205 protein-coding genes, 4 tRNA genes, 3 rRNA genes, 1 other RNA gene, 11 pseudogenes and 1 riboswitch (2 of these 225 running past the window's edge) are annotated in these 230,686 nt (G+C 49.2%); of the genes and pseudogenes, 97 read left to right on the forward strand and 127 right to left on the reverse strand.

The window, feature by feature from the left end:
- Nucleotides 1–1,234, forward strand: partial view of a DUF3300 domain-containing protein gene (locus tag AC0IXI_RS19685; RefSeq protein ID WP_413499472.1) — the 3' portion only. It extends 491 nt beyond the left edge of the window; 1,234 of the gene's 1,725 nt are visible here — the last part of the coding sequence; its start codon lies beyond the left edge, outside the window; it ends in the stop codon at nucleotides 1,232–1,234.
- A gap of 12 nt (nucleotides 1,235–1,246) precedes the next feature.
- A complete protein-coding gene (locus AC0IXI_RS19690; protein WP_471682968.1) occupies nucleotides 1,247–2,095 on the forward strand; it encodes a DUF2950 domain-containing protein in 849 nt (282 codons plus the stop codon).
- A 49-nt stretch (nucleotides 2,096–2,144) separates the two neighbouring features.
- Here the strand turns inward: AC0IXI_RS19690 and lpdA are convergent, their stop codons facing one another.
- The 4 genes from lpdA to pdhR all read right to left on the reverse strand — a co-directional run bounded on the left by lpdA (nucleotide 2,145) and on the right by pdhR (nucleotide 9,199).
- Nucleotides 2,145–3,569, reverse strand: a complete 1,425-nt coding sequence (gene lpdA / locus AC0IXI_RS19695; protein WP_034460910.1) for a dihydrolipoyl dehydrogenase — start codon at nucleotides 3,567–3,569, stop codon at nucleotides 2,145–2,147.
- Between the two features lie 153 nt (nucleotides 3,570–3,722).
- Nucleotides 3,723–5,606, reverse strand: a complete 1,884-nt coding sequence (gene aceF / locus AC0IXI_RS19700; RefSeq protein ID WP_471682969.1) for a pyruvate dehydrogenase complex dihydrolipoyllysine-residue acetyltransferase — start codon at nucleotides 5,604–5,606, stop codon at nucleotides 3,723–3,725.
- 15 nt (nucleotides 5,607–5,621) lie between these two features.
- Nucleotides 5,622–8,285: a pyruvate dehydrogenase (acetyl-transferring), homodimeric type gene (aceE, locus tag AC0IXI_RS19705; protein ID WP_422569187.1), complete on the reverse strand. Its 2,664-nt coding sequence runs from the start codon at nucleotides 8,283–8,285 to the stop codon at nucleotides 5,622–5,624.
- Nucleotides 8,286–8,434: 149 nt separating this feature from the next.
- Nucleotides 8,435–9,199, reverse strand: coding sequence for a pyruvate dehydrogenase complex transcriptional repressor PdhR (gene pdhR / locus AC0IXI_RS19710; RefSeq protein WP_064516235.1), 765 nt, complete (start codon nucleotides 9,197–9,199; stop codon nucleotides 8,435–8,437).
- Nucleotides 9,200–9,901: 702 nt separating this feature from the next.
- On the opposite strand from pdhR, the gene aroP reads away from it, so the two are divergent.
- From aroP to AC0IXI_RS19735, 5 genes are all read left to right on the forward strand, one after another.
- Nucleotides 9,902–11,263 carry an aromatic amino acid transporter AroP gene (gene aroP, locus AC0IXI_RS19715; RefSeq protein WP_134187047.1) on the forward strand — a complete coding sequence of 454 codons (1,362 nt, stop codon included), beginning with the start codon at nucleotides 9,902–9,904 and terminating at the stop codon, nucleotides 11,261–11,263.
- A 177-nt stretch (nucleotides 11,264–11,440) separates the two neighbouring features.
- Complete coding sequence (locus AC0IXI_RS19720; protein WP_134187049.1) at nucleotides 11,441–12,841, forward strand: glycoside-pentoside-hexuronide (GPH):cation symporter; 1,401 nt, start codon at nucleotides 11,441–11,443, stop codon at nucleotides 12,839–12,841.
- A gap of 10 nt (nucleotides 12,842–12,851) precedes the next feature.
- Nucleotides 12,852–13,808 (forward strand): glycoside hydrolase family 43 protein, encoded by a 957-nt coding sequence (locus AC0IXI_RS19725; RefSeq protein WP_134187051.1) that lies wholly within the window; start codon nucleotides 12,852–12,854, stop codon nucleotides 13,806–13,808.
- 339 nt (nucleotides 13,809–14,147) lie between these two features.
- Nucleotides 14,148–15,581: a glycoside-pentoside-hexuronide (GPH):cation symporter gene (locus tag AC0IXI_RS19730; protein ID WP_134187053.1), complete on the forward strand. Its 1,434-nt coding sequence runs from the start codon at nucleotides 14,148–14,150 to the stop codon at nucleotides 15,579–15,581.
- Entirely contained in the window at nucleotides 15,574–17,121 is a 1,548-nt protein-coding gene (locus AC0IXI_RS19735; protein WP_424221096.1) for a glycoside hydrolase family 43 protein, read from the forward strand. Before AC0IXI_RS19730 ends, AC0IXI_RS19735 begins: the two co-directional genes overlap by 8 nt.
- Nucleotides 17,122–17,190: 69 nt before the next feature.
- On the opposite strand, the gene ampE is transcribed toward AC0IXI_RS19735, so the two are convergent.
- On the reverse strand, nucleotides 17,191–18,045 hold the full coding sequence (gene ampE, locus AC0IXI_RS19740) for a beta-lactamase regulator AmpE (protein ID WP_134187057.1): 855 nt from the start codon (nucleotides 18,043–18,045) through the stop codon (nucleotides 17,191–17,193).
- Nucleotides 18,046–18,068: 23 nt separating this feature from the next.
- Nucleotides 18,069–18,605, reverse strand: coding sequence for a 1,6-anhydro-N-acetylmuramyl-L-alanine amidase AmpD (gene ampD / locus AC0IXI_RS19745; protein ID WP_471682970.1), 537 nt, complete (start codon nucleotides 18,603–18,605; stop codon nucleotides 18,069–18,071).
- Between the two features lie 82 nt (nucleotides 18,606–18,687).
- Here ampD and nadC point away from each other — a divergent pair, with 82 nt between their 5' ends.
- The 4 genes from nadC to hofC all read left to right on the forward strand — a co-directional run bounded on the left by nadC (nucleotide 18,688) and on the right by hofC (nucleotide 22,796).
- Entirely contained in the window at nucleotides 18,688–19,578 is an 891-nt protein-coding gene (nadC, locus tag AC0IXI_RS19750; RefSeq protein ID WP_064516222.1) for a carboxylating nicotinate-nucleotide diphosphorylase, read from the forward strand.
- Between the two features lie 187 nt (nucleotides 19,579–19,765).
- Nucleotides 19,766–20,215 (forward strand): prepilin peptidase-dependent pilin, encoded by a 450-nt coding sequence (ppdD, locus tag AC0IXI_RS19755; RefSeq protein ID WP_413499465.1) that lies wholly within the window; start codon nucleotides 19,766–19,768, stop codon nucleotides 20,213–20,215.
- A 3-nt stretch (nucleotides 20,216–20,218) separates the two neighbouring features.
- The gene (gspE, locus tag AC0IXI_RS19760; RefSeq protein ID WP_134187094.1) at nucleotides 20,219–21,598 is read left to right on the forward strand and encodes a type II secretion system protein GspE; all 1,380 of its coding nucleotides are present in this window, start codon (nucleotides 20,219–20,221) and stop codon (nucleotides 21,596–21,598) included.
- Nucleotides 21,591–22,796, forward strand: coding sequence for a protein transport protein HofC (gene hofC, locus AC0IXI_RS19765; RefSeq protein ID WP_134187096.1), 1,206 nt, complete (start codon nucleotides 21,591–21,593; stop codon nucleotides 22,794–22,796). The genes gspE and hofC overlap by 8 nt, the downstream gene beginning before the upstream one ends.
- A gap of 39 nt (nucleotides 22,797–22,835) precedes the next feature.
- Here hofC and AC0IXI_RS19770 read toward each other — a convergent pair whose 3' ends face one another.
- Nucleotides 22,836–23,879, reverse strand: a complete 1,044-nt coding sequence (locus AC0IXI_RS19770; protein WP_064516213.1) for a GMP reductase — start codon at nucleotides 23,877–23,879, stop codon at nucleotides 22,836–22,838.
- A 252-nt stretch (nucleotides 23,880–24,131) separates the two neighbouring features.
- Between AC0IXI_RS19770 and coaE the strand changes: the two genes are divergently transcribed.
- From coaE to yacG, 3 genes and pseudogenes are all read left to right on the forward strand, one after another.
- Nucleotides 24,132–24,752: a dephospho-CoA kinase gene (gene coaE / locus AC0IXI_RS19775; RefSeq protein WP_134187098.1), complete on the forward strand. Its 621-nt coding sequence runs from the start codon at nucleotides 24,132–24,134 to the stop codon at nucleotides 24,750–24,752.
- Nucleotides 24,752–25,494, forward strand: a pseudogene (gene zapD / locus AC0IXI_RS19780) (cell division protein ZapD). Before coaE ends, zapD begins: the two are co-directional and overlap by 1 nt.
- Before the next feature lie 9 nt (nucleotides 25,495–25,503).
- Nucleotides 25,504–25,701, forward strand: coding sequence for a DNA gyrase inhibitor YacG (gene yacG, locus AC0IXI_RS19785; protein WP_034460927.1), 198 nt, complete (start codon nucleotides 25,504–25,506; stop codon nucleotides 25,699–25,701).
- On the opposite strand, the gene mutT is transcribed toward yacG, so the two are convergent.
- From mutT to secM, 3 genes are all read right to left on the reverse strand, one after another.
- On the reverse strand, nucleotides 25,698–26,102 hold the full coding sequence (gene mutT / locus AC0IXI_RS19790; RefSeq protein WP_064516207.1) for an 8-oxo-dGTP diphosphatase MutT: 405 nt from the start codon (nucleotides 26,100–26,102) through the stop codon (nucleotides 25,698–25,700). The genes yacG and mutT overlap by 4 nt on opposite strands.
- 64 nt (nucleotides 26,103–26,166) lie before the next feature.
- Complete coding sequence (gene secA, locus AC0IXI_RS19795; RefSeq protein ID WP_064516205.1) at nucleotides 26,167–28,872, reverse strand: preprotein translocase subunit SecA; 2,706 nt, start codon at nucleotides 28,870–28,872, stop codon at nucleotides 26,167–26,169.
- Between the two features lie 66 nt (nucleotides 28,873–28,938).
- Nucleotides 28,939–29,445 (reverse strand): secA translation cis-regulator SecM, encoded by a 507-nt coding sequence (gene secM, locus AC0IXI_RS19800; RefSeq protein ID WP_064516203.1) that lies wholly within the window; start codon nucleotides 29,443–29,445, stop codon nucleotides 28,939–28,941.
- Nucleotides 29,446–29,467: 22 nt separating this feature from the next.
- Here secM and AC0IXI_RS19805 point away from each other — a divergent pair, with 22 nt between their 5' ends.
- On the forward strand, nucleotides 29,468–29,986 hold the full coding sequence (locus AC0IXI_RS19805; protein ID WP_034460935.1) for a DUF721 domain-containing protein: 519 nt from the start codon (nucleotides 29,468–29,470) through the stop codon (nucleotides 29,984–29,986).
- An 8-nt stretch (nucleotides 29,987–29,994) separates the two neighbouring features.
- Here the strand turns inward: AC0IXI_RS19805 and lpxC are convergent, their stop codons facing one another.
- The 20 genes from lpxC to leuO all read right to left on the reverse strand — a co-directional run bounded on the left by lpxC (nucleotide 29,995) and on the right by leuO (nucleotide 53,177).
- Nucleotides 29,995–30,912, reverse strand: coding sequence for a UDP-3-O-acyl-N-acetylglucosamine deacetylase (gene lpxC / locus AC0IXI_RS19810; RefSeq protein ID WP_471682971.1), 918 nt, complete (start codon nucleotides 30,910–30,912; stop codon nucleotides 29,995–29,997).
- A gap of 100 nt (nucleotides 30,913–31,012) precedes the next feature.
- Nucleotides 31,013–32,164, reverse strand: coding sequence for a cell division protein FtsZ (ftsZ, locus tag AC0IXI_RS19815; protein ID WP_134187100.1), 1,152 nt, complete (start codon nucleotides 32,162–32,164; stop codon nucleotides 31,013–31,015).
- A 63-nt stretch (nucleotides 32,165–32,227) separates the two neighbouring features.
- Nucleotides 32,228–33,484, reverse strand: a complete 1,257-nt coding sequence (gene ftsA, locus AC0IXI_RS19820) for a cell division protein FtsA (RefSeq protein ID WP_064516196.1) — start codon at nucleotides 33,482–33,484, stop codon at nucleotides 32,228–32,230.
- 2 nt (nucleotides 33,485–33,486) lie between these two features.
- Nucleotides 33,487–34,323, reverse strand: a complete 837-nt coding sequence (ftsQ, locus tag AC0IXI_RS19825; RefSeq protein WP_064516194.1) for a cell division protein FtsQ — start codon at nucleotides 34,321–34,323, stop codon at nucleotides 33,487–33,489.
- A gap of 1 nt (nucleotide 34,324) precedes the next feature.
- Nucleotides 34,325–35,245, reverse strand: coding sequence for a D-alanine--D-alanine ligase (locus tag AC0IXI_RS19830; RefSeq protein WP_064516192.1), 921 nt, complete (start codon nucleotides 35,243–35,245; stop codon nucleotides 34,325–34,327).
- Nucleotides 35,238–36,713 carry a UDP-N-acetylmuramate--L-alanine ligase gene (gene murC, locus AC0IXI_RS19835; RefSeq protein WP_471682972.1) on the reverse strand — a complete coding sequence of 492 codons (1,476 nt, stop codon included), beginning with the start codon at nucleotides 36,711–36,713 and terminating at the stop codon, nucleotides 35,238–35,240. Before murC ends, AC0IXI_RS19830 begins: the two co-directional genes overlap by 8 nt.
- A gap of 67 nt (nucleotides 36,714–36,780) precedes the next feature.
- Entirely contained in the window at nucleotides 36,781–37,848 is a 1,068-nt protein-coding gene (gene murG / locus AC0IXI_RS19840) for an undecaprenyldiphospho-muramoylpentapeptide beta-N-acetylglucosaminyltransferase (RefSeq protein WP_134187104.1), read from the reverse strand.
- Complete coding sequence (gene ftsW / locus AC0IXI_RS19845; protein WP_064516187.1) at nucleotides 37,845–39,089, reverse strand: cell division protein FtsW; 1,245 nt, start codon at nucleotides 39,087–39,089, stop codon at nucleotides 37,845–37,847. Before ftsW ends, murG begins: the two co-directional genes overlap by 4 nt.
- Entirely contained in the window at nucleotides 39,089–40,405 is a 1,317-nt protein-coding gene (gene murD / locus AC0IXI_RS19850; RefSeq protein ID WP_134187106.1) for a UDP-N-acetylmuramoyl-L-alanine--D-glutamate ligase, read from the reverse strand. The genes ftsW and murD overlap by 1 nt, the downstream gene beginning before the upstream one ends.
- A gap of 2 nt (nucleotides 40,406–40,407) precedes the next feature.
- Nucleotides 40,408–41,490, reverse strand: coding sequence for a phospho-N-acetylmuramoyl-pentapeptide-transferase (gene mraY, locus AC0IXI_RS19855; RefSeq protein ID WP_034460947.1), 1,083 nt, complete (start codon nucleotides 41,488–41,490; stop codon nucleotides 40,408–40,410).
- Complete coding sequence (gene murF, locus AC0IXI_RS19860; protein WP_424221742.1) at nucleotides 41,484–42,842, reverse strand: UDP-N-acetylmuramoyl-tripeptide--D-alanyl-D-alanine ligase; 1,359 nt, start codon at nucleotides 42,840–42,842, stop codon at nucleotides 41,484–41,486. The genes mraY and murF overlap by 7 nt, the downstream gene beginning before the upstream one ends.
- A complete protein-coding gene (murE, locus tag AC0IXI_RS19865; protein ID WP_413499461.1) occupies nucleotides 42,839–44,326 on the reverse strand; it encodes a UDP-N-acetylmuramoyl-L-alanyl-D-glutamate--2,6-diaminopimelate ligase in 1,488 nt (495 codons plus the stop codon). The genes murF and murE overlap by 4 nt, the downstream gene beginning before the upstream one ends.
- The gene (locus AC0IXI_RS19870) at nucleotides 44,313–46,079 is read right to left on the reverse strand and encodes a peptidoglycan glycosyltransferase FtsI (RefSeq protein WP_064516179.1); all 1,767 of its coding nucleotides are present in this window, start codon (nucleotides 46,077–46,079) and stop codon (nucleotides 44,313–44,315) included. Before AC0IXI_RS19870 ends, murE begins: the two co-directional genes overlap by 14 nt.
- A gap of 15 nt (nucleotides 46,080–46,094) precedes the next feature.
- Complete coding sequence (gene ftsL / locus AC0IXI_RS19875; protein ID WP_134187112.1) at nucleotides 46,095–46,460, reverse strand: cell division protein FtsL; 366 nt, start codon at nucleotides 46,458–46,460, stop codon at nucleotides 46,095–46,097.
- Nucleotides 46,457–47,398: a 16S rRNA (cytosine(1402)-N(4))-methyltransferase RsmH gene (gene rsmH, locus AC0IXI_RS19880; protein ID WP_424221745.1), complete on the reverse strand. Its 942-nt coding sequence runs from the start codon at nucleotides 47,396–47,398 to the stop codon at nucleotides 46,457–46,459. Before rsmH ends, ftsL begins: the two co-directional genes overlap by 4 nt.
- Before the next feature lie 3 nt (nucleotides 47,399–47,401).
- On the reverse strand, nucleotides 47,402–47,860 hold the full coding sequence (gene mraZ, locus AC0IXI_RS19885) for a division/cell wall cluster transcriptional repressor MraZ (RefSeq protein ID WP_064516173.1): 459 nt from the start codon (nucleotides 47,858–47,860) through the stop codon (nucleotides 47,402–47,404).
- A 564-nt stretch (nucleotides 47,861–48,424) separates the two neighbouring features.
- Nucleotides 48,425–49,429, reverse strand: a complete 1,005-nt coding sequence (gene cra, locus AC0IXI_RS19890) for a catabolite repressor/activator (RefSeq protein WP_064516171.1) — start codon at nucleotides 49,427–49,429, stop codon at nucleotides 48,425–48,427.
- A 173-nt stretch (nucleotides 49,430–49,602) separates the two neighbouring features.
- A complete protein-coding gene (gene ilvN / locus AC0IXI_RS19895) occupies nucleotides 49,603–50,094 on the reverse strand; it encodes an acetolactate synthase small subunit (RefSeq protein WP_034460956.1) in 492 nt (163 codons plus the stop codon).
- Nucleotides 50,095–50,096: 2 nt separating this feature from the next.
- Nucleotides 50,097–51,821 carry an acetolactate synthase 3 large subunit gene (ilvI, locus tag AC0IXI_RS19900; RefSeq protein ID WP_413499460.1) on the reverse strand — a complete coding sequence of 575 codons (1,725 nt, stop codon included), beginning with the start codon at nucleotides 51,819–51,821 and terminating at the stop codon, nucleotides 50,097–50,099.
- Between the two features lie 411 nt (nucleotides 51,822–52,232).
- Nucleotides 52,233–53,177 (reverse strand): transcriptional regulator LeuO, encoded by a 945-nt coding sequence (leuO, locus tag AC0IXI_RS19905; protein ID WP_134187116.1) that lies wholly within the window; start codon nucleotides 53,175–53,177, stop codon nucleotides 52,233–52,235.
- A gap of 835 nt (nucleotides 53,178–54,012) precedes the next feature.
- On the opposite strand from leuO, the gene leuA reads away from it, so the two are divergent.
- The 4 genes and pseudogenes from leuA to leuD all read left to right on the forward strand — a co-directional run bounded on the left by leuA (nucleotide 54,013) and on the right by leuD (nucleotide 58,694).
- Nucleotides 54,013–55,584 carry a 2-isopropylmalate synthase gene (gene leuA / locus AC0IXI_RS19910; RefSeq protein WP_064516165.1) on the forward strand — a complete coding sequence of 524 codons (1,572 nt, stop codon included), beginning with the start codon at nucleotides 54,013–54,015 and terminating at the stop codon, nucleotides 55,582–55,584.
- Between the two features lies 1 nt (nucleotide 55,585).
- Nucleotides 55,586–56,677: a 3-isopropylmalate dehydrogenase gene (gene leuB, locus AC0IXI_RS19915; protein ID WP_471682973.1), complete on the forward strand. Its 1,092-nt coding sequence runs from the start codon at nucleotides 55,586–55,588 to the stop codon at nucleotides 56,675–56,677.
- A gap of 2 nt (nucleotides 56,678–56,679) precedes the next feature.
- A pseudogene (leuC, locus tag AC0IXI_RS19920) lies at nucleotides 56,680–58,078 on the forward strand (3-isopropylmalate dehydratase large subunit).
- Between the two features lie 10 nt (nucleotides 58,079–58,088).
- Nucleotides 58,089–58,694 (forward strand): 3-isopropylmalate dehydratase small subunit, encoded by a 606-nt coding sequence (gene leuD / locus AC0IXI_RS19925; protein ID WP_064516159.1) that lies wholly within the window; start codon nucleotides 58,089–58,091, stop codon nucleotides 58,692–58,694.
- Between the two features lie 139 nt (nucleotides 58,695–58,833).
- Here the strand turns inward: leuD and AC0IXI_RS19930 are convergent, their stop codons facing one another.
- The 3 genes from AC0IXI_RS19930 to trmB all read right to left on the reverse strand — a co-directional run bounded on the left by AC0IXI_RS19930 (nucleotide 58,834) and on the right by trmB (nucleotide 60,790).
- Nucleotides 58,834–59,550 (reverse strand): YggN family protein, encoded by a 717-nt coding sequence (locus tag AC0IXI_RS19930; protein ID WP_064516157.1) that lies wholly within the window; start codon nucleotides 59,548–59,550, stop codon nucleotides 58,834–58,836.
- Between the two features lie 194 nt (nucleotides 59,551–59,744).
- Nucleotides 59,745–60,071: a YggL family protein gene (locus AC0IXI_RS19935; RefSeq protein WP_120063048.1), complete on the reverse strand. Its 327-nt coding sequence runs from the start codon at nucleotides 60,069–60,071 to the stop codon at nucleotides 59,745–59,747.
- On the reverse strand, nucleotides 60,071–60,790 hold the full coding sequence (gene trmB, locus AC0IXI_RS19940; RefSeq protein WP_154151525.1) for a tRNA (guanosine(46)-N7)-methyltransferase TrmB: 720 nt from the start codon (nucleotides 60,788–60,790) through the stop codon (nucleotides 60,071–60,073). Before trmB ends, AC0IXI_RS19935 begins: the two co-directional genes overlap by 1 nt.
- A gap of 158 nt (nucleotides 60,791–60,948) precedes the next feature.
- Here trmB and mutY point away from each other — a divergent pair, with 158 nt between their 5' ends.
- The 4 genes from mutY (at nucleotide 60,949) to AC0IXI_RS19960 (ending at nucleotide 64,961) form a co-directional block, all read left to right on the forward strand.
- Entirely contained in the window at nucleotides 60,949–62,034 is a 1,086-nt protein-coding gene (mutY, locus tag AC0IXI_RS19945) for an A/G-specific adenine glycosylase (protein WP_471682974.1), read from the forward strand.
- A 2-nt stretch (nucleotides 62,035–62,036) separates the two neighbouring features.
- On the forward strand, nucleotides 62,037–62,309 hold the full coding sequence (locus tag AC0IXI_RS19950) for an oxidative damage protection protein (protein ID WP_034460971.1): 273 nt from the start codon (nucleotides 62,037–62,039) through the stop codon (nucleotides 62,307–62,309).
- A 63-nt stretch (nucleotides 62,310–62,372) separates the two neighbouring features.
- Nucleotides 62,373–63,449 carry a membrane-bound lytic murein transglycosylase MltC gene (gene mltC, locus AC0IXI_RS19955; RefSeq protein ID WP_471682975.1) on the forward strand — a complete coding sequence of 359 codons (1,077 nt, stop codon included), beginning with the start codon at nucleotides 62,373–62,375 and terminating at the stop codon, nucleotides 63,447–63,449.
- A gap of 258 nt (nucleotides 63,450–63,707) precedes the next feature.
- The gene (locus AC0IXI_RS19960) at nucleotides 63,708–64,961 is read left to right on the forward strand and encodes a nucleoside permease (RefSeq protein WP_134187126.1); all 1,254 of its coding nucleotides are present in this window, start codon (nucleotides 63,708–63,710) and stop codon (nucleotides 64,959–64,961) included.
- Nucleotides 64,962–65,005: 44 nt separating this feature from the next.
- Here AC0IXI_RS19960 and AC0IXI_RS19965 read toward each other — a convergent pair whose 3' ends face one another.
- Nucleotides 65,006–67,144, reverse strand: a complete 2,139-nt coding sequence (locus tag AC0IXI_RS19965) for an ornithine decarboxylase (protein ID WP_134187128.1) — start codon at nucleotides 67,142–67,144, stop codon at nucleotides 65,006–65,008.
- 435 nt (nucleotides 67,145–67,579) lie between these two features.
- On the opposite strand from AC0IXI_RS19965, the gene AC0IXI_RS19970 reads away from it, so the two are divergent.
- A tRNA-Phe gene (locus AC0IXI_RS19970) sits at nucleotides 67,580–67,655 on the forward strand.
- Nucleotides 67,656–68,149: 494 nt separating this feature from the next.
- Nucleotides 68,150–69,511, forward strand: coding sequence for an HdeD family acid-resistance protein (locus AC0IXI_RS19975; RefSeq protein WP_134187130.1), 1,362 nt, complete (start codon nucleotides 68,150–68,152; stop codon nucleotides 69,509–69,511).
- Nucleotides 69,512–69,513: 2 nt separating this feature from the next.
- Here AC0IXI_RS19975 and AC0IXI_RS19980 read toward each other — a convergent pair whose 3' ends face one another.
- The 4 genes from AC0IXI_RS19980 to AC0IXI_RS19995 form a co-directional block, all read right to left on the reverse strand.
- Nucleotides 69,514–70,872 carry an 8-oxoguanine deaminase gene (locus AC0IXI_RS19980; protein ID WP_134187132.1) on the reverse strand — a complete coding sequence of 453 codons (1,359 nt, stop codon included), beginning with the start codon at nucleotides 70,870–70,872 and terminating at the stop codon, nucleotides 69,514–69,516.
- A 205-nt stretch (nucleotides 70,873–71,077) separates the two neighbouring features.
- On the reverse strand, nucleotides 71,078–71,608 hold the full coding sequence (locus AC0IXI_RS19985; protein WP_134187134.1) for an OmpH family outer membrane protein: 531 nt from the start codon (nucleotides 71,606–71,608) through the stop codon (nucleotides 71,078–71,080).
- Between the two features lie 174 nt (nucleotides 71,609–71,782).
- Complete coding sequence (locus tag AC0IXI_RS19990; protein ID WP_471682976.1) at nucleotides 71,783–72,343, reverse strand: NlpC/P60 family protein; 561 nt, start codon at nucleotides 72,341–72,343, stop codon at nucleotides 71,783–71,785.
- A gap of 193 nt (nucleotides 72,344–72,536) precedes the next feature.
- Nucleotides 72,537–73,040 (reverse strand): ESA_00282 family adhesion-associated protein, encoded by a 504-nt coding sequence (locus tag AC0IXI_RS19995; RefSeq protein ID WP_424222668.1) that lies wholly within the window; start codon nucleotides 73,038–73,040, stop codon nucleotides 72,537–72,539.
- Between the two features lie 101 nt (nucleotides 73,041–73,141).
- Here AC0IXI_RS19995 and AC0IXI_RS20000 point away from each other — a divergent pair, with 101 nt between their 5' ends.
- Together AC0IXI_RS20000 and AC0IXI_RS20005 are read left to right on the forward strand one after the other, a co-directional pair.
- The gene (locus tag AC0IXI_RS20000) at nucleotides 73,142–73,540 is read left to right on the forward strand and encodes a hypothetical protein (RefSeq protein WP_424222667.1); all 399 of its coding nucleotides are present in this window, start codon (nucleotides 73,142–73,144) and stop codon (nucleotides 73,538–73,540) included.
- Nucleotides 73,533–73,931, forward strand: a complete 399-nt coding sequence (locus AC0IXI_RS20005; RefSeq protein WP_471682977.1) for a cytoplasmic protein — start codon at nucleotides 73,533–73,535, stop codon at nucleotides 73,929–73,931. The genes AC0IXI_RS20000 and AC0IXI_RS20005 overlap by 8 nt, the downstream gene beginning before the upstream one ends.
- Before the next feature lie 69 nt (nucleotides 73,932–74,000).
- Here the strand turns inward: AC0IXI_RS20005 and AC0IXI_RS20010 are convergent, their stop codons facing one another.
- The 3 genes from AC0IXI_RS20010 to exbB form a co-directional block, all read right to left on the reverse strand.
- Nucleotides 74,001–75,452 carry a methyl-accepting chemotaxis protein gene (locus AC0IXI_RS20010; RefSeq protein ID WP_471682978.1) on the reverse strand — a complete coding sequence of 484 codons (1,452 nt, stop codon included), beginning with the start codon at nucleotides 75,450–75,452 and terminating at the stop codon, nucleotides 74,001–74,003.
- Nucleotides 75,453–75,795: 343 nt separating this feature from the next.
- The gene (gene exbD / locus AC0IXI_RS20015; protein WP_064516131.1) at nucleotides 75,796–76,221 is read right to left on the reverse strand and encodes a TonB system transport protein ExbD; all 426 of its coding nucleotides are present in this window, start codon (nucleotides 76,219–76,221) and stop codon (nucleotides 75,796–75,798) included.
- Nucleotides 76,222–76,225: 4 nt separating this feature from the next.
- The gene (exbB, locus tag AC0IXI_RS20020) at nucleotides 76,226–76,960 is read right to left on the reverse strand and encodes a tol-pal system-associated acyl-CoA thioesterase (RefSeq protein ID WP_134187143.1); all 735 of its coding nucleotides are present in this window, start codon (nucleotides 76,958–76,960) and stop codon (nucleotides 76,226–76,228) included.
- 188 nt (nucleotides 76,961–77,148) lie between these two features.
- On the opposite strand from exbB, the gene metC reads away from it, so the two are divergent.
- Both metC and AC0IXI_RS20030 read left to right on the forward strand, forming a co-directional pair.
- The gene (gene metC / locus AC0IXI_RS20025; protein WP_134187145.1) at nucleotides 77,149–78,336 is read left to right on the forward strand and encodes a cystathionine beta-lyase; all 1,188 of its coding nucleotides are present in this window, start codon (nucleotides 77,149–77,151) and stop codon (nucleotides 78,334–78,336) included.
- Between the two features lie 180 nt (nucleotides 78,337–78,516).
- Nucleotides 78,517–79,215 carry a DedA family protein gene (locus tag AC0IXI_RS20030; protein WP_471682979.1) on the forward strand — a complete coding sequence of 233 codons (699 nt, stop codon included), beginning with the start codon at nucleotides 78,517–78,519 and terminating at the stop codon, nucleotides 79,213–79,215.
- An 8-nt stretch (nucleotides 79,216–79,223) separates the two neighbouring features.
- On the opposite strand, the gene AC0IXI_RS20035 is transcribed toward AC0IXI_RS20030, so the two are convergent.
- Nucleotides 79,224–80,114, reverse strand: a complete 891-nt coding sequence (locus tag AC0IXI_RS20035; protein WP_471682980.1) for an AraC family transcriptional regulator — start codon at nucleotides 80,112–80,114, stop codon at nucleotides 79,224–79,226.
- Between the two features lie 193 nt (nucleotides 80,115–80,307).
- Between AC0IXI_RS20035 and yqhD the strand changes: the two genes are divergently transcribed.
- Entirely contained in the window at nucleotides 80,308–81,471 is a 1,164-nt protein-coding gene (yqhD, locus tag AC0IXI_RS20040; RefSeq protein WP_134187149.1) for an alcohol dehydrogenase, read from the forward strand.
- Between the two features lie 105 nt (nucleotides 81,472–81,576).
- Nucleotides 81,577–82,404, forward strand: a complete 828-nt coding sequence (gene dkgA / locus AC0IXI_RS20045; RefSeq protein ID WP_134187151.1) for a 2,5-didehydrogluconate reductase DkgA — start codon at nucleotides 81,577–81,579, stop codon at nucleotides 82,402–82,404.
- A gap of 233 nt (nucleotides 82,405–82,637) precedes the next feature.
- Here dkgA and AC0IXI_RS20050 read toward each other — a convergent pair.
- From AC0IXI_RS20050 to AC0IXI_RS20070, 5 genes and pseudogenes are all read right to left on the reverse strand, one after another.
- Nucleotides 82,638–84,836 (reverse strand): annotated as a pseudogene (locus tag AC0IXI_RS20050) (YgiQ family radical SAM protein); the annotation flags it as partial.
- 141 nt (nucleotides 84,837–84,977) lie between these two features.
- Entirely contained in the window at nucleotides 84,978–86,390 is a 1,413-nt protein-coding gene (gene ftsP / locus AC0IXI_RS20055) for a cell division protein FtsP (RefSeq protein ID WP_064516117.1), read from the reverse strand.
- A 139-nt stretch (nucleotides 86,391–86,529) separates the two neighbouring features.
- Nucleotides 86,530–87,284: pseudogene (locus AC0IXI_RS20060) on the reverse strand (1-acylglycerol-3-phosphate O-acyltransferase).
- A gap of 179 nt (nucleotides 87,285–87,463) precedes the next feature.
- Nucleotides 87,464–89,734 carry a DNA topoisomerase IV subunit A gene (gene parC, locus AC0IXI_RS20065; protein WP_471682981.1) on the reverse strand — a complete coding sequence of 757 codons (2,271 nt, stop codon included), beginning with the start codon at nucleotides 89,732–89,734 and terminating at the stop codon, nucleotides 87,464–87,466.
- A gap of 286 nt (nucleotides 89,735–90,020) precedes the next feature.
- Nucleotides 90,021–90,425 (reverse strand): YgiW/YdeI family stress tolerance OB fold protein, encoded by a 405-nt coding sequence (locus AC0IXI_RS20070; protein WP_034460999.1) that lies wholly within the window; start codon nucleotides 90,423–90,425, stop codon nucleotides 90,021–90,023.
- Between the two features lie 194 nt (nucleotides 90,426–90,619).
- On the opposite strand from AC0IXI_RS20070, the gene qseB reads away from it, so the two are divergent.
- From qseB to AC0IXI_RS20090, 4 genes are all read left to right on the forward strand, one after another.
- On the forward strand, nucleotides 90,620–91,279 hold the full coding sequence (gene qseB / locus AC0IXI_RS20075) for a quorum sensing response regulator transcription factor QseB (protein ID WP_471682982.1): 660 nt from the start codon (nucleotides 90,620–90,622) through the stop codon (nucleotides 91,277–91,279).
- Nucleotides 91,276–92,631: a quorum sensing histidine kinase QseC gene (gene qseC / locus AC0IXI_RS20080; protein ID WP_471682983.1), complete on the forward strand. Its 1,356-nt coding sequence runs from the start codon at nucleotides 91,276–91,278 to the stop codon at nucleotides 92,629–92,631. Before qseB ends, qseC begins: the two co-directional genes overlap by 4 nt.
- Before the next feature lie 121 nt (nucleotides 92,632–92,752).
- Complete coding sequence (locus tag AC0IXI_RS20085) at nucleotides 92,753–93,334, forward strand: NAD(P)H-dependent oxidoreductase (protein ID WP_064516106.1); 582 nt, start codon at nucleotides 92,753–92,755, stop codon at nucleotides 93,332–93,334.
- 30 nt (nucleotides 93,335–93,364) lie between these two features.
- Entirely contained in the window at nucleotides 93,365–93,682 is a 318-nt protein-coding gene (locus AC0IXI_RS20090) for a putative quinol monooxygenase (protein WP_471682984.1), read from the forward strand.
- Nucleotides 93,683–93,764: 82 nt separating this feature from the next.
- On the opposite strand, the gene AC0IXI_RS20095 is transcribed toward AC0IXI_RS20090, so the two are convergent.
- The 6 genes from AC0IXI_RS20095 to AC0IXI_RS20120 form a co-directional block, all read right to left on the reverse strand.
- The gene (locus AC0IXI_RS20095; RefSeq protein ID WP_064516102.1) at nucleotides 93,765–94,655 is read right to left on the reverse strand and encodes a dihydrodipicolinate synthase family protein; all 891 of its coding nucleotides are present in this window, start codon (nucleotides 94,653–94,655) and stop codon (nucleotides 93,765–93,767) included.
- Between the two features lie 147 nt (nucleotides 94,656–94,802).
- Nucleotides 94,803–95,684 carry a MurR/RpiR family transcriptional regulator gene (locus AC0IXI_RS20100; RefSeq protein WP_424222661.1) on the reverse strand — a complete coding sequence of 294 codons (882 nt, stop codon included), beginning with the start codon at nucleotides 95,682–95,684 and terminating at the stop codon, nucleotides 94,803–94,805.
- Nucleotides 95,685–95,863: 179 nt separating this feature from the next.
- Nucleotides 95,864–96,328 (reverse strand): N-acetylneuraminate anomerase, encoded by a 465-nt coding sequence (gene nanQ, locus AC0IXI_RS20105; RefSeq protein WP_064516098.1) that lies wholly within the window; start codon nucleotides 96,326–96,328, stop codon nucleotides 95,864–95,866.
- 11 nt (nucleotides 96,329–96,339) lie between these two features.
- Entirely contained in the window at nucleotides 96,340–97,821 is a 1,482-nt protein-coding gene (locus tag AC0IXI_RS20110; RefSeq protein ID WP_134187161.1) for a sodium:solute symporter family protein, read from the reverse strand.
- Between the two features lie 66 nt (nucleotides 97,822–97,887).
- Entirely contained in the window at nucleotides 97,888–98,763 is an 876-nt protein-coding gene (nanK, locus tag AC0IXI_RS20115) for an N-acetylmannosamine kinase (RefSeq protein WP_413499448.1), read from the reverse strand.
- A gap of 13 nt (nucleotides 98,764–98,776) precedes the next feature.
- Nucleotides 98,777–99,457, reverse strand: a complete 681-nt coding sequence (locus AC0IXI_RS20120; RefSeq protein ID WP_471682985.1) for an N-acetylmannosamine-6-phosphate 2-epimerase — start codon at nucleotides 99,455–99,457, stop codon at nucleotides 98,777–98,779.
- 131 nt (nucleotides 99,458–99,588) lie between these two features.
- Here AC0IXI_RS20120 and AC0IXI_RS20125 point away from each other — a divergent pair, with 131 nt between their 5' ends.
- From AC0IXI_RS20125 to AC0IXI_RS20135, 3 genes are all read left to right on the forward strand, one after another.
- Entirely contained in the window at nucleotides 99,589–99,786 is a 198-nt protein-coding gene (locus AC0IXI_RS20125) for a hypothetical protein (protein ID WP_471682986.1), read from the forward strand.
- 220 nt (nucleotides 99,787–100,006) lie between these two features.
- The gene (locus AC0IXI_RS20130) at nucleotides 100,007–101,194 is read left to right on the forward strand and encodes an EAL domain-containing protein (protein ID WP_471682987.1); all 1,188 of its coding nucleotides are present in this window, start codon (nucleotides 100,007–100,009) and stop codon (nucleotides 101,192–101,194) included.
- Between the two features lie 4 nt (nucleotides 101,195–101,198).
- Nucleotides 101,199–101,732, forward strand: coding sequence for an EAL domain-containing protein (locus tag AC0IXI_RS20135; RefSeq protein ID WP_471682988.1), 534 nt, complete (start codon nucleotides 101,199–101,201; stop codon nucleotides 101,730–101,732).
- Between the two features lie 175 nt (nucleotides 101,733–101,907).
- Here AC0IXI_RS20135 and parE read toward each other — a convergent pair whose 3' ends face one another.
- Genes parE through nudF form a run of 5 tightly spaced genes read right to left on the reverse strand, consistent with a single transcriptional unit; the run spans nucleotide 101,908 to nucleotide 106,333 of the window.
- Complete coding sequence (gene parE, locus AC0IXI_RS20140) at nucleotides 101,908–103,803, reverse strand: DNA topoisomerase IV subunit B (RefSeq protein WP_471682989.1); 1,896 nt, start codon at nucleotides 103,801–103,803, stop codon at nucleotides 101,908–101,910.
- A 44-nt stretch (nucleotides 103,804–103,847) separates the two neighbouring features.
- Nucleotides 103,848–104,423 carry an esterase YqiA gene (gene yqiA, locus AC0IXI_RS20145; protein ID WP_422569147.1) on the reverse strand — a complete coding sequence of 192 codons (576 nt, stop codon included), beginning with the start codon at nucleotides 104,421–104,423 and terminating at the stop codon, nucleotides 103,848–103,850.
- Nucleotides 104,423–105,250, reverse strand: a complete 828-nt coding sequence (gene cpdA / locus AC0IXI_RS20150) for a 3',5'-cyclic-AMP phosphodiesterase (RefSeq protein ID WP_064516085.1) — start codon at nucleotides 105,248–105,250, stop codon at nucleotides 104,423–104,425. Before cpdA ends, yqiA begins: the two co-directional genes overlap by 1 nt.
- A gap of 25 nt (nucleotides 105,251–105,275) precedes the next feature.
- Complete coding sequence (locus AC0IXI_RS20155; protein WP_064516083.1) at nucleotides 105,276–105,698, reverse strand: DUF1249 family protein; 423 nt, start codon at nucleotides 105,696–105,698, stop codon at nucleotides 105,276–105,278.
- A 2-nt stretch (nucleotides 105,699–105,700) separates the two neighbouring features.
- Entirely contained in the window at nucleotides 105,701–106,333 is a 633-nt protein-coding gene (gene nudF / locus AC0IXI_RS20160) for an ADP-ribose diphosphatase (RefSeq protein ID WP_064516081.1), read from the reverse strand.
- Nucleotides 106,334–106,540: 207 nt separating this feature from the next.
- Here nudF and tolC point away from each other — a divergent pair, with 207 nt between their 5' ends.
- The 3 genes from tolC to AC0IXI_RS20175 all read left to right on the forward strand — a co-directional run bounded on the left by tolC (nucleotide 106,541) and on the right by AC0IXI_RS20175 (nucleotide 110,045).
- Nucleotides 106,541–108,034 carry an outer membrane channel protein TolC gene (gene tolC / locus AC0IXI_RS20165; protein WP_074392033.1) on the forward strand — a complete coding sequence of 498 codons (1,494 nt, stop codon included), beginning with the start codon at nucleotides 106,541–106,543 and terminating at the stop codon, nucleotides 108,032–108,034.
- Between the two features lie 169 nt (nucleotides 108,035–108,203).
- Nucleotides 108,204–108,878 (forward strand): DUF1190 family protein, encoded by a 675-nt coding sequence (locus AC0IXI_RS20170; protein WP_064516077.1) that lies wholly within the window; start codon nucleotides 108,204–108,206, stop codon nucleotides 108,876–108,878.
- A gap of 6 nt (nucleotides 108,879–108,884) precedes the next feature.
- Nucleotides 108,885–110,045 (forward strand): glutathionylspermidine synthase family protein, encoded by a 1,161-nt coding sequence (locus tag AC0IXI_RS20175; protein ID WP_064516075.1) that lies wholly within the window; start codon nucleotides 108,885–108,887, stop codon nucleotides 110,043–110,045.
- A 153-nt stretch (nucleotides 110,046–110,198) separates the two neighbouring features.
- Here AC0IXI_RS20175 and ygiD read toward each other — a convergent pair whose 3' ends face one another.
- Nucleotides 110,199–110,987, reverse strand: coding sequence for a 4,5-DOPA-extradiol-dioxygenase (ygiD, locus tag AC0IXI_RS20180; protein ID WP_064516073.1), 789 nt, complete (start codon nucleotides 110,985–110,987; stop codon nucleotides 110,199–110,201).
- A gap of 199 nt (nucleotides 110,988–111,186) precedes the next feature.
- On the opposite strand from ygiD, the gene zupT reads away from it, so the two are divergent.
- Nucleotides 111,187–111,954, forward strand: a complete 768-nt coding sequence (gene zupT, locus AC0IXI_RS20185) for a zinc transporter ZupT (RefSeq protein WP_064516072.1) — start codon at nucleotides 111,187–111,189, stop codon at nucleotides 111,952–111,954.
- A gap of 49 nt (nucleotides 111,955–112,003) precedes the next feature.
- Here the strand turns inward: zupT and ribB are convergent, their stop codons facing one another.
- Nucleotides 112,004–112,657 (reverse strand): 3,4-dihydroxy-2-butanone-4-phosphate synthase, encoded by a 654-nt coding sequence (gene ribB, locus AC0IXI_RS20190; RefSeq protein ID WP_064556570.1) that lies wholly within the window; start codon nucleotides 112,655–112,657, stop codon nucleotides 112,004–112,006.
- A 96-nt stretch (nucleotides 112,658–112,753) separates the two neighbouring features.
- A riboswitch (FMN riboswitch) is annotated at nucleotides 112,754–112,901 on the reverse strand.
- 134 nt (nucleotides 112,902–113,035) lie between these two features.
- Here ribB and ubiK point away from each other — a divergent pair.
- Nucleotides 113,036–113,320: a ubiquinone biosynthesis accessory factor UbiK gene (ubiK, locus tag AC0IXI_RS20195; protein WP_064516068.1), complete on the forward strand. Its 285-nt coding sequence runs from the start codon at nucleotides 113,036–113,038 to the stop codon at nucleotides 113,318–113,320.
- A gap of 45 nt (nucleotides 113,321–113,365) precedes the next feature.
- On the opposite strand, the gene hldE is transcribed toward ubiK, so the two are convergent.
- The 3 genes from hldE to AC0IXI_RS20210 are packed head-to-tail and all read right to left on the reverse strand — an operon-like array spanning nucleotide 113,366 to nucleotide 119,030.
- Complete coding sequence (gene hldE, locus AC0IXI_RS20200; protein WP_064516066.1) at nucleotides 113,366–114,796, reverse strand: bifunctional D-glycero-beta-D-manno-heptose-7-phosphate kinase/D-glycero-beta-D-manno-heptose 1-phosphate adenylyltransferase HldE; 1,431 nt, start codon at nucleotides 114,794–114,796, stop codon at nucleotides 113,366–113,368.
- Nucleotides 114,797–114,851: 55 nt separating this feature from the next.
- Complete coding sequence (gene glnE / locus AC0IXI_RS20205; protein ID WP_471683255.1) at nucleotides 114,852–117,701, reverse strand: bifunctional [glutamate--ammonia ligase]-adenylyl-L-tyrosine phosphorylase/[glutamate--ammonia-ligase] adenylyltransferase; 2,850 nt, start codon at nucleotides 117,699–117,701, stop codon at nucleotides 114,852–114,854.
- Between the two features lie 30 nt (nucleotides 117,702–117,731).
- Nucleotides 117,732–119,030, reverse strand: coding sequence for a CYTH domain-containing protein (locus tag AC0IXI_RS20210; protein WP_471682990.1), 1,299 nt, complete (start codon nucleotides 119,028–119,030; stop codon nucleotides 117,732–117,734).
- A gap of 243 nt (nucleotides 119,031–119,273) precedes the next feature.
- Between AC0IXI_RS20210 and AC0IXI_RS20215 the strand changes: the two genes are divergently transcribed.
- Together AC0IXI_RS20215 and AC0IXI_RS20220 are read left to right on the forward strand one after the other, a co-directional pair.
- The gene (locus tag AC0IXI_RS20215) at nucleotides 119,274–119,894 is read left to right on the forward strand and encodes a TIGR04211 family SH3 domain-containing protein (protein WP_064516062.1); all 621 of its coding nucleotides are present in this window, start codon (nucleotides 119,274–119,276) and stop codon (nucleotides 119,892–119,894) included.
- Between the two features lie 60 nt (nucleotides 119,895–119,954).
- Nucleotides 119,955–121,208 carry a multifunctional CCA addition/repair protein gene (locus tag AC0IXI_RS20220; protein ID WP_471682991.1) on the forward strand — a complete coding sequence of 418 codons (1,254 nt, stop codon included), beginning with the start codon at nucleotides 119,955–119,957 and terminating at the stop codon, nucleotides 121,206–121,208.
- A 79-nt stretch (nucleotides 121,209–121,287) separates the two neighbouring features.
- Here the strand turns inward: AC0IXI_RS20220 and bacA are convergent, their stop codons facing one another.
- Nucleotides 121,288–122,106, reverse strand: coding sequence for an undecaprenyl-diphosphate phosphatase (gene bacA, locus AC0IXI_RS20225; protein ID WP_064516058.1), 819 nt, complete (start codon nucleotides 122,104–122,106; stop codon nucleotides 121,288–121,290).
- Between the two features lie 106 nt (nucleotides 122,107–122,212).
- Nucleotides 122,213–122,581 (reverse strand): bifunctional dihydroneopterin aldolase/7,8-dihydroneopterin epimerase, encoded by a 369-nt coding sequence (gene folB, locus AC0IXI_RS20230; RefSeq protein ID WP_064516056.1) that lies wholly within the window; start codon nucleotides 122,579–122,581, stop codon nucleotides 122,213–122,215.
- 107 nt (nucleotides 122,582–122,688) lie between these two features.
- Here folB and plsY point away from each other — a divergent pair, with 107 nt between their 5' ends.
- Nucleotides 122,689–123,306 carry a glycerol-3-phosphate 1-O-acyltransferase PlsY gene (gene plsY / locus AC0IXI_RS20235; protein ID WP_422569141.1) on the forward strand — a complete coding sequence of 206 codons (618 nt, stop codon included), beginning with the start codon at nucleotides 122,689–122,691 and terminating at the stop codon, nucleotides 123,304–123,306.
- Between the two features lie 35 nt (nucleotides 123,307–123,341).
- Here the strand turns inward: plsY and tsaD are convergent, their stop codons facing one another.
- On the reverse strand, nucleotides 123,342–124,355 hold the full coding sequence (gene tsaD / locus AC0IXI_RS20240; RefSeq protein ID WP_064516052.1) for a tRNA (adenosine(37)-N6)-threonylcarbamoyltransferase complex transferase subunit TsaD: 1,014 nt from the start codon (nucleotides 124,353–124,355) through the stop codon (nucleotides 123,342–123,344).
- A 247-nt stretch (nucleotides 124,356–124,602) separates the two neighbouring features.
- Here tsaD and rpsU point away from each other — a divergent pair, with 247 nt between their 5' ends.
- The 4 genes and pseudogenes from rpsU to AC0IXI_RS20260 all read left to right on the forward strand — a co-directional run bounded on the left by rpsU (nucleotide 124,603) and on the right by AC0IXI_RS20260 (nucleotide 129,005).
- Entirely contained in the window at nucleotides 124,603–124,818 is a 216-nt protein-coding gene (rpsU, locus tag AC0IXI_RS20245; RefSeq protein ID WP_001144069.1) for a 30S ribosomal protein S21, read from the forward strand.
- 166 nt (nucleotides 124,819–124,984) lie between these two features.
- Nucleotides 124,985–126,729, forward strand: a pseudogene (dnaG, locus tag AC0IXI_RS20250) (DNA primase).
- Between the two features lie 154 nt (nucleotides 126,730–126,883).
- Nucleotides 126,884–128,722, forward strand: a complete 1,839-nt coding sequence (gene rpoD / locus AC0IXI_RS20255) for an RNA polymerase sigma factor RpoD (protein ID WP_064516046.1) — start codon at nucleotides 126,884–126,886, stop codon at nucleotides 128,720–128,722.
- Between the two features lie 207 nt (nucleotides 128,723–128,929).
- Nucleotides 128,930–129,005: transfer RNA gene (locus tag AC0IXI_RS20260), tRNA-Ile, on the forward strand.
- A gap of 86 nt (nucleotides 129,006–129,091) precedes the next feature.
- On the opposite strand, the gene AC0IXI_RS20265 is transcribed toward AC0IXI_RS20260, so the two are convergent.
- The 4 genes and pseudogenes from AC0IXI_RS20265 to AC0IXI_RS20280 all read right to left on the reverse strand — a co-directional run.
- A protein-coding gene (locus AC0IXI_RS20265) for an IS3 family transposase (RefSeq protein ID WP_471682992.1) occupies nucleotides 129,092–130,202 on the reverse strand; the annotation gives its coding sequence in 2 pieces (ribosomal slippage) (nucleotides 129,092–129,950 and nucleotides 129,949–130,202; 1,113 coding nt in all).
- Between the two features lie 173 nt (nucleotides 130,203–130,375).
- On the reverse strand, nucleotides 130,376–135,079 hold the full coding sequence (locus AC0IXI_RS20270) for an autotransporter outer membrane beta-barrel domain-containing protein (RefSeq protein WP_471682993.1): 4,704 nt from the start codon (nucleotides 135,077–135,079) through the stop codon (nucleotides 130,376–130,378).
- Between the two features lie 5 nt (nucleotides 135,080–135,084).
- Nucleotides 135,085–137,376, reverse strand: coding sequence for an ESPR-type extended signal peptide-containing protein (locus tag AC0IXI_RS20275; RefSeq protein ID WP_471682994.1), 2,292 nt, complete (start codon nucleotides 137,374–137,376; stop codon nucleotides 135,085–135,087).
- 694 nt (nucleotides 137,377–138,070) lie between these two features.
- Nucleotides 138,071–138,382: pseudogene (locus tag AC0IXI_RS20280) on the reverse strand (site-specific integrase); the annotation flags it as partial.
- A gap of 290 nt (nucleotides 138,383–138,672) precedes the next feature.
- Between AC0IXI_RS20280 and AC0IXI_RS20285 the strand changes: the two are divergent.
- Nucleotides 138,673–138,981 carry a HigA family addiction module antitoxin gene (locus AC0IXI_RS20285; RefSeq protein ID WP_471683256.1) on the forward strand — a complete coding sequence of 103 codons (309 nt, stop codon included), beginning with the start codon at nucleotides 138,673–138,675 and terminating at the stop codon, nucleotides 138,979–138,981.
- Nucleotides 138,982–139,204: 223 nt separating this feature from the next.
- Here AC0IXI_RS20285 and AC0IXI_RS20290 read toward each other — a convergent pair whose 3' ends face one another.
- The 11 genes from AC0IXI_RS20290 to AC0IXI_RS20340 form a co-directional block, all read right to left on the reverse strand.
- Nucleotides 139,205–140,161 (reverse strand): hypothetical protein, encoded by a 957-nt coding sequence (locus AC0IXI_RS20290; RefSeq protein WP_471682995.1) that lies wholly within the window; start codon nucleotides 140,159–140,161, stop codon nucleotides 139,205–139,207.
- Nucleotides 140,158–140,592, reverse strand: a complete 435-nt coding sequence (locus AC0IXI_RS20295) for a hypothetical protein (protein ID WP_471682996.1) — start codon at nucleotides 140,590–140,592, stop codon at nucleotides 140,158–140,160. Before AC0IXI_RS20295 ends, AC0IXI_RS20290 begins: the two co-directional genes overlap by 4 nt.
- Nucleotides 140,589–140,894: a hypothetical protein gene (locus AC0IXI_RS20300; RefSeq protein ID WP_471682997.1), complete on the reverse strand. Its 306-nt coding sequence runs from the start codon at nucleotides 140,892–140,894 to the stop codon at nucleotides 140,589–140,591. The genes AC0IXI_RS20295 and AC0IXI_RS20300 overlap by 4 nt, the downstream gene beginning before the upstream one ends.
- A 13-nt stretch (nucleotides 140,895–140,907) precedes the next feature.
- Nucleotides 140,908–141,306 carry a hypothetical protein gene (locus tag AC0IXI_RS20305; RefSeq protein WP_471682998.1) on the reverse strand — a complete coding sequence of 133 codons (399 nt, stop codon included), beginning with the start codon at nucleotides 141,304–141,306 and terminating at the stop codon, nucleotides 140,908–140,910.
- 5 nt (nucleotides 141,307–141,311) lie between these two features.
- Nucleotides 141,312–141,533 (reverse strand): hypothetical protein, encoded by a 222-nt coding sequence (locus tag AC0IXI_RS20310; RefSeq protein WP_471682999.1) that lies wholly within the window; start codon nucleotides 141,531–141,533, stop codon nucleotides 141,312–141,314.
- A 31-nt stretch (nucleotides 141,534–141,564) separates the two neighbouring features.
- Nucleotides 141,565–143,271, reverse strand: a complete 1,707-nt coding sequence (locus AC0IXI_RS20315) for an HNH endonuclease (protein ID WP_471683000.1) — start codon at nucleotides 143,269–143,271, stop codon at nucleotides 141,565–141,567.
- A 149-nt stretch (nucleotides 143,272–143,420) separates the two neighbouring features.
- Nucleotides 143,421–144,737, reverse strand: coding sequence for a tyrosine-type recombinase/integrase (locus tag AC0IXI_RS20320; RefSeq protein WP_471683001.1), 1,317 nt, complete (start codon nucleotides 144,735–144,737; stop codon nucleotides 143,421–143,423).
- A 297-nt stretch (nucleotides 144,738–145,034) separates the two neighbouring features.
- Nucleotides 145,035–145,745 (reverse strand): amino acid ABC transporter permease, encoded by a 711-nt coding sequence (locus AC0IXI_RS20325; protein WP_471683002.1) that lies wholly within the window; start codon nucleotides 145,743–145,745, stop codon nucleotides 145,035–145,037.
- The gene (locus AC0IXI_RS20330; protein WP_471683003.1) at nucleotides 145,735–146,514 is read right to left on the reverse strand and encodes an amino acid ABC transporter permease; all 780 of its coding nucleotides are present in this window, start codon (nucleotides 146,512–146,514) and stop codon (nucleotides 145,735–145,737) included. Before AC0IXI_RS20330 ends, AC0IXI_RS20325 begins: the two co-directional genes overlap by 11 nt.
- Entirely contained in the window at nucleotides 146,511–147,335 is an 825-nt protein-coding gene (locus tag AC0IXI_RS20335) for an amino acid ABC transporter ATP-binding protein (RefSeq protein WP_064516040.1), read from the reverse strand. Before AC0IXI_RS20335 ends, AC0IXI_RS20330 begins: the two co-directional genes overlap by 4 nt.
- A 1-nt stretch (nucleotide 147,336) precedes the next feature.
- Complete coding sequence (locus AC0IXI_RS20340; RefSeq protein WP_064516374.1) at nucleotides 147,337–148,155, reverse strand: ABC transporter substrate-binding protein; 819 nt, start codon at nucleotides 148,153–148,155, stop codon at nucleotides 147,337–147,339.
- Between the two features lie 218 nt (nucleotides 148,156–148,373).
- Here AC0IXI_RS20340 and AC0IXI_RS20345 point away from each other — a divergent pair, with 218 nt between their 5' ends.
- Both AC0IXI_RS20345 and nepI read left to right on the forward strand, forming a co-directional pair.
- Nucleotides 148,374–149,096: a DUF2461 domain-containing protein gene (locus tag AC0IXI_RS20345; protein ID WP_471683004.1), complete on the forward strand. Its 723-nt coding sequence runs from the start codon at nucleotides 148,374–148,376 to the stop codon at nucleotides 149,094–149,096.
- 91 nt (nucleotides 149,097–149,187) lie between these two features.
- The gene (nepI, locus tag AC0IXI_RS20350; protein WP_064516036.1) at nucleotides 149,188–150,372 is read left to right on the forward strand and encodes a purine ribonucleoside efflux pump NepI; all 1,185 of its coding nucleotides are present in this window, start codon (nucleotides 149,188–149,190) and stop codon (nucleotides 150,370–150,372) included.
- 52 nt (nucleotides 150,373–150,424) lie between these two features.
- Here nepI and tauD read toward each other — a convergent pair whose 3' ends face one another.
- The 5 genes from tauD to glgS form a co-directional block, all read right to left on the reverse strand.
- On the reverse strand, nucleotides 150,425–151,273 hold the full coding sequence (gene tauD / locus AC0IXI_RS20355) for a taurine dioxygenase (RefSeq protein ID WP_471683005.1): 849 nt from the start codon (nucleotides 151,271–151,273) through the stop codon (nucleotides 150,425–150,427).
- Nucleotides 151,270–152,097 (reverse strand): taurine ABC transporter permease TauC, encoded by an 828-nt coding sequence (tauC, locus tag AC0IXI_RS20360; protein WP_134187228.1) that lies wholly within the window; start codon nucleotides 152,095–152,097, stop codon nucleotides 151,270–151,272. The genes tauD and tauC overlap by 4 nt, the downstream gene beginning before the upstream one ends.
- Nucleotides 152,094–152,861: a taurine ABC transporter ATP-binding subunit gene (tauB, locus tag AC0IXI_RS20365; protein WP_134187230.1), complete on the reverse strand. Its 768-nt coding sequence runs from the start codon at nucleotides 152,859–152,861 to the stop codon at nucleotides 152,094–152,096. Before tauB ends, tauC begins: the two co-directional genes overlap by 4 nt.
- 10 nt (nucleotides 152,862–152,871) lie before the next feature.
- Nucleotides 152,872–153,819, reverse strand: coding sequence for a taurine ABC transporter substrate-binding protein (gene tauA / locus AC0IXI_RS20370; protein ID WP_471683257.1), 948 nt, complete (start codon nucleotides 153,817–153,819; stop codon nucleotides 152,872–152,874).
- Nucleotides 153,820–154,021: 202 nt separating this feature from the next.
- Nucleotides 154,022–154,222 carry a cell surface composition regulator GlgS gene (glgS, locus tag AC0IXI_RS20375; protein ID WP_226812226.1) on the reverse strand — a complete coding sequence of 67 codons (201 nt, stop codon included), beginning with the start codon at nucleotides 154,220–154,222 and terminating at the stop codon, nucleotides 154,022–154,024.
- Between the two features lie 182 nt (nucleotides 154,223–154,404).
- Here glgS and AC0IXI_RS20380 point away from each other — a divergent pair, with 182 nt between their 5' ends.
- Complete coding sequence (locus tag AC0IXI_RS20380) at nucleotides 154,405–154,857, forward strand: acyltransferase (RefSeq protein WP_134187234.1); 453 nt, start codon at nucleotides 154,405–154,407, stop codon at nucleotides 154,855–154,857.
- Nucleotides 154,858–154,934: 77 nt separating this feature from the next.
- On the opposite strand, the gene AC0IXI_RS20385 is transcribed toward AC0IXI_RS20380, so the two are convergent.
- From AC0IXI_RS20385 to AC0IXI_RS20405, 5 genes are all read right to left on the reverse strand, one after another.
- On the reverse strand, nucleotides 154,935–155,408 hold the full coding sequence (locus tag AC0IXI_RS20385; protein WP_134187236.1) for a VOC family protein: 474 nt from the start codon (nucleotides 155,406–155,408) through the stop codon (nucleotides 154,935–154,937).
- Between the two features lie 333 nt (nucleotides 155,409–155,741).
- A 5S ribosomal RNA gene (rrf, locus tag AC0IXI_RS20390) occupies nucleotides 155,742–155,857 on the reverse strand.
- 111 nt (nucleotides 155,858–155,968) lie between these two features.
- Nucleotides 155,969–158,877: ribosomal RNA gene (locus AC0IXI_RS20395) — 23S ribosomal RNA — on the reverse strand.
- A 216-nt stretch (nucleotides 158,878–159,093) separates the two neighbouring features.
- Nucleotides 159,094–159,169 (reverse strand) — tRNA-Glu (locus AC0IXI_RS20400).
- An 89-nt stretch (nucleotides 159,170–159,258) separates the two neighbouring features.
- Nucleotides 159,259–160,797: ribosomal RNA gene (locus tag AC0IXI_RS20405) — 16S ribosomal RNA — on the reverse strand.
- Together the 16S, 23S and 5S rRNA genes with 1 tRNA gene alongside form the textbook arrangement of a ribosomal RNA operon.
- 924 nt (nucleotides 160,798–161,721) lie before the next feature.
- On the opposite strand from AC0IXI_RS20405, the pseudogene AC0IXI_RS20410 reads away from it, so the two are divergent.
- Together AC0IXI_RS20410 and AC0IXI_RS20415 are read left to right on the forward strand one after the other, a co-directional pair.
- Nucleotides 161,722–161,790, forward strand: a pseudogene (locus tag AC0IXI_RS20410) (DUF6500 family protein); the annotation flags it as partial.
- An 18-nt stretch (nucleotides 161,791–161,808) separates the two neighbouring features.
- Nucleotides 161,809–162,204 (forward strand): VOC family protein, encoded by a 396-nt coding sequence (locus AC0IXI_RS20415; RefSeq protein ID WP_413499936.1) that lies wholly within the window; start codon nucleotides 161,809–161,811, stop codon nucleotides 162,202–162,204.
- A gap of 196 nt (nucleotides 162,205–162,400) precedes the next feature.
- Here the strand turns inward: AC0IXI_RS20415 and AC0IXI_RS20420 are convergent.
- Nucleotides 162,401–162,621, reverse strand: a pseudogene (locus tag AC0IXI_RS20420) (helix-turn-helix domain-containing protein).
- Nucleotides 162,622–162,667: 46 nt separating this feature from the next.
- Nucleotides 162,668–162,925, reverse strand: a complete 258-nt coding sequence (locus AC0IXI_RS20425) for a helix-turn-helix domain-containing protein (protein ID WP_413499938.1) — start codon at nucleotides 162,923–162,925, stop codon at nucleotides 162,668–162,670.
- Between the two features lie 109 nt (nucleotides 162,926–163,034).
- On the opposite strand from AC0IXI_RS20425, the gene AC0IXI_RS20430 reads away from it, so the two are divergent.
- The 6 genes and pseudogenes from AC0IXI_RS20430 to AC0IXI_RS20455 all read left to right on the forward strand — a co-directional run.
- Entirely contained in the window at nucleotides 163,035–163,331 is a 297-nt protein-coding gene (locus AC0IXI_RS20430; protein WP_422569617.1) for a helix-turn-helix domain-containing protein, read from the forward strand.
- A 139-nt stretch (nucleotides 163,332–163,470) separates the two neighbouring features.
- The gene (gene srlA / locus AC0IXI_RS20435) at nucleotides 163,471–164,004 is read left to right on the forward strand and encodes a PTS glucitol/sorbitol transporter subunit IIC (RefSeq protein ID WP_413499946.1); all 534 of its coding nucleotides are present in this window, start codon (nucleotides 163,471–163,473) and stop codon (nucleotides 164,002–164,004) included.
- The gene (locus AC0IXI_RS20440; RefSeq protein WP_471683006.1) at nucleotides 164,001–164,375 is read left to right on the forward strand and encodes a PTS glucitol/sorbitol transporter subunit IIA; all 375 of its coding nucleotides are present in this window, start codon (nucleotides 164,001–164,003) and stop codon (nucleotides 164,373–164,375) included. The genes srlA and AC0IXI_RS20440 overlap by 4 nt, the downstream gene beginning before the upstream one ends.
- Nucleotides 164,372–165,373: a PTS glucitol/sorbitol transporter subunit IIB gene (srlE, locus tag AC0IXI_RS20445; RefSeq protein WP_422569615.1), complete on the forward strand. Its 1,002-nt coding sequence runs from the start codon at nucleotides 164,372–164,374 to the stop codon at nucleotides 165,371–165,373. The genes AC0IXI_RS20440 and srlE overlap by 4 nt, the downstream gene beginning before the upstream one ends.
- A gap of 11 nt (nucleotides 165,374–165,384) precedes the next feature.
- A complete protein-coding gene (locus AC0IXI_RS20450; RefSeq protein WP_471683258.1) occupies nucleotides 165,385–166,401 on the forward strand; it encodes a Gfo/Idh/MocA family protein in 1,017 nt (338 codons plus the stop codon).
- 184 nt (nucleotides 166,402–166,585) lie between these two features.
- Nucleotides 166,586–166,759 (forward strand): annotated as a pseudogene (locus tag AC0IXI_RS20455) (TIGR03756 family integrating conjugative element protein); the annotation flags it as partial.
- Between the two features lie 188 nt (nucleotides 166,760–166,947).
- On the opposite strand, the gene AC0IXI_RS20460 reads toward AC0IXI_RS20455, so the two are convergent.
- The 13 genes from AC0IXI_RS20460 to AC0IXI_RS20520 all read right to left on the reverse strand — a co-directional run bounded on the left by AC0IXI_RS20460 (nucleotide 166,948) and on the right by AC0IXI_RS20520 (nucleotide 176,807).
- A complete protein-coding gene (locus AC0IXI_RS20460; protein ID WP_471683007.1) occupies nucleotides 166,948–168,264 on the reverse strand; it encodes an McrC family protein in 1,317 nt (438 codons plus the stop codon).
- Complete coding sequence (locus AC0IXI_RS20465; RefSeq protein ID WP_471683008.1) at nucleotides 168,261–170,324, reverse strand: McrB family protein; 2,064 nt, start codon at nucleotides 170,322–170,324, stop codon at nucleotides 168,261–168,263. Before AC0IXI_RS20465 ends, AC0IXI_RS20460 begins: the two co-directional genes overlap by 4 nt.
- Before the next feature lie 188 nt (nucleotides 170,325–170,512).
- Nucleotides 170,513–171,343, reverse strand: coding sequence for a DUF4942 domain-containing protein (locus AC0IXI_RS20470; RefSeq protein WP_471683009.1), 831 nt, complete (start codon nucleotides 171,341–171,343; stop codon nucleotides 170,513–170,515).
- 111 nt (nucleotides 171,344–171,454) lie between these two features.
- Nucleotides 171,455–171,775, reverse strand: coding sequence for a TA system toxin CbtA family protein (locus AC0IXI_RS20475; protein ID WP_471683010.1), 321 nt, complete (start codon nucleotides 171,773–171,775; stop codon nucleotides 171,455–171,457).
- Nucleotides 171,776–171,811: 36 nt separating this feature from the next.
- The gene (locus tag AC0IXI_RS20480) at nucleotides 171,812–172,132 is read right to left on the reverse strand and encodes a type IV toxin-antitoxin system YeeU family antitoxin (RefSeq protein ID WP_471683011.1); all 321 of its coding nucleotides are present in this window, start codon (nucleotides 172,130–172,132) and stop codon (nucleotides 171,812–171,814) included.
- 12 nt (nucleotides 172,133–172,144) lie between these two features.
- Nucleotides 172,145–172,615, reverse strand: coding sequence for a RadC family protein (gene radC / locus AC0IXI_RS20485; RefSeq protein WP_471683012.1), 471 nt, complete (start codon nucleotides 172,613–172,615; stop codon nucleotides 172,145–172,147).
- 9 nt (nucleotides 172,616–172,624) lie between these two features.
- Entirely contained in the window at nucleotides 172,625–173,089 is a 465-nt protein-coding gene (locus AC0IXI_RS20490; RefSeq protein WP_471683013.1) for an antirestriction protein, read from the reverse strand.
- 80 nt (nucleotides 173,090–173,169) lie between these two features.
- On the reverse strand, nucleotides 173,170–173,400 hold the full coding sequence (locus tag AC0IXI_RS20495) for a DUF905 domain-containing protein (protein WP_181596958.1): 231 nt from the start codon (nucleotides 173,398–173,400) through the stop codon (nucleotides 173,170–173,172).
- 18 nt (nucleotides 173,401–173,418) lie between these two features.
- Nucleotides 173,419–174,255: a DUF932 domain-containing protein gene (locus AC0IXI_RS20500; RefSeq protein WP_471683014.1), complete on the reverse strand. Its 837-nt coding sequence runs from the start codon at nucleotides 174,253–174,255 to the stop codon at nucleotides 173,419–173,421.
- Nucleotides 174,256–174,377: 122 nt separating this feature from the next.
- Nucleotides 174,378–174,674 carry a permease gene (locus tag AC0IXI_RS20505; RefSeq protein ID WP_471683015.1) on the reverse strand — a complete coding sequence of 99 codons (297 nt, stop codon included), beginning with the start codon at nucleotides 174,672–174,674 and terminating at the stop codon, nucleotides 174,378–174,380.
- A 269-nt stretch (nucleotides 174,675–174,943) separates the two neighbouring features.
- Nucleotides 174,944–175,828 carry a GTPase family protein gene (locus AC0IXI_RS20510; RefSeq protein ID WP_471683016.1) on the reverse strand — a complete coding sequence of 295 codons (885 nt, stop codon included), beginning with the start codon at nucleotides 175,826–175,828 and terminating at the stop codon, nucleotides 174,944–174,946.
- Between the two features lie 89 nt (nucleotides 175,829–175,917).
- On the reverse strand, nucleotides 175,918–176,490 hold the full coding sequence (locus tag AC0IXI_RS20515; RefSeq protein ID WP_471683017.1) for a hypothetical protein: 573 nt from the start codon (nucleotides 176,488–176,490) through the stop codon (nucleotides 175,918–175,920).
- Nucleotides 176,490–176,807: a hypothetical protein gene (locus AC0IXI_RS20520; protein WP_471683018.1), complete on the reverse strand. Its 318-nt coding sequence runs from the start codon at nucleotides 176,805–176,807 to the stop codon at nucleotides 176,490–176,492. Before AC0IXI_RS20520 ends, AC0IXI_RS20515 begins: the two co-directional genes overlap by 1 nt.
- Nucleotides 176,808–177,169: 362 nt before the next feature.
- Here AC0IXI_RS20520 and AC0IXI_RS20525 point away from each other — a divergent pair, with 362 nt between their 5' ends.
- The 9 genes and pseudogenes from AC0IXI_RS20525 (at nucleotide 177,170) to AC0IXI_RS20565 (ending at nucleotide 185,210) form a co-directional block, all read left to right on the forward strand.
- Nucleotides 177,170–177,751 carry a rolling circle replication-associated protein gene (locus AC0IXI_RS20525; RefSeq protein WP_471683019.1) on the forward strand — a complete coding sequence of 194 codons (582 nt, stop codon included), beginning with the start codon at nucleotides 177,170–177,172 and terminating at the stop codon, nucleotides 177,749–177,751.
- Between the two features lie 103 nt (nucleotides 177,752–177,854).
- Nucleotides 177,855–178,070, forward strand: coding sequence for a helix-turn-helix transcriptional regulator (locus AC0IXI_RS20530; RefSeq protein WP_422568208.1), 216 nt, complete (start codon nucleotides 177,855–177,857; stop codon nucleotides 178,068–178,070).
- Between the two features lie 107 nt (nucleotides 178,071–178,177).
- A complete protein-coding gene (locus tag AC0IXI_RS20535; protein WP_471683020.1) occupies nucleotides 178,178–178,810 on the forward strand; it encodes a hypothetical protein in 633 nt (210 codons plus the stop codon).
- A gap of 248 nt (nucleotides 178,811–179,058) precedes the next feature.
- Nucleotides 179,059–180,615 (forward strand): phosphoethanolamine transferase, encoded by a 1,557-nt coding sequence (locus AC0IXI_RS20540; RefSeq protein WP_471683259.1) that lies wholly within the window; start codon nucleotides 179,059–179,061, stop codon nucleotides 180,613–180,615.
- 457 nt (nucleotides 180,616–181,072) lie between these two features.
- Nucleotides 181,073–181,981 carry a helix-turn-helix transcriptional regulator gene (locus AC0IXI_RS20545; RefSeq protein ID WP_471683021.1) on the forward strand — a complete coding sequence of 303 codons (909 nt, stop codon included), beginning with the start codon at nucleotides 181,073–181,075 and terminating at the stop codon, nucleotides 181,979–181,981.
- Nucleotides 181,982–181,984: 3 nt separating this feature from the next.
- Entirely contained in the window at nucleotides 181,985–182,830 is an 846-nt protein-coding gene (locus tag AC0IXI_RS20550; RefSeq protein WP_408541726.1) for a hypothetical protein, read from the forward strand.
- Entirely contained in the window at nucleotides 182,830–184,281 is a 1,452-nt protein-coding gene (locus tag AC0IXI_RS20555) for a hypothetical protein (RefSeq protein WP_471683022.1), read from the forward strand. Before AC0IXI_RS20550 ends, AC0IXI_RS20555 begins: the two co-directional genes overlap by 1 nt.
- A gap of 33 nt (nucleotides 184,282–184,314) precedes the next feature.
- Nucleotides 184,315–184,575: pseudogene (locus tag AC0IXI_RS20560) on the forward strand (hypothetical protein); the annotation flags it as partial.
- Nucleotides 184,576–184,814: 239 nt separating this feature from the next.
- Nucleotides 184,815–185,210 carry a hypothetical protein gene (locus AC0IXI_RS20565; RefSeq protein WP_471683260.1) on the forward strand — a complete coding sequence of 132 codons (396 nt, stop codon included), beginning with the start codon at nucleotides 184,815–184,817 and terminating at the stop codon, nucleotides 185,208–185,210.
- A 157-nt stretch (nucleotides 185,211–185,367) separates the two neighbouring features.
- Here AC0IXI_RS20565 and AC0IXI_RS20570 read toward each other — a convergent pair.
- The 7 genes and pseudogenes from AC0IXI_RS20570 to AC0IXI_RS20600 form a co-directional block, all read right to left on the reverse strand.
- Nucleotides 185,368–185,973 (reverse strand): annotated as a pseudogene (locus AC0IXI_RS20570) (transposase); the annotation flags it as partial.
- Nucleotides 185,974–186,199: 226 nt separating this feature from the next.
- Entirely contained in the window at nucleotides 186,200–187,501 is a 1,302-nt protein-coding gene (locus AC0IXI_RS20575) for a 5-methylcytosine restriction system specificity protein McrC (RefSeq protein ID WP_471683023.1), read from the reverse strand.
- Complete coding sequence (locus AC0IXI_RS20580; protein WP_471683024.1) at nucleotides 187,467–189,041, reverse strand: McrB family protein; 1,575 nt, start codon at nucleotides 189,039–189,041, stop codon at nucleotides 187,467–187,469. The genes AC0IXI_RS20575 and AC0IXI_RS20580 overlap by 35 nt, the downstream gene beginning before the upstream one ends.
- 14 nt (nucleotides 189,042–189,055) lie before the next feature.
- A complete protein-coding gene (locus tag AC0IXI_RS20585; protein ID WP_471683025.1) occupies nucleotides 189,056–189,652 on the reverse strand; it encodes a DNA-methyltransferase in 597 nt (198 codons plus the stop codon).
- An 8-nt stretch (nucleotides 189,653–189,660) separates the two neighbouring features.
- On the reverse strand, nucleotides 189,661–190,071 hold the full coding sequence (locus AC0IXI_RS20590) for a DNA methyltransferase (RefSeq protein ID WP_471683026.1): 411 nt from the start codon (nucleotides 190,069–190,071) through the stop codon (nucleotides 189,661–189,663).
- 128 nt (nucleotides 190,072–190,199) lie between these two features.
- Complete coding sequence (locus tag AC0IXI_RS20595) at nucleotides 190,200–191,486, reverse strand: tyrosine-type recombinase/integrase (RefSeq protein ID WP_471683027.1); 1,287 nt, start codon at nucleotides 191,484–191,486, stop codon at nucleotides 190,200–190,202.
- Nucleotides 191,487–191,684: 198 nt separating this feature from the next.
- Nucleotides 191,685–191,769 (reverse strand) — tRNA-Leu (locus tag AC0IXI_RS20600).
- 274 nt (nucleotides 191,770–192,043) lie between these two features.
- Here AC0IXI_RS20600 and AC0IXI_RS20605 point away from each other — a divergent pair.
- The 5 genes from AC0IXI_RS20605 to sstT all read left to right on the forward strand — a co-directional run bounded on the left by AC0IXI_RS20605 (nucleotide 192,044) and on the right by sstT (nucleotide 197,455).
- Nucleotides 192,044–193,060 (forward strand): HNH endonuclease, encoded by a 1,017-nt coding sequence (locus AC0IXI_RS20605; protein WP_424221321.1) that lies wholly within the window; start codon nucleotides 192,044–192,046, stop codon nucleotides 193,058–193,060.
- The gene (locus tag AC0IXI_RS20610; RefSeq protein WP_471683028.1) at nucleotides 193,060–193,668 is read left to right on the forward strand and encodes a class I SAM-dependent methyltransferase; all 609 of its coding nucleotides are present in this window, start codon (nucleotides 193,060–193,062) and stop codon (nucleotides 193,666–193,668) included. The genes AC0IXI_RS20605 and AC0IXI_RS20610 overlap by 1 nt, the downstream gene beginning before the upstream one ends.
- Nucleotides 193,669–193,710: 42 nt before the next feature.
- Entirely contained in the window at nucleotides 193,711–194,709 is a 999-nt protein-coding gene (locus AC0IXI_RS20615) for a Gfo/Idh/MocA family protein (protein ID WP_471683029.1), read from the forward strand.
- A 267-nt stretch (nucleotides 194,710–194,976) separates the two neighbouring features.
- Nucleotides 194,977–195,945: a TerC family protein gene (locus tag AC0IXI_RS20620; RefSeq protein ID WP_134186360.1), complete on the forward strand. Its 969-nt coding sequence runs from the start codon at nucleotides 194,977–194,979 to the stop codon at nucleotides 195,943–195,945.
- 265 nt (nucleotides 195,946–196,210) lie between these two features.
- Entirely contained in the window at nucleotides 196,211–197,455 is a 1,245-nt protein-coding gene (gene sstT, locus AC0IXI_RS20625; RefSeq protein ID WP_064515945.1) for a serine/threonine transporter SstT, read from the forward strand.
- A gap of 33 nt (nucleotides 197,456–197,488) precedes the next feature.
- Here the strand turns inward: sstT and AC0IXI_RS20630 are convergent, their stop codons facing one another.
- From AC0IXI_RS20630 to uxaC, 3 genes are all read right to left on the reverse strand, one after another.
- Entirely contained in the window at nucleotides 197,489–198,034 is a 546-nt protein-coding gene (locus AC0IXI_RS20630; RefSeq protein ID WP_064515943.1) for a YgjV family protein, read from the reverse strand.
- Nucleotides 198,035–198,122: 88 nt separating this feature from the next.
- The gene (locus AC0IXI_RS20635; RefSeq protein WP_064515942.1) at nucleotides 198,123–199,610 is read right to left on the reverse strand and encodes a UxaA family hydrolase; all 1,488 of its coding nucleotides are present in this window, start codon (nucleotides 199,608–199,610) and stop codon (nucleotides 198,123–198,125) included.
- A gap of 18 nt (nucleotides 199,611–199,628) precedes the next feature.
- Nucleotides 199,629–201,038, reverse strand: a complete 1,410-nt coding sequence (gene uxaC, locus AC0IXI_RS20640) for a glucuronate isomerase (RefSeq protein ID WP_064515940.1) — start codon at nucleotides 201,036–201,038, stop codon at nucleotides 199,629–199,631.
- A gap of 490 nt (nucleotides 201,039–201,528) precedes the next feature.
- Here uxaC and AC0IXI_RS20645 point away from each other — a divergent pair, with 490 nt between their 5' ends.
- The 11 genes from AC0IXI_RS20645 to AC0IXI_RS20695 all read left to right on the forward strand — a co-directional run bounded on the left by AC0IXI_RS20645 (nucleotide 201,529) and on the right by AC0IXI_RS20695 (nucleotide 208,900).
- The gene (locus AC0IXI_RS20645; protein ID WP_064515938.1) at nucleotides 201,529–202,824 is read left to right on the forward strand and encodes an MFS transporter; all 1,296 of its coding nucleotides are present in this window, start codon (nucleotides 201,529–201,531) and stop codon (nucleotides 202,822–202,824) included.
- Nucleotides 202,825–202,950: 126 nt separating this feature from the next.
- Entirely contained in the window at nucleotides 202,951–203,727 is a 777-nt protein-coding gene (gene exuR / locus AC0IXI_RS20650; RefSeq protein ID WP_034461334.1) for a transcriptional regulator ExuR, read from the forward strand.
- A 334-nt stretch (nucleotides 203,728–204,061) separates the two neighbouring features.
- A complete protein-coding gene (gene yqjA / locus AC0IXI_RS20655; protein WP_064515935.1) occupies nucleotides 204,062–204,724 on the forward strand; it encodes a DedA family general envelope maintenance protein YqjA in 663 nt (220 codons plus the stop codon).
- 11 nt (nucleotides 204,725–204,735) lie between these two features.
- On the forward strand, nucleotides 204,736–205,113 hold the full coding sequence (gene mzrA / locus AC0IXI_RS20660) for an EnvZ/OmpR regulon moderator MzrA (RefSeq protein ID WP_034461332.1): 378 nt from the start codon (nucleotides 204,736–204,738) through the stop codon (nucleotides 205,111–205,113).
- A gap of 236 nt (nucleotides 205,114–205,349) precedes the next feature.
- Nucleotides 205,350–205,718 (forward strand): DUF1090 domain-containing protein, encoded by a 369-nt coding sequence (locus tag AC0IXI_RS20665; RefSeq protein WP_064515933.1) that lies wholly within the window; start codon nucleotides 205,350–205,352, stop codon nucleotides 205,716–205,718.
- 35 nt (nucleotides 205,719–205,753) lie between these two features.
- Nucleotides 205,754–206,059, forward strand: a complete 306-nt coding sequence (locus tag AC0IXI_RS20670) for an ElaB/YgaM/YqjD family protein (protein WP_034461328.1) — start codon at nucleotides 205,754–205,756, stop codon at nucleotides 206,057–206,059.
- A gap of 2 nt (nucleotides 206,060–206,061) precedes the next feature.
- The gene (locus AC0IXI_RS20675) at nucleotides 206,062–206,460 is read left to right on the forward strand and encodes a phage holin family protein (protein WP_064515930.1); all 399 of its coding nucleotides are present in this window, start codon (nucleotides 206,062–206,064) and stop codon (nucleotides 206,458–206,460) included.
- On the forward strand, nucleotides 206,457–206,747 hold the full coding sequence (locus AC0IXI_RS20680; protein WP_471683030.1) for a YqjK-like family protein: 291 nt from the start codon (nucleotides 206,457–206,459) through the stop codon (nucleotides 206,745–206,747). The genes AC0IXI_RS20675 and AC0IXI_RS20680 overlap by 4 nt, the downstream gene beginning before the upstream one ends.
- A 199-nt stretch (nucleotides 206,748–206,946) precedes the next feature.
- The gene (locus tag AC0IXI_RS20685) at nucleotides 206,947–207,339 is read left to right on the forward strand and encodes a DoxX family protein (protein ID WP_064515925.1); all 393 of its coding nucleotides are present in this window, start codon (nucleotides 206,947–206,949) and stop codon (nucleotides 207,337–207,339) included.
- Nucleotides 207,340–207,418: 79 nt separating this feature from the next.
- The gene (locus AC0IXI_RS20690; RefSeq protein WP_471683031.1) at nucleotides 207,419–208,411 is read left to right on the forward strand and encodes a glutathione S-transferase family protein; all 993 of its coding nucleotides are present in this window, start codon (nucleotides 207,419–207,421) and stop codon (nucleotides 208,409–208,411) included.
- A 105-nt stretch (nucleotides 208,412–208,516) separates the two neighbouring features.
- On the forward strand, nucleotides 208,517–208,900 hold the full coding sequence (locus tag AC0IXI_RS20695) for a DUF805 domain-containing protein (protein WP_151993985.1): 384 nt from the start codon (nucleotides 208,517–208,519) through the stop codon (nucleotides 208,898–208,900).
- Nucleotides 208,901–208,992: 92 nt separating this feature from the next.
- Here the strand turns inward: AC0IXI_RS20695 and AC0IXI_RS20700 are convergent, their stop codons facing one another.
- A complete protein-coding gene (locus AC0IXI_RS20700) occupies nucleotides 208,993–209,883 on the reverse strand; it encodes a LysR family transcriptional regulator (protein WP_471683032.1) in 891 nt (296 codons plus the stop codon).
- Nucleotides 209,884–209,989: 106 nt separating this feature from the next.
- Here AC0IXI_RS20700 and AC0IXI_RS20705 point away from each other — a divergent pair, with 106 nt between their 5' ends.
- Nucleotides 209,990–210,691 (forward strand): pirin family protein, encoded by a 702-nt coding sequence (locus AC0IXI_RS20705; protein WP_064516008.1) that lies wholly within the window; start codon nucleotides 209,990–209,992, stop codon nucleotides 210,689–210,691.
- 33 nt (nucleotides 210,692–210,724) lie between these two features.
- Nucleotides 210,725–210,895, forward strand: a complete 171-nt coding sequence (locus AC0IXI_RS20710; protein WP_471683033.1) for a hypothetical protein — start codon at nucleotides 210,725–210,727, stop codon at nucleotides 210,893–210,895.
- Nucleotide 210,896: 1 nt separating this feature from the next.
- Here the strand turns inward: AC0IXI_RS20710 and AC0IXI_RS20715 are convergent, their stop codons facing one another.
- The 8 genes from AC0IXI_RS20715 to AC0IXI_RS20750 all read right to left on the reverse strand — a co-directional run bounded on the left by AC0IXI_RS20715 (nucleotide 210,897) and on the right by AC0IXI_RS20750 (nucleotide 220,075).
- Entirely contained in the window at nucleotides 210,897–212,204 is a 1,308-nt protein-coding gene (locus tag AC0IXI_RS20715; protein WP_471683034.1) for an L-cysteine desulfidase family protein, read from the reverse strand.
- 43 nt (nucleotides 212,205–212,247) lie between these two features.
- Entirely contained in the window at nucleotides 212,248–213,570 is a 1,323-nt protein-coding gene (locus tag AC0IXI_RS20720; protein WP_471683035.1) for an SLC5/6 family protein, read from the reverse strand.
- 508 nt (nucleotides 213,571–214,078) lie between these two features.
- Nucleotides 214,079–215,176, reverse strand: a complete 1,098-nt coding sequence (locus tag AC0IXI_RS20725; RefSeq protein ID WP_471683036.1) for an AAA family ATPase — start codon at nucleotides 215,174–215,176, stop codon at nucleotides 214,079–214,081.
- A gap of 216 nt (nucleotides 215,177–215,392) precedes the next feature.
- Nucleotides 215,393–215,770: RNase P RNA component class A (gene rnpB / locus AC0IXI_RS20730), an RNA gene on the reverse strand.
- A 42-nt stretch (nucleotides 215,771–215,812) separates the two neighbouring features.
- Complete coding sequence (garK, locus tag AC0IXI_RS20735) at nucleotides 215,813–216,958, reverse strand: glycerate 2-kinase (RefSeq protein WP_064515914.1); 1,146 nt, start codon at nucleotides 216,956–216,958, stop codon at nucleotides 215,813–215,815.
- 59 nt (nucleotides 216,959–217,017) lie between these two features.
- Entirely contained in the window at nucleotides 217,018–217,908 is an 891-nt protein-coding gene (garR, locus tag AC0IXI_RS20740) for a 2-hydroxy-3-oxopropionate reductase (RefSeq protein ID WP_064515913.1), read from the reverse strand.
- 27 nt (nucleotides 217,909–217,935) lie between these two features.
- Entirely contained in the window at nucleotides 217,936–218,706 is a 771-nt protein-coding gene (gene garL / locus AC0IXI_RS20745) for a 2-dehydro-3-deoxyglucarate aldolase (protein ID WP_471683037.1), read from the reverse strand.
- Between the two features lie 37 nt (nucleotides 218,707–218,743).
- Complete coding sequence (locus AC0IXI_RS20750; protein WP_064561917.1) at nucleotides 218,744–220,075, reverse strand: MFS transporter; 1,332 nt, start codon at nucleotides 220,073–220,075, stop codon at nucleotides 218,744–218,746.
- Nucleotides 220,076–220,450: 375 nt separating this feature from the next.
- Between AC0IXI_RS20750 and garD the strand changes: the two genes are divergently transcribed.
- The gene (gene garD / locus AC0IXI_RS20755) at nucleotides 220,451–222,022 is read left to right on the forward strand and encodes a galactarate dehydratase (protein WP_471683038.1); all 1,572 of its coding nucleotides are present in this window, start codon (nucleotides 220,451–220,453) and stop codon (nucleotides 222,020–222,022) included.
- Nucleotides 222,023–222,168: 146 nt separating this feature from the next.
- Here the strand turns inward: garD and AC0IXI_RS20760 are convergent, their stop codons facing one another.
- Entirely contained in the window at nucleotides 222,169–223,098 is a 930-nt protein-coding gene (locus AC0IXI_RS20760; RefSeq protein WP_271130180.1) for a LysR family transcriptional regulator, read from the reverse strand.
- A gap of 132 nt (nucleotides 223,099–223,230) precedes the next feature.
- Between AC0IXI_RS20760 and AC0IXI_RS20765 the strand changes: the two genes are divergently transcribed.
- Nucleotides 223,231–224,625, forward strand: coding sequence for an MFS transporter (locus tag AC0IXI_RS20765; protein ID WP_471683039.1), 1,395 nt, complete (start codon nucleotides 223,231–223,233; stop codon nucleotides 224,623–224,625).
- A 46-nt stretch (nucleotides 224,626–224,671) separates the two neighbouring features.
- Here AC0IXI_RS20765 and AC0IXI_RS20770 read toward each other — a convergent pair whose 3' ends face one another.
- Complete coding sequence (locus AC0IXI_RS20770) at nucleotides 224,672–225,481, reverse strand: DeoR family transcriptional regulator (protein ID WP_064515900.1); 810 nt, start codon at nucleotides 225,479–225,481, stop codon at nucleotides 224,672–224,674.
- A 251-nt stretch (nucleotides 225,482–225,732) separates the two neighbouring features.
- Between AC0IXI_RS20770 and kbaZ the strand changes: the two genes are divergently transcribed.
- The 6 genes in view from kbaZ to nagA are tightly spaced (at most 29 nt apart) and all read left to right on the forward strand, a layout consistent with a single transcriptional unit that may run on beyond the window.
- A complete protein-coding gene (gene kbaZ / locus AC0IXI_RS20775; RefSeq protein ID WP_471683040.1) occupies nucleotides 225,733–227,025 on the forward strand; it encodes a tagatose-bisphosphate aldolase subunit KbaZ in 1,293 nt (430 codons plus the stop codon).
- A 26-nt stretch (nucleotides 227,026–227,051) separates the two neighbouring features.
- Complete coding sequence (gene agaV, locus AC0IXI_RS20780; RefSeq protein ID WP_134186334.1) at nucleotides 227,052–227,525, forward strand: PTS N-acetylgalactosamine transporter subunit IIB; 474 nt, start codon at nucleotides 227,052–227,054, stop codon at nucleotides 227,523–227,525.
- Nucleotides 227,526–227,535: 10 nt separating this feature from the next.
- A complete protein-coding gene (agaW, locus tag AC0IXI_RS20785; RefSeq protein ID WP_064515895.1) occupies nucleotides 227,536–228,318 on the forward strand; it encodes a PTS N-acetylgalactosamine transporter subunit IIC in 783 nt (260 codons plus the stop codon).
- Nucleotides 228,308–229,183, forward strand: coding sequence for a PTS N-acetylgalactosamine transporter subunit IID (agaE, locus tag AC0IXI_RS20790; protein WP_064515894.1), 876 nt, complete (start codon nucleotides 228,308–228,310; stop codon nucleotides 229,181–229,183). The genes agaW and agaE overlap by 11 nt, the downstream gene beginning before the upstream one ends.
- Before the next feature lie 29 nt (nucleotides 229,184–229,212).
- Entirely contained in the window at nucleotides 229,213–229,647 is a 435-nt protein-coding gene (agaF, locus tag AC0IXI_RS20795; protein WP_064561909.1) for a PTS galactosamine/N-acetylgalactosamine transporter subunit IIA, read from the forward strand.
- A protein-coding gene (gene nagA, locus AC0IXI_RS20800; protein ID WP_471683041.1) for an N-acetylglucosamine-6-phosphate deacetylase crosses the window boundary here: on the forward strand, nucleotides 229,644–230,686 show its 5' portion. It continues 91 nt past the right edge of the window; 1,043 of the gene's 1,134 nt are visible here — the first part of the coding sequence; the start codon lies at nucleotides 229,644–229,646; its stop codon lies off the right edge, out of view. The genes agaF and nagA overlap by 4 nt, the downstream gene beginning before the upstream one ends.

Consider the following 230,686-nt stretch of genomic DNA (forward strand, 5'->3'; position numbering starts at 1 on the left):
TGCATTTTTAGCGCAGCCTAAAGATGTGATGGATTCAGTGCAGAAATTACGTTTGCTGGCACAACAAACCGGCTCATTGAAAACCACTCCACAGCAAACAGTTACTACTGCGCCAGTCACGGTTAACCAAAATACGACGGTGGCAGCGCCTGCCAGTAGCAGCTCATCTTCATCCAAAACCGTGGCAGCGGCACCAGCAGAAACAGTGATTAAAATCGAGCCGACAGATCCGCAAGTGGTTTATGTTCCGAGCTATAACCCATCGACGGTATACGGTACCTGGCCAAACACGGCGTATCCACCGACCTATCTTCCGCCCCCTCCGGGAGAACAGTTCGGCAACAGTTTTGTCAATGGTCTGGGATTCAGCCTGGGTATTGCCACTACTTACGCTCTGTTTAGTAACCTGGACTGGGATGATGACGATTATCACCATGACTACCATGGTGGCGGCGGGTATGAGCGCAACGGCGACAATAACATCAACATTGACGTCAATAAGTTCAACCGAATTTCCGGGCAAAATCTACAAGGTCGTAATGTGGGCTGGCAGCATAACCCGACTTATCGCAATGGCGTTCCTTATAACAACAGTAACGTTGCCCAACGCTACCATCAGACCAACGTCGCAGGTGGTTTAAGTGCTACGCAAAGAAGCGCGCCCGTTAACCGTGATGCCCAGCGGCAAGCCGCAGCCACACAGTTACAGCAAAACAAAGGCAGAATTGATGCGGCAGCTCCGCAGTTGGCTTCCCGCGATACACAACGTAAGGCTTCATCGCAACAATTGAACCAGATAGCCCAACGCAACAATTACCGCGGTTATGATTCGCAAAATACGGATTCTCGCCGCAATGCAGCGAAACAACAGTTCAATCAATCCACCACTCAACAACGTCGGGACACCGCTAAAACTCAGTTGCATAACCCAACAGCGCAACAGCAGCAGCGTCGCGACAATGTGAAAACGCAAGAGCACCGTCAGACGTCACAACAGCAGCAACAGCGACGTGAGACAGTTCAGCAACATCGTAGCAGTAGCAATCTGAGCCAGACGCATCGCACAGCATCCACACGCCCAAATGCATTTAGCGGTAATGATAGCCGCTCCCCTTCCTGGCAGGCGCAAAACCAGCGTGGACAACAAAGTTTGAATCGATCATCGGCAAACCGCGAACAACGGAGCGGGTCCAGAGAACGTAGCTCGGGTAGCCGTGAAATTCATCGCCGTTAATAAGGAGGCATCATGAAAAATCGTATGAAGTTAAGTGCATTAGTAATGCTTATGCTGCCTGCTTTTGTTCAGGCCCAACAGCAATTCACCACTCCTGAACTTGCGGCAAACTCGTTTGCCAATGCCGTGATAAGCCAAGATGAAGCCGCGCTGACCGAAGTACTGGGCGATAACTGGCGTCACTATCTGCCGGATGAAAAAGCCGACCCGGAAGCTGTCGCCCGTTTTATTCGCGACTGGAAAGTGAGTCATAACATCGAGGAAAAAGGTGAAACGGCCCATTTAAACGTCGGGCAGGAAAACTGGCAGTTGCCGATCCCTATCGTGAAAACTGAAGCTGGCTGGCATTTCGATATGAAACGCGCCGCAGATGAAATACACACGCGTACCGTCGGCCTTAACGAACTATCCGCAATTCAGGCGATAAATGCCTATGTAGCGGCACAGCAAGATTACTATCAGCTCGACCAACAATACGCGCAGAAGTTTGTCAGCAGCGAAGGTAAGAAAGATGGCTTGTACTGGCCGGCGACACCCGGTGAAGAGCCAAGCCCACTCGGCCCAAGCTTCAGCCCTGAGCAACCTGGTATGGGTTATCACGGTTATCATTTCCGCATTCTGACCGCGCAGGGGGCTCAGGCTCCGGGCGGCGAAAAGAACTATATAACTGACGGGAAAATGGCTGATGGCTTTGCGTTAGTCGCCTGGCCTGTTGAATATGGCGAAACGGGGGTGACCACCTTTATGGTGAATAACCAGGGGCTGGTGTATCAGAAGGATTTGGGCGAGCAGACGGCTGAAAAAGTGAAAGAGATAACACAGTTCAACCCGGATGAAAGCTGGCAGCAAGAGCAGCAATGACCCAATAAAAAAAGCGGCCTAAGCCGCTTTTTTCTTTACCATCAAGCGATTACTTCTTCTTCGCTTTCGGGTTTGGCAGATCGGTGATGCTACCTTCGAAGATCTCAGCAGCCAGACCTACAGACTCGTGCAGAGTCGGGTGCGCGTGGATGGTCAGCGCGATGTCTTCTGCGTCACAACCCATTTCGATAGCCAGACCGATTTCGCCCAACAGCTCGCCGCCGTTAGTACCGACAATCGCACCACCGATAACACGGTGAGTTTCTTTGTCGAAAATCAGTTTGGTCATACCGTCTGCGCAATCAGAAGCGATAGCACGGCCAGAAGCAGCCCACGGGAAGGTGGCGGTTTCGTAGCTGATGCCTTTCTCTTTCGCTTCTTTCTCGGTCAAACCAACCCATGCAACTTCTGGCTCAGTGTACGCGATAGAAGGAATCACTTTCGGGTCGAAGTAGTGCTTCATGCCAGCGATAACTTCAGCGGCAACGTGGCCTTCGTGAACACCTTTGTGAGCAAGCATTGGCTGGCCGACGATATCGCCGATAGCGTAGATGTGCGGCACGTTAGTGCGCATTTGCTTGTCAGTACGGATGAAGCCACGGTCATCAACTTCAACGCCAGCAGCACCAGCATCCAGCAGCTTACCGTTAGGTACGCGGCCGATAGCAACCAGAACCGCGTCGTAACGCTGTGGTTCAGCTGGAGCTTTTTTGCCTTCCATGGTGACGTAGATGCCATCTTCTTTGGCTTCAACTGCAGTCACTTTGGTTTCCAGCATCAGGTTGAACTGCTTGCTGATACGTTTGGTGAAGACTTTAACCACGTCTTTGTCAGCTGCTGGGATAACCTGGTCGAACATTTCAACCACGTCAATCTCTGAACCCAGCGCATGGTACACAGTACCCATTTCCAGACCGATGATACCGCCACCCATAACCAGCATGCGTTTTGGTACGGCTTTCAGTTCCAGTGCGTCGGTAGAATCCCATACGCGTGGATCTTCATGCGGAATGAAAGGCAGCTGAATCGGACGAGAACCCGCCGCGATAATTGCGTTATCAAAAGTGATAGTCGTTGGACCATTTTCACCTTCAACAACCAGGGTGTTAGCGCCGGTAAATTTACCCAGGCCAGTCACCACTTTAACTTTACGACCTTTTGCCATACCGGACAGGCCACCAGTCAACTGGTTGATAACCTTTTCTTTCCAGGTACGAATTTTGTCGATGTCAGTTTTCGGCTCGCCGAAAACGATGCCGTGCTCAGCCAAAGCTTTTGCTTCTTCGATAACTTTAGCAACGTGCAGCAAGGCTTTAGAAGGGATACAGCCAACGTTCAGACAAACACCACCAAGGGTGCTGTAACGCTCGACAATGATGGTCTCCAGACCTAAATCAGCGCAACGGAATGCAGCAGAATAACCTGCCGGGCCTGCCCCAAGTACGACGACCTGAGTTTTGATTTCAGTACTCATCATGACCTCTTTATTATTCTCCGCCTGCAGTCTACAAAATTGTTAACAATTTTGAAACAAAAATGGCAAGCGAATTGTCCTTTGCATCAGATAATCTCGAACTACATCACGAGATTACCAGAAAAAAGCCGACCGCAAGGCCGGCTTTTTGGCTTACATCACCAGGCGGCGAATGTCGGCCAGCGTGTTGTTGATGATGGTGATAAAGCGCGCACCATCAGCACCGTCGATCACACGGTGGTCGAAGGAAAGAGACATTGGCATCATCAGACGCGGAGTGAACTCTTTACCATTCCAGACTGGCTCGATAGCAGACTTGGAGACGCCAAGGATTGCCACTTCTGGCGCGTTAACGATTGGCGCGAAGTGAGTCGTCCCGATACCGCCCAGGCTTGAGATAGTGAAGCAACCGCCCTGCATTTCGCCAGCAGTCAGCTTGCCATCGCGAGCTTTCTTAGAAATAGCCATCAGTTCGCGAGACAGCTCGCTAATGCTCTTCTTGTTCACGTCTTTAAAGACGGGAACAACCAGACCGTTTGGCGTATCAACCGCAACACCGACGTTGATGTATTTTTTCAGCGTCAGCTTCTGACCGTCTTCGGACAGGGAGCTGTTGAAGCGTGGCATTTGCTCAAGAGCAGCTGCAACCGCTTTCATGATGAACACTACAGGAGTGAACTTCACGTCCAGCTTGCGCTTGGCCGCTTCGTCATTCTGCTGCTTACGGAATGCTTCCAGATCGGTGATATCAGTTTTGTCGAAGTGCGTAACGTGCGGGATCATCACCCAGTTACGGCTCAGGTTAGCACCAGAGATTTTCTGGATACGGCCCAGTTCCACTTCTTCGATTTCACCGAACTTGCTGAAATCAATTTTCGGCCATGGCAGCATGCCTGGCAGACCGCCGCCAGTTGCCGCAGCCGGTGCAGTTTCTGCACGCTTAACAGCATCTTTCACGTAAGCCTGAACGTCTTCGCGCAGGATACGACCTTTACGGCCAGTCCCTTTCACTTTCGCCAGGTTCACACCGAACTCACGCGCCAGACGGCGAATCAGTGGAGTTGCATGAACGTATGCGTCGTTTTCAGCGAATTCAGTTTTACCGGAAGCCTGCGCTGGTGCCGCAGTTGGTTTCTGAGCTGCCGCCGCAGGAGCCGGAGCTGCTGCTTCTTGCTTAGCGGCTGGAGCAGGCGCTGCGCCTTCCACTTCAAAGACCATAATCAGAGAACCGGTAGACACTTTGTCGCCAGTATTGATTTTGATCTCTTTAACCACACCCGCGAACGGAGCCGGGACTTCCATAGAGGCTTTGTCGCCTTCTACGGTGATCAGTGATTGTTCAGCAGCAACTTTGTCGCCCACTTTAACCATCACTTCAGTCACTTCAACTTCGTCACCGCCGATGTCTGGGACATTGACTTCTTTAGAGCCAGAAGCCGCAGGTGCAGCAGCCGGAGCCGCTTCAGCTTTAGTTTCTGTTGCAGCCGGTGCAGCACCTGCCACTTCAAAGACCATAATCAAAGAACCGGTAGACACTTTGTCGCCAGTGTTGATTTTGATTTCTTTTACAACGCCTGCGAACGGTGCCGGGACCTCCATAGAAGCTTTGTCACCTTCAACGGTGATAAGAGATTGCTCTGCTTCTACTTTGTCGCCCACTTTAACCATGATCTCGGTAACTTCTACTTCGTCACCGCCGATGTCTGGCACGTTCACTTCTTTGGCGCTCGCGGCTGCCGGAGCCGCTGCTGGCGCTGCTTCTTTCTTCTCTTCAGCCGGAGCTGGTGCAGCTTGCGCTGCACCTTCGGCGGATTCGAAAATCATAACCAGTTTGCCGGTTTCAACTTTGTCACCAACCGCAACTTTGATCTCTTTGACCACACCTGCTTGCGGAGAAGGGACTTCCATTGAAGCCTTGTCACCTTCCACGGAGATGATGGACTGGTCAACTTCAACCTTGTCGCCCACTTTCACCATGATTTCGGTAACTTCAACTTCGTCTGCACCGATGTCCGGTACTTTGATTTCGATAGCCATTTTATTCTTTACCTCTTATGCCAGACGCGGGTTGACTTTATCAGCATCGATGTTGAATTTGATGATAGCGTCAGCTACCACTTTCTTATCGATTTCGCCACGTTTAGCCAGTTCGCCAAGTGCTGCAACAACCACATAAGATGCGTCCACTTCGAAGTGGTGACGCAGGTTTTCGCGGCTGTCAGAGCGACCGAAGCCATCAGTACCCAGTACGCGGTAATCGCTTGCTGGGATGAAGTTACGGATCTGCTCAGCGAACAGTTTCATATAGTCAGTAGATGCCACTGCTGGTGCATCGCTCAGTACCTGAGCAACGTACGGTACACGTGGTTCTGCCGTTGGGTGCAACATGTTCCAGCGCTCACAGTCCTGGCCATCACGAGCCAGTTCGGTGAAGGAAGTTACGCTGAACACGTCAGAGCCAACGCCGTAATCTTTAGCCAGGATCTGAGCTGCTTCACGTACGTGACGCAGGATGGAACCCGAGCCCATCAGCTGAACTTTACCTTTGCTACCTTCAACTGTTTCCAGTTTGTAGATACCTTTACGGATGCCTTCTTCCGCGCCTTCTGGCATGGCTGGCATGTGGTAGTTTTCGTTCAGCGTAGTGATGTAGTAGTAAATGTTCTCTTGTGCTTCACCGTACATACGTACCAGGCCGTCATGCATGATGACTGCAACTTCGTAAGCGTAAGATGGATCGTAAGAGATACAGTTAGGGATTGTCAGAGACTGAATATGGCTGTGGCCATCTTCGTGCTGCAAACCTTCACCGTTCAGAGTTGTACGACCAGAAGTCCCGCCGACCAGGAAGCCACGTGCCTGTTGGTCACCCGCTGCCCAGCACAGGTCGCCAATACGTTGGAAACCGAACATGGAGTAGTAGATGTAGAACGGGATCATTGGCAGATCGTTGGTGCTGTAAGAGGTCGCAGCAGCCAGCCAGGAAGAACCTGCGCCCAGCTCGTTGATACCTTCTTGCAGGATCTGGCCTTTCTCGTCTTCTTTATAGTAAGCAACCTGCTCACGGTCCTGCGGGGTGTACTGCTGGCCGTTCGGGCTGTAAATACCAATCTGACGGAACAGACCTTCCATACCGAAAGTACGCGCTTCATCGGCAATGATTGGAACCAGACGGTCTTTGATAGACGGGTTCTTCAGCATTACGTTCAGGGCACGAACGAAAGCGATAGTGGTGGAAATTTCTTTGTTCTGCTCTTCTAACAGAGAGCTGAAGTCAGCCAGTGTTGGCAGTTCCAGTTTCTCGGTGAATTTTGGCAGGCGCGTCGGCAGGTAGCCGTTCAGTTTTTCACGCTGGCCATGCAGATATTTGTACTCTTCGCTGCCTTCTTCGAACTTGATGTAAGGCAGTTTTTCGATTTCCGCATCGGTCACTGGAACATTGAAACGGTCACGTACATAACGCACGCCATCCATGTTCATTTTCTTAACCTGGTGCGCGATGTTTTTACCTTCGGCAGTTTCACCCATGCCATAACCTTTAACGGTATGAGCAAGGATTACAGTTGCTTTGCCTTTGGTTTCTTGTGCATTTCGCAGTGCAGCATAGATTTTCTTCGGATCGTGGCCGCCACGGTTCAGTGCCCAAATCTCATCGTCGGACATATCTTTAACCAGTGCAGCAGTTTCTGGATAACGACCGAAGAAGTGCTCACGTACGTAAGCGCCGTTTTTGGATTTGAAGGTCTGATAGTCGCCGTCAACGGTTTCGCCCATCAGCTGCAGCAGCTTACCGCTGGTATCTTTACGCAGCAGTTCGTCCCAACGAGAGCCCCAAATCACTTTGATAACGTTCCAGCCAGCACCCGCGAAGATACCTTCCAGTTCGTTAATGATTTTGCCGTTACCGGTTACTGGGCCATCCAGACGCTGGAGGTTACAGTTGATGATGAAGCACAGGTTGTCCAGTTTTTCACGGGTAGCGATGGTGATCGCACCTTTAGATTCTGGCTCATCCATCTCACCGTCGCCCAGGAACGCGTAAACGCGCTGTGCGGAGGTGTCTTTCAGACCACGGTGTTCCAGGTATTTCTGGAATTTAGCCTGATAGATTGCACCGATTGGACCCAGACCCATAGATACGGTCGGGAACTGCCAGAATTCAGGCATCAATTTAGGGTGCGGATAAGAGGACAGACCATTACCGTGAACTTCCTGACGGAAATTGTTCATCTGGTCTTCAGTCAGGCGGCCTTCAAGGAAAGCACGTGCATATACGCCTGGGGAGATGTGGCCCTGGAAGTACACCAGATCGCCGCCATCTTTCGCATTGCGTGCGCGGAAGAAGTGGTTGAAACACACGTCATACACGGTTGCAGAGGACTGGAAAGAGGACATATGGCCGCCCAGATCGAGGTCTTTTTTAGACGCTCGCAGGACAGTCATAATGGCGTTCCAACGGATAGCAGAACGAATACGGCGTTCCAGCTCCAGATTCCCCGGGTATTCCGGTTCATCTTCAACGGCGATGGAGTTTACGTACTGACGGGCAGCAGAACCTTCTGCAACTTTTACTCCGCCTTTACGGGCTTCGCTCAGTAACTGATCAATCAGGTACTGTGCGCGCTCAACACCTTCTTCACGGATGACCGATTCGATCGCCTGTTGCCAGTCGCGAGTTTCGATCGGATCCACGTCATTTGGGAAACGTTCTGACATGGGTGGTATTCCTTATCTGTGTCTAATACGTTGATTTTCTGGAACCTGTCCCATTGTATTTTCCTTGGAAAAACACAATAAGACAGGTTCTGCGTTTAGTTGCCGCGCTCTAAAAATTGGCGCTTTTGAGAATCTGAAATTTCAGACTCTTATTCCTTACGTTGCTGTAAGCGCCGCAGAGAACGTTCTCGACGACTCTGTTCGCGGCTGCGATCCAGCAATATTTCTTCGATAAATGCCAGGTGACGGTGCGACGCTTCGCGCGCCTGCTCCGGCTGGCGAGCCATAATCGCCGCAAAAATGCTGGCGCGATGGCTGCTCACTTGCGCCAGCATTTCACGGCGCGCATAGAGCAATTCAAAATTCTGACGAACGTTTTGTTCGAGCATCGGTGACATACAGCGCAACAAGTGTAGTAGCACAACGTTGTGGGCGGCTTCCGTCACGGCGATTTGATACTGCATAACCGCATCGGATTCTGCATCCAGATCGCCGGACTCTTGCGCTTTTTGAATGGCTAAATGGCAGTCGCCAATACGTTTGAGGTCTTCGTCTGTACCACGCAATGCAGCGTAATAGGCAGCGATACCTTCAAGGGCGTGGCGGGTTTCAAGCAGATCAAACTGGGATTCAGGATGGTCAGACAGCAGTTCGACCAGCGGATCGCTTAAACTTTGCCAAAGACTGTTCTGGACAAAAGTACCGCCGCCCTGACGACGAAGCAGGAGTCCTTTCGCTTCGAGACGCTGAATGGCCTCGCGTAGTGAAGGACGAGATACGTCGAATTGTTTTGCCAATTCGCGCTCTGGTGGGAGTTTTTCGCCGGGACGCAAGGTTCCCTCGAGGATGAGAAACTCCAACTGCTGCTCAATCACATCGGATAGTTTTGGTTGGCGGATTTTGCTGTAGGCCATTTTTTCCCTGTCTCTGCCATTAACCCTATACCCGTCATACTTCAAGTTGTTGGTGCCTTAGCTGCTCTCGTTCACCCGAATCACTTACTTAGGTAAGCTCACCGGGACTCTCTCGTTTGCCGCCGTCCCACAACTCGAATTATTTGGGGTATATCCCCTTCAGACTTCAAATCATCTGGGGCTAGTCAATTGGTATGACCAATTTCACATTCTTGACGCTAAAGTAACAAAGTATTCACCTTCTGTCCATATTGGTTTTGATTGAAATCATTAAACCAGGCACATTTTAACAACATTACAGAAATGACGTTTCAAAGCTGTAACCTTGCACAAATGTCACATTTACTCACACACAGACGTATTTAACGTTTACGAAACAGCAAAAAGTGCCTTTTCTTGCAATTTGAACCGATTCATCACTTTAAAATATGAATATTAATTCAACGAATTCGCTTAACGTGGAGAAATAACAGGCGGAATAAATAATTCGGGCGGGAGAACAACTGGTTTTTTTTATTCAACTATTCACGGCAGTAATAGAAAGCAGGTGCAAACACTGGCACTTACCACTATTCTTTGCGCTGCGGTAGTCCAATGCGCAAAATACTGGAATTCAAAACCGTAAAATAAAGACTACACATTACGGAATTACAAACTTACAGAGGCGCGGCCAGCGCCCTGAAAATGACCACACGAGGTTAAATGATGGAACAAGGCGACACGCTGAAACGCGGCCTTAAAAACCGCCATATCCAGCTCATCGCGCTAGGTGGAGCTATTGGGACAGGCCTGTTTCTGGGCAGTGCGTCTGTCATCCAATCCGCCGGGCCGGGGATTATTCTTGGTTATGCGATTGCAGGCTTTATTGCCTTCTTGATCATGCGCCAGTTAGGTGAAATGGTCGTTGAGGAGCCGGTAGCTGGCTCATTTAGCCATTTTGCTTACAAATACTGGGGCGGATTCGCAGGTTTTGCTTCTGGCTGGAACTACTGGGTACTGTATGTACTCGTTGCCATGGCAGAACTTACTGCAGTTGGTAAATACATTCAGTTCTGGTACCCGGAGATCCCAACCTGGGCATCTGCCGCGGTCTTCTTCGTCGTCATCAATGCCGTCAACCTCACTAATGTAAAAGTATTTGGTGAGATGGAGTTTTGGTTCGCGATTATCAAAGTCATCGCGGTTGTCGCTATGATCGTATTTGGCGCATGGTTGCTGTTTAGTGACCACGCAGGCCCACAGGCGACAGTGCGCAACTTATGGGAACAAGGTGGATTCCTGCCACACGGTTGGACCGGACTTGTGATGATGATGGCGATTATCATGTTCTCGTTCGGCGGTCTGGAGCTGGTTGGGATTACTGCTGCGGAAGCAGATAACCCGCAGGTTAGCATTCCGAAAGCAACCAACCAGGTTATCTACCGTATTCTGATTTTCTATGTGGGTTCCCTGGCAGTGCTGTTGTCTCTGATGCCATGGACTCGCGTTACCGCAGACACCAGCCCGTTTGTCCTTATCTTCCATGAACTGGGCGATACCTTTGTTGCAAACGCACTTAACGTTGTTGTTCTGACCGCCGCACTGTCTGTTTATAACAGCTGTGTTTACTGCAATAGCCGTATGCTGTTTGGCCTGGCTCAACAAGGCAACGCACCGAAAGCACTGCAGAAAGTTGATAAACGTGGCGTTCCAGTGAATACCATTTTGGTATCTGCTCTGTTCACCGCTCTGTGTGTACTGATCAACTACCTGGCACCAGCGGAAGCCTTTGGCCTGCTGATGGCTCTGGTGGTGTCTGCACTGGTCATCAACTGGGCGATGATTAGCCTGGCGCATATGAAGTTCCGCCGTGCTAAACAACAACAGGGCGTGAAAACGCGTTTCCCAGCCCTGTTCTATCCATTGGGTAACTACGTCTGCCTGCTGTTTATGGCGGCAGTATTGGTGATTATGGCGATAACTCCAGGCATGGCTATCTCCGTATGGCTGATTCCAGTATGGGTAGTCGTTCTCGGTATCGGTTACTTCATCAAACAGAAGAACTTGAAGAGCGTTAAAGCTTAAGCGATTCTTCTTTAAATAAGCGCCCCGGCGAGCTTTGGCTCACCGGGGCGCTTTGTTATCTGCTTCACATATTCTTAACAATGACAGTATTGTCCATCTCTGTGGCGGATTACAGACACGCAAATTTCCTCCAATAGCTCAATACTCTTGTCCATATTCTGGTCAGGAGCATTTTCTATGGAAAGCAGCACATTATCTGTGAAAGAAAAGATTGGCTACGGAATGGGGGACGCCGGATGTAACATTATCTTTGGTGCCATTATGTTGTTTGTTAATTATTTTTATACGGATATTTTTGGCCTCGCCCCGGCATTAGTGGGTGTTATGCTGCTTTCAATCAGGGTGATTGATGCAGTAACGGACCCAATAATGGGTGCCATCGCTGACAGAACACAGAGTCGCTGGGGACGTTTTCGTCCATGGATTTTATGGATGGCAGCGCCATTTGCCTTCTTCAGTTACCTGATGTTCACCACGCCTGATTGGGCTTATAGCAGCAAAGTTATCTATGCCTTTGTTACCTATTTCCTGCTCTCTTTAACCTATACCGCAATTAATATTCCTTACTGCTCACTTGGCAGTGTGATTACCAACGATCCGAAAGAACGCGTGGCCTGCCAGGCTTATCGCTTTGTTATGGTTGGTATTGCAACGCTCATTCTTTCGCTTTCTCTGCTGCCGATGGTTGACTGGTTTGGTGGCGGCGACAAAGCCAAAGGTTATCAAATGGCGATGGGCGTTCTTGCGGTACTGGGCATGTGTATGTTCCTGTTCTGCTTCACGACCGTCAGAGAGCGTGTTCGTCCGGCAGTGCCTAGCAATGACGATCTCAAAGCTGACCTGAAAGATGTCTGGAAAAACGACCAGTGGGTGCGCATTCTTCTGCTGACACTGTGCAACGTCTGCCCGGGTTTCATCCGTATGGCGGCAACCATGTACTACGTCACTTGGGTGATGGGCCAAAGCACCAGCTTCGCGACATTATTCATTAGCCTCGGCGTAGTCGGCATGATGGGTGGCAGCATGTTAGCTAAAGTGCTGACTGACCGTATCTGTAAACTCAAAGTGTTCTTCTGGACCAACATCGTGCTGGCCATTTTCTCCAGTGGTTTCTACTTCCTCGACCCGCACGCCACGACACTGATTGTTGTGATGTATTTCCTGCTGAACATTCTTCATCAGATCCCTTCCCCACTGCACTGGTCACTGATGGCCGACGTAGACGACTACGGCGAGTGGAAAACAGGCAAACGCATCACCGGCATCAGCTTCTCCGGTAACTTGTTCTTCCTGAAGCTGGGGCTGGCGATTGCAGGCGCAATGGTTGGCTTCCTGCTTTCCTGGTACGGCTATGATGCCGGTGCCAAGCAGCAAAGCCCTGAGTCAATTAACGGTATTGTGATGCTGTTTACCATCATCCCAGGCGTTGGCTACCTGATTACCGCAGGCGTTGTGCGCTTGTTGAAAGTTGACCGTGAATTAATGCAGCGCATTCAGGCAGACCTTGAAAAGCGCCGCATCAACTATCGCGAACTGAATGAATATCACGACAGCAAACCTGTTGAAGCCAAACTGTAAGGAAAGCCCTATGAATCAGGAGCAATGGCCTAATCCATTTATTGAGCAGCGCGCCGATCCGTTTATTTTGCTGCATGAAGATTACTACTACTTTATTGCGTCAGTACCAGAGTACGACAGGCTGGAGATCCGCTGCGTACGCACAATAAGCGAGCTGCCAGATGCACAACCTACCGTGGTATGGCGCAAACCCAATCGTGGCCCAATGAGCGAACTTATCTGGGCACCAGAGCTGCATCATATCGACGGTAAGTGGTACATCTATTTCGCCGCCACCCACACGCAGGAACTGGATCAGTTAAATATGTTCCAGCACCGCATGTTTGCGCTGGAATGTGCGGATGCAGACCCGCTCACCGGGAGATGGGTTGAAAAAGGCCAGGTAAAAACGCAGTTCGACAGCTTCTGTCTTGATGCCACAACCTTTAAACATCAGGGCAAGCAATGGTATTTATGGGCGCAGAAAGATCCTGATATTGCAGGTAACTCCAATATTTATCTTGCCGAGCTGGAAACACCCTGGGCCATCAAAGGCACGCCGTTGATGTTAAGCAAGCCGGAGCTGGACTGGGAATGCAGAGGTTTTCTGGTTAACGAAGGTCCAGCGGTTGTGGTTCATGGCGATAAGCTGTTTGTCAGCTATTCCGCCAGCGCCACCGATGAAAACTACTGCATCGGCTTGTTGTGGATCGACCTGAATGCCGACCCAACTAACCCTGCTAATTGGCATAAATCGCCACAGCCAGTGTTTGCCACCAGCTACGAGAACAAGCAGTTTGGGCCGGGCCACAACAGTTTTACCAAAACTAAAGACGGGAAAGATGTGCTGGTGTATCACGCGCGAAACTACACGGAAATTGAGGGCGATCCTCTGTATGACCCGAATCGCCACACACGCCTGAAAACACTCGAATGGGATAAAAACGGTATGCCGGTGTTCGGCATACCGCCTGCAGATAATCGTTAGAATTCCCAATGCCCTTCACTTTGAAGGGCATTTTTTTGTTTAAACAATTCTATTGTAGGTCGGATTAGCTTAGCGATATCAGTAATTAAGCCAATGAAAAAAATGTTGAGTGGTGCTAATCCTTATCCACCTTACAAAAACTCTTCAGTGGCCTTTATGCGCAATCTGGTGTTTTTTGGTTTTAAAAAGGTGATAGCTGTCAGACCAATTTATTCTTGTTATGTGACAACTTTCTCAATCGGCAAAAAACATAACTCCTGGAGCAAATATCACAATAGCGTAATAAACCATCAGTCCATAGAGTGAGTAAATAACACACTCAATGCCTGGAGAAATAAAATGAGTACAGCAAGGAAACTCTCCGTTGCGGAAAAAATTGGCTTCGGTATGGGCGATGCCGCATGCGGAATAGTTTATTCCTCAGTCACCATGTTTTTAACGTATTTCTATACTGATATTTACGGACTATCCGCTGCCGCAGTGGGAATAATGTTTCTGGTTACCCGCGTTCTTGATGCAATTACCGACCCACTTACCGGATTGGTTGCCGATAGGGTACACACGCGCTGGGGGCATTTCCGACCATGGTTAATTTGGTTTGCAATTCCTTATGCGGTGCTGGCGGTATTAACCTTCAGTACACCGGATTTTGGTGAATCAGGAAAGCTGCTTTACGCTTATATTACCTATACATTATTAATGCTTTGCTACACATTTATTAACATTCCGTATTGCGCACTGGGTGGCGTGATTACCACCGATGAAAAAGATCGTTTATCTGCCCAATCTTATCGCTTCACTATTTCGTCACTCGCCGGATTAGTTGTTTCTGTCGCAACATTATTTTTAGTTGACTGGCTGGGTAAAGAAAATAAACAATTCGGCTTTCAGGCAACCATGGCGATTATGGGAACACTCGCCGTCATCATGCTATTTTTCTGCTTCTTTAGCACCTCTGAACGTGTTCGCCCAAAAGTCGAAACTAACAGTAGTATGATGGATGACCTGCGAATTTTACTGGCGAATGACCAGTGGCGTATCGTGGCAGTGATCACCTTTTTCTCAAGTATGGCAGGCGTAATGCGCAGTGCAGCAACATTGTACTACGCTACTTACTTGATGCTCGGCGGCATCGAAAGTGCTGCTGGAACCGCGATGAAATCCGCATTTGTTTCCACAAGTGTGGTTGGCACCATTATCGGCAGCATCGCCGCAGGCTATTTGGCACAACGCTATCGTGCTGTATCATTATTTAAAAATATTAACTTATTGCTGGTTGTTATCGGTGTGGTGATGTTCTTTGTTCCACCAACCTGGCTTGCTGTTGTATTCCCACTTTATTTCCTCGTCGGCTTCTTCCACCAAATGTATCAACCTTTCAAATGGAATATGATGGCTAACGCGGCAGATTACGGCGAATGGAAATTTGGTCGCCGAATTACAGGGCTATCGTTCTCCGGAAACCTATTTGCATTAAAAATGGGCATGGCCGTTGCTGGGGCATTTGTCGGTTTCTCACTTGGATGGTTCGGTTATCAGGCGGGTAATCCAACGCAAACAACGCTTGCTACCAATGGCATTATTGGTTTATTAACCATCGGCCCGTCTATTTCCTATCTGGTACTCTACTGGTTAAGCCGTTTCTATATTCTTGATGACAAAATGATGAACCAAATTCAGCGCGATCTCGCTCATCGTGAACAAGTTGAAGAAATTAACACCCCAGCAGTTACACCAGCTTTAATTTCCAAAGGTGCTAATAATCATGGTTAATATCACAAATCGCCCTGGATATTACAAAAACCCAATTATCCATGCAGATTATTCAGATCCAGATATTGTGCGCAAAGGCGATGATTTTTATATGGTTTCATCGAGCTTTAACCATTTTCCCGCGCTGCCCATTCTGCATTCGAAAGACTTAGTAAACTGGAAAATCATCAACCACGTATTCTCTCACTTTGATAACAATACTTACGACACCATGCAGCCGGGAAAAGGTGTCTGGGCACCGTCGGTTCGCTATCACGATGGAAAGTTCTGGGTATTTTTCAGCACGCCAGATGAAGGCATTTTCATGTCGTTTACGGAAGATCCTTATGGAGAATGGAGCGCGCCACACTGCGTGAAAGCCGCAAAAGGCTGGATTGACCCCTGCCCGCTTTGGGATGAAGACGGGCGAGCCTGGCTGGTTCATGCTTTTGCCCACAGTCGTAGCGGCAGAAAACATCAGTTGCAGTTACTTGAGATGTCGCCGGATGGCCGTTCGATCCTGAACGAAGGGCGAGTTATTTACGACGGAGCGCTGGATCAGCCGACGATCGAAGGGCCAAAGTTCTACAAATGCAACGGCTGGTATTACATCTTCGCGCCTGCTGGAGGGGTTGAAACCGGCTGGCAATCAGTATTGCGCGCCAAAAATCTGCAAGGCCCATGGGAAGCCAGAGTGGTTTTACAACAAGGAGAAACTCAGATTAACGGCCCGCATCAGGGCGGTTTTGTTGAACTCGATAACGGCGAATGTTTGTTTGTGCATTTCCAGGATGCCGACCTTTATGGACGTATTGTGCATCTACAACCCATGCGCTGGCTGGAAAATGGTTGGCCGATCATTGGCGAAAACCAAACGGCTGAAGGAATTGGACAGCCCGTAACTGAACATCGCCTCCCTTCAATCGCAAAAGATCCGCAGGGTAATGAAACGCCGCAAACCAGCGATAGCTTTGCCGAAGGCCGCCCAGGTTTACAGTGGCAATGGCAGGCTCATCCCCAGCAAAAATGGCTACAATCCGCCACAAATACGCTGGCACTAACCTGCCAGATAATGCCGGAATACCAGGGCGAGCAGGCGTTGTACGCTCAACCAAATCTGCTATTGCAAAAATTTCCTGCACGTGAGTTCAGCGCAACCACCAGACTAGAGGCGGCGTTCGTTCAACCGGGCGAACTCAGTGGCCTGATAATTTACGGCGAACGCTACGCAGCGCTGGCGCTTGAGCAGTATGAAGGAAAGCGCAAAATTACGTTTATATCCGCCTGGATGAGCGATACCGGGGTACTTCATCAGCAACAACGAGATATTGCCGACTGGCCGCAAAACACGCCACTTTGGCTAAAGGTGGATGTAAAACCTGGCGGAATTTGTCATTTCAGTTTTAGCGAAAATGGCACTGACTGGCAAAGCGTCACGCCTTGTTTTGCTGCAGGAAAAGGTAAATGGGTTGGCGCAAAAGTGGGGATTTTCGCCGCCTCACACCAGGCAGTAGCACAACCAGGAGTGGGTTTTTATTCACACTTTACTATCGAGGTTTAAGATTGAGAAACCCGGTGGCGCAACGCTTGCCGGGAATCCCTTTAAATAAAGAACCTTCAATAGAGAGCATTAAACCAGAGTGCCGTAAATAGTCAGCAACGCCACCACCACCAAAATCACCAACGACGTTTTCTTCGCCATCGAAACCGCCGCCTTCGGCGTTTTGATTTTATCGAGATGCGGCTCTCGGGCTAGCGAATACTGAGCCAGCCTGGTCAATACCTGATATTGCGAAGTATGGCGATCGGCTAACGATGCAAACCACGCAGGAAGCGCCCTTTCTCCATGTCCCAGTAGTGCATATGCCACACCAAACAGACGCACTGGCACCCAGTCCAGCACATGTAAAATGGTATCAATACCGGAATGCAAACGCTCTTGCGGAGAATGATGGCGCGCAAGCCACGTCTGCCACGCGCGCAAGAATGCATAACCCGCAAGCGTTACCGGCCCCCACACACCGCCGACGATAAACCAGAAAAGTGGTGCGAGATAAAAACGAAAGTTAATCCACAGCAGCGCATTTTGCAGCTCTTTCAGATACTCACGCTCATCACAATCAGGTGGAACACCGTGAATCAGCGTCAGTTCACTCGCCATCGCATCGCGCGCGTGACTATCGCCATGGCTCACAGCCTGCAAATACGCATGGTAATGCAGTCGAACCTGGCCTGCGCCAATACACAACACGCCGAGTGCAATCCAGAAAACGAGCAGTGGCACGTTGAAGAACAAACCTTGTAACGCGCGAATACAGAGGAAAACCACCAACATACATAGGGCAGTCATCAGAATAGTACGTAATAACGAAAAGTTTTTTACTCGCCGGAAAAGCGCTTCAAGGCGGTGATCTAGCTGCCAGTGTTCGCCCAGCTTAAATAACCGTTCCCAAATCATCACCAGCAGTAATGTAAACAGCGTCATTCCATCTCCTTATTCGGCGTTACCTATACCGAGTGGCGAAAACGCGACCAGTCGAATGCAGGACCAGGGTCGGTTTTACGCTCCGGTGCAATATCGCAATGTCCCGTCATATGGTCAGCAATTGCCGGATAAACCTTCACCAGTAGATCTGTAACCGCGGCAAGCTGTTGATATTGCTCATCAGTATAGGGCAGCGTATCTGTCCCCTCCAACTCAATACCAATCGAAAAATCGTTACAGCGTTCACGGCCCTGATACAAAGAAACCCCTGCATGCCAGGCGCGTTTATCAAAAGCAACATATTGAACGATTTCGCCATCACGACGAATAAGACAATGTGCTGAAACTCGTAAATGTGCGATACCCGCGAAGTACGGATGAGCTTGCGAATCAAGTGTTCCGGTAAACAACGCATCAATCCATGGCCCACCAAATTCGCCTGGCGGTAAACTGATGTTGTGCACCACCAATAAGGAAGGTGTTTCATCCTCTGGTCGGCAATCGAAATGTGGGGATGGGACATGTTTAACACCCACCAGCCAGCCGTCTTTTAGCTGCATCCACGGTCTCCTTAGAGTGGTACTTGAGGTCGCATCAATGTAGCATGTTTCGACATTAACTAAGCCATTTCGGAGTTTTATCATGCCTCCTCGCCGTTATAACCCAGACCGCCGACGTGACGAGCTTCTCGACCGTATTAACCTTGATATTCCAGCAGCTGTTTCTCAGGCTTTGCGTGAAGATCTTGGTGGTGACGTCAACCCCAATAACGATATCACTGCGCAGCTCCTGGATGCAGATCACCGTTCACATGCCGTAATCATCACCCGTGAAGATGGCGTGTTCTGTGGTAAACGTTGGGTCGAAGAGGTTTTCATCCAGCTTGGCGGGGATGTCAAAGTGACCTGGCATGTTGAAGATGGCGATCTCGTTGCCGCTGACCAGCCACTTTTCGAATTAACTGGATTATCACGCGTGCTATTAACTGGCGAGCGCACCGCGCTTAACTTTGTGCAAACTCTGTCTGGTGTGGCAAGCGAAGTGCGCACCTATGTTGATTTGCTTGCAGGCACAAACACGCAATTGCTCGATACCCGTAAAACTCTGCCGGGCCTTCGTACCGCGTTGAAATACGCAGTACTGTGTGGCGGTGGTAGCAACCACCGTTTAGGTCTGTCCGACGCATTTTTGATTAAAGAGAACCACATCATCTCCTCAGGTTCCATTCGCCAGGCGATAGAAAAAGCCTTCTGGTTCCATCCAGATGTGCCTGTTGAGGTTGAAGTCGAATCTCTTGATGAACTGGAACAGGCACTGCATGCCGGGGCTGACATTATCATGCTCGATAACTTCAACGTTGAAGACATGCGTAAAGCTGTCGCTATCACCAGTGGTAAAGCACGTCTGGAAGTTTCAGGAAACGTAACTAAAGAAACTATCCGTGAATTTGCTGAAACGGGTGTCGACTTTATCTCTGTTGGCGCACTGACTAAACATGTCCGCGCGCTCGATCTCTCCATGCGTTTCCGCTAATTTCTGCCAGGCAGATGAGCAAAACTCATCTGCTTATATCTTCCCGTTACGTTACCGCTCGCATTTTTATTGCCGTCTTTGCAAATAACAAAAATATCCTGGAATAGAGCTTCCTGATATTTACACTCGCACTCGCCTGAAGAATTTAAACGACGCAAAGTGCCGCTATCTCAACCAGGAGCGGCATATGAACAAACAACAAGGATTCACACTTATTGAGCTGATGGTAGTCATCGGTATTATTGCGATTCTTAGCGCCATCGGTATTCCCACCTATCAAAACTACCTGCGTAAAGCGGCTCTGACTGACGTGTTGCAAACCTTCCTGCCCTATCGTACCGCCATTGAACTTTGCGCGATTGAAAGGGGTGGGATTAGCCAATGTGACGCGGGGAGCAACAGTATTCCTACACCTAAAACCACCCGCTACATAAGCAGCATGAGCATCGAACAAGGTGCTGTTACGCTTGCGGGGCAAGAAAGTCTCAACGGACTAACCATTTCCCTGTCTCCACGCTGGAGTGATGTAGAAGGAATTGAAGGCTGGTCACGAACCTGTAGCGCTGGCAGTAATAATTCTCTTCAACAAACCTGCGAAGAAGTCTTCCGTTTTGATAATACACAAGCGGGAAATTAAACCATGGCAAATCAGCAGATTCTCGCACTGTGTAACCAATATCAGGCGATATTGCTTTCTGAAGCTCCATTGCTGCATATCGCTATTGCGCCAAACCCACCCGTACAGTTTTTTGAAGCATTGCGTTTTATCTGTGATAAGCCTGCCAATGTTGAATACTGGCCAGTTGAACAGCTGGAAAAAGCAAGGCACTCGCGGCCGTCTGTTAGCGCGGAGGAACCTCTTGAGAATACAGCTCCAGTGGTTCAACTGTTGCAAGATACGCTCCACAAAGCCCTGCAACTCAGGGCATCAGACATTCACTTCGAACCGTTAGAGCAAGGGTATCAAATTCGTTTTCGCGTTGATGGCGTGTTGCAACTTCAACCACTGCTGCCATCACATCTGGCTGCACCACTAACCGCGCGACTTAAGGTATTGGGAAATCTGGATATAGCAGAACGCCGCCTTCCCCAAGATGGGCAAATGGAGATCGAAATCGAACAACGCAAATGTTCATTTCGCATAGCGACACTGCCGGTATATCACGGTGAAAAAGTTGTGTTACGTTTGATGGCTCAAACAGAGCAGACCTTTGAGCTATCGGAGTTAGGCATGTCACCAGAGGATAGCTCTCGCTTTCAAAGCGCTTTAGCCAATCCCCAGGGCATGATTCTTGTCACCGGCCCCACAGGGAGTGGGAAAACAATCACGCTTTACAGTGCATTAAAGATACTCAACCAAGTCTCAACCAATCTATGTAGTGTTGAAGACCCGATAGAAATCCCTATGCAAGGTCTTAATCAAACGCAAATTAACACTAAAGCGGGGCTTAATTTTCAAAGTGTTTTACGCGCCTTACTACGTCAGGATCCGGATATCATCATGGTGGGTGAAATTCGTGATGGCGATACGGCAGAAATAGCCATTAAAGCAGCGCAAACAGGGCATCTGGTACTTTCAACATTGCATACTAATTCCACGACTGAGACTGTCGTTCGCCTCGAACAAATGGGAGTCGAGCGATGGATGTTAGCATCTGCACTGAATATGGTCGTTGCACAGCGCCTGGTACGTAAACTCTGCCCACACTGTAAAGAACAACTCCCTGAAGACATCATCCTACCCACATCGCTTTGGGCCACAGCTTTGCCTCGTTGGCAAGCAACTGGCTGCGAGCGCTGTTATGGAGGGTTCTACGGGCGAAGTGCATTATTTGAAATTTTGCTTATCGATACAGCACTTCAATCAGCAATTATTGCCGGCATGCCAGCCCATGAAATCGAAACTCTGGCAAGGGAACAAGGCATGATGACGCTATTTGAAAGTGGCTGCCAGGCTGTTGAACAAGGGCTAACCACTCTTGAAGAGCTATATCGGGTGCTTGGTGTTCCTCATGGCTAAATTTGTACTCTGGCACTGGAAAGCAGTCGATCAACACGGGCAAATTCAACAAGGGGATGTGCTTGCAGATGACGCGGAATCTGTCAGTGAAAAGTTATTCACTTGGGACCTCCAGCTTTTACAGTTGCGGAAAATATCGCACACCCGCCGAGGCTGCTGGCATATTCAGCAAAAAATACAGATATTCCGCCAGCTGGCGACGTTGCTTCAGGCGGGAATATCTTTGTCTGACGGGCTATTACTTATCGCGCAGCAACACCCTTTTGGTGAATGGCGGGCATTACTAAAGGATATCGGGCATCGCGTTTCTAATGGCATCTCTTTCTCTGCCGCCTTACAGCAATGGCCAGGGATTTTCCCACCGTTGTTCATCGCTCTGATTCATATTGGTGAGCTAACCGGGAAGCTAGACGAGTGCTGCCAGAAGCTAGCTGATCAACAAGAAAAACTGTACCAGCTACGTAAAAAGGTCATGAAAGCCCTGCGTTATCCACTATTTATCGTAGCGGTAGCACTACTGGTGACAATCGGGATGATGAGTTTTGTACTGCCCGAATTTGCCAATATTTATCGTTCATTTAATGCCCCATTACCCGCTATTACAGTGGCGGTAATGGCAGTATCAAACTGGGTAACAACACAGGGAGCATGGTGGCTGTTAGTCACTCTTATACTCACGGCCTTTGGCTATATTTTGCGAACAAAGAAACCTCATTGGCAAGAGTACGAACAACGTCTGATGCTGCAAATCCCATTGCTCGCTCCGCTATGGCGTGGGCAAATCCTTAGCCAAATCTACACCACACTATCCCTTTCCCAGCAGGCAGGAATTCCCTTGCTACAAGGGCTTAAAGCTGTAGAAACCACTTTGCCGCAACTACTGTGGAAGCAGGTTATTCTGCAAATAAACTACCAGGTGACTCAAGGAATACCACTATGGCAAACACTCTCACAAAGCGAGCGCTTCACGCCATTGTGTTGCCAATTGATAAGAATAGGAGAAGAGTCAGGCGCCCTGGATTTAATGCTCGAGAAGCTGGCGAGTTGGCATCATAACCATACCGAGGAACTGGCAGACAATCTTGCCGCCGCTCTGGAGCCAGTAATGATGTTAGTTGTGGGGATTATCATTGGGACGCTGGTCATCGCGATGTATCTGCCTATTTTTCAGTTAGGCGATGCAATGAGCGCGGGATGACGGCGTAGCGAAAATGCCACGCCGTATGTCGCTGATAGCTTAGAGGCTATTGAAAACGCGGTTTTCCTGCTCATTCACACGAATGAACGTAGTACGCTTGGTCAACTCTTTCAGGCGAGAAGCACCAACGTAAGTACATGCAGAACGCAGGCCGCCCATAATATCGCGGGCAGTATTTTCAACAGGGCCACGCAATGGCAGCTTAACGGTTTTGCCTTCTGCTGCACGGTACTGTGCAACACCACCAACATGGCGGGTCATTGCAGATTCGGAGCTCATGCCATAGAACAGCATGAATTTCTCGCCGTTTTCTTCAACGATTGTGCCGCCACTTTCGTCATGACCAGCCAGCATACCGCCCAGCATCACGAAATCTGCGCCGCCGCCAAATGCTTTAGCAACATCGCCCGGCATAGTACAACCGCCATCACTAACAATCTGGCCACCGAGGCCATGAGCAGCATCAGCACATTCAATAACAGCAGAAAGTTGCGGGTAACCGACACCTGTTTTCACTCGAGTAGTACACACAGAACCTGGACCGATACCAACTTTAACGATGTCCGCACCCGAAAGGATAAGCTCTTCGCACATTTCACCAGTAACAACGTTACCTGCACAGATAACTTTGTCCGGCCACGCTTCACGCGCTTTAGAAACGAACTGAGTGAAGTGTTCGGAATAGCCATTAGCTACATCGATACAGATAAATTTCAGCGCTGGGTTCAAAGAAAGAATCTGTTTGGTCTTCTGGAAATCAGCGTCTGATGTGCCGGTTGAAACCATCACGAACTTCAGGATGTCGTCTGAAGCAGACTTAACGAAGTTGCTCCACTCTTCAACAGAGTAGTGCTTATGCACGGCGGTGAGGATATCAAACGAGGCCAATGCCTGGGCCATGCCGAATGTACCAACGGTGTCCATGTTAGCAGCAATGATCGGAACACCTGACCATGCAATACCGGAGTGTTTGAAAGTGAACTGGCGCTCGAGCTCTACATCAGAGCGGCTTTTCAGTGTGGAACGTTTCGGGCGGATAAGAACGTCTTTAAAACCTAACTTCAAATCTTCTTCAATACGCATGTTGCAGATTCCTGGGTCGAATGGCGAAGGACGCGTGAACGCAATCGGCAATACATACCCTGGATAATTCGAGTTGCAGGATTGCGGCCAACGCATCTGCGGCTTGAAGTATGGCGGGTATAACTACCAATTCCAGTGACGCTATCATACGCACTATTAATGCAGCCGCAAGACTGCGAAAACAGTCTTTTTTACGCTACAATCGTTAAAATTTACCTTAGAAATATAAAATCGCTTCAGGGTCCGACTCTTATGGTTTATACGGTTGCATTAACGGGTGGTATTGGCAGTGGTAAGAGTACTATCGCCGATAACTTTTCCCGCTTAGGTATTACCGTTGTTGATGCTGACGTCATTGCGCGTCAGGTCGTAGAGCCCGGTCAGCCCGCTCTTCGCATTATTTCTGACCATTTTGGTGATGAGATCCTCCTTCAGGATGGCACTCTCAACCGTCGAGCTCTTCGCGCAAAGATCTTTTCTTCCGAGGAAGAGAAAAAATGGCTCAATGCTCTGCTACACCCACTTATCCATCAGCGCACCCAAGCCGAAATCAACCAGGCTCTTTCTCCCTACGTTTTGTGGGTTGTTCCTTTATTAATTGAGAATAACCTACAACAAAAGGCAGATCGTGTTCTGGTTGTTGATGTCTCGCCAGAAGTGCAAATCGCACGTACTATTGCGCGCGATAAAGTTAGTCGCGAACATGTGCTGCAAATCCTTGCTGCACAGGCGACACGCGAGGCACGCTTAAGCGCCGCCGATGATGTAATTAATAATGATGGTGGTACTGCACAGGTGGCCGCACATGTTGACCGTCTGCACCGCCAGTATCTGCAACTGGCAGCCCAGGCCGCACAGCAGGAAAATGAATAATGAGCACCCAGATTCTTTTTGAGCACCCACTTAATGAAAAAATGCGTACCTGGTTGCGTATCGAGTTCTTAATCCAACAACTCGAAAGTTCATTACCGGTAGACGAAACAGCCAAAGCACTTCATTTTTTCCGCAATATCGGTGACCTGCTCGATGTCTTTGAGCGTGGTGAGATTCGCACAGATATTCTTAAAGAGCTGGAACGCCAGCAGCGTAAATTATTGAACTGGTCTGAAGTTCCAGGCGTAGATATGCAGCGCATTGATTCACTGCGTAGCCAACTCAAAGAACGTGGTGGTGTTTTAATGGCAGCCCCTCGCTTGGGACAAGCATTACGTGAAGACCGTTTGATTGCCCTCGTTCGCCAGCGCCTGAGTATCCCAGGCGGGTGCTGTAGTTTTGATTTGCCAACATTGCACATCTGGCTATATTCCCCCAGGATCAGCGTGATGCGCAAATTAATAGCTGGCTTGCGACGTTGCAGCCATTAAAACAAGCGCTGGATCTGGTACTCGATATTATTCGTAATTCTGCACCATTACGTAGACAAACCAGCCTCAATGGTTTTTATCAGAATAACGGGGATGACGCCGATTTACTGCGTTTACAGCTGGACCTTTCCTCACAGCTTTATCCGCAGATTTCTGGTCATAAGAGCCGTTTTGCGATCCGTTTCTTACCACTGGATAGCGAAAATGGACTCATCCCTGAACGTCTCGATTTTGAGCTCGCGTGCTGTTAAGGAGCGAATATGACTGAAACAATAAAAGTGAATTGCCCGGGTTGCGGTAAAGTTGTCATCTGGGATGAAACCAGCCCATATCGCCCATTTTGCTGCAAACGCTGCCAGTTGATTGACCTAGGTGAATGGGCCGCCGAGGAAAAACGAATTCCTAGCAGCGGCGATTTATCAGAAAGCGACGACTGGAGTGAAGAAGACCTGCGTTAACCTTGCTGTAGTTTGTTAATAACTAATTTGCTAATTACTGGTTCATTGGCTGGTGGAAAATCTGACGCCACCAGCGCATTTTGCGCAATCCATTGACCCGGCTGCCCTTCTTTACCCCACGGTTCACCTTCCCAACTTTCCACCATGAAAAACCACAGCGTGATATGCCGGTCCGGGAACTCATAAGCCAGTTTATCAAACAGAGTAAAGCCGGTAGCCGTGATACCTGTCTCTTCCTGAAGCTCACGAACTAATGCCTGCTCAGGCGTTTCATCGGCTTCAATCTTCCCACCGGGAAATTCAAGCTTATTGGCCATGTGAGCATCGGCGGCTCTTTGAGTAATAAAAATCTCACCCGCTTGATTGCGGATTATGCCAACGGCGATTTCTAGTTGTTTCATTTTTGTGCAGCTGCTCCATAGAAAAAAGGCGCAGCAAGCTGCGCCTTTATCGACAATTACATTCTTAGCTTAAACGGCCATGGCACTGTTTGAATTTCTTACCTGAACCGCATGGGCACGGATCGTTACGGCCCACTTTGCGCTCACCTGTTTCCGCAGCCAACTCTTCAGCAGCAAGTGTGTCAGCATCCTGATGGCTCAACTGTTGCATCTGCGCCAAACGTTCAGCTTCTTCACGACGCTGCTGCTCCATTGCCTCTACTTCTTCAGGCATACGAACCTGCACTTTGCTGAGCGTACTGATCACTTCATATTTCAGCGCTTCAAGCATTGATGCAAACATCGCAAAGGATTCACGCTTGTATTCTTGCTTAGGATCTTTCTGCGCATAACCACGCAAGTGGATACCCTGGCGCAGGTAATCCATCGCTGCAAGGTGCTCTTTCCACAGTGAATCCAGAGTCTGCAACATGACGCCTTTTTCGAAGTGGCGCATCATTTCAATGCCAACAACCTCTTCTTTACGCTTATACACTTCAATAGCGTTCTGCAAAATACGCTCACGCAGAGTTTCTTCGTGCAGTTCAGGCTCTTTATCCAGCCACTCTTTAATTGGCAGTTCAAGGTCGAAATCGTTTTTCAGGCGTTCTTCCAGGCCTTCAACATCCCACATTTCTTCCAGTGATTGCGGTGGAATGTGTGCGTCGATAGTCACTTTAAAGACGTCTTCGCGGATGCTGTTGATGGTTTCGCTAACGTCGCTCACATCCAGCAATTCGTTACGCTGGCTGTAGATCGCACGACGCTGATCGTTGGCCACATCATCATATTCCAGAAGCTGTTTACGGATATCGAAGTTACGGCTTTCAACTTTACGCTGGGCGTTAGCAATTGCCTTAGTAACCCATGGGTGTTCAATCGCTTCGCCCGGTTTCATACCGAGTTTACGCATCATGCCTGAAACACGATCCGATGCGAAAATACGCATCAGTGAATCTTCCATGGACAGGTAGAAACGAGATGAACCCGCATCGCCCTGACGGCCGGAACGGCCACGCAACTGGTTATCGATACGGCGAGATTCGTGACGCTCGGTACCGATAATGTGCAAGCCACCTGATGCCAGAACTGCGTCATGGCGAATCTGCCAGTCAGCTTTAATCTGCGCGATTTGCTCAGGCGTTGGGTCTTCAAGCTCAGCAACTTCTGCCTGCCAGCTACCACCCAACACGATATCCGTACCACGACCAGCCATGTTGGTTGCGATGGTCACAGAGGCTGGGTAACCGGCCTGAGCAACGATACCTGCTTCGTTGGCGTGGAATTTGGCGTTCAGAACGTTGTGTTTGATACCGGCTTTGGTCAATTCAGCAGAAACCACTTCGGATTTCTCGATTGAAATAGTACCGACAAGAACAGGCTGACCGTTGATCGTGCGCTCTTTAATATCTTCAATGATTGCCATAATCTTGTCTGCTTCGGTCATATAGACCAGATCAGGCATGTCTTTACGGATCATTGGACGGTTAGTCGGCACAACAATGGTATCGAGTTTGTAGATAGAGCTAAATTCGAATGCTTCGGTGTCCGCAGTACCCGTCATACCGGCCAGTTTTTCATACAGGCGGAAGTAGTTCTGGAAGGTGATGGATGCCAGCGTCTGGTTTTCGTTCTGAATGTCGACGCCTTCTTTAGCTTCAACAGCCTGATGCAGGCCATCAGACCAGCGGCGACCTTGCATGGTACGACCGGTGTGTTCATCAACGATGATAACTTCGCCATCTTTAACGATGTAATCAACGTCACGGGCGAACAGCACGTGCGCACGCAATGCAGCAGTCACGTGGTGCATCAGCATAATGTTCGTCGGGGAGTACAGAGACTCACCTTCTTCCATGATGCCTTCGCGTACCAGCAACTCTTCAACCAGCACCAGACCGCGTTCGGTAATGTTTACCTGACGAGATTTTTCGTCCACCGAGAAGTGGCCTTCGCCCTGGAAAGTATCAGAATCTTCTTTTTCCTGACGGATCAGGCTCGGGATGATTTTGTTTACTTTACGGTACATCTCGGAGCTATCTTCAGCAGGGCCGGAGATAATCAGCGGCGTACGTGCTTCATCGATAAGAATTGAGTCAACCTCATCCACCAATGCATAGTGCAGTTTGCGCTGAACGCGTTCTTCAGGGCTGAACGCCATATTGTCGCGCAGGTAGTCAAAGCCGTACTCGTTGTTGGTGCCGTAAGTAATGTCAGCTGCATAAGCTTCGCGCTTTGCAGGTGCTGGCATGTTTGGCAAGTTGATACCAACGCTCAGGCCAAGGTATTCGAACAAAGGACGGTTGTTTTCAGCATCGCGCTGGGCCAGATAGTCGTTCACAGTAACAACGTGAACACCACGGCCGCTTAATGCGTTCAGGTATGCAGGCAGAGTTGCAGTCAGTGTTTTACCTTCACCAGTACGCATCTCTGCGATGCAGCGTTCGTTCAGAACCATACCGCCCAGCAACTGCACGTCGAAGTGGCGCATGCCGAATACACGTTTACTCGCCTCACGAACAACAGCAAAAGCTTCTGGGATCAGATTCTCCAGCACTTCGCCTTTCTCAAGACGCGCACGGAATTCGCCAGTTTTTGCTTTTAATTCATCATCCGAAAGTTTTTCAATTTCCGGTTCCATGCTATTGATAATATTTACAACTTTACGCATACGACGCAGAGTGCGGTCGTTGCGGCTACCGAAAACTTTAGTTAATAATTTGATTAGCATAATTAATTCTCAAACGCCTACCGTCAGGGCAGAGCTAAAATAACGTTATAATTAAAGGAAATGGAGTTAGCTGAGGCGTTGTGGGCCAGCGCGGATACCCTGGACCTGGCTTATCCAAATGGCAGGACTAAAAGTCTCGACAGCTGGCGATTGCCAAAGTGCAGTGTGGCGCACAATAACTGGGGGTTTGCTTTCCTGGGTGAGCAGCGCACTGAGCGTGTCCAGTAAAGCGAGTTTATGTGCCTGAAGTGGCAAACTCTCTTGTGCTGCTGGCTGCGTTTGCGGCGCCATAGCAAAAGAAAGGTGACGAATTACAGTTCGAATTGCATGCTGATGCCAGTAATCGACACTAAATGATGGTCGGCGGGTACTTTCCTGCAATAATGCCAGACTATTGAAGCTGACCTTGTTGAGGTAATCGTGGCTACTGGTGGATGTTTCAGCAGGGGCTGTTGGCTCGGTATTTTGGCTGAGCGCAGGCATACCAAAACTCGCCGCGACCATCCCTAACAAGAGATGCGGCCAGAAATAACGTCTGCCAAACTGTCGCCAACAATTTAGAATACCAATCACTTTATCCGCCGGAGCATTATGTATGCGTGATAGTCGCCCACAATCTTTAGATCATTTGTTCGATGATGCTGGAGCCGAAAGCGTGTTGCAAAACGTGCAACAACGCGCAACTGCACTACTTAGGCTCAACAGGGCTGTGAAAGGGATATTACCCGCTCAACTACATCCCTGGTGCCGGGTAGCAAATTTCCGACAAGGCATTCTCGTACTTGAAACTGCAAATGCTAGCTGGCTGATGCGTTTACGCTATGAACAAGCCACGCTACTGAGTGCATTACGTGCACAAATATTACCATCATTGACATCAATCGACATCAGGATTAATCCATCACTGGCTGCAATTGGGCAAGAATCAGTACAAGAAAACAGCATTCAAACAGTGAAGGGTAAAACTGAAGGGGTCAACAGAGTTCTGAGTCAGCAAAGTGCAGAGGCATTAAGAATGGTGGCTGAACGTAGCCCGGAAAAATTAAAGGCAATAATAGAACGACTGGCGTCATTGGCCGGAGAGAGTACCAATGAAACCAGTCGCAATAAATAATTCTGGTGTTATGCCAGAACCATTTTCGGTGCTTTGAACGCTAGCGGAAGCTCAGCATCGTCTTCGAAGGTTGCCCATTCCCAGGCTTCCTGCTTCGACAGAACCGCTTGAAGCAATTTGTTATTTAGTGCATGACCAGATTTATAGGCGGTAAACGCGCCGATAATGTTATGGCCACACATGAACAAGTCACCAATCGCATCGAGCATTTTGTGACGAACGAATTCATCTTCAAAACGCAAGCCGTCTTCGTTCAGTACGCGATAATCGTCAACAACGATGGCACAATCGAAGCTACCGCCCAGGCACAAACCACGGGACTGCAGATATTCGATATCACGCATGAAACCGAAGGTACGAGCACGACTAATCTGGCGCATAAACGCGTCGGCAGAGAAATTCATGCTGTAGCGTTGGGTGCTGGCATCAATCGCCGGATGGTTAAAGTCGATGGTGAAATCCAAAGAGAAACCATTATACGGCTTGAATTCAGCCCATTTGTCGCCGTCTTCAACACGAACTGTTTCTTTGACGCGTACAAATTTCTTCGCACAGTTTAATTCGTCAATCCCGGCATCAAGCAGCAGGTAGACGAATGGCGCTGCACTACCGTCCATGATTGGGATTTCAGGGGCATTGACTTCAACAATGATGTTATCAATACCTAATCCCGCAAGGGCGGCATTCAAATGCTCAACGGTAGAAATCCGCACATCGTGCTCGTTCACCAGGCAAGTACAGAGCATGGTATCACGCACAGATTTGGCATCTGCCGGAAAATCTACCGGAGGATTCAAGTCAGTGCGACGATAGATGACCCCGGTATTTGCCGGCGCAGGGCGTAACGTCAGCATGACTTTCTTGCCGGTATGTAAACCGACACCAGTCGCCTGAACAATACGTTTAAGAGTCCTTTGTTTGATCATCGTATAATCTCGCCAAATTAACTATCCAACCGAAGTGTATATCACAATCGGTGGGCCAGTTTAGCACAAAGAGCGCAGTTCCCCAAATTCCGGTTTATTCTTAATCAGCTTGCTTGCGCAAAAACGCTGGAATATCCAGATAATCAGGCTCTTTCGTCGTTTGTGGCGTATTGTCATTAACTACCTTGGCAACAGGTTTCTGCTCTTGCTGAAGCGGAGCCATACCGTGTTGTTGGTAGCGATCCATAACTGGCTGTTGAGTCTGCTTGTTGGTCACTAGGGTAATTTCTGGACGTTTGTCCATGCCAATACCGGTTGCAACAACAGTTACACGCAGTTCGTCGTTCATCTCTGGGTCCAGAGAAGTACCGATAACCACAGTCGCGTTATCAGATGCGAACGCACGAATGGTGTTACCCACCGTTTCGAACTCATCCAGACGCAGGTCGAAGCCAGCGGTGATGTTGACCAGAACGCCACGAGCGCCGGACAGATCGATGTCTTCCAACAGTGGGCTGGAAATCGCCATTTCTGCCGCTTCTTCAGCGCGGTCTTCACCACTTGCAACACCAGAGCCCATCATGGCATAACCCATTTCGGACATTACGGTGCGCACGTCAGCAAAGTCGACGTTCATCAGGCCCGGACGAGTAATCAGTTCTGCGATGCCCTGCACTGCGCCTTTGAGCACATCGTTTGCTGCGCCAAAAGCGTCAAGCAAAGAAATACCACGGCCCAGTACTTTCAACAATTTGTCGTTAGGGATAGTGATCAAGGAATCGACGTGCTTAGAGAGCTCAGCAATACCCTGCTCCGCGAATGCCATGCGCTTCTTGCCTTCAAAATTGAATGGCTTAGTCACAACAGCAACGGTCAGAATGCCCAGATCTTTAGCAACCTCTGCAACTACAGGTGCAGCACCTGTACCTGTACCACCGCCCATACCTGCAGCGATAAATACCATGTCTGCGCCTTCAAGGGCCGCACGTAACGCTTCACGGTCTTCTTCCGCAGCGGTACGACCCACTTCAGGGTTCGCTCCAGCACCCAGACCTTTGGTAATACCATTACCAATCTGGATAGTCTGGCCTACAGCAGTTTTACGTAACGCTTGAGCATCAGTATTCACTGCAAAGAATTCAACACCTTCGATGCGTTCGCGCACCATGTGTTCAACGGCATTACCGCCGCCACCACCGACGCCGATGACTTTAATCACCGCGTCGTTGGTCAGTTCCATAGGTTCAAACATAGTTTCTCTCCGTTTTGTGCCTGTCGCCTGAGACCGCTAATTTTGTCTGGTCTCTTATAAAATTTAAAACTCTTTTCTCAGCCAGCTGTTGATTCGCTTAATCCATGAGCCGACAGAGGTTCGTTTTTCCACTTCTGCTTCACCACTGAGATGTGTTTCTTTCCCGTAGTGCAGCAAGCCGACTGCTGTGGAGTAATAAGACTCCTGGGCATAATCAGTCAGGCCTGTAATATTGAGCGGCTGTCCGATACGTACTTGCGTATGGAACACCCGTTGCGCGCAAGCTGCCAGCCCTTCAATTTGCGCGGCGCCACCTGTCAGAACAATCCCAGCGGCCAGGTGGTGCTTCACACCTTGCTGACGAAGTTGTTCTTGTAACTGCAAAATCTCTTCGTTTACCAGGTTCAATAATTCGGTATAACGAGGCTCGATAACTTCAGCGAGCGTCTGGCGTTGCAGGCTACGCGGTGGACGTCCACCGACACTTGGCACTTCAACGTTTTCATCTTTACCCACCATCGAACCTAGCGCGCAGCCATGGCGCACTTTAATGGCTTCTGCGTCACTCGGTGGTGTGCCGAAGGCATAAGCGATATCGCTGGTCACCACGTTCCCTGCATAAGGGATAACTTTGGTGTGGCGCAGTGCGCCGCCAGTGTAGACCGCGATATCCATTGTACCACCACCGACATCGACTACGCAGACCCCTAATTCACGCTCATCTTCGGTCAAAACTGCGTAGCTTGCTGCAAGGCCTGCAAAGATCAGTTGGTCAACTTTCAGACCACAACGTTCAACAGCTTTGACGATGTTTTTAGCCATGTCGTTGTGGCAGGTAATCAAGTGCACTTTAGCCTGCATGCGAACACCTGATAAACCTACAGGATTTTTGATGCCTTCCTGGTAGTCAATTGCATATTCTTGCGGGATTACGTGCAAAACACGATGTTCGTCACGTACGCGTACTGACTTCGCGGTGTGAACAACGTTCTCAACGTCTTCCTGTGTCACTTCTTCTTCTGAAATCGGCACCATGCCAATCTCGTTTTGACAGCTAATATGCTTACCTGACAGCGCAAGGTAGACCGAAGATATCTGGCAGTCCGCCATTAATTCGGCCTGGTCAATCGCGCGCTGAACGCATTTCACGACTGACTCAAGATCGTTTACGCCACCTTTGTCCATACCACGCGATGGGCAACTGCCCACGCCAATAATATTGACCATACCGTCAGGCAGAACTTCCCCTACTAAAGCGGCAACCTTTGCGGTACCGATCTCCAGTCCTACTACCAGTTTTCTGTCCGTCGCCTTGATCATTGTTATTCTGCCTGTGCCTGATTCTGTTGCTGATTAGGATTAGGTTGTTCTGTTACGGGAGCAGGCTGCCAGCCTACTGCCGCGCCTGAGTCATAACGCAAGTCGACATAACTAATCCTTTTGTTGTCGGCTTGCTCTTGCTGCTGCAGAACAGGGTAAAGTTCTACAAAGCGACTCAAGCGTTTCATCGTATCGCCCCGGCCCAAGTTGAGCTTAATGCCATTATTCAACGTCAATTGCCAGGAACGACGAGCGGTCATCGCCGCTTCTTTCAACGTAAATTTATCCTTTGCCAGCACTGCGCCCATGTCGCGGAAGCCTTCCAACACTTCACCTTCACTGCCTTCTGGCCCGGATAACATAGGTAAAGTCTGCTTTGCAGAACGTTCTGCAGGAACACTAAACGAATTTCCTTGCGCATCAATCATATGCTGATCATTCCAGCGCGCGATGGGCACATATTCAACCAGATGAATCTTCAATTCGTCCGGCCACTGCTTTCTTACGCTCGCCTGCTTAATCCATGGTAAGCGTTCAATTTGCTGCTGGATGATATTCACATCCTGGGTCATAAAGGTGCCCGGGGGCCCAAGTGCCAGAATTGACTGACGAATATCATCGTTGCGGGTGTAATGACGTTCACCAGTAACCACCAACTTCGAGAGCGGCAGGCGCTGAGCATCTTCCATCCAGCCGACCACAATCCAGCCGCCGATAAATACCGTAAACAGTACTGCGCTCAGGAAAATTATCCCGGCCAGTCGCCCACCGTTACTGCGACGAGTACTGGTTTCTTCTTCTTCCTGGCGATTACGCGTATTCAGAGCTGCTTGCGACATATCAGTCTGCCAACTCCAGAATACGCACTACCAGTTGAGAGAAGGTCATCCCAGCCTGACGTGCCGCCATTGGCACCAGGCTATGGCTGGTCATACCTGGAGAGGTATTAACCTCCAGCAGATAAAACTGGCCGTCGCTATCTAGCATGACGTCTACGCGCCCCCAGCCACTGCAGCCCAAAACTTGCCAGGCTTGCAGCACTAAAGCCTGCAATTCTTGTTCGCGCTGCTCAATTAAACCGCTCGGGCAGAAATATTGTGTCTCATCAGAGAGATACTTCGCCTCATAATCATAGAAAATTCCAGCGGGTTGGATACGAATTGACGGTAATATTTCTTCGCCAAGAATCGCAACCGTGTACTCAGGGCCACTTAACCATTTTTCAATTAGCACTTCTTCGTCATGCTCAAAGGCTAATTCAAGCGCTGCAGGCAGTGCTGAAACGTTATCAACCTTAGACATACCAACGCTTGAGCCTTCACGGCTTGGCTTAACGATGACAGGCAACCCTAAGCTTGCGATGCGTTCAACTGTGGTTGCACTAATGCCCGCTTCAACGTCACGACGAGTTAGCGCAACCCACGGAGCAACCGGTAAATCAGCACCTTTCCACAGCAATTTGGTACGCAATTTATCCATAGTGACAGCAGAAGCCATCACGCTACTACCGGTGTAAGGCAACTTTAAGAATTCCAGCAATCCTTGCAGCGTTCCGTCTTCCCCACCACGACCATGTAAGGCAATAAATACTTTGTCGAACCCCTGCGCTTTTAGCTCAGTCACTGGCGTGTTTTTAGGATCAACTTCGTGCGCATCAATTCCTGCTTCTCGAAGACCCGCAAGTACTGCAGCGCCTGATTGCAATGACACCTCACGTTCAGCGGAAGTACCGCCCAGCAGGACAGCGATTTTATCAGCCATGTTGGTCTCCTTCCTTAGTGTGGGACTGCAATTTAAATTCAGCCAGGTTTCTGGCAACTTTCCCGATATTTCCTGCACCTTGCACCAGGATCAAGTCATTTCCCGACAAAACTGGTGCTAAAACGTCAGCAATCTGGCTGGCATCTGGGACCAGAATCGGGTCCACTTTTCCGCGTCCACGAATGGTGCGGCAAAGTGAACGACTATCAGCACCGGGAATCGCAGCTTCACCAGCAGAATAAACGTCCAGCATCAGCAATGAATCCACTTGCGACAATACGTTAGCAAAGTCATCGTACAAATCACGGGTACGAGTGAAACGGTGTGGCTGGAAAATCATGACCAGGTTTTTATCCGGCCAGCCCGCGCGCGCCGCTTTAATGGTTGCATCGACCTCTGTCGGATGGTGACCGTAGTCATCCACCAGCATTGCGGTGCCCTCTTTGCCGTTGACCGGTGCAAGCGGATATTCGCCTAAGAAATCAAAGCGGCGACCTGTCCCCTGGAAGCTTTCCAGAGCACGCAGAATGTCTGCATCATCAATGCCTTCTTCTGTTGCAACAGAAACCGCCGCAGCCGCGTTTAACGCGTTGTGACGACCTGGTGCGTTCAGCGTGACATGCAGAGCAGGTTTGTCCTGGCGCACAATCGTAAAATGCCCCTGCGGGCCTTTCTGCTGATAGCTTTCAATGCGCACGTCCGCATCTTCGCTAAAACCGTACGTAGTGATTTTGCGACCTACGCGCGGCAACAACTCGCGAATAACCGGATCATCGACACACATTACGGCCAAGCCGTAGAACGGTAAGTTGTGCAGGAAGTTAATAAACGTCTGCTTTAAATTCTCGAAGTCACCCTGGTAAGTATCCATGTGATCTGCTTCGATATTCGTCACCACAGAAACCATCGGTTGCAGGTGGAGGAATGACGCATCACTCTCATCTGCTTCTGCAATCAGGTAACGACTGTGACCTAAACGCGCGTGGGTTCCTGCGGCTTTCACCAAGCCACCGTTCACAAAAGTAGGATCCAGGCCTGCTTCTGCATAGATGCTGGAAACCATCGCCGTGGTGGTTGTTTTGCCGTGCGTACCGGCAATCGCAATGCCGTGACGGAAGCGCATCAACTCAGCCAACATTTCAGCACGGCGGATAACCGGGATACGGGCTTCATGAGCCGCAACAATTTCCGGGTTATCCATAGAGATTGCGGTCGAAACCACCACAACGCTCGCATCCAGCACGTTTTCCGGGCGATGGTTGAAATAAATTGTGGCGCCCAGCGCCGACAACTGTTGAGTGACCGGGTTCGGAGCCAGATCAGACCCACTAATCTGGTAACCTTCGTTAGCTAAAACTTCGGCAATACCGCCCATACCGGCGCCGCCGATGCCAACAAAGTGAATGTGCCGGACGCGACGCATCTCGGGCACGATAGAACGCAGTTTCGCCAGTTGTTGTGTATTCATTCTCTAACCTGCAGCGTCGAACGCCATTACTTCAAATATTCATGGGCAACACAGCCGCCCACAATGATTACGCCAGTGCTGCGGCGCTCACTTCTTTTGCTACCCGCTCTGTGGCATCAGGAATGGATACAGCACGCGCACGCTCAGCCATTGCCAATAACGTTGCTCTGTCCCATCCGGCGAGAGTTTGGGTAACGGCATCCACGGTAAACTGCGGTTGCTCCAGTATTTTTGCCGCTCCAGCTTTTTCCAACGGCAGCGCATTCCAGTATTGCTGCCGGTCTTTGTGCTGGAAGGGAACAAACAGTGCAGGTAACCCTGCGGCCGCGACTTCGCTAACGGTTAATGCACCGGAGCGGCAGACCACGACATCGGCCCACGCGTAGGCGGCGGCCATATCATCAATAAACTCGGTTACTTTATGCTGAGGCTGTCCTGCGTCTGCATAACCTTGCGTAACAAACTCTTCGCCACCTTTGCCACTCTGGTGCCAAATGGTGACAGCATCGCCCAGGCGACCGGCAACTTGCGGGATGGTCTGGTTCAGCACGCGCGCGCCCTGAGAACCACCAACAACTAATACCCGCACAGGGCCTTCGCGCCCGGCAAAACGTTCTTGTGGCAATGGTAAAGCCAGCACATCGGTACGTACCGGGTTGCCCACTACGTCAGCATTTGGGAATGCACCCGGAAACGCCTGCATCACTTTTTTAGCGATCTTTGACAGCCATTTGTTGGTTAACCCGGCAATACCGTTTTGCTCATGCAACACCACCGGAATACCCAGTGACCATGCCGCCAGACCACCAGGACCTGACACATAACCACCCATCCCCAGAACCACGTCCGGACGATAGGCTTTCATGATGGCCCGCGCTTGACGCCATGCATTGAAAATACGAACCGGCGCCAGCAACATTGCTTTCAGGCCTTTACCACGCAAGCCTGAAATACGAATAAAATCGATCTCAATCCCATGCTTAGGAACTAAGTCAGCTTCCATACGATCGGCGGTTCCGAGCCAGCGTACTTGCCAGCCCTGAGCCATTAAATGATGAGCCACTGCAAGACCCGGGAACACATGCCCACCGGTCCCGCCTGCCATCACCATTAACCGCCGGGTTTGATTACTCATCGCACACCCTTCGTAAACGCCTGCGCTTTGGCCAGACGTGTTTCATGATCGATACGCAGCAACATCATGATTGCTGTAGACATAATTAATAGACTCGAACCACCGTAACTGATCAGTGGTAATGTCAGGCCTTTCGTTGGCAGCATACCCGCTGCTGCACCCACGTTTACCAGTGCCTGGAAACTAAACCAGACTCCAATTGAGCAACCTAAGAAGCCCGCAAAACGCTGGTCCATTTCTAATGCACGTTTGCCAATGGACATCGCACGAAAAGCCACGAAGAATACCATCAATAAAGCTAGTACCACACCGATATATCCCAGCTCTTCTCCGATAATCGAGAAGATGAAGTCGGTATGTGCTTCTGGTAAATATTCAAGTTTTTGAACCGAGTTACCTAAGCCCTGCCCCCACAATTCGCCGCGGCCAAATGCCATCAGAGACTGTGTTAGCTGGTAACCACTACCAAATGGGTCATCCCATGGATTCCAGAATGACGTTACGCGGCGGATACGATACGGTTCAGCAAGGATCAGCAAAATAACGGCTGAGATACCCATACCGATAATCGCCAGGAACTGCCAGAGTTTGGCTCCCGCCAGGAACAGCATCGCAAGCGTAGTAACAAACAGCACAACCACCGTACCAAGGTCAGGCTGCGCCAGTAGCAGCACGGCTAATACCAGAATCACGCCCATCGGTTTGAGGAAGCCGCGCAGGTTATTACGCACTTCATCAACCTTACGAACCAGATAGTTGGCGAGATAACAGAACAACGACAGCTTAGTGAACTCAGCTGGCTGAATACGCAACGGGCCGAAAGCAATCCAACGTGATGCACCGTTAACCGAGCTACCGACAACCAGTACAATCAATAGCATAGCGATAGAGAGCAACAGCATTGCGGTACTGTGACGCTGCCAGAAATCCATCGGCAGGCGCAATGTCACCATTGCCAGAGCAAACGCCAGAATGATGTACAACCCGTCGCGTTTCGCAAACAGGAAGGGATCATTGGCCAGGCGCTGCCCTACTGGCATAGATGCAGATGTCACCATAATGAAACCGACAGCTGCTAACCCGAAAGTCAGCCATAACAACGTGCGGTCATACATCACGATGTTATTGGAATCTGCTTCCTTGGTGCCCATCACCCAGCCTTTAAGCGCCGAACCCAACCAGGCCAGGATGGCAAATCCAGGCACGCGAGGCATACGCAGGCGAGGGAGAGATAAGCGCATCAGCCAAGCTCCTTCGCAAGTAAGGTGAATTGGTCACCACGTTGCTCAAAGTTTTTGAACTGATCGAGGCTTGCACAAGCAGGGGAAAGCAGAACCATATCACCTGTCTTGACACGAGAAGCGATTAATTTCATCGCCTGTTCCATCGTTTCAGTTTGCTCAGCAACATCCGGACGCAATGCAGCAAGTTCAGCACCATCGCGGCCAAAACAGTAAAGACGAATTGCAGAGCCTTGCAGGTATTGAGCAAGTGAAGAGAAATCAGCAGATTTGCCGTCACCCCCTAACAACAGATGCAGCGTACCTTCAACTTTCAAGCCATTTAGCGCCGCTTCAGTGCTGCCAACATTGGTTGCTTTAGAATCGTTAATCCAGCGCACGCCGTTACGTTCCCAGGCAAGCTGGAAGCGATGAGCAAGACCGGTAAATGTTGTAAGTGCTTTTAGGCTGCTGGAGCGCGGAAGTTTTACTGCATCGGCCAGCGCAAGTGCAGCAAGTGCGTTGGTGTAGTTATGACGACCAACCACTTTCATTTCTTTGGTGTTCAATATTTTCTCGCCTTTCACCCGCAGCCAAGTATCGCCTTGCTGGTGATTAAGGTGATAGTCACCTACGTCGACGCCAAAGCTGATGCAGCGTTCATCTGCACCACGCACAGGCATCGTCAGCGCATCATCGGCGTTGACTACACAAACAGCGGCGTTTTCATAAACACGTAATTTGGCTGCACGATACTGCTGCAGACCAAACGGATACCTGTCCATATGGTCTTCAGTGACGTTAAGAATCGTCGCTGCAGCAGCTTTCAGGCTAAAGGTGGTTTCTAACTGAAAGCTGGATAACTCAAGCACGTAAAGCTCACGATTTGGCTCCAGCAGCATTAACGCGGGCAGGCCGATATTTCCACCGACACCCACATTCACACCAGCTGCTTTAGCCATTTCACCGACTAAAGTGGTGACAGTGCTTTTACCATTCGAGCCAGTAATCGCCACAATCGGAGCTTGTGCTTCGCGGCAAAAGAGTTCGATATCACCCACAATTTCAACACCGGCATCTGCCGCACGGGTCAAAGCAGGATGGGCTACGGCGATACCAGGGCTGGCAATAATCAAGTCAGCCGCTAACAACCAGTCTTCGTTGAGTGAGCCAGTATGTCGCGCCACCGATTCAGGCAATTTCTCAAGACCCGGCGGTGAAATGCGGGTGTCCATCACACGTGGTGTAACACCACGCGCAAGGAAAAAGTCCACGCAGGACAGGCCCGTGAGGCCTAATCCGATAATGACGACATTTTTACCCTGGTAATCAGTCATAGTTAACGCACCTTCAGGGTAGCCAGGCCAATCAGGACCAGCATCAGCGAAATAATCCAGAAGCGCACAATGACTCGCGGCTCCGGCCAACCTTTCAATTCATAATGGTGATGAATTGGGGCCATGCGGAAAATGCGCTGCCCGCGCAATTTGAAGGAGCCGACTTGCAAGATGACCGATAGCGTTTCAACCACAAACACGCCGCCCATGATTACCAGCAGGAATTCCTGACGCAACAGTACAGCGATTGTTCCGAGCGCACCGCCCAGAGCTAATGAACCCACATCGCCCATAAATACTTGCGCCGGGTAGGTGTTGAACCATAAGAAACCAAGCCCCGCACCAACAATCGCCGTACAGACGATGACCAGTTCCCCGGCATGACGTAGATAAGGAATATGCAGATACTCTGCAAACTTAATGTTACCGGTCGCCCAGGCAACCAGCGCAAAACCTGATGCCACCAGCACGGTTGGCATAATCGCCAACCCATCCAGGCCATCAGTCAGGTTTACTGCGTTACCAGTGCCGACGATAACAAAGTACGCCAACAGCACGTAGAAAAGACCAAGCTGCGGCATTACATCTTTAAAGAACGGCACAACCAGCTCGGTGGCTGGCGTTCCTTTTCCTACGCTGTACATCGTGAAAGCTACAGCCAGCGCGATGACCGACATCCAGAAGTATTTCCATCGTGCAATCAGACCTTTAGTGTCTTTACGCACCACTTTGCGGTAGTCATCGATAAAACCAATCACCCCGTAACCGATCAGCACGAACAACACACACCAGACATAAGGATTTGATGGATATGCCCACATCAACACGGAGATAACGATAGAAGTCAGGATCATAATCCCGCCCATCGTTGGTGTACCGCGTTTGCTGAAGTGAGATTCCGGGCCGTCGTTACGCACAACCTGGCCGAAGGAGAGTTGCTGCAAACGAGCAATCATACGCGGCCCCATCCATAACGAGATGAACAGAGCAGTCAGCAGGCTGACAATGGCGCGAAACGTCAGATAGGAAAAGACGTTAAAGCCGGAATAATATTTGACCAAGTGTTCGGCCAGCCAAACTAACATGTTCCATTCTCCTGTAATGCGTGTACTACCTGTTCCATGGCGGCACTACGTGAACCCTTCACTAAAATGGTAATCATTGAATGCTCAGCGAGTAGCGCCCTCAGGCGCATAATTAAAGAAGGCTTATCGGTAAAATGTTCGCCAACTTCAGAGGCGGTACTGATTGTTTCGCTCTGTGTGCCCACACTTAGTACGCAATCAATGCCTGACGCTTTTGCTGCTTCACCCACCTGACGATGGCATTCAACAGACTCTGCACCCAACTCACCCATATCACCGACCACCATCACGCGGTAACCCGGCATTTCAGACAGCACCTGTGCTGCAGCGGTCATCGACCCCACATTGGCGTTGTAACTGTCGTCGAGGAGTAGTTGGTTTTCAGAAAGTTGAATCGGGAACAGACGCCCGGGAACGGCTTTAAGACCTGCCAGGCCGGTTTTAACCGCCTCCAGAGAAGCGCCCACTGACATCGCAAGTGAGGCCGCAGCCAGCGCATTAGCAATGTTATGGCGACCAGGAAGTGGGAGCGTAACATCAACGTCACCCATTGGTGTTTTGATGGTGAAATCGGTGCCATGCGCAGTAATGTGCACATTGGTTGCAGTAAAATCACTGCCTGTGGCATTAGGTGAGAAGCGCCATACTTTGCGCTCACCAATCACTTCCTGCCAGTTCAGCCAATCATTGTTATCTGCGTTGAGAATAGCGATGCCGTTCTCAGGCAAACCAGTGAAGATTTCACCTTTTGCTTTCGCCACACCGGCAAGCGACCCAAACCCTTCCAGGTGTGCAGCTGCCAGGTTATTGACCAACGCAGCTTCCGGGCGTGTGAGGTTCACAGTCCAGGCGATTTCACCCTGGTGATTCGCACCGAGCTCAATAACCGCATATTCATGTTCTGGCGTCAGGCGTAACAACGTCATTGGCACGCCAATATCGTTATTCAGATTGCCAGCGGTATATAAGGTGTTACCGCACTCACGCAAAATAGATGCGGTCATCTCTTTTACAGAGGTTTTACCGGAAGAACCGGTCAGCGCGACAATACGTGTTGGAACTTGCTGACGCACCCAGGCTCCGAGCTCGCCAAATGCCTGATGCGTATCGGCCACTACTAGCTGTGGAACATTGATAGCTAACTTGCGGCTAACCAATAACGCCCCTGCCCCACCCTTCACGGCATCTTGCGCAAAGTCATGAGCATCAAAACGCTCACCTTTCAGTGCGACGAACAGACAGCCCTGCGTTAATTTGCGCGTGTCGGTAGTGACATCAATGATATCAGCGTCAGCACCATGCAACTCTCCCTTCAGGACAGTGGCAAGTTGGCTCAAGGAAACGCGGATCATGCCACAACCCCCAACAGACGGGCGACAGTGACACGGTCGGAGTAGTCCAGACGGCGTACACCCACAATTTGATAATCCTCATGACCTTTCCCGGCCACCAGAACCACATCATTCTCTTGCGCTTGCATAACTGCGTTAGTGACAGCTTCGGCACGGCCTGAAACCACATGTACACGACCAGCATCCAGCATACCGACAAGAATATCGGCAACGATCGCTTTTGGCTCTTCAGTGCGAGGGTTGTCATCGGTAACAACAACAACATCGGCATACTGTTCAGCGATACCACCCATAATTGGGCGCTTACCTTTATCACGGTCACCGCCGCAGCCGAAGACACACCACAGCTTGCCGCTACAATGTAAACGAGCTGCCTGCAGGGCTTTTTCCAGCGCATCTGGCGTATGGGCATAATCCACTACAACCGTCGGCTTACCAGGAGCTGCGAAAACTTCCATGCGACCGCAAACAGGTTGCAGGCTCGGAGCCGTTTTCAGCAATTCTTCGAGTGGGTAATCCAGCACTAACAGAGTGGCCAGCGCTAACAACAAGTTGCTGACGTTGAAAGCCCCCATCAGGCGACTTTCGATTTCACCATCGCCCCATGAAGAGCTGAACTGGATAGTGGCCCCGCCATCGTGATAATGCACGTTGGTTGCTTTCAACCAACGGCCACGACAGCCAGGCTGTAAATTATCTTCCATCGTAACGGCAACAGCGTCAGGCAAACGCGCTAACCAATTGCGTCCGACTTCATCATCAGCATTGATAACCGCATGCCCGTAATCATGTTCTGAGAACAGCAGCCATTTGGCGGCTTCATAGCCTGCCATATCACCGTGGTAATCAAGATGATCGCGGCTGAGATTGGTGAATACGCTGGCGGCAAATTTCAATGCGGAAACACGATGCTGAACCAACCCGTGTGAGGAAACTTCCATCGCTGCAAAGCTCGCGCCTTCATCAGCCAGGGCCGCCAGCACGTGCTGCACGTCGACTGCAGAACCAGTGGTGTTTTCGGTAGGTTTCACATTTCCGAGTAAACCGTTACCCACAGTACCCATAACGGCACTGGTTTCGCCCAACAGCTGGCTCCACTGCGCGAGCAACTGAGCGGTCGTGGTTTTGCCATTTGTGCCCGTTACGCCAACCAGGCGTAATGCACTTGAGGGTTCGTTGTAAAAACGCCCAGCCAAAGCAGAAAGTCGTTGATGCAATTGGCTCAGATAAATAACCGGCACACCGTGCATTTCACGGATTTCGCCATCTACTGCTTCGCCTTCAGCTTCAGCAACGATAGCGGCTACACCTTGCGCTATTGCCTGCGGGATATATCGACGCCCGTCCGCCTGATGACCGACTATAGCCACAAAAAGGTCGCCCGATGCCGCCACGCGGCTATCGAGTGTCATTTCTCGCAGAGCTCTCTCCGGCGCTTGTGGCACCCACGGAGCAAGAAGGTCGCGCAAATTACGATCTGCCACCTGATCCCTCATTTTGATTGATTACAAATTCACTTTTTTCACCTGTCGCCAGAGCATCCGGTTCGATATTCATGGTGCGCAGAACGCCGCCCATAATGGCACCGAACACAGGTGCAGAGACGGCACCACCGTAATATTTCCCTGCTTGTGGGTCGTTAATCACCACAACCAGCGCAAATCGAGGGTTACTTGCTGGCGCTACGCCTGCGGTGTAAGCAATGTATTTGTTGACGTATTTTCCGTCCGGACCGACTTTTTTCGCCGTACCGGTCTTAATTGCAATGCGGTAGCCTTTGATGGCGGCTTTAACACCACCACCACCAGGCAATGCCACACTTTCCATCATATGAACGACGGTACGAACCAACTGTTCAGGGAAAATACGTTCACCTGGAACGGGTGGATCAACCTTCGTAATCGACAGTGGGCGATACACGCCGTAGCTGCCAATCGTTGCGTAGACTCGCGCTAACTGTAACGGGGTTACCATTAGCCCGTAGCCGAAAGAGAAGGTGGCCCTCTCTATGTCAGACCACCGTTGTTTTTGCGGATATAAGCCACTGCGTTCTCCGACCAGCCCCAAGTTGGTCGCTTTTCCCAATCCAAAACGTGAATAAGTATCTACCAACGCTGAGGAGGGCATCGCTAACGCCAGTTTAGAAACCCCGACGTTACTCGACTTCTGTAGCACCCCGGTAAGGGTCAATTCGCTGTAGCGCGCCACATCTTTGATCTCATGACCATTAATGCGGTACGGCACGGTATTCAGAACGGTATTCTCACGTACCACGCCACGTTGCAGCGCAGTCATGACCACCATAGGTTTCACTGTCGAACCCGGCTCGAAAACGTCCGTAATGGTACGGTTACGCATCACGTCTTTCGGGGTTCCGCTTAAATTATTTGGGTTATAGGATGGGCTGTTTGCCATCGCTAATACTTCACCCGTGCTGACATCCACCAACACCGCACTACCTGATTCTGCTTTGTTGAAAGCCACCGCGTTGTTGAGTTCGCGATAAACCAGAGCCTGCAAGCGTTCGTCAATGCTCAAAGCCAGGTTATGAGCAGCCTGGCTATCGGTTGAAGAAATATCTTCAATAACACGCCCGAAACGGTCTTTACGCACGACGCGCTCGCCCGGTTGGCCGGTCAGCCATTTGTCGAAGCTTTTTTCAACGCCCTCGATACCCTGGCTATCTACGTTAGTGAAGCCAATGAGGTGAGCGGTTACTTCGCCTGAAGGGTAGTAACGACGAGATTCCTGGCGTAAATGAATGCCGGGAAGTTTCAGTTTTTTGATGTAATCGCCAATATCAGGGTTTACCTGACGAGCGAGATAAATAAATCGGCCTTTCGGGTTGCTGTTAACACGGGAAGCTAGTTGGTCAAGAGGGATTTTCAGAGCATCCGCCAGCGCTTTCCAGCGGTTGTCCAGCGTAATACCACCTGCATCATGCAGCTCTTTCGGGTCGGCCCAAATCGCATTCACCGGCACGCTTACTGCCAATGGGCGACCAGCGCGATCGCTAATCATGCCACGAGAAGTAGAGACTTCCTGCACACGCAAAGAGCGCATGTCTCCCTGGCGAACCAGCATATCTGGCGCAATGATTTGCAGCCAGGCAACGCGCCCCAGCAAGAAAACCAGCGCCAGCAAAATGCAACCGCAAAGCAACGCAAAACGCCAACTTACAAAGTTGGCCTGTTCTTCCTGGCGTTTCGGTTTAAGCGTTTTTGCCGCTGCTCTCATCTGCCACGCGATTCCTTATTGCTGAACTACAATGTTTTCCTGCGATGGGTCAACATGCTGCAATTGCAGCTTTTCCGTTGCGACCCGCTCCACCCGGCTATGATCGCCCAGTGCATTTTCTTCCAAAATCAGATTTCGCCATTCGATATCCAGCGCATCACGTTCCACAACCATTTGCTCACGCTGAGCGGTAAGCAGACGGGTGTGGTGAGCGGTTGTCACAACAAAAATGGCGGTAACGATAATGGCGGTGAACAAGATCAGCGGTAGTTTCCCATGACGCAGCAAATCACCACCAATCACTGTTGGTAATGCATGCCGCTCGCCACTGCTTAACTGGCCAGTAACTTTATTCAGGGCTTCTGCCACTCTGCTGATCATGCGTTCGTCCTTTCAGCGATGCGCAGAACCGAACTACGCGCGCGCGGGTTTTCCGCCACTTCTTCATCGCCTGGCATCATTTTGCCAATTGATTTTAAATATCTGCCACCAAGCTTATTCAACTGGGCTTCAGTCATTGGGATACCAGCCGGAACCTGTGGTCCACGGGTGTTTTCACGCATAAAGCGCTTAACAATTCGGTCTTCCAGAGAGTGGAAACTGATAATTGACAGGCGGCCACCCGTTGCGAGCGTTTCAATCGAGCCTTTCAGTGCCTTCTCGATCTCATCAAGTTCACTGTTGATCCAGATACGAATTGCCTGGAAAGTACGCGTGGCCGGGTGTTTGAATTTGTCTTTAACCGGCATTGCTGCTGCTACAACCGTCGCAAGTTCTTTAGTGCGTGTCATTGGCTGTTCGCGGTTGCGCTCGATAATGGCGCGCGCAATACGTTTGCCAAACTTTTCTTCACCGAAGGTTTTAATCACCCAGGCGATATCTGTTTCTTCAGCACTGAGCAACCATTCGGCAGCTGACTGGCCACGAGTCGGGTCCATACGCATATCCAACGGGCCATCACGCATAAACGAGAAGCCGCGTTCTGCATCATCGAGTTGCGGGGAAGAAACGCCAAGATCCAACAGGATGCCGTCAATTTTTCCCAGCAAGTCGCGTTCGCGTGCGTATTCAGCTAATTCAGAGAAAGGCCCATGAATGATAGAGAAGCGCGGATCATCAATTGCCCTGGCAGCCTCAATCGCTTGAGGATCACGGTCAATTGCCAACAGGCGCCCTTCTGGTCCCAGTTGGGAAAGAATCAAGCGAGAGTGGCCACCGCGGCCAAAAGTGCCATCTATGTAGATGCCATCCTGACGAATGTTGAGACCATTCACGGCCTCATCAAGCAGGACTGAAGTATGTTTAAAATTTTCCATCATTATTTATAGTGACAAGTCCTGCAGACGGTCCGACAAGGTGGTTGTCGTAGCCTGCTCAGCGTCGATGTCTTCCTTGACCTGTTGATGCCAGGTCGTTTCATCCCACAGTTCAAACTTATTGAACTGCCCAACCAGCATCACTTCTTTGGTTAGCCCGGCGTATTGGCGCAAAACAGGTGCTAGCAATAATCGCCCGGCGCTATCCATCTGACATTCACTGGCATGCCCCAGTAATAATCGCTGCACGCGACGTTCAACAGGGTTCATGCTCGACAGACGAGCTAGCTTTTGTTCAATAATTTCCCACTCGGGAAGGGTATAAAGCAGCAGGCATGGGTGATGGATGTCGATGGTACAAACCATCTGACCTTCAGAGGTTTCGACAAGCGCATCCCGGTAACGGGTAGGTACGGCAAGCCGCCCTTTGCTGTCGAGATTGACTAATGTTGCCCCACGGAACATGCCAGCCTCACCCTTAAATTCCCCTTTCCACCACTTTGACCCACAAAATCCCACCTAAAGGAGTTTACGGAGCGGAGGAAAACCTTGTCAAGCAAGCTACAACGCTAATGGAAATAATTTTCATCTCCTAAGCGATTGATAAATGACTGGCGTGAAAAGGCGCTACATCCACGATGCAAAATTAACGTTATGAATATTTGAAAGAAAAAAGATCAATAAGCATAAATATCGTTAAATCGACTGAAAACCTGCAAGGTAAAATATGAAGTGTTCAGTTTGCGACGCGGTCGGCATTTTAAGGTATTTCTCTGCAGGATAACAGCGCCAGATGCAGGCGAAACGCGGGCTGCGGGTTAGTTTGAATGGTCACTGAGAACTATTGTTTAATTATCGGGCACTTTTACACACTGCTATGTAACAAAATAATTCAGAAGAAGGAATTATATCGATTCTGGAATTAAGAGAAGTGTCTATTATCAATGAAAAATAATTACCTGAATAACTATGGGATATAAAACGGGATTATTCTTAATTAAGAATGGCAGCCGTAACTGCCATCTCTTGTTAGTGCCGACTTAAACTGCCACGGCGATATAGATTACGACGAATACGGGTTAATCCAGGCTTAGGTTTACGTGGCTCATCGAGGCTTGCCAATACCAATTCCAGTACTCGCTCAGCTACATCACGGTGGCGCTGCGCAACAGCCAAGACTGGACATTGCAGGAAATCGAGCAATTCATTGTCCCCGAAAGTGGCAATAGCCAGTTCTGACGGCAAATGACCTTCACGTCGTAAAGTTACATCCATCACACCCTGCAATAATGCAAATGAGGTGGTATAGAGCGCCTGTGGCATTGGGTGCGTTTCCAACCACTTGTCAAAAAGCTGCGCTGCGGCTTCACGCTCATAACTGTTGGCATATAAGAAGTGCACTTCACGTGGATCATCTTTCCACGCGGTACGGAAACCTTGTTCGCGCAAGTAGCTCACTGACAGCTCCGGCAACGCGCCAAGATAAAGAACCGTTTCTGCAGGGAAAGTACGCAGCTCACTGGCCAGCATTTCCGCATCTTCCTGGTCTGCACCGACTACGCTTATGAAATTTTCGCGATCTAATGCACGATCGAGCGCGATGATGGGAAAAGGATCGTTCGCCCAGCGTTGATAGAATGGATGTTCAGGCGGCAGTGACGTTGAAACAATGATCGCATCAACCTGGCGTTGTAGCAGGTGCTCAATACAACGCATTTCATTGTCAGGCTGATCTTCCGAGCATGCGATAAGCAACTGATATCCACGCTGACGAGCCTGGCGCTCCAGATAGTTGGCGATACGGGTATAGCTTGTGTTTTCAAGGTCTGGAATAACTAATCCGATAGAACGCGTGCGCCCGGCACGCAATCCTGCAGCCACAGCATTCGGGTGGTAGTTATGTTCGCGTACAACTGCCATGACTTTCTCAACGGTCTTATCGCTAACGCGATACTGTTTTGCCTTACCGTTGATGACGTAGCTCGCCGTAGTGCGCGAAACTCCAGCCAGGCGCGCGATTTCATCCAATTTCACAGTAGCCCCTTATTTAGGATTTCCATAACCATACCCTGGTCATGGTTTCATTTTTATCATCTAAGCGCAGAATAATACCTCGGGCAACCGCTTTTGCTGGCAGTTGCTGCGCTATTTGCAAAAAAAACCCGGTACGTGTTTTACCGGGTTTATTATTTAGCCGCCATTACAGGCTAGCGCATAATCTTATCGCCACGCGACACGCCTACAATACCTGAGCGTGCTACTTCGACAATCTTAGCCACTTCACGAATGGTATTCAGGAATGCGTCCAGTTTGTCGCTAGTTCCAGCAAGTTGAACAGTGTAGAGCGTTGGTGTGACATCAATGATTTGCCCACGGAAGATTTCCGCGTTGCGCTTCACTTCTTCACGCCCGTAACCACTCGCCTGCACTTTTACCAGCATGATTTCACGTTCGACATGCGCCCCTTGCACCAGTTCGCTGACACGCAGGACATCCACCAGTTTATGCAGCTGTTTTTCAATCTGCTCCAGCACTTTCGCATCACCAACCGTTTGGATAGTCATGCGAGACAGTGTGGGATCATCAGTCGGAGCCACGGTCAGACTTTCAATGTTGTAACCACGCTGAGCAAATAAGCCTATTACACGGGACAGCGCCCCGGACTCATTTTCGAGTAATACAGATAATATCCGGCGCATAATCAGGTTCTCTCCGTTTTGCTTAACCACATCTCATCCATACCACCGCCACGGATCTGCATTGGGTACACATGCTCAGTGCCATCAACTGCGACGTCGACAAATACCAGACGCTGGTTACGCACGGCCTCCAGAGCTTCGATCAACTTGCTTTCCAACTCATGCGGCTGGTTAATGTTGATACCTACATGCCCATAAGCTTCCGCAACGCGCACAAAATCAGGTAACGACTCCATATAGGATTGAGAATGGCGGCCAGAATAAATCATGTCCTGCCACTGTTTCACCATACCGAGATAGCGGTTGTTGAGGTTAAGCACCAATACCGGCAAACCATATTGCAGCGCGGTAGAGAGTTCCTGGATATTCATTTGAATACTGCCATCACCCGTAACGCAAACCACGGTCTCGTCTGGCAATGCCAGTTTCACACCCAGTGCGGCTGGCAAACCAAAGCCCATAGTGCCGAGGCCGCCAGAGTTAATCCAACGGCGAGGTTTATCAAAGGTGTAATAAAGTGCAGCAAACATTTGGTGTTGACCGACATCTGAAGTGACGTAGGCCTCGCCTTTGGTCAAACGGTAGATAGTTTCAATCACCGCCTGCGGCTTAATCTTATCGCTTGTTCTGTCAAACTCCAGACACTGGCGCGCACGCCATTGCTCAATCTGTTGCCACCAGTCACGGATATCATCGCAGGACTGCGACGTATCTTCCTGCGCCATCAGCTCCAGCATTTGCTGTAAAACCTGGCGCGCATCGCCAACAATAGGAATATCCGCACCGACAGTTTTAGAAATAGAAGTTGGGTCGATATCAATATGCAGCACCGTCGCATTCGGACAGTACTTCGCGAGATTGTTGGTGGTACGGTCATCAAAGCGCACACCTACCCCGAAAATCACGTCGGAGTTGTGCATCACCATGTTAGCTTCGTAGGTTCCGTGCATCCCCAGCATGCCTAAAGCCTGCCGATGAGTCCCTGGAAACACACCAAGACCCATTAACGAGGATACGACCGGAATATTCAGCTTCTGGGCTAGTTCAAGCAGTTCATCATGACAGGCAGAAGTGATCGCACCGCCACCGACATACATGACCGGTTTTTTCGCCGCCAGCAAGGTTTGCAATGCGCGCTTAATCTGCCCCTTGTGACCTTGAGTGGTCGGGTTATAAGAACGCATACTGACGGTTTCGGGATAACTATAAGGGAACTTATTTGCCGGACTCATAATGTCTTTTGGCAAATCGACCACAACCGGACCTGGGCGGCCACTTGCTGCAAGCCAGAAGGCTTTCTTGATGATGCCAGGAATGTCTTCTGCTTGTTTGACTAAAAAGCTGTGTTTCACGACCGGGCGAGAAATCCCCACCATGTCGCATTCCTGGAATGCATCATAGCCAATCAGCGATGTTGCAACCTGACCAGAAAGCACCACCATTGGAATGGAGTCCATGTAAGCCGTAGCAATGCCGGTGATTGCGTTTGTAGCACCGGGACCGGATGTCACCAGCACGACCCCCACTTCACCGGTTGCACGTGCCAGGCCATCAGCCATATGCACTGCCGCTTGTTCATGGCGTACCAGCACGTGATCAATGCCGCCAATAGTATGAAGCGCATCATAAATATCGAGTACTGCGCCTCCTGGGTAACCGAATACATGTTTAACGCCCTGATCGATAAGCGATCGGACGACCATCTCGGCTCCTGACAACATCTCCATGGTTTGCCTCCAGGCTTACGTGTTTGACCGACCACCGAAATCATTTCAGCTAAGTCGTTGAGGCAGGTTATTGCGCCCTGCATATGTCTTTTTATTATTGATAGTTGCCTAACATAACCGTTGAAAATCAGGCAATCAATTGCCAATCTTCAAGTCTCAAACAAGGATTTTCTTACGAACACTACAAAACCCTCTGCTGACAGAGTTATGCTCTGATCATAAGCGGAAACTATGAATGAAAATATTATGGATGATGGCTTTGCAGGATAAATCTAATTAGCGGACGATTTATCATATGTTCTGGAGAGAAGGAACAAAACCAACTAAAGAGGAAAAAACTACAAAAGCTAATAAATGAAGGATAACCGGATAGTTTTAACCATCCGGCTTACGCAGACAAGGATTCTAAATCTACTTACTGCATACTGTAGTCAGTAATTTTTCCATCCATTGATGCCCTTTATCGCGCCCTGCTGCTTCATGCCACGATAAATAACAAGTAGCTGTATTATCTTTAAGCGGCAGTGGAAATGTTTGTAAATTAAGTGACTCAGAAAACTCCTCAGCTAACCAGCGTGGAGCTATCGCAACCAGTTGAGTCTGCGACACAATATTTAAAACGCTGATCATTGCCATCCCTTGATAAGCAATACAGGCTAGTTTATCTGCTGTTTGATACCATGGTGAACTGAATGATGCAAAGCGATCCAGGGAAACAACCGCATGTTTTTCGTTATAAACGTCTTCTTCAGTTAATGGGTTAACTAAGCGTGGGTTTTTCTTACTCGCCACCAGAACCATTTCATCTTCAAATAGTGGAATACATGTAAACTCAGGACGACGAAATTCAGAATAGCTAATAACAAACTCTGTTTCCTGATAACGTAATTGATGTTCAATATCTTTATTTAAAGACGACTTAAAGAGTAACTGAATACCTGGCGCAAACCGTTTCACATTATTAAAGATAACAGAGGTTAAAAAATTATCTAAAGGGCTGCTGACACAAATGTTAAACACCCTTTCACTGCTGCTCGGGTCAAAACCTGCTCCTGGTAACTCATTCTGTACCAGCTGCAATGCCTGGCGAATGGCGCCAAACAGTTGGAAGGCGCGAGCCGTAGGCTGTATACCTCGGCCATAACGTACGAATAGCTCATCATTGAACATTATTTTCAATCGGGCTACCGCATTACTCACTGCGGGCTGAGACATCCCCAGGGTTTGAGCAGCACGGGTAATATTCTGCTCTTGCATAACAGCATCGAATACAGTTAATAAATTTAAATCAACAGAGCGTAGTTGAGGTTTTAACCCATCATGTACTGTTGGTTGTTCTACATAATTATCAGGCATGGCAAACTCCACTAAGATGGTTCGTCCTTTTTCACAGATTAACTCTGCGGGCTATCCCTATTATCACTTGCTAAGCAGAGCATGCTGATCAATACAATTGAAAACATTATTTAAAAATAGAATTTTTAATTCACGCTTCCTGACACGCCAATACGGCTTCAGCTACTGACAAGTCTGCTATAACTATAAAGATGTGTATAACTTTTTGTGTCAGTTGATTTCCTGAACATGCTAATGAAATCACAAAATGACTTAGCGCACAATGATTCGCCCAATGAATTATATATCAATCTTGGATGACATCGCGGGTCTGAAGCAATACTTCTACTGATAATCGAGTGATAAGGAAAGGAGATAAATTCCTAAAATTGGATTCTTGCCTTTTTTAACCCTCATAAATCATAATCATGATGAATGATACTGGTAATAAACATATTATTTTTAATTGTTTCTGACGATTTCATTTTTACATAAAACGGTAAACAGTCCTTTTTCATACCTTTTATAAATATTATGAAAAATTGATATACCAGCATAAATAACTGACCGTCACACCCACCTTACTATCGCCAAAACTGTGCCTGAGAGAATCGATTGTTGACACAGCAGGGCAGATCAAGTACCAATAAATGCATAACGAATTCACTTGGGGCTTGAAAACATGATTCGCACCATTCGCCTACTAGGTCTACTACTAAACGCAACTTCTTTGCGCGGTAGGCTGGTGGGCGAAATCGAGCGTTGATTCAAGCCATCAGACAGAAAAAACCCGCGCCACTGCGCGGGTTTTTTTATGCTCGTAGCAAGGGCCCCTAAGACGAGAAAGGACCATAACATGAGCCAACAAGTCATTATTTTCGATACCACTTTGCGTGATGGTGAGCAGGCATTACAGGCAAGCCTGAGTGTAAAAGAGAAGCTGCAAATTGCGATGGCACTGGAACGTATGGGTGTTGACGTAATGGAAGTTGGTTTCCCGGTTTCCTCTCCTGGCGACTTCGAATCTGTACAGACCATCGCTCGCAATATCAAAAATAGCCGTGTATGTGGCCTCGCTCGCTGTGTAGATAAAGATATCGATGTTGCAGCCGAGGCGCTGAAGATTGCCGAAGCATTCCGTATTCATGTGTTTTTGGCCACTTCCACCATGCACATCGAAACCAAATTACGCAGCACCTTCGATGACGTATTAGCTCGTGCAGTCAATTCTGTTAAACGCGCCCGTAACTACACCGATGACGTAGAGTTCTCATGTGAAGATGCTGGCCGTACTCCAATCGATAACCTGTGCCGTATTGTTGAAGCCGCTATTGGCGCAGGTGCTACAACCATCAACATCCCTGATACTGTGGGTTACACCACGCCAGTGCAGTTCGGCGGCATTATTCAGACTTTGTATAACCGCGTCCCTAACATTGATAAAGCAATTATCTCTGTGCACTGCCACGACGATTTAGGCATGGCGACCGGCAACTCTATCGCTGCGATTCAGGCCGGTGCCCGTCAGGTTGAAGGCACACTGAACGGCATCGGCGAACGTGCCGGTAACACCGCGCTGGAAGAAGTCATCATGGCGATTAAAGTACGCGGCCAAATGTTAGACGTGCATACCAATATCAATCACCATGAAATCTACCGCACCAGTCAGATTGTCAGCCAGCTGTGCAACATGCCAATCCCTGCCAACAAAGCAATCGTCGGCTCCAATGCTTTCGCACACTCCTCCGGTATTCACCAGGATGGCGTGCTGAAAAACCGCGAAAACTACGAAATCATGACCCCGGAAACTATCGGTCTGAATCAGGTGCAGTTGAACCTGACATCCCGTTCTGGCCGTGCGGCGGTGAAACACCGCATGGAAGAGATGGGCTATAAAGAAGAAGATTACAACCTGGATTCTTTGTACGACGCCTTCCTGAAACTGGCCGACAAAAAAGGTCAGGTCTTTGATTACGATTTGGAAGCACTGGCCTTTATCGGCAAACAGCAAGAAGAACCAGAACATTTCCGCATGGAATACTTCAACGTGCAGTCCGGCTCAAGCGTGATTTCTACCGCTTCTGTCCAGTTGCAGTGCGGTGAAGAAACGCAGTCTGAAGCAGCAACAGGTAACGGCCCGGTCGATGCGGTTTACCAGGCGATTAACCGCATCACCAATTACGATGTCGAACTGGTGAAATACCAATTGTCTGCGAAAGGTCAGGGTAAAGATGCGTTGGGTCAGGTAGATATTGTTGTGACCCATAAAGGCCGCCGTTTCCATGGCGTTGGTCTGGCGACTGATATCGTTGAATCTTCGGCAAAAGCGATGATTAACGTGCTGAACAACATCTGGCGTGCAGGTATCGTTGAAAAAGAATTGCAACGCAAAGCTCATAATAAAGAAAATAATCAGGAAACCGTGTGACATGTCAAAAACTCATCATATAGCAGTATTGCCGGGTGACGGCATTGGCCCAGAAGTTATGGCTCAGGCGCTGAAAGTGCTGGATGCAGTTCGTACGCGCTTCGATATGCGCATTACCACCAGTCAATATGACGTGGGTGGCATTGCTATCGACCGCCACGGCAACCCGCTGCCACCCGTTACCGTTGAAGGCTGCGAGCAAGCAGACGCAATTCTGTTCGGCTCCGTGGGCGGCCCTAAGTGGGAACACCTGCCTCCGGCCGAGCAGCCAGAGCGTGGCGCATTATTGCCGCTGCGTAAGCACTTTAAGTTGTTCAGTAACCTGCGCCCTGCTCGCCTGTACCAGGGTCTGGAAGAGTTTTGCCCACTGCGTGCTGACATCGCCGCGAACGGTTTTGACATTCTGTGTGTGCGTGAACTGACTGGCGGGATCTACTTCGGCCAGCCGAAAGGCCGTGAAGGTTCCGGTATGCACGAGAAAGCATTTGATACCGAAGTGTATTACCGTTTTGAGATCGAGCGTATTGCGCGCATCGCTTTTGAATCTGCTCGTAAACGTCGCAGCATCGTCACCTCAATTGATAAAGCAAACGTGTTGCAATCGTCGGTGATGTGGCGCGAAATCGTTGGTGAAATCGCGAAAGAATACCCGGACGTTGCGCTGTCACACATGTATATCGACAACGCCACCATGCAGCTGATTAAAGATCCGTCCCAGTTTGACGTGCTGCTGTGCTCCAACCTGTTTGGCGACATTCTGTCTGACGAATGCGCGATGATCACCGGTTCTATGGGCATGCTGCCTTCCGCAAGCCTGAACGAGCAAGGTTTCGGCCTGTACGAACCTGCGGGCGGTTCCGCGCCTGATATCGCCGGTAAAAATATTGCTAACCCAATTGCGCAGATCCTTTCTCTGGCTCTGTTACTGCGCTACAGCCTGGATGCTGAAGAGGCCGCTTTGTCCATCGAAAACGCTATCAACCTTGCGCTGGAAGAAGGTTTCCGTACCGGCGATTTGGCTCGTGATGGCAATGCAATCAGCACCGACGAAATGGGCGATACCATTGCTCGCTTCGTGGCAGAGGGGAAATAATCATGGCGAAGACGTTATATCAAAAGTTGTACGATGCCCGTCGTCTACGAAGCAGTCGATGAAACACCACTGTTGTACATCGACCGTCATCTGGTGCACGAAGTGACCTCCCCGCAGGCGTTCGATGGTTTGCGTGCGCATAAGCGCCCGGTGCGTCAGCCAGGTAAAACATTTGCCACCATGGACCACAACGTTTCTACGCAGACTAAAGACATCAACGCTTCCGGCGAAATGGCCCGCATTCAGATGCAGGAATTGATGAAAAACTGCAAAGAGTTCGGCGTTGAATTATATGACCTGAACCACCCGTTCCAGGGCATCGTCCACGTGATGGGCCCAGAGCAGGGTATTACTTTGCCTGGCATGACCATCGTTTGTGGCGACTCGCACACCGCAACCCACGGCGCATTTGGCGCATTGGCGTTCGGTATCGGTACTTCGGAAGTTGAACATGTTCTGGCAACGCAAACCCTGAAACAGGGCCGCGCCAAAACTATGAAGATTGAAGTGACTGGCACCGCTGCACCGGGCATTACCGCGAAAGATATCGTGCTGGCAATCATTGGCAAAACCGGCAGTGCGGGTGGCACCGGTCATGTAGTGGAATTCTGTGGTAGTGCGATTCAGGCGCTGTCGATGGAAGGCCGCATGACATTGTGCAACATGGCAATCGAAATGGGTGCCAAAGCGGGCATCGTTGCACCAGACGAAACCACGTTTAACTACGTGAAAGGCCGTCTGCACGCACCGAAAGCAGAAAGCTGGGATGACGCCGTCGCCTACTGGAAAACCTTTAGCACTGACGAAGGCGCTAAGTTCGACAGCATTGTGACCCTGGATGCGGCTGACATTGCACCGCAAGTCACCTGGGGCACCAACCCAGGTCAGGTCATTTCCGTCACCGAAAACATCCCGAATCCTGAATCTTTCGCTGATCCGGTTGAACGTGCCTCTGCTGAAAAAGCTCTGGCATACATGGGCCTGAAACCAGGCATTCCATTAACCGAAGTCGCTATCGATAAAGTGTTTATCGGTTCATGCACCAACTCACGCATTGAAGATTTGCGCGCTGCGGCAGAAATTGCCAAAGGCCGTAAAGTTGCACCAGGCGTGCAGGCGTTGGTAGTTCCAGGTTCCGGTCCGGTCAAAGCGCAGGCCGAAGCAGAAGGTCTGGATAAGATCTTTATTGAAGCTGGCTTTGAATGGCGCTTACCTGGTTGCTCCATGTGTCTGGCGATGAACAACGACCGCCTGGAGCCGGGTGAACGCTGTGCATCCACCAGCAACCGTAACTTTGAAGGCCGTCAGGGCCGCGGTGGTCGTACACACCTGGTTAGCCCGGCAATGGCAGCAGCAGCCGCTGTTTCTGGTCATTTTGCTGACATCCGCACATTGAAATAAGGGAAACACCATGGCAGAGAAATTTATTCAACACACCGGCCTGGTCGTTCCGCTGGATGCCGCAAACGTTGATACCGACGCAATTATTCCTAAGCAGTTTTTGCAGAAGGTGACCCGCACTGGTTTTGGTGCTCACTTGTTTAACGACTGGCGTTTTCTGGATGATGCCGGCCAGCAGCCAAACCCAGAGTTCGTGCTGAACTTCCCGGAATTTAAAGGCGCTTCAATTTTACTGGCGCGTGAAAACTTCGGCTGTGGTTCTTCGCGTGAGCATGCGCCGTGGGCATTAACTGATTACGGCTTCAAGGTGGTTATCGCGCCAAGTTTTGCAGATATCTTCTACGGCAACTCATTCAATAATCAGTTGCTGCCGGTTACGCTGAGCGAAGCAGAAGTTGATGAGCTGTTTAAGCTGGTCGCGGCAAATCCGGGGATTAAATTCGTGGTCGACCTGGAAGCACAAACCGTAATTGCGGGTGAGAAAAGCTATTCGTTTAATATCGATACTTTCCGCCGCCACTGCATGTTAGAAGGGCTCGATAGTATCGGTCTGACGTTACAGCACGAAGGTTCAATTTCAGCTTACGAGCAGAAACAACCGGCGTTTATGCGTTAATAAGCAGCAAGTCTTATACCCAAAATAATTCGAGCTGCATCGCGGCGGCAAGTGTTCGAGGCCCAGGGAGCTTACATGAGTAAGTGACCTGGGCGAGAGCACGAAGCCAACAAAGAGTCAGCTTAAAGTATGAAGCGTATTACTTAAGTGTCTCAACCAGCCCTTTACGTTGCCCTTCCAGCGTCACCACTTTGCTACACACATCGCGGCCAAACTGCTCGAAATCTTTTTCCTGATTTTTCCACTCATTCTGAATCGAGGTCTGTAAGCCGCCCAGGCTTCCCAGTACGCCTTGCAGCGGATTGCCGCCACCTTTCAGAACCGCTTTAGCACCCATTTCGTTAATGCTGTCCTGCAAGATGCCGCCCATCGCCTGATTCACCAACTGTTGCCCTTCGGAGCGCACTTGATCAATCGCTTTATAGTGGAAGGTTAAACCATCCGGGCGGGTTTCAATAATACGGTTCATCTGCTCTTTAAGCTGCGCGTCGAGTTTAGTCAGACGGCCACGCATATTGCTGCTCTCACCCACTTCTTTAGCGATGATTTTATCCAGCGCGACACGACCCTTTTCAACACGTGTCAGTGCACCGTTGTTGATCCAAGGGAGATCGGTGCGCAACGCTTTCTGGTAATCCAGGGCCAACTGGCGCTGCGTTGCGTTTAATGTGTGTGGCTTGCCGTTAAATTTCAGGCTGCCATCGGGGGCAATAACCAGATTGCCATTCTCACCAACAACCTGAACGGATTGCGGGTTGATTACCACGTCATCGCGAGGCGTGACGCTGCATTTATAGTCGGCCTGCGCCTGCATCGCAGTTAGCAGCAGAACGCCCATCAGTGCCTTACGAATCATAGTGACTCCTGAACATCTAAAAATTTAAGAAAAAAAGGCCGGTTTTCACCGACCTGATTATTCTGCATATACCCACAGATTTCGAGTTGCAGGAAGGCGGCGACGCAGTGAATCCCCAGGAGCTTACTTAAGTAAGTGACTGGGGTGAGCGAGGAAAGCCAACGCACGTGCAGCTTGAAAGATTAGGGTATATATCAATCCCACCAGACATCAAACAGCTCGCTAGTGCGAACGTCTTCTGCCTTGTGATCCTCAAGCCATTTGCGCACCAGAGCCTGATGCTCTTCGGTACATTTGCCGATTTCCTGCAGGCAGATTAAGCCTTCCCAGGAAAGGTGGCCGCCGCCATCAAAAGCCAGACCATTTTTATCGATAACTTCATCGATGAATTCATCAACGATTTTATCGATTTGTTCTTCGGAGGTGCCTTCTGGGAAACGCCATGCAACAGAGAACCCCACTTCCTGGAATTCGTCGATGTGCATTTTCTTACGCAAGCGACGGCTACGATTAATTGCCATTACTTTACCCTCTCGAACATTAAGTCCCATACGCCGTGACCAAGACGATGGCCACGTTGTTCAAATTTGGTCACCGGACGTGAATCCGGGCGCGGTACGTAGTCGTTAGTCTCTGACTGGTTTTTATAACCATCAATAGAGGACATCACTTCGAGCATGTGTTCCGCATAAGGTTCCCAGTCGGTTGCCATATGGAACACACCACCCAGTTTCAGTTTGCTTTTCACGAACTCGGCAAACGGCACTTGAACGATACGGCGCTTATTATGACGCGCTTTGTGCCACGGATCAGGGAAAAAGAGCTGAACCATGGATAAAGAATTGTCAGGAACCATTTTTTGCAGCACTTCGACCGCATCGTGGCACATCACACGCAGGTTCTCGACACCTTCTTCGTGAGCCGTCGCGAGACATGCACCCACACCCGGTGAATGCACTTCTATGCCCAAAAAATTCTGCTGTGGATTAGCCTTTGCCATTGCCACCAGCGACGTACCCATGCCGAAACCGATTTCCAGCGTGACTGGCGCTTCGCGGCCAAACAGCTCGGTAAAATCAACAGGCGCGTCTTGATATTCAACGCCCATCACCGGCCAATAGTTTTCCAGAGCGAACTCCTGGCCCTTAGTCAGGCGGCCCTGACGGCGCACAAAACTACGAATCCGGCGCATTGCGCGGCCTTCTTCATTAAATTCCGGTGAGATGACGTCATTTTTCATGGTGTTCAGGCTTAAGTTAGTTTTCGGGAAACGGGCATTATCCAAAGTTAATGGTGAGAAGCAAGCACCAGAAAGTTCCGGTTTACAGCACAGAGTCGTCTGTGCTGGAATCAGCCCCCTAAATCACACACTTATTATTTATCGGATGCCGGGTAACAATGACACATGCGCCGCAATTCTCCCACCAGGTTCTCGACTGGTACCAAAAATACGGGCGCAAAACACTGCCATGGCAACTCGAAAAAACGCCTTATAAAGTATGGCTGTCTGAGGTGATGTTGCAACAAACGCAAGTTGCCACGGTCATTCCTTACTTTGAGCGTTTTATGGAGCGCTTCCCGACTATCACAGATCTCGCCAACGCCCCCCTTGATGAAGTGCTACACCTGTGGACTGGGCTGGGTTATTACGCTCGCGCCCGAAACCTGCATAAAGCTGCTCAAATGGTGGCGAATCTTCACATGGGCGTGTTTCCAGAAACCTTTGAAGAAGTGGCCGCATTGCCAGGTGTTGGGCGCTCGACTGCGGGCGCTATTCTTTCTCTGTCGCTTGGTAAACACTTCCCGATTCTCGATGGCAACGTAAAACGCGTGCTTGCACGTTGTTATGCCATTGGAGGCTGGCCCGGTAAAAAAGATGTTGAAAAGAAACTTTGGGATATCAGTGAGCAAGTCACGCCCGCGCAAGGTGTAAGCCAGTTTAACCAGGCAATGATGGATCTTGGAGCGATGGTTTGTACCCGCTCGAAGCCAAAATGCGAACTTTGCCCGGTGAATAATATCTGCGTGGCCTATGCCAATAGCAGTTGGGCCAGTTATCCAGGTAAGAAGCCTAAAGTTACAATACCGGAACGCACCGGCTACTTATTGATGATGCAGCACCAGGACAGCGTACTACTTGCCCAGCGTCCACCGGTTGGTCTGTGGGGTGGCTTGTACTGTTTCCCACAATTCGAAACCGAAAATGAACTACGCGACTGGCTGGCGCAACACCAGATTCCAGCAGATAATCTCACGCAATTAACCGCCTTCCGCCATACATTCAGCCACTTTCATTTGGACATCGTCCCAATGTGGCTCCCAGTGCCTTCATTTAGTGGGTGCATGGATGAAGGAACAGCTCTCTGGTATAACTTAGCGCAGCCACCGTCCGTAGGACTGGCCGCCCCTGTAGAGCGTTTATTACAGCAATTGCACGCCGAGCCGGTAGTCGTAAAAGCGGCCCGAGCCGTTGAAGAGGAATAATGATGAGCAGAACTATTTTTTGTACTTACCTACAACGTGACGCAGAAGGCCAGGATTTCCAACTTTATCCAGGCGAACTAGGCAAACGTATTTATAACGAAATCTCTAAAGAAGCGTGGGCGTTGTGGCAGGCAAAGCAAACCATGCTGATTAACGAACGTAAAATGAGCATGATGAATCCAGAACATCGCAAAGAGCTGGAAGCTGAAATGGTCAATTTCCTGTTCGAAGGCAAAGAAGTCCACATCGAAGGCTACACGCCGCCAGAAAAATAAAAATACGAGGGCCTTCGGCCCTTATGCAAACCAACAAGCACAAGCATACGCATACACGGAACGATGAAAAAATTTCTCGCGCTAGCTCTGGTTGTCCCGTTGCTCATCTCCTGTTCGAGCAAAAAAGATGATTCCTATAACGAAGCTTTTGTTAAGGACACTAATGGTTTTGATATTTTGATGGGGCAATTTGCTCACAACATCGAAAATATCTGGGGTATGAAGGAAGTGTTGATTGCGGGTCCAAAAGACTACGTAAAATATACTGACCAGTACCTGACACGTAGCCACATCAACTTTGACGACGGTACGATTACCATTGAAACCATTGCTGGTACCGATCCTGCGGCGCACCTGCGCCAGGCGATCATTACGACTTTGCTGATGGGTGACGATCCTGGTTCTATCGATCTTTATTCCGATGTCAACGATGTGCTGATCTCCAAACAACCATTCCTGTATGGCCAGGTTGTCGATAACACCGGCCAGGCAATTCGTTGGGAAGGTCGCGCTGCCAAATTTGCTGACTATCTGCTGCAAACTCGCCTGAAAAGCCGTAGTACCGGGCTTAAAATTGTTTATAGCGTGACTATCAATCTGGTACCAAACCACCTTGATAAACGTGCACATAAATATATCGGCATGGTGCGTAAAGCATCGAAGAAATACGGTGTCGATGAATCGTTGATTCTGGCCATTATGCAGACGGAATCAAGCTTCAACCCCTACGCAGTAAGCCACGCCGACGCGCTCGGTTTGATGCAAGTTGTACAGCACAGCGCAGGGGTTGATGTATTTAAATCTCAGGGGAAATGGGGCAAGCCAAGCCGCAGCTATTTGTTTGATCCTGAAAGCAATATCGATACGGGTACTGCTTATCTGGCCATTCTGCAAAACAGCTACCTGAGTGGAATTGATAACCCAACATCACGTCGCTACGCTGTGATAACTGCTTATAACGGCGGTGCGGGTAGTGTTCTGCGCGTGTTCAACAACGACAAGAACCGTGCCTACAACATTATCAACAGCATGGATCCGGGCGATGTGTATCAGACTCTTACTACACGCCACCCTTCAGCGGAATCACGCAACTATCTATACAAAGTGAATACCGCGCAGAAGAGTTACCGCCGACGCTAACTTCTGATGCTTGTCCTATCTCCCACCAGCCGTTTCTACGGTGGGAGATATCTCTCTCCTCTCCCGTTTTATCGCCTGATTGCGCAAAAAGTGTAACCCAAATCACTATTCTCGAATGCAATTTGAGGATGTTTTCATTTATTTGCTGAATGTACCGAAAATTACTTCACGGCACTGCTAATGTTACTTTCACAACATATTTCATGTCATATGTTAGAAATGAAACATTCAACACCAAAATCCTGTGAGGAAATTTACATGAACCTTAAGCTGCAGCTAAAAATACTTTCGTTTCTGCAGTTCTGCCTGTGGGGGAGTTGGCTCACTACGCTCGGCTCCTATATGTTCGTCACCCTCAAGTTCGATGGCGCAGCTATCGGCGCGGTGTACAGTTCTTTGGGTATTGCTGCGGTATTCATGCCGACGTTACTCGGCATTATTGCGGATAAATGGATTAGTGCGCGCTGGCTCTACGCGGCTTGCCACATTGTCGGTGCCATAACCTTGTATTTCGCCGCACAGGTCACAACGCCAAGCGCGATGTTTATCGTCATTCTGCTGAACTCTCTGGCCTATATGCCAACGCTTGGGTTGGTGAACACCATCTCTTACTATCGCCTGCAATCAGCGGGGATGGATATCGTGAGGGACTTCCCGCCAATTCGTATCTGGGGAACCATTGGCTTTATCTTCGCCATGTGGGGCGTTAGCTTCTCAGGCTTTGAATTAAGCCATATGCAGCTTTATATCGGCGCAACACTGTCCGTCGTTTTAGCGCTGTTCACTCTGACGCTGCCGCACATCCCGGTCGCCAACGCGCAGAAAAACCAGAGCTGGACTTCAATGCTTGGCCTGGATGCTTTTGCGTTATTCAAAAACAAGCGCATGGCTATTTTCTTCATCTTCTCCATGCTGTTGGGCGCCGAACTGCAAATTACCAATATGTTCGGTAACACCTTCCTGCACAGCTTTGACCAGAACCCGCTGTTCGCCAGCAGCTTTATCGTCGAACACGCGTCGGTGCTGATGTCGATTTCTCAGATTTCCGAAACCGTATTTATCCTGACGATTCCGTTCTTCCTGATTCGTTACGGCATTAAAAACGTGATGCTTATCAGTATCGTAGCGTGGATGCTGCGCTTTGGTCTGTTTGCCTTTGGCGACCCATCACCAATGGGTACCGTATTACTGGTGATGTCGATGATCGTCTACGGGTGCGCCTTCGACTTCTTCAACATTTCCGGTTCAGTATTCGTTGAAAAAGAGGTGAGACCAGAAATCCGTGCCAGTGCACAGGGCATGTTCCTGATGATGACAAACGGTTTTGGTTGCATCCTTGGCGGGATTGTCAGCGGTAAAGTGGTAGAGCACTTCACGCTACAAGGTATTACTGACTGGCAAAGCGTGTGGCTGATTTTCGCCGGTTATTCACTGGTGCTGGCCTTCGCCTTCGTCGCACTGTTCAAATATAAACATGTCAGAACGCCAGCGGCCGTTCAGCCAGCAGTCTGATAATCAATGTCTCCCGTTTCATTCAGAAACGGGAGACATTGTTCTTACGCCTGAATCATATAACCGTACAAACGCTTAATTCCATCAGCATCCGTTTCGCTATACACGCCCTGCAACTCCGGCGAGAAGCCCGGCAGCATATTCACGCCCTCTTCAAGCGCCAGGAAATAACGCAACGCGGCACTGCCCCAGACTTCGCCTGGCACCACACAAAGCACGCCCGGCGGGTACGGTAACGCTCCCTCCGCTGCAATACGCCCTTCTGACTGACTAAGGCGTACCAGTTCCACATTGCCGCGAATAAACTCGCTGTTGGCATCCTGCGGGTTCATGGCAACGGCAGGGAAACTGGCTTTGCGGAACATCGCTTTTTGCAGATCCTTCACTTCAAAACTGACGTACAGATCGTGCATCTCCTGGCAAAGTTGACGCAGCGTGTAGCCTTTATAGCGTTGGGAATACTTCTGATAGATCGTCGGCAACACATCCACCAGCGGCGTATCGTCTTCAATATGCTGTTCAAATTGCGCCAGCATCGCTACCAAATGAGCCATCTTCTCCGCGCTTTCCGCAGGCGTGAGCAGGAATAGAATCGAGTTGAGATCTGCTTTTTCGGGGACAATACCGTTTTCACGCAGGTAGTTTGCGAGAATCGCCGCAGGTACACCGAAGTCCGTATATTGCCCAGTTTGCGGATCGATCCCCGGCGTAGTCAGCAGCAGCTTGCAAGGATCGACAAAATATTCATCCTGCGCATAGCCTTCAAAACCATGCCACTTTTCACCCGGCTCAAAGCTAAAGAAACGGCGTTCCTGGGCAATTGCTGTAGTTGGGTGATCCTGCCACGGCCTGCCCGCAACTACCGGTGGAATAAACGGTTTGATCATCTTGCAATTAGCGATGATCGCTTTACGCGCTTCAATCCCCAGATCGACACACTCAGCCCACAAACGGCGGCCGCTCTCCCCTTCGTGAATTTTCGCATTCACATCGAGTGCCGCAAACAGCGGGTAGAACGGGCTGGTTGAAGCATGCAGCATGAAAGCATTGTTCAACCGCTTATGCGGGCAAAAACGATCCTGCCCACGCAGGTGGTTATCTTTCTTGTGGATCTGCGAAGTTTGCGAGAATCCAGCCTGCTGTTTATGCACCGATTGCGTAACAAAAATGCCAGGATCATTTTCATTAAGATCCAATAACAACGGCGAGCAATCAGCCATCATCGGGATGAATTGCTCATAACCGACCCAAGCTGAATCAAACAGAATGTAATCGCAAAGATGGCCGATGTTATCCACTACCTGGCGTGCGTTATAAACCGTGCCGTCATAAGTACCGAGCTGGATAATTGCAAGGCGGAACGGGCGTTTTTGCTGAGCACGTTCTGGTGCAACTTCTGCAATCAATTCACGCAGATACTTTTCATCAAAGCAGTGCGCATCGATTCCGCCGATAAAACCAAATGGGTTGCGAGATGCCTCCAGATATACCGGCGTGGCCCCCGCCTGAATCAATGCACCGTGATGGTTTGATTTATGGTTATTGCGATCGAATAGGACCAAATCGCCACGAGTCAGCAACGCATTGGTCACGACTTTATTTGCAGCCGAGGTACCGTTTAAAACAAAGTAAGTTTTATCGGCATTAAATACTTTGGCGGCAAACTTCTGCGCATGTTTGGCCGACCCTTCATGGATCAGCAAATCCCCGAGTTTAACGTCCGCATTGCACATATCAGCGCGGAATAGATTCTCACCGAAGAAATCATAAAACTGGCGCCCTGCTGGATGCTTTTTAAAAAACTCACCATGTTGGTGACCAGGACAGGCAAAAGTGCTGTTTTCCATCGCGACATATTTCGTCAATGTATCGAAAAACGGAGGGAGCAAGCTTTCTTCATAATCTACAGCAGCGGTTTCAAGCTCCAGATAGTCCTGAGCTTTGCCGGTGATCAACCCCGTAATACCTTCCTGCTCGCCTGAGCAGGTATCAGCCGCTAGAAAAACGGGTATCGAAAAACCAGTCCGTTTAAGCAACGCAAGAATACCGCTGCGGCTATCGGCTTCAGAAAGAACAACAGCGGCAATATCGGTGAAGTCTGTGCTATCAAGCGCAACCACTTCACGATGCGTGGACAGAGTTGCAACCACATCGTGGCTGGCGGCAATTTTTAAAGATTTCATATGCACAAATCCCAGAGGCCAAGGATGAGTGAGTGCCTTATGGCACAGCAAAGGGAGCATTCCCCGGCGAATGTGTCTTGATGGTCTGAAGGATGATACCCACTCCGACCGCCAGACATCAGTAAAACCAGGCATCGCCTAATTTTACTGATGTCCTGCAGTGAGCGTGCGTTGCCCTCACCGCATGGTGAGCAAGGGTCTTCGGGATATAGTAGAAAGGTGAACGAGCGCCATCGAGAGATGCCGGTGAACATTGACTATAAACATCAATAAACGCCCCGTTGCAGATGTGTGAAATTTCGCGCAATCATGGCACCTTCTGCCCTGTCGTTCAACCCGAGTTGCCACGCAGAGCACATTATTCGTGCAAACGCACGGCTTATTAACACAAAAGCGTTGACGCCAAACGGCCTTTACGGTTTAATGCGCCCCGTTGCCCGGATAGCTCAGTCGGTAGAGCAGGGGATTGAAAATCCCCGTGTCCTTGGTTCGATTCCGAGTCCGGGCACCACTATTTAAAGAAACCAGCCTAAGGGCTGGTTTTTTGCTTTCTGGGATTCGGACTCTCCATCGAACTGCGTTCGATTACTCGTCGCCTCCGTGCGACTCGCCCTGCGGGCCAGCGCAAGCGCTGTTCAAAAACGTTCCCGACGTTTTTGTCCGAGTCCGGGCACCACTATTTAAAGAAACCAGCCTAAGGGCTGGTTTTTTGCTTTCTGGGGTTTGCGCCTCTGAAGTCACTTCTTCGCTTCTAACGTCAAAACAGACCATTCTCTTTAGCGATTCCCTTTCGACCACAATGTCGTTGCCTGTCGATTTCAAACTTGTAGCACGCGACTAATAACTTATCGCCTAATGAACGGTCATCCAGGGCATTATCGTGTTGAGAGACATCTTCCAGTTCCGGTGAAAATCACAAAAAAACTGACTCACAGAAGCGCCAATCACGCATTTCACGGTCTTGTGGGCTATATATGTGTTGAACTGATTCTCGGAATAACATCCATGATGCGACTAACAATGATCCTGCTTGGTGTTGATTTCCTGCGCTCCCACTGGCGCGGGCTACGCCGTTTTGGCTGGATCACGCTTATTGCCGGAGTGGTGATTATTGTTGATGCTTTGGATGGCTCGCTCTATTTCCCTATCCAACCCTTTGCCTGCCTGTTGTTGTTTGAAGGTGTTGCAACATTGATGGTGGCGCACAGCGGTATGGGCGGGCAACGCGTGCTGCGCTACGTAAAAGGCGGGGCATTTACTGTCGCTTCGCTATTGATTCTGGCGGGCCATCATCACGGTAACTTCGTTTTATCCATGATCTTTGGTTTGTTGTTTTTATTTGATGGCGCACTGCAAATTGCTTCAGCCGTGGTGGTTCGCTACCGACGCTGGCGGCCTGCTTTATGGGGCGGCATTGTTGAGATTGCGCTGGCGATATTTTTCTTCCAACCGTGGCCGACCCACTATTCCGGAACGGTGCCCTACTGCCTCGGATTAGGCCTGGCATTTGCTGGCTGGAACCTGTTTATCCTCGCTAATCGCGTCAAAAATGCCGCTGAGAATCCAGGTCTGAAAGGTACTGTATTCATGGAAGAAGCCGCTCATCTTCCACCTGACGTTGTGGAGTGGGACGGCCCACCGAACGATGACGAAAAAGCGCTTACAGTGCATGTCTGGACGCCCGTCGGTTCAGCCGCTGGTGAAGCCATCCCTCGTCCGGTAATTAGCCGCTATATCGCCGCAGTCGACCGCAACGGGGTTATTTCAACCGGCCACGCCGCACTTGAATCCCCCGGAGGCGTTTACATCAGCCTCTATCCTGCAGAGCTTATTGACCAGTCTCCGGATGAGTTCGCTCGCCTGCTGCGCGCCACACCAGAAAATAACGTCCCAGGGCTGTTTCAGCCAGATTATGCGACGGAAGCCGCAAAGTGGTGCCCGTCGACAAGGCAAGTACGCATCCGCAATTACAGCGAATCCCGGCTTAAGGCTTTCTGGGAAAACTATCGCCAGAATGAATCGTATAATTTGACGTATCGGAACTGTTCAAGCAGCGTGGCGCGGGCTCTGGAAGCCGCACTCGAGGGTTCGGTTGGCAGGCTTTGGCAAAAACGTGGTTTCTGGATGGCGATGGGGAAACTGATGTCGACGCCAGAACTTTGGGTAGCTCTGCAACTGCGTAAACGCGCTGAAACTATGGCATGGACGCCAGGCCTGCTGCTCGATTACGCCCGCGCATTGAGCATGCTGGCCGATCCGCGCCCAACGGGCTGGTTAAATACCACCGGGCGGGCGCTGAAAAAAATGCTCCAGCGCCGCGTTGAATGGGGAAAAGGCAAAAGCGGCGAGGAACTGACGGAAGACTAATATTAAATATCAGCGACTAATTTCTTCGCAGCCTTGCGATGGCGGGAGATAAGATCCGGCACATCCAGACCAATGATATTGCCCTGCGTCACCCGCCACTTACCTCCAACCATCACATGCTCTGCCTTTTCAGCACCGCATAGCAACAGGGCTGCGATGGCATCATGGCTGCCGCTAAAACGCAGCTCATCTTGTGCAAACAACGCCAGATCCGCCTGTTTCCCGACGGCAATTTCACCGATGTCACTGCGGCCAATCAATTTCGCAGAACCTTGAGTCGCCCAACCCAGCACACGTTGCGGCGTAATCGCTTCGGCACCATAGCGCAGGCGTTGCAGATAGAGTGCCTGCCGCGCTTCATACATTATGTTTGAAGCATCGTTAGATGCAGAACCATCCACGCCAAGCCCCACCGCGGCACCTGCATTTTCTAAATCCACTGTCGGACACATACCTGATGCCAGGCGCATATTGGAAACCGGACAATGGCAAACGCCAACTCCCGCGCGCCCAAGCCGGAGAATTTCGCGCTCATCAAAGTGAATACCATGTGCAAGCCAGGTTCTGTCATTAAGCCAACCCACGCTTTCCAGATAATCCACAGTTCGTAGGCCGAAACGTTGCAGGCAGAAGTTCTCTTCATCCAGTGTTTCAGCCAGATGAGTATGCAAACGCACATCTTCTTGCTGAGCAAGTTGGGCGCTGTCACGCATGATTTCGGTAGTCACAGAAAACGGCGAGCATGGCGCGAGGGCTATTTGTAACCACGCCCCTTCCCCTCGCTGATGGTAGCGTTTAATCAACCGTTCGCTGTCGCGTAAGATTGTCTCCGCCTGCTGTACGGTGTGCCGTGGAGGCAAACCGCCGTCGTCTTCACCAAGGCTCATTGAGCCGCGCGTCAATACCGCCCTCATTCCGAGCTCATTAACCACATCAACCTGCACATCAATCGCCTCTTCCATTCCCTGCGGGAAAAGATAGTGATGATCCGTGGTTGTGGTGCAACCAGAAAGCAGCAGCTCTGCCATTGCGACTTTGCTGGCAAGAGCCAAGGCTTCAGCATCGAGACGAGCCCAAATGGGGTAAAGCTGCTTTAACCACGGGAATAGTGGCACGTTAACCACTGGAGCCCAGGCGCGCGTCAGAGTTTGGTAGAAATGATGATGTGTATTGATAAGGCCGGGCAGTAGCACGAGATCGCGGGCGTCGAACACCGCATCGCAAGGCATGGAAGGCTCACCACCAGCAGGAATTAATTCACGGATAACCGCGCCTTCTATCACCACGCCAGCGGAGGCATCTTGTGAATTAGCGGTAAAAACTGCGCGGGGATTTTTGATCCACAAACGTTGTGCAGACATAACTGGCTCCTGAAAATGAAGATAAAGGGAAGCCAGCTCAGTTATGGCCTGTCTGCTGATCCAGGCATTGCTTGGGCAATAGTCGCCATTCTACCCAGGAATTTTGAGCGGTATTATCGCATTTACTTATGGGGGGTTTTGACAGGAGCTCTCGGATGAATTGAAGCTTCGCTGAATGTCTCAACGAAGCTTTTTGCTTACTGGACTATTTTGCAGCAGGTCCACTCGCTTTAACGGCGAAATCTGGCAGTTTTGGGAATTCTAGTTTTGTGGTTTTAAGCTTCTGGGTCAGATCGGCACTGATATCCAGTTCCGGCGAAACTGACATCGCTACTTGTGTCGGCAAAATCATGCCAATTTTGTTGTCGTTACGGTAAGCATCGGTCGCACTCTTCAATGCAGCCATCACCACATTACGCGCAGCTTGTTGCTGCCCTTTCCATTGTTGCGTAAGAACATTTCTATCCGCTTTTCGCGCGGCATCAACTTTATTCGCAGGCAGACTGGTGTAATTCTTTTCAGCCAATTGTTGGCCTTTATGCAAACTTTCATTCACGGCTTTGAGGTGATCCTGCTCTTGCTTCAGCAAACCAGAATCTACTAAGACCATTTCTACATTTACAAATTTCATTGACGCTTCTCCTGCTTGTTTTGCATCACAACCTATGAGCATCGTACCCGCAACAAGGACCACCAATACTGCACTAGCCATATGGTGAATTAAATTTCTTTTCATTTAATAACAATCTCGTTGAAAATAAGAATATAAACCCCATGAACTTATATTCGAACCAAATACATTAATACGATCTCATTCATTAAATACATGAGTTAGAATGAATATTTCAAAATGAATGGCCATAATAATGGTGGTGACAGCAAAATAAAACCTCAGAAATATTATTTATATTCAGCCAATCATTTTTAAACGCCGAGCCGTTTCATAATGATCCATCCAGTAACGGTTAGCCAGTGAGGAAATGGTTACTCCCACGCTGCTTGAGGCATGGATAAACTCGTTATTACCGACATACACGCCAACATGACGGGTGCCAGGTGAAGTTTGAAAAAAGACTAAATCGCCAGGCTTGAGCATTTCTTTATTGACGTGCTCACCATTTTGAATTTGCTGAGTTGTTGTTCTTGGCAAAGACTTGTGGAAAGAATCACTAAAAATATGCTGCATGAGGGCAGAGCAATCCACACCTTTATGTGTTGTACCACCAAATCGATAGTGTGTTCCTTTCCAATTGGAAAATTCAGCCAATATAGATGACCTGATATTATTAGAAGTTGCTTTTCTTTCAGGTTTTATAAACGAAGCTTGCTTAGAAAACACATCTTTATTAGAAAGAGTTTTAACCCCTAATGATGCAAATTCCTTTGGCATATTAAAAGCAAAGGAATTTGCACTAATAACTAAAGGGATAATTAAAAGTGAAGCGGTAATCATTTTTTTAAACAAATACATGAGTCATATCTTTTTTGAAGGCAAATACTCTATTACTGAATCTTCAGCAACATGGCGAACAACTCCTTTTGGGTGAGAAAATAATAAACAGTACTGAACGTTAATCCAGCAGATAATCAGTCCATTTTTAGATTTGGCTTTTTTTAGTTTAAAAAACAGCCTGATATAAAATCAGCCTAATTGACAAAATGCACTATACATTCTCAAGGCAGACTTCCGGTCGCTGAAGATGCGGCCATACTAAAGCAACCAACGCGGGGTAAGCATCATGACTGAACTCATCAAAGCACTGGCGTAAATTCAGCAGCTCGATATCAGCAAAAGGTACCTTCTCCCCCTCGGAACAGCGTTTTCTGAGGTTATCGTAATAGCGGTAGATGGCAGAGTGTAAATCACTACAACGTCGCTGAGCGTTAAAGAGTGCCAGGTCAGCGCTAAGTTCGTCGATATGCATCCTTTTGATAGTGGCATGATTGAAATCCACATATTCATGGCTCACTCGCCAGTAATAATCAGGCGTTATTTTTGACATTAACTTAGCAAAATAATCTTCACGCTCGTCAATTTCAGATAAATTTAATTTAGGGACACTGTCGGGCGTTAATTTAACTTTGGGATGCGAAATCTCACGCATCAGCACCAGTACTACGCACAGCAATAACAATATTAATACAATTGAATAAAAGACGCTTTGCATGGGAACTCCTGTTTTTTATAGTAATTTTGAGGCAACATATAGTCAACCTGGCGTCTGTTAAACATAAAAATTTATTCTATTGATATAAAAGGACATCCTTAATGCTGCCCAACACCCTGGTGCCAGTGACTTTTCCTGTCTCGCAGGCTGATATTGCCGGTTCAGAAGAACATAGCGCTCTAACACTAAATCCTCAGGATAATATTTTAGTTCTGGAGAAAATAATCCTGAGCGCCCCTCATTATGCTGGACAAGCGAAAAATACATTGTTTGAAGAGAACGACCGGCATTTAAAAGATCGTTTGTTTTATGCAGTGAAAATTGAAGCCATAGTGAAAGTATTAAATGAACTCATAGAACAAGAAAAAATCAACTCTGCCGATCTGCAAATGCTAATAGAAGATAAAAAATTGCAGATAAGTCATCATTCACAGCAAATCTGGGTCAATCAGTTAACTCAGGAAAAAAGCTGGCCTCTATTTTATTCGCTGGATGAGTAATGCCAATGTCAGAATTGCAATTCCCCCTCTTCAAACGGCTGCACCATCTGACGATACCGCGTCTGACAATACGTTATTACGTGAAAATATTGCCGCGCTGGTACAAATTAAAAATGAAAATATTGCTCGTATCGCGCAAGGTCAGGTCAATATCACTGCGGCATTGGTTGAACAAAAATGGCATAACCGCCATCAAATTTACCCATATCGTGTGAAAGATGAGATTTACGGCGCAGTTCTCAGCGAGATCATCAGCCACCAGCCCAGGCTTAAAACCGAAGTTCTGGCTCGACTGGAGGCGGTGTATCAGAAGTTGAGAGATGAAGAAGCACAAACGCTCTCACGTACGCGTGCATTGCTGGAAAACAGTTACAAAACTCCGCATTTATAAGATTTCTGGAGCGCCTGCGGCAAGCAGGCACTCTTTTTTGCGACATAAATACGCTCTCAAAACCTGTTATCAGGCCAGACGAAATACTGAGATTGCCTGCTGTAAATCATCCGCCTGTTGCTGTTGTTGGCGCGCGGCCTGTACGGTTTGCGCAGTATGTTCCACGTTATACCTCACGCTTTCATCGATACTGGCGATGCTCTCATTCATTTGCGTGATGCTGATGCTTTGCTGGCCACTCATATCGGAAAGCTCTTCCACCAACTCTGCCAACGCATTGATGGAACCAATCACTTCACGCATGGTTTGCCCCGCGTTCTCCACTTGTACCGAGCCTGTCCGAGTACACTCTACCGATACGCTTATCAACTGGCGAATGTCTTTGGCCGCGTTTTCGCAACGTAACGCCAACGTGCGTACTTCAGAAGCTACCACCGCGAATCCTCGACCATGAGCGCCTGCCCTGGCTGCTTCAACGGAGGCATTTAGCGACAAAATATTAGTCTGGAAGGCAATGCCATCGATCAGTTCAAGAATGTTGCTGATGTGGTCAGACTCTTCGCGGATTTGTTCCATAGTGAGTGTGGCAGCATCAATACTGACTCCACCTTTGCTGGCGAGATTACTTGCCTGAGTGGCAAGCATTCTGGCACTTTGCGCTTTGTCACTCGTCGAGACTGCGGAGGAGCTGAGCTGTTCCATGGCACTGGCAGCAATGGCAAGTGCAGCTGCCTGCTCGTCAGTGCGTTTAGACAGTGCGGTATTACGCTGGATGATACTTTCCGAAGCTGTGAGTACTGATGCCACACCAGCGCTCACCTGGCTTAGCGTGTTCCTCATCGTGGTAAGCGTAGTATTAAAGGTTTGAGCAAACGGTGTGCGGCTTTCTCTTTCACTACGTGTAAGGGTCAGGCAACCCGGCTGGCGATTTATCTGTGCTGCTAACTGTGCCACTTCGCTGGCTGAACGTGCGTCATCGGCCATGCGCAATGCCATGTAAATGAGTATCGCCGTTTGTGCCACCACAAAAATGGCATGGAATACCACCATATGAATGCCGGGATGCATAAAGCAGGTGATACCGAATAAGTCATTAGCTTGCAGCCAGGCAAATAAAACATGGTGAAGTGCTGCAACTACGGCCCCCATTAATAATGGTCTATAATCGCGATAAGCTAATAATGCTGATAGTAATACAAAAACCGAAAAGTGATATTCAGTTTCACCGTCACCTAATTGAATGAGCAATGCGGCAAAACCGATTAATGTGAACGCATAATACAAGCGGGTAAATAGCGTACCGGGTAGTAATACTTTGATAACACTGGAACTCAACGCAAGTAAACTGCCCGCTACCAGCGCCACCGGGATCGCATCATAAGCCCACCCCACCGCTAGGGAAATAACAAACATTCCCCACACGACCCAAAACATTAAAACATCAGCATGCAGATAAATGCTTCTCAGAGACACCACGTCGGGCTGTTTATTGCCAGTATGCAAAACAGTCATCGTTGCCATATTATTATCCACGCATTTGTCATTATGTATTTTCATGACGGAATAATCCCACATATACCCAAAATAATTCGAGTTGCAGGTAGGCTGCAAGGGAGCAAATCCCCAGGAGCTTACTTAAGTAAGTGACTGGAGTTTGTGAGTGCAACCAACACCCCTGCGGCTCGAAGTATGACGGGTATAGAAATAGCATAGATAAACATTGTTTTATCGCGAATAAGTTTCACACGTTATCAATAATACGTTCGTGTGATTTTAAAATTTGAATTAAGTCAGACGGGAATGCGGACAAAAGAAAAACGGCCCGTTAGTTGAGCTAACGGGCCGTTGTAAGATCATGCAAAAATTATTTGGCGGCAGTGACTTCTTGTCCCACCAACCCAATCTTCAAATACCCTGCCTGATGCAGCGTATCCATCACGTTCATCATGGTTTCATAATCAACCGTTTTGTCTGCGCGGAAGAAAATCGTGGTGTCTTTCTTGCCTTCAGTCGCAGCCATCAGAGCATTGATCATGTTCTCTTTGGTCACTTCATCATTGCCAATAAACATCGTGCGATCGGCTTTGACAGACAGGTAGACCGGCTTTTCCGGGCGCGGTTGCGGCTGGCTTGAAGATGCAGGAAGGTTAACCTTCACATCCACTGTCGCAAGCGGTGCGGCCACCATGAAAATAATCAGCAATACCAACATGACATCGATAAACGGTGTCACGTTGATTTCATGCATTTCGCCGTTATCGTCGTGGTTTTCGTTAAAACTCATTGCCATGGGATCAACCTACACGCAGTTTCTGAGCCGTACGTACCGGGCGAGCCTGAGAGCTAGCGTCTAAATCCAGGTCACGGCTTTGCAACAACAGAACCTGAGCCGCAACGTCACCCAAAGAAGCTTTATAGCCACCAATAACACGAGCAAATACGTTGTAGATAACCACCGCAGGAATTGCTGCAATCAGGCCGATAGCCGTTGCTAACAATGCTTCTGCAATACCAGGTGCCACTACAGCAAGGTTAGTGGTTTGCGACTGCGCAATACCAATAAAGCTGTTCATGATGCCCCAGACCGTACCAAACAGGCCGACGAACGGAGAGATCGCACCGATGGTCGCAAGGAATCCATTACCACGCCCCATGTGGCGACCCGCTGCCGCAACACGACGCTCAAGGCGGAAACCGGTACGCTCTTTAATGCCTTCGTTATCTTCGCTGCCTGCGGAAAGTTCAAGCTCATTTTGCGCTTCATTGATAAGCATTGCGCTCAAGCTCTTCGCATCAAATGCTTCAGCCATTTCACTGGCTTCGTTCAGAGAGCGGGCATTAGCCAGTTGTTGCTGTTCACGCTTCAAACGACGCTTTTGCGAGGATAGCTCAACACTTTTGCTAAAGAAGATTGCCCATGTGACGACAGAGGCCAGAATCAGGCCGATCATCACAATCTTTACCACGATGTCGGCATGTTGATACATGCCCCAGACAGAGAGGTCTGTCTGCATCAAATTATTCGTCACTCTTACTCTCCACCACGAAATGATACAAAAACTGTGCGCAATAATATCAAAACGACATCGAATTGATAGTAGTTCTCATTAGTATTTAAAGAGTGCCTTAAATTGTCTATGCATTCCTTGCGCTTACGCAGCAAAAGCATGATAAGTTAGATTTAGACATCCAGATGGTTAAACAGGGTAAAGTGAAGATGAGTAAAAAGCACATTGAAACGGCGCTGGTTAATGCCGGGCGCGATAAAAAATTCACCCAGGGTTCGGTTAACAGCGTCATTCAACGCGCTTCCTCGTTGGTTTTTGAAACTGTTGAAGCTAAAAAACAGGCGACGGCTAACCGCGCGAAAGGCGAACTTTTTTATGGTCGCCGTGGCACCCTGACCCACTTCTCTTTACAAGAAGCGATGTGCGAACTCGAAGGCGGCGCGGGTTGTGCGCTTTACCCTTGTGGCGCCGCAGCCGTTGCCAATGCGATTCTGGCGTTCGTCGAGCAGGGCGACAATGTACTAATGACCGGCTCCGCCTATGAGCCAAGCCAGGACTTCTGCACCAAAATTCTCGCCAAACTCGGCGTGAGCACCACCTGGTTTGACCCAATGATTGGCGCAGGCATCGCAGAACTTGTGCAACCCAATACTAAAGTCGTATTTCTGGAATCGCCTGGCTCTATCACAATGGAAGTACATGACGTTCCAGCCATTGTTAAGGCGGTACGCAGCGTTGCCCCAGACGCCATCATCATGATTGATAACACCTGGTCGGCAGGCATTCTCTTTAAGGCGCTGGATTTCGGTATCGATATTTCGATTCAGGCCGGCACCAAATACCTGATTGGCCACTCGGATGCGATGGTTGGCACAGCTGTATCAAATGCACGTTGCTGGGATCAGCTGCGTGAGAACTCTTATCTGATGGGGCAAATGTTGGATGCCGATACCGCTTATATGACTAGCAGAGGTCTACGCACTCTTGGTGTGCGCCTGCGTCAACATCATGAAAGTAGTTTGAAAATTGCCGAATGGCTGGCACAACACCCGCAGGTTGAACGTGTTAATCACCCTGCACTGCCCGGCAGCAAAGGGCATGAATTCTGGAAACGAGACTTTACAGGTAGCAGCGGCTTGTTCTCATTCGTGCTGAAGAATCGTTTAAATAACGAGCAATATCAGCACTACCTGGACAATTTCCACTATTTTAGTATGGCCTATTCCTGGGGCGGCTATGAATCGCTTATCCTTGCCAACCAACCGGAAGAGCTCGCTGAGATTCGCCCGGCAGGCGGCGTAGACTTCACTGGAACGCTAGTGCGCGTACACATTGGCCTGGAAAATGTTGACGATCTCATCGCGGATCTTGAAGCAGGTTTCCAACGGATCGCCTAAAATTGCCAGAAGTGGACGTCCATAAGGACAGTTTTTGCTATTCCATAATGATTTGTTGAGCCTGCGATCAAGATGTCGCAGGCTTTTTAGCGTTACACTAGGTTCCTAAAACTAAGGTGTGCCTAATCTAACTACTGTAGATTCAGGCCTGCTCAATAAAGCGGTTCCACAGGATTTGCCATGGCTGTTATACACAATATCGTTCAAGCGCTTTGGCAACATGACTTTGCTGCACTCGCGGACCCTCATGTTGTTGGAGTGGTTTATTGCGTCATGTTTGCGACGCTGTTTCTCGAAAATGGATTACTGCCCGCCTCGTTTTTGCCAGGCGACAGTCTGCTATTACTCGCAGGAGCGTTAGTGGCAAAAGGGGTAATGAATTTCGTCCCGACAATCGTTATTTTAACCGCGGCGGCAAGCCTCGGTTGCTGGTTGAGCTATGTGCAAGGCCGCTGGCTTGGTAATACCCGGGTGGTGAAAAGCTGGCTGAAACAACTTCCACCGCAATATCACGAGCGAGCGACGGTGATGTTTGACCGGCACGGTTTATTCGCTTTGTTAGCTGGCCGTTTTTTGGCGTTTGTGCGCACACTGCTGCCAACCATGGCGGGCATTTCTGGCCTTAGCAATCGCCGCTTCCAGGTATTTAACTGGCTGAGTGGGTTGTTGTGGGTTGGTAGCGTCACCAGCCTGGGTTATGCCCTGAGCATGATTCCATTTGTGAAACGCCACGAAGATCAGGTGATGACCTGCCTGATGATTCTGCCGATGGTTCTGCTGGTTGTGGGCCTGGTAGGCACGCTATTTGTGGTTATCAAAAAAGATTTAACCCCGCATAAAAATTACAGAGTGGGTAATGCGAAATTATCCACTCTGTAAGCTTCAGCTTAAATGACTCGCATACGCGCGGCATCTTCCCCCGGGGTCACCCCAAAGTAGCGTTTAAACTCGCGGCTAAACTGCGAAGCACTTTCATATCCCACGTGAATAGCCGCAGCACTAGCTTTCAGCGCATCATGCAAAATCAACATCCGCGCTTTATGCAGGCGGTAGCTTTTAAGGTATTGCAGCGGCGAAGTACTGGTCACCGATTTAAAGTTATGGTGAAACGCAGAGACGCTCATATTCGCTTCAGCTGCAAGTTGGTCCACTGAGAGGTTCTCGGTGTACTGCGTTTCAATACGACGCAACACACGGCTAATCAGGCTGAAATGCGTCTGCCGACTGACCAATGCCAACAATGCTGCACCGCATGACCCCACCAGAATGTGATAGAGGATCTCGCGGATAATTTGTTTACCCAAAATACGCGCGTCGAGCGGATGCTCCAGCACGTCCAGCAAACGTTCAGCCGCGCAAAGGATCTCTTCGGAGAGCTCAGCTGAGTTAATACCGGTTGAACAGGTCTGCGGGTGCGATAAATCATCCTCGCCGATATCCATCAGCAAATCCTGCAACTGCAAAATATCGATATTGATACGCACCCCAGCCAGCGGTACTTCAGGTGTGGCGAAGGTTTCACATTCAAACGGCAGCGGTACTGTCAGCAGCAGGTATTCATTGGCGTCGTAGCGGAAAACACGATCGTTCAGATAACCCGTTTTATGACCCGAAAAGAGAATAATGATCCCCGGTTCATACATTACTGGCGTGCGCGCATAAGGTTTAGTGCCATACAATAAAGTAACGTTTGGCAATGAAGAAAGACCACTATTTTCTTTTTGTATCAAATAATTAATCTTATTTGTTAATTGCTGGCAAATCTCTTTCCGCTTCATTCCCTTCCGCTCCACAAGGCTGTTATGACGTGATAAGTCTGCGACTTATTTTTATTTTTCTCCAGAGGAAAGTAGAAATAGGCAAGACAAAGGCAGGAATAAGCATTGAGAGATAGCCATCTGAAGCCGACAATGGCTACCATCAAATTCGATAAGTATTGTCTCTAACGATCCAAACCACAGGAATCAAATAATGAACAACTTCAACCTACATACCCCAACTCGCATCCTGTTTGGTAAAGGCGCTATTTCCGAATTGCGCGCACAAATTCCTGCTGATGCCCGCGTATTGATCACCTACGGCGGCGGCAGCGTGAAGAAAAATGGCGTACTGGACCAGGTTTACGCTGAACTTAACGGGCTGGATGTACTGGAGTTCGGCGGCATTGAGCCGAACCCGACTTACGAAACGCTGATGAAAGCGGTCGAAATCGTTCGCCAGCAGAAAGTCACTTTCCTGTTAGCCGTTGGTGGCGGTTCTGTGCTGGATGGCACTAAATTCATCGCCGCAGCAGCCAACTACCCGGCTGATATCGACCCATGGAACATCCTGCTGACACACGGCAACGATGTTACGAGCGCAATCCCGATGGGCTCTGTTCTGACGCTACCTGCGACCGGTTCTGAATCCAACAAAGGTGCCGTAGTTTCTCGCCGTGAAACAGGCGACAAACAAGCGTTTATGTCTGAACACGTGCAGCCTGTATTCGCGGTACTTGACCCGGTTTACACCTACACTTTGCCACCTCGCCAGGTTGCAAACGGCGTAGTCGATGCCTTTGTTCACACCGTTGAGCAGTACATCACTTACCCTGTGAACGCCAAAGTACAGGACCGTTTTGCCGAGGGCATTCTGTTAACGCTGGTTGAAGACGGCCCAATTGCACTGAAAGAGCCAGAAAACTATGACGTGCGTGCCAACGTAATGTGGGCGGCGACCATGGCATTAAACGGCCTGATCGGTGCAGGTGTGCCGCAGGACTGGGCAACTCACATGCTGGGTCATGAACTGACTGCGATGCACGGTCTGGATCACGCGCAGACTCTGGCGGTGGTTCTGCCATCTTTGTTGAATGAAAAACGTAACGAGAAACGCGGCAAACTGCTGCAATACGCTGAGCGCGTGTGGAATATCACTGAAGGTTCTGAAGAAGAACGTATTGATGCGGCAATTGCAGCAACACGTAATTTCTTCGAGCAAATGGGTGCCCCAACTCGCCTGTCTGCCTACGGTCTGGATGGCAGCACCATCCCGGCGTTACTGGTGAAACTGGAAGAAAAAGGCATGACCAAATTGGGTGAGCGCCAGGACATTACTCTGGACGTGAGCCGTCGTATTTACGAAGCAGCACGCTAAGTAATTTAGCCATTTGGTTCTCGTTTTTGAGTATTTGGTCCAGACTTAAACGCAATTGTTACACCGGAAGCCCCTTCCGGTGTATCGCTTATTAAGGAGGAATACATGGCAAATCCAACAGTAATCAAGCTTCAGGATGGAAATGTAATGCCACAATTGGGGCTCGGTGTCTGGCAAGCCAGCAACGATCAAGTCCTGATTGCCATCGATAAAGCGCTGGAAGTCGGCTATCGCTCCATTGATACCGCTGCGGCGTACAAGAACGAAGACGGCGTGGGCAATGCGCTAAAACAGGCTGGAATTCCGCGCGACGAACTGTTTATCACCACCAAACTGTGGAATGACGATCAGCAAAGGCCACGTCAGGCGCTGGAAGACAGCCTTGAAAAGCTCCAGCTCGATTACGTCGATCTGTATTTGATGCACTGGCCGGTGCCAAGCAAAGATCACTATGTTGAAGCCTGGAAAGGTATGATTGAGCTACAAAAACAGGGGCTGGTCAAAAGCATTGGCGTCTGTAATTTCCAGCTTAACCATCTCCAGCGTCTGATTGATGAAACGGGCGTCTCGCCGGTTATCAACCAGATTGAACTCCATCCATTACTGCAACAACGCCAGCTCCATGCCTGGAATGCGACACACAAAATTCAGACCGAATCCTGGAGTCCACTGGCTCAGGGCGGAGAAGGTGTGTTTGATAAGAAAATCATCCGCGACCTGGCCGATAAATACGGCAAAACCCCGGCACAGATTGTCATTCGCTGGCATCTGGATAGCGGGCTGGTTGTGATCCCGAAATCGGTGACCCCATCGCGTATTGCTGAGAACTTTGACGTGTTTGATTTCCGTCTTGATAAAGACGAGTTAAGCGAGATTGCGAAGTTGGATAGTCATAAGCGTCTGGGACCAGACCCTGATGTGTTTGGCTCGTAAAACTGTTCATAGTGTCGGATGGCGCTTACGCTTATCCGACCTACGAATGATATTGTAGCTGTAGAGCGGATGTCGTTCGCGGCATCCGCTCTACTGTTTTACAACAATCGTTAAGCCGGGCGCTTCCTGCTTGTAGGCTTCGATACAACTTTAGGTGCAGGTCTTGCACCTGTAGCCGCTTTAGCTCCAGCTGTAGGTTTAGCACCAGCTGTAGGTTTAGCGCCAGCTGTAGGTTTAGCGCCAGCATTAGGTTTCGCACCAGCAACGGGTTTCCCACCGACAGCAGGCTTAGTGTCGCCAGGCGCACGACGTTGATGTGTCATTGGCGTGTGTTTCGTCAATGCCGGACGCGCACCACGGTTGTAGCGACGCGCTTCACGCATCTCTTCAATCGTTGGCGAAGGTACCAGGCATTCACGACGACCACCAATCAGGTGCTTTTTACCCATCGCTTCCAGCGCTTCACGAATCAACGGCCAGTTGGCTGGATCATGGTAACGCAGCAGCGCTTTGTGCAAACGGCGCTGACGATCGCCTTTCGGCACCACCACATCTTCACTCTTGTAACCAATCTTACCCAGCGGGTTCTTGCCGGTGTAATACATGGTGGTCGAGTTCGCCAGCGGTGACGGATAGAAGTTCTGCACCTGATCCAAACGGAAGCGGTTCTTCTTCAGCCACAGTGCCAGATTCACCATGTCTTCATCACGCGTACCAGGGTGTGCTGAGATAAAGTAAGGAATCAGATACTGCTCTTTACCAGCCTGTTTAGAGTAAGTATCAAACAGCTCTTTAAAGCGCTGATAACTGCCCATACCCGGCTTCATCATCTTAGACAGCGGCCCTTCTTCGGTATGTTCCGGAGCAATCTTCAGATATCCACCAACGTGGTGCGTCGCCAGCTCTTTGATATAGCGCGGATCTTCAACGGCAATATCGTAACGAACACCGGATGCGATCAGGATCTTCTTAACACCTTTAATCTCACGGGCGCGGCGATACAGATTGATCGTCGGCTCATGGTTAGTGTCCATGTGCGGGCAAATGTCCGGATACACGCAAGACAAGCGGCGGCAAGTTTGTTCCGCACGCGGTGACTTACAGCGCAGCATATACATGTTAGCGGTTGGGCCACCGAGATCCGAAACCACGCCGGTAAAGCCTGGAACGGTATCGCGCATCGCTTCAATTTCGCTGATGATCGAATCTTCGGAACGGCTCTGAATGATGCGCCCTTCGTGTTCGGTAATAGAACAGAATGAACAGCCACCGAAGCAACCACGCATGATGTTCACCGAGAAACGAATCATCTCATAAGCAGGGATACGCGCTTTGCCATAGGCAGGATGCGGAACGCGCTTGTAAGGCAGTGCGAACACGCTGTCCATCTCTTCGGTGGAAAGCGGGATGGCTGGCGGGTTAATCCAGATATAGCGGTCACCGTGTTTTTGCATCAATGCACGAGCACAACCTGGGTTGGTTTCATGGTGCAAAATACGTGAAGCATGCGCATACAGCACTTTGTCGTTTTTGACTTTTTCAAAGGACGGCAGCAACACGTAGGTCTTTTCCCACGGCTTCATCGGTGCAGGTTTCACCACGATAGCCTGAGCTTCGTTAATTGGCTTATCCGGCTTACCGGTTTCCGCACACGGCAAATCTTCGCCGTAAGGGTGTGGAATCGGGTCAATACGGCCAGGCATATCCAGACGCGTAGAATCCACGCCAGACCAGCCCGGCATCGCTTCTTTACGCATCATTGCGGTGTTACGCACATCGCAGATTTGGTCGATTTTCTCGCCCATTGCCAGGCGGTGAGCCACTTCTACCAGCGGGCGCTCGCCGTTGCCGAAAATCAGCATATCGGCTTTAGCATCCACCAGAATTGAGCGACGAACGGTATCAGACCAGTAATCGTAATGCGCGGTACGGCGCAGGCTTGCTTCAATGCCGCCAAGAATAACGGGCACATCGCGCCAGGCTTCTTTACAACGCTGGGTATAAGCAAGCGATGCACGATCCGGGCGTTTACCCGCCACGTTATCAGGCGTGTACGCATCGTCATGACGCAGCTTACGGTCCGCGGTGTAGCGGTTGATCATCGAGTCCATGTTGCCTGCGGTCACACCGAAAAACAGATTCGGTTTGCCAAGGCGCATGAAGTCTTCTTTAGTGTTCCAGTCTGGTTGGGCAATGATACCCACGCGGAACCCTTGGGCTTCCAACATACGGCCACAGATAGCCATACCAAAACTTGGATGGTCAACGTAGGCATCTCCGGTAACCAGAATGATGTCACAGCTATCCCAACCTAACTCGTCCATTTCCTTACGTGACATGGGTAAAAATGGTGCCGGGCCGAAACAGGCGGCCCAGTATTGTGGCCACGAAAAGAGTTCGCGATCGGGCTGGATCAAGCTAATAGAGCTCATAATGCTTCCGAAAAATGAATAAAAAATGATTTAAAAATAACCAAAGCCGGCGATTATACGCTGATATGGGGGCAAAAATGAAGTGTTATTGCCGTGTTAAAACCTAAGGCCCTTTCACTGATGGAAAGGACCTAAAATGGTTTATGGCGCAGGCTGCACCAGTAGTTGCCCGATAGAACCACGGTCTGCCATTTCAAGCGTCTGACTTGTATAGAGGAATGGGAAATGTTCCCAGGAAGGCTGGCCAAAATAGACCAATAACTCAACCTGCCCATCGACCCAAACGGTATCTTTCCAACCGCGGTCTTCACCAAATGGTGCTGCGCCATTGACGTTTTTAATCAGGAAACTCACACCTTCAATATGGAAGGATTGTGGCATATCGGAACGCACGGTCCAGCGCTCCCAGGTGCCTTGCTGAGTCTGAATATCAATGCGTTTCATATCCCATAGCTGACCGTTAATGCCAGGATCTTCGCCGAGTGTAATTTCACGGCTACGGGCCGGGTTGCCGTTAATAATTTCATCCGGCAGCAAGCGCATTGGCAATGTATCGGTCACTAATGGCAGCAGACCGGTGGCACGCAACGTCAGAACCAGCGTGGAGATAAGAATGCTCGACGGTTCAAAGAAGCCACGGATACGGTCCATGATACCGGCCGCTTCACCGCAGGTTATCGACACTTCTTTGCCGTCACTCATATCGACCAGAATCTCACGGCGTTCACCCGGTGCCAGCGAAAGCTGTTTCACCGAAACAGGAGCGGTGAGAAAACCCTGGTCGCTGGAAATAACATGCATCGCACGGCCATCGCTCATTTGCAGTAAATAGCGGCGCGAGTTGGAGGCATTAAGCAGACGCAAACGTACCCAGCCACGAGAGACCTCAACATATGGTCCCTGCACACCATTAACCAGCAGTGTGTCTCCCACAAATCCACCATTGCCCGGCTCTTCATATTCAGGCGCGCCAAAGTTATCGAGGCGCTTATCCTGGATGATGACCGGGAAGTCATCGACGCCATAGTGGTTTGGAATTGGCAACGATTTACTGACTTCATCTTCGATAAGCCACATACCTGCCAGGCCGTTGTAGACCTGTTTGGCGGTGCGATTTGGTGTGTTGGCGTGATACCACAATGTTGCGGCCTGCTGGCGAATCGGCAGCACGGGCGCCCAATCAACATTCGGCTGCATCAGACGTGCGGCACCACCCATTAGCGGGCCTGGAACTTGCAAACCGGCAATCGTCATAGCAATGTTTTCTTGCAGACGATTGCTGTAAATCATCTTCACGTCATCGCCGCTCCATACACGGATGGTCGGCCCCAGATAACGCCCGTTCAAACCCCAGACTGGAGCCTTAGCGCCGCCGGTAAATGACCAGTGCGCCCGCTGTAGCGTCAGGAACAAAGGCTGCCCACGGCGGGACTCAAGTAAAGGTGGAACGGGTAAAGGTTGCTGCAGTCCTGCTGCGTTTGCCCTCAGTGGCACCGAGCCTGCACAAAGTGCGACTCCTGATGCCTGTATAAACTGACGCCGACTGAGTGACATATTAACTCCATGTGAAACTTAACAACGTAGGGCGATACAAATACCCACCATACTTTAAGTTGTGGGGGTGTTAGCTGCACTCACTTACCCCTACCCACAACTCAAATTATTTTGGGTATACCGCCAAAATAAACAGCGATCAGCTCGCCTGCTTTTTCTCAACTCGGCCGGAGGCTTCACGCTCCGCGACTTCTTTATCTAATTCGGCGATTTTTTCCCTCATGATATCGCGGCAATGAGTCGCAAGCTTACGCGCCTGATCTTTGCCGTAATCACTGATATCAATGGGATCCAACATTTCGACAATCACCAAACCGTTATTCCAACGGTTTAGCTTAATTTTATTGCTGGTATTGGAAACGCACACCGGAATAATTGGGACGCCCGCAGCAATCGCTGCATGGAATGCGCCGGTTTTGAACGGCAGCAGGCCACGACCACGACTACGTGTGCCTTCAGGGAACATCCAGACCGAAATTTTACGTTTCTGAATCTGCGCCACCACCTGGGAAATGGTGCTCAGGGCTTTGGCGCGATTGTCACGATCAATCAGCATATTTCCAGTTAACCAGTAGATTTGGCCAAAAAAGGGAATCCACAGCAGGCTTTTTTCCCGACGGTCACTGTCGGCGGCTGCACAATACTCGCCGCTGTCACCATGTCGAAGTTATTCTGGTGGTTACAGATATAAATCGCCGTCGGGTGATTTTTATAACCCGCCGGTAAACGGGTTTCGACTTTCAAACCAAACACAGGCGCCATGCGCCCAAACAGATGACCAAAGGTTGCAACATGGCGCGGGTTACGTGGGCTGAACAGGCAATAAATACAGCCAAAAATGCTCACCAGGATGCAATAAATTATAACGATAATAAAACGTACGATGGATAGCATAACAACCTCAAAAGCCAAAAGCGCTGACAAGTATACCCTAAATAATTCGCGATGCAGGAAAGCACCAGACTGTAAGTATGGGGGTAGTCAGGGCACTGCAACTTGAATGATGACGGGTGTACGACTTGCTTAAGCGTAAAATATACCAATCTGGCGGCCTTTCAGCCGCCATTTTTCGATTACTCTTCGCTATCACCTGCACTTGCGCGAAGTGGAGAATCAACTTCAACACGATCAATGCGTTGTAGACCACGCATCAATGTGCCGCGACGACCACGCTCACCAGTGATTTTTTGCAGCTCTTCTGGACGAAGTTTAATTTTGCGCTTGCCGACGTGCAAAGTAACGGTGCTTTGCGGCGGCAATACAAATAGATGAACCAGTTTGTCTTCGCCTTTTGCTGCTTCTGCAGTTGGAATAGAGATAATTTTATTCCCTTTCCCTTTAGAAAGCTGCGGTAAATCGCCAACAGGGAACATCAACATACGGCCCGCTGCAGTAATTGCCAGCAGCATGTCATCAACACTTGAAATCTCTACCGGCGGCATCACTTTCGCATTTTCCGGCAATGAGATGAGCGTTTTACCCGCACGGTTACGAGACACTAAATCATTAAAGGTACAGACGAAACCGTAGCCTGCATCTGACGCCATCAGTAATTTTTGCTCATCCGGTGCCATTAATACGTGTTCAACGACGGCTCCCGGCGGCGGTGTCAGTTTACCGGTAAGGGGTTCGCCCTGCCCGCGCGCAGACGGCAGCGTAATTGGGTCGAGTGCGTAGCTACGCCCGGTAGAGTCGATAAACGCCACCGGCTGATTACTCTTGCCTTTAGCACAACCCAGGAAGCTATCACCCGCTTTGTAATTCAAACCTTGCGCGTCGATATCATGGCCTTTGGCGCTACGCACCCACCCCATTTGCGACAGCACAATGGTGACGGGTTCAGACGGCGTCATGTCATGCTCGCTCATCGCTTTCGCTTCGCCGCGCTCACGCAACGGTGAACGGCGATCGTCACCATAAGCGTCGGAATCTGCCTGCAACTCTTTCTTCAGCAAGGTATTCATTTTGCGTTCAGACGCCAGAATGCCCTGCAATTGATCACGCTCTTTTTCCAGCTCGCTCTGCTCGCCGCGAATTTTCACCTCTTCGAGTTTCGCGAGATGACGCAATTTCAGCTCAAGGATAGATTCAGCCTGCGTTTCGCTTAACTCAAAGCGCGACATCAACTTCGGCTTCGGCTCATCCTCAGTACGAATGATATGAATCACTTCGTCAATATTGAGGAACGCCACCAGCAAACCTTCAAGGATATGCAGGCGTTTGAGCACTTTTTCGAGACGATAGCTAAGACGACGGCGCACGGTTTCACGGCGATAAACCAGCCACTCGGTCAAAATCTCCAGCAGGTTTTTCACCGACGGACGGTTATCCAGGCCGATCATATTGAGGTTAATGCGATAGCTTTTCTCAAGATCGGTGGTGGCAAACAGGTGGTTCATCACCTGCTCGACGTCGATACGGTTGGAGCGTGGAACAATCACCAGACGCGTCGGGTTTTCGTGGTTCGACTCATCGCGCAAGTCTTCAACCATTGGCAGCTTTTTAGCGCGCATCTGGCTGGCGATTTGCTCAAGCACACGCGCACCAGAAACCTGGTGCGGCAATGCGGTAATCACCACATCGCCATCTTCTTTTTTCCACACCGCGCGCATGCGCACAGAGCCACGGCCATTCTGGTAGATTTTGCGGATCTCAGCACGCGGGGTGATGATTTCAGCTTCGGTTGGGTAATCCGGCCCCTGAACAATATCCAGCAGTTCATCAAGCGTGGTTTTCGGCTGGTCAATCAGGGTCATTGCCGCTTTCGCCACTTCACGCAAGTTGTGCGGAGGAATATCCGTTGCCATGCCGACAGCGATGCCAGTAGTGCCGTTAAGCAGAATGTTTGGCAGACGCGCAGGCAGCATTTTCGGCTCTTGCATGGTGCCGTCAAAGTTCGGCACATAGTCAACCGTCCCCTGCCCTAATTCACCCAGCAAGACTTCAGCATATTTCGACAGGCGCGATTCGGTATAACGCATCGCGGCGAAGGATTTCGGATCATCCGGTGCCCCCCAGTTACCCTGGCCATCAACCAATGGATAACGATAGGAGAACGGCTGCGCCATCAATACCATCGCTTCGTAGCAGGCGCTGTCGCCGTGCGGATGGTATTTACCCAGCACGTCACCCACGGTACGAGCTGATTTTTTGAATTTAGCGCTGTTGCTTAATCCCAACTCTGACATCGCATAGACGATACGACGCTGTACGGGCTTTAAACCATCGCCAATGAACGGCAGAGCACGGTCCATAATGACGTACATGGAATAGTTGAGATACGCATTTTCCGTGAATTCGTGCAGCGCAAGGCGTTCTGCACCATCATGAGTTAAATCACTCATTAATTATTCATCCTCAAACTGACGAGCCGAGTGTGGCCACATACCCTAAATAATTCGAGTTGCAGAAAGGCGGCAAACTCAGGAATCCCCAAGAGCTTACTTAAGTAAGTGACTGGGGTGACTGAGTGCAGCCAACGCATCTGCAGCTTGAAGTATGACGGGTATAAACGGCGTAATTGCCGCCGATAGTACATTATATGGCAGTCGTAGTCACAGATGAGTGCGCATCTTTAAGAGAAGTGGGGAGAGAGGAAATGAGCCGCAAATAGCGGCTCATGGGGGTGATTTATTTTACTTTGGTAATTTGCTTCACGTCGATTTCAACAGAGTTCCAGTCCTTATCGACTTCCCCTTGAATCTCAACCGTATCTTGCGGGGTGATGGTCTGGCCGTTCCAGCGCTTATGGTCGATATCAACATTAATCGTGCCGGATGTATCACGGAAGATGTAATGGTCACCACCGATGCGTGACTCAATCTTACCGCGCAAAGTTACCCAGGTATCGTCAGACAATGATTTCGCCTGCGTAGCCGTGGTGTTGCTGCCGCTTGGGCCAACAAAACCGCCAGCCGTTTGTGTTTGCGTGGTGGCCGGGGCAGCATTCGGATCAGAGAACCCGCCCTGATTTGCAGCCAGTGCAGGTGCTGCGGTAATAGCGAGGATAGTCATAATAGCGGCTATTTTTTTCATCTTTTTGTTCCTTTTATGAATGATGTTCTGAGTGCTATTTAACTGCGTAGATCTTAACGCGATCTTAATTATTCGCCGTCACAACGCATATTTTATAAAAATGTCACCCAACATCAACCATCGCACTATTACTCTGTACAAGCTGGTGGCTAACGTTATTTACTTGCAGGCAACGGCTAATAAGGGACAGCTTTATGCGAATATTACTGATTGAAGACGATAAGCTGATTGGCGACGGATTAAAAGCCGGCCTGACGAAAATGGGCTTTACCGTCGACTGGTTTACCGATGGCCTTCAGGGCCAGTCTGCGCTGCCCCTCGCCCCCTACGACGCGGTCGTACTGGATTTAAGCCTGCCGGGAATCGATGGGCTGGATATCTTAAAAACCTGGCGCCGTCATGGCCGAGCCGAACCGGTGCTAATTCTCACCGCGCGTGACGCGCTGGAACAACGGGTTGAAGGATTACAACTCGGCGCCGATGACTACTTGTGTAAACCCTTCGAGTTAATAGAAGTTGCCACCCGGTTGCAGGTGTTAATTCGCCGTAACCACGGCCAGGTTCAATCAACGCTACAACATGCTGGCGTTGAGCTGGACCCGATTAAATTAACCGTGACCCGCGACGGCGAACCATTGCCGCTAAAACCAAAAGAATTTGCCTTGCTGGAATTATTTATGCGTAACGCAGGGCGCGTATTACCGCGCTCGCTTATTGAAGAAAAACTTTATAACTGGGACAACGACGTTTCCAGAAACGCGCTGGAAGTTCATATCCACCATTTGCGCCGCAAACTCGGCAGCGATTTTATTCGCACGGTGCACGGCATCGGTTATACGTTAGGTGAAGCATGATAAAAAAGCTCACCCAAAGTTTACGCGCCAGATTAATTGCCGGGTTTATTTTTCTCACCCTGGTGGCGTGGGTTGGCGCAAGCCTCGCCGCATGGCAGCAAACCAGTAAAACCCTTAATAAGCTGTTTGATACTCAGCAAGTGCTGTTTGCCAAACGCCTCAGCGCATTAGAGCTTGATGGCGTGCAAAGTGATACGCAGTTACCCCGCACCAAAAAAATGATTTCGCATCACCGCGGTAAGCAAGATGATGACACCCTCGCTTTCGCCATTTATAGCGCCAACGGGCAGTTGCTGCTAAACGACGGCGACAACGGCAGATACCTCAGCTATCGCTACCAGCGTGACGGGTTTATTGATGGCAAACTGGCAGGCGATGACGATCTCTGGCGCATGGTGTGGGTGACAACGCCCGACGGAAAGTACCGTATTGTAGTGGGCCAGGAATGGGAATACCGCGAAGACCTGGCGCGGGACATCGTTTTGTCCCAGCTCACGCCGTGGCTAATCGCTTCGCCGGTGATCCTGCTGATGCTGGTGTGGCTGGTCAGCCGGGCACTCTCTCCGCTTCACAAGTTGGCGCTGCAATTACGCAACCGAAAACCAGACGATGCCAGTGAACTGCCAACACAAAACCTGCCGCAAGAAGTGCGCCCTTTGGTGATTGCGCTTAATCAGCTATTTACCCGCACCGGGGAATTTATGCAGCGCGAACGGCGCTTTACCTCTGATGCCGCACATGAGCTACGCAGCCCACTCGCCGCATTAAAAGTACAGGCCGAAGTGGCACAGCTTGCACAAAATGATGAACCGATGCGCGATCACGCACTGAATAATCTGAGCGTAGGCATCGATCGTGCGACTCGCCTGGTCGATCAACTGCTCACTTTATCGCGCCTCGATTCTTTAGCTGGTCTGGATGATGTGCAGGACGTGGCTTTTCAGCCGCTACTGCAAAATGCGGTGATGGATGCGTATCACGAGGCACAGCGTGAAGGGATTGATATTCGCCTTGATATTCAGGACGCAAAAGTAAAACGTCAGGGCCAACCGCTACTACTTAGTTTGATGGTCAGAAATATGCTGGATAATGCCGTGCGCTACAGCCCGCGCGGCAGCGTAGTCAATGTCGTTCTCCAGAGCCACGAAATCACGATTACCGACAACGGCCCCGGCGTAAGCCCTGAATATCTGACCTCTCTGGGTGAACGCTTCTTCCGTCCACCCGGGCAGGAAAAAACTGGCAGCGGCCTCGGGTTATCTATCGTCAGGCGAATCGCTGCATTACACGGTATGCAGGCGAGCTTCGTAAACGCCCCCAGCGGTGGATTTCAGGTACAAATACGCTGGTAGAAACGGATTCAGCCCTCTGATTATTGCGTTTTTAGCAAAAGTCTTTGCCTGTATATGGCATTTAACTGTGACAATGATCACGGTAAACTCCGCGCCAGACGCAATTATTCGAGGACTAACTATGAGCAATATTCTGATTATCAATGGTGCGAAAAAATTCGCCCATTCTAACGGCCAACTTAACGACACCCTGACCGACGTCGCGGAAAGCTTTTTGCGCGACCTCGGGCATGATGTTCAGGTCACACGTACCGACAGCGAGTACGACATTAAAGAAGAAGTCGCGAAATATATGTGGGCAGATACCGTGATTTACCAGATGCCAGGCTGGTGGATGGGCGCACCGTGGACTATGAAGAAGTACATTGATGATGTATTTACTGAAGGTCATGGCTCACTGTATGCAAGCGATGGTCGTACCCGTTCAGATGCAGAGAAAAAATACGGTTCCGGCGGCCTGATCCAGGGCAAAACTTACATGCTGTCATTGACCTGGAACGCCCCGCTGCAAGCATTTGAAGACAAAGAACAGTTCTTCCACGGTGTTGGTGTGGATGGTGTTTACCTGCCATTCCACAAAGCTAACCAGTTCCTTGGAATGGAAGGTCTGCCGACCTTTATCGCCAACGACGTAATGAAAGCGCCTGATGTACCGCGTTTTATCGCGCAATACCGCGAGCATCTGGGCCGAGTTTTTGCTTAACTGTCTTATGTCGACAACAAGGAGTTGAACATGATTACAGTAATAGCTGAAATTCGTACCCGTCCTGGTGTTCACCATCGCCAGGCTGTACTGGACGCGTTTGCAAAAATTATTCCTACCGTGCTCGAAGAGGAAGGCTGCTTTGGTTATGCGCCACTCATCGACCATAACGCACAAGTCGCGTTCCAGACTACTGCACCAGATTCTGTGTTTATGCTGGAAAAATGGGAGAGCGTGGCTCACCTGGAAGCTCATCTGCAAACACAACACATGAAAGATCACAGCGTCACTGTTAAAGGCGACGTTCTGGACGTTCATATCCATATTCTGGAAGACGCAATTAAGTAATTGGGTTTACCGAATGATTAGAGGGAGCGGTGTTTACACCGGCTCCCTTTTTTATTTTCTAAACCAGAATATTGCTAGCCGATTAAAGGAAATCAGCCTTGCGGAAGGCTTGCAGCGCATCTTGCTTTTGTTGCTCAGTCATTGGGCGCAGCGGACGACGCGGGTCACCTACATCAATGCCGTGCAGTTTCATCGCAACTTTCCCAGCCGCAACACCACCGTACTGCACCAGCACGCGGATGATAGCGATGACCTTATCCATGCAACCTGCAACATCTGCCTGGTCACCACGATTAAAGCTATCAATCAGGCGGTGATACAACGGCGCTGCATAGTTATAGGTACTGCCAACTGCGCCAACTGCACCACATGCCAGGCCCGCAGGTAAAAACTCATCAACACCAAATGGAATATCAAACTGGCCGTTATTGACGCGCACACAGCGTTGATACTCATACATATCGCTGGAGTTAAACTTCATGCCAGTGAGGTTAGGAATACGATCGGCTGCAACCTGTAAAAATTGCTCCATATCGAGATTCACACCAGACATGCCAGAATGGTAATAGTAGAAACCTTTAGATGGTGCTGCCGCCGCATTAATACGGCAGTATTCCACTAAGTCTTCAATGTTGCCTGGCTTGAAGAAGCAAGGACCAATTACTGAGGTCGCAAAGATATCCAAAGTTTCAGCGTGGCGGCTAAGTTCAACGGAGTCCGCGATACTCAGAGCACCTGTATGCAAAGTAATACTCAGTTTACCCGCACTTGCACTCACCCAACGTTCTGCAATTTTTTTGCGCTCATCGACCGAGCAATGAATACCCTCACCGGTAGTCCCCAGCACATAGGCACCTTTAACGCCTTGCTCAATCAGATGCGCGGCAATTTGGTCAATAACCGGATAATTAACACTTCCATCAGCGGTAAATGGGGTGTGTGGCGCGGCGATTAAGCCAGTTAACTTTTCCATGCAAGCCTCTTTGGAGTTTTACTTCTAATGATTTGTGATTATGAAGTTTAACTCTATACTAAGGCGGCAAATGGAGTGATGCAACCATCGTGGCATCGCTAAAATGGCTTAATACGTTGAAGTGTGATCAATGCCGCTAATGTGGCATTACTTTGCGATGTTAAGTGCATCCATGGTACGCAACTTACTTTCGCGAGCTTGCTCTGGCGCAGCCTGCACCAGCAAGGTGTAGAGCAAATCCAACACAAATAGTTGTGCTGTCTTAGTACCGATCGAATCGCCTTGCAGCATCCCCTGGCGGTTACCGTTGATCAGGCTAAAATCTGCTACTTCGATTAACGGGGAACCTAAATTATGGGTCAGAGCTACGGTGGTTGCTCCCGCTTGTCTGGCAAGTTTGAGGGCATGGACCGTTTCCGGAGATGTTCCGGTGTGGCTGATAGCAATCGCCACATCACCCGCTTTGAGTAATGTGGCCTGCATATACATAAAGTGATTATTGGTAACAGCATCGACCCGCAAACCAATACGCATCAGCTTATGCTTCATATCTTCTGCAGTAATTCCCGACGAGCCAACACCGAAAATGTAAACCGAGTTGCTGGTGCGTAATGCGTCGACGACCTGATTAACCTGATTCATATCCAGCAAATTTAGGGTTTCAGACAACACATTATTAATGGTGCTTTGCAGTTTCAAACCAATGGTGCGCGCATCGTCTGACTCACTGATTTCCCCATCTAACAACGGGCTACTGGTATCGGTATCCACTGTAGCCAACTCAATGGCCAAATCCATTTTAAAGTCTTGAAAACCCTTGTAACCCAGGGTGCGACAGAAACGAATGACGGTGGCTTCGCCAGCCTGTGTTTCGCGTGACAACTCGGCAATAGAGAGCTGAGTGACCTGCTGTGGAGAGGTCAAAATATAGTGCGCGATCCGCTGTGAAACACGCGTCAGGCTATTTTGCATCGCACCCAGTGTGTCGAGGATTTTTCCGGGTTTAAGGCGTTGGACTTGAGACTCCATAATTTCCTGCTCTTGAGTGCGTGATATGGCAAAAAGCCTGCAATATTGAATGGTTGAGAGCGTAACAAGTCTGTGGCATTAAAAAAAGCGCGATGTAAGCATAGGGGGTATGCGTACATTGCGCCGTCAAAGAAGAACTCATTTACTGCTTAATATTATTATGACGTTAAAACATCGTGTTATAGACAGCGATAATGCACTTTGATGACTACCTTGCTAATAGACTGCGCCGTTTCGCTGATACAACCTGGTTTATGTGGCTCGCCCGGAAGAAATATCGCAAACATTCCGGGTCGCATATGCAAAGTCTGGCAAGGAGCAACCTCATCGCAAAGCAGATAATCATCATCTTCGTGATAAACATCTGGCTCTATTGCCGCACCAAACGGGCCAAAATCAATGCGCTCCTGGCCACTGAGTAACACCTGAATATCAAGATATTCGCGATGCTGCTCGTAACGCTTGCTCTGCGGTTCTGAGGTATCAAAGCTCATAACATTCATAAAGATATCGTCGCCGTCTATTTCATGGCGGCCCGCACTTAGTGTTTCCGGATGCATCGCCAGTGCCTGCTTAATAATGGCCAATAACTGAGGTGCAATACCAGTCTGAGCACTGAGCTCTGAAATTCGTCCTAAAATCATGATGTCACCTTTTATTCACGTGTTTCATCAAGCGTCAGCGCTGGCGCTGAAGCAAATAATGGGGCGAAAATAACGCCACTGATAACCACACTCAGACAGCCAACCACGCCATAGAAGAAGAAATTCAAGTCTGTGGCATAGCGGGCAAACAGAACCGCTACAATACTGACCACAATGCCAAGAGTTGCACTACCCGCATTGGCGCGTTTGCAGAAAATCCCCAGCATAAACAGACCCGTCATCGGGCCACCCATCAGCCCAATCAAGCTGTTAAAGGCATCCCAGATTTCTGATTCATTCGCCATCACCAACCATATCGTCGCAGCACTACTAAATAGCCCGGCAATAAGGATCACCAGTTTCGCCATGCGCATGCTGTTTTCTGGGGTTCTTTTTTTGCTGCTCAGTCTTTGATAAATATCGGAGTTAAAGCAACTGGAGATACTGTTCAGGCTGCTTGAGATACTGGACTGCGCAGCAGCAAAAATAGCGGCGATAATCAAACCGGCAATACCTGTAGGCATTTCCGTCACCACGAATAGCGGCAAAATCCCCCCGATATTAAAGCCTGCTGGTAATAGACTTGGGTTTTGTTTGTAGTAAACAAACAGAGCCGAACCGATGGCAAAGAAGAAAATTGGAATAATGGCGATAAGCTTAGCGTTGGTGAACAGTGTTTTCTTCGTCTCCTCAATGGAGTCCGTCACGATATAGCGCTGTACCACATCCTGGCTGGCGGTAAATTGCTGAATATTGGCAAACAAGAAACCAATCATCAGAACTGGCACGGTACTTTCTGTCCAGCTCCAGCGGAACTGTGACGCTGGGAAGAATTTATCGGCATGTTGTGTCACGGTGAAAATCTCACCGAACCCGCCCTGTACCTTGAAGCAAATCACGATGAAAATAAGGACCGCGCTGCCCGATAACAACAATCCCTGAATAACGTCAGTCCAGATAACCCCTTCAATACCGCCCATCCAGGTATAGATAATGCACATAACACTAATCAGTAGCACCAAAACGATTGGGTCAATACCAATAAATGGTCGCAGAGCCAACACCGTTAAGTAAGTGATAATGGCGATACGGCCTATGTTAAACATCATAAAAGAGAGGCTGGCGAATAAGCGGCTACGAACATCGAAACGAGCTTCAAGATATTCGTAGGCAGAGGTTACCTTTAGCTTACGGAAGAATGGAATATAGAAGTAAAAGACCACCGGCAATATGGCAATAACCAGATATTGGCCGAGAATAAACGTCCAGTCAGTGGTGAATGCCTTGGCTGGAATGGACATAAAAGTAATCGAGCTTAGCGTGGTGGCAAATACACTAACACCCGCAGCCCAGCCAGGAATTCGGCCGCCGCCACGGAAATAATCATCAGCCGTTTTCTGCCGCTTTGAAAAATAGACACCGACTAACATCATGGCTAGTAAATAGCCGAAAAGAACAACGTAATTAAAGATGCCGAAAGAATGAGTCATTATGGCACTTTCCTACTTATGGTTTTATTAGGATGAGGTAACTGTCTGAATTTTAAATTTTATAAACGATCAGACTGCGTGATATTCAGACCAGAGGGCAGCCCCCATTAACCCCGCATCATGCTGATAGTGAGCGGAATAAACAGGAACATGGAATGCCGCGGGTAGTGTTGCGAGCTGCTTTTCCACCTGTAGACGGTAACCCGGAGCAAGTCCGACACTGCCGCCTAGCACGATGCATTCGGTATCCAGCAGAGCTTTAAGATTGGCGATTAGTTGGCAAATCGCCTGTGCTGAACGCGCAAATAGCTGTTGTGCCTGCTCGTTACCTTCTTGTGCCAAAGCAAAGATTTCACGGGCATTTTTGCCCAAAAGATCATGCTGGGCCCCTGCTGCAATAGCGCGCCCGGAAGCTATAGCCTCAACACAACCAACGCGTCCGCAACCACACATTGGGCCATTAGGATCGGCCTGAGTGTGTCCAATGTGGCCTGCGAAGGCATGAGGACCCGTTAGCAGCTCGCCATTGATAACGATGCCGCCACCTACTCCAGTGGAAACCGTAATAAACGTAACGTGTTTGAATTGAGCTGAAAGATGGCAATATTCTGCCCAGGCTGCAGCCTGCGCATCGTTGAGAACCGCGCACGGCAACCCTGTGAGGCGTTCAACCGTCGCCTGCAACGGGAAATGATTCAGGCCACCGAGATTATCTGGATTTAGCGCGGTAAGAATTCCGTTATCAATAATACCTGTAGAGGCAATCGCCACTCGCTGTGCTTTCCCCTCATAGGCTGCAACCAAATGAGCCAAAGCCTGCTCAAGTGCTCGAGGCTCAGCATTTGCCGGAGTAGGGATCTCCGTGCGTAAAGAGATTTCATGCTGCGAGTTGATAAGCGCCGCGGCCAGTTTTGTGCCGCCGATATCAATGGCAAGTGTGTTCATCGTTTTCTCCGGCTTAGCGCTTAACGGCATCGCTGAACCACTGGCAAATATGTTCAATACGGGTGATGGCTGAACCAACAGTAACAGCCCATGCGCCATGATTGATAGCCTGTGATGCAAGCTCAGGTGAATTGTAACGACCTTCAGCAATGACGCGGCAGCCAGCGGCGCTTAACTCTGACACCATCATCAGATCCGGTCCTTCAGGCGTAACTGAAGTAGTGTAACCAGACATCGTTGTGCCAATGAACTCGACACCTTTTTGTTTGCAGTTGAGGCCTTCTTCTACCGTTGAGCTGTCTGCCATTGCCAGTAATCCATGATGGTGAATACGTGCGATCAGTTCATCAATAGCCACCGGGCGTGGGCGGAATGTTGCGTCAAAGGCAATAATGTCAGCCCCGGCTTTTGCGAGCGCATCAACGTCATGCAAAAACGGAGTGATGCGCACCGCGGAGTCTTCCAGGTCGCGTTTCATAATGCCAATGATGGGAACTGAAATAAGTGGCCGTACCGCCTCCAGATTGGCGATTCCTTCAATGCGGATGGCAACAGCTCCCGCAGATACAGCTGCTTGCGCCATTGCTGCCACGATATCAGGCCTGTCCATTGGGCTTCCGGGTACGGGCTGGCAGGAGACGATAAGCCCCCCGCAATCACGCACGCCTTGTTCTAATTTTGTTAGTAGTGACATTCTGCTCCGCCTTGCAAACCTAAATGAAGTTTAACTCCAAAAAAGAATAGCGGATGGAGTATTACTATTTCAAGCTGCAAACCGGAAAAATGTGAGGAGGGTCATGCGCAAGGGAAACGGAGCTATCTGGGATGAAAACCCAGAGCCATGATTTTTTAACCGGCGAACCTGATTCGGGAAGTGAAAATCAGCAGCCCAGAAAAGCAAAGTGGGCCTCTATTTTTTCAGTCAGATTAAGGATGTCTGTTGATGTGACAGGTTTTATTTCCTTCGTGGAAAACTGGATGTTATTTCTCAATATTTTTATTCAATTCACCATTATTGATTAAAATTATATTAACTTTTTCATATTTGAAATCACTATCTGAGGCAGCACCACGAATACTTGATTCAATGCTTTCCGCTGGTACTCATTTGCTTTCAAGCCACGTGTAAAATAATGCCCCTTAGAAATAATCAAATCAAAACATTGAATACATAATCTAATTACTTAATAATAACGCATAAATACTTATAAATACCTCATAAATAATGAATAAAAAGCATCTATTGTTAGTAATTTGGGTTGTTTGCGTTGCTGCTATGTTGGGCTCATATTGGGAAAAAGATACTGTTAGTATAAATGAAACAGTTGATTCATATATAAAAAACATAAGTGAAAAAATAAACGTAAGCATTGTGTTATGTGAAATGCTGCGAAAACAGATGGAAATTAACTTACAATCCAGCAATAATTACAATCAAATTTCAATGCCAAAAAATAACAATAGCTCATCAGAGAATTGGCATTTTAAAATAACACCTCACAATAATATTACTGGCGGAATGATTAGTGGTCTTGGTTCTTATGAGAAGTTAGATGCTGATATAAAAAATGAAGCAAATGCTGCAGCATCTCTTAACATTGACGTAGGGAATGGCTACTTTACAAAATTATATTCATGGATTTACTACACCTCAAAAAACTCATTCGTTTATATCGCTCCATATTCATCTAAAAAAGAGGTTAGCACTTATTACTTTAATCCTGGCATGTACACCGATCCATTCTGGAGTTTAATTACACCAGAAAACAATCCTGAACGTGAAGTAAAAATCACAACACCCTATATTGATATTGCTGGAAAGGGGCAGATACTAACAGTTACAGCGCCTGTTTATAATAAAGATGAATTCAAAGGGGCTATATCACTTGATCTCAACCTCGATTATATAAATAAAATAGTCAAAAGCAATGATAATAATTATCACGTAACAGTTTTTGACAAGAATAACAAAATTATAATTTCCAGTGATAATGACATTTCCAATAAATATATTTCCTCTATAGTTAAAAATAAAGGTGGAATTTATTCCAACCATACTAATAAAGAGATCTTAAGCGGCGTACTCTATATTGAGCAATATACAACTCTACAAGAAAAAATCATCAGGGTAATAACTCAAGCAGGATTACCAATAGGTATTATAACATTTATTGTTTTTTCTTTTATGTTCCTCCAATCGTTTTCTCATTATAATTTTCTTTCTAAAAGATATATGCTCCGCGCCATGAAAAAAAATGAATTCATACCTTTTGCGCAAGCTATAATGGACACAAAAAACAAAAAAATCATTGGTTGTGAAATACTTCTTCGATGGAAACATCCAACAATGGGGCTCATTCCCCCAAATACATTTATTCCGGCGATGGAATCAAGCGGTATCATTGTGAAAGGTAACGCATCAATTACTTGAAAATGTGCAAAAAATCTTACAAGACAAGGCACATAAACTGCCAAAAGATTTTCACTTATCAATTAATATCTCTCCTGAACATCTAGAAGATCCGGAGCTCGTTACCAAAAGTAGATCATTTAAAGAAAGTTGTAATTCGATAACCACCATATTTGAAATAACAGAAAGAAACTTTAATACTGATGCTAAAATTGCGGTAAAGGGTGCTGTGGCGCTTAAGAATCTAAATATTCTTTTTGCGCTTGACGATTTTGGAACAGGGTACGCCACTCACCACTACCTTCAAAAATTCCCAGTAAGTTATATCAAAATTGACCGTAGTTTTATTAAAATGATTGGTCTTGATGCTATCTCTCACCATATCGTAGAAAATGTTGTCTCATTATCAAAATCACTGAATTTAAAAGTTATTGCGGAAGGTGTTGAAACTGAAGAGCAGGCAAAATATTTGCATGAGAACAACGTTGATTATCAGCAAGGCTATTTGTATCACCGCCCGGTTCCTTTATCCGATTTTTTGGATACATTGGGGGCATAGGAGGGGTTTTACTTCGATACCGCAAAGGATCGATTTCCGACAATTCGATATAATTGCCGGAAATCAAAAAATAATTTTCACACTAAATCTTACGAGCTGGTTCTGATATTTTACAGCCTGACCAGAGCTTCCATGCTCAAAGCTAAGCTAATGTATCAATTTACTCTTAGGGATATTAGACGTCGAGATCTGCCATATCGCCTTTATCCTGCAACCAGTTACGACGATCTTCAGAACGCTTCTTCGCCAGCAACATATCCATGATTGCCATTGTTTTGTCGTTGTCTTCATCGTCAATGGTGAGCTGCACCAGGCGGCGAGTATTTGGGTCAAGCGTGGTTTCACGTAATTGCAGTGGGTTCATCTCGCCCAGCCCTTTAAAGCGCTGTACGTTCGGTTTCCCTTTCTTACGCTTAAGTTGCTCAAGCACGCCTGCTTTTTCTTCTTCATCCAGCGCGTAGTAAACCTCTTTACCTAGGTCGATACGGTAAAGCGGTGGCATCGCGACATAGACGTGACCACCACGAACCAGGGAGCGGAAGTGGCGCACAAACAAGGCGCACAGCAGTGTGGCGATGTGCAAACCATCGGAGTCCGCATCCGCAAGGATACAAACTTTACCGTAGCGCAGTTGGCTCAGGTCTTCGCTGTCTGGATCGATACCGATCGCGACAGAAATATCATGCACTTCTTGTGATGCCAGCACTTCATCCGACGAGACTTCCCAGGTGTTGAGGATCTTACCTTTGAGCGGCATGATCGCCTGGTATTCACGGTCACGAGCCTGTTTAGCAGAACCGCCTGCTGAATCCCCTTCCACCAGGAACAATTCGGTGCGGCTTAAATCTTGTGCAGAACAGTCAGCCAGTTTGCCAGGCAATGCCGGGCCGCTGGTCAGTTTCTTACGCACCACTTTTTTGGCGGCACGCATACGGCGCTGGGCGCTGGAAATAGCCAGCTCAGCGAGTTGCTCTGCAATCTGAATATTCTGGTTCAGCCACAAGCTGAATGCGTCTTTCACAACACCGGAAACAAATGCCGCACACTGGCGTGATGACAGGCGTTCTTTGGTTTGCCCGGCGAATTGAGGGTCCTGCATTTTAACGGAGAGCACGTAGGCGCAACGTTCCCAGATATCCTCAGCAGATAGCTTTACGCCGCGCGGCGGGATATTGCGGTATTCGCAAAACTCGCGCATCGCATCAAGCAGACCCTGACGCAATCCGTTGACGTGAGTACCGCCCTGCATGGTTGGGATTAGGTTGACGTAGCTTTCCGTCAGCAACTCACCGCCTTCCGGGAGCCACAGCAGCGCCCAGTCAACTTGCTCGACATCACCGGCAAAGTTGCCGACAAATGGCTTTTCCGGAAGCGTCGGCAGGCCGTTTATCGCTTCGCACAGATAATCTTGCAGACCATCCTGATAACACCAGCGCTGCTCGGTGTTGTTCACTTTATCGGTAAAAGTGATCTCTACACCCGGGCAAAGTACCGCTTTGGCTTTCAGCAAATGGCTTAAACGAGAAACGGAGAAACGTGGGCTGTCGAAGAACGAAGCATCTGGCCAGAAGTGAACACTGGTGCCGGTGTTGCGTTTGCCGCAAGTGCCGACCACCGCCAGTTCCTGGACTTTATCGCCGTTTTCAAACGCGATGCTGTAAACCTGCGCATCTCGACGCACAGTGACTTCAACACGTTTTGACAAGGCGTTAACGACAGAAATGCCCACACCGTGCAGACCACCAGAAAACTGGTAGTTTTTGTTGGAGAATTTACCGCCCGCATGCAGGCGACAAAGGATAAGCTCGACCGCCGGAACGCCCTCTTCCGGGTGGATATCTACCGGCATGCCGCGCCCGTCATCAATGACTTCTAATGACTGGTCGGCATGGAGAATAACATCAACACGCTTCGCATGGCCTGCCAGCGCTTCATCCACGCTGTTATCAATGACTTCCTGGCCCAAATGGTTTGGACGGGTGGTGTCGGTGTACATCCCGGGGCGACGGCGAACAGGCTCAAGCCCGGTGAGTACCTCAATGGCATCGGCGTTATAACTGGATTGCGTCATGGTTTATTCGTTCAGATAGCGAAACAAGAATCCGACATCAGGCCTTAGTGCAGGCCAAGAAAGTCGACGATCTGTGTGAAATAATCTTCGAAGCCTACAAAGGCGTGATTGCCACCGGATTCTACCGTCTGGCGACAGGGGGTGTAGTACGTAACCGCCTGGCGATAATCAAGCACTTCGTCGCCCGTCTGTTGTAACAGCCAGATGAGATCTGGCGAATCTAACGGGTCAACTTGCATGACTTTAAGATCGTAAATATGGCGAGACTCTAGCACATATTGCTGCCCGGTGTAGGGGTTCTCGTTGGTGCCGAGATAATCCACCAGCAATTCAAAAGGCCGGACTGCGGGGTTTACCACTACTGCTGGGAGCGTAAAACATTGCGACAGCCAGGTGGCGTAATAGCCGCCTAAAGACGAGCCAACTACACCTAACGGTTCGCCACCATGCTCCAGCACCAACGACTCCAGCAACTCTGCCGCATCGGCAGGATACGGTGGAAGTTCCGGTACAATCATATTGATATGCGGATGGTTCTGCGCAAGCCACGCTTTGAAACTGGTGGCCTTGGCTGAACGCGGCGAACTGTTGAAGCCGTGTAAGTAAAGTAGCGTTGACATCAATAACCTTCTGACGCGGTATCAGGGTTAAATACCGCACCCTTCAGCCGGCAAACCTCCGTGGTCACCTCACCGTTTGGATGAAGTTCCAACCAACGCCAACCCGGCTCGATGGTATCGAGTGTGAAGTTGGAGCAGTGAGGTTTGAATTGCACGCAAGTCGAAGGTGTTGCCAGCATGCGCCGACCATTCCAGTCGAGATCTAACTCCTGATGAATATGCCCACACACCAGAGTTTTCACTTTTGGGAATTTTTGCAGTACGTTATCAAGCTCAGCGGCATTGCGCAGGCTATGTTGGTCCAGCCAACTACAGCCCGCAGGGACTGGGTGATGATGTAACAGCAATAGAGTATGGCGTTCAGGCGCACCGGAGAGCTTGCGCTCCAGCCAGTCGAGCTGATAGTCACTCAATTCACCATGTGGAACACCAAACACCTGGCTGTCCAGCAACAAAATTTGCCAGCTATCACCTAAGAAAACTTGTTTAGCCGGGGAAATTCCTGCTTCCAGCAACGAGCTGAACATCGCCGGTTGGAAATCGTGGTTACCAGGGAGCCAAACGCAGGGCGCAGGAATCTCCGCGATGCCTTCAACAAAGTGTTGGTAGGCTTGCGCACTGTGATCCTGGGCCAAATCCCCAGTTGCAACGATAAGGTCATAATGACGCTGCTCAGCGAGGATGGCGTCAATAACAGCCTGATAACTCATCCAGGTATTGATACCAAGCAGCGTTTCGTTCTTTCCAGAGAACAGGTGGGTATCTGTAATTTGCAAGATCCTGATCTGGCCCCCACCGGCCACAGGAAGATTTAACAGGCTTTCCAAATGGTGTCCTTAGGTTTCACCCTCACTAACAAACCGGAACCGCCATCGCTCCATGCGCCAAACAATAACGCAGCCAATCGGCTAGAAACTGGTTAATTTGATGCTTTTCGTCGCGTTGATGCAACTTTTTATTAGGATAATCATAACGCGCTTTGAAGCGAAAGATCTGCTGACTTGAACACACTTCCGCGACCATCGCGTCATGATATAGCCTCACCGACATCGATGGTAGGCTCCAGTAGCTCACCGCTGGGGCCGTTTGTTCGATCTGCACAAGAGTTGTATAACGTGTCGACTCAAGAATAATGAGTCGATATTGGGCGCTACTGACCTGATAAGTGACTTTTTCACCTACCTCATCATTACGAGGAAGCAGGCGTCGTAGTTGCGCGAAATTGGTTTCGCACAGGCGCATCATTTCCGGGAAGTCAGGTGTGTAGCGCTTCATGTTTAATTGTTCCACTCGGCTCTTAATTTCTCATGATGCAATTGCAGCCAAAGCAGTGCGATGACTGAAGCTGCGTTGTCGATTTTCCCTTCTTCTACTAACTGATAAGCCTGTTCCCGGCTCACGACATGAACACGAATATCTTCGTTTTCATCTGCCAGACCATGTATACCCTGCGCGTTCGAAGCATCAACTTCTCCCACAAGGATAGATAAACGCTCGCTGGTCCCACCCGGACTTGCCAGGTAGTTGATAACCGGTTTAGTTCGACCCACAACCAAACCTGCTTCTTCGACGGCTTCACGGCGTGCAACGTCTTCGACGCTTTCACCTTCTTCAATCATTCCTGCAACCAATTCGAGCAACCACGGGCTTTCGCTGGTGTCATAGGCAGCAATCCGAATCTGCTCTATCAATACAACTTCGTCTCGCACAGGGTCATAGGGTAGCAGTACTGCAGCGTGCCCGCGTTCTAAAATTTCACGCCGAACCTCACCACTCATTTCGCCATTAAACAGGCGATGGCGGAAGCGATAAAGATCTAGCGAAAAAAAACCGCTATAAAGCGTTTCCCGTGCAATAATTTCAACATCGTTTTTACCTAACGTGACAAGTTGATCTTTTTGCTTAGTCATATTGGTTTCCTGATATTTTTATGGTCATGAAATGTGCGAATTCAAGTTGGTATGACTGCCGTTTCATTTCCTATGTGGTAGATTGATGAAAATTAAGGGCAGATGGCACATTACGCCAAGCTTCCCAGCTGGCAGACTCTGCTAGAATCGGCGATCATTTTCGGCTCTTGTCAGCGCTAACAAACAATTTCTGCTTCACAACAAGGAATGCAAATGAAGAAACTGCTCCCAATTCTTATCGGTCTGAGCCTAACGGGTTTCAGTGCCATGAGCCAGGCAGAAAACCTGATGCAGGTTTATCAGCAGGCACGTTTAAGCAACCCGGACTTACGTAAATCCGCTGCTGACCGTGATGCCGCATTCGAAAAAATCAACGAAGCAAGAAGCCCATTACTGCCACAGCTCGGCCTTGGTGCTGATTATGAATACAGCAATGGCTTCCGTGATTCGAATGGCATCGACTCCAATACGACCAGTGCCTCTTTGCAATTAACGCAAACTATTTTTGATATGTCGAAATGGCGTGCGCTTACCCTGCAAGAAAAATCTGCCGGTATCCAGGATGTTACTTATCAAACTGACCAGCAAACGCTGATCCTGAATACAGCGACTGCCTATTTCAATGTGTTGAGTGCCATTGACGCCCTCTCCTACACAGAAGCACAGAAACAGGCTATTTATCGCCAGTTAGATCAAACTACTCAGCGCTTTAACGTAGGCCTGGTAGCCATCACAGACGTTCAGAACGCCCGTGCACAATACGATAACGTATTAGCGAACGAAGTGACTGCACGGAATAATCTGGATAACGCGGTAGAAACGCTGCGCCAGGTCACTGGTAACTACTATCCGTCTCTGGCTTCGCTGAACGTTGATGGCTTCAAAACCAACAAGCCTGACGCGGTGAATAATCTGCTGAAAGAAGCAGAAAAGCGTAACCTGGCATTGTTACAGGCACGTCTGTCTCAGGACTTAGCACGCGAGCAAATTCGTTACGCTGAAACTGGCCATATGCCAACCGTGGGCTTAACCGCTTCGACAGGTGTTTCTGACACTGACTACAGCGGCTCTAAAACCACTAGCCAAGCGTATAGTGACCAAGGTGTAGGCCAGAATAAAATCGGTCTGAATTTCTCTCTGCCACTGTATAGCGGCGGTTCTGTAACTTCTCAGGTGAAACAAGCGCAATACAACTTTGTAGGCGCAAGTGAGCAACTGGAAAGCGCACATCGTAGCGTGGTGCAAACAGTTCGTTCTTCGTTTAACAACGTTAACGCCTCTATCAGTACCATCAACGCCTATAAACAAGCTGTTGTCTCTGCCCAAAGCTCTTTAGATGCAATGGAAGCAGGCTATTCCGTGGGTACACGTACCATCGTTGATGTGTTGGATGCGACGACTACGCTGTATAACGCAAAACAACAGCTCTCTAGTGCTCGTTATAACTACCTGATCAACCAGCTGAATATTAAATCAGCTCTGGGTACGCTTAACGAACAAGATTTGATTGCGTTGAACGGCACATTAGGCAAACCAGTACCAACTACTGCCGAAAGTGTCGCGCCAGAAACGCCAGACCAGAACGCTCGTGCAGATGGTTACTCAGCTGATACAGCAGCAACCACTGAGACGGCAACACCAGCAAAAGCCACTCCGGTCTCTGCAACAAACAAAAAATCAGCTAACCCATTCGGTAACTGATCGGGTATTTCGGGGGCATGACAACATGCCCCCGTCACAACTTACGCAGCCGAACGTAAGGCAAAGTAAAGATCTCCCTCCAAACAGCCGTCATCGCTTTAATTTCAACCATTCATCCCCTATTCTAAACGCAATATTAGCTTCATTCCTTTGGGCTCAGGACAGAACAATGAAACGGACAAAAATCATAAATCACGCATCGTTCCGCAAAAGCTGGAACGCCCGCCATTTAACGCCGGTCGCACTGGCGGTTACCGCTGTGTTTATGCTTGCCGGTTGCGAACAAAATGACGAAACAGTTTCCATGTATCAAAACGCGGATGACTGCTCGCAGGCCAACCCTGGTAAAAGTGCTGAATGTACTACTGCCTTTAACAACGCGCTGAAAGAAGCAGAACGTACCGCACCGAAATACGCTTCGCGCGAAGAATGTATTGCTGAGTTTGGTGAAGGCCAATGTCAGCAAGCCCCTGCACAAGCCAGCATGGCAGGTGAACAAGCACAGGCTCAGCCACAACAAAGTGGCAGCTTCTGGATGCCGCTGATGGCGGGCTACATGATGGGTCGTCTGATGGGCGGCGGAGCGGGCTTCGCGCAGCAACCATTGTTTAGTTCTAAAAATCCAGCGAGCCCGGCTTACGGTAAATATGCGGATGCCACCGGCAAAAGCTATGGTGCAGCCACACCAGGCCGTACGGCTACAGTTCCAAAAACAGCCATGGCGCCAAAACCTGCAACCACAAGCACTGTAACTCGTGGCGGTTTCGGTGACTCAGTCGCCAAACAATCAACTATGCAGCGCAGCAACAGCGCAACAGGTTCTTCTCGCTCCATGGGTGGCTAAGAAATTATGGAAAGAATTGCGATTACTGAGCGCCCGGACTGGCGCGAGAAAGCCACTGAATACGGTTTTAACTTTCACACCATGTATGGCGAGCCGTACTGGTGTGAAGACGCATATTACAAACTAACGCTCCCTCAAGTTGAACGCCTGGAAGAAGTCACCGCTGAACTGCACCAGATGTGCCTGAAAGTTGTGGACAAAGTAGTGAGTAGCGATGAGCTGCTGGCTAAGTTCCGCATTCCTAAGCACACCTGGGAATTTGTACGTCAGTCCTGGCGCACTCAGCAGCCGTCTCTTTACTCACGCCTGGATATCGCGTGGGATGGGATTGGTGAACCTAAGCTTCTGGAAAACAATGCCGATACGCCAACGTCTTTATACGAAGCGGCATTCTTCCAGTGGATCTGGCTTGAAGACCAGGTTCAGGCTGGGAATTTGCCTGCGGGAAGCGATCAATTCAACAGCCTGCAAGAGAAGATCATTGAGCGTTTTGCTGAATTAAAACAGCAACACGGTTTCAACCTGGTGCATTTTGCCTGCTGCCAGGACACTGTAGAAGATCGCGGTACTGTCCAGTATTTGCAAGATTGTGCAGCCGAAGCTGAAGTGGCGAGCGAATTTGTTTACATGGAAGAAATTGGTCTGGGTGAGAAAGGCCAGTTCACGGATGTGCAGGATCAGGTTATCAGTAACCTGTTCAAGCTCTATCCGTGGGAATTCATGCTGCGTGAAATGTTCTCCACCAAACTCGAAGATGCTGGCGTTCGCTGGCTGGAACCTGCCTGGAAGAGCATTATCTCCAACAAAGCGTTGCTGCCAATGCTGTGGGAAATGTTCCCGAATCATCCAAACTTGCTGCCTGCTTATTTCGCTGAAGATAACTATCCGGCGATGGATAAGTACGTTGTGAAGCCCATCTTCTCCCGCGAAGGTGCGAATGTGAAGATCATCGAAAACGGCGAAGAAATTGCCCGTGTTGATGGCCCTTACGGAGATGAAGGCATGATCGTGCAGGAGTTCTATCAGTTGCCAAAATTTGGTGACAGTTATGTGCTGATCGGCAGCTGGCTTATCAACGATCAACCTGCGGGTATTGGTATTCGTGAAGATCGCGAGCTGATCACTCAGGATCTTTCGCGCTTCTATCCGCATGTGTTTGTAGAGTAACAATAAAAAGGTTTAGATTTTCGCCTTCGTAGGTCGGATTAGCGTAAGCGACATCCGACATAAATTGGTGGATGTCGCTTACGCTAATCCACCCTACAAAACCCGTTTATCTACCTTTGCAAGCAATCTGAGGCGCGAAATTCGCGCCTTTTTTTATCCGATAACAACAGAAAGCATACTCAACGATCCCATCTCAATACCGTCTGTCGGCAGCGTAATTGGCTCTTTGCCATCCCATGCCCCGAGAACATACAACAACGGCAGGTAGTGATCCGCTGTTGGATTAGATAGCGATCCGCCTTCATGCTCCAGGTAATTCACAAGAGGGTGTTCGGCTACCGGCCCAAGCCAGGTGAGATTGTCTTTCACATATTGGTTAAATGACTCAGCCCATGGATATGGCGTGTTTTCACCGTGCCAGCGCGCAGTTCTCAGGTTATGAACCACGTTACCACTGGCAATCAGCATGATGCCCTGATCGCGCAATGTCGCCAGCTTGCGGCCAATCTCAAAATGCCATGCCGCCGGTTTAGTGCTGTCGATACTGAGCTGTACCATTGGAATATCGGCATTCGGGTACATCTTAATAAGCACGCCCCAGGAGCCGTGATCAAATCCCCAGGCTTCTTTGTCTTGCATCACCGGAACGGGTGCCAGAAGGTCAACTAACTGTTGTGCAAGCGCAGGGGAACCCGGTGCCGGGTAATGGGTATCGTACAAGGCCTGTGGGAAACCACCGAAATCATGGATAGTTTTTGGCGTTTCCATTGCCGTAACACCCGTGCCTTTAGTGAACCAGTGCGCAGATACCACCACAATTGCTTTTGGACGCGGTAAGGTCTCTCCCAAATGGCGCCAGGCCTGGGTATATTGGTTATCTTCCAGCACGTTCATTGGGCTACCGTGTCCTAGGAACAGCGCAGGCATTCGTTGAGTTTTCATGGTGGTGTCCTTTAATCAGGTCATTCAGTTTATAAACACCACAGTACGCGCTTTTGTGTTTTGAAGAACTTAGATAAGCATGATGAAGATCTTCAGGAAATTTGAATGTAAGCGATGTGTAAAGCTTCTCAACTGGCTCTCGATTTTTATCACATCGCCCATTAATATGAATGAGAATCATTATCAAAAGGAGTGATAAATGTCAGTACCCTTGATCCTGACCCTATTAGCAGGGGGAGCCACTTTTATTGGTGCTTTTCTTGGCGTGCTCGGCCAGAAGCCATCAAACCGTGTGCTGGCATTTTCTCTTGGCTTTGCAGCGGGCATTATGTTGCTTATCTCGCTTATGGAAATGCTGCCTGCCGCACTTCACACCGAGGGAATGTCGCCGGTACTGGGTTATGGCATGTTTATGCTGGGTTTGCTGGGTTACTTCGCACTTGACCGCGCCCTGCCCCATGCGCATCCACAAGATTTAATGGACAGCAAACCGCAGCCGCGTAATTTACGCCGCACCGCGTTGTTGCTGACTCTTGGTATTAGCCTGCATAACTTCCCAGAAGGTGTGGCGACCTTTGTTACCGCCAGCAGCAACCTGGAATTAGGCATGGGGATCGCGCTAGCAGTGGCATTGCACAATATTCCTGAAGGTTTGGCTGTGGCAGGCCCGGTCTACGCGGCTACGGGTTCAAAGCGCAAAGCTATCTTCTGGGCAGGGATTTCCGGGCTGGCAGAAATTCTGGGGGGCGTGTTGGCCTGGCTGATCTTAGGCCCGATGATTTCGCCTGTTTTAATGGCGGCAATTATGGCTGCCGTCGCGGGCATTATGGTGGCGCTGTCGGTCGATGAACTGATGCCGCTTGCGAAAGAAATCGACCCGCATAACAATCCGAGTTACGGCGTTCTTTGCGGTATGGCGGTGATGGGGTTTAGTCTGACGTTGCTACAAAGCAACGGAATCGGCTAAAAAAGAAGCCCGGTGTAGAAAAACCGGGCTTTTTGCTTTTTAGCGAGAGTTAGCTGGCTTTGCGTTCATGAGCCTGACGGTATTCCACCAGGTCTTCAATCGTCACAACAGCCATATTGTGCTGGCGGGCAAAGGTGATGCACTCTGGTGCACGCGCCATGCTGCCATCATCGTTGGTCAACTCACACAACACACCAGCAGGTTTGAAACCCGCAAGCGTGACCAAATCAATGGTTGCTTCAGTATGGCCACCGCGAGTTAACACGCCACCAGGCTGAGCACGGAGCGGGAACACATGGCCTGGGCGATTCAGGTCGCTTGGTTTTGCGCCATCAGCAATCGCGGCACGCACAGTCGTAATACGGTCTGCAGCAGAAACACCGGTAGTCACACCGCTTGCAGCTTCGATAGTCACAGTAAACCCTGTGCCATAGGCACTGGTGTTGTTCTCAACCATCATTGGCAATTCGAGTTGTTTACGGCGTTCTTCGGTCAGGCACAGGCAAACAATACCGCTACCGTGGCGAATGGTCAGAGCCATTTGCTCAACGGTCATGGTTTCCGCTGGGAAAATCATGTCGCCTTCGTTCTCGCGATCTTCATCGTCAAGAACCATTACCCCGCGGCCTTCACGCAGTGCTTCAAGAGCATGTTCAACGCGTTGTGTAGGGGTGCCAAATGCAGAAAGGAGCGTCTGATTCATGGTAAAAAAACCTCATTAAAATTATGGTTACCAGAATCAGGGCAGTCTTAGGAGCTATAAAAATAACGTGAGCAGGCTTAAAAGCTTGAGCTTAGTCGTTACTCTCTCCCATCCGGACTTTAACCGTCGGCTCCGGAATTACACCGGATCTGCTGACCTCCAGATTGCTCTGGAGCGCTCGCGGGCTTTCAGCGTTTGCTGATTTACCGCCGGTGGGGAGTTACACCCCGCCCTGAGAATAAGCAGACTTACTATAACGCCGATGATTTTCTCTGGCAACGCCAAACCTTATAACATTTCGGGTTTCTAACGAGCCTAACAGGCATTACAATTAAAACTAATCGCGTATGACAATCCCGTAAGATGATGGAAGCCACTATGATTGACCCGAAAAAAATTGAACAGATCGCACGCCAGGTCCACGAGTCAATGCCGAAAGGGATTCGTGAATTCGGGGATGATGTCGAGAAGAAAGTACGTCAGGTTTTGCAGTCACAGTTAACCCGTCTGGATCTGGTAAGCCGCGAGGAGTTTGATGTGCAGACTCAAGTACTGCTGCGCACCCGAGAAAAACTGGCGTTACTGGAGCAGCGTTTAACCGAGCTTGAGAGCCGTAGCGTTCAGGCACCGGAAGTTACTCCGCCGACCGAACCACAGATGTAAAAAACGCCCCTGACCAGGGGCGTTTTTTATTGTACTTTGCGGGGCTTATGCGTCGTGGCTTTGAATCTTTTTAATGATGTTCGTGGTTGAGCAACCATCTTCAAAATTCAGCACCATCACTTCACCACCGTTGGCCCAGACTTCTTTACTCCCGGCAATATCATCCGGTTTGTAATCGCCACCTTTGACCAGCAGGTCAGGCAAGATCTCGCCAATCAAGCGTTGTGGAGTATCTTCTTCAAACAACACCACCCAATCCACCGCTTCCAGTGCTGCTAACACGATCATGCGCTGATCCTGCGGGTTTACCGGGCGGGTTTCACCTTTCAGGCGTTTGGTTGAAGCATCACTGTTTGCCGCAACAATCAGGCGGTCGCCAAGTTTGCGGGCATTCGCCAGATACGAAACGTGGCCTGCGTGAAGAATGTCGAAAACGCCGTTAGTCATTACGACTTTTTCACCGCGTTTACGCGCGTTCGCCACAGCAACTTTTAACTCAGCTTCGGTCATCACGCCAAAACCTGAATCCGCACGACCACGCACTGCGTTTTCCAGCTCAATTGGCGAAACGGTAGAAGTACCCAGTTTGCCCACCACTACGCCTGCCGCTGCATTGGCAAAGTAGCATGCTTCTTCCAGCGAATTACCCGCAGCAAGCGTTGCCGCCAGTACGCCAATGACCGTGTCACCTGCACCGGTCACATCGTAAACTTCCTGCGCCTGCGTCGGCAGATGGAACGGTTCAATACCCGGTTGCAGCAGTGTCATGCCGTGTTCAGAACGGGTGATCAGCAAAGCAGAAAGATCGTATTCAGCGATGAGCTTCATACCGCGTTCCACCAGCTCTTCGTCGTTCTTACACTTGCCAACAACCGCTTCAAATTCAGAGAGGTTTGGCGTTAGCAGCGTAGCACCGCGATAGCGATTAAAGTCGGTTCCTTTCGGATCGATAAGCACAGGAACGTTTGCAGCACGCGCAAGGCTAATCATATGCTGAACACTTGCCAGCGCGCCTTTTGCGTAGTCAGAAAGCACCAGCGCGCCAATGTGCGGCAAAGCCTGGCTAATACGCTCGTGCAAAGGTTCCGGATCAACACCTTCAAAGCCTTCTTCAAAATCGAGGCGAATCAGCTGTTGGTTGCGGGAAAGTACACGCAGTTTGGTGATTGTCGGATGAGTCGGCACCGAAACGAAATCGCACTTAACGTTCACACCGGCCAGCGTCTGGCTGAGTGCCCGCGCAGCATCGTCGATGCCCGTCAAACCCACCAGGCGAGAATTAGCACCCAACGAAGCAATATTCATTGCCACGTTAGCCGCGCCGCCAGGACGTTCTTCAATGTTATCGACTTTCACCACTGGTACCGGAGCTTCCGGGGAGATGCGGCTTGTAGGGCCATACCAGTAGCGATCCAGCATCACATCACCAACTACCATGACGCCTGCACGGCTGTATTCGGGCAGCGTTACTTTCATTCCTGACTCTCCAGAGAGGGATAAAATTTTGTCGCGGATAATATCACAATTAATCTTATGCGCGTGTTTGCGGCTCACTCAGCCACATACGCCAGCTTGTTAATACCTGCTCGCGCTCTTGAGTGAATGTATCCATTGCCACGTTTCCAGGCAGCTCTTGCAATGCCAGGTGATGAAGTTCATCGCGCAACGTGACATAAGCATGCGTCAGCGCTTTCGCTTCGTCATCACTCATGATGTCGTTTTGCGCCATTAATTCCAGAATGCGCACATTGTCAGACCAACGCGTCAATTTTGGGGCCTGCGCCGCATAACGTAATACTAGATATTGAGTGATAAACTCAATATCGGTAATGCCACCTTCATCGGCTTTAATATCAAAGCGTTCACGCGTTTTCCCACCCAGATGCGCGCGCATTTTTTCACGCATCTCCCGCACTTCAGTCTGGAGTTTTTCACCTTCACGCGGTACACACAAAATCTTGCGGCGAATCGCATCGAACTCCTGCTTAAGCAGCGGATCGCCATAGACAATTCGCGCCCGCACCAGGGCCTGATGCTCCCAGGTCCAGGCTTCGTTTTGCTGATAATCAGCAAAGGCTTCAGTGGTGGTGACGAGCATTCCCGCCGCGCCAGAGGGGCGTAAACGTGCGTCCACTTCATACAAAATACCTGAGGAAGTACGGGTGCTAAACAGGTGCATAACACGTTGCGCTAGACGCAAATAGAACTGGCGACCATCAATTTCACGCTCGCCATCGGTCATGACATCCGATGGGCAATCGTGCAGGAATACCAGATCCAAATCGGAGCTATAACCCAGCTCCCAGCCGCCGAGTTTGCCGTAGCCGACAACCGCAAAACCGCGCCCTTCACGGTTCTGTAAGTGCTTCGGCTGGCCGTATCGCAAGACCATTTGCGCCCAGGCTTGCTGGACAACAGCGTCAATCATCGCTTCAGCAAGCCAGGTTAAGTGGTCACTCACTTTCATCACCGGCAGTGTGCCTGTAATGTCAGCCGCCGCCACGCGTAGCAACTGTGCCTGTTTAAACTGACGCAACGCTTCTAGCTGCTGTTCTTCATCGTCATCCGGCACGCGCAGCAAATACTGGCGTAACTCATCACGATAAGCATCGGTGGCGGTCGGTTGGTAAAGGGTATTCGGATCGAGCAGTTCATCAAGCAGAAGCGGGTAACGCGCCAGTTGACTGGCAATCATCGGTGACGCAGCACACAGCGTAATCAGGTGTTTAAGCGCCCCCGGATATTCCGTCAGCAACTCAAGATAAGTCGTGCGCGTAACTATGCCGAGTAACAGCGGTGTTAAACGAGACAATGGCAACGGTGCATCGCTGCGGGAACAGGCCTCACACAGCAAGCGTGGCATCAGTTGATCCAGCACCTGACGGCCACGCGGCCCAATGGTGCGCTTGTCAGTGTCCTGGCGGAAATCACTCACCAGGCGTAAAACTTCACCCCGCGCTTGCGGCGTTAAATGCTCGAGAACCGGCGTGTTCACATCAGCATCCAGCGCATCCTGCCATAGCTCACGCCAGGCTTCAGCGAGCTTATCTTCACCCGGTTCCGGTTCGTCATCGCCAATCAATTCGTTAAACACCTGGCGCACGGCACTCATATGCTGTTGCAAGGTGACTTGCAGCTCGTCCCAGGTTTGCGCATTCATGCCCCACGCCAGGCGAGCACGGTTCAGCTCATCGCCAGGCAAAGTCTGCGTTTGCTCGTCATTAATGCTTTGCAGCAGGTTTTCGAGACGGCGAAGGTATAAATAGGCCGCATTGAGTTTTACGGCATTTTCTTCTGGCAGCAGGTGTAAATGCTGGATAGCTTCAAGAGTGGGTAGCAAAGAGCGCGACTGCAAAGATGGCTCGCGCCCGCCACGAATAAGCTGGAATACCTGGACGATAAACTCAGTTTCACGAATGCCGCCCGCGCCGAGTTTGATGTTATCGGTCAACCCTCGGCGACGCACTTCACGGGCAATCATCCCTTTCATGTTTCGTAGCGACTGAATAACACTGAAATCAATATAGCGACGGAAGACAAAAGGCCGCAGCATGTTGCGCAGCTCCTGGCTCCATGCGTCATCGTTATCGCCCATGATACGCGCTTTAACCATCGCGTAGCGTTCCCAGTCGCGGCCTTGTTCCTGGTAATAATCTTCTAATGCGGCGTAGCTCACTACCAACGGGCCGCTGTCACCGAACGGACGCAGGCGCATGTCGACGCGATAAACAAAGCCGTCTTGCGTCGGTTGATAGAGGACTTTAATCAGGCGCTGGCCGAGGCGTGTGAAGAACTGGGCATTGTCCAGTTCACGGCGCCCACCCTGGGTTGAACCGTTTTCCGGCCAGGCAAAAATCAGGTCGATATCGGAGGAGAAATTCAGCTCCCCACCGCCAAGTTTGCCCATCCCGAGTATCATCAGCGGTTGTGCGACACCCGCCTGGTTACACGGCGTGCCCCACTCGCGGCAGCATGCTGCATAAAGCCAGTCACGGGCGGCGATAATCAACGTTTCTGCAAGGGCACTTAATTGCTGGAGGGAGCTTTCAGTCGGCACCTGCTGCAACGCCTGTGACCAGGCAATTCTCACCATCATGCGACGGCGGAACAGGCGCAGTGCGCTCATTAATGCGGGTTCACTATCGACCTCCTGCAACGCTTGCTGCAGCCAGGCCGCGTAGTCCTGCCATTCGTCGGCAAGCGGTGGAGAATGCTGTAATTCTTCAAGCCATGCGGGATAGGCCGCCATGCTGTCACAAACAAAATCACTAAACGCCAGAACAGCCTGAGCCTCAGGGCTTAACGTCTGGCGGTCAATCTCTTGTGGCAGACGCGCCAGCGCCGCCTGCAAATGCTGCTGTAATAGTGGCGCTTGCGACATCATGGTCGTATCCCTTAGAAACGGTGGTTACTACTTACCGCTATGCAGCCAGAAAGGAGCCTGCGCAATAGCTTCATTACGAAAATGTTCGATTTCTACCTGTTGGCGCGTCGCAATGGCGTGACGCAGCCCTTGCCAGTTATCCAGCCACGGTTGCGTTTTCGCATCGTCATAAACGCCTGCCAGCAGGCGAATGGAGCCAGTTTCACGTGCCAGACGCGGCAACTGATCAGCATAGCTATCGCCCAATGGACGCTGGAAAGTTTCTTTCAGTTCTGCGGCATGACGCGAAAGATGGGTATCCGCAAAGCGCTTAAACGAACCGGCCAGTTTGACGTTAGCTTTTTCGTCGGTGAATTTCTGCCATTGACGGCCTACCAGCCACTCAGTCAGCGCCAGTTTGGCCTGACTGCTTTCCGCACTAAAAGCCAGTTCCTGCGCTTTAAGGTCTGAAGCCAGCATCGTTTCGTAAGTTGCGGTCAGTTCGCGAACTTGCGTGCTCGCCTTGCGTGGAATAATGCCGCCGAACAGCGCCAGCGCATAGCGCACAAGGCCAACCGCTTCCAGAACCTGTGCTTTCGCCTTGCCGTTGCCACGCAACCACAGCTCTTCGTGGTATTGCCAATGGCTAAGCGCCAGTTCCAGTGAACCTTCCAGTCCTTGTTCAACCGTCGCTTTCGGGGGAACGCGTAATACCGTTAACGGCTTAATCTCTCTTTCCATATTTCCCTGCACCAGATGGTATCCACGCGCGGCTTTGCTCAGGCTGCCCTGGCGTAAACCCGGATGAGTAATCAGTTGCTTCGCAAAAACTAAAACGTCTGCAGTTTCGCCTTCGAGTAATTCCAGTTCCAGCTCGCACAGTGCTTCAGACAGTTCACCCGCTTTCACTTCTCCGAGATCCAGCGCCAATTCGATACGGCTTTTGCCGTGCGTTACCACCCATTTTTCACGGGCAAAATCAGTGCTGAAAAGTGGGTTTAACTGGGATTGCAAATCGTCCGGGGAAAGGCCCTCGGGCCAGACTTCCTTTGGCAGCAGCGACAGGTCAAGCTCAGCCTTGCTAAGCTCAACATTATATTCCGGCCGCTGGTGCAGTCCGCCAGTGACACGGCCTGCGATTTTCATCGTCATTTCATAGCGGCCATTATCGCCACGGATGCGTAAACCCATATCATGACGGCGCAACTGGTTGTCGGCAGTTTCATAATAGATGTTGAGCAACTGACGAGGTTCGCTATGCTGGCTTTCCAGCGAATTTAATGTGTTACGAAGAGAATCCAGTTCAGCTGGATTAACGATAAATTTGAGTTCGATTTCCTGAGTCATCGTCTTTTTACTTTTAGTTGTGTCACATCGAGCTAACGCCCGGCGAACTTAGTCTCACAATAGCGGTCAGTAGATAATATTTTTCGCCAAATTACCATGAGTGGCGCGCATTTTGACGAGCCATAAGCTGTGAGCAATTGGTCAAATTCACACCAGGATGATTCTCATTCAGGTTTACGGATTGCGCCGTCAGACTGATGCCACTACTATCGTTCCACTATTTATGACAATAACGACGAAATCATGCACAAATTCCGCCTAATTTGCCTTACTTTGCTCTCCCTTAGCGTTTCCGTAGTGGCCCATGCCGATGAAAAACGTTATGTATCTGACGAATTGAACACTTGGGTGCGTAGTGGTCCTGGGGATAATTACCGCTTGCTTGGCACCGTAAATGCGGGCGAAGAAGTGACCTTGCTGCAAAGCAATGAAGAAACTAAGTATGGCCAGGTGCGCGACAGTAATGGCCGTACCTCCTGGATCCCATTGGCGCAACTGAGCACCAATCCAAGCCTGCGTACGCGTGTGCCGGACCTGGAAAACCAGGTTAAGACACTGACTGACAAGCTCACAAATATCGATACCACCTGGAATCAGCGCACGGCTGAAATGCAGCAGAAAGTCGCGCAGAGCGACAGCGTAATTACCGGTCTTAAAGAAGAAAATCAACAACTTAAAAACCAGTTGATCGTCGCAAAGAAGAAAGTCGATGCCGCGAATGTTCAGTTGGATGACAAGCAACGTGCCATCATCATGCAGTGGTTTATGTATGGCGGCGGTGTCGCTGGTTTCGGTCTGCTGCTCGGCCTGTTACTGCCGCACATGATCCCAAGCCGCAAGAAGAAAGATCGCTGGATGAACTAATCTGCAACCCTGTATCCTACACTTACGTATTATCGTAATTGGATGCAGGGGCATTAAAGCGTGAAGATTTATCTGGTCGGTGGTGCAGTACGTGATGGGTTGTTGAGATTACCGGTCAAAGATAAAGATTGGGTGGTTGTTGGTGCAACACCGCAAGAGATGCTTGATGCTGGTTACCAGCAGGTTGGGAAAGATTTCCCGGTGTTTCTGCACCCTAAATCACGTGAAGAATATGCACTCGCGCGTACTGAGCGCAAATCAGGCCAGGGTTACACGGGTTTTACCTGCTATGCCGCGCCTGATGTCACGCTTGAGCAGGACTTGTTGCGCCGCGATTTGACCATCAACGCGATTGCCCAGGACGAACGCGGCGAATTTATCGATCCGTATAACGGACGTGCCGATATCGAAAAACGCCTTCTACGCCATGTGTCGCCAGCTTTCAATGAAGATCCCCTACGCGTTTTACGCGTAGCGCGCTTTGCAGCACGCTACGCTCATCTCAATTTCCAGATTGCCCCGGAAACTCAGGCGCTGATGTCCGCGATGGCAGCTAACGGCGAACTTGAGCACCTCACACCGGAACGCGTCTGGAAAGAGACTGAAAACGCCCTCACCAGCCGTAACCCACAAGTTTATTTCGATGTGCTGCGCAAATGCGGTGCGCTGAAAGTCCTGTTCCCGGAAATCGACGCGCTGTTCGGTGTGCCTGCCCCTGAAAAGTGGCATCCGGAAATCGACACCGGCATTCACGTACTGATGACGCTGTCGATTGCCGCTCAGCTCAGCCCGGAAGTTGACGTGCGCTTTGCCACGCTGTGTCACGATCTTGGTAAAGGGCTCACGCCAAAAGAGTTCTGGCCGCGTCACCATGGGCATGGCCCAGCAGGGGTAAAACTTGTCGAACGGTTATGCCAGCGCATGCGTGTGCCGAATGAAATTCGTGACCTCGCCAAACTAGTTGCCGAATATCACGATCTGATTCATACGATTGCTATCCTGCAACCGAAAACCATCATCAAATTATTCGATGCCATCGACGCGTGGCGCAAACCGCAGCGTGTTGAACAAGTGGCGCTCACTAGCGAAGCCGATGCCCGCGGGCGCACTGGTTTTGAAGCCAGTGATTACCCGCAAGGCAGGTTGCTGCGCGCGGCATGGAATGCGGCGCAAAGCGTCACCAACAAAGAAGTGATTGATGATGGTTTCAGCGGCCCGGCGATTCGCGATGAATTAACGCGCCGCCGTATTGCCGCCGTGGAAGCATGGAAAAAAGAAGCAGGTTTGGCCACGCCTTTGCCATCCGCTAGCTGATGGATATCTGCCACAAACGAAGACGCCAAACAAAAAGCCACTCAACATGAGTGGCTTTTTTATTAGTGAGTGGAAAACTTTAGAAGAATACGAAATACACCACTGCGGCAACAGCAAAACGATAAATTGCAAAAGGAATAAACGAAATACGTTTAATAATTTGCAGGAAGGTTTTAATCGCAATCAACGCAACGATAAATGCGGTAATAAAACCAACGGCAAACATTGGCAAATCAGCCATGGTTAGGAAACCGATGCTCTTATACACATCCAGCACCGTGGCACCCATCATCATAGGCACCGCCAGCAGGAAGGAGAACTCAGACGCTGCATAACGGCTAACGCCCATCAGCATGCCACCAGATATAGTCGCACCGGAACGAGAGAAACCCGGCCACAAAGCTAAACACTGGAAACAACCGATCGCAAACGCCTGCCGATAAGTCATGTCATCCACGCCTTCTGCACGCGGAACTTTAGGTTTGAACACTTCCGCCACAATCAGCAATACGCCGCCGACGACTAATGCGTACATGACGTTTATAGGGTTAAAGAGTGATTTAATGGCATCGTGGAATACCAGCCCCAGAACCACAGCAGGCACCATACCCAGCAAGATATGGATCAGCGATAAACGCCCTGTTCCAGTGCCTTCGTGCGGCTGGCGGCCAAAATGAATGCCAATCAAGCCAAACAGGCGACGCCAGAACATCACCACAACAGCTAAGATCGAACCAAGCTGGATTACCACTTCAAATGTTTTCGCGGTATCACCTTCAAATCCCAGAAGATGACCAACAATAATCATATGGCCGGTGGACGAGACGGGTAAAAACTCCGTTAACCCCTCGACAACACCAAGAATCGCGGCAATAACCAACGAGTGCAGATCGCTCATTAAAAAAATCCTCTAACCCCAAAAACAAACGTTAAAAAAGCGGCATTTGCCGCGAAAGATCACAGTTAAGACCAGGTTACCTACTTTTGGTTTAACTATGATGAACCTATTTACTGAGTTTAAGATTAACGCCACGCTCAATCACCACACCAACATTCGCGGCCTGTGCCACAGCACCTGGCTTGCTGACTTTTAACCTGACCCATGGTGAGTTAAAGCGAGTTAGTAGCAATTGCGCAACCTCTTCAGCAACGCGTTCTACCAATGCAAAGCGACCACCAGAAACATGGCTTATCACTGCTTCGCTAACATCGGCATAGCTTAAACAATCGTTTACATCATCGCTGCTGGCGGCCTGGCGGTTATCCCATGCCATTTCGATATCGAATACCAGCTTCTGGGAGATCGTTTGTTCCCAGTCATAAACACCAATCGTGGTGATTACAGTAAGTTGCTCTATAAATACAATGTCCATCACGCCCTGCCCGGTTTTTAGTCACGCCAGATACCACTTCCGGCGAAATATGCGTATTATCCACAGATGCAGAGAATACAACGACACTTTCAAAATGGAACAGCGTTATGAGTGCAATCGCGCCTGGCATGATCCTTCTTGCGTATCTTTGCGGCTCAATTTCTAGTGCCATCCTGGTCTGCCGAATCGCGGGTCTTCCTGATCCGCGGCAAAATGGTTCTGGCAATCCGGGTGCGACCAATGTCTTACGTATTGGCGGTAAAGGCGCAGCCGTAGCGGTACTGATTTTTGACGTTCTCAAAGGGATGTTGCCCGTCTGGGCGGCATACGCTCTGGGCGTAACACCATTCTGGCTGGGGCTTATCGCCATCGCTGCCTGTCTTGGTCATATCTGGCCGGTTTTCTTTAATTTCCACGGTGGTAAAGGCGTTGCAACAGCTTTTGGTGCCATTGCCCCTATCGGCTGGGACTTAACCGGCGTGATGGCAGGAACCTGGCTGCTGAGCGTTTTACTCAGCGGTTATTCGTCAGTGGGTGCGATTATCAGCGCACTGATTGCACCGTTCTACGTCTGGTGGTTTAAACCGCAGTTCACCTTCCCGGTAGCCATGCTTTCATGTCTGATTTTAATGCGCCACCACGACAATATTCAGCGGTTATGGCGCGGGCAAGAAACCAAAATCTGGAAGAAACTGCGCAAAAATAAAGACAAAAAAAAGGAGTGATTGCTCACTCCTCCTCGACTAATTCTGCAAAGTTTTTACGCCGCTGGTAACTCAGCCAATGGCCAGCGAGGGCGAACTGTAACGCTTAATTCGCCAACCGTTCCTGCTTTCAAACGAATCATACCTGCGTAGGCAATCATCGCACCGTTATCGGTACAAAACTCAGGACGAGCGTAGAAGACTTCGCCACGGCGTTTAGTCATCATTTCTGCCATGCGCGCACGCAGTGTACGGTTGGCACTCACGCCACCAGCCATCACCAGACGTTTAAAGCCAGTTTGATCCAACGCACGTTTGCACTTGATTGCGAGGGTATCGACAACCGCATCTTCAAAGGCACAAGCGATATCGGCACGCGTTTGCGGATCTGCTTCGTTGCCGCGAATAGTGTTCGCAGCAAAGGTTTTCAGACCAGAGAAACTGAAATCAAGACCAGGGCGGTCAGTCATCGGGCGTGGGAAAGTAAAACGCCCCGCAGTGCCTTCAGAAGCCATTTTTGACAACATTGGGCCACCAGGATAATCCAGGCCCAATAGTTTAGCAGTCTTATCAAAAGCTTCACCTGCGGCGTCGTCAATTGACTCCCCCAGAAGTTCGTATTGGCCAATGCCCGTCACACTAATCAGCTGCGTATGGCCGCCGGAAACCAGCAATGCCACGAACGGGAACTCTGGCGGATTGTCTTCCAGCATCGGGGCTAATAAATGCCCTTCCATGTGATGCACTGGCACAGCGGGCACATCCCAGGCGAACGCCAGAGAACGGCCAATTGTTGCGCCTACAAGCAGTGCTCCTACAAGCCCTGGTCCGGCGGTATAGGCAACACCATCAATATCTTTTGCTGTTAATCCAGCCTCCTTAAGAGCCGCCTGGATCAATGGCACGGTTTTGCGTACATGGTCACGGGAAGCAAGCTCTGGCACCACGCCGCCGTAGTCAGCATGCAATTTCACCTGACTATACAATTGATTGGCTAACAAACCCTTTTCATCGTCGTAAATGGCGATGCCGGTTTCATCACAGGATGTTTCTATACCCAGTACACGCATGGCGTTCTCTACCTCAAAGTCTTGCGGCGAAGTTTAAGCCCATGAGCGCTTATTGTAAAACTTTGCTCACATACTGGGCGTAGGTGGTGTATAATCCGCACCCCTGGAAGATTCCGGCCTTAAAAGCCAGGTTTCTGGTTGTCCGGTGCTTTACAAAGCAGCAGTAGTTGCAGTAAAATTCCGCACCATTTTGAAATAGCTGACGCCTCAGTCAGCGGCAAACCGAATTTATCAAAGGTGAGAGTTAATGCCGGTAATTAAAGTACGTGAAAACGAGCCATTCGACGTAGCACTGCGTCGCTTCAAGCGTTCTTGTGAGAAAGCAGGTGTTCTGGCGGAAGTTCGTCGTCGTGAGTTCTATGAAAAACCAACGACTGAACGTAAACGCGCTAAAGCTTCTGCTGTGAAACGTCACGCTAAGAAACTGGCTCGCGAAAACGCACGCCGCACTCGTCTGTACTAGTATCCTGGAGGTTTCTACCTCCGGAACAGACTTGTAGTAGTTGTAAAGGCCGTGCTTCCGAAAGGAATGCGCGGCTTATTTTCGTTCATGAACTGACATACTTCCTGCTCTTTCGTACTGCTGCAACATCGCATGTCTGAAGGAAAGCGAGTACCAAACGGGGCCTATGGCTGGACGAATTCCACGTGTTTTCATCAATGACTTGCTGGCTCGCACCGACATCATCGATCTGATCGATGCGCGTGTTAAGCTCAAAAAGCAGGGCAAGAACTATCATGCGTGCTGTCCGTTCCATAACGAAAAAACCCCTCTTTCACCGTAAACGGTGAAAAACAGTTTTACCATTGCTTCGGCTGTGGGGCACACGGCAACGCCATCGATTTTTTAATGAACTATGACAAGCTTGAGTTTGTCGAAAGCGTTGAAGAATTATCAGCGATGCACAATCTGGAAGTGCCTTACGAAGTCGGTAGCGGACCGAGCCAGATTGAGCGTCATCAACGGCAAAGTCTTTATCAATTGATGGATGGCCTGAACGCCTTCTATCAGCAATCCCTGGCTCAACAATCGGCTGAATCTGCGCGCAAGTATCTGGAACGGCGTGGTTTAAGTAACGAAGTTATTCAACACTTCGCCATTGGCTATGCTCCTCCCGGCTGGGATAACGTCTTAAAGCGTTTTGGTGGCAATAGCGAAAACCGTCAAGCACTGACGGATGCAGGCATGTTGGTAACTAACGATCAGGGACGCAGTTACGACCGTTTCCGCGAAAGGGTGATGTTCCCCATCCGCGACAAACGGGGCCGGGTAATTGGTTTTGGTGGACGTGTGCTGGGCGATGGCCAGCCTAAATACCTAAACTCCCCGGAAACCGATATTTTCCATAAAGGCCGCCAGCTCTATGGCCTGTATGAAGCACAGCAAAGCCAGCCTGAACCAGCGCGTTTATTGGTTGTTGAAGGCTACATGGATGTGGTGGCATTGGCGCAATACGGCATATCGTACGCCGTTGCTTCATTGGGCACCTCAACTACCGCTGACCATATCCAGTTGTTGTTCCGGGTGACGGATACCGTTGTCTGTTGTTATGACGGGGATCGCGCAGGGCGTGACGCTGCATGGCGTGCTCTGGAAACTGCGCTACCTTATATGACGGATGGGCGTCAGTTGCGCTTTATGTTCCTGCCTGACGGTGAAGATCCCGACACGCTGGTGCGTAAAGAAGGAAAAGAAGCATTTGAAGCGCGCATGGAACATGCTCAACCGCTTTCGACGTTTCTTTTTAACAGTCTGATGCCTCAGGTTGATTTGAGTTCACCTGATGGCCGTGCGCGACTGAGTACTCTTGCATTACCCCTGATTAGTCAGGTACCTGGTGAAACACTACGCATTTATTTGCGTCAGGAACTGGGAAACAAACTGGGCATTTTGGACGATAACCAGCTTGAAAAGCTGATGCCAAAGCTTGCGGAAAGCAATACCCCGCGCCCGGCTCCACAGCTAAAACGCACAACCATGCGTATACTGATAGGACTGTTGGTGCAGAATCCGGAGTTGGCACCGAGTGTGCCACCGCTTAGCGGTCTGGAGCAGGCGAAGTTGCCAGGGTTGAAACTCTTTATCGACTTGGTTAACACCTGTCTGGCGCAACCTGGTTTAACCACCGGGCAGCTTTTAGAGCTATATCGCGGCACAAATGAAGCTGCCACCCTTGAAAAACTCTCTTCATGGGACGATATAGCAGATAAGGACATTGCAGAAAAAACGTTCAACGATGCACTCGAACATATGTTTGATTCCGTGCTGGAGTTGAGGTTTGAAGAATTGATGGCACGTTCCAGAACTACCGGGCTTACCCCAGCGGAACGTGAGGAAGTCCGTGTGATAACAGAATCACGCGCGAAAAAGTAAATTTTATCGGCTTAAGTGCCGAACATTAATCGGGTCAAACCCGAACGCCGCAAGGATGGGCAGCGGCAATAAAATAAGTCAGCCCTCGTTACGTTATTGTTGGCGGTTTCGCCGACCGACACCAACCCTAATACTGAAGTGTGGATACCGTCTTATGGAGCAAAACCCGCAGTCACAGCTTAAACTTCTTGTTACCAAGGGCAAGGAGCAAGGCTATCTGACCTATGCCGAGGTCAATGACCATCTGCCGGAAGATATCGTCGACTCTGATCAGATCGAAGACATCATCCAAATGATCAATGACATGGGCATTCAGGTGATGGAAGAAGCACCTGACGCCGATGACCTGTTGCTTGCTGAAAACTCAAACAACACAGACGAAGATGCGGAAGAAGCTGCCGCTCAAGTACTGTCCAGCGTAGAATCCGAGATCGGGCGTACTACTGACCCGGTTCGCATGTACATGCGTGAAATGGGTACCGTTGAGCTGTTAACCCGTGAGGGTGAAATCGATATCGCTAAGCGTATCGAAGACGGTATCAACCAGGTTCAGTGCTCCGTTGCCGAATATCCGGAAGCGATCACTTATCTGCTTGAGCAGTATGACCGCGTTGAAGCAGAAGAAGCTCGTCTGTCTGATTTGATCACTGGTTTTGTTGACCCGAATGCTGAAGAAGATCTTGCCCCTACCGCCACTCACATTGGTTCTGAGCTAACTACTGAAGAAAACAGTGACAGTGACGATGAGGAAGATGAAGACGACGACGCAGACGATGACAACAGCATCGACCCTGAACTCGCGCGTGAGAAATTTGGTGAGCTGCGTACGCAGTACGAAAAAGCTCGCGACACGATTAAAGCAAAGGGCCGCGCTCACGCGGATTCTGCCGCTGAGATTCAGCAACTGTCTGAAGTCTTCAAACAGTTCCGCCTGGTACCGAAGCAATTCGACTACCTGGTAAACAGCATGCGCGTCATGATGGACCGCGTTCGTACTCAAGAACGCCTCATCATGAGATTGTGTGTTGAACAGTGCAAAATGCCGAAGAAAAACTTCATCACACTGTTCACCGGCAACGAAACCAGCGAAACCTGGTTCAACGCAGCCATCGCAATGAACAAGCCGTGGTCTGAGAAGCTGCATGACGTTTCTGATGACGTGCATCGTAGCTTGCAGAAACTGCAACAGATTGAAGAAGAAACCGGCCTGACCATCGAGCAGGTTAAAGATATCAACCGTCGTATGTCCATCGGTGAAGCGAAAGCTCGTCGTGCGAAGAAAGAGATGGTTGAAGCAAACTTACGTCTGGTTATTTCGATCGCCAAGAAATACACCAACCGTGGTCTGCAATTCCTCGACTTGATTCAGGAAGGCAACATCGGCCTGATGAAAGCGGTTGATAAGTTTGAATACCGTCGTGGTTATAAGTTCTCTACTTATGCAACATGGTGGATTCGCCAGGCTATCACACGCTCTATCGCCGACCAGGCACGTACCATCCGTATTCCAGTGCATATGATTGAGACAATCAACAAACTCAACCGTATTTCGCGCCAGATGCTGCAAGAGATGGGCCGTGAGCCAACCCCGGAAGAATTGGCTGAACGTATGCTGATGCCGGAAGACAAAATCCGTAAAGTGCTGAAAATCGCTAAAGAGCCTATCTCCATGGAAACGCCAATCGGCGACGATGAAGATTCGCATCTGGGTGATTTCATCGAGGATACCACCCTCGAGCTGCCACTGGACTCTGCAACATCAGAGAGCCTGCGTAATGCGACTCACGATGTGCTTGCGGGCCTGACAGCGCGTGAAGCGAAAGTTCTGCGTATGCGTTTCGGTATCGATATGAACACCGACCACACGCTGGAAGAAGTGGGTAAACAGTTCGACGTTACCCGTGAACGTATCCGTCAGATTGAAGCGAAGGCACTGCGCAAACTGCGCCACCCAAGCCGTTCTGAAGTACTGCGTAGCTTCCTGGACGATTAATCTTATCGCCCTTCTAAAGAGCCCTCCTCGTGAGGGCTTTTTTATGCCTGCACGAAAACAATTTCCATCTGTGTTCCTTGCCTTATTGCCCACGAAAATACCAGAAGTGAAAAGTATAAGAGTTTGATTAGGCTTTGATTATAAAAACAGCAGATGTCACGCAATCACTGGATTGAAGCGCCAAGTTACATTATAATCCTGCGCCACGGCCCCTTAGCTCAGTGGTTAGAGCAGGCGACTCATAATCGCTTGGTCGCTGGTTCAAGTCCAGCAGGGGCCACCAAATAAAACAAGGACTTAGATGAGAAATCATCTAAGTCCTTTTTCTTTGCTTTGAATTTGGGTCAGGTAATTGTAAGCATACCCATTTTAGTTCCACGCACTTTTTGAGATTTCCGGTTTCTCAGCCATCAGCCGGTACTCTTCCGGTGTCAGGTTATTCAGGGATTCATGGGGCCGCTCACTGTTGTATTCGTTCAGCCAGCGTTCCGTTATTTCCCGTGCTTCGTTCAGCGTTCTGAACAGATAAAAATCTAGTATTTCGGTCCGGTATGTTCGGCTAAATCGTTCGATAAACGCGTTCTGCGTCGGCTTACCCGGCTTGATAAATTCCAGCATCACACCATGCTCTTCAGCCCATTGCGCCAGAGTCAGTGAGATCAGTTCCGGCCCATTATCCATCCGCATCTTTAGCGGATATCCACGGTTTGCCACTATCCTGTCCAGCACACGGACGACGCGCTGCGCCGGGATATTCAGGTCAATTTCGATAGCCAGAGCCTCGCGGTTAAAATCATCCACGACGTTGAAAGTCCGAAAACGTCGGCCACATGTCAGTGCGTCGTGCATAAAATCGATGGACCAGCTCTGGTTCAGCGCCTCCGGCGTGGCCAGCGGAGCCGGATTGCGTACCGGCAGACGTTGTTTGCCCTTGCGACGAAAATTCAGTTTCAGCAGACAGTAAATACGGTGCACGCGTTTGTGGTTCCAGACGAGCCCTTGTCTACGAAGCACCTGAAAAAGCTTCTTAAATCCGTATCGCGGATAGCGTTCTGCCAGTTCAGTCAACGCCAGGATCACCGGTTCATCACGCCGGGTATCGGGCTGATAAAAATACACCGTCCTGCTCAGCGAAACTGTCCTGCATGCCTGGCGGATGCTCATGGAAAATTGTGCAGTCAGATAGCTGACAAGCTCCCGCTTTATCGCTGGTTTTAGAGCTTTTTTCGATAACGTCCTTCAGCGCCCGGCATTCCAGACTCAGATCGGCAAACATCTGCTTCAGACGACGATTCTCGTCCTCAAGATCTTTGATTTTTTTAATATCAGCCGCTTCCATCCCGCCATATTTCGCCTTCCAGTTGTAGTAGCTGGCTTCGGAAATAGCGGCCTCGCGACACACATCTTTGACGGTGCGCCCGGCTTCGACAGACTTCAGAACGGCGATGATCTGGTGCTCGGTGAATCGGATCTTACGCATAGCGATCTCCACAGGTGACATAATCAGTATGTCGGAAGATCTCTAAAAGTGAATGGTACGGATTACAGGGATACTTACAGTGGGACCTGCATCCAAAAGTTTATAATGAAAATGCCAGTCAGTTTCCTGACTGGCATTCGCTACAAGATACTAATTTTTAAAAAGGCTTCACTTTAAAAAGTGTATTTCACACCAATCATAGCCGCACTATCACTATAACCATTGCTGCCAATCTGGTTACCCACATTCCCCCAAACATTGAGGTTATTGCTGACTTTCCCTTCAACACCCACTTTCACTTCAGCAATATTTTTAGCTCCAGTCATTGAAGAGAACTCACCATTTAAGGCAGTACCAAAGTTTTTAGTGTTGTGGATCCAGTTTGCTTCGACAAATGGCTCAAACTCACGATCTTTACCATTGTCCATTTGGTTATGACCTTTCATATACGCCCTGACACCTAGGCGGGTCATCAGATTACCGTCCCCTTCCATTCCCACACGCGTCCCATTTGCTTCAGTATGAGAATCGGCCTTAACTCCCATCCAGACAGCTTGAGCCTGCGGTTGAACATACAAGGTGTTAGTCGTACCTTTACTGCCCTTGAACTCACCGGTTTTAAACGTATAACCCGTTTCCGCTGAAGCGGTGAAACCATCCGACTTATAGGACTCAGGAGCCAGATCGTCCCCCTTAACGGTATTGTTGAACCAGTTGTACTGAATCCATGTATCAACATACGCTCCGGTATGTTCAGCTTCATTGGCAAACCACGTTCCGTATACACCCACGCTATAACCGTTAACCGAGCCATCAGCACGGTATTGAGTCACTGACGAACGCGTTTTACTGTTGTTGTTACCATAACCAGCCATTAGACCAAGATGGGTACGACTACCACTTTCTGAACTCCAGTCAGCAATGTCTCCTCCCAGTTGCATCACATAACGGTTGCTCTGGGTTTTCAATTGGCCACTGTTATCACGGAATCGGTTATGACCGCCCGTGTTACGCATCCACATGCTGGTGACTTTCTCTTCACCAGTCAAAGCATCAACGTAGTTCGTCTCACCGAGGCGATCATGCAATGTCATGATAAACATGGTATTTGCAGCAGCGATGTTTGCGGTATACGCACTTGCTTCCGGGCGCACGATCTTATCTGCTGTAGAATTATTTGCATCTTCAGGTTTTGGCTTATTATCCTCAGGAGCAAGTAACTGCGACTGCAGATACCAGTTACCATCGGCTTTTCCTTTATTCAGGAAGTAGTCGTATGCCCCCGCGACTGCACGGCCCTGAAGGGTGAAATGACCATTTGAGTTGCCATCAACCTGCACGACCTGGATACCATTGTTGGTCTGCGCTCCGTAACCTCCCATATTGCTGACCTGAACGCGCGTGCTACCAGAGGTGTCCCCCTTCACAACCATTTTGTCTGTTATGGAATTGTCATTACCCAAGACGGTATTTAGTGATAGCAAACCATTGTCGCCAGCGTAATTACCATTCACTACGAGAGTATTTCCTGCAATTCCACCAGCCAGTTTGATTTCACCACTATTAGTGAGGCTGCCAACCTTCAATGTACTTTTAGCTTGTTTTTCATAGCCAGTCAGTGCATTCAGCGAGGCCAATGTTCCCTTGTTGTATACACTTCCCGTCACTTCACCATTGCCACCAAGAGTGGCACCGGATGCAATATTAACCTCACCGTTACCCGACAATTTGCCCGCAGCAGATTCATTACTGCCGAGGACCCATCTTCCTTCCTGTACAGTAGTGCTCCCGGTGTAAGCCAGTTCCCGGTCGACAATAAGATCCGCATTACCTAATTTCTCAACATCTCCAGCACCGGTAATTGTATTTACCAATTGCCAGTCTGAGATAGCTATCAGACGCATAGTCCCATTGTTCGTTACACTTGCTGTACCCAAGTTTTTAGCAGTATAGGCATTCAAATAACTGCCACTCTCCACCTTAAAATCGCCACTGAACGCACTGTTATCCGCTGTCAGTGAAATATCGGTATCATCCTTGAGCTCAATCTGGCCAGAACCTGCCAGTTGCTTACTGAAATTACCTACAATAGCGGTATCGCTGGCAGGTTGTTTGGCAAAGGTCAGACGATCATTTCCCGCAGTGAGCGTTAAAGTGCCTAAATCCCCCAAACCCGATGTATCGTTCAGTAAGACCTGTGAACCACCTTCAACCGACACATTTCCTGTAAAACCTTTGTTTGCGCCGTTTACTGTTACTACGCTCGGGTCAATAATCAATCTACCGCTACCCCGTAGCGTATCGGAATCAATTGTGCCGCCATCGGCATTGCCTGCTGTTCGTAAGGCGTCAGTAATAAATAACTCACTTCCTTCAGAAAGTAATATATGGCTGCCTGATGCTGTATTCAGTGCTCCAACTTTCTGGCTATGGCCTTGCATATCGATATTAGCGCCATTTTCTATCTGGAGATTGTTAGTTCTACCCAATACCCCATCATTCCCCAGAGCTAGTGTGCCATTACGCACTACTGTTTCCCCTGAGTAGTCGTTATCCTGGTTTGAGAGTGAAACCACCCCCGTTCCTGTATCAATATGCAAATCGCCGGAGCCAGTGACTTTCGCACTCAAGTCACTAGCTGGACCATTCTTACCGAAGCTATTCAGTACAAGGGAGTCAGAGCCCTGCCCCAGGAGTTTGACCTGCGTAAGACCATAGTTGATATACAAGCCATCTGCATCGTCACCACTGGTAAGACGGTAATCCCATGTCCCTTTAGCCACTGTTTTACCCTGCTGCGCAATATCAATATTCACAGCATCAGTAATAACATTTCCATTTTTGTCGACCAGAGTGAGATTCCCTGCACTTCCCTGAACAGCGGAGTCAGAAGTTGCCAGCTTAATCAGGGAATTCTCATCATCCTGTTCCATTATCGACAGATGAGTATCGGGTAGTGGATGGTGATTACTCACGCTGCCTGAATCAACCTGAACAGTACCTCGTCCAAGTAGGTTCATCTCCGTAGAATGAATTGATCCTGTAGATGAGCCATTTCCAGGCGTAACGCCTTCAAAGCCTAAGGTACCGCCGCTAAAGGTGAGTCCCCCAATGCGCTGCACGCCGTTTCCAATGTGTGTAACGTTTCCATTCCCGACATTTAGCGTTGCCTGACTTAAAGCCACTGTATTCAGACCAGAAAGCTCAAAACGGCTGTTGGTTAGCTCAAGGGAGCCACTGAAACCATTGACCATGTTGTTTGAAGTGAAATCAAACTGACTATTATTGGCATCAACAAACACGGTTCCATTGCCCGTGATATGACTATTAAATGCCAGATCAGAAGAAGATTTAAGTTCCAGACGGCTGGTAGTATCAATGTTATAACCAGTACTGATGGCATCATTACCCATATCACCTAAAGCAAGATTTACTTTATCTAAGGTGAGAGTAGAACCTGACGTTAAATCAATATGTTCAATACCCGTAATCGCATCTGCGCGATCCAGAACATACTCCGCATTCTGCAAACGCAAAGTATCGTCGCCAGCTCCACCGTTTATAGAATTGAAAATTTTGTCTTCAGTGGATTTTACATCCGTCAGCAGGAAAACATCTTTACCGCTGCTTGTTGTGAAATCAGTACCTGTACTCCCCGATTCCAGAGTGACCTGATTATTTCCTTTTAGTAGGTTTACCTGCCCTCGAATGTTTGCACCCCTGGCATTTGTGAACTGTAAACCGCTACCGTTATTGGTTTCTATAGCAATACTACTGTTATCAGTCGCCTTAATGTCACCGCTGTTTACGAAAGTATTAACAGAGCCATTGTTAATATCAACAACAGAGGCAGTTGTTGATTTGGAAATCAGCACTCCAGACTGCTCAACCTTCTGGGTAGACCCTTTAACCGTTAATGCCGCGCCACCATTACTGTCCAGTACGTTTATACTAACGCCCGTTTTAAGGTCGGTCGATGCATTGCTCACAATGCCTTTACCCGCAGCATGTTCCACGTTAATAAACAAATTTTTTGAATCAGACATATCGAGAACCTGATCTGTTTGTGATCCGTTCACGATATTTTCAAACAGGATACCAGTGCCACTTCCGGTTACATTAATAGTCCCCGAATTGGTTTTAGCGAGTGAGGCTCCTGTGTGAATACCCACACCATTACCGACATTGATTTTCGTATTGGTAAGCTGGATATTCGAAATATTGGCCAGGTTTTCGATAGCACTCCCGGTACCATTGCTGTCCATATCAATAGTGGCATCCTTGACAGTCAGCCCTTTAGCGCCACTGGATAACAATATGCCATGGGCGGTACCCGCAGCCTGAGTGGTACCCATGCCTGTCAGATTCATCGTTGCATCCTGGCCAACGTTGAAGGCAGCATTACCGTCGACAGCACTGACGGTTGCCTGGTTATTGACGACTGAATCGGCACCCTGAATATTGACTGCAGTGCCATTAACACTGATATCGCCTTCATTATTAAGAGTCCCGCCAGATACCAGGACTCCTGTGCTATCTGCTTGATCAAGGTTGATTGAACCTTTGTGGTTTAACGTCCCACCATTGCGTGCAATGTAACCAAAAGCACCATCAGCAGTATTACTGCTATTAAGGTTTGCGTAGCTTGTGAGGACAGAATCGCCCTTTTGGCCTGCAATAACATTCCCGTCAAGATCGTAGTAGTTACCATCAACGATCCCCGCTGTCGTATTTTTCCCCGCAACTTTTATGATTGTTGAGTTAGAGGTAATTTCGCCACTGGCACCACCTTCAACCCTTACACCTGTCGCACCGTCACCTGTAATTTCCAGTGTCTGTGCCCCCGATGAAGTGAATTGGCTCCCAATACCCGTCACCTGTATTATCGACGAGTCAACGCCAGAAGCTTTAAGAAGAGCGCTGCCAGTATTATTACTATTGAAGTTTGCTCCCCCTCGATACGATATAATGTAGAACCTTCGGTTGAGACATCCTGTGGCTGGGTTGATACATTGTTTATTTCTGAACCAGCACCATAGATAAAATATCCAATCTGATTTTTGCCACTATTTAGGACCAATGCACCCGAATTAGTTATATCTATTTTCCCACCATTTCGAGCATGTAACCCTATAGCTTTATCCGCATTCAGATTTACTTCACCACTTAAAATTAAATTTGAGCCACTTCCCTCAACCCATGCACCAAAATTCTTTAATGATGATGTGTTATCACCATTGGTAATGTTGATTTCCCCAGAGCTACTTGCCTTGCTACCGTTTAACAACTTAATCCCAACAGCACTGTAACCATTCAGATTAATTTTTCCGTTATTAACAATCCCTGCGGCACCATTATCTGCCAGCACACCGATATTTGGTGCCGTTTTGATACCATTTATGTCAATAACACCATCTTGCTTCACAATGATAGGATTCGTGCCATCGGCTTTAATCGCCATCGCATTTTCAACATTCTTACCTATAGTTATCGTTCCGGTGTTATTAATTGTTCCGCTTTTGATAAACATACCAATCGCAGGAAGCTTAACATTCACATCACTAGTCGCTTCTCCATGGGTAGACTGAGCAGTTCTGCCAATGTAGATATTTCCTGCGTTATTGGCTATAGCATTTCCTTGAACAAAAACACCATAGGTATAGACATTGTCTGATGCGATAGTGGGCTCCCCACCTGTTGCAATGTTCATAACTCCGCTGGTGCTGTTATTGAATATGGTATTATCCTCGAGCGACACACCTGTGGCATTGAAACTATCTTGCCGTGATGCCACATTAATAACACCAGTACTATTTATTAGCGTTGTTCCTGTTGCGTAGATAGCAGTGTGAGCACCACGATAAGCAGTCACAATATCTTTGCTCGTCCCTGCATCCAGAATGCCATTATTATTTACAATACTATCACGAGCAGAGATAATATAATCGCCACCAGCAGCACCATCTGCCACGCCTAATGTACCATCATTATTGAGTGTTGCCCCATCTGTTAAACTGACAACACTGGTATCGCTAAATACCGCTTGAATATTGGCATCGCTGGCGATGTTAACTATCGAGCGAGCACCATGTGCATTTATAAATGAGTTAACATCTCTGTTTGCAACACCAAGTATGTTATCTCCCGCCGAGATCCCAGTGGTAAACTGAATAGTATTATTTGCTGAGATTTTGTAGGCTTTTGCAAACTGAGTATCATATTGCTCGGGTGATAAAGCGCCTGATTTAATCGCATCAATTAATGCCGAGTTATAGCTTTGCAAATCACTCAGTGAATTAACAGTATAATCACCGATAGCGCTGTTGAAACTCCCCGTATAACTAATGGAGTTAAATTGATAGAAATTACCTGCGGGTGGAAAAGAATTCATTACATTGCCGCTTCGGACAATCGTCTTTGAATTGTAGTTCAGCACTGCATCACTAGTATCAGAAACTTGACTACCAACATCAAAAATACGGGATTCTTTAGTTATAGCAAAAAAATTATTTTGAGCGTTACTAACCCATGTTGCATCCTTAGTTCCGACATCGATATTTAATGTCCCTCCGGCACTAACCGATGCCAATCGCATATCTTTATATTGCTGATTTCCCACTGGAGTGTTTATTGTTACAATCACATCACTCACAGCCTGGCTAGAAAAATTATCGTTTTCGTAGACTGATACTGTTTTTGTCGCACCTGTAATTGGGTCCGTATAACTCACATCTTTCGTATGCCCACCAAAATTAATGGAGGAAAAATTAATATCAGCGCTACCTGGAAGTATATAACCATTCTTTTCAGCATCACTAATACTCATTTGCACAAAGCCAGAGTTTCCAGGAGAAATACTACCAAAGCCATTTAAACCTGTGACAAGATCAACAACCTGGCTATTCCCAATAGTTGCCTGACCCACTCCGTTACTATTAATAACAGGTGAGAAAATAGGAATATCTAGAGTGACCGCATAAATAGGCTGCGCATTTGAAACAAATAATGAAATAGACAATGCAACAGAATTTATTTTAAATGTAGAAAGCAAAGAACTAGAGTCTATTTTTTTATTTGAGCAAACGACTGTGGAACACTTATTTTTCGTAAGCTCTGAAACCACAACGAAACATGAATTACTAACACTCCAGATAACTTTGAAAACATTATTCATTTAAAACATCTCTGTGTCTGTAAAAAACACACGTCTAAGCAATGAAACCTAATCAGCCTTCAACACTAAAACCATATGTTTTGTTAAAAAATAAATTCAAAATAACACTATGGTAACTCATCAAGAATGATGCAAATCAATTTTTTCAACTTGTGTGAATCCGTTCAATTTGTGAAAAAAAATAATACTCAAGCAATTCTTATTGATAACCAACAAAAATCATAATCACTATAACCATACCCTATGAAACAGTTTAGAGTTAACAGTCAAAATCATGAACATTTATTGTGAAACAGCATTTTTTTAGTTTATTTGAAAATAAAACTAATAGTTAGAATAGATACTTAGCATATAGTTCGCAGAGAAATCATTTAGGATGTATTATGTATTAAAGCGTTACTGTATTTATAAAGATGAACTAACCTAACAAACTTTACAAAAAGTAGCCATGTCGCGAAATTAGTTTATTTTAATCGGCGCTAGAACTTCTCTTTTGTCAGGCGACCCCTAATTAAAAAACCGAGACACGGCATCAAGTAACCCAAGCACAAATCTATCGATCTGTTGCCAGCTCAACAGCTATTGAAACCGGCACGCCAATTCTGGAAATCAAGCTACAACTTAAACGTAACCGAAAACTGGCGCAGATCGTCGGTCTCGCCAGTAAATCCAGAGACCTGCTTTAATTAACCCTTTATCTCTGCCCAAACAGATTCACAACATTGTTTTCTTGATGTTGCTGGTAGTTGTTCACTCGCGATTGACACAGTTCAAGAGCCTTACGCTTCTCAACCAGGTAATCATAAAGGTCATAGTGCTTAGAACTTACATCCTGAAGAACATGGTTCTGAATGCGATCACGCAGGTCTTTAGCGATAGCCGCTTCTCCCATCAACGTCTTACAAGTCCGGCGAATATTACGGGCAATAAAAGATGGGCTCAGCGCAAAGTGTTCCCGGTAATAGATGATGGCTTGAGCTAAGCTGTCCGTGCGTAGCGCCTGCCGATAATCTGGTGTGCTTATAGTGTCCAGGGCATGAGTGCCACACTGATCCTGATACTCTATGATTTCCTGCGATGTCACTGGCATAAATTCAGCGTTACAGGAAAAAGAAACTAATAGAAGGGGGAAATTGCTAAGGCCACTAGCCAGTATTCGGATCTGGCAGGTTAAAATGGTTAAAGGAACTCACCTGATCACATTGAAAGCTGGAGATAAGAACCATGCCGACAAACTATGCGTACGAACGCGTCCGACAAGCAAAGCGTAAAGGACTGCGGTCTGTTTCTCGCTGGATGCAGGGGAATGAGTGTCTTCACAGTAATATTCCTGCAGAAAGAATCAGGGGGATTCTTACTCTACACGACATCACACTGACCGCTTTCGCTAGAGCAATGAATATGAGTTTATCTGCATGTCATTACTTGGTATCTGGCAGTTCCCGGATCACATCAGAAACAGCGGTACGATTAAGTTATGTCCTGGGTGGCACTGCCGAGCAATGGGTCCGCATGCAATATGAGTATGAATTGTCGCACGTAAAAGTTGATAAACGCTCTTTATCTCGATTAGCAACAACAATGTTTAACCCTAATAAATCATAAAGTTAAGAGGTGATTACGCTATCCATATTAGTGGATCATTTTCCAAAATGATCCGCATGACAGTCCTTGTAAAACCAATACAAAAAATGATCCAACCTTGTCAGCCCTTGTGGTTACTGGCCTTGACCGGAGAGATCACCTTTCACCGGATGTGAAAAACGCGACCGGATGCATTTTTTGCGAATGATCTGGGTGATTGTATTAGTCAGACCACTAACTGCTGTTATTCGCTATATCGCCAGCGATAGCCAGCATTGGTTTCACGCTTGCCTTTACAGACCAGACAAATTTTAGAAGACGATGCTCCTGGCGTTGCAACTACTGCAATCGGTACAGTATCAAATAAGGTTTCCGTCCCATCATTGGCGATTCTGATAACCGGCCTGCTTTTTGTTTTTACCTTCCGCACCTCGACGATATTCAGGGGCTTACCTGCAGCTATTTCTTCAGGTGTAGCGTAGCGTGCACCATACCCACCGGCAGAGCGCCTTTTACCATTAGCCACCATCGTGAATTTTCCATTTTGAATGCCAAATGCACGATTGGCATCGGCGACTAAAGGCCAATATTGTTGATAGCCATCACTAAGTCGGATAGTAATCAGCGGCCTGCCCCAGGCATCATTCACTTTCGCCATACGTTTCGCCGTCCATTCCGGATCTGAATGGTATTTCTCGCGCATCGTAGCTTCACGCCGGGCTAATGTTTCGGCTGTCATTGAGGCCTGTAATATTCCCCCCATACGCTCACGCTCACCTTTGCGCCGCCAGCGCAGCTCCTGAGCTGCTGCCAACTTATCGGCATGACCATTTGCCTGGCGCTTTGCCAATCCTTTCCGATTGTGCTCAATCCAAACCGGATCGGCACTGCGCAGGGTCATGGCCTGCTCTTTGGCAAGGTTATACATTTCAGGTGTTACGCCATCAATTATATCTTGACGCCCCCTCCCCTTCCTTCCGCGTTTATCCAGCATCATGGCATAGACAGCCTGCCAGGCTGTTACGCGAACCGTTAAGTCCTCCAGATAGAGGCGGTTAATGCGGTGGAAAATAACACACTGGATTACATGATGGTTTTCACCATAGCAATCTGATGCAACGGGATGAATCTGCGCCCACCAGATAATTTGCTTATAGAGTTGGCGCGGGTTCATAGCATCAGTTTGAGGGTTATAAGTCATTTTGTGCTCAATGCCGCCAGCCGATCGAGCATCTGCTGTGCGATTTCACGGTTGCGAGATGAATTGGAAATATGAGCGGTAGATTCACCAGCACCCCAATAACCGGATAAATGCTGGATGACCATAGCCCCGGTAGGTGTCGGCGAAATGCTCCAAGTTTCAAAAGCTCCCGTTCCATCACCTAGCCTCCAGTCACATTTAATAAAATATTTATGGTTACTGCCGCGTTCTGGCTTGAAAGCATTCCCATCCAGGTGAGTTGCGGGATCCCCCCCCGATAAATGCTGACATTCATTCATCAACAACAAAGCAGGATACTCAGTTTGCTCACCGACAAACAATTTCCGTACAACTTCGGGCTGGTTGTATTGCGCGTATGCAGAATTACTTAACACAAATATCAGCAAAACCCCTGCATTTAATTTGCTCAACGCTGCTCTCCGATCGCATAACCCTGCTTGTATGCGTCCAGGTATGTCCCTCCGTTGTACTTAATCCAGGCCGGCACGGTCTTTTTATGCTGGTGGCCATCACTGCCGCCCATCATGCACGTCATATACAGTTCGCCTGCTGTTTTGTTGAATTGCTGCATGGTGACGGTTACACCAAGGGGGATCGCGTTCTCAGTCAGCGTGCGGGCAATACCTTCACATTCCGGCATTGATATTGCCGGTGTGGTGTTTAGGGGCTTAGGCTTCGGTTTAACGAGCTCGCTATAAATCAGACCTTTCATATCTCACGGCTTCTCAGAGATTCGTCCAAGACTTGCCACGTTTTTTCAGTGCCAGGTGAGCCATATAAATCAGCGTCAGCACCACGCCTGCTAGCAGCGCCATTTGCCATAAATAAAAGTGATTAATGTTCATGGCACGCTCAATATCGCGTGGTATCAGCCCTTTCATGTAATCAACCTTCATCATATCGTCGGAATCCTTACTATCGCTCAGTAGCCATAACGCAACATGATCCATAACAACAAGGCTGAATGGCGCAGCGGAAAAACAACAGCCGAGAATAACGGTATTGAAGATGGTTTTTGTGATGAAGCCCCAGCCTTTCGCATGAGCCCACGGAAGCACTTTCCATAGGATGAGAACGGCGGGAATAATGAAGAAGAAAATGACGCGCCAGGGTATGTAGTGCATGTTAATTACTCTCTAAATCGACATTTGATGCCGCATACTTTTTCGATGAATTCACAAAGGGCTTCTGCGCCTTCTTCAATCGAGCGGTACAGTTCTGATATGAAAACTGCATCGCCATCTTCACCGAACAAATTCCAGAATTCAGGCTTCATATCCACTGATGTAAAACGTTTTAACGTGTCACGATTACATCGGAAGCGGTAGAGCTTACCGCTGCGCTGGAGCATGTGCACGCCAGTAGACGAATTTCCCCTTGTTTTAAGCAAACTTATCATTTGTCACTTCATGAAATTGAATGAATTCCTGCCAACGAACCGCCAGACGCTCTTTGTCCAGCGCCCATACCAGCGGATTGATTACTTTGCATTCATATTCCTCCCATTCGATGCCAGGAGCGAAATGAACAGTCATAGTTTCGGGGTTGATGCCCATCTGCTTACGGTCAAACAGCGTGTGGAAAGTTGGCGACATTAGGATCCCATTACTGGCGTTGTAGCAACCATGAATAGCGTCCTCAATATGCGCAGCATGAAGATGCCCATTCAGCTTTTTGTCAGTTATGGCGCAACGGTTGCCAAAATTGCGGAAAACAAAGGTTCTGAATTGTTTTTGAATACGCGGATCACGCTGTGTGGTTGTAACTTGTTTGTTTTTTCCCACCAGCTCAATATCCGCTGCTGTTAAAAGTAGTAAACGCTTAGGGACAGTGACTGGCGGTTTTGCTGGGATAGTTGTTTCTGATGGCGCTGGCACGGCCTGCTGGCGATTTTCTTTCTTAGCCTGACGCATCGCCAAAAACTCATCAATAGGTGGCTTTGGCATGTGCGGATTCTGGCGCAGGCGCTCGTCCAGAAAGTCTTTGAAAATCTCAATCAGCGCGGCTGGAATGTGCATTGTGACGGTTGGAAGCTGACTTATCGCCTCCACGCGTTTACGGCGTTCCATTGTCTCAACATCCTGGCGTAAAGATTCATGCCCTGCGCTACGCATATGCAGGCTATTGGAATTACGAATCAACGCCGACCATTCCTTTCTGGCCATCAGCTCTTTGGCACGGCGTTCTTCTGCTGTGAGCTCAACAACAACCGGATCCGGCGTAACGATTTTGAGCTCAGGAATGATGCTTTCCGGCTCAGGTTTAACTGTTTCAAAGACAGGCTTTACAATATCGGCTTTTGGCTCAGCTTTTACCACCGGCATCAGCCCTTCCATGTAGGTTGCCAGGACACTAAATGTCTTCTGGCCAAAGAGCAACGCCATTGCAACACGATTGCGCTCATGCTTGAATTTTTTGCCAACGAGACGGGTTAAATAAGTGCGAAGGATATCGCCGTTTGGCTGGTTAAAATTACGGTTATAGAGAGCAAAATCGGGCTTGCTTGCCAGTCCTTTTGCCGTAATAGACAGCATATTTTCCAGCCCAGGATAAACAATATTCACCGTTGCATTCTTAGGCAAAAGGAGCTGAACGCGTTCTTCTAACTGCCGATCGACGACAAGCGGCAAATCAAAATCGCGGCAACCCATAACCAGTTCACGGGCAATATCGACAACCTTAATCTTTTTCTTTCCACCCTCTGATTTCTGATTCTTTCTGGCGATCATGTAAGAGCGAACCTCATTTCCTCTAGGGAATGCGAAATAAGCGCCATACACGGGGTTTTCAGGGTTGCCAGCAATCAGCAACGCGATGCGCTCAATGTCCATGCTATCAGGAATCTCGTGAGTGCTTTCACGCGCGATGAAACGGAAATTGTGCTTACTGCCATCGCCGAGAGTTTTGGTGATGTTACGCACCTCTCCGATGTTCATCCCTTTGACAGTTTGGGTGCGCAAAGCGCGGGTTGTTGGGAAGCCCGGATGAGTGGCAAAGAATTCACCCAGAACGCGATAAGCCGTCTTTTGTTCGCTACCAGGGGTGCTATGAATAACGCCATATTCTAAAGTCATTTCGTTCACATCCACTTTACAAGATCACTGACGACGTGCTTAATCTCATTACGTTCGTTTGGACTGACCCCACAATAATCTCCAGTTTGTTCGCTAAAACCAAATCACCTGAACCAGACTCATAACGCTCTTCTGCTGAATTAAGCTCATATTTTGACAAGCCCTTACCTCCCTTCAAACAAGTTCACAACGTTGTTTTCCTGCTGCCGTTGATAGTTGTTAACCCGGTCTTCCCAGACCTCAAGCGCTCTGCGCTTTTCAGTCAGGTAATCATAACGGTCGTAGTGTTTCGAGCTGACGTCGCTCAAAGCGTGATTTTGAATACGGTCCCGTATCTCTTTGCTGATCCCCGCCTCCCCCATCAGCGTTTTACAGGTCCGACGTAAATCTCGCGCCGTGAAAACTTTGAACTCAGGATTAAAAGCCCGGAAATACATGATGGAACGCGCCAGGCTATCGGTACGCACCGGGCGCTCACCGTTGGTTGATAGCGGGAAAATATAAGGGCTGTTACTTTCCTTAGTCAGCTCTTTCACTGAGGCTAATTCCTGTAATGCCGACTCAGTCAGTGGGATCAGATGCTCACGCTTGTTTTTCGATACATCGGCAATGACCAATAACGTCTTTTGCTGCCAGTCAATCGCGCTCCACTGGCTGGCAATCATTTCAAACGGACGCTGCCCACCAGCATAAACGCAGAAGCGGATTAAATGCTGCATCAGCGGCCCAACATTGGTGGCCTCTGCGAACTGCTCCATGACAACACGCAACTCTTCCAGCGTTAGCCATGTATCACCCACTTTTTCCGCCGAAGACTGCTTCGGTATGGCCGATACCGGGTTAACTTCAAGACCAAACGTAATACCCACGCTGGTATTCATCGGATCGTTATCGGCTTTCAGACCATAGTTAAATGCTGCCATCAGGTAGGAACGAATTCGGTTCGCATGAACCACTGCATCACGCTGGATAATGCCTGAGAGAATGGTCTTGATCTGCAAAGGCGTTACATCCTTTGCTTTGGTTTCTCGAGCGATAACCGAGTAGCACTCTCTTTCCATGCGCTTCAATACATCAGCCCACGTCCGCTTATTGTCGAGCTTCATCTTATTGACGTAACCATGCACCAGTTCTTCAAACGATCCCTGAGAACGATGCAGTTGCATGATGTGCTGTTCGGCCAGGCGCTGTTGCTCAAGCTCTTGCTGGGGTTCTTTTCCTTCAACAAGCCAGGCACCATACTTTTTCGCGAGTTCATTGGCCGTCACCAGTTTCATCTCGGGCCAGATGCCCAATTGGATGAACTTCTCTTTCTTCCCTTTATCCACGTAGTACCGAAAATAAAAAATCTTACTACCTGAAGGTTGTACTTTTACCCCCAGTCGTCCTGCACCACGCTGGCCACTATTACTCCACTCGTAGTAAGAAGTGTTTTTAGGTTTCAGCCCGCGTATTGCCGTATCCGTTAAATGAGTTGCCACACCATCACCTGTTAGTTTTCTCTTACCTGACCCAATCGAAAATCGGGTCAGGTAATGGGTCAGGTAACAATCTTACTGCCCAGAACATTTGGAGACAAACAGAAACTAAAAATGACAATTAACACAATGATTTAAATGAATTTAAATTACAAACCAGAACTAATGAGAAAATATGGGAAAGGACTATTTCCATGACTCATAATCGCTTGGTCGCTGGTTCAAGTCCAGCAGGGGCCACCAAATTTTAGCTTTAGATTCATATGATTAAGCCACCTTTCACGGTGGCTTTTTTGTTGTCTAAACTTTCAGTGGCGACGGAGTGGCAATAGTGCCGCGTCGGCGATACCTGAGAGACACCATGTAATTCAGGCCACTGCACAGCAGGTAATACACCAATCCCGTAAAGATAAAGATGGCCGCGGGATAGACCTGCACCCGGCTGTTGACCTGTCCCGCCACGGTGGTTAGCTCTGGCACATTGACGATGAACGCCAGAGAAGTGTCTTTAAGCAGCGCGATAAATAGCCCCATGTAGGAAGGAAAGACGTTGCGCATCACCTGTGGCAGCAATACCAGGCGCAGTATTTGCCATGCATTCAATCCACCAGCCAACGCCGCTTCATGTTGCCCGGACGGGAGAGCCTGTAAACCCGCGAACGTGGTGTGCATCACTGCTGCAGAGGTAAACCACGCCAGCGCCAGAGTGACGGTCAGCACACCGGGTAAATCGCTACCGGTGACAATCGGCAGCAAGAAGTAGAGCCAGAAAATCACAAAAATAAGCGGGATACCGCGGATGAATTCAGCCCAAATAAACAGTAACCGCCGCACAATGCCATCAAACCGCCAGGCGAGTCCTGCCAGCAATACGCCCCCCACCAGCGCCAACACTGCCGCTCCAGCCGCCATTAGCAGCGTGAGCAGTACGCCGCCCGGTTCACCCTGCGCCATTCTTCCCCACAGTAGATAATCAAGGTTGTCGGTAATCACCGTCAGATTAGCTATCATGCTGTGCCTCCGTATCCCGCACTTTAGTCACCTGGCGCTTATGTTCAGACGGGCGCGGGCCAAGCCAGGCGAACAATCCACCCATCACCAATCCTAAAGCCAGATACAGCACTGTTCCCACAGCAAAAGCCTCCAGCGCATGTGCGTTGTAGCTTTCGATTTGTCTGACCTGATAAGTCAGTTCCGCAAAGCCGATACCAGTGGCCAGCGACGAGAGCTTCATCAAATTAAGATACTGCCCCACTACCGGCTGCCAGGCATTCCTCATCCCTTGTGGTAGAAGGATCCAACGGAAGATAGACCAGGATGAGAACCCTTGCGAAAGCGCAGCTTCCACCTGTCCCTGAGGTACGGCCTGCAACCCGCTGCGCAGTTCTTCGAGCAGAAATGCAGAAGTAAACAGCCCAAGCCCCCAGGCAGCGCAGAGAAACTCCGGAGTGAGCCACCACACATTTCCGGGTAGTATTGACCAGCTGTGCTCATCGTTAATAAAGCCACGCAACGCCTGCGGAAGGACATTCCACGCGGCGAAATACCAGAACAGCAGTTGCACCAGCAGAGGCGTGTTGCGAAACAGAGATATCCATACCGCAACCACCGCACGACCAATTCGCCCGCTGGCAAGTCTCAACCCGAGTAATAACAGCGTTAAAGCCGTTGCCAGCAGTACTCCCGCCAGGGTGACCCAGACCGTGGTTAAAAAGCCGGAAGTAATCCACTGCAACGGCTGTCCTGTCAGGACTCCAGCCCAGTCTATGTGCCAGTTCATGGTTCATCCTTAAACCCGGCATGCAGAGGGTCGAGTACCTTTTGTAGAAAACGCCGGGTGCGTGGATGTTGCGGTGAGCTGAAGAACCGCGCCGGAGGAGCCTGCTCAAGAATTTCGCCGCCATCGATAAACACCACCCGATCGGCAATTTCCCGGGCGAACTGCATTTCATGGGTAACGACAATCATCGTAATGCCACTGTGGGCCAGGGATTTCATCACCATCAGCACTTCACCGATCATTTCCGGATCCAGTGCCGAAGTGGGTTCATCGAACAAGATTATCTGCGGCGAGGATGCTAAAGCCCGGGCGATTGCCACACGCTGCTGCTGCCCGCCGGAAAGCTGCGCAGGATATTGATGTGCTTTCTCGGCAAGCCCGACCCGAGTCAACAACGTTACTGCCTGCTGTTTAGCCTCATCAGGTTCCCAGCCATGAACATGCATCAGAGAAAGTGTGATGTTCTGCTCGGCGGTGAGATGAGCATATAAATTGAACTGCTGGAACACAAATCCGATGCGGCTACGCAAGGCTCGCAGAGCTTTGCCCTGCAAATCCCGTGTCGGTTTGCCATCAATAAAAATGTCTCCCGCACTTAACGGTTCGAGCTGGTTTATCAGTCGGATTAACGTCGATTTACCAGAGCCCGAAGGCCCGCAAATCGCCACCACTTCACCTGCGTTGATTTTCAGGTCGATGGACTTGAGGACCTGGTTTTCATCGTAACTTTTGCCAGCCTGGCGAAACTCAACGCTGGCATCCTGTAAATGTGCAAAATCCGCGGCCTGCACCGCGGATCGTTTGGAGAAGGCACTCACCATGTTACTGAGCTTCTATTTTAAAGCCGCGTGGCTGGGGAGTTTTACTGCCAGGACCAAACCAGCTGTCGTAAATCTTCGTCGCTTCACCGTTTTGCTCAAGCTTCACTAACTCGCCGTTAACTGCTGTAAGCAGCGCCGTTTCACCCTTCTTCACCCCGACGCCAATCTCTTCTTTGCTGAGCAGGTCAGGGAGAATTTTGAACTTCACTTTATCCGGTGCTTCAGCCAACAGACCGGCCAGAATGGTGCTGTCCTGGGTAATCGCCTGCACGTTGCCGTTACGCAGCGCCGTCAGCGCCAGTGGAATATCGTCATAGGAAAGCACGCGAGCGGATGGGAAACGCTGATGCAGCGCCTGCTCACCGGTCGTGCCTTTTACTGCACCAATACGGTCGTGCCCGTAGTCATCAAGTTTATCCGCTGACGCCGCCGGTACCAGGAATTGCTGGCCCGTCACGAAATAAGGCGTGGAGAAGTCGACAACCTGCGCGCGCTCCGGCGTGATGGTGATATCAGCGACGATCAGATCCACTTTGCCAGATTGCAGCAAAGGAATGCGGTTGGCTGGATTGGTTGCCACCAGCTCCAGTTTTACGCCAAGAGACTTTGCGAGAGCCTTCGCAAAATCAACATCATAGCCAACGATATCGTGAGTTTTAGCATCGATGGAGCCAAATGGGGGGTTAGCGTCAAAAGTGGCGACGCGCACGACGCCTGCTTTTTGAATATCGGCCAGTTGGTCAGCCTGAGCCACTGTGGCGGTAAGGCCGAACAGTGCCAGTAAAACGAGTGATGCGATCTTATTTTTATGAGAGCTCATTGCGTGTGCCATAGTTTTTCCTTGTTGTCCCAGCTTTTAGCAAGCTAAGGCCTTACACTCCCATATCCAGAATTGCACCACCAATGCTTAAAAAACATTAACATATGAGGAAAATATATTAAGGTTGGAGACGTTTCACATCGAAAGACAGAGAAATCCGCCATCCTTAAGCTCGCAGATATAGCCGCTTAAATGGTTCAAATAAGGGTCCATCAATAATGAATGCTCAAATAACGAAAACCCCGACGTCCACGATATCTGCCAGTACAACTTTTAGTGCAGCCAGTCTGCAGTTCCTGAACAAACTCGCGCAAAACAACTCCCGAGACTGGTTTAAAGAACATCAGGAGGAGTACGAGAATACTGTGCGCACTCCTGCCCTGCGGTTTATCGAGCAGATGCAGCCCGGTATTCTTGCCATTTCATCGAAGCTCACTGCGGTGCCGAAAAAAGTCGGCGGTAGTCTTATGCGCCCGCAGCGAGACAGTCGTTTTAGCAAAGATAAAACACCTTATAAAACCAATGTCGGGATTCAGTTCCGTCATTTCCAGGGAAAAGACGTTCATGCACCAGGCCTCTATCTCCATATCGCCCCTGAAGGTTGCTTTATTGCCGCAGGAATTTGGCATCCTGAATCAAAAGCCCTGAGTGCTATTCGCCAATGCATTGATGAGAACCCCAACGCTTATCAAAAGGCGTTACAGGAGCTACAAAGCCACGGGTTTATCATGGATGGCGACAGCTTAAGTCGCCCGCCAAAAGGCTTTGATAAAACCCATCCTTTGCTTACTGAATTGAAGCGCAAAGATTTTATCGCGTTGAAAAACATCGATTTCGAAGAGCTGTGCAAACCGGATGCTATCAATTTCTGTGCCGAACAATTTCAGCATTGCTCGCAATTGATGGCCTATCTCTGTTTTGCCCTGGAACTTGATTTCTAAAACATATCGAAAAAGTTGCCAAAACGTTAAATGCATCACACTTACGATGCTACACTACGCGGCTTTATTGGAAGCAGCGCCGGGTGGATAAATGAGTGAGCATGTAGAAGTGATAAACGAGCCAGTGGCCGTAACACGGCCTAACTGGTCGGCGGTTTTTGCCGTGGCGTTTTGCGTCGCCTGCCTGATTACCGTTGAGTTTTTGCCGGTTAGTTTGCTGACACCCATGGCACAAGAGCTGGGCATTTCCGAAGGCGTTGCCGGGCAGTCCGTTACCGTCACGGCTTTCGTGGCAATGTTCGCAAGCCTGTTTGTGACCAGCATTATCCGCTCAACTGACAGACGCTATGTAGTCATCCTTTTCTCTGTGCTGCTCACCCTCTCCTGCCTGCTGGTTTCCTTTGCTGAAAACTTCTCCATGTTGCTGATTGGGCGCGCCTGTTTAGGGATTGCCCTCGGCGGCTTCTGGGCAATGTCAGCCTCTTTAACCATGCGCCTGGTTCCAGCACGTACAGTGCCAAAAGCGCTCTCGGTCATCTTCGGTGCTGTCTCTATCGCACTGGTTATCGCCGCCCCGCTCGGTAGCTTCTTAGGCGGTATTATTGGCTGGCGCAACGTCTTCAATGGCGCGGCATTAATGGGCGTGGCTTGTATCATCTGGGTGTGGAAAGCACTGCCGCCGCTGCCAGGTGAATCAACACAGCATAAGCAAAACATGCTTGGCCTGCTTAAACGCCCAGGCGTGCTGGCGGGCATGACGGCAATCTTTATGACCTTTGCCGGACAGTTTGCCTTCTTCACTTACATCCGCCCGGTGTACATGACGCTTGCAGGGTTTGATGTCGACGGCCTGACGCTGGTGCTGTTGAGCTTTGGTATCGCCAGTTTTGTTGGCACATCGCTTTCTGCTGTTTTCCTCAAGCGTTCACTCAAGTTATCTCTCACCTGTGCCCCGCTGATTCTGGCACTGAGCGCTCTGGTTCTGGTGTTGTGGGGGAGCGATAAAATCGTCGCATCAGCAGTTGCCATTATCTGGGGCTTTGCCTTTGCTCTGATTCCCGTTGGCTGGTCGACATGGATCACTCGTTCACTTGCGGATCAAGCAGAGAAAGCGGGATCTATTCAGGTTGCGGTGATCCAGTTAGCAAACACCTGTGGAGCGGCAATTGGCGGGTTGGCTCTGGATAATCTCGGCATAATTTCGCCGCTGGTGTTATCAGGGAGTTTGATGTTACTGACAGCGTTGTTAGTAGCGGCAAAGGTACGAGCAAAATAACTGCGTCGGATGGCGCATTGCTATCCGACCAGCTTCACCCACCAAAATCCCATTACCCTCGCCAGAAAGGCTTATCCCCCAGAATCGTTGCGCGATGCATGATGCGGCGAGCGGGGAGATAATCAGCATTCGCATAATGCTGCGTGACACGGTTATCCCAAATAGCGATGTCGTTTTCCTGCCAGCGCCAGCGAACCTGGAACTCCGGCTTCGTAATATGTGTAAACAGGAAGGCGAGCAGCACATCGCTCTCTTTTTGTGAGAGGTCGACAATCCGCGTGGTGAACCCCTCGTTAACAAACAGCGCCTGCTTGCCGCTTACCGGATGGGTACGCACCACTGGATGCAGCAACGGCGGATTCTTAACAACCGCCTCACGCCAACGCTCATGCTCTTCTTCGCTGCGAAGATGTTTATATTCCGGGAATGATTTGCGGAAATCGTGTTCCGCCTTCAGCCCTGAGAGCAAGCGCTTGAACGGTTCTGAAAGCGCCTCGAACGCAGCAATGCCACTGGTCCACAATGTATCACCACCAAATTCTGGAAGCTGTTTTGCTGCCAGTATCGCACCAGCTGGCGGCGTTTCAATAAACGTCACATCGGTGTGCCAGTTATCGTTATCAGGCGGGTTATCGTTATGCGTATCGAGCACGATAATTTCCTCGACACCTTCCGCATGTGGATAAACCGGATGGATGTGCAGATCGCCAAACCGTTGTGCCAGCGTACGTTGCTGTGCGGGAGTAATAAGTTGATCGCGAAGGAACAGTACCTGATGGCGGATCAGCGCGTGGTAAAGCTGCTCAAATTGGTTATCCGTCAAACCTCGACTCAGCGTTAAGCCGTTAATCTGTGCACCGATATATGGCCCCAGTGGCGTAATATTCACTTTTTCGCTCATTGCCCTTCTCCATGCCATGGGGTTAAACGGCGCTGCAATGCCCGTAAACCCAGTTCTAAACAAAATGCGATAACGGCAATCACACCGATGCCTGCCAGCACGACATCCGTTGCCAGAAACTCCCCGGCTGACTGCACCATAAAACCTAAGCCACGCGTTGCGGCGATAAGCTCAGCGGCAACCAGCGTTGACCAGCCGACGCCAAGCCCAATACGAAAACCGGTTAGAATTTCCGGCAGCGCACCGGGCAAAATCACATGCCAGACAACCTGGAGTCGTGATGCCCCCAAAGCTTCGGCGGCACGAATGCGAACCTGTTTTGCGCTGCGCACTCCCGCCATGGTCGACATCGCGACAGGCGCAAATATCGCCAGGTAAATCAGTAAAATTTTCGAGGTTTCACCGATGCCGAACCAAATCACCATCAGCGGTAAATAAGCCAGCGGCGGCACCGGGCGATACAACTCAATCAGCGGGTCGAGAATGCCGCGCACTGTCGGGTTTAGCCCCATCGCGATACCCACGGGAATACCAATTAATACTGCAGCGAAAAGTGCCGTGAGAATGCGCAGCAGGCTGGCGGCGAGATGCTGCCAGAGTGTTGCATCCATAAACCCCTGCGGCCCGGCGATGCTAATTAGCTTTGTCAGCACCTGAAATGGCGGCGGTAAAAATAAAGGGCTAACCCATTGCTGTGCTGCAACCCACCACCACAACAAGATGATTGTCACCACCGTCGCAATGCTTAGCGTTATCTGGCGAGAAAATGGCCAATGCAACGCCAGCCGTTTGCGGCGGGCTTTATCCTGAATAACGATGCTCATAAGAAGCCCTCGCGCTGTTCAAATACCCGGCTCAGCACGTACTCGCGCTTCGCGATAAATTCCGGATCGGATTTGATGCTGCGGCATGGCTCACCCGCGGTGAACCGGCGGCCAAAGTCGAGCGGCATACGCTCCAGCACACGCCCAGGCCCCGGTGAAAGCAACACCAGTTCAGTTGCAAGAAACACGGCTTCTTCAATGTCATGAGTAATTAACAACACCTGACGGCGGCTTTCATGCCACAGCTTGAGCAGCAAGGTCTGCATTTGCTCGCGAGTAAAGGCATCCAGCGCGCCGAAAGGCTCATCGAGCAGTAAAAGTTGCGGGCGAGTCGCCAACGCACGAGCAATCCCTACTCTCTGGCGCTGCCCGCCGGAGAGCTGCCAGATGGCACGTTTCGCCTTATCTTCCAGCCCCACTTTACGCAACATATCGAGCGCGATTTCCTCACGTGCAGGCTTTGGCTGCCCGGCAAGCTGCAAACCAAATGCGACGTTATCCAGAACCGAACGCCACGGCAGTAGCCCTTCATTCTGAAATACTACGCCGCGCTCAGCACCCGGCCCCGTGACCTGTTCGCCCGCTAGTGTAATGCTGCCGGAGTGATAAGGAACAAAGCCAGCTATCAGGTTAAGCAGCGTAGTTTTCCCGCAGCCAGACGGACCGAGAACCACCAGTAACTCGCCTTCGTCTACGGTCAGGTTGATGTCGTTGAGAACCGTTTTACCGTCGAAATCCGCGCTTAAATGCGAAACCTGTAACATGGCTAACTCCTTACTGCGCCAACGGTTTTACGAAGCGGTCTGTAACGAACTGGCTGTAATCCGTTTCAACGGCCGGGACTTTGCCTTGCGCTTTGAGGAACTGAGCGGTATCGACAATCGCTTTATTTACCGGGCCGCTAAGTTGCTCGGTTTGCTGGTTCGCGGTGAGGTAAGTATTTCCCTTCACCAGCACTGGAACATCACTTTCCGGCACACCACTCAGGCGTGACAGCTTGCTCAGGTTATCTGGTTGTTTCAGCCAAACATCTGGATTGTCGATATAGCTTTTCTGCGCGGCGAGAGCGCTTTTGGCGAAGGCTGCGACAACTTCCGGATGCTGTTGCGCGAAGTCTTTACGTACTACCCAGACATCCAGAGTTGGAGCGCCCCACGTACCCACTTGTGCAGAGTCGGTCAGCACTTTGCCCTCTTTTTCCAGCTCGTTAACCGCAGGTGCCCAAACATAAGCACCGTCAATATCACCGCGCTGCCAGGCCGCAATAATCGCCGGAGGCTGAAGGTTAAGGATTTCTACCTCGCCAGGCTTAATTCCCCAGTGTTTCAGGGCCGCCAGCAGGCTGTAATGCGTGGTGGAAATAAACGGCACGGCAATACGCTTACCGATAAGATCTTTCGGGCTGGAGATACCTTTCTTCACAACCAGTGCTTCGGAGTTACCCAATTGCGAGGCGAGCAAGAAGACCTCGATAGGGACATTCTGGCTTGCCGCAACAGCGAGTGGGCTGGAACCGATATTGCCAATTTGTACATCGCCTGATGCCAGCGCACGAACCACACTCGCGCCGCTGTCGAATTTACGCCATTCAACTTTTGCTCCGCTGTCTTTGGCAAAAGTGTTATCAGCCTGCGCGACCTTGGCGGGTTCAGCAGAAGTTTGGTACGCGACGGTCACATCCACCGCGAATACTGGCGTTGCAATAAGGGCAAGCGTAGCCAGCCAGAGAGAATGTCGTTTTGCCGTGAGGAATGCTCCTGTATCGATGATGGGAGCAGTATTTCCAATGGCGGTGATTAGATAAAAGAATTAAATATTATCGCTAATGCTTTTATGTTTTTAGATGAAATACAGGGAAGGATAGTTGGGAAATGGGAATGGGATGGTGCTTAGAAAAAGAAATGGGCCCGAAGGCCCACAGAGATTAGTGTTCCAACTCAAGTTCACAAGCCCGAGTCGCTTGCTGGCAATAATACTCATAACGCCCTAGAAACCAGGCCTTTTGCTCCATGTTCATGTTGCCGGTCACGGCTCGAATATCGACAGCTTGCCCAAGTGCATACATACGAGCAAAACTACGCGCCAGAAAATCGAAATTCTTCACTGCCTGTAGGTCTTTATTCATCAGCATATTCCTGTGGTTAGCTTATTTCTAAGGAAGGGCTATATGCTTTATCTGAATTCAGTATCCACCTGTTATTGATTGTTTTATGATCTATCAGTGCTGGTTTTTGGAAAGTAGTAGGTTGAGAATAAAAGGTTTGAAGTGACTCACAAAATGGGCAATGTTTCAGCTACGGGACAAAAATGAAAATACTGAAAAGCGGCATCAGAAATGTGACAGCCAGCGACAAAGTAACGGTATGCGAACCGGTAAACCTTTACGAATGCACCCTGCACGATGATGTCTTTGTCGGCCCTTTCGTGGAGATTCAAAGACACTGTGTTATTGGCGCAGGAACCCGCATCCAGTCACATTCATTTCTTTGCGAGAAGGTAACAACCGGCAAAAACTGCTTTATTGGCCACAATGTGACGTTTGCCAACGATCTCTTCCGCTCCGGAAAACTCAATCCAGATCCCGAAAGTTGGATCAGTATTCATCTTGGCGACAACGTGATCGTGGGCAGTGGAAGCACGATCCTGACAGAATTTATCTGTAGTGGTGCGGTGATAGGCGCTGGGAGCGTGGTCACGAAGGATATTCTTAAGCCGGGGATTTATGCAGGCAACCCGGCTCGGTTGTTGCGGGAGATTTAGGGCCGGGATTTACCATTTTATGACGAGCAAGGCGTCTGCGACATGCATTGACTATAGGTCCAATGCGCTTCAACTCATCAACCAAGTATTGCCGCTTCGATAGCAGCCATATCTATTTTCTTCATCGACATCATCGCTCCAAACGCACGCCTGGCGGTGTCTCCACCCGTAGCCAGGGCTTCAGTCAGTACGCGAGGGGTAATTTGCCAGCTAACACCCCACTTATCTTTGCACCAACCGCAGTCGCTTTCCTGGCCGCCATTACCAACAATTGCGTTCCAGTAGCGGTCCGTTTCAGCCTGATCTTCGGTAGCGATCTGAAAGGAAAAAGCTTCACTGTGTTTGAAATGCGGCCCACCGTTGAGGCCGATGCATGAAACACCTGCGACGACAAATTCGACAACTATTGTGTCGCCAGCCTTGCCATCTGGATAGTCTCCTGGGGCAGGAATAACGGCACCAACTCTGCTGTCTGGAAAGGTCGCAGCATAAAAATGAGCTGCGTCTTCCGCATCATGATCAAACCAAATACAGATAGTATTTTTAGCCATAAGTTAGCCTGCTTGTCGTGTTTTCAGTTCCGATAACCGTACCGCAGTGCCTTGCTGGCATTGCGTCTTTTATGTTTTACCAACCATAAGTATGTACTGGATCTGATTCATGTGAGTGTCAGAAGTATGATCTGTGGTCTGTATCGCTTAATGGATGGGAGGTTTAGCTACGGGAATAGTAAATAAGTGGGATGTGGAAATTTAAAATAGTTGATTAAACTGCTTAACGCCGTGTTGCTTAGATGATTATAGCGAGGAAATGAGAGTGGTTTTCGTAAATTACAGACAGCAAAAAGCCCTGTACGTCAGTACAGGGCTTTCCACTTATTTGGAGCCTGGCAGTTCCCTACTCTCGCATGGGGAGACCCCACACTACCATCGGCGCTACGGCGTTTCACTTCTGAGTTCGGCATGGGGTCAGGTGGGACCACCGCGCTAGTGCCGCCAGGCATATTCTGTTTCATCAACCGTCATGCTTTCACATAACCATCGACTTAAAATCTCGGTTCAAGCTGAAAATCAAATGCTTAGTCTCTCAACCAAAACACCTTCGGTGTTGTAAGGTTAAGCCTCACGGATCATTAGTACTGGTTAGCTCAACGTATCGCTACGCTTACACACCCAGCCTATCAACGTCGTAGTCTTCAACGTTCCTTCAGGGGAATCAAGTTCCCAGGGAGAATTCATCTCGGGGCAAGTTTCGCGCTTAGATGCTTTCAGCGCTTATCTTTTCCGCATTTAGCTACCGGGCAATGCCATTGGCATGACAACCCGAACACCAGTGATGCGTCCACTCCGGTCCTCTCGTACTAGGAGCAGCCCCCCTCAATTCTCCAGCGCCCACGGCAGATAGGGACCGAACTGTCTCACGACGTTCTAAACCCAGCTCGCGTACCACTTTAAATGGCGAACAGCCATACCCTTGGGACCTACTTCAGCCCCAGGATGTGATGAGCCGACATCGAGGTGCCAAACACCGCCGTCGATATGAACTCTTGGGCGGTATCAGCCTGTTATCCCCGGAGTACCTTTTATCCGTTGAGCGATGGCCCTTCCATTCAGAACCACCGGATCACTAAGACCTGCTTTCGCACCTGCTCGAGCCGTCACTCTCGCAGTCAAGCTAGCTTATGCCTTTGCACTAACCTCACGATGTCCGACCGTGATTAGCTAACCTTCGTGCTCCTCCGTTACGCTTTAGGAGGAGACCGCCCCAGTCAAACTACCCACCAGACACTGTCCGCAACCCGGATTACGGGTCTACGTTAGAACACCAGCCATTAAAGGGTGGTATTTCAAGGTTGGCTCCACAAGAACTGGCGTCCTCGCTTCAAAGCCTCCCACCTATCCTACACATCAAGGACCAGTGTTCAGTGTCAAGCTATAGTAAAGGTTCACGGGGTCTTTCCGTCTTGCCGCGGGTACACTGCATCTTCACAGCGATTTCAATTTCACTGAGTCTCGGGTGGAGACAGCCTGGCCATCATTACGCCATTCGTGCAGGTCGGAACTTACCCGACAAGGAATTTCGCTACCTTAGGACCGTTATAGTTACGGCCGCCGTTTACCGGGGCTTCGATCAAGAGCTTCAGCTTGCGCTTAACCCCATCAATTAACCTTCCGGCACCGGGCAGGCGTCACACCGTATACGTCCACTTTCGTGTTTGCACAGTGCTGTGTTTTTAATAAACAGTTGCAGCCAGCTGGTATCTTCGACTGCCTTCAGCTCCATCCGCGAGGGACTTCACCTACCGACAGCGTGCCTTCTCCCGAAGTTACGGCACCATTTTGCCTAGTTCCTTCACCCGAGTTCTCTCAAGCGCCTTGGTATTCTCTACCTGACCACCTGTGTCGGTTTGGGGTACGATTTGATGTGACCTGATGCTTAGAGGCTTTTCCTGGAAGTGCGGCATTTGTTACTTCAGCACCGTAGTGCCTCGTCATCACACCTCAGCGTTAGATAAGAGTCCGGATTTACCTAAACTCTCCGCCTACATGCTTAAACCGGGACAACCGTCGCCCGGCTAACATAGCCCTCTCCGTCCCCCCTTCGCAGTCACACCGAGTACAGGAATATTAACCTGTTTCCCATCGACTACGCCTTTCGGCCTCGCCTTAGGGGTCGACTCACCCTGCCCCGATTAACGTTGGACAGGAACCCTTGGTCTTCCGGCGAGCGGGTTTTTCACCCGCTTTATCGTTACTTATGTCAGCATTCGCACTTCTGATACCTCCACCTGCCCTCACAGGCAAGCTTCGACGGCTTACAGAACGCTCCCCTACCCAACAACGCATAAGCGTCGCTGCCGCAGCTTCGGTGCATGGTTTAGCCCCGTTACATCTTCCGCGCAGGCCGACTCGACCAGTGAGCTATTACGCTTTCTTTAAATGATGGCTGCTTCTAAGCCAACATCCTGGCTGTCTGTGCCTTCCCACATCGTTTCCCACTTAACCATGACTTTGGGACCTTAGCTGGCGGTCTGGGTTGTTTCCCTCTTCACGACGGACGTTAGCACCCGCCGTGTGTCTCCCGTGATAACATTCTTCGGTATTCGTAGTTTGCATCGGGTTGGTAAGCCGGGATGGCCCCCTAGCCGAAACAGTGCTCTACCCCCGAAGATGAGTTCACGAGGCGCTACCTAAATAGCTTTCGGGGAGAACCAGCTATCTCCCGGTTTGATTGGCCTTTCACCCCCAGCCACAAGTCATCCGCTAATTTTTCAACATTAGTCGGTTCGGTCCTCCAGTTAGTGTTACCCAACCTTCAACCTGCCCATGGCTAGATCACCGGGTTTCGGGTCTATACCCTGCAACTTAACGCCCAGTTAAGACTCGGTTTCCCTGCGGCTCCCCTATACGGTTAACCTTGCTACAGAATATAAGTCGCTGACCCATTATACAAAAGGTACGCAGTCACCCCATAAAAGAGGCTCCCACTGCTTGTACGTACACGGTTTCAGGTTCTGTTTCACTCCCCTCACCGGGGTTCTTTTCGCCTTTCCCTCACGGTACTTGTTCGCTATCGGTCAGTCAGGAGTATTTAGCCTTGGAGGATGGTCCCCCCATATTCAGACAGGATACCACGTGTCCCGCCCTACTCTTCGAGTTCACAGCAAGTGCATTTTTGTGTACGGGAGTATCACCCTGTACCCTGCGACTTTCCAGACGCTTCCACTAATGCACAAACTGATTCAGACTCTGGGCTGTTCCCCGTTCGCTCGCCGCTACTGGGGGAATCTCGGTTGATTTCTTTTCCTCGAGGTACTTAGATGTTTCAGTTCCCTCGGTTCGCTTCGTTAAGCTATGTATTCACTTAACGATAGTGCAACGAATTGCACTGGGTTTCCCCATTCGGAAATCGTCGGTTATAACGGTTCATATCACCTTACCGACGCTTATCGCAGATTAGCACGTCCTTCATCGCCTCTGACTGCCAGGGCATCCACCGTGTACGCTTAGTCGCTTAACCTCACAACCCGAAGATGTCTCGTAAGACACAATCGATGATGTGAAAATTTGAGAGACTCGAACACACTTCTATTCCTTTCTTATTACGGAGAAAGGAAACAGTGTGTCGTTTCAATTTTCAGCTTGTTCCGGATTTTTAAAGAGCAATATCTCAAACGTGACTCGAAAGTCAGTTTTGAGATATTCGGTGATAATGTCTTTCACACATTATCGGAGATGGCGTCCCCAAGGGGATTCGAACCCCTGTTACAGCCGTGAAAGGGCAGTGTCCTAGGCCTCTAGACGATGGGGACACGAATAATCCTGATAACAGGATATCGCTTGCTCATTTACTTCTATCAGACAATCTGTGTGAGCACTACGCCGGTTTGTATCTATTAGGTAAGGAGGTGATCCAACCGCAGGTTCCCCTACGGTTACCTTGTTACGACTTCACCCCAGTCATGAATCACAAAGTGGTAAGCGCCCTCCCGAAGGTTAAGCTACCTACTTCTTTTGCAACCCACTCCCATGGTGTGACGGGCGGTGTGTACAAGGCCCGGGAACGTATTCACCGTAGCATTCTGATCTACGATTACTAGCGATTCCGACTTCACGGAGTCGAGTTGCAGACTCCGATCCGGACTACGACGCACTTTATGAGGTCCGCTTGCTCTCGCGAGGTCGCTTCTCTTTGTATGCGCCATTGTAGCACGTGTGTAGCCCTACTCGTAAGGGCCATGATGACTTGACGTCATCCCCACCTTCCTCCAGTTTATCACTGGCAGTCTCCTTTGAGTTCCCGGCCGAACCGCTGGCAACAAAGGATAAGGGTTGCGCTCGTTGCGGGACTTAACCCAACATTTCACAACACGAGCTGACGACAGCCATGCAGCACCTGTCTCACAGTTCCCGAAGGCACTAAGGCATCTCTGCCGAATTCTGTGGATGTCAAGAGTAGGTAAGGTTCTTCGCGTTGCATCGAATTAAACCACATGCTCCACCGCTTGTGCGGGCCCCCGTCAATTCATTTGAGTTTTAACCTTGCGGCCGTACTCCCCAGGCGGTCGACTTAACGCGTTAGCTCCGGAAGCCACTCCTCAAGGGAACAACCTCCAAGTCGACATCGTTTACGGCGTGGACTACCAGGGTATCTAATCCTGTTTGCTCCCCACGCTTTCGCACCTGAGCGTCAGTCTTTGTCCAGGGGGCCGCCTTCGCCACCGGTATTCCTCCAGATCTCTACGCATTTCACCGCTACACCTGGAATTCTACCCCCTCTACAAGACTCTAGCTTGCCAGTTTCGAATGCAGTTCCCAGGTTGAGCCCGGGGATTTCACATCCGACTTGACAAACCGCCTGCGTGCGCTTTACGCCCAGTAATTCCGATTAACGCTTGCACCCTCCGTATTACCGCGGCTGCTGGCACGGAGTTAGCCGGTGCTTCTTCTGCGAGTAACGTCAATCACTGCGGTTATTAACCACAATGCCTTCCTCCTCGCTGAAAGTACTTTACAACCCGAAGGCCTTCTTCATACACGCGGCATGGCTGCATCAGGCTTGCGCCCATTGTGCAATATTCCCCACTGCTGCCTCCCGTAGGAGTCTGGACCGTGTCTCAGTTCCAGTGTGGCTGGTCATCCTCTCAGACCAGCTAGGGATCGTCGCCTAGGTGAGCCATTACCTCACCTACTAGCTAATCCCATCTGGGCACATCTGATGGCAAGAGGCCCGAAGGTCCCCCTCTTTGGTCCGAAGACGTTATGCGGTATTAGCTACCGTTTCCAGTAGTTATCCCCCTCCATCAGGCAGTTTCCCAGACATTACTCACCCGTCCGCCGCTCGTCACCCAGGAGCAAGCTCCCTGTGCTACCGCTCGACTTGCATGTGTTAGGCCTGCCGCCAGCGTTCAATCTGAGCCATGATCAAACTCTTCAATTAAAAGCTTGATTTGCTTCAACTCGTGAAGCGGTGCTCAAAAATTAACTTTCGTAATAATTCAACTAAATGAATTACTGCTTGGTCACTCTTCAAGACTTGATATTTTTTTGATACCCGGAGGTATCTGAGATATCAATCCTGCGAGTGCCCACACAGATTGTCTGATAAATTGTTAAAGAGCAGTGAGTTAGGCGCTTTCGCTTGCTAACTCGAGGTGGCGTATATTACGCTTTCCTCTTTCAGAGTCAACCCTTAATTTCAGGATATTTGACTCTCATCGCCGCCGTTACTCTGTGATGTTGTTCACATGTTCCGTGTCGATGGAGGCGCATTATAGGGAGTTATCCGGAGGCTGCAAGCCTAAATATGCGTTAATTTGACTGACTGCTGCAATCCCCAGCAAAACCCCGCCTTATACGCAGTTACACACAAAGTTATCCACAAAACTTATCGACTCCCCTTGATAAACTCACCTCAAAGTCAGTAATAACGTCATCTGCAACACCAGAAACACCCCATGAAGACGCATTTTTCTGCCTCACCGTTCATTTATATCCTTCGCGAAGCCGAGGTTAGCGTTCCTAACCGCGAGATCTGCCTTAAACATGCCATCTCCTGTTCTTCCTTCTATATATAGGAAGGTGTAAGAAGTTTGGCGACATGGAGAGCAAAGCTTTTGATGGCGGCAGCATCATGCGTGAATGTATCCGGCTTCTCGCAAGTGAACAGTTGTTACAGCCGAGCCACGATGAACCCCACACGCATCGTTCCTTTATATGTACACTTCGGATTTTCGGTACTACCTGCTTTCGGCCTGCGTCGATTCGCAGTTGTGTTATCAGCTTAAATGCAGCAAACATGTAAACCGTATGCGAACCGGTTTACCTAGACTCAGGACCCTGAGAACGAGGAAGGAGAGAACATGCGGGCAGTAATGTAGGACTGTCGTTCTATGCTTTTTTTGCCAATAAAAATGATTGTAGTGATGCCTGAAACCTGAAGGAGTCGAAAATGAGAACTCAGAAGCGATGTATGGGATATGTGGCCATAGTTGTTGATGACTATGATCGGGCAATTGAATATTACACGGAGAAGCTGGGCTTTACCCTCGTTGAGGATACACCGCAGCCGGGAAAACGCTGGGTCGTGGTTACACCTAACCCGGAAAGCGACTGTAATATACTTCTGGCTCGAGCCTCAAACGAAAAGCAGGACGGCTTTATTGGTAATCAGTGTGGCGGCAGGGTATTCCTTTTCCTTCAAACCGATGACTTCTGGCGGGACTACAATGCTATGAAGGCCGCAGGCGTTAAATTCTGCGAGGAGCCACGTGAGGAAGAGTACGGGACGGTGGTTGTATTTGAAGATCTCTACGGAAATCGCTGGGACTTATACCAGAACAACTAATTTTCAAAAGCGCCATAGGGCGCTTCTTTAGCTTCAGTTAAGGTTTGAAAAATACTGGATTGTAAGTTCTCTGACATAACACTCCCCCTTGCGGGAAACATTATCAGAGAATCTGGCTGGCAGGTGGTTGAACGAAATCACTTTCTGGGAGTATTAAATATTAGAAAGACAATAATTAGTCGTTCTATAAAATCAATTAGCTAAATTCAAACAGTTTACCAATCTCAATCTCTAACCCGGCTGCTAGGATACTGATCACTTCAAGGGTGGGATTTCTAACACCTCGTTCAATTCCGCTCACGTATGTACGATCTAAGCCACACTTATCAGCAAATGCTTCCTGCGATAAGCCCGCTTGTAGCCTAAGTTGTTTAAGATGTGCCCCAAAAGGGCCTGAATTCTAGATGAATTTTTCATCCAGAAAAGATGACGTGTTGTCGTCTATCAGACCACGGACTATCAGTCACATGTAGTGATTTCTCTTTCTTACTTTTTCTTTATTTTCGAACATAAACAGATTGCTAAGATTCAACCCCAAGGCACAGGAAATTGCCCACAAAATTTCAAGTGTAGGGTTTCTTACTCCGCGCTCAATTCCACTCATATATGAACGATCAATACCACATTTATCGGCAAAACCTTCCTGAGAAAACCCCGCCTCTTGACGAAGTTCCCTGATTCGGTTGCCTAGCATTTTTTTGATTGATCCGGTCTCTTCCATAGGGCCAGCATCAATCTTTGTTGCCTATTGTTCCACGGACTATGAGTCACATAAAAAGCGTGCTAGCATACACCAATGTGACTCATAGTCTACATCGGAGGTAACCAGAATGACTAAACAAGACTGGCACCCAGCCGACATCATCGCCGCCCTGCACAAACGTGGCACCAGCCTGGCGGCGCTCTCGCGTGGAGCGGGGCTGGCGTCTTCCACGCTGGCAAATACGCTTAGCCGTCCATGGCCCAAAGGCGAATGGTTAATCGCAACTGCCCTGAAAGTTCATCCGGCCACTATCTGGCCCACCCGTTACAGCGGCCAGGAGGAGTACCGCCTGCCAAAACAGCCGTTGCCGGGCATGAAAGTCGTCGCACCAGGACCCTGTTTTCCGGTTCCGGAAAAACGTTAACGCCCTGTTCCCGGAATCGTTTTTTCGTCTTCAGGCAGGGCATTCTCATCGTGCTACCAAGAGGAGTTGTTTATGCGTACCAAAATCCAGGATGTATCAATGCAACCCGCTGTAATACGCTTTCAGACAGGAGGAGCCCATGTTCATTATCTCCCTTGCTGAAGGCTTTATTCATCTGTTCCAGGCCGCCGGTAAGATCTTTCTCGATATGATGAGCGGCATTATCCCTATGCTCATCACCCTGCTGCTGGCAATTAACTTTCTGATGAAACTCACCGGTGAAGCCCGCATGCAGCGCGTGGCGGCACTGTTTGGCCGCTCACGCATTCTTACGTATGGCGTCCTTCCGGTGCTCGGCTGGTTCTTTATGAGCAGCCCCGGGGCACTCACGCTTGGCAAGCTGCTGCCGGAAAAGAGCAAGCCCGGTTATGAGGATGCCCTCGGTACGACCGCCCATCCACTAACCAGTTTGTTTCCCCACGTGGTGCCGTCAGAGCTGTTTGTCTGGCTCGGGGTGGCTGCAGGGTTAAAAGCCCTTCATCTTCCGGTCACCGAACTGGCGTTGCGCTATATCGCTGCCGCCATCGTTATCGGCCTGATCCGGGGCATCATCACTGAGTATCTGTTTCTGCGTCTTAGCCGCAAAGATACCAGCGGGAGGGCAACGCCATGATTATCTACAATGCGCGTATCGTGCGAACAGGCCCATGCGTGGCGGACGGGCTGGCAGATAATATGCTGATTACCTTTGATGCCGCAGGGCCTGCAGACTGCCTCGACTATGCCCTGGTGTTATCCCCCGTGTTTAAGCATCCCACTGTGCAGATACTTCCCGGCGATCGGCTACAGGTGGCCGGGGAGGAATATCTGATAACTGCGGCTGGCCGTGAGGCACAGCACAATCTGTATGAACTCGGTCATCTGACCCTGTTGTTTGACGCCAGTCTTTTCGCCCGCCATGCCGGTTGCCTGCATCTCTGCGGCACCTGCCCGGCCCTGTCTGACTTAAAAGATAATCTGATTATTGTGGAGGCCGTATCATGAATAATCTTCATATTCCTCCCGGCCCTGGCGGCTACGGTAACGGCCTGCTGCTGCCCGTCGGCAGTGGCAAAAAGGTGCTGTCGCTCACCGGGCGGGAACCCCATCCGCTCGCCATCGAAATCGGCGCGCTCACCCAGTCTGAAGTGGTGAACGGTTTCTCCTGCGTGCCGTCAGATGAAGAACTGCTCTGCGTGGTGATTAACTGCGGCGGTTCCCTGCGCTGCGGGCTGTATCCAAAGAAAGGCATCCCCACCATCAATGTGCTACCCACCGGCAAGGCTGGTCCGCTGGCGGAGTTTATCACGGAGGATAACTACGTTTCAGGCGTTACGCTGGCGCAGCTGCAGCAGCCTGAAATGCAACAGAACGATGACCGTTATGGCTCGCCGTCAGTCGGGGTGACTGCGGCAGAGCGAGGGAGCACCGCAACAGGGTCTGAACATCAGCCGCCGGAACAGGGTATGGCTCGACTGGTGCATCTGGTGGAGAAAACCGGTACTGCGACGGGCCAGGTCGTTGCCCTGCTGTTTGCCGCCAGCCGCGAGGCGGTGGATGTCTCTCTGCGCAACGTCATTCCATTTATGGCCTTTGTCTCGGTGCTGATTGCGGTGGTACAGGAAACTGCCCTGGGCAGCCTTATTGCGCACGCCCTGACGCCGCTCGCCAGTTCGCTGTGGGGACTGGTGCTGCTGTCTTTTATCTGCGGCATTCCGTTTCTGTCGCCGATACTCGGCCCGGGGGCCGCTATCTCACAGGTTATCGGCGTGATGATAGGCACCCAGATTGGCGCAGGCAATATTTCCCCGGCCTTCGCGCTGCCCGCCCTGTTCGCCATCAACGTCCAGGTGGGCTGTGATTTCGTGCCGGTAGGGCTGTCGATGCAGGAGGCGAAACCGGAGACTATCGCCAAAGGCGTGCCTGCGTTCCTGCTGTCCCGCCAGCTAACCGGGCCGCTGGCGGTCATTATCGGCTGGGCATTTTCCCTCGGACTTTTTTAAAGGTGACCATCATGAACAAAATCAAAACCGCCGTGGTGGGCGTTGGCATCTACGGCAGACACCACATTAATGCTTACTTAAATAACCCCGAAGTCGAACTGATTGCCGTCTGCGATTCAGATCCAGAACGCTGCGATAGTGTGGCAAATGAACTGAATTTGCCGGGTTACGCCAGCCTCCGGGCGCTGCTGGATAAGGAGGATGTAGACGTTATTTCTGTCGCCACCTCCGATCCATACCATAAAGAACCCGCTTTACAGGCTATCGCGAAGGGTAAGCATGTGCTGATTGAGAAGCCGCTGGCGACCTCGGTTGCTGACTGCCGCGATATTATTGATGCTGCCGAACGGCACGGTGTGACCATTGGCGTTGATTTTCACAAACGCTGGGACCCGGCAACGATCCGCGTACGCATGGCTACACAGGAAGCCAGCGCCGGGAATATTATCCGGGGCTATATCAGCATGGATGATGTGATTGCCGTTCCCACCACATGGCTTGGCTGGTCGGCACAGAGTTCGCCGGTGTGGTTTCTTGGCTCTCACTGCTTCGATCTGGTGCGCTATATCAGCGGGCAGGAGGTGAAATCGGTCTACGCCGTCGGGCAGAAGCGCCTGCTGGCCGAGCGGGGCATTGATACCTGGGACAGTGTGCAGAGCACCCTGCTGATGGAAGATGGCAGCTCATGGGTGGTGGAAAACGGCTGGGTACTGCCGGACGGCTTCCCGAAAGATAACGACGGGCGCATCGCGATAGTCTGCGACAACACTTATATACGGTCCAACTCGCAGGATCGCGGGCTGGAGATCGTCACCCCGGAACGGACGAAAACGCCGAACAGCTATTTTATTACCTATCGGGATAACGTCGCCAGCGGCTTTGGTATTGACCCGATTAACGACTTTATCAAAGCAGTAAAAAACGGAACGCCTTATACGGCAACAGCAAACGACGGATTACAGGCCAGTCGGATTTGCGAGGCGGTGCACAAGAGCCTGGAGAGCGGCAAGCCCGTCGCGTTGTGCTGATATTCGGGCTAATACGTTACCCGTGGGCCGTTTATCCTTACGGCTCGCGTCGCCAGTACAACGTTTAAGCTGGCCAAGGGTGAGATAACGGTCTGAAATTATTCACAGCCAGTATTCAATTTCATAAGGCCTGAGCGGTAAAAAAACCTTACACCTGCGGTATTACCCGTTACCGCAGGTGCTTATGTTTATCACTCTTCAACGGCTTTTAATTGTGCTGGCGCTGAGCTCGCTGTCGGCTCGGGCCATTACCACACCTGAAATCGCCGCCTCGGCCCTGTCACCTGCATGCGTGAAATATCAGGTTGTCGGCGTCTGCTACTGGTTGTACTGCACGCCGTTTGGCTGCACGGTTCGAAGGCCGGACTCGAATAACTAACTCAACAAACTGATTTCAATGTTATTTATTTTTAACACTTAGAGATTATACCCGCACTTGTACCCACAAACAAAAATCCGTACAAAAATCAGACAATGCAAGTGGGTACAGAGCCATATCAGTACAACACCGTTATGGCTAACCGTATGAAAGAGAATAACACGGTTTTAAATCAATATTTTCCCATCAGGGAAACGCACGCCAGAACTTTGCAAACTGTCACCAATGAAAAATGGCACAACCCATAAACGCAGCGGGTTTTCCTTTTGATGGCTAAATTCATATGGATGAGCTAACGGCTGACTAAAACCCTCATGCGAAGGATAAATCAGCAGCATATCCCCTATTCCCTCCTGATAGTTCACACCGTAGGCCAGCATCTGGTAAAGGTCAGCCTGCGACTGTTCGAGTGTCGCCTTTCCGCTCTCCACCATTTTCCATTTAACATCACAAATCATCGCCTGGTCTCCATTCTCCCCACGAGGTCGTAGATGGATATCGGGTCTAAGCTTAAATACTCCTTTGCCATTGAGACGAACCAAGGTATGTGAATCTACCTGTGCCTTCACATGCCAGTTATCGTTATAACGATGACGCATCCATGCAGTCACAAAAGATTCAAACACAGCTTCCATTGGGAAAAGCAGTGAAATTGCGTTGGCGTCGCCCTGCATGCAGTGGGGCGACTGCCCCATCAAAATCAGCCGCGCCCACGCCAAGGCAAGTTCATAGTGACACATATGCCGGTCGAGACGTACCTGGTCGAAGGCCATGCAAACATCACCAACAGGCGCAATATCGTCAAAGTGCACCTGCAAAGAGTTAACTTGTATTAGTAGCTGCGGGTTGCTGATCTGGCGACGGATCTTATCGATGGCTGTTTTCAGTATCCGGTTTTCCGGACGTTCGGCGCTGTAATCGTCAAACTCCACCTGAAAGCGATCCCGACGCACGCAGTTTTTGCTTAATTGAGCGGAGACCCTTAACTTCCCTTTCATCCATGGCAGATTGTCCTGCTGACGTACGTAATCACGCTTTAGACCCTGGCGCACAATCTGCTGTACGCTATCGATAAACTGCTGAATAAATACATCCATCAGCGGCATCTTCGAGGTTCGGACTCTGGATGCTGAAGTAGCAATATGGCGAAAAGATTTTAGCGTGCGTAGCATCATCAAAAGCTGCTGACGTGCAATATCAATGTTGTCTTCACGCCGTCCCGTTTTTGGCAATACTTCAATAAACGCATTACCCGGAAGAGAAATAACACCAGCATAATTTTTTACTTGAAGCGTTTTTACACTACCCCGACTGCGCAGGGTTAGCAGACGATGAGTGTTATCCGCGTCATCTTTCAGACACCGTTGCTCAAGCCACTCAAACAGCTTGGAGGGCAGAACGACCGCATTATTTATGCGGCCCCTATCATTCTCATCAACCAGAAGCCCGTATTCGAAGACGGAAAAGTTTCGACGAGACGTCATTCCCTGCTCCCAAGATTACTATTTTTGGGTGCATAAATTTGTTGCCAGGCGAGCGGATTATCCCAGACATCGTCGCTCTCAGAGGCCAAATGGAAACTGGCACCGATATCATGCAGATCTTCAGTTCCGCTATTGCCAAAAAGATCCGCAAACTGTTTTTGGTCTTTCACCTCACACACGAATTGTAGGTGCGGGTTTTCGCTTTTTTGATTGTCGCCCAGCACCATACGGATTTTTTGCCAGTCGTTGTAGAAGTACTCCTCCAGCAGTGGCAGCACCTTGTTTCGCATAATCCGCTTGAGCCTTTCGAAGGCCAGTTCTTCGTCCTCTTTAGCCTGTACAACTGGAATGAAAAAGGCATGGCCCAGGGTATGTTCTCTGTCGTACAACACCTGAATGCGGTCATTAAGGGTCTGCAACAGTAGTGGTAGATCAATGCCTTTGACGACCGTCTCTTTCAGAACCGTGATATCAGGCAGCATCGCTTCAAACTCGAATCGGCGACGAAGGGCGGTATCCAGTGCGGTGAGCGAACGGTCAGCGGTGTTCATGGTGCCGATTAAATAGAGATTGTTCGGTACGCTGAACGAGGTAGAAGAGTAAGGCAGCATCACGCTAAGCGCCTCCGGTTCCCCGAAACGTTTAGAGGTTTCTATCAGGGTGATCAGTTCGCCGAAGATTTTGGAGATATTGCCACGGTTAATTTCGTCAATAATTAGAACGTAGTTCTGACGTTTTTCAGATACAGATTCCTGTGGGTTGGAAGGCAAACCTTCCTGTTTAATCAGATAATTAAGGATACTTCGTACATATGACGGATTGTGTACCTTTGCCTGAGGGTTTTGGTAAACCAGACTGATATTCTTGAGGTATGCATTGTAACCCTGCCCTAAATCCTCTTTTTTCGATTGCGACGGAAAGATACCAAAGGTGGTCTGGCTCTTGTAAGCCAGTTGGAAGGCTTTACCCTGCTGCGTTTCAAGGGTAATGCTTCCACTCTCAGCTAAACGTTCTTGTAGACGGGCAAGCGCCTCGTCAAGCTTCTGCTGAACACCGGCGTGACCAAAAGCAGCATCTTCACAAATTTGCTTAAAAATGCCCGCTTTGATTTCGTAGCGCACATTGCAGTCGTCGGTGGTCTCTGCTCTTAGCCCTTCGATAAACTCTTCATAGCCAAAACTCTGATGGAAGGTAATAAAACGCACACGCTTTTCGGCAATCAGGCGGTCATAAATCTTTTTCAGCTCGCGGCGTTTTTCGTTCTCATCTTTACCTTCCTGCAGCGAATAGGCTACTGGTTCACAGGCGCGTACGGCCAGATCGATTGTGCGGTAAGTTTTACCAGTGCCTGGCGGACCGTAGAGAATAGTATTTTTTGGCAATTGCGGCGAGGTAACCTCCTCGTCTTGCTCATCCTCTGGCAAGGCAGTCTCACTGCCAATTAACGCAATATCGTTCTTCTTCTGAATAACCTGCGTATAGAGATGCCAGAGCGACATGTTGAGTTCGATAGGATCGACATCATTGCCCAGTGCGCGGTGCAACGCTTTCTTGAGATCAAGGTTGCGAGCGAACCACTCCTGGTCCTCTGAGAGCCCAAGTTGAAAATGGTTATTGCAATAGTTGTAGCTGCTGAAAAAATTGCTGACATTCACAACGTTGGTAATTTTCGACGGGTAGAGCGCAGCAAAGGCACGATGGCAGAGTGCCCAATATACTTTGTTTAATATCCCATCTGTTTTAAGTTTCACAAGGCGCTCAATCACCCGATCGTAGTTCTCCTGCGTACACTCCTCTGCCATCTGACGGGTGAGAGCGAGCAGCTGTTTTTGCGCCGTTTCAAATTCAAACTGGGACATACCGCCTTGCTTGAGGCTGGAGATACCATTACTACGTTCGTACCAAATCTGCCGAATTGTATCCGCAGAGAAATTGGGTTTTTCGGCTTGGATCTGTTCTACAAGCTGACGATAGTGCTTCCCCCAGTCGGGGCTGTATTGATTGTTTTTTCCGATATGAGAACGAAAGAAAGGGGCTAATGTAGAGGAATCCTGAACCATCACATACTCCGTGTGTAAGGTGATTTAAAAGTAGAATACTCGCATCTTATCGGATTAATCTTAATTTCGTCACTACCTGTTCAAGGTAGGCAGCCAGAAATTTAGCTAGATGTGATTTAAAACAAATTCAGTAAGTTACTCGACAACATGCCCAATTCAATGTCCAAAAGCATTAAAAATTACTGGTGTTACTGCCCCAGCATCCCCGGATAGTGCTTCGCAAGAATGTCATTCATCCTTTCAATCAACTCCAGACGTTTAAACGTTAGATGAGCCGTTCCCTTCTGAAAGTAACGGATGCTGAAGAACTCATCTTCGTAAACGTCCTTCGTCGGGTTATCACGAATATGCTCCATCAATCGTGTCGTAACATCGCCACGATTGTCAGGGACCGGTTTACCATCCAGCAGAAATAACATTCGTTCCAGATCCGCTAATTGATCCCGCCGCCAGCCCCAGTTTAAGCTAAAGCCCCAGCGGCTGTGCGTCACCAAATTGTTGACGATAATCTTTTTACCAAAGCTGCAGGGACTATTGGTTTTGTAATCCCACGACAGCCCTTTGAAGACATTGATAATGCCACGCTCAAATACATCCATTTTGTTCAAATGTAGCTGCTCAAAAGTACTGAGGATATTCGCCTCGCTGATGGCTGGCAGATCCCCCTCCTCCAGGTTCTTATGCCACTGGTCACGGGCCTGAGCATCCATCAAGGCCATCATGCCAGACTTCAACATCAGGTCCCGCCAGATATTGCGGTCGATATTATGGGTGATAGCAGGTACCGCTTTACCAGCATTTTCAGTCAGCCAACTGTCGTAACGATGTCCAGATTTCATCGCCCAGTCTTGTGCAGTACCACCGCCAACTTCTGCGGTTAACCTTGAAACGGCATCAAGCTGCTGGATGAGTTGCTCAATCTGCTCGATTGCAGAATCGCGACCAGTGACAACGCGTTCAATACTGGTCGAAAGGATGAGCTCATTGTGCTCGGTTAATACATCGGGTTCTGTTTTCATCGTTAATCGTCCATATGAGCAAACACGCCTGCCGGAAATGGCAGACGCATTATGCGAGGAATAAAAAGAGTGGAAAGCGAATAGGTAAAATCAGGGAGGAGGCTCGAAGATTTATGTATTCATTAATCCGGTAGCTCGCCTAGCTCTGAGAATATCTGTAGCGGTTAAGAATGGTGTCTGCTCCTGCCAGGTAAATCCTTTGCGATCAGTGCGCACCAGCTCATAACGTTCCACGAGGAAATTCACTGCATCCGCCAGCGTAACTCCTGCTTCGATATGTTCCTGGATGGCTGAATCATCATGGAATGGCGTGTCGTTGAGCGTCAGGCCGTAATGATGCTCCAGCAGATACGTTAAAAGTTGCTGCCACACCTGCGCGGGTGACAGGCGTGACGAAACCGATACCGTGGTCGGTACAGTTGAAATTTGCATGAGTGGAGTCCTGATAAAAGAAGAAGAGAAAGTGTGTTAATGGGCCGGATAAATAGAAATGTAAACGTAACCACAGCTACCATGGGTGTCCGCTACGCAGGTTAAACCAGCAAGCTGAATCACCTGATGTTGCTGCTGTGGATTTAGCTCACCGGAACGAAGCATTGATTCCAGTTGTTCAATAAACAGCGGGAAAGCCAGTTCCAGTTTCTGTAGCTGTGTTGGCGTAAAATCCGCAGTCAAACAGGCTCTGTCAGCCAGGTAATGTAGCTGGTTTCCCTCCTGAACCAACCTTGCTCCAAATCGTGGGATCATATCGATTTGCAGCCCCCATTCATGGGATGGTATTAATGGCATGAATACCTCCGTTTAAAGCAAACCATGCTCAGCAAAAGAAACTACTTCGTTCCCGACCACGAGATGATCCAGCACCCGCACTTCCACTAAGGCCAACGCTTTCACAATCCGCTGAGTGATATGTTTATCCTGCTGGCTGATTTCTTTCGTACCGGACGGATGGTTGTGCGCCAGAATAACCGCAGCGGCGTTATGCTTCAGGGCAGATTTAACCACTTCACGTGGATGCACCTCTGTATGGCTGAGCGTGCCGGTAAACAGTGTTTCTCGTTCCAGCAGGCAGTGTTGATTATCGAGATACATCACGATAAAGACCTCACGCTCCTGGTGAGCCATCTGTAATTGCACCCAGCTTTTAGCAAAGCTGGTGGCGGTAAATGTCTCACTCGGTTGACGTTGATACTTCTCAAGCAGGCGCAGCGCACGACGAATAATGCGCTGCTCATTAACCGAAAAGACCGGGGATAACATCAGTTCAGACATGCTCAATCCTTAATCAATAATCCGCATAATGGCAGCACATTCCGGATGATGCAGCGCGTAATCCCGCAGGCGGTAATAGTGCTCCGTCATCGCATCACACTCTGTGCGGCAGGCATGGTGACTGAATACCAACAGGCAGATGGTAATCCCTGTAGCTTCACTGCTGAGTTCAGCATCGTTGCCATTGAATGCGTTAAACAAAGGCCAAGTTTCATCACTGTCGGGGGCTATAAACGCTCCGCCATTACTGAGCGTGTAGAAATTCCAGATACCGCCACTGTAGTCAGCGCACATCCGGTCAAGCCAGGCAAAGATGCGTGGCTCCAACAAGATCCATTGTGGAATGGTGCCGAAGTGCTGCGGCCAGAAACTGGCGCGGTATTCATCTGGCACGAGAATGGCCGAAATAGTTGCCGGGTTAACCGTCCGGGATAAAGTGGACGTATCAGTCGTAGGCGTTGGTGAGGTCTTCATGGTAAACAGCTCCGGATATAAAAAAGCCAACCGATAAAGGCTGGCGGGAATGGTGAGAGGTTAAGTGCACTGATAAAGAATTACAGATTGCGAATACCATGGCTGGCGATATAGCGATTCAGCATTTCTCCGGCCTCCAGTTCAAAATTCCATGCCCGCCAGATCATTTCGCCGTTGTGACGTACTACCAGGCGAAAATGGGTGCCCTGGTCGTCTTCAGTGCTGACATTCAGATATTGTCTGCCAATGACTTCGGCCTGTTCTCGGGTGAACGGACCGGACGGGAGTAGTGCGATTGCTTTTGTGCTCACAGTTCAGTTCTCCCTTTTTCAGTGCGTGTGTGGATGATCGAGAAATTCCAGCATGTTCTCAGCCATCACCCACAGGGCGCGATTGAGCTTCACATCACCATCGATACCTTTAACGGCGCGGGTATGGGCACGGCCACCTTTAGCTGTCCGTCCCGACAAGCCACCTTTAATCAGGTTTTCCTGAATACGCTGGTAGGTGGTCCAGAGATCATTGCTTTCGTCCTGCCAGCGGCGTGGGGAAAGTATCTGTGATTCCGTCACCGGTTGATGCTCTTCACCAAAACGATAAGTTAATGCTGCTTTCGCCATCGCCTGCTGTGCTGGTGGAGGTAACAAAAGCGACTGCATGGCATCGCGCTTCTCTTCCACCCGGTCAAAAATCCCCAGTACTTCGTAAGCCCCTTCAATGACTTTCTCCACCACATTGCCTTTATGCGGCACGCGTACCTCACCAAAACTCTCACCGCAAATCAGTCCATTCTGGCAAACCGATCTGAATAAACCCGGTAACATCTGGTAAGAACTGGAGCCATCATGGCTGTTAAGCAGGATAATTTCTGGCACCTGTTTGCCGGTGATTTGCCCTTCACGACGCAGGCGCAGCATGTGTTTGGTATGCTCACGTTTATCCAGGTTTCGGACGCGGGTCTGACAGGCAAAGAAGGGCTGGAACCCTTCACTCTTCAGGTTATCCAGCAGTGTTATAGTGGGAATGTACGTATAACGTGAGCTACGGGATTCATGCTTTTCTTCACTGAACACACTCGGCACATAATGCATGAGTTCCTCATGGGTCAACGGCCGATCACGGCGAACGAGATTCACCGCACCAAAGCGGGATGCTAATCGGGTCATGGTTATTTTCCTTCAGATAGACAAAAGAAAACGGCCCGCTCGAATGAGCAGGCCGTTGGTATGAAATGAAAGGATGTAGCAAGACAATAAATATTGGTCGAACATCTGAGATTGAACGTTTCTCAGCCCCTCAGACCAAGCGTCCCCAGAGCCGCCATCAATCCAATGAACCAGCCGATAAACTGAGGCATAACCGCCCAGAACATACGGGCTTTAATGACTACGCCACTACTCCCGTAAACAGCATCCGGCATCACCCATTTTCTGATGACATTCCCCAGCCAGACGCCCAGCCCCGGAAGGGTACACAGGATAACAATGGCCCACGATGTTAACCAGAACCCTGAAATGCGCGTATCAACAAATGCAATAATCAGTCCAGCCAGGGTCGACAGGCTGAGACAAAGGCTTAAAGGCATATTCATTCTCCTGAATATGTGAGAGTTCATCACATTGATTTTTTTAGCTAAAAATTGCTGTCCCAGAAAGTTACTGGGCGATTTTATATCCGTCTCTTGCGTGGTGATAATGAATAAAACAGATCGACTCGATCGATAAAATCGATCATTAAGACGCGTTGAATCATTTTCAAAATACACCCTGGACTTGCACTACGAAGGTGAATAGTTTTTTCGGGTCATGCGTTATTCCTGCACGATAAAAACCATCCGGTAATCGCCTGGAAGATTCAGAATAAAAATCGCCAGACACTTTTGGCAACAGAGGCAACTGCATTTATCACTGAGCTGAGCACGGTGGTAACGGCTGCGGGAAGGGAGATATCTGACAAGGTCTGTGTCATGACGTCGCTGATGGTATTACCAAAATCCTGACTTGCCTGATCCTCAATCTTTTGTGTGCGGTACTGCCGTTTAATGACCGAACTGACTGCACTGCTGGCACGGGCAGGCAGTGACTGAAAAAGGTTTTCTACCAGTTCAGGCAGATGCCACCCGGTGGCTGAAGATACAGCGATAACAGGAAGTGAGGGAGTGTGGAACAGTGACTGAACCGCACGCTGTTTTTCCTCAATATGTTTCTGCTGTTGCTCAGAGGGCTGGTTAAGAAAACAGCTCCATTCACGGGAAGGTTCGATTTTATCGGCTTGTGTTAGTACGAACAGCACCTTATCCCGCCCCGACGCACCTGGTGCGAGCATTCGAAAGTAAAACTCACAGTCCGGCGTCAGGGCACGGTCATCGGCTTTTATGAGCCAGAGCACCAGGTCCAGTTCCGGCAGTATGTGCTGGTAGAGTGACTCATATTCGGCATCACGCTCAGCGCTTTCACCCACCCCTGGCAGGTCAACTATCGTTACTCGCCTCTCACCTGCCCATAAGGTAAAACGCCGTGGTTCACGGGTACAGGCCGTTGTATGGCTAACCGCTGAAACGGGGCTTCGGAACAAGGCATTACACAGGCTGGATTTACCGGCACCCGTTTTTCCCATGATGCCAATCACGGGTTGATAATGAATTACGTCATTAAGGCGACATATTAGCGTCTGTGCAATATCATCAGGGAGTAAGTCAAGGGGGGAGCATATTTTATTGAAAGCAGGGTTGTCACTCATCATCTGTCCTCGAATAGATAAGGGAAAGCACTATGCATTTCCCGTAAGGTTCATGATGATGATATATATCTGAAATAATTTTGAATGTGTCAGATCAGTTTTTTATAAACACCATCTATATAATTAGCTATATATTCCTCTGGCCTGACTTTTGTCTGCTGATGAATGAAGGCAAGTTTTTTTAGTGTGGACTGAGACAGTTTTAGCTCGTTCATTTTTAACTTTTCCCTGTATTTCTTTTGCATCCATGTCTTATGCATCCTGATTAAAAATGTTTCTTTGTCCTCAATATGATTACCTGTATTTTTAAACCTACCCGAAGGACCTGCTGGGACACTTCCCCAGGCGTTCAAAAACCCCATGATTGCAAAATATTTTTCACGTATATTTCGGATGCAAATGTCATTGCAAACCGACTTTTCTTTAAGAAGGTAATTCCATAACCAGTCGCACATCTCTTCATTATCTTTATCAATCCATCTGGTGAGCTTGTTTTTCACTTCAATTTCATTCCATTTCAGAATCAGGGTTGACAATAATTCCCTTTTCCTGTCCAGACTAATACCGAGGCAATCATAATAGCCAACTACCGCTCTGAGGCGTTGAATGTGTGTATCAGGGATGACATACATTTTAATGCATGTTTTAGCCCAATCAGTCATTAAGTATTGATTGTCTTTGTAAGGATTCTCCCGCAAATGCTTGATATATGACCATGCGAAAAAACAAGCATCATAATTATCCAGGAATGAAAATGAATTCCCCCCAGGAAGTTATTATTAAGTTCCTGGGGGAAACTAATTAACCTACATGAGGCATCCTTGTATTTTTCTGCAAAACAGGCACTTGTTGCCTTTTTCATACCTTCAAGTTCAGCCCCCCACCTACCAATGTCAATATGATAATTTTCTTTGAAGGACAGATTCATAAAATAAAATAACTCCCTTTCATTTTTGATATCAAAAACATAGTTCATCATCTTCATTTCCTAAACAATTTTTATAATATTTAACGAGGTTATTATTGTCTTATTTCAATATTTATTGAATATTTTATGTCGTTTTTTTGTAGATAAATCACAAAGATTTTATTCATAGCAACCTGATTTACCCTGAGGAAATGCTGATCCGCACACGGTATGACGAGTGTTGGTTGACGAGGTGATTCGTCAGAAAACGGATAGTTAAGGTTATTACTATTATTATAAAGAAGACATCACTCCCCGTTCAGCATTGCCACCCACAGTACAAACATCCCACCAAATGGTTACACGGACGTTAATCAGATTAAAACTTACATCTTCCTCACATGTTCATGAAACGACATACTGAGGAATAAAACATGAGTACACATTGCATCACAAACCCTAATCACCCGACTTATCCTGAACTGGAATCTCAGTTACACCGTCATGTTGATAATCTCTTCAGAAGATATTCAAAGCTTATTCTCCTGAGAATTGATTTTGCTTATCTGAGTCATTTGTCTGAATTCATTCATCAGGATGTACATGGTCTTTGTGCCGACATGGTCAAACTGGAAAACCGCTTGAAAGATATTAACGGCATCATCGGGTATGCCTGGGTGGCAGAATATGGAATGGACCACCGGCATCATGCTCACTGCGCAATCTTTATCAATGCTCAGATCCGTAATAAATCATGGCCTGTATTTATGGAGATCAAGAAGCAGTGGGAGGGTATTACTGAAGAAGAAGGATACGCCCATCGATGCGCCCCCCAAAATCATTATGAAGTCAGGTGTGAAGAGGTGACTCGTTATTATGAGGAAGATGGCATTAATGCCATGAAATATATTTTAAGTTATATGGCAAAGAAAGCACAGAAGCCTGACGGGGTAAATGCAAGACTCAGTTATATTGCAGATGAAATTCGAACCGGACGGAGAAGAAAGTGTAAATAACGGTCATTAATTACGGCCAACAGATATCTGATGAGCAACGCCAGAAGGCAATACATTCCTTCCTGGCGTTGCTCTCCCTTAACTTTATCGGAGAGAACTCATCATGACATCTGAAAATACATCCCTGCTTAATGACCAACTTGTTGATATGAAATTCATCACAACCTTCACCGGCCTGACCGACAAATGGTTTTACAAATTAATTCAGGATGGTCTGTTTCCTGCCCCAATAAAAATGGGCAGAGCATCCCGCTGGCTTAAAAGTGAAGTGGAAACGTGGATGAAAAATAAAATAAGTGCGTCACGACCAGATAATTAATCTGGTCGCATGCTATCCGTTTATCACTATTACTTCATTATCATTTCACTCGCATTGATTGTCCGGGTAAACCTCTTCGAGAGTGTGTTATCCCGACAGGAGATACAATGACTTCAACTTCATATCGCCTCTCTGAGGCCAATCCGACTCTGTCACTGGCAGCATTGCAGCGAAGCTATCAGCGTGAGCTTAATCTTTGTAATGTGCGCGACAGTGCAACCGGAAAACGTCTAAGACGGCATCGTTATTATCTTCAGCTTGAGCGGGTCAATCTGTCCGCTACCACAGGATTTTCTTCTCCCGTTCTTTTCCCACGATTTCTGACAATGCTTAACAGAGAACAACGCTCGCGAAGCAAGCCATTCCTGGAAGCCAACAAGACTCCGTCTGCTGACTGCAATGACTATCCTTTTCTGAATCCAGCCTCGCCCTGGTTCAGTCTGCTGATGAATGAATGTGAACGGGCAGGCTCTGCTTCAATCCGTCAGAGGATACCCCTTCTGCGTCGTGTGACTGAGCGACATCACCAGCGTGAACAGTTTGCCCTGGTGTATTTCTGGCGGCTGCTGGAGGGCATTGGTGAAGAGGATATCCTCCCAGCCAGTATTAACAGCCCGGATAAACTACAGCAATGGATAGAAGACACACTGTACACCAGCCACCGTTTTGAAAATGACCTAGAGGAATACCTTTTCTTTGCATTTTATCACCAGTGGTCCACCTCACCACTACAGGCATAAGTAATATTTTCATGTACCTATCAATTAAAAAATTGATCGGCATCACCGATCAATCTGACGAGATTGATCTATTAAAACAATTATCTTTTCTGCCACGACTCCCGTTATTCTCCAGCCCGTTATTCCGGACAACATTTCTTTCATATCGGTGCTTTATCAGGCCGGGCCTTGCCACGCCTGTCTTTCAGGCGCAGGGGCTCAACTGATGCTGATGTGTGTTCAGTCACGTTCAAAGGAAGGGCAAAGTGATGCTCGATATGCTGGTGATAAAAGGAAGTTATTTTCCTCTGATAGTCGTAACGGTGCTGTATGCGAAGGTCGGTCTGCTAACCACTCGTTTTCGAAAGGTGCTGCATCAGCTCCTGGTGCTGGTCCCCCTGCTGGTGGCACTGGCACAGGCGCCTAATCCGATTCTACGTAATCTAATAGCGTTACTTCCGGTGATACTCATTGCGATGGATATCACGTTGTCAATGTTCAGTTGGCGTGAATACCGCAGCCGCTTCAGTCACGGTTTTGCACTCAGCATGCTGGAGACCAGTCGTCGGGAAGTCACTGGTATGTTGGGGATCTACCGACGGTACATTCTGACTTTTGTCCTTACAGTTGCTGCGATATTTACCGCTGTAAATACCACACCGGTATTGCCTGGCAGAGTGTGTTATCTCCCGTCCGTATTTTTAGCAATTGTGTTGCTGGTTCATACCGTACAGGCATTACTACATCAGCAACGAAAAAACAGCATCAGTAGCCCACTGCAGCGCATTGTCTCTGAATTACCTTTCAGTAACCTGAATCCATTTTTACAGGCTCACCGGGATAAAAGCATGATTGCCAGAGTGTCCCGTAAGATACCAGAGTACGATTTATCGGTTAAGGAAACGGGAATTGATATTTACGTGGTGGTCATCGGGGAATCAGCGCGACCGGCAAATATGAGCATTTATGGCTATTATCGACCGACCACGCTTTTTGCAGAATCCGAGCAGGACAACATGCTGTTGTTCACTCAGGCAATCAGTGGCTCTCCTGTGACAGCCACAGCCGTCCCGCTGGCATTGACAGCCGCGACCGTGAAAGATATGGCTGTTAGCCATTATTCTGACAACATCATCAATATTGCTAACCAGGGCGGATTTAAAACGCACTGGTACAGCGCTCAGGGTATGTATGGCGATTACAGTAATGCCATCACCGGCATTGCCATGAATGCTCATCATCAGGAGTGGGTGAAAGAGGGTTATGATGATGCATTGCTGCCCTTACTGGATAACGCCCTACAGGGTCCAGGTAAAAAACTCATTGTGTTGCATCTTTATGGTAGCCATCCTCCTGCAAACCAACGTTATCCCGAAAGCGAACGCTATTTCCATGACAATCATCCCGATGATGAATACGACAATTCGATTCGGTTCACCGATAAGTTATTGGGACAGATTGTGGATCGTTTACAGGGAAGTCGCGCATCGCTGCTTTATTTCTCCGATCATGGGCTGGAGCGAGGGTCTGGTAAAAACAAAGGCTGGCAACACGGGGGAGTGAAACCCTTAAGAGAGGCTTTTCAGGTCCCGATGTTTATCTGGTATAGCCCGTTACTGACGACAGGACAGGAAGAGAAAGGAAAAATTACGTCCGTGTATTCAACGGTCAATAACTATGCACTGATAACGCACTGGCTGGGTGTGGCACAGGAAAGTGAAACGGCCAAACCAGTAAAAGAACTTGCCAGCGAAAATGAAAACTCTCAAGTGATTGATACCACAGCGCAAGTGTATAGATGGACTGACCTGGAGGTATCACGATGAAGACAGTGCTGCTGTCCGCGTTTGGTTTTTTGACGCTATGGCTAATAGTCGGTTTAATCTGGAACCGTCTACATCCTGATGAGGAAGAGTCGGAAGATTGCCCTTACGACTGATCCCTTCAGAGCTCCTGTTTCTTTATCTGAACTAGAAACCAAACACTGACGTGAAGTTCGAGGATGAAAACAGCCATTCGATTGGGACAGCACACTTTTGAACCCGGTTCTTAATTTTATAGGACAATGGGTAATTTATGATGGGCTGTCCGCCGAGAATAATTAATCTCATGTTAAAAGAAGTGCATAGGGTGCATTCTTCCCGCGGTAATGCATGAATTTTTAAGAAAAACTGTTTTTGTGCCGATATAGATAGAGGGAGCTCTCCATTTTCCTGTTGGTTACTGACATGACCTGTCAGTAACCAAGATTACCATCAGGGAAAAGCTATCAAGGGAAGACGTATGAGCGGGCATGAAGTCATGGTACAGAGAATAACCGTTATTATCTCAGAACTATATCAGTACGGTTTTGTGTCTCGCCAAAAGCTGATGGACGAATTCAAAATCAGCGAACGCACCTTGTATCGGGATCTTAACCGCCTGGGCGATCGTATTATCCATAATGGCGATGGTATTTACAGGCTGGCACCCGCTTATGCCAAACCTCAATCACTGAAAGAACTGCAAAATCTCGTCCGTATTTTAGGTATGGAAGCTTTATTTCCCGCAAAAAAACTCTTCTCCCAGCCTGATTTAACGTCGTTAAGTATCCGTTCTCTACCGAGTGATCCTGAGGCTCAACGAGTACTTGAGAATAACTTTAGTCTGTTTGATAAAGCGATTCGCGAGAACAACATTTGCGAATTTCACTATAAAGACAAACTCCGTACCGTTGCCCCTTATAAGTTAATTAACATAAAAGGTGTCTGGTATCTCGGCGCTGTGGATAGAGGAAATGTAAAGGGTTATCAGCTCAGTAAAATTCGCTGGCTGCATCTTACTTCCGTACATTTCACGCCAGAGCTGCACATAACCCAGTACTTTGCTGAAGAAGATGATGTCTGGTTTTCTCTTAATAAGCAGACGGTACACGTCAAAATCGCAGCCGAGGTTAGCTACTACTTTCAGCGCCGCAACTTATTACCTGCGCAGAAATTAATACAACAAGAATCAAACGGCGATTTGATTGTGCAAACCGAAATGGCGCACGAAAACCAGCTCTTCCCTCTATTACGATACTGGTTACCCAATCTCATTATTATTTCCCCGATTACCCTGCAACAGCGTTTTCAGCAGCAGCTCAATCAACAAATGGCTGAAATGGAAACAAAATGCAGCATGGCTATTTTTGACGATATGCAACAGGAGTGAAAAATGTTACGCGGCTCAGAAAGAAAAGAAGCATTAGCCAGTCTTACCAGAGCAACAAACCAATATGAAGCACAGGCAAAAGATACTCAGGAGGAGATCACAGATCTCTTTTTGCTGCGCCAAAAATGCAGTAAAACCCTAATTACTCGGGGTGAAAGCTTCGTCAATCGATTGGCGAATAAACCCAAGGAATTTGATAAATCCTGGAGCGAACTGAAAGCTGAAATTGCTGAATTCGATAACGTCGTCGAAAAACTGGAAGAAGAATACCGAACCTCACACGTTGGAAAAGGGACCGCTGCCGCAGGGGTTGCAGTCGGAGCCGGTGTCGCAGCATTTGCCCCTACGGCAGCCTTAGCCATTGCAACGACTTTTGGTACGGCCTCAACGGGTACCGCAATTGCAACTTTAAGCGGCGCTGCGGCAACGAATGCTGCACTGGCATGGCTTGGTGGTGGTGCACTGGCAGCTGGCGGCGGAGGCATGTCCGCTGGAGGCGCATTGTTGGCGTTAGCGGGTCCAGTCGGTTGGGGAATTGGTGCCGTAGGTATTGCAGGTGGAACCTTACTGGCTCGTCGTAAGAATGGAAAAATTATTGACGAAGCTCAGCGCGAAGATCGCCAGGTTCGCGCCAAAACCAGCGAATTGAGGGTAATGGAACGCGGAGCGCAGGAACTGAAAGTGTTAACGTCAGAGCATTATCATGGCACTGAGAGCATCGTCGATGCGCTTGAAAAGACCGCACCGCGAGACTACAGCCAGTTTAATGCGCATCAGAAAGATCAGCTAGGGGCGTTGATTAACCATATCAATGCGTTGTCAAAACTGATCAACAAGAAAATCCAGTAATGAACAGTGTGAATAGTCATGATGCGGTAGGCGATCAAGTTATTGGCAGTGCAGTTGATGCCCTCAATCAGGCCCGCATCAAGGATGAATTGTTTAAGTTGGCGCAACAGGATAGCGCCTTTACTTTTGCGGGCGAACAGATGCAGAAGGTGCGTGATTTTATTGCGTCACCGAATAACATTCTGGGTTCGATGAGTACCAAACACGGTGAGATTGCTGAACAACTTGAGGTGGGCGTGCGCAATGCACGCCAGGCGATCGATGAAGGATTGGTTGATGAGTCGGCTTTAGGTGCAACATTTAATGGGGTTGGTCGCACCGCCCCTGCGGACTACAAGATTGATGGTATTGAAGTACAGTCAAAATTTATAAATGGCATTAATAACAATCTAACTCATGTCCTGAAGCATATGGAAACCTATCCCGACTTCACAAAGGGTGAGCAGTTTTACCATATCCCGAAAGATACCTGGCAGACCATCCTGGACGTCATTGATGGGAAACCGGTTGATGGATTGAGCGAAAAAACATTGCAGGCAATCAAGGATAAAGTTGCCGATATTGAAAGCTCGACGGGGCGACCATTCGCCGATGTCGTACGCCCGGGAGTCTCCAATTACAAAGACGTTCAATGGGGGAAAATCGACGAAACACTTGATAAACATGATCAGGAATTAGGTAAGCAGAACGAGACTAAAAAAGCTGAAATTATCGAGGATCACCAGCCTTCGCTGAACGAAGCCATGCGGGCGACAGCGATGGGGGTAGCTTTCGGGGGGGCTTTTGCTCTCGGAACGGGGATATACCGCAAGTATCGTGACGGTAAAAATATATTTTGTGGTGAGTTCGATGCACAAGACTGGCAGGACGTGGGGTTAGATACACTAAAAGGTGCAGCCATTGGAGGTGTATCCGCTGGGGCGATTTATACCCTAACCAACTATGCCTCGATGGGAGCACCATTCGCCAGCGCAATTGTCACCGCCGCCAAGGGGGTTGGAAGCCTTGCCTTATCTTACCAGCAGGGTGAAATAGATCTTGATGAGTTTACCGAGCTCGGGCTCATTGTTTGTGCCGAGTCCGCCATTGTTGGTGCAATGGCCATTGCAGGCCAAGCGTTAATCCCTGTTCCTGTGCTGGGGGCTGTGATTGGCTCTCTCTCCGGGAAGTTCATGGTCACCGTAGCCAAAAATTTGGACAGCAAAGCCCGCCTGGCTCTACAAGCCAGAATGGACCATTTTACCCTTCAGCTAAATGACATTGAGCAGCAGGCACTCAAGCGCATCTTGTCCGAATTCACGGCATTAGGTGAACTGACAGCAGCAGCTTTCAACGTTGAAAATAACCGTAAATTGCTCGAGGCGAGCATTACGCTAGCTCAGGCCTATGGAGTAGAGAAAGACAAGATTATTAAAAACGCGGATGATTTGGACGCCTTTATGATGGGGTGATGCCGGGATGAAACAGTTAAAGCAAGGATAACAATGCTACAGATAATTGGTGCATTAATTCTTCTGGTTATAGGGTTTGTTATTATTAAAGCGTTGTTTCGGGCATCGCTCAATATTCTGGGTATGGTATTAGGCCTTGGAGCGCTGATCTTTGCAGGACCACCGTTATTAGCAGGTTATATAGTGGAGCGTATAACCTTTGCGCTTCGCCTACGCTGGTTGTTGGGTGTTCCACTTTTCATTGCTGGCATGATAATAAGCTTTATGTGGGGGCTTGACGGAAAACATATCGCCCCTGTAACAGCCTGAAGTTGACCTGGGTAATCATATACCGGTGTAGTGATAAGGAAACAGGACTAGGATTACATAATGTCGCAGGTTATGAACCCAATAGTGACGCCGAATATATGGTCGAAAACCGCATCAAACCAGTACTTGCATCACCCGGGACATCCATATACGGTCAACAAAAACTGGCCCCCGACTTTAGAGTTTTCCAGAACAATACGGGTGCTTAAGAGATATCCTGCTACATCAAATCCATCACTGTGACTGACAAGCTGCTGGGACAGATCCACTACATGGCAGAGCGTGAAGGAGGTGACTGGTCCATGATGTATTTTTCAGACCACGAGCTGTCATACATCATTAAAGGCACGGCAAGTGCTTACTTAACGCACGGAGATAAAACCCGCGAGAATTACGAGGTGCCATTTTTCACCGTCGACAAAAATCAAACAGACAGCGTCATCATCCCGTTACAACGCAGCAGCTTACGTTTTCTGGAAGCATTTTCGCAGTGGATGAAAATTCGTGATCCAGAAATAGTCCAACGCTGTGAAATGTTTTCTGCCGAAGATTGCAGCCCTGTGGATCAGGTGATAAATTTTCATGGACAACTGACGAATTACGATGAATTGACTCCGTAAATGATGTTTGGCGATAACTAATCTGACTTTGTGATCATGCAGGGATAACAATTGATGGTCTGTTTACCACGGCAAGCGATATTGTTAAACCTGTCGTTCAGGGTTCTACAGCATTGAGCAACTTGGCAGGTGAGCGCCTTCACTTGCTCTGACATAACAGGTGACAGATTGGACGCCGCCGGGTGGAGCAGCGGCAGACGTTCTGTTGCCAGCCCTTTGCGACTTCGTCTGCGTTTTACGCCGAGCCCGCTCAGATGATAAAGGCGGTACACGCGCTTGTGATTAACATGAAGCCTTAACAGTGCAGTAACTGCCAGATGCGGCGGTAGCCAAAACGCCTGCGCTCCAGTGCCAGCTCAGTGATGCGGCCCGATAAATACGCAGCTGGACGCTGAGCGGCAGGTCGACAGGGACAAACCTGGGAGTCAGCAGGCACGACGTTGCAACAGACCGGTCGCATCACACATCAACACCACAGCCTCGCACTTCTGGTCTATCGTCAGTACTTTCGCCCAAGAGCCACCTGAAGCGCCTCCTAATCCAGCATGGCTTCGGCAAGCAGCTTCTTGAGTCTGGCGTTCTCTCCCTTAAGCGACTTCAGGCGCTTAACCTCAGGCACCTCCATACCGCCATACTTCTTACGCTAGGTGTAAAGCGTGGCGTCGGAAATGGCATGCTTGCGGCAGAGTTCACGGACAGAATCTCCAGCTTCAGCCTCGCGAAGAATACTGATGATCTGTTGGTCGGAAAAACACTTCTTCATGGGGATGTCCTCATGTGGTTTATGAAGACATTACTAATATCGGGGTGTACTAATCAATGGTGAGTAGGTCAATCATCGAAAGAAATGCTTTTTCAGTAGACAATTATCATGCTGATGAATGTATAAATATTACTAAGGTCGCCAAGCATTAATGAATGGGTGGGTGATAGGGCCAAAAGAAATCATAACAGCCAAAAAAATCCGTCTGATAAATGGCCTTAATTCATTATGCTTGAACCATTAGACTTAAGCAATCTGAAATCATTTTGTTGCTATTTTCAATAAGATCATTATAAATATTGAGCTTATAATGAAAAAATTTAATACCGTTAGAAATCTCACCAATATACTCCATCCCTCCGGGGCCATTACTAGCAGGTGAAATCCAAAAAGCTATCGGTGAATTCAATGCAATTGCATGACTTATGACTTGGTAACGATCAGACTCATCAATTTTTGGTTTATACTTAACCTCCCCTATAGCTATTACTTTTCTATCTTTTCCGGATCTATAAATCAAATCAGGCTTAATAGGGAATCTCTTATTGTCTTGAAAGAGAGGGACTTGGTGTTTCGGATTATTACCATCAAGTACAGCTATTTGTTTATCAATCAAAGCAGACCTGAATGAGTTTCTGATAAAATTTTCAAATATACTATCAAGTGAAAAAAGGAAAGATGGCATCTTGCATCCCTTTTCACCATACAAAAAACCCACACTGCTATATCCCAAGAAAATAGAATAGACACTTAATGCGCCAAAATAATAGTCCTGGCTCCATTTTGGCAGATTACTACATAATAAAATATCATTCGGATGAAACACTTCCGAACGTACGTAGTCTAATACCATCAACGCTTCTTTTAAAATGAGCTTCTCACCCATTAGATCATTGTTATTTGAAATTATTTTTAAAAAAGACACACAGGCATTTTTGATAATTCCATTTATTCTAACATTTTTAGTAAACTCAAAAATATTTGAATAAGAATGAAGTTCTTGCCCTTTCGCAACAAATCGACTTATAGTTTTTCCGATATCTATTTTAGGACGACAATAGCCTTCAACTGATTTTTCTTTATAATCTCTAAAGAATCCAATACTTAGTATTTCTTTTAAAAAATAACAATAACTTTTAATAAGTATTAAATGTGGGGCATTTGTTTCTGAGTTTTGATAGCTACGCAATACAGGTAATATACGAGAATAGCTTTCGTCTGCGATGGAAAGCATTTCCCAAAAATTATTGATAGGAAATTTTGGCTTAAGATTAAGTGCAATTTTGTCCGTTAAAGGCAGATAACCTATGAGGCCCAGCGCTCTTAATTCAATTCCATCATGTAGTTCACGTAAATCTATCGCTGATAAACTACGAGTTTCAGGTAATAATAATGAATATCCTTTTAAATCAAAGAGATCTGTTCGTTGAAATACTCTAGCCTCCCTTTCATGTATTTCTATAACCTTCATTTTGGTTATAGTTGAATTATAGCTATGCATTCTCGCCACCAATAAAATCTGGCTCATCTTCTCTTGTCTTGAGCAGATTTTCAACATCACCTTCAATTGTCATATACGTATTTTTATCATGGAGCAAAGTTCTTTTTAGAGCTGGTCTTATTTTTCCCATCCAAATTGCAGAAAGATCACTTAGGTTTCTGACTCCTAGAAAGCTAGAATGCCCATATCCAAATGGGAAAACCTCATTAAGGATCGTAAATAGCTGAATCGTTCTTTTACAAATACTTTCCTCCACACCTTCTGTTTCGAGATGGTTTTGAAGAACAGCTTTATCGGGATCCATCTCAAAGACCCAAAAACGTCGTAACAGAGCATCATCTAGGTCTATCACCGACCGATCGTAAGGGTTTGCAGTTGCAATAAGGATCAAATTATCAGGAATACTTACTCTCTCTCCCGAATAAGGAAGCGTGAATTCAATATTTCTATAATCCGATTCAATATAGGTAAGAACCTCTCCAAAAATTCTTGCGACATCACCTCGGTTTAACTCATCAATCACCATTACATATTTATTTTTCGGATCTTTTCTAGCAGACTCAGCAAAATTTAAAAATATTCTTTTAGATAATTCATATTTTACTCTACCATCTTCTTCAGAATATTTTGGTCGAAAGCCTTCAATAAAATCATCGTAGCTGATTGCAGGATGAAATTGAAGAAAAATAGACCTCGCAGAATTCATTTGTGAAATATTTTCTGCGATACTACGGGCATATCGTGTCTTCCCCGTCCCTGGAGGTCCAGCCAACAAAAATGCAAGCCCAGAACCGTTATCAATCATAGACCTTATTGATGAGTATAAAGGATCATCTTGGCTAACTTTTGACTTATACTGCCCTTCTACTTTCTCTGCCAATTTTGGCGTAGATAAATAAGCATAAAGCTTCGGGGATAATTCTTGAAGATACGTTTCGTTACTTGGCCGCTCATCTAGCAATGAAGGCCAAGGTAATTCAGGTTGGGTTATTTTAAACCTATTCCTATAAGGAGGTTTAAAACTTTCTAAATTAAGATGTTCATGTAGAAAGATCTGCATCAATTCAGGCCAAGAAGACACCTGCTCGGGAATACCTTCAAAAGCAAATATCCATACTAATAAATCTTCAAATAAAAAATCTTGTGGTATTTCTGCCTCAAATTGCAATTGAAATGAGGCAGTTAACTTTGTAACTGCCTTTTCTCCCTCGATTAATCCCTGAAGCCTCATTTCTCTGTAACCACGAGAAGAAAATAAATTCCCCCACATTTTAGTATCTTGCCGTATCATGTAATCACCGGCATACACTCCTCGATCCCAAGCAATTCCTTTTAACCTAGGTCGCAATAGATTATTACCTTTCGTCGTTGGCGGTATACCTAAACGAGAGCCGCTAAAATAGCGATCCAAAAATTGATCCGTCCCTAATTTTTTCGACATATCAACAAAACTATCTATGCCAATATCATTTGCAGCAAAAACGAATGAGGGCAAAAGCCAATTGGCACTTACCATTTCAAGTCTTTCAATACTTGTTTTTATCGTTGATATGTCGAAATATTTCACGCTAACCCCTTTATTTATTTGGATGTTCCTGGTTTTCTGAAATTTAACCGATTACCTACCCAACCATCCCATTCAGTTGAAGATTGCGCAATAGTATTGGACAAATTTGACCATGGTGCATCATGAAGCCCGTCTGCCCTCAACGTCTCTTTTATGGAACGAATATAATCATTGCTCATATCCACACCAACAACGTTTCTATCATTTTCTAAAGCTGAAAGTATCGTAGTTCCACTTCCCACAAATGGATCTAAGACATGTCCTCCAACTGGACTAGCCACTTCTATGCATCTACGAGCTAATTCCATGGGAAATGAGGCATTATGCTTGGCACGACGAGAACGTTCAATTGGTATATTCCATACATCTTCTTCGATTAATTTCGAACGATCAAAACTATAAAAGCGGTTTTTCGTGAACATGAAAATAAATTCATACTGACGATAAGGCCGATCTCTTGCAGTTGGCTCAACGAACGCATTGCAACGATTCCAAATAATATTACTGCGAAGAGTCCATCCTCTGGCTTGCATTGCAAATGCTACTTTCCAAGGAATACCAATCATGCTTTTCTTCGGGATGTCCCAACCGCTAACATCTACAGCTCTCACCTTTTTCCTTAAAAATTCCTTGATGCACACCGTGGATCACTACCATGGGGTTGTCCATTGCCAGAATAGTATGTATCACCAATGTTTAAGAAGAAAACTCCTTCAGGATGAAGCGTGCGCTTAACTTCATCAAAAACTGTCATAAGTTGTTCTACATACGCGTCAACAGAGTCCTCATGTCCCAGTTGACCGTCATAGCCATAATCTCTTACCCAATAATACGGCGGGGATGTTACCGCAACATTGAAGACATCTGATGGAAGCAAGCGAAGCGAAGATGCAGCATCACCTTCAATCAGACCGGCGACCCGACCCTCTTCTGTCGTATAAGCCTTACATTTAGGCTCTGGAAGTAGCCCCGAAAGCTCCACTTCAGAGCTCTCATCGCTCAGCTCAAGTGCAGTGATGTTTGAACGCATTTTCAATCCTCTATTACTATCATTCTAGCGCCGAAATACAGCACTAAAAATAAATCTTTTTAAAACATATATTTAAAAATTATATGGTTTAGACGAATTTAAAATTTCACTGTTTATAAAAACAGTGTTTAAGCATACACATCCTTGCGTCTTTTATCCACGTAGGCTCTTTTGGCAAAATCGAAAGGTGTCGTATAACTATTTCTATTAAAATCCAAAAAATCTGCCCACCATTGTAGCATTAGCCTCCTCTCATCCAAATGTTCTGCTTTATGGATGTAAGCAGCCCGCACAGAGTTACGCTCCATATGACTCATCTGCCGCTCTACCGCATCTGTCGACCACAATCCCGATTCAATCAACGAACTACATGCCATTGTCCTAAAACCGTGGCCGCAAACTTCCACTTTCGTATCGTAGCCCATGACTCGTAGTGATTTATTAACAGTGTTTTCACTCATCGGCTTAAGCGGATCGTGATCACCAACGAAGATCAGCTCACGGTTTCCACTCATACTTTTGATCTTTTCCAAAATGCCGAGTGCTTGACGTGATAAGGGAACAAGATGTGGAGTCTTCATCTTGGAGCCGCGCTGAGAGTGTTTAACACCTTCCAACGGCTCACGTTCTCCCGGAATCGTCCACATTGCAGTTTCAAAATCTACTTCTGACCAGCGAGCAAAACGCAATTCACTAGATCGAATGAAGACCAACAACGTCAGCTCCACAGTTAATCGTGTTAATGGTCTGCCGGTGTAGGAATCAATTCGACGAAGTAATTCGGGAATGCGATTAAGTTCTAGCGCAGCACGATGCTGTCGTTTAGCCGTTGCTACTGCACCGGCTATCTCTTGTGCAGGGTTGTAATCGATTAAACCGCTCTGCACGGCAAATCGCATAATTGCTGTTGTTCTTTGTTGTAAACGTGCCGCTACCTCAAGACGTCCAGATGTCTCTACGGCTTTTATAGGAATAAGCAAATCTCTAGTATTTAGTTCAGCGATATTCCGCTTACCAATGGCAGCAAAGAGGTTATCCTCCAGGCTCTTCAACACACGGGCACTATGCGACTCAGACCACTTTTGATTACTAGCGTGCCAGTCTCTGGCTACCACTTCAAACGTTATCGCCTCTTGCTCCTGCTCAACCTTAACGGCTTTCTTGTTTTCACTGGGATCAACGCCGTTAGCTAAAAGCTTACGGGCTTCGTCCCGGCGAGTCCTGGCATCCGCCAATGAAACTTCAGGGTATTTCCCCAGCGCCAGCATCTTCTCTTTACCACCGAAGCGATAACGAAGCCGCCAATATTTGGAACCGTTCGGATGAACCAACAACACCATGCCGTCACCATCGGTAAGCTTATAGGCTTTTTCTTCAGGCTTGGCCGTACGAACCTTCACATCACTCAGAGCCATGTTGAGTATCCTTTCAAGGGTTCTGTGTGGGTACAAACATTATCGAACCGGGATATACCCGCATTTGTACCCGCATCAGTAAGTTGATGTAGATTGAATCAGGTTGACTTATGTTGACTGAAAAAGCGAGAGGAGCCTTGCGGGGACTGGATTTTAGACATAAAAAAAGACCTCAGTTGAGGTCTATTTACATACTAATGGTGCCGAAGGCCGGACTCGAACCGGCACGTCTTTCAACGGTTGATTTTGAATCAACTGCGTCTACCGATTTCGCCACTTCGGCACGAAGAGGTATGCGGAAAACGTTGGGGATTATACCTGTCGTGCTTAACCTTGCAAGCCCCATTCTATCGTTTACGTGCTAAGTGCTGAAAAAATCAGCGCATCTTCAATTCCTTACCCTTTCTACTGCTCTGCACAGCCTTTACAGCTCACAAATTCACTAAATCTATCCTTCCTCGGTTTACATCACCTTTCATTTGTTATGTGATCCCGTTACAGGTTTCAGTAACCCAACTCCCCTTCTGCATGACCAAACCGTAACCGGGAAAACGTGAATGGATTTTTATCAGGCTGACCCCACGCTTGAGAATTATTGGCGCGGCGTGATTCTTTTTGGAAGAAACGTCGCATCTTACAAATTTGCCCTCGCGCACGCTTTGTATGATGTGGACAAATCAGGTAGTGATCTCGTCACGCTTGAAGATCTTGCCGTTCCGTTTAGCCGCCATCTTTGCGAGCATCTTTTACATGCTCCAAAGCAAATCACATCCCGGGGCAGTCAATATCTGGAAGCCTGCGCGCAATTTAACAATGGTGAGATAACTCAGGCTCAATTGACGGAAACAACGGTGCGGCTCGGGTTTAACAATGTGATTGATGCCTTCCATAACGTGAATCAAGGCGAGATTGAGAAACGCTTTTTCCTTGATGAACGTAAAACTCACAAAGGGATTCGGCTTACCGATAACTTTTATCAGCTAAGCGAACGGCAGCAATATCAGAACCTGGCGTTTGAAACGAACGCACGCTGGAATCTCGTTGAACAGGCCTGGGCAATGGGGGTTTCCAGGAATGTTGTTGCGGTTGAATTCGATGAGCAAAATCAGCTTCTGTTTAGCCGAATTAATGAAAGGCGAGTCGATATCACCAGTTGTCGGGATAGTCTGAATGGTTACCAGAAAGGCCGTTGTTTCTACTGTTTTAAACCCATCAGCCTGATACCCGGCGACGCCGAACTGGCTGACGTTGATCACTTTATTCCCTGGTCTGCACGTGAAGCTGTAAACAATATCAATGGCGTGTGGAATCTCGTGTTGGCATGTAAATGTTGCAATCGTGGCGTTGCGGGGAAATCCTCGCATTTGCCAAGCCGCAAGCTGTTAGAGCGGCTTCATGCCCGCAACGAGTATTTTATTCAAAGCAAACTGCCATTGCATGAAACCATTGTGAAGCAGACTGGAAAGCTACCTGCACAGCGGATAGATTTTCTTGAAAGCCACTGGCATAAAGTCAAAAACAACAGGCTGTTCCACACCTGGGAACCGAAAGCAGAAGGCGAGGCTACGTTCTGATGACCCTCAATTATTACCAAAACAACGCCCAAACCTTTTTCGACGGCACGGTAAATGTCGATATGTCTTCGCTGTATGAATCCTTTACCCGCCATTTGCCGCCAGGTGCAAATGTGCTGGATGCCGGTTGTGGCTCGGGCCGCGATGCTAAAGCATTCCATGAAATGGGGTATCAGGTTGAAGCGTTTGATGCCTCGTCTGAAATGGTGGTTTTAGCGAGCCAACATACGGGTTTACCCGTTAAGCAGATGACTTTTGCGGATGTGGATGCTCAGCAACGATACGACGGGATCTGGTGTTGCGCTTCCCTGCTCCACGTCCCCTCACAAGAATTACCTGCAGCGATGCTGAATCTGGCAAATGCGTTAAAGCCTGGCGGGATCTGGTATGTGTCGTTCAAGTATGGCGATGGTGAGCGCGAGAAAGATGGCCGCCAATTTACGGATATGAATGAAACAAGCCTTAAGGCTTTGCTGGAAACTATGCCGCAGATAGAAATTGAATCCCTGTGGACGACGCAAGACAAACGCCCTAATCTTGATGAAACCTGGCTGAACGCACTTCTCAGAAAACAGTCATCCACCACTGGTTTTCCCCTGGCATCATGATAGTCTTTCAGAATAATCAGCCTTCGGAGATAGTACCCGTTTATGATACGCCTCGCTGTTATTGGAACTAACTGGATCACCCGTCAGTTCGTCGATGCTGCCCACGAAAGTGGCAAATATAAACTCACCGCGGTCTACTCCCGCTCGCTGGAACAGGCGCAAACCTTCGCCAGTGACTATCCGGTGGAACATCTCTTTACCGATCTGGATGCGATGGCGAAGAGTGACGCCATTGATGCGGTATACATCGCCAGCCCTAATTCCCTGCACTCTCCACAAACGCTGCTGTTTTTAAGCCATAAAAAGCATGTAATTTGCGAGAAGCCGCTGGCGTCTAATTTGCGTGAAGTGGAAGCGGCGATTGCCTGCGCGCGTGAAAACCAGGTGGTGTTGTTCGAAGCGTTCAAAACTGCCAGCTTGCCGAACTTTATCGCGCTGCAACAGGCGTTGCCGAAAGTGGGCAAGATCCGCAAAGTGCTGCTCAACTATTGCCAATACTCCTCGCGCTATCAGCGTTATCTCGATGGCGAGAACCCAAATACCTTTAATCCGGCGTTTTCCAACGGCTCGATTATGGATATCGGTTTTTACACGCTGGCGTCAGCAGTGGCGTTGTGGGGCGAGCCGTATTCGGTTCATGCTACCGCCAGCCTGCTGGAAAGCGGTGTCGATGCGCACGGTTCGGTGAAGATGAATTACGGCGATTTCGATGTGAACTTGCTGCACTCAAAAGTCAGCGATTCAACTATCCCAAGCGAGATTCAGGGCGAAGCCGGTTCACTGGTAATTGAGAAAATCTCTGAATGCCAGCGCATCACCTTTATTCCACGCGGCGGCAAACCGCAGGATCTGACGCTGCCACAGCATATTAATACTATGCTTTATGAAGCCGAAGTCTTTGCTCGTTTGGTCAATGACAACGAAGTTAACCATCCAGGGTTGATCACCTCACGCTCCACAGCGTTACTGAGTACGGAAATCCGCAAGCAAACGGGCGTCAAATTCCCGGCGGATGATGTCTCTACGCAGCTACCGGCGTAAAGGTGTGTAAAAGCGGGGTAGCGTGATGTTGACTGATTGTAGCAATCGTAATATTTTGTTACCCGCAAAGGGGAGTAACTTCATTGTCGGTTAATCGTCATTACGGTGTGAAAACACCCGGTTACCGAGCAATACGAATGGCTTTTTATACAAAAAACCATTCCGTGTTGTAAGTGAGACCTTGCCGGAAGGCGAGATCCCTGTTGCAAGCATTAGCGGCTGGCGTCTTCCGACGTTGGCCGTTTTTGTTTTTATAGGAATAATTTTATGAATAGTGTCGGCACTCCATTACTGTGGGGCGGTTTTGCCGTCGTGGTCGTCATCATGCTGGCTATCGACCTCCTTCTTCAGGGGCGTAAAGGCTCGCACACCATGTCCATGAAGCAGGCGGCCGTCTGGTCCCTGGTCTGGGTTTCGCTTTCGCTGCTGTTTAACGCAGCCTTCTGGTGGTATCTCACCGGGACATCTGGCCGTGAAGTGGCGGATACACAAGCTCTCGCCTTCCTCACCGGTTATCTGATTGAAAAAGCGCTGGCGGTGGATAACGTCTTCGTCTGGCTGATGCTGTTCAGCTACTTTGCTGTACCTGCTGCATTGCAGCGCCGTGTGCTGGTTTACGGTGTGCTGGGCGCGATCGTGCTGCGTACCGTTATGATCTTCGCGGGTAGTTGGCTGATTTCCCAGTTCGAATGGCTGCTGTATGTCTTTGGCGCGTTCTTACTGTTCACCGGTATCAAGATGGCACTGGCGAAAGAAGATGAAGGCGGCATTGGCGATAAACCGCTGGTGCGCTGGATCCGTAGCCACCTGCGCATGACGGATAAAATTGAAGGTGAGCACTTCTTTATTCGTAAGAACGGTATTTTGTTCGCCACGCCGCTGCTGCTGGTGCTGATTCTGGTTGAACTGAGCGACGTGATTTTCGCGGTCGACAGTATCCCAGCAATCTTCGCAGTCACGACTGACCCGTTCATCGTGCTGACGTCGAACCTGTTTGCAATCCTTGGATTGCGTGCGATGTACTTCTTGCTGGCTGGCGTGGCTGAGCGCTTCTCGATGCTGAAGTACGGTCTGTCGATTATCCTGGTGTTCATCGGCGTGAAGATGATGATTGTCGATTTCTACCATATCCCAATCGCTATTTCGCTGGGCGTGGTAGGCGGTATTCTGGCGTTAACGTTAATTATCAACGCTATCGTGAATTACCGTAACGATCAGAAAAACATGGCGAAGTAACACTTCCCGGAATGAGAGAACCCCGTCAATGGCGGGGTTTTTCTTTTTATAGCGCCAACTGTACGAAGTGTTGCTAATGTCACATATTTGTTAAAATTTAGTTATAAAATCTAGCCTGCACCGAAATAATCAGTGATTACTACTTACTACCCTGCGACATTTCCTTATACTCGGCCAGGCAAACACATTTCTTTACATCCGGTCAGAAAAGTACCTCAGAGTACAGACACAGGATGGGACGACATACAACACAGGAAGGTTATTCATGGCTACACAATCTCCAGGTATTCTTAAACGCCTGGCACAAGGCAGTCTGGTCAAACAAATTCTGATCGGACTGGTGCTGGGCATCGCACTGGCGGCAATTTCAAAACCTGCGGCAATCGCCGTCGGTCTGCTCGGGACATTATTCGTTGGGGCACTGAAAGCTGTCGCACCGGTTCTGGTTCTGATGCTGGTGATGGCATCTATCGCGAACCATAAGCACGGCCAGAAAACCAGCATCCGTCCGATTCTGGTGCTCTATCTTCTGGGAACATTCACCGCCGCGTTAACTGCTGTGGTTGTCAGTTTCGTGTTCCCTTCTACCTTGCATCTGGTGACCGGCGCTACCGATATCACGCCACCATCAGGCATTGTGGAAGTTCTGCGCGGCCTGTTGCTGAGCATGGTTTCTAACCCCATTGATGCATTGCTGAAAGCCAACTACATCGGGATTCTGGTGTGGGCTGTGGGCCTGGGCTTTGCTCTGCGCCACGGGAATGAAAGCACTAAAAACCTGATTAACGATGTTTCTGATGCGGTGACGTTCATCGTTCGTGTCGTGATTCGCTTCGCCCCAATCGGTATTTTCGGTCTGGTGGCATCAACACTTGCAACGACGGGCTTTGAAACGCTGTGGAGCTACGCACAACTGTTGCTGGTATTGGTTGGCTGTATGTTCGGCGTGGCGCTTGTCATCAACCCACTGCTGGTGTTCGTAAAAATCCGTCGCAACCCGTACCCACTGGTGTTCGCTTGCCTGCGTGAGAGCGGCGTAACTGCTTTCTTCACCCGTAGTTCTGCGGCTAACATTCCGGTGAACATGGCGCTCTGCGAGAAGCTGAATCTGGATCGCGATACTTACTCGGTTTCCATCCCATTGGGCGCAACCATCAACATGGCGGGTGCAGCAATCACTATTACCGTGCTGACGCTGGCTGCGGTGAATACTCTGGGCGTGCCAGTTGATTTACCAACCGCACTGCTGCTAAGTGTGGTGGCGTCGTTGTGTGCTTGCGGAGCTTCTGGTGTGGCAGGTGGTTCGCTGCTGCTGATCCCACTGGCATGCGGCATGTTTGGCATCCCGAATGAGATTGCCATGCAGGTGGTTGCAGTCGGCTTTATCATCGGCGTGTTGCAGGATTCTTGCGAAACCGCACTGAACTCCTCTACCGACGTGCTGTTTACCGCAGCGGCTTGCCAGGCAGAAGATGCACGTCTGGCAGACAATAATCCGTTACGCGGTTAATACTCAAAGCTCCCTGCCCTTCGTGGCGGGGAGTTATCCCTCTTGTTGCTGGACCTCTTTTTCGACCTTAAACGGGTCAATGCCCCGCCGTTGCATCCGCCAGAAACGAATGATATTCAGGCCGTTCATCACCAAAAAACTCCCTTCGATTAACGTTCCGCCAATCGACCCTAGCCAGAAATTATGTGTCACCCAACAAGCCGTGGAGCACCACATCACACAACGAGTGGTCAGCCCTTTGCAGCGGAATAATGCCCAGGTACTGGCTACGGTTCCGGCAATCGGCAGTAATTCCATCGCATGGTTAAATTTAGCCAGACCCAAACCCAGTGTTAACGCAATGAAAATGCTCATCACCCATAGGCTCCGCGTACGCAGGGAGATAACGGTACGGATTGCGTTGAGTTCAGCACTCATGCCTGCCGGGCTGGCGCCCATCAAGAAGAAGTGAATACCGATGATGGCGCTGTAACCCGCCAGTTGTAGCTTGAAGCGCCGCTCGTCGCGGTTAATGAACGTGGTAATACCAACCACAAAGGCGAGAACCCCGACGCCCTGGGCAACCCAATACGCGGTCATGACAAATCCTTGTGAGTAAAAACGAGGCGAAAAAAAACGGCATTTCGAATATCAAAACGCCGTTTCATGGTAGCACCTGAGACGCTATCTACAACGTAACGCCGCTCTTAAAGATGGCTAATTCGCGGAAATCATTACGTTCATTACAGGTCTTTTTGCCGTTAGCGATATCAACAATAGTGTCGATAAACTCTGTCAGCAGTGTATTCATGTCGCTGCCGTGCAGCAGTTTGCCTGCGTCAAAATCAATCCAGTGCGGCTTTTTAGTGGCCAGTTCACTGTTGGTTGCGATTTTAACTGTTGGCACAAAACCGCCGTATGGTGTGCCACGACCGGTGCTGAACAGCACCATATGGCAACCTGCTCCAGCCAATGCACTGGTAGCAACCGCATCGTTACCCGGTGCGCTTAACAAGTTCAGGCCAGGCGTTTTCAGGCGCTCGCCATAACGCAGGACATCGACAACCTCGCTCTCACCGGCTTTTTGCGTACAGCCGAGGGATTTTTCTTCGAGCGTGGTGATACCGCCAGCTTTGTTCCCTGGTGATGGGTTCTCGTAGATCGGCTGGTTGTGTTCGATGAAGTACTGTTTGAAATCGTTCACCATGGTGACGGTTTTTTCAAACGTTGCTTCATCGCGGCAGTGGCTCATCAGAATGCGTTCAGCACCAAACATTTCCGGGACTTCTGTCAGCACAGTTGTGCCGCCGTTAGCCACCATAAAGTCAGAGAAACGGCCCAACATTGGGTTCGCGGTGATGCCAGACAGGCCATCGGAACCGCCGCACTCAAGGCCGAACTTCAGTTCGCTGATTTTACCTGGTTCACGTTTGTCGTGACGCATGACTTCGTACAGCTCTTGCAGTTGCTCAAGGCCGGCTTCAACTTCATCGTCTTGCTGTTGGCAAACCATAAACTTCACGCGGGATTCATCGTACTCACCCAGCGTTTCACGGAAGGCGCTCACCTGGTTGTTTTCACAACCCAGGCCAATCACCAGCACCGCACCCGCATTTGGGTGATGCACCATGTTTTGCAGCATGGTACGGGTGTTAACGTGATCTTCACCCAGCTGTGAACAACCGAACGGATGGCTGAACAGAAACACGCCGTCAATATCTTCGGCGTCGTGATTCTGTTTCAGGAAACGGTTCTGGATCTGACGCGCGATGCCGTTTACACAGCCCACGGTTGGCAGGATCCACAACTCGTTGCGCACGCCTACTGAGCCGTTTTCACGACGGTAAACGCTCACATCGCGGTCCGCAGCCTGGCTTGCCAGAGACTGGAAATCAGGTTGATAGCTATACTCATCCAGATCGTTCAGATTCGTACGCGCATTGTGTGAGTGAATGTGCTCACCGGCTTCAATCGTCGCCAAAGCATGGCCAATTGGTAAACCGTATTTAACGACGTTCTCACCTTGCGCAATGGTAACCAGCGCAAATTTATGGCCACGAAGCACCGGCTGGCGCAGAGTAACCTCTACGCCTTCAACGGTAACCACTTCACCTTCAGCCAGGTCCACTAACGCAACAGCGACGTTATCTTGCGTATGGATCTTAATGTATTGCATATCAACCTCAGAGCCTGATTAGTTCAGTTCAATGCCAAAGTAGTCTCGGGCGTTGTTAAAGCAGATGTTTTCCACCATTTGGCCCAGCAGATTGATGTCAGCTGGAGCTTCGCCCGCTTCAACCCAACGGCCAATCATCTGGCACAGGATGCGACGGAAGTATTCGTGGCGGGTGTATGACAGGAAGCTACGGCTGTCAGTCAGCATGCCAACGAAACGGCTCAGCAGACCCAGTTGCGCCAACTGCGTCATTTGACGCTCCATGCCATCTTTCTGGTCGTTGAACCACCAACCGGAACCAAACTGCATTTTTCCTGGCATACCTTCGCCCTGGAAGTTGCCAATCATGGTGCCCAACACTTCGTTATCGCGTGGGTTCAGGCAGTACAGAATTGTTTTTGGCAGTTCGTTGTTTTCGTTTTGCTTGCTGAGCAGGCGAGAAAGTTCTTCAGCCATTGGACGGTCGTTGATGGAGTCAAAGCCCACATCAGGTCCCAGCAGTTTGAACTGGCGCAGGTTGTTGTTACGCAGCGCACCAATGTGGTACTGCTGAACCCAACCGCGACGGGTATATTCCGCAGCCAGCCAAACCAGAACCGCAGTTTTGAACTGTGCAACTTCGTGCTCGCTTGGGGTTTCACCAGAAAGACGACGCGCAAGGATGCCATCCAGAGTCGCTTCGTCAGCTTCGGCGAACAGCACCACGTCTAATGCGTGGTCGGAAACTTTACAACCATGTTCAGCAAAGTGATCCAGGCGCTTGTTCAGTGCAGTTTGCAGATCAGAGAAACGGCGAATGTCGGTATCAGACACTTCAGCCAGTTTGCCCATGTACTCAGCAAAAGTAGCTTGTTCAATGTTGAACGCTTTATCCGGGCGCCAGCTTGGCAGCACTTTGGTTTCAAACGCGTCGAGCGCGATTTGGCGGTGGAAACGCAGATCGTCAATTGGGTCATCAGTCGTACCGACCATTTTCACGTTCATCTGCTTCATGATGCCGCGCGCAGAGAAGTTGTCCTGAGCCAGCAGTTCATTACATTCGTTCCAGATTTCATCAGCCGTTGTTGGAGACAACAGTTTGCCAGTGATACCGAATGGACGACGCAGTTCGAGGTGAGTCCAGTGATACAGCGGGTTCCCGATAGTGTGCGGAACGGTTGCAGCCCAGGCATCGAACTTCTCACGGTCAGACGCATCACCAGTACACAAACGCTCTTCCACACCGTTAGCACGCATTCCACGCCACTTGTAGTGATCGCCTTTTAACCAGATGTCATACAGGTTTTTGAAGCGGTAATCTTCAGCGACTTGCTGTGGCTGTAAGTGGCAATGATAGTCGAAAATAGGCTGGTCGGCTGCAAACTCATGATACAAACGGCGGGCAAATTCGGTATCAAGCAGAAAATCTTCAGTCATAAACTGGGCCATTGTAGGGTTCCTCTGTTCATAGCAGTTCGATGCTTGCGCATAATGCAAATAAAGTTATCACACCAATTTCTGGAGGCCGAGTGGATTTTTGTGGTGTCCGTCACAAAAACCACACTTTTATTGTTAATATTGTGTTTAAAACAAAGCCGTATCCCGCGCCAGTTCTGGCTTGAAAGCCCCTACCCCCTTGGAGTGAGCTGATCGACACTTTTGTGATATCACTCAACTTTTGAAGCTGTATGACAAGTTATCTTTCTGCCGTCGCAATACAGACGTAATGGAATTACTTCAGACGCTGATATCAATAACAGCGCATCACGGTACGGAAACCGGAATTGCCACAGGCAGTTTTTTACATATGGCAAGGTACGGGTCGTACCGGGTGATACCCCCGGATATGAACCCCTTAATAGATCAAACGCTCTGGCAGCAGTGCCGGACGTACGGCCGCATGATGTGCGGTTGTTTATAAGACGGGATGAAATTCAAAATGCGAAAGATTCAAGGCTTGCGCTGGTACATGATAGCCCTGGTAACCATGGGTACCATACTGGGTTATCTGACACGTAATACGATTGCGGCTGCTGCACCGACTTTGATGGCAGAGCTGCATATTTCCACTCAGCAGTATTCCTACATTATCGCTGCTTACTCAGCTTGCTACACCATCATGCAGCCTGTTGCAGGTTACGCGCTTGATGTTCTGGGTACGAAAGTGGGCTACGCATTCTTTGCTGTCGCATGGGCAATTTTCTGTGGTGCAACTGCACTTGCGGGAAGTTGGGGTGGTCTGGCAATCGCTCGTGGTGCCGTTGGTGCTGCTGAAGCGGCTATGATTCCAGCTGGCCTGAAAGCCAGTAGCGAATGGTTCCCGGCTAAAGAGCGCTCAATCGCCGTTGGTTACTTCAACGTAGGTTCCTCTATCGGCGGCATGATTGCTCCACCATTAGTGGTTTGGGCGATTGTGATGCACAGCTGGCAGATGGCTTTCATCATCTCCGGTGTGCTGAGCTTTGCATGGGCGATGTGCTGGTTGATTTTCTACAAACACCCACGCGATCAGAAACGCCTGTCTGAAGAAGAACGTGAATACATCATCGGTGGCCAGGAAGCGCATCACCAGACTAACAACAGCAAAAAAATGAGCGCCTGGAAAATCCTGCAAAACCGTCAGTTCTGGGGTATTGCTCTGCCACGTTTCCTTGCTGAACCAGCCTGGGGTACTTTCAACGCATGGATCCCATTGTTCATGTTTAAAGCTTACGGCTTTGACCTGAAGCACATCGCGATGTTTGCCTGGATGCCAATGCTGTTTGCTGACCTGGGTTGTATCGTTGGCGGCTACCTGCCACCAATCTTCCAACGCGTATTCGGTGTGAACCTGATTGTTTCTCGTAAACTGGTTGTGACCATGGGTGCGATTCTGATGATTGCTCCAGGTACTATCGGCCTGTTCACCAGCCCGTACGTTGCAATCGCTCTGCTGTGTGTTGGCGGCTTTGCTCACCAGTCACTGTCTGGTGCTCTGATCACTCTGTCTTCTGACGTGTTCGGTCGCAACGAAGTGGCAACGGCGAATGGCTTGACCGGTATGGCTGCCTGGACTGCGAGCACCATGTTTGCTCTGGTTGTAGGCGCACTGGCAGATACCCTTGGCTTCAGCCCACTGTTCGCTGCACTGGCAGTATTCGATATCCTCGGCGCTATCGTTATCTGGACCGTGCTGCAAAACAAACCAATCAGTGAGTTGAACGACTCGAAAAAAGCGAAGCAAGCAATAGCATAATCGGTGTCTCAAATTTGTTTACAAAGCCGCCCACGGGCGGCTTTTGTGTATCTAGAATGTGGAGCCAAACTTTGAAAAGTGGTATAACAAATAAGGTTACCCGCAGGACCTTTCCCGGAGCTACAGATGGAAGTTATGGAACCACGTCGCCTTTATCAGCAATTGGCAGCTGAACTTAAACAACGCATCGAAAACGGTGTTTATCTGGTTGGGGAAAAACTCCCGGCAGAGCGCTTTATTGCTGAAGAAAAGAACGTGAGCCGCACTGTAGTTCGTGAAGCGATTATTATGCTGGAAGTGGAAGGCTACGTTGAAGTACGTAAAGGCTCTGGCATCCACGTAATCGCCAATCAGGCGAAGTACACCAACCTTCCTGATGAACAATTTGAATTCGCAAGTTTTGGGCCATTTGAGCTGCTGCAAGCTCGCCAGTTGATTGAAAGTAATATCGCGGAATTTGCGGCCACTCAGGTGACCAAGCAAGATATCGTCAAACTGATGGAAATTCAGGAAATGGCGCGTAACGAGGAAAGTTTCCGTGATTCCGAGTGGGACCTTCATTTCCACACTCAAGTCGCGCTGGCCTCACAAAACAGTGCGCTTGCCGCTATTGTGGAAAAAATGTGGAGCCAACGTATCCACAACCCATACTGGAAAAAACTTCACGAGCACATTGATAAACGCACTGTGGACAACTGGTGTGAAGACCACGACCAAATTCTTAAGGCACTGATTCGTAAAGATCCACATGCCGCTAAACTGGCGATGTGGCAACATCTGGAAAATACCAAACAGATGCTCTTTGATGCGACCAGCGATGATTTCGAATTTAACGCCGATCGCTACTTATTTGCAGATAATCCGGTCATTCATCTCGATACTGCCGCAAACGGTCAAAAATAGTCATTTTCCTGCGCGAGGGTAAGCAAACCAACCAATAGTGTCAGCGTTTGTAAATACCCTCGCCAGCCCCTCAGCGAGTCATCAAAATCAATCCTCAACAAAGCGCAAATACTGTGACGCATTAGACAGAGCTTTGTTACAATTAGATGCAATTTCACTGTCGGTGTTAGCTTTGCTAATAACCTGCCCAGTCGCATTCACACGGAGTTGTGGCGCGTATGGGTAATGAGCTGTGGATTGTAGGCGGCAACTACACCAAGCATAAATACATCAAGCCGCGTTCTACCAGGCTGACTTTGATCAGCGGTCTTAACCGATGTGCCAGGAACACTGAATGGAACTTCTCTCGCAACTGTTGAACGCTCTCTGGAGCCAGGATTTTGAAACGCTCGCCAATCCAGGAATGATTGGCATGCTTTATTTCGTCTTGTTCATGATTTTATTCCTTGAAAACGGCCTTCTGCCCGCAGCCTTCCTACCCGGCGATAGTTTGTTAGTTTTGGTCGGTGTGCTGATTGCCAAAGGGGCAATGGGTTTTCCGGAAACTCTACTTTTACTGACAACCGCCGCAAGCCTCGGCTGCTGGCTTAGTTATATTCAAGGGCGTTGGCTTGGTAACACGCGAATCGTGCAGAACTGGCTATCGCATCTTCCCGCGCATTATCACCAGCGTGCACACAACCTGTTCCATAAACATGGCTTGTCTGCATTACTGATTGGTCGCTTCATTGCTTTTGTTCGTACCCTGTTACCAACTATTGCTGGTTTATCTGGTCTGAACAATGCGCGTTTCCAGTTCTTCAACTGGATGAGCGGCCTGTTATGGGTACTAATCCTCACCACGCTAGGATATCTGCTCGGTAAAACGCCGGTATTCCTGAAATATGAAGATGCATTGATGTCCTGCCTGATGCTGCTACCAGTCGTGTTATTGGTAATTGGTCTGATCGGTTCGTTGATTGTGCTTTGGCGTAAAAAATACGGTAACCGCAGTTAAGAGGGATAACGATGAAAACACATTTTTTTCGTGGCCTAAGGGCCACGATGTTGATTGGCGCAATTGCCGCAGCCTCGATACTGATATGGTCGGGAATGCAGCGCACAGAGTCCACACTTGAGATTCGCTCCAGCCAACAAGGCATCAGCATGCCTGACGGGTTTTATGTCTGGCATCACCTTGATGCCAACGGCATTCGCTTTAAAAGTATTACGCCTGACAACAATTCGTTATTGATAAAGTTTGATTCGAGTGCGCAAAGCGAGGCGGCTAAAGCCGTATTGTATAAAACGCTGCCGCATGGCTACGTCATCGCCCAGCAAGATGAAGATGACAGCGCCAGCACATGGCTTACGCGTGTGCTCAACGAAAATATCCGTATCGGTTAACCCTTTCCTGCAATCCTAATTTGCTAACGGGGATTGGGTTTTTACTCGATTTCTGACTATGCTTGTTTTGGTATAAATCGCTACAAATCATCATATTCGTATAATTTCTGGATTCTATGTGTAGGTTAAACCCTAAATAATTCGAGTTGCAGCCATATGCGGGGTGAGTAAATGCAGTCCCCCAACGGCTTGAAGTATGAAGGGTATAAACGTGCATTCACAATGGAAGGTCTATCATGAACTATCGTACCGTATTGGCTATCGCCCTATTGTCTCTGACGTCCGCAGCGCATGCTAGCTCGCTGTGCAGTGAAAAAGAGCAGGATATTCAGCGAGAAATTGGCTATGCGGAGAAACACCAGAATCAAAGCCGTGTCGATGGGCTTAACAAAGCGTTGAAAGAAGTTCGCTCTAACTGCACCGATAGCAGTTTACGCGCGGCTCACAAGAAAAAAATCAACGAACAAAAAGCTGAAATCAACGAGCGGAAAGCAGATCTTAAGGAAGCTCGCGAAAAAGGCGATGCTGATAAAATTTCAAAACGGGAACAGAAACTGGCTGAAGCTGAACACGAGCTGAAAACTTTGCAGGCTCGTGATTACTAAGTTCAAGGATCAACCTCAAACACCTGGAGAGAACCATGTCAAAAGATACTACATCAGAACATTTGCGCGCTGAGTTGAAATCCCTGGCAGACACCCTTGAAGAGGTGCTGAGTGCATCGACGGATAAGTCAAAATCCGAACTTGAAAAGCTGCGTGGTAAAGCTGAAAAAGCACTGAAAGAAAGCCGTGTACGCTTGGGTGATACCGGTGATGTTATTGCTAAACAAACCCGTGAAGCCGCCGCGAAAGCTGACGACTATGTGCGTGAAAATCCATGGACCGGTGTTGGCATTGGGGCGGCGATTGGCGTCGTACTCGGTGTTCTGCTGACGCGTCGTTAATTATGCCTGAATCCCATCAACCTCAAGGTCCAGGTAAAGGCGTCCTTGGCATTGGCCAGCGCCTTGTCACTATCATCGTTGGGATGGTGGAAACGCGTGTGCGGCTTGCAGTAGTGGAACTGGAAGAGGAGAAAGCACATCTCATCCAGTTACTGCTGATGCTTGGGTTAACCATGCTGTTTGCTGCATTTGGCTTAATGAGTCTTGTGGTGCTGGTTTTCTGGGCAGTCGAGCCGCAATACCGCCTGAACGCCATGATCGCGACAACAGTCGTTTTGTTGGGTCTGGCTTTCATCGGTGGTATCTGGACTCTGCGTAAATCGCGTCAATCCACCTTGCTGCGCCATACTCGTCGCGAGCTCGAAAACGACCGCTCGTTGCTGGAAGATGACAAACTATGAGCAAACGCGAGCTAGATAAACGCAAAGCATTTTTACTCAGTAAGATTCAACAACAACGGCTGGATTTAAGTGCAAGCAAGCGCGACTGGCTTGAAGTGACAGCGACTTATGACAGAAGCTGGAACACATTGATTAGCCTACGCCGGTACGCAGTTGTCGCCAGCAGCGTTATGGCTATCTGGACAGTGCGCCATCCAAGCTTCCTGATGCGCTGGGCAAGGCGCGGGCTAGGTGCCTGGAGTACATGGCGCCTGATTCGCAACACAATACAGCCGCAATCGCATTAGTACCCAACGCCGCCTGAATAGGCGGCGTTTTTATTAATCAGTAATATTGAAAAACATCGACAGTTTTCCTTGCTAACAATCCCTTAACGTCACGTCTATTATCCTCTCCATCAACCGCAGTCACCGGTAACTACCGGAAACTGCAAAGACAAACATCCCTGGGCTGATAGCACCCACAAGAGATTCGCTGGAGAGTAAAATGAAAAAATTAGATGATGCAGGTGTTCTGTTAGCTCGTGTCCTGATGCCGATTCTGTTCATCGTTGCAGGTTGGGGCAAAATTAACGGTTATGCCGGCACTCAACAATATATGGAAGCGATGGGTGTTCCTGGGTTCTTGCTGCCATTGACCATTCTGCTTGAGTTTGGTGGCGGCCTGGCGATTCTGTTCGGTTTCTTTACTCGTACCACAGCAATTATCACCGCAGTGTTCACGATTCTGACAGCGTTCTTGTTCCACGGTGATTTCAGCCAGGGCATGAACTCAACCATGTTTATGAAGAACTTCACCATCGCCGGTGGCTACCTGTTGCTGGCTATCTTCGGACCAGGTGCATACAGCATCGACCGCATTCTGAAGAAAAACTGGTAAGGCTTCTATACTGATTAGAAGTAAAAGCGAAGGTTAATACCTTCGCTTTTTTGTTTTTAAGGCTCACGAGGAGAATGAAATGGGACAATTAATTGATGGCGTCTGGCACGATGTCTGGTACGACACCAAATCCACTGGCGGCAGTTTCAAACGCTCAGAGTCAGCTTTTCGCAACTGGTTGACGGCGGATGGTGAACCCGGCCCAACCGGTAAAGGTGGTTTTGCTGCCGAGAAAGATCGCTACCATCTCTATGTTTCACTCGCCTGCCCCTGGGCTCATCGCACATTAATCTTGCGTGCGTTAAAAGGCCTCGAATCTTTTATCTCTGTTTCTGTGGTTCACCCGCTCATGTTGCAGGATGGCTGGACGTTTGATGATGATTTCCCAAACGCTACCGGTGATGGCTTATATCAGCATGAATATCTCTATCAGCTCTATTTACAAGCTGACTCAGATTACACCGGGCGCGTTACCGTACCTGTTTTATGGGATAAGAAAACGCAGACTATCGTCAGTAACGAATCCGCTGAAATCATCCGTATGCTCAATTCCGCGTTTGATGCGCAGGGTGCTCGCGCTGGGGATTATTACCCGACGGCATTACGTAGCCAGATTGATGAGCTAAATAGCTGGATTTACGACAGCATTAATAACGGCGTATATAAAGCCGGTTTTGCCACGTCTCAAGAAGCTTACGATGAAGCTGTCACCAAAGTATTCGAGTCTCTGGCACGCGTTGAGCAGATCCTCGGGCAACATCGATATTTAACTGGCGACCAGCTTACCGAAGCGGATATTCGTTTGTGGACCACACTGGTGCGTTTCGACCCGGTATATGTCACCCACTTTAAATGCGACAAACACCGCATTAGTGATTACCTGAATGTGTACGGATTCTTGCGTGATATCTACCAAATGCCGGGCATCGCTGAAACTGTCGACTTCGGGCATATCCGCCACCATTACTACCGCAGCCATAAAACCATTAACCCTACCGGGATTATTTCCATTGGTCCCGCTCAGGATTTGAATGAGCCTCACGGGCGCGACGAACGGTTTAACAGGGGTTGATAAAATTCATATGAACTATGATTTACGTAAAATCCATTCACGGCTATTCTTGAAATAGATCGCTTACAGATCAAGTGATTGATAAAAAATCAAGGCGGGCTACAAATGGATTGGTATTTCAAAGTTTTAAAAAATTATCTTGGCTTTAGTGGACGTGCACGCCGCAAAGAGTTCTGGATGTTCATTCTGGTCAACCTTGTGCTCACCGTGGTTTTAAGCATTCTGGACAAGATGTTAGGACTGCGGATTGCAGGGGATGAAGGTCTGCTGACGACGGTTTACGGCGTACTGATTTTTCTGCCTTACTGGGCCGTACAGTTCCGGCGGCTACACGATACCGATCGTTCAGCCTGGTGGCTGTTACTGTTGTTAATACCGTTGGTGGGCTGGTTGATTATTCTGGCGTTTAATTGCCAGAACGGCACGCCTGGCGAAAACGAGTACGGCGCGGATCCAAAGCGCCTGGATGCACGATTCGTTAGTGAATAATAATTTAAGAATTGTGGCGGGTAGCGCAGCGCTTTCCCACCCAACAAACTCACTAAAATAGGGTGGAGCAGCGCAAAAGCTGCCCACCCTTTTTATTTCAATAATTTTGGAATTTCACGCAGGCACCAGGCTTTTGCTTCGCCCATGCTATCGCGTCGCCACGCCATGATAATGTCAATTTCATTGGTGTATTCCGGACTCACCACACGTAGCCTTCCTTCAGCAATATCCTGCTCGACCATCGGATAAGGCATCGTCGCTACACCCAACCCGGCCAGCAATGCCTGGCGTTTATCTTCCATGCTACTTACCGTAAGACGCGGCTGTTTATCCAGTAACTGCACTGTCAGCACGGGACGTTCCCGCGCGGTATCAGCAACCGCGATACCGCGATACTTCACGCGCGTCACCTCTGAAAGCGGCTCCGGTTCATTGTGAATCGGGTGATCAGGTGCCGCGACATAAACGCTCATCACCTTATACAGCTTGCGTGAGTTAATCTCAGATGAAGAACGGAAGTGCATATCCGGAGCAATCACAATATCCGCCCGACCTTGCTCTAAACGCTCCCATGAACCTGCCAGCACTTCAGTAATAATCGACAGCTGCGTGTTAGCTTTACCGGCAAGTTTTTCCACCAGCGGATACAGCTTCGCCGTCGGCACCAGAGCCTCTGTAACAATGGTGAGATGCGTTTCCCAACCACGCGCCAGTGCTTCGGCGTCAGTGGTAAGTTTTTCAGCCGCTTCGAGCAAAACTCGCCCACGCTCCAGTAACATCCGCCCGACATTGGTAAATTTGGTGCGATGACCTGAACGGTCAAACAGCACAACATCCAGTTCCTCTTCCAACTTTTGCATGGTGTAGCTCAGCGCCGACGGTACACGCCCCAACTCATCAGCAGCAGCGGCAAAACTCCCACGCCTATCAATTGCGTCCATGACCCGCAATGCCTCTAGCGTCAATGCTCTCTCTTTAGCCATCTCGTTCTCATTCAGGAAATTTGAACATACCAAGCAGATTAACTGGCTAACAATGCAGCGTCCAGAGCTTTACCATGGGTACAGTGTAAAAAGAGGTCAAGAAATTATGATTACGCCAAGAACTGCCAAACAATGCGGGAAAGCGGACTATGGATGGCTCCAGGCCCGCTATACGTTTTCCTTCGGTCACTATTTCGACCCGAAATTGTTGGGCTATGCTTCGTTGCGCGTACTCAACCAGGAAGTGTTAGCACCGGGTGCGTCATTCCAGCCACGAACCTATCCGAAGGTTGATATTCTCAATTTGATTCTGGAAGGCGAAGCGGAATACCGCGACAGCGAAGGCAACCACGTTCAGGCTAAAGCGGGGGAAGCACTGCTCATTTCCACCCAGCCAGGCCTCAGTTACAGCGAGCATAACCTGAGTAAAGAGAACTCTCTAACGCGGATGCAGCTATGGCTTGATGCTTGCCCGGAGCGCGAAAATACGCTGGTGCAGAAAATCACGCTTACTGATGAGTCACAACAATTACTGGCCTCACCGGATGGCAGCAAACAGAGCTTACAACTGCGTCAACAAGTATGGATTCACCAGATTGAACTGGAGAAAGGCCAGCAGCTCAGTTTCCAGCTACATGGCCCGCGTGCTTATTTACAGTCAATTCACGGTACGGTCCACGCTGTAACGTCTGCCGAAGAAAAAGAAGGGCTTACCTGTGGTGACGGCGCTTTTATCCGTGATGAAGCTAACATTACGCTGGTCGCAGATACCCCATTGCGTGCATTGCTGATAGATTTACCGGTCTGACCAGTATCAGGAATGGACCAACAGGAGTTATCCGTGAGCAAGAAACCATCGACGAAGAAAACGGCCAAAAAAGCAGTGTCAGCGGTTGTGGTTGCGACAACAACCGCTGATGTCGAGCTAAGTTACGACGAGATGCTCAACGAACTGGAAGCGATTGTTGTCGAAGCAGATATACGACTGGCGGAAGAAGAAGCCAGCCTCTGAATTAGGCGACCTTATTCGCCATAATCGCAATAATCTGACGATCGGTGTGCTGCATTGCCTGGCTTGCCAGCGCACAAAGATTACGGATCGATTGCTCCACATCATGAGCAACGATCCCTTCATTCCCGCTGACAGACGTATTATCGAGTGCCATCAGCACCGCTTTCCATGCCGAAGCGGCGCTGGTAGACACTTTCATCGCGCAACTGTTTGAAGCCCCATCACAAATCATACCGCTAACATCACCAATCATATTACTGATAGCCATTGAGATGCTCTTGTAGCTGCCGTCGATTAACCAGGTGATCCCTGCCGCCGCCCCCATTGCTGCGGTGGTTGCCGCGCATAACGCAGAGAGTGCCGGCAACTGATGGTGGATATAAATCGCTGTCAGATGCGACAGTATCAGCGCCCGCGCCAGTTTCTCACTGTCACAGGCGAGATGTTCTGCCACTACAACCACCGGCATTGTCGCGGCGATGCCTTGATTGCCTGAGCCTGAGTTGCTCATTGCCGGAAGACACGCGCCTCCCATACGTGCATCAGAAGCAGCGGCCGTACGGATCATAATGTCGCTCAACAGATCTTTTGCCATCAGGCCACGATCGAGCTGGCGCTGTAACGTCGAACCGATATGCAAACCGTACTGCGCCCGCAAACCTTCCCGGGAAAGCTCGCTATTCAACAAGGCCGCATCGAGAATAAAACCAATCTCATCAAAGGGGACACCCTGTGCAAACTCAACAATCTGCTCAAGGCTGACGTTTTCCATAGAGCAGGCTTGCGCCTTCCCTTCCACCTGGCCATCTTCAGCGGCATCAAACAGCACATCACCGTCTTTCTCGATTCTGATCACTCGGGTATGTTCGCCCGCGATGACCACCGTTGCCGACTCTTTGGCGGTATAAACCGTCACGCTGGTATATAGAATCTCATCACAAGGTTGTTGAATACTGACCTTCACATCGCCACGCGCCAGCAGCAGTTTTGCGGCAGCAATCGCCTCAACCGGCGCACCTTTCAGCACTTCCAGCCCCGCAAGTGGGTCGCCCCCAAGCGCCCCCACCGCAGCAGCGATAGGCAGGCCGACCATCCCGGTTCCCGGAACCGTAACACCCATACCATTTTTCATCAGATTCGGTGAAACGCGAGCCTCGATGCGTGTCACTTGCCCCGCCAGATGCGAGGCGGCCAATGCACTTGCCAGCGCCAGCGAAATGGGTTCTGTGCAGCCCACTGCGGGCTTCACATTTTGTTTCACAGCCAGGATGAGTTCAGCCCATGCTGGGTTAATTGCAGAATTTGCCATTTTTTAGCCTTAACGCTTATATCCAGAAAACACATGCCTGCAATCAGGAGAATGCAAGGAATGGAGAAATACACAATAAGAGGCCAGTGATAACAATAATGACCAGTGAGACACCTTTATATTTATGCAATGCCGGGACTTTATAGACCAGCCACGCTGGAATTAAGCACCCTACCATGCCAAATATTGGGCTACAGATTGAGGTAAAACTTAATACCGGAGCATTCAGAACAATCGCACTCCACGCCAGTAAGATGGCGAATACCATAATTCCGCGCTGCACCCACTTCTCATTAATTTTTTCCGCAGGCATTTTCCGGCGCAGAATATTAATCACGATACCTTGCGTTGCTTCACGGAACCCGAGATAAACCCCAAAGAATGCGGTCATAACAGCGAAGATATTTAATATCACGCTGACTACTGTGACCCATGCCCCGGCATTTCCGTTAATAAACTGAGCGGCAATAGCCAGTGCTGAAATATTTTGTTCATACGCTTTTACCGCCTCGTCATGCCCCATCGCCAGAGTAAAAGAGACGGCATAAAAGAAAACGGTCACAAACAGAATGCCGAAAGCGATATTCATCGCACGTAGAGCTTTAAAACGAGCCACTTCGCGTGATTTTTCTTTAGAACGGTACGAAATAACCATCGGGCTAAGCGTCTGGATAAACAGAATAGACGTCAGCGTAAAGGGCAACGTAATAATCGCATTCTTCAGCAGCAACCCCATTGGCGGCAGCGTGCCTGCGTTATACAAATGCCACATGCCGACCATTGAAACACCCAGCGCGGCGACCACTAAAAGCTTGGTTAGCACCATATATCTTGAGACTTTAAATAAGAGCTTTTCACCGCGCGATGAGATAGCGACCAGAATACAAATCAGCACCAGGCCATAGAAAGGGTTATCCGATAATAGCCCTTCCGTGACGCCAAACGTATGTAAATAAGAGGCGCTGTCATTAGTGATGGCTGTGGAGTAAACAAACATCCAGATAACCAGCATAATAAAATAGAGTAAACCCAATAATATCCCCCAATTTTTACCCAAATAACCGCTTATCACACTCGGGTAATCTTTACACTCCGGGGATTCTGCCAACGTATTAATAAATAAACGCTGAAACAGATACATTGCTGGATAGCCGACTATCGATGAAAGAAGGAAAACCCATAATCCCATTAACCCAACCTGAACGGGTAAGAAAACGATTCCCGCACCAATGGCCATCCCGATACTCATAATGATCCAGCCGACATCAGTGCTGTCAAATTTAGTGGCGGTTTGCCATTCACTTTCAGTCATTCCTGCACGACTCGATGCCGGAATATTAACGGCAGTAATGCTTCCTGTTTCCATAAAAATGCTCGCTTTAATGTGTAGGTTTTAATTATGAGTGTTCATTACAGAGTGATTTCCCAGACCATTAAAAACCTGAATGCGTGTTTTCTGGTCTTATTCGAATGTAAAAAGGATAGCGCGTGCGGAGGAGAAAAAATTTGCTACTCTATCTGCGCATTAGCAATAAAAGAGCAAATAATTCTCCATTCAGAGAAATATCTTCACTTTTGATTCACGCTTTGCATTTTGCGTAGTAAATAATTATTTAGGCAGTTGAGATAATTGCTTAATATATTGTTTTTAAACAGTTTTTAATGAATATTTATCTAAAGCTAAATTCGGAAGCAGCAAGGCAGTGTGAGCTGACGCAACAAGCGAGGTTAATAGCCTGTAACATCAGAGAACATGTATTTTGATGCACTTCACACTCTGGCATCGCTTTAGCAGGAACCTCTGATTATTGTTTCAATAAGGTTAAGGTTAAGATTTTTTCCCTGCCATTAAGACATTTGCTTACAGTAAACAATCACGAGAGACGGTTTACACAAGTTTCCCCGTTCTCAATCCCCAGTTGATAGAGCGTAAACGGCGTGTGCTTTTCGATAAGTGTCGCCAGTTCAGGCGAATGGCTGGTGAGCCAGATTTGTGTGTAACGACTCGCTTCTGCAATCAGGCGAGCCAACGCGGGTAACATCTGTGGATGCAGGCTATTTTCCGGTTCATTCAATGCAATAAAGCGTGGTGGACGCGGGCTAAGTAGCGCCACAGTCAGGCACAAAAATCGTAATGTCCCATCAGAAAACTCAGCCGACTCCAGCGGGCGGTTAATGCCCTGCCGGTGCATCATCATCTGGAAACGTCCGTTACTGTTATCACAGAAAAATGTGCATTCAGGGAAGGCTTCACCCAGCACCTCAAACAGTAACTCGCTATCACCAATCTCAACGATGGTCTGGAAGGCAGCGGCCAAATTCAAACCATCGCCAGACAGCACGGGCGAGCGATATCCCACCTGTGGCAAGCGCAACCCGGCTCCTTTCGTGATATCGAACTCATGGTAGAAACGCCAGTTACGTAGCGTTTCGCGGGCGCTGGAAACTTCAGGGTAAAGATGTGGCTCGCCAAGCTGGCCGAACAACGATTCGTTTTCGTAGAGCGTGGCGGCGTGCGTGACTTTCTCACCGTTAACATCGTTGAGAAAAACGGCCTGGTTGCGACGATGCATAATTGACGAAGAAGGTCGGCGGCGGAAACCACTCAGCCAGATTTGCTCTTCTTTTACGATAGGATCGAGATCGAACATAGTTGGGTACGGTAATTTGTCCGGGAAGCCGACCTGCAATTCGTACTCGAAATCGTCGGTATCGACCGCAAGGGTCATCCGGCGAGGCGCGCTGGCATACCCTTTGGCGCGGGAGCCTGCCCACATAACCTTTTGGATCCCACCTTCATCAGACAGCCAGTGTGACAACTGCCCCATCGCCGCGCCGTGGATCAAATGGATTGCTTTATAGATATTGGATTTCCCGCAGCCATTCGGGCCGAAAACCACGTTCAGCCTTCCCAAATCGATGGAGAGTTTACGCACCGAGCGGTAGTTGTCGATATACAGAGACTTGATCATGGCGGCGTGGAATCCGGTGATGGCGGGAGTCGTATTATGGCAATTGTTCTATATATACTCTAAATAATTCGAGTTGCATCGCGGCGGCAAGAGAACAAGTGCCGATGAGCTTACTCCAGTAAGCGATTTGGGCGAGTGAGCGTAGCCAACAAAGAAGCGGCGCGAAGTATGACGGGTATAAACAAAAAACCCGCCGAAGCGGGGTTTTTGTTGAATGGTTGAAGCTGACCGATAAGCCGGGTTCTGTCGTGGACAGTCATTCATCTAGGCCAGCAATCGCTCACTGGCTCAAGCAGCCTACCCGGGTTCAGTACGGGCCGTACCTTGTGAACCCCTATTTGGCCTTGCTCCGGGTGGAGTTTACCGTGCCACGGACTGTTACCAGCCGCGCGGTGCGCTCTTACCGCACCCTTTCACCCTTACCTGATCCCGCTTGCGCGGGCCATCGGCGGTTTGCTCTCTGTTGCACTGGTCGTGGGTTACCCCCCAGGCGTTACCTGGCACCCTGCCCTATGGAGCCCGGACTTTCCTCCCCTCCGCCCGTCTCCTTCCGAAGAAGGACGACGACGAAGCGGCGACTGTCTGGTCAGCTTCGGCGCGGATTATAGAGGGTTTGCCCCCCCATGTCACGCATGCTTAACGAGTGATGTTCATCCCAATCTCAACGGTTGCTGCAATATCACGCGAAGCACGGTAAATATTATCGAACGCATTTTTCAGCGCTTCTTCCAAAGTACCGATGCTATTGAGCACGCTAAACACGGCATCAATTCCGTACTGATGAACAATAGCGACATCACTGGTCAGCGAACCGGCAATCCCAATCACCGGTTTGTGGTACTTTTTGGCGACCGCAGCCACGCCTACCGGGACTTTGCCGCGGATACTCTGACTATCCATACGCCCTTCGCCCGTCACCACCAGCGAACAATCGTGAATATGTTCTTCAAGGCGCAGAGCTTCAGTCACTATCTCGACTCCACTACGCAATTCCGCGCCGAGAAACGCCATTAATGCGGCACCCATGCCACCTGCCGCACCCGCTCCGGGGGCATTTTTAACATCGATGCGTAAGTCTTTTTTAATCACATCCGCAAAATGAGCAAGATTGGCATCCAGCTCAAGAATCATCGCTTCATCGGCCCCTTTTTGTGGCCCGAAAACACGTGATGCGCCGTTGTCACCAATTAATGGATTCGTCACATCACAGGCAACGTTAATCACACAGTCAGCCAAACGGCTATCGAGGCCTGAAATATCAATGCTGTTCAGGCTCATTAAACTGCCACCACCGTGACTAATTTCTTTACCGACAGCGTCACACAATTTCGCGCCCAGCGCCTGCACCATGCCCGCGCCGCCGTCGTTAGTTGCGCTGCCACCAATACCGATAATAATATTGCGCGCACCGTTATCCAGTGCCCGTAAGATCAGTTCACCAGTACCGTGCGAAGTCGTAATCAGAGGATTGCGGTTCACGACTGGCACCAATGCAAGCCCACTGGCTTCAGCCATTTCGATAAACGCGGTTTGCCCGTCACCGGACATTCCCCAGTACGCCGTCACTGGCTCGCCCAGCGGCCCGGTCACTGTCGTGGTGATTTTCTTGCCCTGCGTGGCACTGATCATGGCATCGACCGTACCTTCCCCGCCATCTGCAACCGGGACCGATATATATTCCGCATCAGGAAATATTTCGCGAAATCCTTTTTCAATGGCCTGCGCCACATCAACCGCTGAGAGGCTTTCTTTATAAGAGTCGGGTGCGATTACGATTTTCATAATGTGTCCATGCCAAAAAAGTGCCGAGAAAATCGGGCATCCGGGGATGCCCATCTCTTTTATTTGCTGACTTCTACTTTCGCCAGTTTTTCGTAGTAGCACGCGATTGCACTGTGGTCGTCATTACCGTGGCCATCTGCGCGCAGCGCTTGCATCATCTCCATCACCGCAGCAGTTAGCGGCAATTGCGCGCCAACACCGTGTGACGTATCCAGCGCGTTCGCCAGATCTTTAATGTGCAGATCGATACGGAAACCAGGCTTGAAGTTGCGATCCAGAACCATCGGCGCTTTCGCTTCCAGAACGGTGCTGCCCGCAAGGCCGCCGCGAATCGCCTGGAAGACTAATTCGGGATTCACACCCGCTTTCGTTGCCAGCACCAGCGCTTCAGACATTGCCGCGATGTTCAGCGCCACAATCACCTGGTTTGCCAGTTTGGTGACGTTGCCTGCGCCGATATCACCGGTGTGCACCACGGAACCGGCCATGGATTTCAGCAGATCGTAATACTTGTCGAAAATCGCTTTATCGCCGCCAACCATAACGGACAGCGTGCCTTCGATAGCTTTTGGCTCGCCACCACTCACTGGCGCATCCAGCATATCGATGCCTTTCGCTTTTAGCGCTTCGCTAATTTCGCGGCTCGCCAGCGGTGCGATAGAACTCATGTCGATAACGACGGTACCCGGTTTTGCACCTTCGATAATGCCGTTTTCGCCCAGAGCGACTTCTTTAACGTGCGGGGAGTTCGGCAGCATGGTGATGATCACATCACACTGCTCAGCAATTTCTTTTGGCGTCGCTGCAGTTTCTGCACCCGCCGCGATAACTTCAGCAATCACCTCTGCATTACGGTCGGCAACCACCAGCGAATAACCGGCTTTGATGAGGTTTTTACTCATTGGTTTGCCCATGATGCCCAGGCCAATAAACCCAACTTTCAGTGTCATAATTCAGTCTCTCTTTTCAGATGGTGGTTATTTTTTAAAAGAATCAGCCAATTTCTGGGTTGCCGAGCGGAAGCAGCCTAAATCACTGCCCACAGCCACAAAGGTCGCGCCCCATTCCATATAACGGCGCGCATCGGCTTCAGCCGGTGCCAGGATGCCGGCTGGTTTACCGTGCGCTTTAGCACGGGCAAAGATGTGTTTGATGCAATGCTGCACGTCCGGGTGTGAAGCATTACCCAGATGGCCTAATGCCGCAGCAAGGTCACTTGGGCCAACGAAGATCCCGTCTACGCCTTCGGTTGTAGCGATGGCATCAACGTTATCAACACCCTGCTGGCTTTCGATCTGCACCAGAATCGTGATGTTCTTGTTGGACTGCGCGAAGTAATCCGGCACGGTGCCAAACATATTGGCGCGGTGTGAAACGGACACGCCACGAATCCCTTCAGGTGGATAGCGGGTTGAAGAGACCGCCAGAACCGCCTCTTCCTGTGTTTCCACAAACGGGATCAGGAAGTTATAGAAGCCGATATCCAGCAGGCGCTTGATGATCACCGGGTCGTTGGTTGGAGCGCGAACCACCGCAGCACTTTCGCTGCCTTTAAGTGCCATCAACTGCGGGATAAACGTCGTGATGTCATTTGGCGCATGTTCGCCATCCAGCACAATCCAGTCGAAACCTGCCAGACCCAGCACTTCGGTGCTGATAGGATTGGCGAGCGCAGACCAGCAACCAATTTGAGTCTGATGTGCTGCCAGTGCTGCTTTGAATTTATTTGGGAAAACGTTGGTATTCATCTGTTGCCCTTATTTATTCAGTTATCTGTTGAGAGAATTACTTCTGCAATTCCATACGTTTAATATCGCCAACCACGAACAGATAACAAACCATTGCCATCAGCGCCGAGCAGCCAACGAAGATCAGCGCCGCATTGAAGGAGTGAAGTTCAGAAACCAGGTAACCAATCACCAGTGGAGTCACGATAGAAGCCACGTTACCAAACACGTTGAACACCGCACCGCACAGGCCAACCATCTCTTTTGGTGCGGTATCTGCGATAACCGGCCAGCCCAGTGCGCCGAAACCTTTGCCGAAGAAGGCGAATGCCATCAGGGTGATCACCAGAGCAGTGCTCTCGGTGTAGTTACACAGAATGATGGTTGAAGCCAGCAGCATTCCGAGAACAATCGGTATCTTACGAGCAACGGTCAGCGAGTAACCGCGTTTGATTAACGAATCGGAGAATACGCCGCCCAACACACCACCAGCGAAACCACATAGCGCCGGGATGGAAGCGACCATGCCTACTTTCAGAATCGACATACCTTTATCTTGCACCAGGTAAATCGGGAACCATGTCAGGAAGAACCAGGTGATGGTGTTAATAAAGTACTGACCGAAGAACACACCCAGCATCATACGGTTAGTCAGCAACTGCTTGATGTAATGCAGTTTTGGCCCCTGAACCACCGCACCTGGTTTTTTGTGGTCCATATCAACCACTGCGCCGCCTTTGGTGATGTAATCCAGTTCCTCTTTAGACATACGCGGGTGGTCAGTCGGGTTATGGATAAACTTCACCCACAGGAAAGTCAGCACAAAACCGATACCGCCCATCACGGTAAACACATGCTCCCAACCCCACGCAAAGGTCAGCCAGCCGAGTAACGGTGAGAACAGCGCGAGAGAGAAATATTGTGCAGAGTTAAAAATGGCTGAAGCGGTGCCGCGTTCTTTTGTCGGGAACCAGGCCGCAACAATACGGGCGTTTGCCGGGAATGACGGCGCTTCTGAGAAGCCGAGCATAAAACGCATGATAAACATGGAGATACCCGCATACGCCAGCGGTACCATATCAACAAAGCCTTGCATGAATGTAAACAGAGACCAGAAGAACAGACTGTAGGTATAAACTTTTTTCGAGCCGTAGCGGTCAAGTAACCAGCCGCCAGGGATTTGCATTAGCAGGTATGCCCAACCAAATGCCGAGAAAATATAGCCCATTGAAATAGCGCTGAGTTGTAATTCTTTAGCAACTTCAGTACCCGCAATAGAAAGAGTGGCGCGATCGGCGTAGTTAATCGTCGTTACAATAAAGATAATTAATAATATTAAGTATCGTGTGTTCTTACCTTTTTTCGACTCAACTGCTGTATCCAAAATCATTTTCTACATCCTCTGTTGCGGGTACTTAATTCAAGGATTTTTATTTATATAAAGCAGTATTTCACGGATATATTTTCGGGATAATACTGCTCTCTGAAATTAATCTGGTGTTTGTCATTCGCAACACAGTATAGCCAGCACAGAACAAATGGACATTAGGCATACGCCCAATAGATAACACTTTAAAAGCCAAATAATTAAACTTATGCACATGTTTGTGGGGTGTATTGCACAATTTCATAGATAACCCTGCCTGGTGGGCAATGCCTCGTAATATAAAGTGATCTCGCTCACATTTTTATTTCTCACGGCCTGACATTCTTTATTTAGCTTGTGAGAAGTCACGATTAGAAAAAATCCTGGAGAATAGCGGCAATGTCGAATATTGAAATTAAACAACAACCCCCTGGTTCTTTTTATATAAAAGTTCATGAGACAGATAATGTCGCTATTATTGTTAATGATAATGGGCTGAAAGCTGGAACCCGTTTTCCGGATGGATTAGAACTTATCGAACATATCCCTCAAGGGCATAAAGCTGCACTGGTTGATATTCCGGCACATGGCGAAATTGTTCGTTATGGTGAAGTGATTGGCTATGCGGTGCGTGATATTCCACGCGGCAGCTGGATTGACGAATCATTAGTGGAATTGCCAAAAGCGCCGCCGCTCCACACTTTGCCATTAGCCACAAAAGTACCTGAGCCACTGCCGCCGCTGGAAGGTTATACCTTTGAAGGTTATCGCAATGCGGACGGCAGCGTCGGCACCAAAAACCTACTAGGCATCACCACCAGCGTGCATTGCGTTGCAGGTGTCGTGGATTACGTCATCAAAATTATTGAACGTGATTTGTTGCCGCGCTACCCGAATGTCGACGGTGTCGTGGGCCTGAATCACCTCTACGGTTGTGGCGTGGCGATCAATGCCCCTGCCGCGGTCATCCCTATTCGCACCATCCATAATATCTCCCTGAACCCAAACTTTGGCGGCGAGATTATGGTGGTGGGCCTGGGTTGTGAGAAATTGCAGCCAGAGCGTTTGCTGGAAGGTACTGATGACGTGCAGTCGATTAATGTTGGCGATGCCAGCATCGTGCGTCTGCAAGATGAACACCACGTCGGTTTTAAATCGATGGTCGATGACATTCTTAACGTCGCTGAGCGCCATCTGGTCAAACTGAATCAGCGCCAACGCGAAACTTGCCCGGCATCTGACCTGGTTGTTGGTATGCAATGTGGCGGCAGCGATGCGTTCTCAGGCGTCACGGCTAACCCGGCGGTCGGTTATGCCTCTGATCTGCTGGTCCGCTGTGGTGCAACGGTGATGTTCTCTGAAGTGACCGAAGTGCGTGATGCTATTTACCTGTTAACCCCACGCGCCATCAACGAAGAAGTGGGTAAGCGCCTGCTCGAAGAAATGGAATGGTACGACAACTATCTTGATATGGGTAAAACCGACCGTAGCGCCAACCCGTCCCCGGGCAACAAAAAAGGTGGCCTGGCAAACGTGGTGGAAAAAGCGCTTGGTTCAATTGCTAAATCAGGCAAAAGCGCGATTGTTGAGGTGCTTTCCCCAGGGCAGCGCCCAACCAAACGCGGCCTGATTTTCGCGGCAACGCCTGCCAGTGACTTCGTCTGCGGCACACAACAAGTGGCTTCAGGCATTACGGTGCAAGTGTTCACCACCGGACGCGGTACGCCATACGGTTTGCTGGCAGTTCCGGTGATTAAAATGGCTACGCGTACCGCACTGGCAAACCGCTGGTATGACTTAATGGATATCAACGCCGGCACTATCGCCACCGGCGAAGCGACAATTGAGGATGTCGGCTGGGAACTGTTCAAATTTATTCTTGATGTGGCGAGTGGCCGTAAGAAAACCTTCTCGGATCAGTGGGGATTGCATAACGCGCTCGCCGTTTTCAACCCAGCGCCAGTGACCTGATACCCATCATACTTCAAGCTGCAGATGCGTTGGCTGCACCCGTGCGCCCCGGTCACATAGTTTACTATGCTCCCGGGGTCTTACGGCTTGGCCGCCTTTCTGCAACTCGAATTATTTTGGGTATTCTTATTACGGCAATGATTGCCTCACCCCGGCACTTTCTCGCGGCAAACCTTCAACACTAACTGCCGTAGCCAGCGATGCGCCGGGTCTGCTTCCGAGCGCGGATGCCACATTAAAGACACCGTAATCTCATTGGTTTTCACCGGCAGCTCAAAAACATAAAGCCTCGCTTCACCTGAATTGCCATTCAACCCCGGCTGGTTCAGCAGGAATGTAGCTGGCACCAACGCCACCAAATCCGATGCCTGAGCCACCGCAATCGCCGCGGGAAACCCCGGCACCATTGCCGCAATTTTGCGTTGTAAATTCAGCTCTGCCAGCAGCACATCAACCGGGCCAGTTCCTCGTTCATGACGGGAAACCACCACATGCCCCAATTCGGCATACTTCGCGGCGGTAATATCTTCCTCTTGCTCAAGCGGGTGGCCTTTCCTGACTACGCCGACAAACTTATCCCGATAAAGCGCCGTTAATCGTATTTCTGGGCCCATCTCCCCAAGTACACCGATCTCAAGATCAATTAAACCTTCACGCAGATACTTTGCTGTTTTCTCTGGTTTGGGCATAAAGCGCAGTTGGACTAAAGGCGCGACAGCGGCTACCGCAGCAATCAACGCAGCACCAAATATCTCGATAAACCCGGCGTTAGTACGCAGGGTAAAACTGCGCTCAAGTGTTGCAAGATTAAAAGCATCTGATGAAGGGCGAAGTATCGCTCGGGCTTCAAAGACGGCATTTTGCGTACGCTCACGAATCTCTTCAGCGTAAGGAGTCAGCACCATATTACGCCCTGCCCGCACCAGTAGCGGGTCGCCAGTGGTATCGCGCAGGCGGCCTAATGTTCGGCTCATTGCCGAGGCGCTTAACCCCAGGCGACGCGCAGCCCCTGCCACACTTCCTTCGGCCAGAAGCACATCAAGAGCAATAAGTAAGTTCAGATCGGGTTCAGTCATAAACTCAATACTAGCGCGCGCGTTAAAATGAGAGAAGGCGTTTAGTGCAGGTTATTAATGCAAATGCTGCGCCTTCCGCCTTATCTCTAGTACAGCTATATTTCTGGCATACCCAAGCGAGAGAATTAAAAAATGGCACTATTTTCCGACCAGCCAGGCGATGAAGGTTTGCCTGGCCGTGAGCGTGGCTTAGCGATGGCAGCCGTCATGACCATGACGACCATGGCCGTGTTTGACGGCTCGATGATCAACATTGCCTTGCCGCAAATCGCCCGCTCGCTCGATGCTTCATTGGGTGCCACCGTTTGGGTATCCAACGGATATTTATTATCTGCGGCGATGACGCTGGCAATATTTGCCGCCCTGTCCAGCCGCATCGGATTTCGCTCGATTTTCGCCTTCGGTCTTGGCCTTTTCACGCTGGCCTCTGTGGGATGTGCGCTCTCATCCTCACTGGATATGTTAGTTATCATGCGGGTTTTGCAGGGTATTGGTGGTGCGGCAACATTAAGCATTGGCCCGGCGATACTGCGCTCAGTTTTCCCCAATCGCCTGTTGGGGCGAATACTTGGCCTGAACGCGCTGCTGATTGGCACTAGCACTGCCATCGCGCCGATTCTCGGGGGCACGATTCTTTCCACGTTGAGCTGGCAATGGCTGTTTGCGATTAATATTCCGCTGGGCATAATCGCTTTATTACTCACGCTGCGTGTTATTCCCAATAACCCGGCGTTAAAACGCGAACCATTCGATTATGCCGGAGCCTTACTTTCGGCAGTTGCGTTAGGCGCATTGATTATGGCCGCAGATGCATTTACCCATCCCGGCAACGGTGACCTGACCACTGCTGTGATTTTCGCGAGCATCGCGATTCTCAGCGGCCTTGCATTTATCTGGGTTCAGCAGCGCGTGACTAAGCCTTTGCTTCCGCTCAATATCTTTGCTTCTTCACGGTTTTCGCTGGCAGCACTCACTTCGCTGGCCTCCTTTGTCAGCCAGGGCATCACGTTCATTGCCCTGCCGTTCCTGTTCCAGAGCGTTTACGGGTACAGCGCGTTGGTTTCAGCTCTGCTGTTCACCCCGTGGCCCATCGGTATAATTCTGGCGGCACCTCATGCCGGACGCCTTGCAGACCGATATTCAGCCGCAATAATCTCAACAGCAGGGCTGTGTATCTTCGCCATTGGCCTCACATTGCTGGCTATGCTTCCGGAACACGCGCAAGTATGGAATATCTGTTTGCGCAGTTTGATTTGCGGGATAGGTTTTGGCTGTTTTCAAAGTCCAAATAACAAAGAAATGCTGTCCAATGCATCGCGTGAAAACAGCGGATACGCCTCCGGCGTGCTGGCAATCATGCGCACCTTCGGGCAGTGCCTGGGCGCCGCGTTTGTCGGTGTGATGATGTCGATTTATGCGCAGAACAGCGCGGTACATTTCAGTTTGTGGATGGCAGTTATCGCAACGGTGTTAGCGATTATGCTGAGTGTGAGCCGCTTACGGGGGTATAAGTTAGCTAAGGTGTAGCCAGATAAGGCCAACGTTCAATTTCGCGTTGGCCTTCAATAACAGATTATTCCCCAACCAAAACCACTTCAATGCCACCTTTACGCAACCCGTTCAGGCTCTCTTCAGGAATACCAGCATCCGTAATAACCATATGAATGCGTTGGGTATCAATGATCTTATGCAAGCTGGAGCGGTTAAATTTACTGGAATCAGTGACCACAATAATACGCTCGGCCACTTCACACATCCGGCGGTTAAGACGTGCTTCATCTTCGTTATGGGTACTAACACCACGCTCAAGATCAATGGCATCCACGCCAAGGAACAGCATGTCGAAGTGATAGTTTTGCAAAGATTGATCGGCCTGATCGCCATAGAATGACAACGACTGGCGGCGCAGGTGCCCGCCGGTCATCAGCAATTCCACACCTTCAGCTTCAAGCAGTGCATTCGCCACGTTCATGCCGTTGGTCATCGCAATCACTTCCTTATGGTGGCGCATATGACGCGCAATCTCATAAGTTGTGGTGCCTGAGTCAAGAATGACACGATGACCTGGTTTGATGAGATCCGCCGCTGCACGCGCAATGCTGCGCTTGAGCGAAGTATTCAGCGAACTTTTATCCTCAACGGTCGGTTCAACCGCAGCAGTTCCCGAATCGCAAACTAGCGCCCCGCCATAAGCTCGCACCGCAACGCCCTGCTTTTCCAGAAAAGCCAGATCGTTACGGATCGTCACCGTCGAGACACCAAAAAATGATGATAGATCATTAACCTGCACGCTCCCTTGTTGGCGAAGACGCTGAATGATCTGCTCACGCCTTTCACTTGTACCTGTTACACGCTTGTCCGTTGCTGCGTCGGTATTATTCATAAATGATCCTTTCATAAAACCTTTCGTTTCATTTCACTTCGTCTATTAACACCTTTCTTTTCGCGGAAAGCAAGCCTTTACATCGCGTGCTGCATTCACTGCTATTGTGTCAAATAGACTTTCATTATGTTTCTTTTGAGAAACAGATCTCAATTCTATTATCTTTCGTTTTGTTTTTATCGCACGATGCATCACTATCAAATGAAACAAATCGAAAGACAAGTAGATAGACAACCCATACGGAGAGGAAAGTGAAACATTTAACCGCGTTTGTGGCTAACCATAAACAGGATTCACGATGTGGCATTTTTGCCGTTTGTTCAGCTCACCCGTTAGTTCTCGAAGCGGCGATGCGCCATAGCCGGGACGAAAAATCGCTCTTATTAATAGAAGCAACGTCTAATCAGGTCGATCAACACGGCGGCTATACCGGAATGACACCGGAACACTTCCGTGGTTTTGTCGAACAAATGGCAGATAAATATCACTTCCCACGCGAGCAACTCATTCTGGGGGGTGATCACCTGGGTCCAAATCGTTGGCAGGCTCTGCCCGCAGAAGAAGCCATGCGTAACGCGGACGAGCTCATCCGTTGCTATGTCGCGGCAGGTTTCAAAAAGATCCATCTCGACTGCAGCATGTCTTGCGCAGATGATCCGGTTCCGTTGACCGATACCATTGTTGCCATGCGTGCCGCCCGGCTTGCAAAGATCGCAGAACAAACTTGTATAGAAAAATTTGGTGCTTCTGATTTGGTGTACGTTATCGGCACTGAAGTTCCGGTTCCTGGTGGCGCACACGAAACGCTGGCGGAACTTGCCGTCACTACGCCATCGGCTGCCAAAGCCACACTCGAAGCCCATCGCCATGCGTTTGAATTACAAGGTTTGAGCGACTTGTGGCCACGCATTATCGGGCTGGTTGTCCAGCCAGGTGTCGAATTCGATCACACGCAGGTCATTGATTACCAACCTGAGAAATCACTGTTCTTAAGCCAGATGATTGAAGCCTTCGACACCATGGTGTTTGAAGCACACTCCACCGATTACCAGACGCCACAAGCATTGCAGCAACTAGTGCAGAACCATTTTGCGATTTTGAAAGTCGGCCCGGCACTGACCTTTGCACTGCGTGAAGCACTGTTTTCATTAGCCGCTATCGAGCGCGAATTACGCCCGGCACATAAATGCTCCGGGCTTCGCGATGTTCTTGAAAGCGTGATGCTTGAGCAACCTGAATACTGGAAACACCATTATCACGGCAATGACAGCGATCGCCGTCTGGCACGTGGATACAGCTTCTCCGACCGCGTTCGCTACTACTGGCCAGATCATGACATTGACGAGGCGTATTCAAGACTTCTTACCAACCTGGCTGGTGAATCCATTCCTTTGCCACTGATCAGTCAGTATCTGCCACTTCAATACGCTAAGGTCCGTGAAGGAAAAATCGCGGCAACGCCGCATGAACTGATTATCGACCATATCCAGGACGTGTTGCGCCAGTACCATTGCGCCTGTCTTGGCACACAACAATCCAAATAACACAATGATAATAAGAGGAAAATAATATGCCAAACATTGTATTAAGCCGCATTGATGAACGACTCATTCACGGCCAGGTTGGTGTTCAATGGGTCGGTTTTGCTGGTGCAAACCTCGTCCTTGTTGCCAACGATGAAGTCGCAGAAGACACAGTGCAGCAAAACTTGATGGAGATGGTTCTGGCTGAAGGGATAGCCGTACGTTTCTGGTCACTGCAAAAAGTTATCGACAATATTCACCGTGCAGCAGACCACCAGAAAATCCTGCTGGTTTGCAAAAATCCGGATGATTTCCTGACCTTAGTGAAAGGCGATGTGCCTGTTACGCGGATTAACGTCGGCAACATGCACTACGCAGAAGGCAAACAACAAATCGCGAAAACCGTCTCTGTGGATGAGCAAGATATTGCTGCTTTTAATGGCTTACAAAAGGCTGGAGTAGAATGTTTTGTTCAGGGTGTGCCGACGGAATCCGCTCAGGATCTCTACAAACTCCTCTGAGGTATTTTCTATGGAAATTAGCTTATTACAGGCATTAGCGTTGGGGATTCTGGCCTTTATTGCCGGTCTGGATATGTTCAACGGCCTGACGCACATGCACCGTCCTGTTGTATTAGGGCCGCTGGTTGGTTTGATTCTTGGTGATCTTCATACCGGTATTTTATGTGGCGGTACGCTGGAACTGGTTTGGATGGGGCTTGCGCCACTTGCAGGCGCACAGCCACCAAACGTGATTATCGGCACCATCGTCGGCACCACTTTTGCTATTACCACTGGCGTGAAACCTGAAGTTGCGGTCGGCGTCGCCGTGCCATTCGCCGTTGCGGTACAAATGGGGATTACCTTCCTGTTCTCCATCATGTCAGGTGTGATGGCTCGCTGCGACCAAATGGCGGCGCAAGCTGATACGGATGGCATTGAACGCGTTAATTATCTGGCCCTTCTGGCCCTCGGTACGTTCTATTTCTTGTGCGCGTTTTTGCCCATCTATTTTGGTGCGGAACATGCCAAAACCGCGATCGATGTTTTACCCACCCGCTTAATTGACGGTCTGGGTGTGGCAGGCGGCATCATGCCAGCCATCGGCTTTGCCGTGCTGCTGAAAATCATGATGAAAAACATTTATATCCCCTATTTCATTCTCGGTTTTGTGGCTGCTGCCTGGCTAAAACTGCCGGTGTTGGCGATTGCCGCTGCCGCATTAGCAATGGCGCTGATTGATTTCTTACGCAAAGACCCGGCTCCACAGCAACCTTCCAGCGTTCAGAAAGAGGAATTTGAAGATGGCATCTAATATCCAGACTTTGCCAGATACAGACGTTACGGAAACCTCCCTGACTAACGGCAACGACAACATCTATGAAGACCAGAGCATCGGTGTAGAGTTAACCAGAAAAGACATCAATCGTGTGGCATGGCGCTCCATGCTATTACAAGCATCATTTAACTATGAACGTATGCAGGGGTCCGGTTGGCTATATGGCCTGCTACCCGCACTCAAAAAAATCCATACCAATAAAAGCGACCTGGCGCGTGCCATGAAAGGCCACATGGGGTTCTTCAATACTCACCCTTTCCTTGTGACCTTTGTTATCGGCATTATTTTGGCGATGGAACGCTCAAAGCAGGATGTGAACAGCATTCAGAGCACGAAAATTGCCGTGGGTGCACCGCTGGGAGGGATTGGCGATGCGATGTTCTGGCTGACCTTGTTACCTATCTGCGGCGGTATCGGGGCGAGCCTTGCCTTACAAGGTTCAATACTCGGCGCGGTTATCTTCATCGTGCTGTTTAACGTCGTGCATCTCGGCCTGCGTTTCGGTCTTGCGCATTACGCTTACCGCATGGGTGTGGCCGCCATCCCGCTAATCAAAGCCAACACTCGCAAAGTCGGTCATGCCGCGTCTATTGTTGGGATGACGGTGATTGGCGCGCTGGTTGCAACTTACGTTCGCCTGTCCACTACGTTGGAAATCACAGCGGGTGATGCGGTGGTGAAACTGCAAACGGACGTTATCGACAAGCTGATGCCGGCCTTTTTACCACTGGTTTATACCTTGTGCATGTACGCGTTAGTGCGCCGTGGCTGGAGCCCGTTGCGCCTTATCGGTATCACCGTCGTTCTGGGTGTTGTTGGGAAGTTTGCCCACTTCCTGTAAGTGGCATCCTGTAAGCGAGATAAAACAATATGTTAAGTATTATTTTAAGTGGCCACGGTGGTTTTGCCTCCGGGCTGGAAAAAGCGATGAAACAGATTCTTGGTGAGCAAGAGCAGTTTATCGCCATCGACTTTCCAGAAACCTCTTCAACGGCGCTGCTCACTTCGCAATTTGAACAGGCTATTGGCGCATTAGATGACAGTGAAGGGCTGGTGTTTTTAACTGATTTACTCGGTGGCACCCCGTTCCGCGTCGCTTCCACCATGGCATTAGAACAGCCGGGCCGCGAAGTGATTACGGGTATCAACCTGCAACTACTTCTGGAAATGGTACTGGAACGCGACGGTCTGAGCAGTAAAGAGTTCCGCCTTCAGGCGCTGGAATGCGGCCATCGCGGGTTAACCAGCCTGGTCGATGAAATGGGGCGTTATCGCGAAGCAGAGGCGGTCGAGGAAGGAATATGACCAGGCTACTGAGAGCCAGGCGCGTTCTCACCGAACAAGGCTGGCTGGACGATCACCAGTTACGTATTGATAACGAAACGATTGCCGCCATCGAACCCATTCCTGCGGGAACGATGGCGCGTGATGCTGAACTGTTGTGCCCGGCGTACATTGATATTCATGTCCACGGAGGTGACGGGGTTGATGTTATGGATGACGACCCCGGTGTCCTCGACAGGCTGGCGAAGCATAAAGCTTGCGAAGGTGTGGGTAGTTGGTTGCCCACAACAGTCACAGCTCCGCTCGCCAACATTGAACGGGCATTACAGCGAATCGCGAAGCGCTGTCTTCACGGAGGACCCGGCGCCACAGTGCTGGGAAGCTATCTCGAAGGGCCGTATTTTACGCCGCAGAACAAAGGCGCTCATCCGCCTGAATTATTCCGCGAACTGAATATTGCCGAGTTGGACAGGCTAATCACCGTGTCGCAAAACACCTTACGAGTGGTCGCACTGGCCCCTGAAAAACCGGAAGCACTTGAAGCAATTAAGCACCTTAAAAGCCGTGATGTACGCGTCATGCTTGGTCATAGTGCCGCCAGCTATGAAGAAACCCTTGAGGCATTTGATGCCGGGGCCGACGGGCTGGTGCACTGCTTTAACGGCATGACAGGCTTGCATCACCGTAACCCTGGTATGGTCGGAGCCGGGTTAAGCGATAAACGGGCCTGGCTGGAACTGATTGCCGACGGGCATCACGTTCACCCTGCGGTCATGAATATTTGTTGTAGCTGCGCGAAACCTCGCGTTTTGCTAATAACCGATGCCATGAGTGCAGCAGGTATGCCTGATGGCGACTACTCGATTTGCGGATACCCGGTGACAATGCGTGAGGGGATCGTACGCACTGAAAGCGGAGGGCTTGCGGGAAGTACGGTTTCGCTTGATGCCGCGGTGCGAAACCTGGTGAATGACGTGGGCGTTTCTGCCGAAGATGCCATTCATATGGCGTCGCTGCACCCCGCAAAAATGCTCGGTTTAGATAACGATCTAGGTTCGCT

This window comes from Buttiauxella sp. AC038, assembly GCF_979253565.1.

Excerpts from the sequence above, each read along its gene's own strand:
- AC0IXI_RS20720 (WP_471683035.1), bottom strand. The coding sequence starts at position 213,570 with ATGGAAACAGGAAGCATTACTGCCGTTAATATTCCGGCATCGAGTCGT.
- AC0IXI_RS20670 (WP_034461328.1), top strand. The coding sequence starts at position 205,754 with ATGTCAAAAGATACTACATCAGAACATTTGCGCGCTGAGTTGAAATCC.
- ilvI (WP_413499460.1), bottom strand. The coding sequence starts at position 51,821 with ATGGAGATGTTGTCAGGAGCCGAGATGGTCGTCCGATCGCTTATCGAT.
- AC0IXI_RS20705 (WP_064516008.1), top strand. The coding sequence starts at position 209,990 with ATGATTACGCCAAGAACTGCCAAACAATGCGGGAAAGCGGACTATGGA.
- mltC (WP_471682975.1), top strand. The coding sequence starts at position 62,373 with ATGAAAAAATTTCTCGCGCTAGCTCTGGTTGTCCCGTTGCTCATCTCC.
- nanK (WP_413499448.1), bottom strand. The coding sequence starts at position 98,763 with ATGAACACACTTGCCATTGATATCGGCGGCACAAAACTGGCCGCGGCG.
- aceE (WP_422569187.1), bottom strand. The coding sequence starts at position 8,285 with ATGTCAGAACGTTTCCCAAATGACGTGGATCCGATCGAAACTCGCGAC.
- AC0IXI_RS19990 (WP_471682976.1), bottom strand. The coding sequence starts at position 72,343 with ATGTATTTGTTTAAAAAAATGATTACCGCTTCACTTTTAATTATCCCT.
- AC0IXI_RS20675 (WP_064515930.1), top strand. The coding sequence starts at position 206,062 with ATGCCTGAATCCCATCAACCTCAAGGTCCAGGTAAAGGCGTCCTTGGC.
- AC0IXI_RS19960 (WP_134187126.1), top strand. The coding sequence starts at position 63,708 with ATGAACCTTAAGCTGCAGCTAAAAATACTTTCGTTTCTGCAGTTCTGC.
- AC0IXI_RS20550 (WP_408541726.1), top strand. The coding sequence starts at position 181,985 with ATGTTACGCGGCTCAGAAAGAAAAGAAGCATTAGCCAGTCTTACCAGA.
- AC0IXI_RS20335 (WP_064516040.1), bottom strand. The coding sequence starts at position 147,335 with ATGGTGAGTGCCTTCTCCAAACGATCCGCGGTGCAGGCCGCGGATTTT.
- AC0IXI_RS20530 (WP_422568208.1), top strand. The coding sequence starts at position 177,855 with ATGACATCTGAAAATACATCCCTGCTTAATGACCAACTTGTTGATATG.
- AC0IXI_RS20505 (WP_471683015.1), bottom strand. The coding sequence starts at position 174,674 with ATGCCTTTAAGCCTTTGTCTCAGCCTGTCGACCCTGGCTGGACTGATT.
- AC0IXI_RS20770 (WP_064515900.1), bottom strand. The coding sequence starts at position 225,481 with ATGAATAATACCGACGCAGCAACGGACAAGCGTGTAACAGGTACAAGT.
- AC0IXI_RS20575 (WP_471683023.1), bottom strand. The coding sequence starts at position 187,501 with ATGAGCCAGATTTTATTGGTGGCGAGAATGCATAGCTATAATTCAACT.
- AC0IXI_RS20430 (WP_422569617.1), top strand. The coding sequence starts at position 163,035 with ATGACTAAACAAGACTGGCACCCAGCCGACATCATCGCCGCCCTGCAC.
- AC0IXI_RS20715 (WP_471683034.1), bottom strand. The coding sequence starts at position 212,204 with ATGGCAAATTCTGCAATTAACCCAGCATGGGCTGAACTCATCCTGGCT.
- AC0IXI_RS19690 (WP_471682968.1), top strand. The coding sequence starts at position 1,247 with ATGAAAAATCGTATGAAGTTAAGTGCATTAGTAATGCTTATGCTGCCT.
- qseC (WP_471682983.1), top strand. The coding sequence starts at position 91,276 with ATGATAAAAAAGCTCACCCAAAGTTTACGCGCCAGATTAATTGCCGGG.
- radC (WP_471683012.1), bottom strand. The coding sequence starts at position 172,615 with ATGTCTGAACTGATGTTATCCCCGGTCTTTTCGGTTAATGAGCAGCGC.
- sstT (WP_064515945.1), top strand. The coding sequence starts at position 196,211 with ATGGCTACACAATCTCCAGGTATTCTTAAACGCCTGGCACAAGGCAGT.
- AC0IXI_RS19720 (WP_134187049.1), top strand. The coding sequence starts at position 11,441 with ATGGAAAGCAGCACATTATCTGTGAAAGAAAAGATTGGCTACGGAATG.
- AC0IXI_RS19965 (WP_134187128.1), bottom strand. The coding sequence starts at position 67,144 with ATGAAATCTTTAAAAATTGCCGCCAGCCACGATGTGGTTGCAACTCTG.
- AC0IXI_RS20500 (WP_471683014.1), bottom strand. The coding sequence starts at position 174,255 with ATGACCCGATTAGCATCCCGCTTTGGTGCGGTGAATCTCGTTCGCCGT.
- AC0IXI_RS20170 (WP_064516077.1), top strand. The coding sequence starts at position 108,204 with ATGAAACGGACAAAAATCATAAATCACGCATCGTTCCGCAAAAGCTGG.
- AC0IXI_RS20210 (WP_471682990.1), bottom strand. The coding sequence starts at position 119,030 with ATGACTCAGGAAATCGAACTCAAATTTATCGTTAATCCAGCTGAACTG.
- nadC (WP_064516222.1), top strand. The coding sequence starts at position 18,688 with ATGCCTCCTCGCCGTTATAACCCAGACCGCCGACGTGACGAGCTTCTC.
- mzrA (WP_034461332.1), top strand. The coding sequence starts at position 204,736 with ATGAAAACACATTTTTTTCGTGGCCTAAGGGCCACGATGTTGATTGGC.
- AC0IXI_RS20540 (WP_471683259.1), top strand. The coding sequence starts at position 179,059 with ATGCTCGATATGCTGGTGATAAAAGGAAGTTATTTTCCTCTGATAGTC.
- AC0IXI_RS20325 (WP_471683002.1), bottom strand. The coding sequence starts at position 145,745 with ATGATAGCTAATCTGACGGTGATTACCGACAACCTTGATTATCTACTG.
- AC0IXI_RS20425 (WP_413499938.1), bottom strand. The coding sequence starts at position 162,925 with ATGGAAGAGACCGGATCAATCAAAAAAATGCTAGGCAACCGAATCAGG.
- leuB (WP_471682973.1), top strand. The coding sequence starts at position 55,586 with ATGTCAAAAACTCATCATATAGCAGTATTGCCGGGTGACGGCATTGGC.
- AC0IXI_RS20630 (WP_064515943.1), bottom strand. The coding sequence starts at position 198,034 with ATGACCGCGTATTGGGTTGCCCAGGGCGTCGGGGTTCTCGCCTTTGTG.
- parE (WP_471682989.1), bottom strand. The coding sequence starts at position 103,803 with ATGACGCAATCCAGTTATAACGCCGATGCCATTGAGGTACTCACCGGG.
- tauB (WP_134187230.1), bottom strand. The coding sequence starts at position 152,861 with ATGTTACAGGTTTCGCATTTAAGCGCGGATTTCGACGGTAAAACGGTT.
- AC0IXI_RS20070 (WP_034460999.1), bottom strand. The coding sequence starts at position 90,425 with ATGAAAAAAATAGCCGCTATTATGACTATCCTCGCTATTACCGCAGCA.
- coaE (WP_134187098.1), top strand. The coding sequence starts at position 24,132 with ATGGTTTATACGGTTGCATTAACGGGTGGTATTGGCAGTGGTAAGAGT.
- AC0IXI_RS20440 (WP_471683006.1), top strand. The coding sequence starts at position 164,001 with ATGATTATCTACAATGCGCGTATCGTGCGAACAGGCCCATGCGTGGCG.
- AC0IXI_RS20635 (WP_064515942.1), bottom strand. The coding sequence starts at position 199,610 with ATGCAATACATTAAGATCCATACGCAAGATAACGTCGCTGTTGCGTTA.
- AC0IXI_RS20005 (WP_471682977.1), top strand. The coding sequence starts at position 73,533 with ATGAGTAATGCCAATGTCAGAATTGCAATTCCCCCTCTTCAAACGGCT.
- AC0IXI_RS20470 (WP_471683009.1), bottom strand. The coding sequence starts at position 171,343 with ATGAAAACAGAACCCGATGTATTAACCGAGCACAATGAGCTCATCCTT.
- AC0IXI_RS20030 (WP_471682979.1), top strand. The coding sequence starts at position 78,517 with ATGGCTGTTATACACAATATCGTTCAAGCGCTTTGGCAACATGACTTT.
- agaE (WP_064515894.1), top strand. The coding sequence starts at position 228,308 with ATGGCATCTAATATCCAGACTTTGCCAGATACAGACGTTACGGAAACC.
- nepI (WP_064516036.1), top strand. The coding sequence starts at position 149,188 with ATGAGTGAGCATGTAGAAGTGATAAACGAGCCAGTGGCCGTAACACGG.
- glnE (WP_471683255.1), bottom strand. The coding sequence starts at position 117,701 with ATGTCGCAAGCGCCACTATTACAGCAGCATTTGCAGGCGGCGCTGGCG.
- AC0IXI_RS20305 (WP_471682998.1), bottom strand. The coding sequence starts at position 141,306 with ATGCACTACATACCCTGGCGCGTCATTTTCTTCTTCATTATTCCCGCC.
- hldE (WP_064516066.1), bottom strand. The coding sequence starts at position 114,796 with ATGAAAGTAACGCTGCCCGAATACAGCCGTGCAGGCGTCATGGTAGTT.
- AC0IXI_RS19805 (WP_034460935.1), top strand. The coding sequence starts at position 29,468 with ATGCGTGATAGTCGCCCACAATCTTTAGATCATTTGTTCGATGATGCT.
- zupT (WP_064516072.1), top strand. The coding sequence starts at position 111,187 with ATGTCAGTACCCTTGATCCTGACCCTATTAGCAGGGGGAGCCACTTTT.
- AC0IXI_RS20765 (WP_471683039.1), top strand. The coding sequence starts at position 223,231 with ATGGCACTATTTTCCGACCAGCCAGGCGATGAAGGTTTGCCTGGCCGT.
- AC0IXI_RS20450 (WP_471683258.1), top strand. The coding sequence starts at position 165,385 with ATGAACAAAATCAAAACCGCCGTGGTGGGCGTTGGCATCTACGGCAGA.
- AC0IXI_RS20620 (WP_134186360.1), top strand. The coding sequence starts at position 194,977 with ATGAATAGTGTCGGCACTCCATTACTGTGGGGCGGTTTTGCCGTCGTG.
- glgS (WP_226812226.1), bottom strand. The coding sequence starts at position 154,222 with ATGAATAAAGACCTACAGGCAGTGAAGAATTTCGATTTTCTGGCGCGT.
- AC0IXI_RS19975 (WP_134187130.1), top strand. The coding sequence starts at position 68,150 with ATGATGCGACTAACAATGATCCTGCTTGGTGTTGATTTCCTGCGCTCC.
- AC0IXI_RS19935 (WP_120063048.1), bottom strand. The coding sequence starts at position 60,071 with ATGGCAATTAATCGTAGCCGTCGCTTGCGTAAGAAAATGCACATCGAC.
- tolC (WP_074392033.1), top strand. The coding sequence starts at position 106,541 with ATGCAAATGAAGAAACTGCTCCCAATTCTTATCGGTCTGAGCCTAACG.
- yqjA (WP_064515935.1), top strand. The coding sequence starts at position 204,062 with ATGGAACTTCTCTCGCAACTGTTGAACGCTCTCTGGAGCCAGGATTTT.
- AC0IXI_RS19980 (WP_134187132.1), bottom strand. The coding sequence starts at position 70,872 with ATGTCTGCACAACGTTTGTGGATCAAAAATCCCCGCGCAGTTTTTACC.
- AC0IXI_RS20480 (WP_471683011.1), bottom strand. The coding sequence starts at position 172,132 with ATGCCATTAATACCATCCCATGAATGGGGGCTGCAAATCGATATGATC.
- AC0IXI_RS20725 (WP_471683036.1), bottom strand. The coding sequence starts at position 215,176 with ATGATCAAGTCTCTGTATATCGACAACTACCGCTCGGTGCGTAAACTC.
- lpdA (WP_034460910.1), bottom strand. The coding sequence starts at position 3,569 with ATGAGTACTGAAATCAAAACTCAGGTCGTCGTACTTGGGGCAGGCCCG.
- AC0IXI_RS20760 (WP_271130180.1), bottom strand. The coding sequence starts at position 223,098 with ATGACTGAACCCGATCTGAACTTACTTATTGCTCTTGATGTGCTTCTG.
- AC0IXI_RS20615 (WP_471683029.1), top strand. The coding sequence starts at position 193,711 with ATGATACGCCTCGCTGTTATTGGAACTAACTGGATCACCCGTCAGTTC.
- ftsQ (WP_064516194.1), bottom strand. The coding sequence starts at position 34,323 with ATGTCGCAAGCAGCTCTGAATACGCGTAATCGCCAGGAAGAAGAAGAA.
- AC0IXI_RS20340 (WP_064516374.1), bottom strand. The coding sequence starts at position 148,155 with ATGAGCTCTCATAAAAATAAGATCGCATCACTCGTTTTACTGGCACTG.
- dkgA (WP_134187151.1), top strand. The coding sequence starts at position 81,577 with ATGGCAAATCCAACAGTAATCAAGCTTCAGGATGGAAATGTAATGCCA.
- qseB (WP_471682982.1), top strand. The coding sequence starts at position 90,620 with ATGCGAATATTACTGATTGAAGACGATAAGCTGATTGGCGACGGATTA.
- rpoD (WP_064516046.1), top strand. The coding sequence starts at position 126,884 with ATGGAGCAAAACCCGCAGTCACAGCTTAAACTTCTTGTTACCAAGGGC.
- AC0IXI_RS20645 (WP_064515938.1), top strand. The coding sequence starts at position 201,529 with ATGCGAAAGATTCAAGGCTTGCGCTGGTACATGATAGCCCTGGTAACC.
- lpxC (WP_471682971.1), bottom strand. The coding sequence starts at position 30,912 with ATGATCAAACAAAGGACTCTTAAACGTATTGTTCAGGCGACTGGTGTC.
- srlE (WP_422569615.1), top strand. The coding sequence starts at position 164,372 with ATGAATAATCTTCATATTCCTCCCGGCCCTGGCGGCTACGGTAACGGC.
- plsY (WP_422569141.1), top strand. The coding sequence starts at position 122,689 with ATGAGTGCAATCGCGCCTGGCATGATCCTTCTTGCGTATCTTTGCGGC.
- leuD (WP_064516159.1), top strand. The coding sequence starts at position 58,089 with ATGGCAGAGAAATTTATTCAACACACCGGCCTGGTCGTTCCGCTGGAT.
- pdhR (WP_064516235.1), bottom strand. The coding sequence starts at position 9,199 with ATGGCCTACAGCAAAATCCGCCAACCAAAACTATCCGATGTGATTGAG.
- AC0IXI_RS20595 (WP_471683027.1), bottom strand. The coding sequence starts at position 191,486 with ATGGCTCTGAGTGATGTGAAGGTTCGTACGGCCAAGCCTGAAGAAAAA.
- leuO (WP_134187116.1), bottom strand. The coding sequence starts at position 53,177 with ATGCCTGATAATTATGTAGAACAACCAACAGTACATGATGGGTTAAAA.
- agaW (WP_064515895.1), top strand. The coding sequence starts at position 227,536 with ATGGAAATTAGCTTATTACAGGCATTAGCGTTGGGGATTCTGGCCTTT.
- aroP (WP_134187047.1), top strand. The coding sequence starts at position 9,902 with ATGATGGAACAAGGCGACACGCTGAAACGCGGCCTTAAAAACCGCCAT.
- AC0IXI_RS20665 (WP_064515933.1), top strand. The coding sequence starts at position 205,350 with ATGAACTATCGTACCGTATTGGCTATCGCCCTATTGTCTCTGACGTCC.
- ygiD (WP_064516073.1), bottom strand. The coding sequence starts at position 110,987 with ATGAAAACTCAACGAATGCCTGCGCTGTTCCTAGGACACGGTAGCCCA.
- mraY (WP_034460947.1), bottom strand. The coding sequence starts at position 41,490 with ATGTTAGTTTGGCTGGCCGAACACTTGGTCAAATATTATTCCGGCTTT.
- AC0IXI_RS20525 (WP_471683019.1), top strand. The coding sequence starts at position 177,170 with ATGAGTACACATTGCATCACAAACCCTAATCACCCGACTTATCCTGAA.
- AC0IXI_RS20100 (WP_424222661.1), bottom strand. The coding sequence starts at position 95,684 with ATGGAGTCTCAAGTCCAACGCCTTAAACCCGGAAAAATCCTCGACACA.
- AC0IXI_RS20290 (WP_471682995.1), bottom strand. The coding sequence starts at position 140,161 with ATGACTTATAACCCTCAAACTGATGCTATGAACCCGCGCCAACTCTAT.
- AC0IXI_RS20700 (WP_471683032.1), bottom strand. The coding sequence starts at position 209,883 with ATGGCTAAAGAGAGAGCATTGACGCTAGAGGCATTGCGGGTCATGGAC.
- ppdD (WP_413499465.1), top strand. The coding sequence starts at position 19,766 with ATGAACAAACAACAAGGATTCACACTTATTGAGCTGATGGTAGTCATC.
- AC0IXI_RS20095 (WP_064516102.1), bottom strand. The coding sequence starts at position 94,655 with ATGGAAAAGTTAACTGGCTTAATCGCCGCGCCACACACCCCATTTACC.
- AC0IXI_RS20155 (WP_064516083.1), bottom strand. The coding sequence starts at position 105,698 with ATGAAGCGCTACACACCTGACTTCCCGGAAATGATGCGCCTGTGCGAA.
- AC0IXI_RS19870 (WP_064516179.1), bottom strand. The coding sequence starts at position 46,079 with ATGAGAGCAGCGGCAAAAACGCTTAAACCGAAACGCCAGGAAGAACAG.
- AC0IXI_RS20555 (WP_471683022.1), top strand. The coding sequence starts at position 182,830 with ATGAACAGTGTGAATAGTCATGATGCGGTAGGCGATCAAGTTATTGGC.
- murG (WP_134187104.1), bottom strand. The coding sequence starts at position 37,848 with ATGAGTAATCAAACCCGGCGGTTAATGGTGATGGCAGGCGGGACCGGT.
- AC0IXI_RS20545 (WP_471683021.1), top strand. The coding sequence starts at position 181,073 with ATGAGCGGGCATGAAGTCATGGTACAGAGAATAACCGTTATTATCTCA.
- rpsU (WP_001144069.1), top strand. The coding sequence starts at position 124,603 with ATGCCGGTAATTAAAGTACGTGAAAACGAGCCATTCGACGTAGCACTG.
- garD (WP_471683038.1), top strand. The coding sequence starts at position 220,451 with ATGTCGAATATTGAAATTAAACAACAACCCCCTGGTTCTTTTTATATA.
- AC0IXI_RS20695 (WP_151993985.1), top strand. The coding sequence starts at position 208,517 with ATGGATTGGTATTTCAAAGTTTTAAAAAATTATCTTGGCTTTAGTGGA.
- ftsP (WP_064516117.1), bottom strand. The coding sequence starts at position 86,390 with ATGTCACTCAGTCGGCGTCAGTTTATACAGGCATCAGGAGTCGCACTT.
- AC0IXI_RS20750 (WP_064561917.1), bottom strand. The coding sequence starts at position 220,075 with ATGATTTTGGATACAGCAGTTGAGTCGAAAAAAGGTAAGAACACACGA.
- ribB (WP_064556570.1), bottom strand. The coding sequence starts at position 112,657 with ATGAATCAGACGCTCCTTTCTGCATTTGGCACCCCTACACAACGCGTT.
- AC0IXI_RS20520 (WP_471683018.1), bottom strand. The coding sequence starts at position 176,807 with ATGATGAACTATGTTTTTGATATCAAAAATGAAAGGGAGTTATTTTAT.
- AC0IXI_RS20085 (WP_064516106.1), top strand. The coding sequence starts at position 92,753 with ATGAGCAATATTCTGATTATCAATGGTGCGAAAAAATTCGCCCATTCT.
- AC0IXI_RS20385 (WP_134187236.1), bottom strand. The coding sequence starts at position 155,408 with ATGGCTAAAAATACTATCTGTATTTGGTTTGATCATGATGCGGAAGAC.
- gspE (WP_134187094.1), top strand. The coding sequence starts at position 20,219 with ATGGCAAATCAGCAGATTCTCGCACTGTGTAACCAATATCAGGCGATA.
- uxaC (WP_064515940.1), bottom strand. The coding sequence starts at position 201,038 with ATGGCCCAGTTTATGACTGAAGATTTTCTGCTTGATACCGAATTTGCC.
- folB (WP_064516056.1), bottom strand. The coding sequence starts at position 122,581 with ATGGACATTGTATTTATAGAGCAACTTACTGTAATCACCACGATTGGT.
- AC0IXI_RS20460 (WP_471683007.1), bottom strand. The coding sequence starts at position 168,264 with ATGACGTCTCGTCGAAACTTTTCCGTCTTCGAATACGGGCTTCTGGTT.
- AC0IXI_RS20415 (WP_413499936.1), top strand. The coding sequence starts at position 161,809 with ATGAGAACTCAGAAGCGATGTATGGGATATGTGGCCATAGTTGTTGAT.
- AC0IXI_RS20380 (WP_134187234.1), top strand. The coding sequence starts at position 154,405 with ATGAAAATACTGAAAAGCGGCATCAGAAATGTGACAGCCAGCGACAAA.
- hofC (WP_134187096.1), top strand. The coding sequence starts at position 21,591 with ATGGCTAAATTTGTACTCTGGCACTGGAAAGCAGTCGATCAACACGGG.
- ftsW (WP_064516187.1), bottom strand. The coding sequence starts at position 39,089 with ATGCGCTTATCTCTCCCTCGCCTGCGTATGCCTCGCGTGCCTGGATTT.
- metC (WP_134187145.1), top strand. The coding sequence starts at position 77,149 with ATGAGTAAAAAGCACATTGAAACGGCGCTGGTTAATGCCGGGCGCGAT.
- AC0IXI_RS19830 (WP_064516192.1), bottom strand. The coding sequence starts at position 35,245 with ATGGCTGATAAAATCGCTGTCCTGCTGGGCGGTACTTCCGCTGAACGT.
- murC (WP_471682972.1), bottom strand. The coding sequence starts at position 36,713 with ATGAATACACAACAACTGGCGAAACTGCGTTCTATCGTGCCCGAGATG.
- AC0IXI_RS20215 (WP_064516062.1), top strand. The coding sequence starts at position 119,274 with ATGCACAAATTCCGCCTAATTTGCCTTACTTTGCTCTCCCTTAGCGTT.
- AC0IXI_RS20465 (WP_471683008.1), bottom strand. The coding sequence starts at position 170,324 with ATGGTTCAGGATTCCTCTACATTAGCCCCTTTCTTTCGTTCTCATATC.
- AC0IXI_RS20535 (WP_471683020.1), top strand. The coding sequence starts at position 178,178 with ATGACTTCAACTTCATATCGCCTCTCTGAGGCCAATCCGACTCTGTCA.
- AC0IXI_RS19730 (WP_134187053.1), top strand. The coding sequence starts at position 14,148 with ATGAGTACAGCAAGGAAACTCTCCGTTGCGGAAAAAATTGGCTTCGGT.
- yacG (WP_034460927.1), top strand. The coding sequence starts at position 25,504 with ATGACTGAAACAATAAAAGTGAATTGCCCGGGTTGCGGTAAAGTTGTC.
- leuA (WP_064516165.1), top strand. The coding sequence starts at position 54,013 with ATGAGCCAACAAGTCATTATTTTCGATACCACTTTGCGTGATGGTGAG.
- tsaD (WP_064516052.1), bottom strand. The coding sequence starts at position 124,355 with ATGCGTGTACTGGGTATAGAAACATCCTGTGATGAAACCGGCATCGCC.
- AC0IXI_RS19985 (WP_134187134.1), bottom strand. The coding sequence starts at position 71,608 with ATGAAAAGAAATTTAATTCACCATATGGCTAGTGCAGTATTGGTGGTC.
- srlA (WP_413499946.1), top strand. The coding sequence starts at position 163,471 with ATGTTCATTATCTCCCTTGCTGAAGGCTTTATTCATCTGTTCCAGGCC.
- AC0IXI_RS19735 (WP_424221096.1), top strand. The coding sequence starts at position 15,574 with ATGGTTAATATCACAAATCGCCCTGGATATTACAAAAACCCAATTATC.
- aceF (WP_471682969.1), bottom strand. The coding sequence starts at position 5,606 with ATGGCTATCGAAATCAAAGTACCGGACATCGGTGCAGACGAAGTTGAA.
- yqhD (WP_134187149.1), top strand. The coding sequence starts at position 80,308 with ATGAACAACTTCAACCTACATACCCCAACTCGCATCCTGTTTGGTAAA.
- mutY (WP_471682974.1), top strand. The coding sequence starts at position 60,949 with ATGACACATGCGCCGCAATTCTCCCACCAGGTTCTCGACTGGTACCAA.
- AC0IXI_RS20475 (WP_471683010.1), bottom strand. The coding sequence starts at position 171,775 with ATGCAAATTTCAACTGTACCGACCACGGTATCGGTTTCGTCACGCCTG.
- ilvN (WP_034460956.1), bottom strand. The coding sequence starts at position 50,094 with ATGCGCCGGATATTATCTGTATTACTCGAAAATGAGTCCGGGGCGCTG.
- AC0IXI_RS19950 (WP_034460971.1), top strand. The coding sequence starts at position 62,037 with ATGAGCAGAACTATTTTTTGTACTTACCTACAACGTGACGCAGAAGGC.
- mutT (WP_064516207.1), bottom strand. The coding sequence starts at position 26,102 with ATGAAACAACTAGAAATCGCCGTTGGCATAATCCGCAATCAAGCGGGT.
- bacA (WP_064516058.1), bottom strand. The coding sequence starts at position 122,106 with ATGAGCGATCTGCACTCGTTGGTTATTGCCGCGATTCTTGGTGTTGTC.
- ampE (WP_134187057.1), bottom strand. The coding sequence starts at position 18,045 with ATGACGCTGTTTACATTACTGCTGGTGATGATTTGGGAACGGTTATTT.
- garL (WP_471683037.1), bottom strand. The coding sequence starts at position 218,706 with ATGAATACCAACGTTTTCCCAAATAAATTCAAAGCAGCACTGGCAGCA.
- AC0IXI_RS20090 (WP_471682984.1), top strand. The coding sequence starts at position 93,365 with ATGATTACAGTAATAGCTGAAATTCGTACCCGTCCTGGTGTTCACCAT.
- AC0IXI_RS20590 (WP_471683026.1), bottom strand. The coding sequence starts at position 190,071 with ATGCGTTCAAACATCACTGCACTTGAGCTGAGCGATGAGAGCTCTGAA.
- mraZ (WP_064516173.1), bottom strand. The coding sequence starts at position 47,860 with ATGTTCCGTGGGGCAACATTAGTCAATCTCGACAGCAAAGGGCGGCTT.
- secA (WP_064516205.1), bottom strand. The coding sequence starts at position 28,872 with ATGCTAATCAAATTATTAACTAAAGTTTTCGGTAGCCGCAACGACCGC.
- AC0IXI_RS20000 (WP_424222667.1), top strand. The coding sequence starts at position 73,142 with ATGCTGCCCAACACCCTGGTGCCAGTGACTTTTCCTGTCTCGCAGGCT.
- nanQ (WP_064516098.1), bottom strand. The coding sequence starts at position 96,328 with ATGATTTTAGGACGAATTTCAGAGCTCAGTGCTCAGACTGGTATTGCA.
- AC0IXI_RS20275 (WP_471682994.1), bottom strand. The coding sequence starts at position 137,376 with ATGAATAATGTTTTCAAAGTTATCTGGAGTGTTAGTAATTCATGTTTC.
- ubiK (WP_064516068.1), top strand. The coding sequence starts at position 113,036 with ATGATTGACCCGAAAAAAATTGAACAGATCGCACGCCAGGTCCACGAG.
- ampD (WP_471682970.1), bottom strand. The coding sequence starts at position 18,605 with ATGCAGCTAAAAGACGGCTGGCTGGTGGGTGTTAAACATGTCCCATCC.
- AC0IXI_RS20605 (WP_424221321.1), top strand. The coding sequence starts at position 192,044 with ATGGATTTTTATCAGGCTGACCCCACGCTTGAGAATTATTGGCGCGGC.
- AC0IXI_RS20125 (WP_471682986.1), top strand. The coding sequence starts at position 99,589 with ATGAAAACCCAGAGCCATGATTTTTTAACCGGCGAACCTGATTCGGGA.
- AC0IXI_RS20035 (WP_471682980.1), bottom strand. The coding sequence starts at position 80,114 with ATGAAGCGGAAAGAGATTTGCCAGCAATTAACAAATAAGATTAATTAT.
- tauC (WP_134187228.1), bottom strand. The coding sequence starts at position 152,097 with ATGAGCATCGTTATTCAGGATAAAGCCCGCCGCAAACGGCTGGCGTTG.
- yqiA (WP_422569147.1), bottom strand. The coding sequence starts at position 104,423 with ATGTCAACGCTACTTTACTTACACGGCTTCAACAGTTCGCCGCGTTCA.
- AC0IXI_RS20490 (WP_471683013.1), bottom strand. The coding sequence starts at position 173,089 with ATGAAGACCTCACCAACGCCTACGACTGATACGTCCACTTTATCCCGG.
- AC0IXI_RS19930 (WP_064516157.1), bottom strand. The coding sequence starts at position 59,550 with ATGATTCGTAAGGCACTGATGGGCGTTCTGCTGCTAACTGCGATGCAG.
- AC0IXI_RS20680 (WP_471683030.1), top strand. The coding sequence starts at position 206,457 with ATGAGCAAACGCGAGCTAGATAAACGCAAAGCATTTTTACTCAGTAAG.
- rsmH (WP_424221745.1), bottom strand. The coding sequence starts at position 47,398 with ATGATGGAAAATTTTAAACATACTTCAGTCCTGCTTGATGAGGCCGTG.
- AC0IXI_RS20685 (WP_064515925.1), top strand. The coding sequence starts at position 206,947 with ATGAAAAAATTAGATGATGCAGGTGTTCTGTTAGCTCGTGTCCTGATG.
- AC0IXI_RS20330 (WP_471683003.1), bottom strand. The coding sequence starts at position 146,514 with ATGAACTGGCACATAGACTGGGCTGGAGTCCTGACAGGACAGCCGTTG.
- AC0IXI_RS20345 (WP_471683004.1), top strand. The coding sequence starts at position 148,374 with ATGAATGCTCAAATAACGAAAACCCCGACGTCCACGATATCTGCCAGT.
- garR (WP_064515913.1), bottom strand. The coding sequence starts at position 217,908 with ATGACACTGAAAGTTGGGTTTATTGGCCTGGGCATCATGGGCAAACCA.
- AC0IXI_RS20010 (WP_471682978.1), bottom strand. The coding sequence starts at position 75,452 with ATGGCAACGATGACTGTTTTGCATACTGGCAATAAACAGCCCGACGTG.
- nudF (WP_064516081.1), bottom strand. The coding sequence starts at position 106,333 with ATGACTAAGCAAAAAGATCAACTTGTCACGTTAGGTAAAAACGATGTT.
- parC (WP_471682981.1), bottom strand. The coding sequence starts at position 89,734 with ATGAGTGATTTAACTCATGATGGTGCAGAACGCCTTGCGCTGCACGAA.
- AC0IXI_RS20120 (WP_471682985.1), bottom strand. The coding sequence starts at position 99,457 with ATGTCACTACTAACAAAATTAGAACAAGGCGTGCGTGATTGCGGGGGG.
- AC0IXI_RS20690 (WP_471683031.1), top strand. The coding sequence starts at position 207,419 with ATGGGACAATTAATTGATGGCGTCTGGCACGATGTCTGGTACGACACC.
- AC0IXI_RS20300 (WP_471682997.1), bottom strand. The coding sequence starts at position 140,894 with ATGAAAGGTCTGATTTATAGCGAGCTCGTTAAACCGAAGCCTAAGCCC.
- trmB (WP_154151525.1), bottom strand. The coding sequence starts at position 60,790 with ATGAAAAATGACGTCATCTCACCGGAATTTAATGAAGAAGGCCGCGCA.
- ftsA (WP_064516196.1), bottom strand. The coding sequence starts at position 33,484 with ATGATCAAGGCGACGGACAGAAAACTGGTAGTAGGACTGGAGATCGGT.
- agaV (WP_134186334.1), top strand. The coding sequence starts at position 227,052 with ATGCCAAACATTGTATTAAGCCGCATTGATGAACGACTCATTCACGGC.
- agaF (WP_064561909.1), top strand. The coding sequence starts at position 229,213 with ATGTTAAGTATTATTTTAAGTGGCCACGGTGGTTTTGCCTCCGGGCTG.
- murF (WP_424221742.1), bottom strand. The coding sequence starts at position 42,842 with ATGATCCGCGTTTCCTTGAGCCAACTTGCCACTGTCCTGAAGGGAGAG.
- ftsZ (WP_134187100.1), bottom strand. The coding sequence starts at position 32,164 with ATGTTTGAACCTATGGAACTGACCAACGACGCGGTGATTAAAGTCATC.
- AC0IXI_RS20310 (WP_471682999.1), bottom strand. The coding sequence starts at position 141,533 with ATGCTCCAGCGCAGCGGTAAGCTCTACCGCTTCCGATGTAATCGTGAC.
- exbD (WP_064516131.1), bottom strand. The coding sequence starts at position 76,221 with ATGGCAATGAGTTTTAACGAAAACCACGACGATAACGGCGAAATGCAT.
- AC0IXI_RS20610 (WP_471683028.1), top strand. The coding sequence starts at position 193,060 with ATGACCCTCAATTATTACCAAAACAACGCCCAAACCTTTTTCGACGGC.
- AC0IXI_RS19995 (WP_424222668.1), bottom strand. The coding sequence starts at position 73,040 with ATGCAAAGCGTCTTTTATTCAATTGTATTAATATTGTTATTGCTGTGC.
- murD (WP_134187106.1), bottom strand. The coding sequence starts at position 40,405 with ATGACTGATTACCAGGGTAAAAATGTCGTCATTATCGGATTAGGCCTC.
- exuR (WP_034461334.1), top strand. The coding sequence starts at position 202,951 with ATGGAAGTTATGGAACCACGTCGCCTTTATCAGCAATTGGCAGCTGAA.
- AC0IXI_RS19725 (WP_134187051.1), top strand. The coding sequence starts at position 12,852 with ATGAATCAGGAGCAATGGCCTAATCCATTTATTGAGCAGCGCGCCGAT.
- AC0IXI_RS20515 (WP_471683017.1), bottom strand. The coding sequence starts at position 176,490 with ATGACTGATTGGGCTAAAACATGCATTAAAATGTATGTCATCCCTGAT.
- garK (WP_064515914.1), bottom strand. The coding sequence starts at position 216,958 with ATGAAAATCGTAATCGCACCCGACTCTTATAAAGAAAGCCTCTCAGCG.
- ftsL (WP_134187112.1), bottom strand. The coding sequence starts at position 46,460 with ATGATCAGCAGAGTGGCAGAAGCCCTGAATAAAGTTACTGGCCAGTTA.
- AC0IXI_RS20285 (WP_471683256.1), top strand. The coding sequence starts at position 138,673 with ATGCAGGGGAATGAGTGTCTTCACAGTAATATTCCTGCAGAAAGAATC.
- AC0IXI_RS20510 (WP_471683016.1), bottom strand. The coding sequence starts at position 175,828 with ATGAGTGACAACCCTGCTTTCAATAAAATATGCTCCCCCCTTGACTTA.
- AC0IXI_RS19770 (WP_064516213.1), bottom strand. The coding sequence starts at position 23,879 with ATGCGTATTGAAGAAGATTTGAAGTTAGGTTTTAAAGACGTTCTTATC.
- tauD (WP_471683005.1), bottom strand. The coding sequence starts at position 151,273 with ATGAGCGAAAAAGTGAATATTACGCCACTGGGGCCATATATCGGTGCA.
- AC0IXI_RS20175 (WP_064516075.1), top strand. The coding sequence starts at position 108,885 with ATGGAAAGAATTGCGATTACTGAGCGCCCGGACTGGCGCGAGAAAGCC.